The 230686-nt window shown below is 55.2% G+C and carries 194 protein-coding genes, 3 tRNA genes, 3 rRNA genes and 1 riboswitch (1 of these 201 running past the window's edge); of the genes, 59 read left to right on the forward strand and 141 right to left on the reverse strand.

Annotated elements, in window-relative coordinates:
* Positions 1-189 precede the first annotated feature (189 nt).
* Complete coding sequence (locus ACQE3E_RS16215) at positions 190-1077, forward strand: diguanylate cyclase domain-containing protein (protein WP_313729741.1); 888 nt, start codon at positions 190-192, stop codon at positions 1075-1077.
* 107 nt (positions 1078-1184) lie between these two features.
* On the opposite strand, the gene ACQE3E_RS16220 is transcribed toward ACQE3E_RS16215, so the two are convergent.
* The 15 genes from ACQE3E_RS16220 to ACQE3E_RS16290 all read right to left on the reverse strand — a co-directional run bounded on the left by ACQE3E_RS16220 (position 1185) and on the right by ACQE3E_RS16290 (position 20308).
* Positions 1185-2000 (reverse strand): hypothetical protein, encoded by an 816-nt coding sequence (locus ACQE3E_RS16220; protein ID WP_071160869.1) that lies wholly within the window; start codon positions 1998-2000, stop codon positions 1185-1187.
* A 160-nt stretch (positions 2001-2160) separates the two neighbouring features.
* A complete protein-coding gene (locus ACQE3E_RS16225; protein ID WP_313729740.1) occupies positions 2161-2949 on the reverse strand; it encodes a hypothetical protein in 789 nt (262 codons plus the stop codon).
* A gap of 53 nt (positions 2950-3002) precedes the next feature.
* Positions 3003-3944: a hypothetical protein gene (locus ACQE3E_RS16230; RefSeq protein ID WP_313729739.1), complete on the reverse strand. Its 942-nt coding sequence runs from the start codon at positions 3942-3944 to the stop codon at positions 3003-3005.
* Between the two features lie 588 nt (positions 3945-4532).
* A complete protein-coding gene (locus ACQE3E_RS16235; RefSeq protein ID WP_313729738.1) occupies positions 4533-5048 on the reverse strand; it encodes a hypothetical protein in 516 nt (171 codons plus the stop codon).
* Positions 5049-5372: 324 nt separating this feature from the next.
* The gene (locus ACQE3E_RS16240; RefSeq protein ID WP_313729737.1) at positions 5373-6410 is read right to left on the reverse strand and encodes a hypothetical protein; all 1038 of its coding nucleotides are present in this window, start codon (positions 6408-6410) and stop codon (positions 5373-5375) included.
* Positions 6411-6450: 40 nt separating this feature from the next.
* Positions 6451-7254: a hypothetical protein gene (locus tag ACQE3E_RS16245; RefSeq protein WP_427500840.1), complete on the reverse strand. Its 804-nt coding sequence runs from the start codon at positions 7252-7254 to the stop codon at positions 6451-6453.
* Positions 7255-7934: 680 nt separating this feature from the next.
* Complete coding sequence (locus ACQE3E_RS16250) at positions 7935-10817, reverse strand: COR domain-containing protein (RefSeq protein WP_427500841.1); 2883 nt, start codon at positions 10815-10817, stop codon at positions 7935-7937.
* 596 nt (positions 10818-11413) lie between these two features.
* Positions 11414-12406, reverse strand: coding sequence for a CobW family GTP-binding protein (locus ACQE3E_RS16255; RefSeq protein ID WP_313729734.1), 993 nt, complete (start codon positions 12404-12406; stop codon positions 11414-11416).
* A 13-nt stretch (positions 12407-12419) separates the two neighbouring features.
* Positions 12420-13208, reverse strand: a complete 789-nt coding sequence (gene folE2, locus ACQE3E_RS16260; RefSeq protein WP_427500842.1) for a GTP cyclohydrolase FolE2 — start codon at positions 13206-13208, stop codon at positions 12420-12422.
* Positions 13209-13217: 9 nt separating this feature from the next.
* On the reverse strand, positions 13218-14867 hold the full coding sequence (locus ACQE3E_RS16265) for a formylmethanofuran dehydrogenase subunit A (protein ID WP_313729732.1): 1650 nt from the start codon (positions 14865-14867) through the stop codon (positions 13218-13220).
* A gap of 396 nt (positions 14868-15263) precedes the next feature.
* Positions 15264-15980: a DUF1826 domain-containing protein gene (locus ACQE3E_RS16270; RefSeq protein WP_427500843.1), complete on the reverse strand. Its 717-nt coding sequence runs from the start codon at positions 15978-15980 to the stop codon at positions 15264-15266.
* A gap of 10 nt (positions 15981-15990) precedes the next feature.
* Positions 15991-16764, reverse strand: coding sequence for a ZIP family metal transporter (locus tag ACQE3E_RS16275; RefSeq protein ID WP_427500844.1), 774 nt, complete (start codon positions 16762-16764; stop codon positions 15991-15993).
* A 7-nt stretch (positions 16765-16771) separates the two neighbouring features.
* The gene (locus ACQE3E_RS16280) at positions 16772-17005 is read right to left on the reverse strand and encodes a hypothetical protein (protein ID WP_427500845.1); all 234 of its coding nucleotides are present in this window, start codon (positions 17003-17005) and stop codon (positions 16772-16774) included.
* Complete coding sequence (gene zigA, locus ACQE3E_RS16285) at positions 16992-18209, reverse strand: zinc metallochaperone GTPase ZigA (RefSeq protein ID WP_427500846.1); 1218 nt, start codon at positions 18207-18209, stop codon at positions 16992-16994. Before zigA ends, ACQE3E_RS16280 begins: the two co-directional genes overlap by 14 nt.
* A 68-nt stretch (positions 18210-18277) precedes the next feature.
* Positions 18278-20308, reverse strand: a complete 2031-nt coding sequence (locus ACQE3E_RS16290; RefSeq protein ID WP_427500847.1) for a TonB-dependent receptor — start codon at positions 20306-20308, stop codon at positions 18278-18280.
* 454 nt (positions 20309-20762) lie between these two features.
* On the opposite strand from ACQE3E_RS16290, the gene ACQE3E_RS16295 reads away from it, so the two are divergent.
* From ACQE3E_RS16295 to ACQE3E_RS16305, 3 genes are all read left to right on the forward strand, one after another.
* On the forward strand, positions 20763-21881 hold the full coding sequence (locus ACQE3E_RS16295) for a hypothetical protein (protein ID WP_427500848.1): 1119 nt from the start codon (positions 20763-20765) through the stop codon (positions 21879-21881).
* Positions 21882-22296: 415 nt separating this feature from the next.
* Positions 22297-23409: a phosphatidylinositol-specific phospholipase C gene (locus tag ACQE3E_RS16300; RefSeq protein ID WP_427500849.1), complete on the forward strand. Its 1113-nt coding sequence runs from the start codon at positions 22297-22299 to the stop codon at positions 23407-23409.
* 171 nt (positions 23410-23580) lie between these two features.
* Entirely contained in the window at positions 23581-24228 is a 648-nt protein-coding gene (locus tag ACQE3E_RS16305) for a hypothetical protein (protein WP_168028906.1), read from the forward strand.
* A 374-nt stretch (positions 24229-24602) separates the two neighbouring features.
* On the opposite strand, the gene ACQE3E_RS16310 is transcribed toward ACQE3E_RS16305, so the two are convergent.
* From ACQE3E_RS16310 to ACQE3E_RS16340, 7 genes are all read right to left on the reverse strand, one after another.
* Entirely contained in the window at positions 24603-25064 is a 462-nt protein-coding gene (locus ACQE3E_RS16310) for a type II toxin-antitoxin system MqsA family antitoxin (RefSeq protein WP_427500850.1), read from the reverse strand.
* A gap of 289 nt (positions 25065-25353) precedes the next feature.
* On the reverse strand, positions 25354-25632 hold the full coding sequence (locus tag ACQE3E_RS16315; RefSeq protein WP_427500851.1) for a hypothetical protein: 279 nt from the start codon (positions 25630-25632) through the stop codon (positions 25354-25356).
* Between the two features lie 51 nt (positions 25633-25683).
* A complete protein-coding gene (locus tag ACQE3E_RS16320) occupies positions 25684-25932 on the reverse strand; it encodes a hypothetical protein (RefSeq protein WP_427500852.1) in 249 nt (82 codons plus the stop codon).
* Between the two features lie 18 nt (positions 25933-25950).
* Positions 25951-26460, reverse strand: coding sequence for a DUF4760 domain-containing protein (locus tag ACQE3E_RS16325; RefSeq protein WP_427500853.1), 510 nt, complete (start codon positions 26458-26460; stop codon positions 25951-25953).
* 3 nt (positions 26461-26463) lie between these two features.
* A complete protein-coding gene (locus ACQE3E_RS16330) occupies positions 26464-27147 on the reverse strand; it encodes a hypothetical protein (RefSeq protein WP_064024982.1) in 684 nt (227 codons plus the stop codon).
* 144 nt (positions 27148-27291) lie between these two features.
* A complete protein-coding gene (locus ACQE3E_RS16335) occupies positions 27292-28023 on the reverse strand; it encodes a DUF3800 domain-containing protein (protein ID WP_168028912.1) in 732 nt (243 codons plus the stop codon).
* 18 nt (positions 28024-28041) lie between these two features.
* Positions 28042-30192 (reverse strand): adenosylcobalamin-dependent ribonucleoside-diphosphate reductase, encoded by a 2151-nt coding sequence (locus ACQE3E_RS16340; RefSeq protein WP_427500854.1) that lies wholly within the window; start codon positions 30190-30192, stop codon positions 28042-28044.
* Positions 30193-30639: 447 nt separating this feature from the next.
* Here ACQE3E_RS16340 and ACQE3E_RS16345 point away from each other — a divergent pair, with 447 nt between their 5' ends.
* Positions 30640-30963, forward strand: a complete 324-nt coding sequence (locus ACQE3E_RS16345) for a hypothetical protein (RefSeq protein ID WP_313729720.1) — start codon at positions 30640-30642, stop codon at positions 30961-30963.
* 4 nt (positions 30964-30967) lie between these two features.
* Here the strand turns inward: ACQE3E_RS16345 and ACQE3E_RS16350 are convergent, their stop codons facing one another.
* The 5 genes from ACQE3E_RS16350 to ACQE3E_RS16370 all read right to left on the reverse strand — a co-directional run bounded on the left by ACQE3E_RS16350 (position 30968) and on the right by ACQE3E_RS16370 (position 39470).
* Positions 30968-35191 carry a DEAD/DEAH box helicase gene (locus tag ACQE3E_RS16350; protein ID WP_313729719.1) on the reverse strand — a complete coding sequence of 1408 codons (4224 nt, stop codon included), beginning with the start codon at positions 35189-35191 and terminating at the stop codon, positions 30968-30970.
* Positions 35192-35272: 81 nt separating this feature from the next.
* Entirely contained in the window at positions 35273-36160 is an 888-nt protein-coding gene (sucD, locus tag ACQE3E_RS16355; protein WP_064024975.1) for a succinate--CoA ligase subunit alpha, read from the reverse strand.
* A gap of 9 nt (positions 36161-36169) precedes the next feature.
* Positions 36170-37351, reverse strand: coding sequence for a malate--CoA ligase subunit beta (locus ACQE3E_RS16360; protein WP_064024974.1), 1182 nt, complete (start codon positions 37349-37351; stop codon positions 36170-36172).
* Positions 37352-37475: 124 nt separating this feature from the next.
* The gene (locus ACQE3E_RS16365; RefSeq protein ID WP_064024973.1) at positions 37476-38429 is read right to left on the reverse strand and encodes an HpcH/HpaI aldolase/citrate lyase family protein; all 954 of its coding nucleotides are present in this window, start codon (positions 38427-38429) and stop codon (positions 37476-37478) included.
* Positions 38430-38858: 429 nt separating this feature from the next.
* Positions 38859-39470 (reverse strand): hypothetical protein, encoded by a 612-nt coding sequence (locus ACQE3E_RS16370; protein ID WP_064027690.1) that lies wholly within the window; start codon positions 39468-39470, stop codon positions 38859-38861.
* 921 nt (positions 39471-40391) lie between these two features.
* Between ACQE3E_RS16370 and ACQE3E_RS16375 the strand changes: the two genes are divergently transcribed.
* Positions 40392-41942 (forward strand): hypothetical protein, encoded by a 1551-nt coding sequence (locus tag ACQE3E_RS16375; RefSeq protein ID WP_313729718.1) that lies wholly within the window; start codon positions 40392-40394, stop codon positions 41940-41942.
* A gap of 44 nt (positions 41943-41986) precedes the next feature.
* On the opposite strand, the gene ACQE3E_RS16380 is transcribed toward ACQE3E_RS16375, so the two are convergent.
* From ACQE3E_RS16380 to ACQE3E_RS16390, 3 genes are all read right to left on the reverse strand, one after another.
* Positions 41987-42169 (reverse strand): hypothetical protein, encoded by a 183-nt coding sequence (locus ACQE3E_RS16380; RefSeq protein ID WP_313729717.1) that lies wholly within the window; start codon positions 42167-42169, stop codon positions 41987-41989.
* 423 nt (positions 42170-42592) lie between these two features.
* Complete coding sequence (locus tag ACQE3E_RS16385; RefSeq protein ID WP_313729716.1) at positions 42593-43534, reverse strand: glycosyltransferase family 2 protein; 942 nt, start codon at positions 43532-43534, stop codon at positions 42593-42595.
* Positions 43535-43563: 29 nt separating this feature from the next.
* Positions 43564-43803 (reverse strand): hypothetical protein, encoded by a 240-nt coding sequence (locus tag ACQE3E_RS16390; protein ID WP_313729715.1) that lies wholly within the window; start codon positions 43801-43803, stop codon positions 43564-43566.
* Positions 43804-44227: 424 nt separating this feature from the next.
* On the opposite strand from ACQE3E_RS16390, the gene dctA reads away from it, so the two are divergent.
* The 4 genes from dctA (at position 44228) to ACQE3E_RS16410 (ending at position 48829) form a co-directional block, all read left to right on the forward strand.
* Entirely contained in the window at positions 44228-45520 is a 1293-nt protein-coding gene (gene dctA / locus ACQE3E_RS16395; RefSeq protein WP_427500855.1) for a C4-dicarboxylate transporter DctA, read from the forward strand.
* A 257-nt stretch (positions 45521-45777) separates the two neighbouring features.
* Positions 45778-46944, forward strand: a complete 1167-nt coding sequence (locus ACQE3E_RS16400; protein WP_071160900.1) for an aminotransferase class V-fold PLP-dependent enzyme — start codon at positions 45778-45780, stop codon at positions 46942-46944.
* A gap of 234 nt (positions 46945-47178) precedes the next feature.
* Positions 47179-47667 carry a hypothetical protein gene (locus tag ACQE3E_RS16405; RefSeq protein WP_427500856.1) on the forward strand — a complete coding sequence of 163 codons (489 nt, stop codon included), beginning with the start codon at positions 47179-47181 and terminating at the stop codon, positions 47665-47667.
* 190 nt (positions 47668-47857) lie between these two features.
* On the forward strand, positions 47858-48829 hold the full coding sequence (locus tag ACQE3E_RS16410; RefSeq protein WP_313729712.1) for a 2-hydroxyacid dehydrogenase: 972 nt from the start codon (positions 47858-47860) through the stop codon (positions 48827-48829).
* Between the two features lie 36 nt (positions 48830-48865).
* Here ACQE3E_RS16410 and ACQE3E_RS16415 read toward each other — a convergent pair whose 3' ends face one another.
* The 14 genes from ACQE3E_RS16415 to ACQE3E_RS16480 all read right to left on the reverse strand — a co-directional run bounded on the left by ACQE3E_RS16415 (position 48866) and on the right by ACQE3E_RS16480 (position 68831).
* Positions 48866-49879, reverse strand: coding sequence for a hypothetical protein (locus tag ACQE3E_RS16415; protein ID WP_313729711.1), 1014 nt, complete (start codon positions 49877-49879; stop codon positions 48866-48868).
* Positions 49880-49959: 80 nt separating this feature from the next.
* Positions 49960-52779: a DUF3570 domain-containing protein gene (locus tag ACQE3E_RS16420; protein WP_313729710.1), complete on the reverse strand. Its 2820-nt coding sequence runs from the start codon at positions 52777-52779 to the stop codon at positions 49960-49962.
* Positions 52766-52993 (reverse strand): DUF4266 domain-containing protein, encoded by a 228-nt coding sequence (locus tag ACQE3E_RS16425; RefSeq protein ID WP_064025112.1) that lies wholly within the window; start codon positions 52991-52993, stop codon positions 52766-52768. The genes ACQE3E_RS16420 and ACQE3E_RS16425 overlap by 14 nt, the downstream gene beginning before the upstream one ends.
* 5 nt (positions 52994-52998) lie before the next feature.
* Positions 52999-53499 (reverse strand): TlpA family protein disulfide reductase, encoded by a 501-nt coding sequence (locus tag ACQE3E_RS16430; protein WP_313729709.1) that lies wholly within the window; start codon positions 53497-53499, stop codon positions 52999-53001.
* Between the two features lie 42 nt (positions 53500-53541).
* A complete protein-coding gene (locus ACQE3E_RS16435) occupies positions 53542-55440 on the reverse strand; it encodes a DUF1566 domain-containing protein (RefSeq protein ID WP_313729708.1) in 1899 nt (632 codons plus the stop codon).
* Between the two features lie 154 nt (positions 55441-55594).
* Positions 55595-57118, reverse strand: coding sequence for a fused MFS/spermidine synthase (locus ACQE3E_RS16440; protein WP_427500857.1), 1524 nt, complete (start codon positions 57116-57118; stop codon positions 55595-55597).
* 371 nt (positions 57119-57489) lie between these two features.
* Positions 57490-58542: a hypothetical protein gene (locus tag ACQE3E_RS16445; protein ID WP_313729706.1), complete on the reverse strand. Its 1053-nt coding sequence runs from the start codon at positions 58540-58542 to the stop codon at positions 57490-57492.
* 79 nt (positions 58543-58621) lie between these two features.
* Positions 58622-58704: riboswitch (cyclic di-GMP riboswitch) on the reverse strand.
* A gap of 42 nt (positions 58705-58746) precedes the next feature.
* The gene (locus tag ACQE3E_RS16450; RefSeq protein WP_313729705.1) at positions 58747-59526 is read right to left on the reverse strand and encodes a VPLPA-CTERM sorting domain-containing protein; all 780 of its coding nucleotides are present in this window, start codon (positions 59524-59526) and stop codon (positions 58747-58749) included.
* A 381-nt stretch (positions 59527-59907) separates the two neighbouring features.
* Positions 59908-61014, reverse strand: a complete 1107-nt coding sequence (locus ACQE3E_RS16455) for a PEP-CTERM sorting domain-containing protein (protein ID WP_313729704.1) — start codon at positions 61012-61014, stop codon at positions 59908-59910.
* 283 nt (positions 61015-61297) lie between these two features.
* Positions 61298-62092: a VPLPA-CTERM sorting domain-containing protein gene (locus ACQE3E_RS16460; RefSeq protein ID WP_313729703.1), complete on the reverse strand. Its 795-nt coding sequence runs from the start codon at positions 62090-62092 to the stop codon at positions 61298-61300.
* 105 nt (positions 62093-62197) lie between these two features.
* Positions 62198-64468: a cytochrome c peroxidase gene (locus tag ACQE3E_RS16465; RefSeq protein ID WP_313729702.1), complete on the reverse strand. Its 2271-nt coding sequence runs from the start codon at positions 64466-64468 to the stop codon at positions 62198-62200.
* 263 nt (positions 64469-64731) lie between these two features.
* On the reverse strand, positions 64732-65799 hold the full coding sequence (locus ACQE3E_RS16470) for a hypothetical protein (RefSeq protein WP_313729701.1): 1068 nt from the start codon (positions 65797-65799) through the stop codon (positions 64732-64734).
* A gap of 473 nt (positions 65800-66272) precedes the next feature.
* Entirely contained in the window at positions 66273-67346 is a 1074-nt protein-coding gene (locus tag ACQE3E_RS16475) for a hypothetical protein (protein ID WP_313729700.1), read from the reverse strand.
* A gap of 426 nt (positions 67347-67772) precedes the next feature.
* Positions 67773-68831 (reverse strand): hypothetical protein, encoded by a 1059-nt coding sequence (locus ACQE3E_RS16480; RefSeq protein WP_313729699.1) that lies wholly within the window; start codon positions 68829-68831, stop codon positions 67773-67775.
* A 1137-nt stretch (positions 68832-69968) separates the two neighbouring features.
* Here ACQE3E_RS16480 and ACQE3E_RS16485 point away from each other — a divergent pair.
* Positions 69969-71084 (forward strand): hypothetical protein, encoded by a 1116-nt coding sequence (locus tag ACQE3E_RS16485; protein WP_313729698.1) that lies wholly within the window; start codon positions 69969-69971, stop codon positions 71082-71084.
* Between the two features lie 218 nt (positions 71085-71302).
* Positions 71303-72829, forward strand: coding sequence for a tetratricopeptide repeat-containing sulfotransferase family protein (locus ACQE3E_RS16490; RefSeq protein WP_313729697.1), 1527 nt, complete (start codon positions 71303-71305; stop codon positions 72827-72829).
* 172 nt (positions 72830-73001) lie between these two features.
* Here ACQE3E_RS16490 and rluB read toward each other — a convergent pair whose 3' ends face one another.
* The 9 genes from rluB to ACQE3E_RS16535 form a co-directional block, all read right to left on the reverse strand.
* Positions 73002-73727, reverse strand: coding sequence for a 23S rRNA pseudouridine(2605) synthase RluB (gene rluB / locus ACQE3E_RS16495; RefSeq protein WP_083386234.1), 726 nt, complete (start codon positions 73725-73727; stop codon positions 73002-73004).
* 16 nt (positions 73728-73743) lie between these two features.
* Positions 73744-74841, reverse strand: a complete 1098-nt coding sequence (gene scpB, locus ACQE3E_RS16500) for an SMC-Scp complex subunit ScpB (RefSeq protein WP_313729696.1) — start codon at positions 74839-74841, stop codon at positions 73744-73746.
* A 112-nt stretch (positions 74842-74953) separates the two neighbouring features.
* Positions 74954-75775 carry a segregation and condensation protein A gene (locus tag ACQE3E_RS16505; RefSeq protein WP_064025837.1) on the reverse strand — a complete coding sequence of 274 codons (822 nt, stop codon included), beginning with the start codon at positions 75773-75775 and terminating at the stop codon, positions 74954-74956.
* Positions 75776-75826: 51 nt separating this feature from the next.
* Positions 75827-76480, reverse strand: a complete 654-nt coding sequence (locus tag ACQE3E_RS16510; RefSeq protein WP_064025835.1) for a site-2 protease family protein — start codon at positions 76478-76480, stop codon at positions 75827-75829.
* A gap of 4 nt (positions 76481-76484) precedes the next feature.
* Positions 76485-77108, reverse strand: a complete 624-nt coding sequence (locus ACQE3E_RS16515) for an L-threonylcarbamoyladenylate synthase (protein WP_064025833.1) — start codon at positions 77106-77108, stop codon at positions 76485-76487.
* A 39-nt stretch (positions 77109-77147) separates the two neighbouring features.
* Positions 77148-77834 (reverse strand): tRNA (adenosine(37)-N6)-threonylcarbamoyltransferase complex dimerization subunit type 1 TsaB, encoded by a 687-nt coding sequence (gene tsaB / locus ACQE3E_RS16520; RefSeq protein ID WP_427500858.1) that lies wholly within the window; start codon positions 77832-77834, stop codon positions 77148-77150.
* 75 nt (positions 77835-77909) lie between these two features.
* Positions 77910-79829, reverse strand: a complete 1920-nt coding sequence (locus tag ACQE3E_RS16525; RefSeq protein WP_427500859.1) for an ATP-dependent DNA helicase — start codon at positions 79827-79829, stop codon at positions 77910-77912.
* Positions 79830-79853: 24 nt separating this feature from the next.
* Positions 79854-80558, reverse strand: coding sequence for a tetratricopeptide repeat protein (locus tag ACQE3E_RS16530; RefSeq protein ID WP_313729694.1), 705 nt, complete (start codon positions 80556-80558; stop codon positions 79854-79856).
* Between the two features lie 27 nt (positions 80559-80585).
* Positions 80586-81131, reverse strand: a complete 546-nt coding sequence (locus ACQE3E_RS16535) for a hypothetical protein (RefSeq protein ID WP_331710111.1) — start codon at positions 81129-81131, stop codon at positions 80586-80588.
* Between the two features lie 216 nt (positions 81132-81347).
* Between ACQE3E_RS16535 and ACQE3E_RS16540 the strand changes: the two genes are divergently transcribed.
* Complete coding sequence (locus tag ACQE3E_RS16540) at positions 81348-82760, forward strand: PhoH family protein (protein WP_064025823.1); 1413 nt, start codon at positions 81348-81350, stop codon at positions 82758-82760.
* 12 nt (positions 82761-82772) lie between these two features.
* Positions 82773-82940 (forward strand): hypothetical protein, encoded by a 168-nt coding sequence (locus ACQE3E_RS16545; RefSeq protein WP_313729693.1) that lies wholly within the window; start codon positions 82773-82775, stop codon positions 82938-82940.
* An 81-nt stretch (positions 82941-83021) separates the two neighbouring features.
* On the opposite strand, the gene ACQE3E_RS16550 is transcribed toward ACQE3E_RS16545, so the two are convergent.
* The 11 genes from ACQE3E_RS16550 to ACQE3E_RS16600 all read right to left on the reverse strand — a co-directional run bounded on the left by ACQE3E_RS16550 (position 83022) and on the right by ACQE3E_RS16600 (position 93898).
* On the reverse strand, positions 83022-84116 hold the full coding sequence (locus ACQE3E_RS16550; protein WP_064025821.1) for an AI-2E family transporter: 1095 nt from the start codon (positions 84114-84116) through the stop codon (positions 83022-83024).
* A 103-nt stretch (positions 84117-84219) separates the two neighbouring features.
* Positions 84220-85275, reverse strand: a complete 1056-nt coding sequence (locus ACQE3E_RS16555) for a protein-glutamate methylesterase/protein-glutamine glutaminase (RefSeq protein WP_071160925.1) — start codon at positions 85273-85275, stop codon at positions 84220-84222.
* A 4-nt stretch (positions 85276-85279) separates the two neighbouring features.
* Entirely contained in the window at positions 85280-85921 is a 642-nt protein-coding gene (locus ACQE3E_RS16560) for a chemoreceptor glutamine deamidase CheD (RefSeq protein WP_313729692.1), read from the reverse strand.
* Positions 85918-86775 (reverse strand): CheR family methyltransferase, encoded by an 858-nt coding sequence (locus ACQE3E_RS16565; RefSeq protein ID WP_313729691.1) that lies wholly within the window; start codon positions 86773-86775, stop codon positions 85918-85920. Before ACQE3E_RS16565 ends, ACQE3E_RS16560 begins: the two co-directional genes overlap by 4 nt.
* Positions 86776-86793: 18 nt before the next feature.
* Positions 86794-87267, reverse strand: a complete 474-nt coding sequence (locus tag ACQE3E_RS16570; RefSeq protein ID WP_313729690.1) for an STAS domain-containing protein — start codon at positions 87265-87267, stop codon at positions 86794-86796.
* The gene (locus tag ACQE3E_RS16575) at positions 87267-88028 is read right to left on the reverse strand and encodes a ParA family protein (RefSeq protein ID WP_313729689.1); all 762 of its coding nucleotides are present in this window, start codon (positions 88026-88028) and stop codon (positions 87267-87269) included. The genes ACQE3E_RS16570 and ACQE3E_RS16575 overlap by 1 nt, the downstream gene beginning before the upstream one ends.
* Positions 88025-88516, reverse strand: a complete 492-nt coding sequence (locus ACQE3E_RS16580) for a chemotaxis protein CheW (RefSeq protein ID WP_064025845.1) — start codon at positions 88514-88516, stop codon at positions 88025-88027. The genes ACQE3E_RS16575 and ACQE3E_RS16580 overlap by 4 nt, the downstream gene beginning before the upstream one ends.
* A gap of 39 nt (positions 88517-88555) precedes the next feature.
* Positions 88556-90895 carry a methyl-accepting chemotaxis protein gene (locus ACQE3E_RS16585; protein ID WP_313729688.1) on the reverse strand — a complete coding sequence of 780 codons (2340 nt, stop codon included), beginning with the start codon at positions 90893-90895 and terminating at the stop codon, positions 88556-88558.
* Positions 90896-90928: 33 nt separating this feature from the next.
* On the reverse strand, positions 90929-91435 hold the full coding sequence (locus ACQE3E_RS16590; RefSeq protein ID WP_313729687.1) for a chemotaxis protein CheW: 507 nt from the start codon (positions 91433-91435) through the stop codon (positions 90929-90931).
* 30 nt (positions 91436-91465) lie between these two features.
* Positions 91466-93502: a chemotaxis protein CheA gene (locus tag ACQE3E_RS16595; protein WP_427500860.1), complete on the reverse strand. Its 2037-nt coding sequence runs from the start codon at positions 93500-93502 to the stop codon at positions 91466-91468.
* Between the two features lie 33 nt (positions 93503-93535).
* The gene (locus tag ACQE3E_RS16600; protein ID WP_064025843.1) at positions 93536-93898 is read right to left on the reverse strand and encodes a response regulator; all 363 of its coding nucleotides are present in this window, start codon (positions 93896-93898) and stop codon (positions 93536-93538) included.
* Between the two features lie 598 nt (positions 93899-94496).
* Between ACQE3E_RS16600 and ACQE3E_RS16605 the strand changes: the two genes are divergently transcribed.
* The 7 genes from ACQE3E_RS16605 (at position 94497) to tgt (ending at position 100702) form a co-directional block, all read left to right on the forward strand.
* Complete coding sequence (locus ACQE3E_RS16605) at positions 94497-94637, forward strand: hypothetical protein (RefSeq protein ID WP_157197760.1); 141 nt, start codon at positions 94497-94499, stop codon at positions 94635-94637.
* Between the two features lie 75 nt (positions 94638-94712).
* Positions 94713-94787: transfer RNA gene (locus ACQE3E_RS16610), tRNA-Gly, on the forward strand.
* A gap of 597 nt (positions 94788-95384) precedes the next feature.
* A complete protein-coding gene (locus ACQE3E_RS16615; RefSeq protein ID WP_231883571.1) occupies positions 95385-95825 on the forward strand; it encodes a hypothetical protein in 441 nt (146 codons plus the stop codon).
* 14 nt (positions 95826-95839) lie between these two features.
* The gene (locus ACQE3E_RS16620; protein WP_313729685.1) at positions 95840-97096 is read left to right on the forward strand and encodes a hypothetical protein; all 1257 of its coding nucleotides are present in this window, start codon (positions 95840-95842) and stop codon (positions 97094-97096) included.
* A 38-nt stretch (positions 97097-97134) separates the two neighbouring features.
* Positions 97135-98763: a diguanylate cyclase domain-containing protein gene (locus tag ACQE3E_RS16625; protein ID WP_313729684.1), complete on the forward strand. Its 1629-nt coding sequence runs from the start codon at positions 97135-97137 to the stop codon at positions 98761-98763.
* Between the two features lie 202 nt (positions 98764-98965).
* Positions 98966-99478, forward strand: a complete 513-nt coding sequence (locus tag ACQE3E_RS16630) for a hypothetical protein (protein WP_064025797.1) — start codon at positions 98966-98968, stop codon at positions 99476-99478.
* A 114-nt stretch (positions 99479-99592) separates the two neighbouring features.
* A complete protein-coding gene (gene tgt / locus ACQE3E_RS16635; protein ID WP_064025795.1) occupies positions 99593-100702 on the forward strand; it encodes a tRNA guanosine(34) transglycosylase Tgt in 1110 nt (369 codons plus the stop codon).
* Positions 100703-100792: 90 nt separating this feature from the next.
* On the opposite strand, the gene ACQE3E_RS16640 is transcribed toward tgt, so the two are convergent.
* The 5 genes from ACQE3E_RS16640 to ACQE3E_RS16660 all read right to left on the reverse strand — a co-directional run bounded on the left by ACQE3E_RS16640 (position 100793) and on the right by ACQE3E_RS16660 (position 106049).
* On the reverse strand, positions 100793-102013 hold the full coding sequence (locus ACQE3E_RS16640; protein WP_071160935.1) for an aspartate kinase: 1221 nt from the start codon (positions 102011-102013) through the stop codon (positions 100793-100795).
* Between the two features lie 67 nt (positions 102014-102080).
* Complete coding sequence (alaS, locus tag ACQE3E_RS16645; RefSeq protein WP_313729683.1) at positions 102081-104690, reverse strand: alanine--tRNA ligase; 2610 nt, start codon at positions 104688-104690, stop codon at positions 102081-102083.
* Between the two features lie 149 nt (positions 104691-104839).
* The gene (locus ACQE3E_RS16650) at positions 104840-105160 is read right to left on the reverse strand and encodes a hypothetical protein (RefSeq protein ID WP_064025791.1); all 321 of its coding nucleotides are present in this window, start codon (positions 105158-105160) and stop codon (positions 104840-104842) included.
* Positions 105157-105375, reverse strand: a complete 219-nt coding sequence (locus ACQE3E_RS16655; protein WP_064025789.1) for an addiction module protein — start codon at positions 105373-105375, stop codon at positions 105157-105159. The genes ACQE3E_RS16650 and ACQE3E_RS16655 overlap by 4 nt, the downstream gene beginning before the upstream one ends.
* Before the next feature lie 185 nt (positions 105376-105560).
* A complete protein-coding gene (locus ACQE3E_RS16660) occupies positions 105561-106049 on the reverse strand; it encodes a regulatory protein RecX (RefSeq protein ID WP_313729682.1) in 489 nt (162 codons plus the stop codon).
* Between the two features lie 135 nt (positions 106050-106184).
* Between ACQE3E_RS16660 and ACQE3E_RS16665 the strand changes: the two genes are divergently transcribed.
* A complete protein-coding gene (locus ACQE3E_RS16665) occupies positions 106185-106673 on the forward strand; it encodes a hypothetical protein (RefSeq protein ID WP_313729681.1) in 489 nt (162 codons plus the stop codon).
* A 73-nt stretch (positions 106674-106746) separates the two neighbouring features.
* Here the strand turns inward: ACQE3E_RS16665 and ACQE3E_RS16670 are convergent, their stop codons facing one another.
* From ACQE3E_RS16670 to ACQE3E_RS16705, 8 genes are all read right to left on the reverse strand, one after another.
* Positions 106747-107916 (reverse strand): SUMF1/EgtB/PvdO family nonheme iron enzyme, encoded by a 1170-nt coding sequence (locus ACQE3E_RS16670; protein ID WP_313729680.1) that lies wholly within the window; start codon positions 107914-107916, stop codon positions 106747-106749.
* 829 nt (positions 107917-108745) lie between these two features.
* Positions 108746-109228 carry a GIY-YIG nuclease family protein gene (locus tag ACQE3E_RS16675; protein WP_313729679.1) on the reverse strand — a complete coding sequence of 161 codons (483 nt, stop codon included), beginning with the start codon at positions 109226-109228 and terminating at the stop codon, positions 108746-108748.
* A gap of 190 nt (positions 109229-109418) precedes the next feature.
* Entirely contained in the window at positions 109419-110471 is a 1053-nt protein-coding gene (recA, locus tag ACQE3E_RS16680; RefSeq protein WP_064030604.1) for a recombinase RecA, read from the reverse strand.
* Between the two features lie 83 nt (positions 110472-110554).
* Positions 110555-111853 (reverse strand): cobyrinate a,c-diamide synthase, encoded by a 1299-nt coding sequence (locus tag ACQE3E_RS16685; protein ID WP_313729678.1) that lies wholly within the window; start codon positions 111851-111853, stop codon positions 110555-110557.
* Positions 111854-111856: 3 nt separating this feature from the next.
* Positions 111857-112579, reverse strand: coding sequence for a hypothetical protein (locus ACQE3E_RS16690; protein ID WP_313729677.1), 723 nt, complete (start codon positions 112577-112579; stop codon positions 111857-111859).
* A 114-nt stretch (positions 112580-112693) separates the two neighbouring features.
* Positions 112694-114061, reverse strand: a complete 1368-nt coding sequence (locus ACQE3E_RS16695) for a hypothetical protein (protein WP_071160939.1) — start codon at positions 114059-114061, stop codon at positions 112694-112696.
* A gap of 253 nt (positions 114062-114314) precedes the next feature.
* On the reverse strand, positions 114315-115034 hold the full coding sequence (locus tag ACQE3E_RS16700; RefSeq protein ID WP_313729676.1) for a DUF2490 domain-containing protein: 720 nt from the start codon (positions 115032-115034) through the stop codon (positions 114315-114317).
* A 156-nt stretch (positions 115035-115190) separates the two neighbouring features.
* A complete protein-coding gene (locus tag ACQE3E_RS16705; protein WP_071160941.1) occupies positions 115191-116837 on the reverse strand; it encodes a SulP family inorganic anion transporter in 1647 nt (548 codons plus the stop codon).
* Positions 116838-117453: 616 nt separating this feature from the next.
* Here ACQE3E_RS16705 and ACQE3E_RS16710 point away from each other — a divergent pair.
* Both ACQE3E_RS16710 and ACQE3E_RS16715 read left to right on the forward strand, forming a co-directional pair.
* A complete protein-coding gene (locus tag ACQE3E_RS16710; protein WP_071160943.1) occupies positions 117454-120060 on the forward strand; it encodes a YbcC family protein in 2607 nt (868 codons plus the stop codon).
* Positions 120057-121934: a proton-conducting transporter membrane subunit gene (locus tag ACQE3E_RS16715; RefSeq protein ID WP_313729674.1), complete on the forward strand. Its 1878-nt coding sequence runs from the start codon at positions 120057-120059 to the stop codon at positions 121932-121934. The genes ACQE3E_RS16710 and ACQE3E_RS16715 overlap by 4 nt, the downstream gene beginning before the upstream one ends.
* Before the next feature lie 31 nt (positions 121935-121965).
* Here ACQE3E_RS16715 and ACQE3E_RS16720 read toward each other — a convergent pair whose 3' ends face one another.
* From ACQE3E_RS16720 to ACQE3E_RS16770, 11 genes are all read right to left on the reverse strand, one after another.
* Entirely contained in the window at positions 121966-123303 is a 1338-nt protein-coding gene (locus ACQE3E_RS16720; protein WP_313729673.1) for a lipid II flippase MurJ, read from the reverse strand.
* Positions 123304-124125 carry an acyltransferase gene (locus ACQE3E_RS16725; protein WP_281020981.1) on the reverse strand — a complete coding sequence of 274 codons (822 nt, stop codon included), beginning with the start codon at positions 124123-124125 and terminating at the stop codon, positions 123304-123306. It lies immediately after the preceding gene.
* Complete coding sequence (locus ACQE3E_RS16730) at positions 124122-125525, reverse strand: O-antigen ligase family protein (RefSeq protein WP_313729672.1); 1404 nt, start codon at positions 125523-125525, stop codon at positions 124122-124124. Before ACQE3E_RS16730 ends, ACQE3E_RS16725 begins: the two co-directional genes overlap by 4 nt.
* Positions 125525-126631 (reverse strand): glycosyltransferase family 4 protein, encoded by a 1107-nt coding sequence (locus ACQE3E_RS16735; protein WP_313729671.1) that lies wholly within the window; start codon positions 126629-126631, stop codon positions 125525-125527. The genes ACQE3E_RS16730 and ACQE3E_RS16735 overlap by 1 nt, the downstream gene beginning before the upstream one ends.
* On the reverse strand, positions 126615-127826 hold the full coding sequence (locus ACQE3E_RS16740) for a glycosyltransferase family 4 protein (RefSeq protein WP_313729670.1): 1212 nt from the start codon (positions 127824-127826) through the stop codon (positions 126615-126617). Before ACQE3E_RS16740 ends, ACQE3E_RS16735 begins: the two co-directional genes overlap by 17 nt.
* Before the next feature lie 43 nt (positions 127827-127869).
* A complete protein-coding gene (locus ACQE3E_RS16745; RefSeq protein WP_313729669.1) occupies positions 127870-129198 on the reverse strand; it encodes a cellulase family glycosylhydrolase in 1329 nt (442 codons plus the stop codon).
* Complete coding sequence (locus tag ACQE3E_RS16750; RefSeq protein WP_313729668.1) at positions 129191-130393, reverse strand: glycosyltransferase; 1203 nt, start codon at positions 130391-130393, stop codon at positions 129191-129193. The genes ACQE3E_RS16745 and ACQE3E_RS16750 overlap by 8 nt, the downstream gene beginning before the upstream one ends.
* Complete coding sequence (locus ACQE3E_RS16755; RefSeq protein ID WP_064027088.1) at positions 130393-132387, reverse strand: GumC family protein; 1995 nt, start codon at positions 132385-132387, stop codon at positions 130393-130395. The genes ACQE3E_RS16750 and ACQE3E_RS16755 overlap by 1 nt, the downstream gene beginning before the upstream one ends.
* A gap of 11 nt (positions 132388-132398) precedes the next feature.
* Positions 132399-133073, reverse strand: coding sequence for a polysaccharide biosynthesis/export family protein (locus ACQE3E_RS16760; RefSeq protein WP_427500861.1), 675 nt, complete (start codon positions 133071-133073; stop codon positions 132399-132401).
* Positions 133074-133355: 282 nt separating this feature from the next.
* Positions 133356-134138 carry a polysaccharide biosynthesis/export family protein gene (locus ACQE3E_RS16765; protein ID WP_427500862.1) on the reverse strand — a complete coding sequence of 261 codons (783 nt, stop codon included), beginning with the start codon at positions 134136-134138 and terminating at the stop codon, positions 133356-133358.
* On the reverse strand, positions 134135-135076 hold the full coding sequence (locus ACQE3E_RS16770; protein ID WP_313729667.1) for a glycosyltransferase family 2 protein: 942 nt from the start codon (positions 135074-135076) through the stop codon (positions 134135-134137). The genes ACQE3E_RS16765 and ACQE3E_RS16770 overlap by 4 nt, the downstream gene beginning before the upstream one ends.
* A gap of 420 nt (positions 135077-135496) precedes the next feature.
* On the opposite strand from ACQE3E_RS16770, the gene ACQE3E_RS16775 reads away from it, so the two are divergent.
* Both ACQE3E_RS16775 and ACQE3E_RS16780 read left to right on the forward strand, forming a co-directional pair.
* Positions 135497-135967 (forward strand): hypothetical protein, encoded by a 471-nt coding sequence (locus tag ACQE3E_RS16775; protein WP_157197808.1) that lies wholly within the window; start codon positions 135497-135499, stop codon positions 135965-135967.
* A gap of 337 nt (positions 135968-136304) precedes the next feature.
* Positions 136305-136664 (forward strand): hypothetical protein, encoded by a 360-nt coding sequence (locus tag ACQE3E_RS16780; protein ID WP_083386230.1) that lies wholly within the window; start codon positions 136305-136307, stop codon positions 136662-136664.
* 230 nt (positions 136665-136894) lie between these two features.
* Here ACQE3E_RS16780 and ACQE3E_RS16785 read toward each other — a convergent pair whose 3' ends face one another.
* Positions 136895-137194 (reverse strand): hypothetical protein, encoded by a 300-nt coding sequence (locus ACQE3E_RS16785; protein WP_175463788.1) that lies wholly within the window; start codon positions 137192-137194, stop codon positions 136895-136897.
* Positions 137195-137372: 178 nt separating this feature from the next.
* Between ACQE3E_RS16785 and ACQE3E_RS16790 the strand changes: the two genes are divergently transcribed.
* Positions 137373-139493, forward strand: a complete 2121-nt coding sequence (locus tag ACQE3E_RS16790; protein ID WP_313729666.1) for a RelA/SpoT family protein — start codon at positions 137373-137375, stop codon at positions 139491-139493.
* An 86-nt stretch (positions 139494-139579) separates the two neighbouring features.
* Positions 139580-139798, forward strand: coding sequence for a translation initiation factor IF-1 (infA, locus tag ACQE3E_RS16795; RefSeq protein WP_064025941.1), 219 nt, complete (start codon positions 139580-139582; stop codon positions 139796-139798).
* Positions 139799-139826: 28 nt separating this feature from the next.
* Here the strand turns inward: infA and clpA are convergent, their stop codons facing one another.
* Positions 139827-142103, reverse strand: coding sequence for an ATP-dependent Clp protease ATP-binding subunit ClpA (gene clpA, locus ACQE3E_RS16800; protein ID WP_313729665.1), 2277 nt, complete (start codon positions 142101-142103; stop codon positions 139827-139829).
* 9 nt (positions 142104-142112) lie between these two features.
* Positions 142113-142436 (reverse strand): ATP-dependent Clp protease adapter ClpS, encoded by a 324-nt coding sequence (gene clpS, locus ACQE3E_RS16805; protein WP_064025936.1) that lies wholly within the window; start codon positions 142434-142436, stop codon positions 142113-142115.
* A 128-nt stretch (positions 142437-142564) separates the two neighbouring features.
* Here clpS and ACQE3E_RS16810 point away from each other — a divergent pair, with 128 nt between their 5' ends.
* The 7 genes from ACQE3E_RS16810 to mtaB all read left to right on the forward strand — a co-directional run bounded on the left by ACQE3E_RS16810 (position 142565) and on the right by mtaB (position 148921).
* Positions 142565-143020 carry an NUDIX hydrolase gene (locus tag ACQE3E_RS16810; RefSeq protein WP_064025934.1) on the forward strand — a complete coding sequence of 152 codons (456 nt, stop codon included), beginning with the start codon at positions 142565-142567 and terminating at the stop codon, positions 143018-143020.
* A complete protein-coding gene (mnmA, locus tag ACQE3E_RS16815; RefSeq protein ID WP_281020989.1) occupies positions 143017-144117 on the forward strand; it encodes a tRNA 2-thiouridine(34) synthase MnmA in 1101 nt (366 codons plus the stop codon). The genes ACQE3E_RS16810 and mnmA overlap by 4 nt, the downstream gene beginning before the upstream one ends.
* A complete protein-coding gene (locus ACQE3E_RS16820) occupies positions 144104-144361 on the forward strand; it encodes a type II toxin-antitoxin system RelE family toxin (protein ID WP_064025930.1) in 258 nt (85 codons plus the stop codon). Before mnmA ends, ACQE3E_RS16820 begins: the two co-directional genes overlap by 14 nt.
* Positions 144345-144674 carry a helix-turn-helix domain-containing protein gene (locus ACQE3E_RS16825; RefSeq protein ID WP_064025928.1) on the forward strand — a complete coding sequence of 110 codons (330 nt, stop codon included), beginning with the start codon at positions 144345-144347 and terminating at the stop codon, positions 144672-144674. The genes ACQE3E_RS16820 and ACQE3E_RS16825 overlap by 17 nt, the downstream gene beginning before the upstream one ends.
* A gap of 271 nt (positions 144675-144945) precedes the next feature.
* A complete protein-coding gene (purB, locus tag ACQE3E_RS16830) occupies positions 144946-146313 on the forward strand; it encodes an adenylosuccinate lyase (RefSeq protein ID WP_313729664.1) in 1368 nt (455 codons plus the stop codon).
* A 16-nt stretch (positions 146314-146329) separates the two neighbouring features.
* Entirely contained in the window at positions 146330-147559 is a 1230-nt protein-coding gene (locus ACQE3E_RS16835; RefSeq protein WP_313729663.1) for a nucleoside recognition domain-containing protein, read from the forward strand.
* Positions 147560-147634: 75 nt separating this feature from the next.
* Positions 147635-148921 carry a tRNA (N(6)-L-threonylcarbamoyladenosine(37)-C(2))-methylthiotransferase MtaB gene (gene mtaB, locus ACQE3E_RS16840; protein ID WP_313729662.1) on the forward strand — a complete coding sequence of 429 codons (1287 nt, stop codon included), beginning with the start codon at positions 147635-147637 and terminating at the stop codon, positions 148919-148921.
* Positions 148922-148969: 48 nt separating this feature from the next.
* Here the strand turns inward: mtaB and ACQE3E_RS16845 are convergent, their stop codons facing one another.
* Positions 148970-149752 carry an MlaA family lipoprotein gene (locus ACQE3E_RS16845; RefSeq protein WP_281020994.1) on the reverse strand — a complete coding sequence of 261 codons (783 nt, stop codon included), beginning with the start codon at positions 149750-149752 and terminating at the stop codon, positions 148970-148972.
* 91 nt (positions 149753-149843) lie between these two features.
* Here ACQE3E_RS16845 and rnt point away from each other — a divergent pair, with 91 nt between their 5' ends.
* A complete protein-coding gene (gene rnt / locus ACQE3E_RS16850) occupies positions 149844-150470 on the forward strand; it encodes a ribonuclease T (protein WP_064025920.1) in 627 nt (208 codons plus the stop codon).
* Positions 150471-150526: 56 nt separating this feature from the next.
* Here rnt and grxD read toward each other — a convergent pair whose 3' ends face one another.
* The 19 genes from grxD to cutA all read right to left on the reverse strand — a co-directional run bounded on the left by grxD (position 150527) and on the right by cutA (position 169502).
* Positions 150527-150847 (reverse strand): Grx4 family monothiol glutaredoxin, encoded by a 321-nt coding sequence (grxD, locus tag ACQE3E_RS16855; RefSeq protein WP_064025918.1) that lies wholly within the window; start codon positions 150845-150847, stop codon positions 150527-150529.
* 159 nt (positions 150848-151006) lie between these two features.
* Positions 151007-151122: ribosomal RNA gene (rrf, locus tag ACQE3E_RS16860) — 5S ribosomal RNA — on the reverse strand.
* Positions 151123-151344: 222 nt separating this feature from the next.
* A 23S ribosomal RNA gene (locus ACQE3E_RS16865) occupies positions 151345-154238 on the reverse strand.
* 292 nt (positions 154239-154530) lie between these two features.
* Positions 154531-154606: transfer RNA gene (locus ACQE3E_RS16870), tRNA-Ala, on the reverse strand.
* Positions 154607-154638: 32 nt separating this feature from the next.
* A tRNA-Ile gene (locus ACQE3E_RS16875) sits at positions 154639-154715 on the reverse strand.
* A 60-nt stretch (positions 154716-154775) separates the two neighbouring features.
* A 16S ribosomal RNA gene (locus ACQE3E_RS16880) occupies positions 154776-156309 on the reverse strand.
* The 16S, 23S and 5S rRNA genes sit together here with 2 tRNA genes alongside, the layout of an rRNA operon.
* A 402-nt stretch (positions 156310-156711) precedes the next feature.
* On the reverse strand, positions 156712-157686 hold the full coding sequence (gene fcl, locus ACQE3E_RS16885; protein WP_313729661.1) for a GDP-L-fucose synthase: 975 nt from the start codon (positions 157684-157686) through the stop codon (positions 156712-156714).
* A 4-nt stretch (positions 157687-157690) separates the two neighbouring features.
* Positions 157691-158812: a GDP-mannose 4,6-dehydratase gene (gene gmd, locus ACQE3E_RS16890; protein WP_064031511.1), complete on the reverse strand. Its 1122-nt coding sequence runs from the start codon at positions 158810-158812 to the stop codon at positions 157691-157693.
* Positions 158813-158867: 55 nt separating this feature from the next.
* Positions 158868-160499 carry a VPLPA-CTERM-specific exosortase XrtD gene (gene xrtD, locus ACQE3E_RS16895; protein ID WP_427500863.1) on the reverse strand — a complete coding sequence of 544 codons (1632 nt, stop codon included), beginning with the start codon at positions 160497-160499 and terminating at the stop codon, positions 158868-158870.
* Between the two features lie 71 nt (positions 160500-160570).
* Positions 160571-161098, reverse strand: coding sequence for a hypothetical protein (locus ACQE3E_RS16900; protein ID WP_313729659.1), 528 nt, complete (start codon positions 161096-161098; stop codon positions 160571-160573).
* Positions 161099-161281: 183 nt separating this feature from the next.
* Complete coding sequence (locus ACQE3E_RS16905; RefSeq protein ID WP_071155502.1) at positions 161282-162478, reverse strand: class I SAM-dependent rRNA methyltransferase; 1197 nt, start codon at positions 162476-162478, stop codon at positions 161282-161284.
* A 6-nt stretch (positions 162479-162484) separates the two neighbouring features.
* Entirely contained in the window at positions 162485-163126 is a 642-nt protein-coding gene (locus ACQE3E_RS16910) for a DUF3426 domain-containing protein (RefSeq protein ID WP_313729658.1), read from the reverse strand.
* A 3-nt stretch (positions 163127-163129) separates the two neighbouring features.
* Positions 163130-164014, reverse strand: coding sequence for a 50S ribosomal protein L11 methyltransferase (prmA, locus tag ACQE3E_RS16915; RefSeq protein WP_071155498.1), 885 nt, complete (start codon positions 164012-164014; stop codon positions 163130-163132).
* Positions 164015-164077: 63 nt separating this feature from the next.
* Complete coding sequence (gene accC / locus ACQE3E_RS16920) at positions 164078-165421, reverse strand: acetyl-CoA carboxylase biotin carboxylase subunit (RefSeq protein ID WP_064031517.1); 1344 nt, start codon at positions 165419-165421, stop codon at positions 164078-164080.
* Positions 165422-165439: 18 nt separating this feature from the next.
* The gene (accB, locus tag ACQE3E_RS16925) at positions 165440-165886 is read right to left on the reverse strand and encodes an acetyl-CoA carboxylase biotin carboxyl carrier protein (RefSeq protein ID WP_168032507.1); all 447 of its coding nucleotides are present in this window, start codon (positions 165884-165886) and stop codon (positions 165440-165442) included.
* On the reverse strand, positions 165876-166337 hold the full coding sequence (gene aroQ / locus ACQE3E_RS16930; RefSeq protein ID WP_168032506.1) for a type II 3-dehydroquinate dehydratase: 462 nt from the start codon (positions 166335-166337) through the stop codon (positions 165876-165878). Before aroQ ends, accB begins: the two co-directional genes overlap by 11 nt.
* A 113-nt stretch (positions 166338-166450) precedes the next feature.
* On the reverse strand, positions 166451-166981 hold the full coding sequence (locus ACQE3E_RS16935; RefSeq protein WP_313729657.1) for a TlpA family protein disulfide reductase: 531 nt from the start codon (positions 166979-166981) through the stop codon (positions 166451-166453).
* Positions 166978-169203, reverse strand: a complete 2226-nt coding sequence (dsbD, locus tag ACQE3E_RS16940) for a protein-disulfide reductase DsbD (RefSeq protein ID WP_313729656.1) — start codon at positions 169201-169203, stop codon at positions 166978-166980. Before dsbD ends, ACQE3E_RS16935 begins: the two co-directional genes overlap by 4 nt.
* A complete protein-coding gene (gene cutA / locus ACQE3E_RS16945) occupies positions 169185-169502 on the reverse strand; it encodes a divalent-cation tolerance protein CutA (protein ID WP_064031522.1) in 318 nt (105 codons plus the stop codon). Before cutA ends, dsbD begins: the two co-directional genes overlap by 19 nt.
* A gap of 71 nt (positions 169503-169573) precedes the next feature.
* On the opposite strand from cutA, the gene ACQE3E_RS16950 reads away from it, so the two are divergent.
* Entirely contained in the window at positions 169574-170005 is a 432-nt protein-coding gene (locus tag ACQE3E_RS16950; RefSeq protein WP_281020999.1) for an FxsA family protein, read from the forward strand.
* Positions 170006-170047: 42 nt separating this feature from the next.
* Here ACQE3E_RS16950 and ACQE3E_RS16955 read toward each other — a convergent pair whose 3' ends face one another.
* Positions 170048-170278 (reverse strand): YgaP family membrane protein, encoded by a 231-nt coding sequence (locus ACQE3E_RS16955; protein ID WP_064031523.1) that lies wholly within the window; start codon positions 170276-170278, stop codon positions 170048-170050.
* A gap of 103 nt (positions 170279-170381) precedes the next feature.
* Between ACQE3E_RS16955 and uvrD the strand changes: the two genes are divergently transcribed.
* Entirely contained in the window at positions 170382-172550 is a 2169-nt protein-coding gene (gene uvrD, locus ACQE3E_RS16960; protein ID WP_281021001.1) for a DNA helicase II, read from the forward strand.
* Between the two features lie 51 nt (positions 172551-172601).
* Here the strand turns inward: uvrD and pyk are convergent, their stop codons facing one another.
* Together pyk and gap are read right to left on the reverse strand one after the other, a co-directional pair.
* Positions 172602-174047, reverse strand: a complete 1446-nt coding sequence (pyk, locus tag ACQE3E_RS16965; RefSeq protein ID WP_064031525.1) for a pyruvate kinase — start codon at positions 174045-174047, stop codon at positions 172602-172604.
* Positions 174048-174056: 9 nt separating this feature from the next.
* Positions 174057-175070 (reverse strand): type I glyceraldehyde-3-phosphate dehydrogenase, encoded by a 1014-nt coding sequence (gene gap, locus ACQE3E_RS16970; RefSeq protein ID WP_064031526.1) that lies wholly within the window; start codon positions 175068-175070, stop codon positions 174057-174059.
* A gap of 179 nt (positions 175071-175249) precedes the next feature.
* Between gap and ylqF the strand changes: the two genes are divergently transcribed.
* Positions 175250-176167 (forward strand): ribosome biogenesis GTPase YlqF, encoded by a 918-nt coding sequence (gene ylqF, locus ACQE3E_RS16975; RefSeq protein WP_313729655.1) that lies wholly within the window; start codon positions 175250-175252, stop codon positions 176165-176167.
* Positions 176168-176212: 45 nt separating this feature from the next.
* On the opposite strand, the gene ACQE3E_RS16980 is transcribed toward ylqF, so the two are convergent.
* Positions 176213-176854 (reverse strand): methyltransferase, encoded by a 642-nt coding sequence (locus ACQE3E_RS16980; RefSeq protein WP_427500864.1) that lies wholly within the window; start codon positions 176852-176854, stop codon positions 176213-176215.
* Between the two features lie 309 nt (positions 176855-177163).
* On the opposite strand from ACQE3E_RS16980, the gene ACQE3E_RS16985 reads away from it, so the two are divergent.
* The 6 genes from ACQE3E_RS16985 to ACQE3E_RS17010 all read left to right on the forward strand — a co-directional run bounded on the left by ACQE3E_RS16985 (position 177164) and on the right by ACQE3E_RS17010 (position 181343).
* The gene (locus ACQE3E_RS16985; RefSeq protein WP_427500865.1) at positions 177164-177607 is read left to right on the forward strand and encodes a cupin domain-containing protein; all 444 of its coding nucleotides are present in this window, start codon (positions 177164-177166) and stop codon (positions 177605-177607) included.
* Positions 177608-177727: 120 nt separating this feature from the next.
* Positions 177728-178282 (forward strand): cyclin-dependent kinase inhibitor 3 family protein, encoded by a 555-nt coding sequence (locus tag ACQE3E_RS16990; protein ID WP_071155481.1) that lies wholly within the window; start codon positions 177728-177730, stop codon positions 178280-178282.
* 9 nt (positions 178283-178291) lie between these two features.
* The gene (locus ACQE3E_RS16995) at positions 178292-178972 is read left to right on the forward strand and encodes a hypothetical protein (RefSeq protein ID WP_427500866.1); all 681 of its coding nucleotides are present in this window, start codon (positions 178292-178294) and stop codon (positions 178970-178972) included.
* 333 nt (positions 178973-179305) lie between these two features.
* On the forward strand, positions 179306-180289 hold the full coding sequence (locus tag ACQE3E_RS17000) for a hypothetical protein (protein WP_313729651.1): 984 nt from the start codon (positions 179306-179308) through the stop codon (positions 180287-180289).
* Positions 180290-180345: 56 nt separating this feature from the next.
* Entirely contained in the window at positions 180346-180828 is a 483-nt protein-coding gene (locus tag ACQE3E_RS17005; RefSeq protein WP_313728406.1) for a helix-turn-helix domain-containing protein, read from the forward strand.
* Positions 180747-181343, forward strand: a complete 597-nt coding sequence (locus tag ACQE3E_RS17010; RefSeq protein ID WP_313728407.1) for an IS630 family transposase — start codon at positions 180747-180749, stop codon at positions 181341-181343. Before ACQE3E_RS17005 ends, ACQE3E_RS17010 begins: the two co-directional genes overlap by 82 nt.
* Before the next feature lie 1001 nt (positions 181344-182344).
* Here the strand turns inward: ACQE3E_RS17010 and ACQE3E_RS17015 are convergent.
* From ACQE3E_RS17015 to ACQE3E_RS17030, 4 genes are all read right to left on the reverse strand, one after another.
* On the reverse strand, positions 182345-183079 hold the full coding sequence (locus ACQE3E_RS17015; RefSeq protein ID WP_313729650.1) for a DUF1566 domain-containing protein: 735 nt from the start codon (positions 183077-183079) through the stop codon (positions 182345-182347).
* Positions 183080-183237: 158 nt separating this feature from the next.
* Positions 183238-183969, reverse strand: a complete 732-nt coding sequence (locus ACQE3E_RS17020) for a DUF1566 domain-containing protein (RefSeq protein ID WP_313729649.1) — start codon at positions 183967-183969, stop codon at positions 183238-183240.
* Positions 183970-184925: 956 nt separating this feature from the next.
* Positions 184926-186020 carry a quinolinate synthase NadA gene (nadA, locus tag ACQE3E_RS17025; RefSeq protein WP_168032480.1) on the reverse strand — a complete coding sequence of 365 codons (1095 nt, stop codon included), beginning with the start codon at positions 186018-186020 and terminating at the stop codon, positions 184926-184928.
* A gap of 212 nt (positions 186021-186232) precedes the next feature.
* The gene (locus ACQE3E_RS17030; protein ID WP_083385591.1) at positions 186233-186751 is read right to left on the reverse strand and encodes a DUF2780 domain-containing protein; all 519 of its coding nucleotides are present in this window, start codon (positions 186749-186751) and stop codon (positions 186233-186235) included.
* Positions 186752-186986: 235 nt separating this feature from the next.
* Here ACQE3E_RS17030 and ACQE3E_RS17035 point away from each other — a divergent pair, with 235 nt between their 5' ends.
* The 3 genes from ACQE3E_RS17035 to ACQE3E_RS17045 all read left to right on the forward strand — a co-directional run bounded on the left by ACQE3E_RS17035 (position 186987) and on the right by ACQE3E_RS17045 (position 193223).
* Complete coding sequence (locus ACQE3E_RS17035; RefSeq protein ID WP_064031538.1) at positions 186987-187916, forward strand: ZIP family metal transporter; 930 nt, start codon at positions 186987-186989, stop codon at positions 187914-187916.
* Positions 187917-187929: 13 nt separating this feature from the next.
* Positions 187930-188583 (forward strand): TMEM165/GDT1 family protein, encoded by a 654-nt coding sequence (locus tag ACQE3E_RS17040; RefSeq protein WP_313729648.1) that lies wholly within the window; start codon positions 187930-187932, stop codon positions 188581-188583.
* Between the two features lie 146 nt (positions 188584-188729).
* Entirely contained in the window at positions 188730-193223 is a 4494-nt protein-coding gene (locus ACQE3E_RS17045; RefSeq protein ID WP_313729647.1) for an EAL domain-containing protein, read from the forward strand.
* On the opposite strand, the gene rnd is transcribed toward ACQE3E_RS17045, so the two are convergent.
* The gene (gene rnd, locus ACQE3E_RS17050; protein WP_071155462.1) at positions 193220-194374 is read right to left on the reverse strand and encodes a ribonuclease D; all 1155 of its coding nucleotides are present in this window, start codon (positions 194372-194374) and stop codon (positions 193220-193222) included. The two genes, ACQE3E_RS17045 and rnd, sit on opposite strands and share 4 nt — an antisense overlap.
* A 351-nt stretch (positions 194375-194725) precedes the next feature.
* Between rnd and ACQE3E_RS17055 the strand changes: the two genes are divergently transcribed.
* Positions 194726-197035, forward strand: a complete 2310-nt coding sequence (locus tag ACQE3E_RS17055; RefSeq protein WP_313729646.1) for a TonB-dependent receptor — start codon at positions 194726-194728, stop codon at positions 197033-197035.
* Positions 197036-197127: 92 nt separating this feature from the next.
* On the opposite strand, the gene ACQE3E_RS17060 is transcribed toward ACQE3E_RS17055, so the two are convergent.
* Genes ACQE3E_RS17060 through lptD form a run of 3 tightly spaced genes read right to left on the reverse strand, consistent with a single transcriptional unit; the run spans position 197128 to position 201834 of the window.
* Positions 197128-197673, reverse strand: a complete 546-nt coding sequence (locus ACQE3E_RS17060) for a DbpA RNA binding domain-containing protein (RefSeq protein ID WP_313729645.1) — start codon at positions 197671-197673, stop codon at positions 197128-197130.
* An 11-nt stretch (positions 197674-197684) separates the two neighbouring features.
* Positions 197685-198965, reverse strand: coding sequence for a peptidylprolyl isomerase (locus ACQE3E_RS17065; RefSeq protein WP_313729644.1), 1281 nt, complete (start codon positions 198963-198965; stop codon positions 197685-197687).
* 7 nt (positions 198966-198972) lie between these two features.
* Positions 198973-201834, reverse strand: a complete 2862-nt coding sequence (lptD, locus tag ACQE3E_RS17070; RefSeq protein WP_313729643.1) for an LPS assembly protein LptD — start codon at positions 201832-201834, stop codon at positions 198973-198975.
* Between the two features lie 96 nt (positions 201835-201930).
* Here lptD and ACQE3E_RS17075 point away from each other — a divergent pair, with 96 nt between their 5' ends.
* Together ACQE3E_RS17075 and murU are read left to right on the forward strand one after the other, a co-directional pair.
* Positions 201931-202932 (forward strand): aminoglycoside phosphotransferase family protein, encoded by a 1002-nt coding sequence (locus ACQE3E_RS17075; RefSeq protein WP_313729642.1) that lies wholly within the window; start codon positions 201931-201933, stop codon positions 202930-202932.
* Positions 202929-203612 (forward strand): N-acetylmuramate alpha-1-phosphate uridylyltransferase MurU, encoded by a 684-nt coding sequence (murU, locus tag ACQE3E_RS17080; protein WP_313729641.1) that lies wholly within the window; start codon positions 202929-202931, stop codon positions 203610-203612. Before ACQE3E_RS17075 ends, murU begins: the two co-directional genes overlap by 4 nt.
* 2 nt (positions 203613-203614) lie before the next feature.
* Here the strand turns inward: murU and hemJ are convergent, their stop codons facing one another.
* From hemJ to pyrC, 6 genes are all read right to left on the reverse strand, one after another.
* Entirely contained in the window at positions 203615-204040 is a 426-nt protein-coding gene (gene hemJ, locus ACQE3E_RS17085) for a protoporphyrinogen oxidase HemJ (RefSeq protein ID WP_313729640.1), read from the reverse strand.
* Between the two features lie 74 nt (positions 204041-204114).
* Positions 204115-204687, reverse strand: a complete 573-nt coding sequence (locus tag ACQE3E_RS17090; RefSeq protein WP_313729639.1) for a DUF4124 domain-containing protein — start codon at positions 204685-204687, stop codon at positions 204115-204117.
* Positions 204688-204774: 87 nt separating this feature from the next.
* Positions 204775-205062: a lipid-A-disaccharide synthase N-terminal domain-containing protein gene (locus ACQE3E_RS17095; protein ID WP_064031551.1), complete on the reverse strand. Its 288-nt coding sequence runs from the start codon at positions 205060-205062 to the stop codon at positions 204775-204777.
* Complete coding sequence (locus tag ACQE3E_RS17100; RefSeq protein WP_313729638.1) at positions 205055-205780, reverse strand: glycosyltransferase family 2 protein; 726 nt, start codon at positions 205778-205780, stop codon at positions 205055-205057. The genes ACQE3E_RS17095 and ACQE3E_RS17100 overlap by 8 nt, the downstream gene beginning before the upstream one ends.
* A 63-nt stretch (positions 205781-205843) precedes the next feature.
* Positions 205844-207427 (reverse strand): ArnT family glycosyltransferase, encoded by a 1584-nt coding sequence (locus tag ACQE3E_RS17105; protein WP_313729637.1) that lies wholly within the window; start codon positions 207425-207427, stop codon positions 205844-205846.
* 186 nt (positions 207428-207613) lie between these two features.
* A complete protein-coding gene (gene pyrC / locus ACQE3E_RS17110; RefSeq protein ID WP_313730261.1) occupies positions 207614-208648 on the reverse strand; it encodes a dihydroorotase in 1035 nt (344 codons plus the stop codon).
* 109 nt (positions 208649-208757) lie between these two features.
* Here pyrC and ACQE3E_RS17115 point away from each other — a divergent pair, with 109 nt between their 5' ends.
* The 3 genes from ACQE3E_RS17115 (at position 208758) to ACQE3E_RS17125 (ending at position 211440) form a co-directional block, all read left to right on the forward strand.
* Entirely contained in the window at positions 208758-209027 is a 270-nt protein-coding gene (locus ACQE3E_RS17115; protein ID WP_064031554.1) for an FmdB family zinc ribbon protein, read from the forward strand.
* Between the two features lie 107 nt (positions 209028-209134).
* The gene (aspS, locus tag ACQE3E_RS17120; RefSeq protein WP_313729636.1) at positions 209135-210928 is read left to right on the forward strand and encodes an aspartate--tRNA ligase; all 1794 of its coding nucleotides are present in this window, start codon (positions 209135-209137) and stop codon (positions 210926-210928) included.
* Between the two features lie 239 nt (positions 210929-211167).
* On the forward strand, positions 211168-211440 hold the full coding sequence (locus ACQE3E_RS17125) for a hypothetical protein (protein WP_064031556.1): 273 nt from the start codon (positions 211168-211170) through the stop codon (positions 211438-211440).
* 101 nt (positions 211441-211541) lie between these two features.
* On the opposite strand, the gene epmA is transcribed toward ACQE3E_RS17125, so the two are convergent.
* Positions 211542-212522 (reverse strand): EF-P lysine aminoacylase EpmA, encoded by a 981-nt coding sequence (gene epmA / locus ACQE3E_RS17130; RefSeq protein ID WP_313729635.1) that lies wholly within the window; start codon positions 212520-212522, stop codon positions 211542-211544.
* Positions 212522-213091, reverse strand: coding sequence for an elongation factor P (efp, locus tag ACQE3E_RS17135; protein ID WP_064031574.1), 570 nt, complete (start codon positions 213089-213091; stop codon positions 212522-212524). The genes epmA and efp overlap by 1 nt, the downstream gene beginning before the upstream one ends.
* A gap of 73 nt (positions 213092-213164) precedes the next feature.
* Between efp and epmB the strand changes: the two genes are divergently transcribed.
* The 5 genes from epmB (at position 213165) to ACQE3E_RS17160 (ending at position 220917) form a co-directional block, all read left to right on the forward strand.
* Positions 213165-214151 (forward strand): EF-P beta-lysylation protein EpmB, encoded by a 987-nt coding sequence (gene epmB / locus ACQE3E_RS17140; protein ID WP_313729634.1) that lies wholly within the window; start codon positions 213165-213167, stop codon positions 214149-214151.
* A gap of 86 nt (positions 214152-214237) precedes the next feature.
* On the forward strand, positions 214238-218224 hold the full coding sequence (locus ACQE3E_RS17145) for a PAS domain-containing protein (RefSeq protein WP_313729633.1): 3987 nt from the start codon (positions 214238-214240) through the stop codon (positions 218222-218224).
* A 4-nt stretch (positions 218225-218228) separates the two neighbouring features.
* The gene (locus ACQE3E_RS17150; RefSeq protein WP_313729632.1) at positions 218229-219176 is read left to right on the forward strand and encodes a diguanylate cyclase domain-containing protein; all 948 of its coding nucleotides are present in this window, start codon (positions 218229-218231) and stop codon (positions 219174-219176) included.
* A gap of 51 nt (positions 219177-219227) precedes the next feature.
* The gene (locus tag ACQE3E_RS17155; protein WP_064031560.1) at positions 219228-219953 is read left to right on the forward strand and encodes a sulfite exporter TauE/SafE family protein; all 726 of its coding nucleotides are present in this window, start codon (positions 219228-219230) and stop codon (positions 219951-219953) included.
* A 10-nt stretch (positions 219954-219963) separates the two neighbouring features.
* Positions 219964-220917 (forward strand): sigma-54 interaction domain-containing protein, encoded by a 954-nt coding sequence (locus ACQE3E_RS17160; RefSeq protein WP_064031561.1) that lies wholly within the window; start codon positions 219964-219966, stop codon positions 220915-220917.
* 101 nt (positions 220918-221018) lie between these two features.
* Here the strand turns inward: ACQE3E_RS17160 and ACQE3E_RS17165 are convergent, their stop codons facing one another.
* The 10 genes from ACQE3E_RS17165 to smc form a co-directional block, all read right to left on the reverse strand.
* A complete protein-coding gene (locus ACQE3E_RS17165) occupies positions 221019-221759 on the reverse strand; it encodes a PP2C family protein-serine/threonine phosphatase (protein WP_064031562.1) in 741 nt (246 codons plus the stop codon).
* A gap of 4 nt (positions 221760-221763) precedes the next feature.
* Positions 221764-222507: a pyridoxine 5'-phosphate synthase gene (gene pdxJ, locus ACQE3E_RS17170; protein ID WP_313729631.1), complete on the reverse strand. Its 744-nt coding sequence runs from the start codon at positions 222505-222507 to the stop codon at positions 221764-221766.
* A 33-nt stretch (positions 222508-222540) separates the two neighbouring features.
* The gene (gene recO, locus ACQE3E_RS17175; RefSeq protein ID WP_064031564.1) at positions 222541-223242 is read right to left on the reverse strand and encodes a DNA repair protein RecO; all 702 of its coding nucleotides are present in this window, start codon (positions 223240-223242) and stop codon (positions 222541-222543) included.
* Complete coding sequence (gene era, locus ACQE3E_RS17180; protein WP_313729630.1) at positions 223242-224132, reverse strand: GTPase Era; 891 nt, start codon at positions 224130-224132, stop codon at positions 223242-223244. The genes recO and era overlap by 1 nt, the downstream gene beginning before the upstream one ends.
* Positions 224129-224812 carry a ribonuclease III gene (gene rnc / locus ACQE3E_RS17185; protein ID WP_071155424.1) on the reverse strand — a complete coding sequence of 228 codons (684 nt, stop codon included), beginning with the start codon at positions 224810-224812 and terminating at the stop codon, positions 224129-224131. Before rnc ends, era begins: the two co-directional genes overlap by 4 nt.
* On the reverse strand, positions 224809-225186 hold the full coding sequence (locus ACQE3E_RS17190) for a DUF4845 domain-containing protein (RefSeq protein WP_071155422.1): 378 nt from the start codon (positions 225184-225186) through the stop codon (positions 224809-224811). The genes rnc and ACQE3E_RS17190 overlap by 4 nt, the downstream gene beginning before the upstream one ends.
* A 45-nt stretch (positions 225187-225231) precedes the next feature.
* Positions 225232-226008 carry a signal peptidase I gene (gene lepB / locus ACQE3E_RS17195; protein WP_064031568.1) on the reverse strand — a complete coding sequence of 259 codons (777 nt, stop codon included), beginning with the start codon at positions 226006-226008 and terminating at the stop codon, positions 225232-225234.
* A gap of 15 nt (positions 226009-226023) precedes the next feature.
* A complete protein-coding gene (gene lepA, locus ACQE3E_RS17200) occupies positions 226024-227823 on the reverse strand; it encodes a translation elongation factor 4 (protein ID WP_313729629.1) in 1800 nt (599 codons plus the stop codon).
* 70 nt (positions 227824-227893) lie between these two features.
* Complete coding sequence (locus tag ACQE3E_RS17205; protein WP_071155420.1) at positions 227894-228622, reverse strand: cell division protein ZipA C-terminal FtsZ-binding domain-containing protein; 729 nt, start codon at positions 228620-228622, stop codon at positions 227894-227896.
* Positions 228622-230686 carry the 3' portion of a chromosome segregation protein SMC gene (gene smc / locus ACQE3E_RS17210; protein ID WP_313729628.1) on the reverse strand. 1430 nt of this gene lie beyond the right edge of the window, so the window shows 2065 of its 3495 coding nt (coding positions 1431-3495); the start codon falls outside the window, past its right edge — the gene reads right to left on this strand; it ends in the stop codon at positions 228622-228624. The genes ACQE3E_RS17205 and smc overlap by 1 nt, the downstream gene beginning before the upstream one ends.

Below are 230686 nucleotides of genomic sequence, written 5' to 3' on the forward strand. Positions count from 1 at the left end.
CTCCAAACTCCCCGGCATTTGCCGCGCTTGGGCTTGAGCGCCAGGCGTCGATTCGTGCAAATTTGATTGATATCAATCCTTTGTGAGGTTCTAAGCGGTTGACTTCCCAATTGGCACGCTATTTGACTGAAGTATGCCGTCAGCCGCCGAGCGGCTTCCTGTAACTTTGGCTTAATCAGGATTTTATCTATGAATATCGACTCCGTAGGGACCAGTGCCGCCCCCATGTCCAGCCGTCAATCGGCCGCGATTTTGCGGTCGAATCTGTTTGCCGAGCGCCGGACTCGGCCGGAAGCAACACAGGTGTTCGCCCCCGACATCCCGATCGCTTGGAACGACCGCGCCGGTACCGAGTCGGTGGCCAATGCGGAGCAGGCTGGCGGCGAACGAAATTGCGCATTGCATGGCGATTGTTTGCATTTGCATCAAGTCAACGCCGAAGTCGCCGAACTGAAACGGGCGCTAGCCATCAGCCAGCAGGAATTGGCCGCCGCGCGGCTGACCATTGCCGAATTGACCAAAACCGAAGCGAATTTAAGCCGGCAATTGCAGCAAATCGCCGAAAGTTGCGAGCAAGCCTTGCATCTAGCCCACCATGACGAATTGACCGGTTTGGCTAATCGCAGCCTGCTGCTGGACCGCTTGCAACAAGCCTTGGCGCAGGCCGATCGCCAGCAAAAACCGGTCGCCGTCTTGTTCATCGATCTGGACGATTTCAAGACCATCAACGATAGCTTTGGTCACGATGCCGGCGACCGTTTGTTGCGCGAAGTCGGCCGGCGTTTGTCGGCCGATATTCGTTGCGGCGACACCGCCTGCCGCTACGGTGGCGACGAGTTTTTGTTGCTGTTGACCGACATCGACGGCGAGGCCGGCGTCAATGCGGTGATCGAGAAAATTCACGCTTGCCTGGCGGCCCCGTATCAATTGGCCGGTCGGGAAATCTCGGTCAGCGCCAGCATAGGCGCGGCGCTGTATCGCAGGGACGGCCTGAACGGCACCGAATTGTTGAAACAAGCGGACCGGGCGATGTACCGGGCCAAACGGCGGCGGGGTTTAGGCGATTCAGTGTGTTAGTCGGAATGACTTTCCCGTTTCGGCAAGCCGGCGAAACGGGAATGCGTCGCTAGCCGGGGCGGCAATGTACTCCGGCCCCGGCTTTACTTGAACACCTTAGCGCGCAGCTATCCAGCCGCCAACCGTCGCCGGCCGGTCAACCAGCCCAGCAGCATCGTGCCGAACAACCAAGCCGAAGCCGGCACGGGGACTGGGTTAATCGGCCCGGAGTCTTCGGGACGGCTGATCATCGTCCGGGCTGACGCGGTGGCCCCGAAAGATCCGCTCACCAAATGCTCGCCGTCGCCGGAAATCACGAAGACAAAGCTGCCGTTTCGCGTTTGCGGTACCGCATCGTAGCTGTTGGTGGACACCAGAACCGACTTGTTGGCGCCCGCGCCGTCGCTGCCGTAATAGTTGGCATAAATACTGGTCGTCGCGTTCGCCCAATTGTAAATATCGCCTTCGCCGCCGCCGCTGACCGAGTGTTGCCAGTCCAGCGTCAGTATGGCCAGACCGTTACCGCTCAATTCGAAGTCGCCGTTGTTGCCGGCAGTCGCAAAGCCATTGGTATAGTAATCGGTCGCGCTTTGCGAATGGCTGTCCAGCGAGTCGGCATTGCGAGTCGCGCGGCTTTGCGAAAGCGTGGTGGCCGTGTCGGTAGTCAATGCGCTGCCGAAATCCGCCGCCGTAACACTTTGGTTCGGATAATCGTTGCTGGGTGGATTGGTCCACACGAAGGCCCAGGAGTTGGCGACGCCGCTTTGGGCGGTCCAGCGAAACGCCGGCGCGTTAGTGCCGTTCGATAAGTCGATAAGTTGGATGTTGAAACTGCTCCAGTCTATCGTCGAACTGGCGACGACCGATGCATTGGCGCTAGGCAGGCTCCCGACCGCGCACAATGCGTATAGCGCCGCGACGGCGGGGATAGATAAACATTTCATAATGATATTCCTTGAATAACGAATGGGGTTGAGCAACGGGCCAACGGCCGATCCGCGATGGGATGGTCAGCGCCGACCGGCGACGATAAAAGAGTCGGTTGGGCAAGGCCGCCGGATCGCACGTCGATGCGTTGGTGATCCGGCCTTCGGGGCACGCGCACTAACATGAAGCCGATAGCGATTTGCGCTTCAGGCCGCCCCATGCGGCAACGACCGTGCCGCCGAACAGCCAGAACGCCGAAGGAATCGGCACCGTACTGACCGTGCTGGTATTGACATCGGCCATGACGCCAAAATTGCCGATGACCACATTGACGCCATCGCCGGTGACGGCAAAGCGAAACCTGCCGCTTTGGCTATCAGAACCCTGAGAGAGACTGATGGATGCGCTCTTGCTACCGCCGCCGTTGGCGCCGTTTTGGTCGGTATAATTGCCGGACAGATTGACGCTGGCATAGCCGTATGCCGACAAATGGTCGGTGAGTTCGGCGCCGCTGACCGCCAATGTCCAATCCAGCGTGATCAGCGCAACGCCTTTGCCGCGCATCTCGAAGCTACCTTGGTTGTTGGCCTGGGTCGCCGCGAAATTGTTGCCGAGCGCATCGCTTTGGGCCTGGGCTTGCACGATCTCGTCGCCGCGTTCGGCGTGGCTGCCGGAGTGTGTGCTGTTACTCGCGGAGCTTAGCTGAGTCGTGAAATCCTCGACTCTTTGGTTGTCGGAGTTGCCCTCCACCAGATCCGTGTAAGCACTGCTATTCACACTGCCAAACGGCGAAATCCAACTAAATTGCGGCGTATCGAATCCGCCGGACAAGTCGATAATTTCCACGTCTAACGGGTTCCAATGAACGGTGGCGGTGGCGACGACCGTCGCGCCGGCGGTTTGCGGGCCTACGCTTAGTGCAAGCAAGCCGAGAGTCAGTAAGGGCTTGAAACTAAAAAATGTCATACGATGGTTCCTGAGGGTAATGTTGGGGGTATGCGGCGCTTGTTCCGCGCGATTTAACGCGCATTCGGACTTAAGCGTTGCCGGCGCGAAATGCCCATTAGACCCAGCATGGCCGAGGAAAACAGCCACGCGGCGGCCGGCACGGGTACCGGGCTGGTCGGCGTCGTCAGTGACGGGTTGAGCGAGAAATGGCCGATGACGCGGGTGTCGCCGTCTAAATTAAAAAATATTCGCGAGTACAGGGAGTCGCCGAATTTTAAATCGGCGTCGATACTCAACAAGCCGTTATCCGGATTTACGCCGATAACCGGATCAATCAGTTCGAAGAATGCTCCGCTTGCTGGACCGGCATCGTTGCCGATATACCAACTCTCGGTTTCGCCGCGATGCTCCAACGTCAAGCCCCGCATCCACAGCACGCCGGAAGGCGAGTTGAAATCGCTATGCAGGCGTAGCGAGCCGCCGAGCGCAATCTTGCCGACCCCGGTGGTCGGGTCGAAATCGGTCGGGTGATAGCCTTCCGCCCAGCCGGGGTCCAGGCCCTCGTCCAGCGAATCGACCGCCATGGCCCAACCGCCGGCCGGTTGCGCCGCCGGAACTTGCTGCGCGGGATCCAGCACCCGCCATTCGGCAAGAGCCGCCGCAGTCGCGGTACCGTTGGCAATCGCGGCATTGGTGGCCAACCACCAGGGTTGCAATTTGGCGGGCACGCTGTTGTCGACAAACAACTGCGGATAAGCCCACCGCCGCCCGGCTATGTCGGCGGTGGGTATCCGCTGACCGCCGTAGAGCTCCTGATAGTTCATGTTTTTATAGCTTTCCAGCGGTTTCAGCGTCGCCCAGGTTGCTTGATCGTAACTGAGATAGGCTGTGCCGCCGATGGAGCCCTCCAGCGCCACGGCGTTGGCCGACACGGCGATTGCCGCCAAGCCGCAGAGAGAAAGTTGCCGGACCCTGCTCGACGGTCCGATACGTGAAGTATGCATTGTCATCATGTTTGCTCGAGTAAAGACGTTTTTAGGAAAAGTCGTGAATCGCTAACGGGTATTGCCATCAGCGTATTAACCCGGCCCTATTGATCACGGGTATTCCGTTCGGGCTGAGCGCGTCTCAGCCCCCGCTGGCGTGGCCTGAGACAGGCTCGCGGCGAACGGTATTTAAGAACCGGGTTAATAATTCAATAGGCATTAACCATGCCGTTAGAAATAGATTCTGAAATTTTTAGTTCGCCATTTGTTAGCAACTGATTTGATTAGGCAATTTTTCTATTTAGACCGATGGGTCTCGACGAGTATCTAGGCGTGATTGCTGTCTAGCGGAGACAAAGTGCGGCATTTCACGTTTGATGCGGGATATGCCGTATTTTGGGCGATTCCCGAAGGTGCGCAGGTATTCGCCGGAGACAATGACGATCATCGGAGAGACTTGCGGGGCGGTTGCGGCGCTTGAACGCCCCTAGCATTTAAGGTTTAGCGCCAGGTTTTACCGATTAGTGCTTTAGCGAAGTAGAGCGCGATAACTCGAACAATCAGCGCAATCCCCCTGCCCGTGATGCAGGCGCTCGCATAGGCTAGGCGCGGCATTCAACCGGCGCACAGGGCTTTGCAGGAAAATCGAAAGATCAACAGAACGATCCAAATCAGCGCTAGGCTTGGCGGGAGAATGTTCAACGGCAACGCGCCGGCCCAATGGGTCCAGTGCAAATCGGCTTGGCGGTTGGGCCGGCTCGCGCCTATCAGCGGAATGGAGCTGCCCGCGACCGCATTGATTCGCCCGGTCAATTTGGCCCGTTCTTCCGCCAACGAACGGACGACCGATTCGGCCGCTTTCGCCGAGAAGAACACGATAACGCTCGACACCAGTCCGAACAGCGGCATCGCCCAGAGCAGGAACTTGAAATCTCTTCGCACGTGTGCGCTTTGGGCCGTGACCAGCACCGCGTGCGTCGCCAAGCAAAAAGTCTGGGACATATAAAACCACGACAGCCGATTGGATATCCATTGATGCTCCGCGGCGATAATCTGCTCGACATATTGAGCGACCGCGCATAGATCGGCTATTTCGGTTCGATCGGCGTTGTTGGGCTGATTTGGAGTCATGGCGCTAGTCCGAGTTTGGTTGCTTAATACCGAATCGTTGGCGTTCCGATCGGATCCGCGCCCAATATAAGCTACTCCGCCACCCAGCCGCATCGCAAAATCCAACCAATCACAGCGGCCAATCGCGCGCCGGAGTACAAACCTAGGTTTGTACTCCAATCAGCAGCACTCGGCCGAGTCTTAGGCTAGAAAGAAAACCGACCAAGCGGTTTAGCCGGAGTGCAAACCTAGGTTTGTACTCCAATCAGCAGCATTCGGCTGAGTCTTAGGCTAGAAGGAGAATCCAAGCGAGCGCTGAGGTTTAAATTTGGCGGAGACCGCGAATCAGACCGCGATCTGTGACTGTTTGCGCCGCAAGCCCAACCAGCCCATCAGCGCCGACAACATCAGCCATGCCGACAGCGGTAGCGGGACGATGGCGGCTTGGCGGTAATCGAAACTACTGGAAGCACTTAAGCTAAAGTCGGAAATGGCATTTCCGTGATCGTCGAACAAGCTGTCGATGCCACCCCACAACAAGGTGTGCGATAGATCGGCCACGGCATTGACGCCGCCGCTGCCGGCGGTTTTGAAGTACTGAACATCAGACAGCGCATGGCTGGACACCGATAGACTGTAACCGATGGTTTGGGCGATGCCGAACCGAAAATTTATCGTGACGGGTATTGTGATTGAGGCGGTGCCGCGATGGTAATCGACATTGGGAATCGGACTGAACCCATAAGAGGTATTGGCGCATGCCAATTGTCCGCCGCCGCACGCGTCGTCCCAAGTTTGAGTGGGCCAATTCAATCCGCTGCCGGCCAATGAAACCGACGACCGGCCTTCATTGGATGCCAACAGCAGGCCGCCATCCGGGCTCTTAAGCATCACGCCGGGGTCGGTGTGGACCAGCGCATTGCCCGAGACGACGATACTCGCCGTAAAACTGCCAAGACGGCCGTTCATGCCTGGCGCGTTGATTGTCAACAAGTCGTACCAATTGGCGCTGGCATGGGTATCGGCGCTGCCGCCGCCGGCTCCACTAAGATTGCCTTGAGCATCTTGGTGTTTGGTACTGTACATGCTATCGCTAGCGGCATAAACCCCAAGGTGGCCGGCCGAGGCATGAGCGGAGGCGGTCGAGCGCGCGTAACCCGATTCGCCGTCGGCCGACAAGGTATAACTGGCAACCGCCGAGGACGGCGTGTAGCCAGAGTGATTGTCGATGACATTCTTCGTCGCGTTGGTTCCTGGATTGGGAACGCTGTACTTGTTGGTTTGGGCAATAGTCGTACTGACCGAGGCGTTGGTGGACGCGCTTGCGATCGGGCTGGCCAGCACGACGCTGAATATAGTTAAATAATTTTTGATATTCGGCATAGTCGTTACTCGTCGGATTGGATTTTAAATCGATTGTCTTTTAAAACGGTTGTTCTATTCGGCCTAGATTATTGTTTCTGGGTTTCCAATTCTGGTTTTGGTTCGGGTTCGCGTCGCACGAAAAATAGCCCAAGGAATTATTGGCTACTTGGGTCAAGCAAGAAAAGTTATTGACGTTTCTAATGACAAAAGCATTGTCGTTTGGCACCGGCATGGCTTCCCAAAGCTGGTTGCGGTCGGTCGAATCGCAGATAGCCAAGTCAATTTGATTCGAGTCGCCCACGCGTAGGCATAAGCAGGCGTTATCGACGCTGGCGATCATGCCGATCTGTTGAATGCTGTATACGGTCATAAAATCCCAACGGCTAGCGGGCGAACCTGAGTCGGCGGTCATTTCCAAGCCATCGTTGGCGGTTTTTCCCATCACCGCACCGCTCGCTTCGTTGATTAACGTGTAATTTTTTTGTCCGGCGGGCCAGGTTTCCGGGGCGACGCAGATATTCGCTGTGTCGACGAAATGCGTCGGGTTGGGAGAGCAATACCAGCAGGGAATATCCGCTTCGGCGGTTATGGTGTGTTTGCCGGCCGGCAATTGCATACTACCCGTGCGTTCGCTGTCCGAAATATAAGGCACTTGATGGGTAATATCGATCTCTCGAACCGTGCCGACGTCCAGTTTTACCGAACTTCGGTCGATACTGGGTGTTGCTTTAATATCGATACGGGCGGCGGCGGGCAGTTTGATAGTCGATAGATCCTTGGGAGCATATATTCCAAAACTGGCACAGCCGTTCGCTAATATCGAGGCAACCAAAAATAGCAGAACGTATTTTATATTCGGCATATCCGCAATCTCCGTTGATTTGGGACTTTCATTCACGGCCGAGAAACCCAATGGAAAACCCATTCAATACAAACGATACTGGAATTGAATTCTATATCAGGCTAAATCGGGTTTTTGAGGTAATTTTTCACAGCCATGATATTCGTGTCGATTCGCCAATCTGCACGGAATTGCCGAACTGAATCTCTCTTGGACTTACCCACTCTTTCCGAATCATTGGTTTGCGGCCATCGGTTGTGGCCGCCATTGCGTTTAGCGCATGCCTCATGCCGCCATTAAGCTCGTTTCCGGACACGGAATTGAGGTTTACCGCCGAATTTAAAACGCCAATCATCGCGCCATAAACACTCACAACGACTTCGGGAACCTTCCTGGCGAGTTCGGGGACATTTTTTTCGGCGCCGGGGTGTCCCCAAAAACGGCCGGGAACCTCGCCAAGACTTCTGGGAAAGCCCCCAAGATGGCTGAAAACACGGATGAGAGCGCTGGGAGCGTTGCTAAAAGTTCTGGGAGCGTTCCCTGAGTCATGGTGAACGTTTCCGACGGCGTAATTCGCATTTATTTCGCCACCGGGAACCGCAAAAAAGTCAATCCGCGCGGTTAAATTGGCGCGAAGTACACTTTAACCGCCGTAAATCGCAAGTCTGGCCGTTTTGGCGGTCTGGCCCCGGCGCGCATCGTCAACGTAACCGCTCCGCCTCTTCCCGCAATTTGCGCCGTTTCCGCTCCCTGGCTTTGTCTATGACCGGCCGCAACCGTTCGGACACCTGGCACCAAGCTTGGTCCGGATTGGCGGCGTTGCCGATCCATTCCTCCGGCGCTCCTTGGAGTTCCTCCAACGGTAAGCCTTGCCAGTCGGTTTCCCGTAAGCGGATCGGCATGACGAATTGCTCGCCGCGCCGGTGCGCGGCCAAGGCCGCTTCGAATTCCTGCAAGTAGCAAAAATCCGATGCCACGAAGTCGGGGCTGACCAGACATAGCACGATGTCGGCCTGGGCCAGTTGCTGCAAAATCTCCGGCCGCCATTCCGCGCCGGCGTCGATGTCGCGGTCGTGCCACAGGCTGAGCTTTTGCAGGCGCACCAGCGGCGACAAGGCGTTTTGCAGGGCTTTGACAAAGGCCAAATCTTTGTGCGAGTACGAAACGAAGGCTTTGACCGGCAGTTGCAGATCCTCATCGCGCATCGCCGCTTCCTCGACGCCGTCCAGCAGATCGGCGATCGCAACGCGGGTTTTCAATTCCTTGACGAAAATGCTCGTTTCGCCGGCTTTTTCCGCTTCGACCAATTCTTCGTAATCTTTGTACGCGCCGCAACCCGGCACCGGCACCCATTCTTCGAAAGCCAAACCGCTAAAGTCGGCGACGATTTCCTTGATGGTTTCCCGGATAAAACTTAGCAAGCGCCGCCGCTCGTCACCGCAAATATCGATCAGCAGCTTTTGGTCTTCCTTGTCCCAACGCACTCTGGCCAGCGCATCGAACACCGAAGGTTTGTGCAACACCATGCCGGTGCGCCAGCGCTCGCCGCCGCGAATGAACGCGTGCAGTTTCACCATCAGCCGCGGAAATACGCTGTTCGGCAAAAAGCTGGGAAAGTGCACGACAAAACGCAGCAGCGCGCCGTCGGCCTGAAATTCCGGCGCGCTGGCCGGCAATAATTGCGGCACGATGAAATCGCCGGGACCGGTTGGGAAGCACAGCTCGAATTCCTGCATCACCCGCACGATGTACAGCAATTTGGCTTTGGGATACACGAATTCGCGCTCGCCGGTGTTGTGCTGTTTGTAGCGCGGATCGTTAATCACCGCGTCGAAGTCCGCTTCCCGCAGCACGCCGCCCCGGTCGGCGACCAGCGCGGAATTGACGATCCGGTAAACGCCGTTAGTCAGCCAAAGCGGATTGAGGATTTGCGTGTCGAAATTCTGCAGGTTGCGGAAATTGATCAATACGCCCAGGTCGTGCAGAAACTGCAGCAGCACGTCCTGGCTCAACGGGCGGGTGACGCCGAGTTCTTCGCAAACCCGGCGGTAAGCGTCGGATTCGATGTAGTCGTATTCTTGCTGCTTCTGTACAAAGTGCTGTTTAACTGCCAGCCAATGGGTCGGAAACGGCGTGCGGCGGGTGTCGGCGGCTTCGATTTGCCGGCGCAAAGCCTCGCGAAACTCGATAAAGCCAGGATGTTCGGCCTCGGCGCAGGAAAGCCGGTAAAAGCCTCGAATGCGCGGATATTTTTCCTGGAGGCTTTTACGTTCGACTTCGAACGACGGGTTCTCGTCGATCTTGTTCAACACCACCAACACCGGCGAACGGCCGCCGAAACTGTCGGCGTGCTTCAGCCATTTTTCGGCCTGGTCGTCGTTGCGGCTGTTCAGCAGCAGCACGTAGATGCTGCGCTGCGACAGAAAAAACTGGTGGGTGGCGTGCATCACTTCCTGGCCGCCGAAATCCCACAAATGCGCGGCGACTTGCTCGCCGTCGCTCATTTCGAAGTTGGCCTGGCGGATGCGGATGCCGTGGGTCTGGCTTTCATGGTCGTCGAACGGCTCGTTCATCAGCCGCTTGACCAGCGAGGTCTTACCGGCCGAAGCCTCGCCGAGAAAGATCACCTTAACCTCGTTGAGCCGCGCGCCGTCCTCGCCCAATTCCTCGAAATAATCGCGCACCGCCTGCGGCGAGTCGCGAGCGATTTCAGCCGGTGGGCAGACTAGCGGGCAATCGTGGATACAGATAACGGAATCATTCCGATAAAATTCGTCAGAATTCCAAGATACATCTATTCGATTTTGAATAAGGCCAAGAAATGGCCAAAGATCCGTAATTTCAGTAAAACCGGCATTCAGCATTTTTAAATTATTTAAGCCGGTCAAAGGGGTCAAATCGTCGATTTGGGTCGCGGAGCAATCAAGTTGCTGCAACTGGATCAGGCCAGCAAGTGGCGTCAAATCGCTGATTTGGGTCCTTGAGCAGCCAAGTTGCCGTAGCTGGATCAAGCCTGCCAACGGCGTCAGATCGCTGATTTGGGTCCCTGAGCAATCAAGTTGCTGCAACTGGATCAGGCCAGCAAGTGGCGTCAAATCGCTGATTTGGGTCCTTGAGCAGCCAAGTTGCCGTAGCTGGATCAAGCCTGCCAACGGCGTCAGATCGCTGATTTGGGTCCCTGAGCAGTAAAGTCGCTGCAACTGGATCAGGCCCGCCAGCGGCGTCAAATCGCTGATTTGGGTCTCAAAGCAATAAAGTTGCTGCAACTGGATCAGGCCCGCCAGCGGCGTCAGATCGCTGATTTGGGTCTCAAAGCAATAAAGTTTCTGCAACTGGATCAGGCCCGCCAGCGGCGTCAAATCGCTGATTTGGGTCTTGAAGCAGTCAAGTTGCTGCAACTGGATCAGGCCAGCCAGCAGGGTAAAGTCGGCAAGCTCGGAATTAAAACTTAGATTTAACGACTGCAGCCAAGTGCATTCTTCAAGCTGGTCCGGCAACTGGGTTAAACCACATCCGCTCAAATCCAGCTTTGGATTTTTCGTCAACTTGTTTTCAACAATTCGCTTCAAGGCTTGTTCGGACATGAGGCGGTTCCTTTGACATCGGTCCCGATAATCTAACACGGAAGGCAATGGGGTTTGTCTACTCAGACGAGGATGATCTAATCCAGACAGACCGCAATTTCGGCGAAAGCGCGCAACCGCTTCGTTCCGGAACCGCAACGCTCGCGCAGTGGGACTTTCGCCGCGACAGCCGACGTTTCGATAAGCCCGTGACTTTAAGACCGCCGCCCGGTCCCAAAACCGGAGAACCTTACCCCCCGGCGGCTTGCCGAGGCCATCAAACGTCGGAGTACAAACCTAGGTTTGTACTCCAATCAGCGGTGCTCCGCATATCCGACCCTGACGCCCGGCTACTGTATTTGTCAGGTCTAACCAATCCATTACCGCCGGTAACCATGCGGAAAGTTCCGGCTGGACGGCGGCGGCCGATCGCCAGTCATTGCAACCGCTGAACGCTCAAAACTTGAAATTCCAAACCGGCTTGTTCCGTCGCCGAACGAGCCGTCGATATTGCCTAACGGCGGGTAGCGGCAAGCAAGACGGCGATGCAGATGCCCAATCAGCGGTGTCCAAACGCCGGAGTACAAACCTAGGTTTGCACTCCCGGTTGTGCCCGCTCAGGCGACTTGGCAGGAGGCCAGTGCTTCCAACATCTCTTGCCTGGGCAGGTTGCGGCCTATGAATACCAGCCGCGAGGCGCGGGTTTCGCCGGCGGGCCAGGGATTGCCGAAGCTTTCGGTCAGCAGCATGTGTACACCTTGATAGATGACTTTCTTGTCGCAGCCGGCGATGTGCAATATGCCTTTGTAGCGCAGCAGGTCGTTACCGTGATCGCGGACCATGATGTCGAGAAAGGCCAGAATCCGCGCGGCGTCCAGCGCGCGGTCGGTTTCGAACACGAAGGAAGTGATGTCGTCATCGTGTTCGTGGCTGAGGTCTTCCAAGAAATCCGGCTCGATATTCAGGATGTCGTCCAGTTTGAAGCCGTCGATGTCCAGAATGTTGCTCAACTCGGTTTCGCCGAAATGTACGCGCTTGATCGGTGCCCTGGGATTCATCGCCCTTAGCCGGCTTTCCAGGTCGGCGGCGATTTCGGCTGCGACCAAGTCGGTTTTGGACAGCAAGATTCGGTCGGCGAAGCCGACTTGTTCCTGGGCTTCGTGGTGTTCCGCCAATTGTTGATGGGCGTGCGCGGCATCGACGACGGTGACGATGGCGTCCAACTTGTAGTTTTCGGCGATATCCTGATCGATGAAAAAGGTTTGGGCCACCGGCGCCGGATCGGCCAGACCGGTGGTTTCGATGACGACTCGCTCGAAATACAGCTCGCCGCTTTCCCGGCGCTCGGACAATTCGCCGAGAATGCGTACCAAGTCGCCGCGCACCGTGCAGCAAATACAGCCGTTGTTCATCGTGACGATTTGTTCGTCGGCTTGCACCAGCAACTCGTTGTCGATGCCGGCCTCGCCGAACTCGTTTTCGATGACCGCGATGCGCCGGCCGTGGTGTTCGGTGAGGATGCGGTTGAGCAACGTGGTTTTGCCGGCGCCGAGGAAACCGGTCAGGATCGTGACCGGTATCCGGTCGCTGTGTGTCAACTTGGTTTGCATGAGGCCTCCGGGATTAGAGCCGCGGCTTGCGACGCTCGATCAACGCGTAAGCCGAGTGGTTGTGGATCGATTCGAAGTTTTCCGATTCCACGGTGTAGGCGCTGATACGTGCTTCGGCGTCGAGGCGGGCCGCCACGTCTCGAACCATGTCCTCGACGAATTTCGGGTGGTCGTAGGCGTATTCGGTGACGTATTTTTCGTCCGGGCGCTTCAGCAGGCCGTAGATCGGCGACGAGGCTTCGGTTTCGACCAATGCAATCAGATCTTCCACCCAAATAAAGCTGTCGGTCGCCACCGTGACCGTCACGTGGGAGCGCTGGTTGTGGGCGCCGCGCTCGGAAATTTCCTTGGAGCACGGGCACAAGCTGGTGACCGGCACCACGACTTGTACCTTGGTGCGGCAGCCGGCAGCATCGATTTCGCCGATGAAACCGACCTGGTAATCCAGCAGGCTGCGCACGCCGCTGATCGGCGCGGCTTTCTCGATAAAGTACGGAAAGCGCATGTCGATATAGCCGGATTCGGCTTCCAGCCGGTCCAGCATTTCGCGGAGCATGGCCGGAAACGAGGCGATGCTGATTTCCCGGTCGTGGCTATTGAGGATTTCGACGAAGCGCGACATGTGAGTGCCCTTGAAGTCGTGAGGCAGATTCACGTACATCGCGAAGCGAGCCACGGTGCGTTGTTCGCCGACGCTTTTGTCCTGAACCCGCACCGGATGCAGAATGTCCTTGATGCCGACTTTGTCGATGGCAATGCGGCGATTGTCGGCGCGGGCTTGGATGTCTTCGATGGGCGTCATGGGTTTGGTTTACAGGTAATGAAAACGTGGCCGCTCGCCGAAATCGCCGTCGTTGACCGCGTATTGATCGAGTTTCAGGCTGTAGAAGCGGTCGAAATGCTGCTTGACGGTGCGGGCGATGCCGGCGTCGTAATCCGGCGAGACGGCCTGCGCTTGCCCCTCCGGGCGGTCGACCACCACGCCGTCCTTGACCACCACTCGACCGTTTTTGAACACCAATGCGGCATCGGCGAACATGGCCCGGTAGTCGGGACGAGCGCCAGCAATTTGGCCCGGATTGTAGACGGCGATGTCGGCGACCGCCCCCGGTGCCAGGTTGCCGCGGTCGTTTAGGCCCAGCAACTTGGCGGCGGCGGAGCGGGTCATCGTCGCGATTTCGGTCAGCGTCAATTCGCGTTTCAGACTCGGCAACAAAGTCAGGGCCAGGGCCTCCTGGTTCAGGTGCGCCATGCATTCCCGCCGGTAATCGGCGTCCATCAACAGGCGGATTAATTCCGGGTAGGCGGTGAACGGCGCGCCGTTGGGGTGGTCGGTGGTGAAGAACAAACGTTCCGGCGCGTCGGCCAGTAAGAACAATTCCAGGCCGATCGCCCATTGCAAAGTGTTGACGAAACTGGCTTCGCGGTAACGATACGGCACCACGCCGCCCGAGCCTTCGTTCTCGGCGTCCCACATCACGTATTTGCTCGGGCTGGCATCGGCGTGGCGGCTGTATTGGGCGATCACGTCGCCGGAGATCGTCACGGTTTGGCCGAACAGGACTTGGCCGACATCCATCGTGATATTGGGATGGCGGTTGAAGGCTTCCAATAATCGCGCGGCCGCCGACGAAAAGCCCTTGGCGCCTTCCGCTCCGTAAGCGTAAAACTGAATATGGGCCAGATGCATGGGCAGGCCTTGCGCGGCCTCCATCGTGGCGACGGCGGTTTCGACGTTGCCGGGCGTGCCCAGATTGTTGCAGTGCACGTGTACCGGATGCGGTACGCCCAATTCGCAGGCGGCGCGTTGCAGGGTTTGCAGAATTTGTCGGGAACTGACGCCGTAATCGGGCACGATGTCGTCCAGATCGAACTGGCGGACGTTGCTTTTGAAGGCGTTGGCGCCGCCGGCATTGATGACTTTCAATCCCAAAGCCCTAGTGGCATTTAAAGTCCAGGCCACGTAATCGTTGATTTGATTTTGGCCGGCCTTGGCACGCATCAGCCGCAACAGCAGATCGTCGTTGCCGAGTATCGCCAGCGCGGCGGTGTCGATGATTGGGATGTCGGCCATTTGCAGATGCACGTCCAGCGCGCCGACCGGTAGCATGGCCGGTTCGGCCACGCAGGTGTAGCCCATCCGGGCGTAGCGATAGCCGATGTCGGTACTGGACCATTTGGCAGTGGAAAACGGATGATTGAGCCGCCGCACCATCCGGTTGCGGTGCTGCTCCGGCAGTAACAGTCTGGCGGTGTTGACGTTGCCGCCGGCGATGTGGCTGTGAATGTCGATGGCGCCGGCCATGACGATCTGGCCGGTGGCGTCGTAAATCGCATCGAAACGCGCGTTCGGACCAGGGTCGGCGACGATGATGCCGTCGCGGATGAACAGGTCGCCGATTTGGCCGTGCAGATTTTGCGCCGGGTCGTAAATGGCGCCGTTGTGGAGCTTAATCAACATAAGATGGTAGGGTACTCACCGCGTACCAAGCTTGAGATTCCCAACGAATCAATGGCCGAAAGCCGGGTATAGCCAAACACGGCTGGCTTCGACTCCGCTCAGCCACCGGAGATTGGCTCCGCTTGATCAACAACCATAGACTCCGCACAGCCAACGGAGATTGGCTCCGCTTGGTCAACGACCATAGACTCCGCACAGCCAACGGAGATTGGCTCCGCTTGACCAACAACCATAGACTCCGCACTGCCAACGGAGATTGGCTCCGCTTGGCCAACGGCAATGGATTCCGCTCAGCCACCGGAGATTGGCTCCGCTTGGTCGATGGTGATTGGCGCCGTTCGAGCCGCAACCTTCGACGACGATAGGCCGGAAAGCGAGCGGCAACGCCCCGGCGGCTCACAACATATCCAAGGTCAACAACAGCCGCCGCGGCTGGACCGCGGTTGGGGTTGGCGAACGGTGGACCAAACCTCGGCCTTCATTGCCTTCCCAGTGCTCGCCCTTCATCAAACCGACCGCGTAAGCCGGCATTTGCCGAATCGCGGTGGCGTCGGCGATCAACCCGGATACTTGATCCGGTACGCCGCACCCACCCATGCCCAGTTTGTCGCGATCGACCGCGTATTCCGGCAGCCATTCGGTGCCGATGCCGCCATAACTGCAAATCATCCGCGCCGGCACCCTATCGACGTGAAAACGCGGGCACATCGCGTTATCCAGAGTCCGCAAGCGGAGGCCGGCTTCGCGCTGGCCGAACAATTCGCAAAACGCCGAGGTCAACCAGACCACGTCGTCCAGCCAAGCCTGGAAGCCGTCCAGAGCGGCAACTTGCGGCCAAATGGCCCCGAAGTCGTAACGGCTGGGATCGACAGCCTGGCTGATTTCGATTCTGGTCTTGTTGCTGAGCGCGGCGTAGACGAAGCCTTCGATCTCGAGCGGTAACGGTCGATCGATCAAACACAGATTGACGTCCTCCTCGTAGATTCTGGCCAAATCGGCAAATCGATCGGACATCACGGTTTTGGTCGCGGGGCGTCGCTCCAGCGGTTGAAAGCTGTTGGGCGGTACCCGTGGCGAGCCGACCGTTTGAGCGAAAGGTGCGCGGGCAAACATGGATCACTCCTTAGTGGGCTAACAGGGATTGTTCGAAAACGACGATACCTTGCATGAAGGCAATCCCGAGCGCGAACGACGCGCTTTGGCCGCCGAGATGGCGCAAGGTCGAACGTTCGTGCAGTACAGGGATCAGGTCGGAAGCGGCGATGTAAATGAAACCGCCGGCGGCGATCGGCAACAACACGACCAAGGACGATGCGGCGACCTGACTGAGCAGCAAGGTAAACAAGGCGCCGGGCACGACGCTCAGCGAGCAATAAAAGTTGTATAGCACCGCCTGCTTCGGCGCATAACCGCCGCGCAGCAATGCGCCGACATCGCCGAGTTCCTGAGGTACTTCGTGGGCGATAATGGCTAGCGTGGTGGTCAGGCCCAGCGCCGGATCGGCCAGGAAACTGCCGGCGATCAGAATGCCGTCGACGAAGTTGTGGATGGCGTCGCCGATCAAATTCATTTTTGCCAACGGCAGGATTTCGCTACCGGCAGGCCGGGTGTCGACGTTATGATCGTGGCGCCAACGCACCAGCTTTTCCAACACGAAAAAACCGAACACACCGATCAAAGCGGTCATGCACACCTTACTCACCGAACCTTGGCGGGCGACCGCGTCCGGAATCAAGTGAATGAAGGCGTCGCCCAGTAAAACCCCGACCGCCAGTGCCACCAGGAACGGCACGATGCGCTTCAAACTTGCCGCCGGTAGCCACAATGCAAACGCGCTGGATAGCGAGCACAGGCTGACCGCGAGACTGGCGGCGATGGTGGCTAAATAAGTATTCATGGCGGCGCTACCCCCGGTGTGGAAACGAAAAGTGTTGGCGGTGCGGGTGCTCGATAAAGTCGGCAACACGCCTGGACGGCGCGTGAAACAGCACCCCTGCGACAGTGCAACCCAGTATCGGCGGATAGGCGGAGATCAAGGTGTCTCGCCGCGAGGCTTGGTCGCGCAAGCGCAGCACGACTCCGAGCATCGACGGCAGTTCGCCACCGGTCAACGGCGGAAAGCCATCAGTGTCCGCCATCGCTAAACCACCGTGGGAAATCGTCCCGGAGTTTGCGCCACGCATCCGGCCCCGCCGCCAATTCGGCGTCGGTCAGCAGGCAAGCGTCCAGTTCGCGACGGAGCTTTTCGGCATCCACGTTCTGACCGATGAAGACCAGTTCCTGGCGGCAATCGCCGTAGGGCTCGACCCATTGTTCGCGGATGTCGTCCAGATACTCGGCCGGCCATTGCTCCTTGGGTGCCGAGGCCCACCAGCGCCCGGCCAAGCCATGCCGCATGATGCCGCCGGCTTGCGACCAGTTGCCGGCGTATTCTGGGCGCGAAGCCAACCAGAAAAAGCCCTTGGAACGCAGCAAGGTGCCGTTATCCCATTCGCCTTCGTGCAAGTGGCGGTAAAAGCGCTCGGTATGAAACGGCCGGCGAGCGCGGTAAACGAAGCTGGAGATGCCGTACTCCTCGGTCTCCGGAACGTGCTCGCCGCGCAACTCCTTCAGCCAGCCCGGCGCTTGCTCGGCTTTTTCGAAGTCGAACAGACCGGTGTCCAGCACCTTACCGAGATCGACTTGGCCCATGACCATCGACACGATTTCGGCATCGGGATTCAGACTGCGCAAAATCGCTTGCAGATTGGCGATTTCGTCGCCGGCGATCAAGTCGATCTTGGAAATCAAAATGACGTTGGCGAATTCGATCTGGTCGACCAGCAGGTCGGCGACATTGCGCTCGTCGTCTTCGCCCAAGGCTTCGCCGGCTTCCTTCAAACTCAAGGCTTCCTGGTATTGGCGCAGGAAATTCACGGCATCGACCACGGTCACCAGCGTATCCAGCTTGGCGATGTCGGACAGGCTGATGCCGCTGTCGTCGCGAAAGGTGAAGGTCTCTGCAATCGGCAGCGGTTCGGCAATGCCGGTGGACTCGATCACCAAATAATCAAAGCGGCCGTCCTTGGCCAGTTTGCCGACCTCGATCAGCAAGTCCTCTCGCAGGGTGCAGCAAATACACCCGTTGCTCATTTCGACCAGCTTTTCCTGGCCGCGATTCAGTTGCACCTCGTTCTTGACCAGCGCGGCGTCGATATTTACCTCGCTCATGTCGTTGACGATCACCGCCACTCGCCGGTTTTCCCGGTTACCGAGAATATGGTTGAGTAGTGTGGTTTTACCGGCGCCGAGAAAGCCGGACAAGACCGTGACGGGCAGCTTGGATGGAATTAGTGTAGTCATGCCGATGTTATACTATAACAATTGCAGTCCAAAAAAAGGGCGCCAGCGAATCGCGGCGCCCTTGCTTATTAATAGCTCAGTCTAAATCCGACTTCCGCGCCGCGACCGGCCTCCGGCGCGAAATTGCGCAAATACGACGTGGCGTTGCGGATGTTTTGATCGAGCAAGTTGTTGCCCTTGGCGAATACCAACAGCTTGGCGTCGCCGGCGGCTTTGATTTGGTAGTTGACGCCAGCGTTCAGCAAGTAATAGCCGGCCGTCGAAGTCTCGAACTCGCCGACGTGGGTCTGATCGTCGGCGCGGGTCAGGCGCAGGTAGCTGGAGACCTTGTCTTTGTTGTAGTCCAGTTGCAGCCCGTAGCGTAGTGGCGGCATGCGCGGCACGTCGCCACCGGTTTTGAATTCGCCCCGGGTGTAATCGCTGAACAAGGTCAGCTCCACCAAACCCAGGTGATTTTCGACGACCGGGAAAATCAGCTTGGCCTCGTAGCCTTTGAAAATGGCGTCTTGCTGGCTGCTTTGCACCACCGGTTTACAGTCCACGGCGCAAGGGTTGCCCTCTTCGTCGACGAAGGCGCCGGTGCGGTGCTGGTAAATGTAATCGCCGGCCCAGTTGTGGAACAAATCCAACTCCGCGCGCAGCCAGTCGCTTTTAAAACGGTAGCCCAGGTCCAGGTTATAAGCGGTTTCTTCCTTCAAGCTCAAGCTGCCCAGTTCGAAGCTGCGGGTGGCGTCGTGATAGCCGTTGGCCAGCAGTTCCTGGACATTGGGCGCCCGCGACGAGCGGGTGATTGCCAAATTCAGACTGTTGCGGCTGTCCAGCTTCCACAGTGCCGACACCGAGGCGCTAACCGGCGTGTAACTTAATGGGGCGAAGCCGTCAGGATGTATGTCGGTTTGCTCGACACGGGTGCCGAGTTGGTAGGTGACCGGGCCCAAATCGAAGGCCTCGACGCCGAACACACCATAGCTATAGGTGTCCGAGCGCGGTACGATGCTGGCGCCGGTCAGTTTCTCGACGGCGTTGAAATCGCTGACCTGAGCTTGAAAGCCGACCGCGCCGCGCAACGGGCCGATGTCTTGATGGTTGAGTTCGACGCGGCCTTCGTAGCTTTTGTTGGTGAAGAAGGCGCCGGGTTCACCGTTGGCGATTTCGGTGTGTTGGTAATCGGTGTAGCCCAGCCGGGTGCGCAAGGTTTTCGCGAACGGTAGCGGATTAGTCAGTTCGCTCTTGAAATCGTATTTGTTCTGGCGCATCGCGATGCGCACCGTTTCCGTGCCGGTGCCGTCCGGGGCAATGCCGTAGCTATTGTTCAAGTTGTTGATCGACGCGCCGGCGAAGCCGTTGTCGCCGACCCAGGACAAGCCGGCCGAACCGCTGATCGCCTCGGCACCGGTGTTGTTCAAATAGCCGCTCGGGTTGTCCACGACTTCCAATGAAGGATCGGTGATCGCCACCTTGGCGGTATCGATGCCGCTGCCGCCGATGTCCAGATTATTGCGATGCCGATAAAAGCCGTCCAAGTGATAGGCAATGTGATCCTTGCTGCCTTCGACTTTCATCGTGGTGCTGGTTTCGTCGCTGGTCGAGTCGAAGCGTTGCTCCAGCGCCGCGTTCAAGGCTTTGTCGAAGGCCTTGCCGGGAATCCGGTTGTCGATCACATTGACCACGCCGCCCATCGCACCGCTGCCGTACAACAGCGTTGCCGGGCCGCGCAACACTTCGATGCGCTCGGCCAACAGCGGCTCGACGCTGGTAGCGTGGTCCGGACTGATCGCCGACACGTCGTTGCTGCCAATGCCGTTGCTTAACACCCTGACCCTTGGGCCGGCTTGGCCGCGTATCACCGGCGTGCCGACGCCGGGGCCGAAAGACTGACTGGAAATGCCCAGTTCGTTTTTCAAGGTATCCCCTATGCTGTGGCCGGTTTTCATCCTCAACTCGTCGTCGCTAAGCACAGTGACCGGCGATCCGGCCTCGGCTTTTGTCACCGGCAACGGCGCGGTGACAATAACCTCGTCCAGCGAGATGTCGGTTTGGGTTTCCGCGTGAAGCAAACTCGCGGGCAGCATCAACAAGAAAAAAGCAGTTTTATTCATCGGTGGAACAGGAAAAGGGAGTCGGCAAAAATGTTATATTATAACGAATGCGAATGCAACAATATAACACCCGCATTCGTAGGTAACGCCATCAGAGCTTCCAGTCACGCCATAGAAGTGCTTCGTAGACGGCTACAGACCATTGTTTAACCGAGCCGGTCGATGCCCAAACACTTTGCAAAATCAGGCTCGGGCTCACGATGCCCTCAAAAGCGGGTGCTGGCGAGTAGCGGATTCAATACACCGACACATCCGTCCGACTGGGGCCGACCGGATAGGCTTTGCCGAATGCTTAGTCCGGTTCAACGCCGGTCATTTCATAACGCGACTGTTCGACGACTTTCGGCCATCCTGGTGTAAGCCGCTATACTCTAACCGCTAGCCGAACTCGCCGTTCATCGGCCAGGCTCCTCGCTTTATTCAACCCAAAGTCATTCAATGACAAGGAGACCACATGCCCCAAAATCCGTTGGTTTGCATCCTGTTTGCCACAACGTCGCTTTTTAGTTGCGCGATCGCGGCAAGCGATCCCGCGCCGGATACGCAAGCGCTCAGTAATCCGGCTATCCCGGTGGGCGTTTACTCCATGCCCTCCACGAACGAATGGTCGCTGCTCAAATCCTTCAACGCGACGCTGATCAATCGTCTGGCCGGACTGGCGGTGCCGGATGCGCAAGGCGCGCTGCAGCGAAATCGTCCGGGCTATTTTTCGGTGCGCTTTCAGGACGGCGTCACCTGGACCATCGTTCGCGGCTTGTATCCGCGTAACGCCGCCGTACTGGAATCCGGCATCAAAGCGCTGGAATACGCCTTCGGCCATCAAAATCCCGACGGTTCGTTTCCGATCGTGGTGCCGCCGACGTTGCCAGCCAACCTGATACCTTATCCTCAAGACTACGCCGACGCGACGACCTTCTTCTTCAGCGAGCTTGGCCGCTCGCTGATTTTGCTGGACGGCAACGCCTGGTTTCAAACCAGCGCCGACACGGCCGACCTGCGTCGCCGGGTAGGCATCATCAAGGAACAGGCGGACCGCTCGATCGACTGGCTGTTAACCCAGCAGGACTTGTTAATCGACTACGATACGCCGCTCTCCAATCACCTGTATTACGACGGCGCCGGCTTCTATTTGGTGGGCCGCGCTCTGAACCGCCAGGACGCGATCGATGCCGGTATCGCGTTTACCGAACTGGGCTTGAACGCCCAATGGCCGAACGGCGTGTTGCCGGAACTGGATGGCTATGACAGCAGCTATCAGGGCGTAAGCTTGTTTCGTTTGTTTATTCTGTATCTGAATGCCGATCCGACGGATGTGGTGATCAGGCAAAGGCTGTGGGATGCGATAAGCTCGGGAATCGCTTGGGAACAGACCCGCGTCAAGCCCAGCGGCGAAATCCTGTCCGACGGCAATAGCCGGGTCTATCCCGGCGGCGACAAATTTCTCGGCGTCGAAAAAGGCATCTCCTACGTGAACATCGCGCTGTCGTTCTATTACTACGCGGTGCTGACCGGCGACGCCGGCGCCAAGGCCGTCGCCGACAAAATCATTGCCTATTACACGACCGCGCACTGAAGCAGGGGCATCGGTGATACCGGTAAGTCGAATCGCTCAATGGATCGCGCGATCGTGAAACCACTGCTTCGCCTCGAAGAATGAAGCAGCTGGGCGCGTTAGGGCTTTAGCCGCAATCGATAGCATTTCGATTCGGTGACGACCGGACTTTGCCCAACGCCTTTTTGAGTGAACTGAATCATTCGCTTCAATTCCACTCGCTGACCGACCTCAGCTACGATATTTCGTCATCACTACTGAATATCGTAGCCCAAATCCGCAATAATATCGATTTTGTTCAACAGCGAACTTAACTATTCCAAGGTAAATCAGTTATTTAAAATAATCTCGCCAAACTGGCACAGCGTTTGCCCCCTCATATATCGATCGTTTCACTTAAATATCTTTTTTAAAACATCAATATGAGGATCCAACCATGAAACTAAAATCCACTTTCGCTGCTTTAACATTTGCCGGTATTGCTTGCTTCAGCGGCAACGTATTTTCGGGTATCGATACGGCGGCCTATTCTCACGATGCCTATATCGGTGTCTACAATAACGAGCAGTGGATGAAAAATCTGCCGGACACGCTAAAACTCAGCGAACTTTCGCTGCCGGGGACACACGATTCCATGGCTCGTTACGGTGACGACGATATACAAACCCAATCAATGAGCGTCGCCGATCAGTTAAACTCCGGAATCCGCGTGCTGGATATACGCTGCTGGCATAAAAACGATAATTTAATTATTTCTCGCGCAGGGGTTACCCAAAATGCCACCTACCAGGACGTGTTGAACGCTGTGGATGACTTTTTGGCGGCTAATCCCAGCGAGACCGTGATTATGCGAGTTACTGAAGATGTTGTCGGCGTGAATAATACCCGCAGTTTCTCCGATACCTACAATTACATCGTCGGCAAGTTCCCCGGCCTGTTTTTGGATCTGCAAGGTACTACTAATCCCACGCTAGGTGAAATGCGGGGTAAGGCGGTATTGTTACAAAATTATTCCGGTTCGCCCATTGGAATTAACTATTCCGAAATCTACAAGCAAGGTACCGTACAGGACAATTACAAATTGAAAACAAACTGGGATTTGTACGGCAAATGGGAACAAGTCAAAGCGCATTTCATGGCCGCCTCAACCGGCGATGCCAATAAAATTTATATTAACTTCCTGGATGGCGGCAACGGCTCATTCCCTTATTTTGTCGCCAGCGGCCACAGTTCGCATGAAACCAATGCAGCGCAATTATTGACCGGTTTAACCACGCTAACCAGTCCGAATACCTATCCGGATTTTCCTAGAGTCGGCTGCCTGGGTAAATTGTGCTCCATCGCTTTCCTGGGCACCAATCAACTCAGCAGCAAATTCCTGGCGGATTTGGCGCTTAATTACCAATCCATCAATCAGTTGTATAAAAACTTGAATATCAATCTCAAACTGACCAAACGGATGGGTATTGTCATGATGGACTTCCCGGGTAGAAGTTTGGTGAACAACATTATTGCAATGAACGAAGTGCTTCTGAAAAAAACCAATTAACCCATAATACCCGGATCGCCCCTCGACTCTCCGCAACGAGAGAAAACACGAGGGGCGGCTTTATTTTAACAGCTGATTATGATGAATATTTTGGCTTCGCCACCGAAAATTAAAGTCAGCTAGTGTTTTTATGAAAGTAGCGACTTTCCACTATCAAACCCGAGGTGTTCCATGAACGGCAATAACGCGGCATTTCGTCTCAACCCGGCAACCTATATGGGCCAAAAACTCATTTACAGTTATAACGCCGGAAAAACCATGGATGGTAAAGACAGCTTAAACGAAACCATTAATGCCAAACATTTGGCTAGTCAATTTAGCGATAGTAAACGAAAGTGCCGGATTCCATTGGAGTTCGACTTAGTACCCATCGCCAAGTATCCGGCCGTCGTCGATTTAAAAATACTTGGCGCACAAGGTGCGTACGCGCAAACGTCGCGCAAGGGCGCGCCGATAATCGCGGGTTGGATACCCTTCATCAACGAAGACACCAACGACGCCAGCAAATTCGGTTACATACCGGCCAACAGCGTGCCGGGAACCGTTCAATATATCTTCACGGTGGGCTTGGGCGGCTGCACCATCGTCGCGGTCGATCGCGGACCCAAAGGCATTTATTTTTATCACGAACCCACCAAGGCGGCGTGGAATAACTTACCCGTTTACCCCGACGGCAATCAGGTGTTGGTCCGAGCATTGCCCGCACTGGCCGGTAGCGCAATCATTCGGCGGAGCACAACGGCCGCACACGGATGGGAAATTTTGGTACAGGACGCCAACGGCTTCACGTCCGGCGGTGTCACCGCGTATCCTGTCTAGTCTGGCGGCCTGCTAGACAAGGCCGACCCTGTCTTAACGAAGTAAACTTTTTACGATCGATTTCTCTCGAAATGCTTTAAGGAATATTCAGGCATCTCTACGCGAACCTCAGAGCAATAAACGCAGAGAGCGGCGATTCCCAAACGCCAGTTTGGGAATCACGCCTTTAAAACGCCCGCTTTGATTGTTTTGACCCGGAAGCAGAAGCTTCTAATATCATGTAACCAAGCTGAAGCTTGATTGCCAATCGAAATAAAGCATCGCGGCAGCCTGTCGGCGAACCGGCATACAATTGATCTTAGCGATAGCGAAACCATATCCTGCCGTTTTAATTCCGCGTGGGCACAAAAACCGTGCCCACCCTACCCTGCTTATCACGTTAATTCATTTTTAATAAAGTGTCGTAATTGAATTTTCGACGATTGGTTTATCGGTGAATTCGCCTGTTCGAACAACGAAGCAAGGATGTTGCCTTCGAAATATTCTTCTCCACAGTTATTACAAACTTTGGCAGGCACATTTTTGAACACCAGAATAGTCTCGCCAAATTCAAGCGTAATGCTGGCAAAATCATCTATCATCATGCCCAATTTACAGATCACACACATCATAGGAGTATTTATAGCCGGATCGGTTTGCGACGCCCTTTTCCCCTGATGCCGCGCCGAGCACCGGAGGGTTTGGGCGGATTTGCCCGACAGGGGCGCGGCAGGGATGCCGCGCGTTTTCGGAGGGCTAGGAAAGCCCTTCCGAAAACCCCGCACAAACCCGCAGGAGCGCAGGATCAAAGCGGCATGGGGTGTCGTTTCTTTTGGATACTTTTCTTTCGACTGCATGGATGCAGGAGGTAGAGCAATGCAGGAGCAATTGCCGAGGCCAAGCACAAATTCGTCTGGAACGAATTTGAACAGCCGATAGGCTGGCCCGCAGGGCGAAAACCATGGATGGTTTTCGTAGCGAAAGTATCGCGGTTGCCGGTCCGCGAACCGGCGTTAAATTGAGCCTCGCGATAGCGAGGCATTAAAATAAAAAGTATTTCAATTAAATCATGCGTCCGATTACGCGACCGATGCGCTTCACTTTGTTCAGCACATCCTACGGCCCTATTTAGCGCACCTTATCGCGTTACACATCTATTTTATGAGTCCATCTTGGCACACCACCACGAGATAAGTAATCGACAAGATTTTTTGAGCCATAAAACTTGGTACGCCCATTCTGATTATAAGCAAGTGCCGATTGATCAACATTCAATCCAGCTAATCGAGCCTTAACTGTAAGTTGATTTAGCAACACGTTGTTATCAGAATCACTTCCTGAATTTGATCTTGCGTCAAATATTGCAAAATCAATCCATCCACCTGAAGTAGCTCGCTCTCGGAGGTGAGCCATATTTATTTTCATAGAATACTCCAAAATAAATTTAATTTAAAACTTGTGAGAAAAAAATCAATTTTACGATTTACCGCTACCGTTACAACAACCGCAAGGCTGACCTTTGGGACCGAATACCGAATCATACGTCATTGATTTAGTAAGCCTTGATTCATTAAATTGCAGCGGCTTTTGAGCAACTTTGTTTACAATAACTTCATACCTAGCACCAGTATTCTCATCATAAACATAATGCCTAAATGGAAGTGGAGACTTTTCCTTTATTAAGTCTTGAATGAGTCGATCAACAATTTTTGTGTTTACTGCCATTTTAAAGCCCCCTGTACATTAAATTACGTTACTATTCAAATGTTCATTCTTTATCTTTTCATAAAACAAACTAGTAGATTTTGACTCCAAGAGAAGTTGTTTTCCAGATTTACTTAAGCCGGGAATACTATTACAAGACTCAATTGATCTGTACATAGACATATAATTATCACTAAATGTCCTCTTTATTATTCTTTCATCGATCATCCCGCCCTCGCAGCATAGAGCGACAAGCTCCAATGTATTAACGGCCTTTACAACATCAGGTGTAACAGGCTGGTGAGGATCAATTTCATTTAAATCCGCTATATAGCCCCAAAGTGGAACAATTAATTGACGTTGCGCAAGTAATTGTTGGCTATCGTTTATTTTTGTAGTTAATAATATTTGACTATCATTGATTTGTTTTGCTAACTCCTTTTGATTTTGGTGTATAAATAAAGAAATACCAAGACCAATTAATGCCACAACCGCCGATGCAACGGTTCCCCACGCAGATAATATTGTTGCAGTATTTGTATCAAACATAGATCATCCGCATTTCGACTCCCCACAATTCAAACAAGTCATACACCCATCCATCAACACCATCGCCTTCGTCGAACACTTGTTACACAGCACGGCCTTTTCCGGAAACGCCTGCCCCTCGCTGGAACCATGCAAAGCCTCGAATTCCCGGCGCTTCTCGTCCAACAACTGCTGGTGATGGTCGCTGAGTTTTTCCGGCTTGATCATGCCGATGTGCTTCAGATGCGACTCGATGGCATGACCAATTTCAGCGACCAAGGACGGCATGAACACCCCGCCTTTTTTGAAATAACCGCCGCGCGGATCGAACACCGCTTTCAGCTCTTCGACCAGGAAACAAGCGTCGCCGCCCTTCCGGAACACCGCCGAGATGACCCGCGTCAACGCCAGTACCCATTGAAAATGCTCCATGTTCTTGGAGTTGATGAAGATTTCGTAAGGCCGGCGCTCTTCGTGGGCGGTGTCCTGGTTGAGGATGATGTCGTTGATCGTGATGTACAAGGCGTGCTCGGATTGCGGCGTCTTGATCTTGTAGGTGGAGCCGACCAGCATTTCCGGACGCTCGACGTTTTCGTGCATCGATTCCAGCGACGGCTTTTCCGCTTCCGCTTGTTGAACCGCTTCGGCGCTGTCCTTGCTCAGGACTTTGTAGCCGACGATTTTTTTGCTGATTTTGTGTAGGGTCATGTTGCTTGCCTTTAAAATTTTGTCTGTTGAATTCGTCAGTTACCGAGCTTGACTAAACAGGTTGCCAAACAGATAATGTCGCCAAGGATTGAGGATACTCGGTCGACAAAAAGCCTCGGTGGTTACATCGGGGCTTTTTGTTTTTCAGGGGTAGCATTTCAATCCGTATCCATGTTTATCGCCCCGGTTATTGGTATAGAATTTTTCGTTCACGATTTCGAACGCCCTGTTGCTTTGTTCCGGCCTTAAATAATGCAGCCCGATAGGGCGCGCTACCAAATCCGCCAATTGCAATCCTGCGGAATTGCTTTTCTTGTCGGCGAACACCAATTGGAACGGCAGAGGCTTGTGCAAGTAGTTATCACCAGCGCAAATACGCCGAAACTCCAATTCCAATTCATCGTCTTCTACTTTGCCGCGTTGTTCCACGACGATATGGGTCAAAGACGATTGTCGCAAACAATAAAAAATCCGTTCTAATCCAAAACGCAGGCCGATATGGTAAGGGTTTTCCACCATATGATGTTTTTGCCGGTAACGTTGTTTATCGATCACGGAACTGATTAAGGTAAACGGCGATTGTTGAATGATTAACGTCAATTCGTTCAAAAAATCGAATTTAAGCTGCCGACTTTTCAAGAAAGCAAAACTGCCGCGATCCCGACGAATATCTGTTTCATGCAAGATTATCTGATCGTGGCCGAAATGCTTGAGTTTAAACGCCTGAATCAACGGCACCACACTTTGAACATAATCCTGCTTTTTGAAAATACAAAACACCAGTACGAATATCGGATAACTCGGGTCAATACTATTCAAACCGTGGTCACCGCTTTCATCGACGTATACGATGTAATCAGAAAATGATCCGTTCATCTGGAATCGTTCGACGAATCAAAACTTGCCGTAATAGCCTTCCTTCAACGCATCGAACAGATTGGCGGCGGTGTGGATTTCGCCGTCGTATTCCACTTCCTCGTTGCCTTTGAATTCCACCACATGGCCGTCTTCCAGGGTGAACTGGTAAGTGGTGTTTTCCAGATCGGACTCTTTCACCAACACGCCCTGGAATACTTCCGGGTTGAAGCGGAAGGTGGTGCAGCCTTTCAGGCCTTGTTCGTAGGCGTATTCGTAGATCGACTTGAAGTCTTCGTAGGGGTAGTCGGTCGGCACGTTGGCGGTCTTGGAAATCGACGAGTCGATCCAGCGTTGCGCGGCGGCCTGAATGTCGACGTGCTGTTTCGGCGAGATGTCGTCGGCGGCGATGAAGTAGTCCGGCAGTTGTTGCGCGGGATTGTCGCTATAGGGCATCGCGTCCGGGTTGACCAAGTGGCGGTAGGCCAGCAATTCGAACGAGAACACGTCGATTTTTTCCTTGGACTTCTTGCCCTCGCGGATCACGTTGCGCGAATAGTGGTGGGCAAAGCTGGGTTCGATGCCGTTGCTGGCGTTGTTGGCCAGAGACAGCGAGATGGTGCCGGTCGGCGCGATCGAACTGTGGTGGGTAAAGCGGCAGCCGGTTTCGGCCAGTTGCGCCACCAGTTCCGGCTCGACTTGCGCCAGCTTTTGCATGTAGCGGCTGTATTTGGCGTGCAACACCTTGCCGGGCACCTGGTCGCCGAGCTTGTAGCCGTCGGCTTTCATTTCCGGGCGTTTGTGCAGCATTTCGCCGCTCACTTCGAACAACTGCTCCATGATCGGCGCCGGGCCTTTTTCCTTCGCCAGTTCCAGGCCGGTTTTCCAGCCCTCCACGGCCATGACTTTGGTGACTTCCTCGGTGAAGTCCAGCGACTCGGCGTTGCCGTATTTCAGACCCAGCATCGTGATCGTCGAACCCAAGCCCAAATAGCCCATGCCGTGGCGGCGCTTGCCGGTGATTTCGTCGCGCTGTTTTTGCAGCGGCAGGCCGTTGATCTCGACGACGTTGTCCAGCATGCGGGTAAAGATGCGCACGGTCTTGCGGTAGTCGTCCCAGTTGAAGCGGGCTTGCTCGGTGAACGGCTGCTCGACGAAGCGGGTCAGATTGATCGAGCCCAACAGGCAGGAGCCGTAAGGCGGTAGCGGTTGTTCGCCGCAGGGGTTGGTGGCGCGGATGTGCTCGCAGAACCAGTTGTTGTTCATCTCGTTGACCTTGTCGATCAGGATGAAGCCGGGTTCGGCGTAATCGTAGGTCGAGGACATGATGATGTCCCACAGGCGGCGGGCCGGCATCACTTTGCTGATCCGGCAGGCCACCAGACCGGCCTCGTTGACCACGTAACCTTTCTTATTGGGCAGATCGCGCCAGATCACTTTGGCGCCATCGTTCAAATCCAACTGGTCGGCGATCTGTTCGCGCTCGGTAATCGGGAAAGACAGCGACCACGGGCCGTTGTTTTTGACCGCTTCGACGAATTCGCTGGTAATCAATAACGACAGGTTGAACTGACGCAGCCGGCCGTCCTCGCGCTTGGCGCGGATGAAATCGACCACGTCCGGGTGAGCGACATCGAAGGTCGCCATTTGCGCGCCGCGCCGACCGCCGGCGGACGACACCGTAAAGCACATCTTGTCGTAGATGTCCATGAACGACAGCGGTCCGGATGTGTAGGCGCCGGCGCCGGACACGTAGGCATCGCGCGGCCGCAAGGTCGAGAATTCGTAGCCGATGCCACAGCCGGCTTTCAGGGTCAAACCGGCTTCGTGGACCTTATGCAGAATGTCGTCCATCGAATCTTCGATGATGCCGGACACGGTGCAATTGATGGTCGAGGTAGCGGGCTTGTGCTCCAACGCGCCGGCATTCGACACAATCCGCCCGGCCGGAATCGCGCCCTGGCGCAAGGCCCACAGGAATTCCTTGTAATGCTGTTCGCGCAAGACCTTGGTTTTCTCGACATCGGCCAACGCGCGGGCAACCCGTTTGTATGTGTCGTCGATACTGGCGTCGATGGCCTTGCCGTCCTTGGTTTTCAAACGATATTTGCTGTCCCAGATGTCCAGGGAAGCGCTTTGCAGCGGAATATCGGTATCGGTGGACGGTACAACGGAAAGTTTTGCGGTCATGCGCGGATTCCCTTTTGGTCTGATGGTTACTGGACGAACCCGCTCGTCGGAGCGAGTTTCACAAGCCGACAAACGCGCCGCCGCGAACCGATAGTGTCCGAACCGGCGAACTCGGCGACGTTTGTGCTTGTAAGATATTGATGTTTATTACGAATTAAAGCGAAGACACTGTGCGGGCTTGCGCCACTGCATGTAGTGCCATTGGAAAAATGTTAGCACAATATATTGTGATACCGGCAGAACTTTTTACGCTACGCCCAAGGAAAAACGCGCAGCCTTTTCAGTTCAAGGAGTTAGCGCGCGCAGTTGAAACCGAATCGATTTCCCGGTTAGCCGGCAGGGTTAAGAAAGGTTTAATGGTAGCGACTAAAATGGGCCCGCCGGCTTGAAGCAAGCCGGCGCCCGGCCGATACGCCGAGCTCACTCAACTCACGAGGAAAACCACCGATGAACAACATCGCCAAGATTGTTAGCACGACCGCCCTGTTGGCGGCGATCGGGTTCTGCCAACCGGGCGTGGCCGGCACGCCGGGCATCGATCAGCGCCAAATCGATCAAGAACGTCGTATCGAACAAGGCGAAGCCTCCGGCGCGCTGACCACCCGCGAAGCCAATCGTCTGGAACATCAACAAACCCGTATCGAACGCCAGGAAGCCAATGCCAAGGCCGACGGCGTGGTGACGAATACGGAACGCGCCCGCTTGACGCATCAACAGAATAAGGCCGATCGGGCGATCGCTCGCAAGAAGCACAATCTAAGGCGGCAATAAGCCGCTATGCGACTTCGGCCTTCATCAAATCCAGCAATTCGTTGGCCGTGACCTTGCCGCTCAAGTCGGCGCCATCCAACAGACTATCGGCCAGGTCGCGCTTATGGCCATGCAGCGCGACGATTTTTTCCTCGATGGTTTGCTTGGCGATCATCCGGTAAATCGTCACCGGCCGCTGCTGGCCCATCCGGTGGGCGCGGTCGGACGCCTGATCCTCGACCGCCGGATTCCACCACGGGTCCATGTGGATCACGTAGTCGGCGGCGGTCAGGTTCAAACCGACGCCGCCGGCTTTCAAACTGATCAAAAACAGTTCTCCTTCGCCGCGTTGAAAGGCATCGACCCGCGTCTGGCGTTCCTTGGCCGGCGTGGAGCCGTCCAGATACTGGTAACGAATGCCGCGCCGCTCAACGTATTGCTTGATTAATTGCAAATGATCGACGAACTGGCTGAACACCAGCGCCTTGTGTTTGTTATCCAGCAATTCGTCGACGATCTCGCCGAAGGCGGCCAATTTACTGCTGGGCAGTGCCAGATCCGGGTTGACCAACTGAGTGTTGCAGCAACTGCGCCGTAATTTGGTGATCGCGGCCAGGATCTGCAGATGGCGTTGGCCGGCCGGTCCTTCCGCCGCGCTGAGCACGCGCAGACTGTCGCGGCGCAAGGCCTCGTAATAGGCGGTTTCTTCCGGACTGAGTTCAACGTAAATCGGGATTTCGGTGCGCGGCGGCAACTCCTGCAACACCTGAGTCTTGGTCCGGCGCAGGATGAAGGGCTGGATCAATTTCTTCAAGCGGAAGCGCGCTTCGGCGCTGCGTTCGCGTTCGATCGGTCCGGCGAAGCGCTGATTAAATTGTTCCAGCGAGCCGAGCAGGCCCGGATTGATGAAGCGAAACAGATTCCACAGCTCGCCCAAATGATTTTCCAACGGCGTGCCGGTCATGATCAACTTGAAACCGGCCTGTAAATTCATCGCGCCTTGCGAGCGGCGAGTGGCTACGTTTTTAATGGCCTGCGCCTCGTCGAGAATCACGGTGCCGAACTCGATTTTCGCCAGCATTTCGGCCACCTGCTCCTGCTGCAACAAGCCGTAGCTGCAAATCAGCAGATCGAAGGCTTGCAAATTTTCCAGCAAGCGCTGGCGGTCGCCGGTACCGAGCACGATAGGGTTCAGAGTCGGCGCGAAGCGGATCGCTTCGTTCTCCCAGTTGGCGCACACCGAGGTCGGCGCGACGATCAAGGCCGGTCCCAGCGGCGCGCGCTCGACCAGCAAGGCCAGACCCTGCACGGTCTTGCCCAAGCCCATGTCGTCGGCCAGACAGGCGCCCACACCCCATTGCGCCAGCCGCGCCAGCCAACGATAACCGTCCATCTGATAGTCGCGCAATTCGGCCTGAAAGGTGGACGGCACTCGCGGCTGGTAATCGCGGGACGCCTGCAAGCGCTGCATATGCGCCTGCCAATGCTGATCGGCCTTGAAGCCGACCTCGTCTTCCCAGTCTTCCAAGGTCAGCGCCGCCAGCGGATTGATGCGGACCTTCTTGCCGCTAAGATCGGCGTAGGCTTTCAAATCTTCCAGCCGGCGGCGAAATTCGTCGGTCAACGCGATGAACTGGCCGTCCTTCAGTTGCAGAAAACGGCCTTCGCGGTTGTCGAGCAAGCCCAACAATTGCTGCATGTCCAGCACGGTGTCGTCGCCGACTTTCAGCTCGCCCTGTAGGCTGAACCAATCGTTGTCGCGCTTGATTTGCAGGCTGAGGCCCTTGCCGCTGGAGTGACCCAACACCTTGAACCGCACGCCTTCCGGCCACTCCAGAATCGCCTGACCCTCCGGCAAGGCCTGGATTTGCAGCAGCAACTCCAGACAGGTTTCCGGATGATCGAGCAGCCAGTCGCCGGCGCTGTCGCGCTCGCCGTCGCCGAGAATCGGACAGGCATCCAGCACCGCCTCGGCCCGGCGTTTTTCCAAGCGCAGATTGCGCGCGGCCTGCAAGGCCTTGCCGTCGATCTCGGCCAGCACGCTTTCGCCGCCCTGGCCGGGCTGAAAATAGGCGCCACCGTTGGCGAAGGGCCGCACCAGCAAGGCTACCCGCAATCCTTCGCCATGCGGCAACAAATGTAGGCGCGGGGTCGGATCGGCTTCGACCTGCTCGGCGCTGCTGGAACTGCCGCCGATGTCGGAATGCACGGTCAGCAACCCGGAAATGCCGGTCAGGGTTTGCAACACCCGCTCCTGGGCGGACATCGGCACTTCCAAGCCCTTGGGGCCCAACACGCCGTAAATTTTGTGGTGCTCGGCGGTAAATTCCACCACCTTCAAGCGGGTCGGCGCTTCCTTGGCGATATAAAACTTTTGCTCGAAACCGGGCGCCGGCTCCAGACTGATTTTGATTCGGTCGTCCTTGCCCAATTTCTTGACCCGCAATTCCGCCTCGCCCTTAACGATTTCGACTCGAACTTCCGACGCATCGGCCCAAAATACCAAGGGATGGCCGATCAAGGCTTGCGGCGTGCCGGCGTCGAACGCGAAAAAGGTGTTGCTGCCGTACCAGCCGCTGTCGCGGTATTCCTTGATGTGGGCGCAGATTTTCAGGTCCTGGTCGGTCAGGTAATCGAAACCGGCGGTTTCCTGGGCCAGGCGCTTCAACGCCACCGCCCGGCCCTTGCTCCAGCCGCCCTTGCCCTGCTGTTTTTGCTCGCGCGGCTCGATTTCGATACGGTGATTTTTCTCGTCGTGACTGATCAGCCAAACCAGCCGCAATGCCTTGTCGCTGGCGGCCGAGTCGGGCTTTTTGTCGGCCAGCGGCAAATTCAGCAGCGCATCCAAGGCCACTTCCCAATCGGCGCGACTGACGAACAACGTGCTCAGCGCGGTCCGACCTTCCAAGAAACCCGCATCCCATTGCTTGGCGCGCGGCAAGTCGATACCGGCGAAGATCTTGGCCAGCTCCGCCGCCGGCCAGCGATAACCGTTGGCCAGCAAATGACTGTAAAGCTTCTGCTCCAACGGATCGACCTTATCGACAAAGTCGGTTTTGACCCAGGACTTGATGACCAACAACAACACGTATTGAAACAGCGACGTGGCGTGCACGCCGTCCGGCGTGCCGCTGTCGCGAAAACCGCCGCTGAGCCGAAACGGCAGCTCCAGCCGCAACAGTTGATCGCGAACCGACAGGTCGCCTTGCAAAAACTGGTTGAAGACCGCCAGATAGTGATAGATGCCTGTCCAAGGACCGCCCAGCTTGCCGGCCTGATTCAGCAAGGTCGCCAATTTGGCGCGCTGCTTGGTGTCGCCGTATTTGAGAATGGCCAGCGGATAAAACACCCCCGCCAACCCGTAAAAGTAAATGTTGCGTTGGCCGCTGAGCTTGCGAAACGCCGCCAACGCCTTATCGTAACCGGTCAGCGCGGCGGAAGCTTCGCCACGCAAAAAAGCCAGCATCGCCGCGACCGCCTGCAACTCGGGATCTTCGGTACCCCGCACCGCGCCGGCCACGCCGTCCCAGTCGCCCTCCAACAACTTCAACTCCAGTACCACCCGCGGCAACAAGGCATCCTCGCGGCCCTTGTCGGTATCCAGCAAATGCCGGTAAAGCTGTTGCAAGTCGGAGTTGGCGTAAAGATAAACCAACTGGTGCATCGCCGCGAATCCGGCCATTTCCAGTAATAGCGGGCCGTGTTGGCGGGCGAATCCGGCCAAGTCCAGCGGATTCAGAAACCAGGACAGGTATAAATCGATCGGGTCCGGAATTTTGCCGGGATAGTGATCGCCGATCTTCAAACATTGCGCGACTTGCGCGTAATCGCCGCGATGAAAAAACAGTCTGGCCTCGCGGATGCAATCGTCGACGCTGTTATAGCGGTAATAACCGTGACCGGGCGGATTATGGGTGGTAACGACGGCCGCGTAGCGTTCGAATTCGTTGTCGTCGACCATTTGCCGAACGATCACTTCCGCCAGGGCCCGCGAACAACGGGTACCGCCGGGCCGGGGGTTTTCCTCGAGCAATCCGGCGGCGATCAGCGGCTTGATCCTGGCCTTGACCGACTCGGACTTCAACACCTTGCCGCCTTCCTTGATGCCCAGACTCGCCAGACATTTAGCCAACGTGGTTAACGAGCAGTATCCGTAATACATCGCCAGCAATTTCACGATCGTCTGGTGTTCGGCCGGCAGACGGCGGTAATGGTCGAGACACTGGCCTCGTTGCGATGCGGATGTCATAACTCGGATCTAGGCAAAAGGAACATTGGAAATAAAAAAGCCCGCATCCCGCGGGCTTGGTGGCGGCTGGCCCGGCCGGATTTACAGCTTGGCCAGTACTTTGGCGATCGTCTCGCCCATTGCCGCCGGTGTCGGCGCGATCGTCACGCCCAGTTCTTTCAGCCTTTCGACTTTCTCCGCCGCCGACTCACCGGTCGAGGAAATAATCGCGCCGGCATGGCCCATGCGGCGGCCTTTCGGCGCGGTCAGACCCGCGATATAGGCCACCACCGGTTTACTCATGTTTTCCTTGGCGAATACGCCGGCTTCGACTTCTTGCGGTCCGCCGATCTCGCCGATCATCATCACCACCTTGGTCTCCGGATCTTGCTCGAAACGCTCCAGAATGTCGCGGTGCGAGCTGCCGTTAATCGGGTCGCCGCCGATACCGACCGAAGTGGACACGCCGATACCCAGCGCCTTCATTTGGTCGGCGGCTTCGTAGCCCAGCGTGCCGGAACGGCCGACGATGCCGACGCTGCCGGGAATGTAAATGTGGCCCGGCATGATGCCCAGCATCGCCTTGCCTGGGCTGATGGTGCCGGCGCAGTTCGGTCCGGTCAACACCATGCGTTTTTCCTTGGGGAATTTGCTCAGAAAGTTTTTGACCTTCATCATGTCCTGAGTCGGAATGCCGTCGGTAATCGACACGCAGTATTTAATACCGGCGTCGGCGGCTTCCATGATCGAATCGGCGGCGTAAGCCGGCGGCACGAACACGATGCTGGCTTCGGCGCCGGCCTGCTCGACCGCTTCCTTGACGGTATTGAACACCGGCCGGCCCAAATGGGTTTGACCGCCCTTGCCCGGCGTGATGCCGCCGACCACGTTGGAACCGTAGTCGATCATTTCCTGAGCGTGAAAGCTGCCGATCTTGCCGGTAAAGCCTTGAACGATGATGCGGGTGGATTTATCGATGAAAATTGACATAGTGTTTCCTTATCCTTGCGCGGCCACGACTTGGTTGCGGGCGGCGACGGCTTTTTCGGCGGCTTCCGCCAAGGTATCGGCGGTAATGATCGGCAATCCGCTATCCTCGATGATCTTGCGGCCCTGCTCGACGTTGGTACCGGACAGGCGCACCACCAGCGGCACTTTCATGTCGATGTTCTTGACCGCTTGCACGACGCCCTCGGCGATCCAGTCGCAACGGTTGATGCCGGCGAAGATATTGACCAGCATGGCTTTGACGTTTTTGTCCTGCAACACCATCCGGAAGGCTTTTTCGGTACGCTCGGCCGAAGCGCCGCCGCCGACGTCCAAAAAGTTGGCCGGCTCGCCGCCCGCCAGTTTGATCATGTCCATCGTCGCCATCGCCAGACCGGCGCCGTTGATCATGCAACCGATGTCGCCGTCCAGGCCGACGTAGCTCAAGCCGCGGTCGGCCGCCGCCATTTCGCGCGGATCTTCCTGGGTCTTGTCGCGCAACTCGGAAATTTTTTGACGGCGGAACAAGGCGTTATCGTCGAAACCCATTTTCGCGTCCAGCGCGATCAATTCGTCGTGACCGGTAATCACCAGCGGATTGATTTCGATCATATTGGCGTCCAGATCGCGCATCGCCCGGTAACAACCTTGAATCAATTTAACCGCTTGCGGCACTTGGTCGGCGGTCATGCCCAACGCGAACGCCATCTCGCGCGCTTGAAAATCTTGCAAGCCGACGGCCGGCTCGATGTGGATCTTCTTGATCGCGTCCGGGTTGGTCTCGGCCAGTTCTTCGATTTCCATGCCGCCTTGCGCCGAGCCGACCATGACGATGCGCTCGTGGGCGCGGTCGATCAGCAGGCTGAAATACAGTTCCTTGACGATGTCGGCGCCGGCTTCGACATACAGGCGCAAACATTGTTTACCGGCCGGACCGGTTTGATGGGTTACCAAACGTTTGCCGAGCAAGGCTTCGGCGGCGGCGCTGACGTCGTCGTGGGTTTTGCACACCTTGATACCGCCGGCCTTGCCGCGCGCGCCGGAATGAATTTGGGCCTTGACGACCCAGACGTGGCCGCCGATTTCGCGCGAGCGTTGCACCGCGTCTTCCGGACTGTAAGCCAGACCGCCCTCGGCGATTTTCACGCCGTATTCCGCGAGCAACTGTTTTGCTTGGTACTCATGAATGTCCATGGGTTCTCTCGTGATATTGGAAAATGTAGGTTGGGTTAGCGAAGCCTAACCCAACATTAAAGCCTTCGTGTTGGGTTAGGCCCTTAGCCTTCGCTCAGGACTTACCCAACCTACAAGAATTGAATTATTTAGTTTTCGCGGCGATCGCTTCGGCGGCGCGCACAATGTTGTTGGCCATCCGTTCGGACGCGGCGTCGATCAAACGACCGTCCAGCGCGGCGGCGCCCTTGCCTTGGGCGGCGGCTTCCTTCAAGGCTTGCAGGATACGCTTGGCTTTTTCGACTTCGGCCGGCGGCGGGGTGAACACTTCGTTGGCCAACGCGATTTGCGACGGATGGATCGCCCATTTGCCTTCGCAACCCAGCGCGGCGGCACGGCGGGCGCCGGCTTTGTAGCCTTCCGGGTCCTTGATGTCGCCGAACGGACCGTCGATCGGCCGCAGGCCGTAAGCCCGACAAGCCACGGTCATCCGGCTGATCGCGAAATGCCACTGGTCGCCCGGATAATCCGGATTCAAACCGCCGATGTTGACGGTACGGGCGCGATTGCTGGCCGCGTAATCGGCGACACCGAAATGCAGGGCTTCCAAACGGCCGCCGATGGCACCCTGCTTGGCGATGTCTTCGACGTTGGCCATGCCCAACGCGGTTTCGATCAAGGCTTCGATACCGATTTTATTGGTCAGGCCCTGCTGCATTTCCAACTGGCTCAGCATCGCATCGACCATGTAAACGTCGCTGTAAACGCCGACCTTGGGCACCAACAGGGTTTTGATTTTAGCGCCGGCCTGCTCGACCAGATCGACCACGTCGCGCACCATATATTGAGTGTCCAGACCGTTGATCCGCACCGACAAGGTGATGCCGTGGCCCTCCCAGTCCAAATCGTTGATGGCTTGGATCACGTTTTTACGGGCTTGCAGCTTGTCGTCCGGCGCGACCGCGTCCTCCAAATCCAGGAAAATGAAGTCCACACCGCTTTTCAGGGCTTTTTCGAACATGTCCGGATTGGAACCCGGCACCGCCAGTTCGCAGCGTTGCACGCGTTGCGCGTTGGCTTGGTAAAGAGTGTGGCTCATGAATCAATTCCTAAGGTTAGTGAGAGAACGGCTGTTTTTGCTGTTCCGGCAATGATTTAAATAGCCAGCCATTTTACTTTCGGGACGTGCAAAGTCAACGCTTGCGGACGGATGCGCGCACTATCATGGAGCAAACGCCGACGCCCTAGCCAGCGGTCCGTACGCACCGACTGCAGGTAGAGTAAATGGCTTAGCCTGAAAATCGTCGAATAATACGCCGGCTAGCGGTGCCGCGATGCCAGCGATCGCGAGTGACGTGGAGATGGCGGCGCCGATAGGCTTAGCGCCGGCCGGGATTTCGTATGGCCGAGGGAAGTCGAACGGGACTACTCAAGACCGACAAATTCATTTTAGGATGCACGACGAACCACGAGTCATGCCTGGGCCAAACGGCGCGCATGGCCCAGGCGACTTAAATACCCCCGGCGCTCATGGCGCGCAATTCACCACCAGTTCCTGACTGTACTGGCCAACTTCCTGGTCCTTGGACATGAACACGGCGGTGTAACGGCGCAGTTCCGGCTTGCCGGGCGTCAGCAGCGGCCGGCGATCGACGAAGGGCGAGACGGTGGCGCGGCCCAGCAACACCCAGTCGGTGTCGATGTCGCGCTGGCAATAGAGATTCACGCCATCGCTGCGGTGCTTCACAAAACTCAGTACCACCACCCCACCGGTTTGATCGTTGCCGCTCAATTTGGGGTTGGCCGTGGACAGATCGCCGGTCCGGCTGCTGCTGTCGATACCCAATTGCGCACCGATACCGTCGGTGTAATTGGCACGCGCCTTGATGCGCCGCACTTCCGCCCGAATCAGGTTTTCGGATGCTTTACGACTGTCGCTCTTATCGGCGGTCGCCTGCTTGGCGAGCGCGGCGGCATTGCCGGCCAGCCGCGACTTATCGTGAAAATCGGCGTTCGCCGCCGTCAGCGCCGCCAAGTCGGCATCCGCCACGCCGTGTTCGGGTTTCAGATTGGCCAGGAAATGGTCGAACCAGGCCAGAAAGTCGTGATCGGCGTTCGGGATAAACGTGGATTTGGGCATGTTAAATTCCTCGATGAATGAATTGAATCCGCCCACCTACTCCAGTTTCGCCACCGGCAACGCCCGCGACGAGGGTATCGGCGTTTCCATGCCGTGTTTTTATGTTGGAAACGCGTCCTTCCGCTTTCCAGTGACGTGCTTCCAAGGTTCCGTGACGTCCTTCCAACCTTCCGTGACGTCCTTCCAGCGCTCCGTGACGTGCCTCCAGCCTTCCGTATCGTCCTTCCAACGTTCCGTGACGTCCTTCCAGGCTTCCGTGTCGTGATTCTACAGCTCCGTGAAACCCGAATCGCCGGAAGCCTTGCCAGCCGTAGCCTGCAGCGGTTTTCCCCCAACGTTGGAAACACGTGTAAAAACCGTTCAGGGACGGGCAAGCACAGAGGCTTACCGCCAGCCGCGTTGAGATGCGCGCCTATTCGCTCGCCAGCGAGCTAACTTATGCAGAAAAGCTAGTGGATTAGCAGAGGCGCGCACTCCTTGAGCGTTCGAAAGAATAGTCTATAAATTGATAACAGCATAGAATAGCCACTAACGACTTCGCACGGACATTTTTCCACGCGCTATGATTGCGGCTCGTTGCGTTTGGAAAGTTAGCGGGCGGCTTACGACCCTTTGCGGAATGTCGCTCGATCTGATTAAATGGCAACAGTCTGGCCGTTACCGGTCATTGTTTCTCTGTCGAATGACAGATATACAGAAAGGAAGATCATATGCAGTTCAATAAATTATCTTGTCTAAGATCATTTTTCGGTAGATATATGGAAACCATCTGGTCAAATAAGGAGCGATAGCGTGACAAAACGAAGAACACGATTAAACGTAACGCCATCAATCAGATCAAGCAGACGCTTAGACGCTCCTTATCTGACCAGTTAGGTCCAACGAAACCCATTGAACCGCGTCCCAGATCAGGAGCACTCTTTGTCAGAAACAAGCGAACTGCCAACAGCAAAAGTGCCGCCTGCGTCAGATCTTGTTTTCGGGGCCTCCGCTGACCTCGAACGCATCGTTCGACAAGAGGTTGAGATCCAACTCGCCAAAGAGCAAAAGATATTGAAGGAATCTGTTGCCATTGCTGCGAAGATTATTGGGGCAGCGGCTGCTTTGTTCCTCGCGATATTCACCGTGTTCGGTCTGACGACTTGGCGAGACATCAAGCAAGAAGCAACGCAATTGGTAAAGAAGCAGGCAGAAGAACTAATTCAACAGGCAGACTCTGAAAGCAACATAAAGGATACGTTAAACGACCTTCTGAACAAGACCATTGTGACGTCGCATCTCGCGAGTCACACCAATGTTAACAGTCGCGAAGTCGAACTCGCATCTAACGATTGGGGACGACTGAGGGGATGGATAAAGAAGGAAGAACTTCCGTTGCAGGATTTCTTGGACACCCTGGCGCTGCTAAACCTCCAATCGGATGAACGCAAGAAGGTCGACGCCAATCGACTCATAGCCGAGATGCTAAATCCTCCTGAGAAATCCCCCTACCGATGGATCACTAAGCAGCCAGAAAAGACTGAAGCCATCCTAGCGAATTTCAAGCATAAGGATTTGGGCTCATCAGCCGTTGAACTAGTTGCCTCTGCCGCCCTCACTGATTCCGTTAAAGCTCAAGCGGCGAGGTATGTTGGCGAAGTTAGCTATGACGAGGGTGTAGAGAAATTGCTCACCACTTATCGCACCTTGCCCTGGGGCATGGCGAAGCAGAGCGCGTTGAAGACCTGCGTCGAATTGCGCCCCGATCAATCTGAGGTAATTGAGGAATTGAAACGCCTGATCGGAGAGGAGCCGCGTAGAGAAAAGATAGATACGATTGTGAATATCTTAGCCGCACTACCTCATATCAAATCGACCCTTGATTTGTCGATAAACCAAGACGAACTAAATACCCTTTCCAAGGACTTACTTCGGTACGCCGCCAAGAATGGCCTCTACTTTAATTTGGAGTACCCAAATGTCGATCTGTGGTCCAGGAGCAGATTGTCAGAAGACGATGTGGGGCCAGCCAATCAGGTGACCCCGAGGCCTTTCATTTCGTGGATGGTCACTACCTCCAAGCATTCAGCGTCTGGCGCAGGCAGTATGTCAATCCGCGAATTTCGCGAGTTTGAAACCTACTGGCAACTGCTTGCTGAGTGGGCCAGCGCCAGCGACATAGAACGGCTTCGCTCGTTTTTCCTTAGGGCCGGTTTCCCAGTTAGATCAAACCCGTCAAGCCCACAGCTAAGAGTTATGGTTTCTGCTGACTCCGGCGCATCAATAACCGTGAAGAGAAAGGGGCAGGGGCTCAAGGAGCTAGATCTCCAGTCTCTTAAGAGCGCACACATCATAGCGACTAGTGAAATTTCCGATCCTGAGGTTCGAATCACATGGCTCGACGACAGGAACCAGCCAGTTACCGCTGAAGTTGTAGGCTTTAAGGGTAAGGGCTACAAGTTCGCTCTAACAATGGTCAACGACGTGAATTAAGAGGGGCCTAACTTACGCTTGGAGGGGACGCCTAACGGCGCCCTTCAAACGTAGCGTTGATCGACTGCTCTGAGACCATAACCTTCCATTGATTTAAAGGGCGTGGTGGTCGGCTTTTGGCCGATTTTTACTTTCAGCCCGGAAGTGTGTGCTGCGGTACGAACCGCATCGATCAAGAAAGTGAAGTAGGTTGCAACGATGACAGACCAGCAACCGGCCTTATTCAAGCTTTCATCGTTACGTGAAATTAGGTGTTTATTCCGAGAATGGGGACATGAAATCGATTTGCCTAAGATAGCGGCTAGAGAATTACGCGATCGATGCGGTTGATTTTAGCCACCGTATCTACGTGCTTACGATTCTCGTCACCGGTGTCGGCAGTCCCGCAGGGTGAATCCGTGCAATTCCCTTTGCGCCATCCCTCCATCGCTCGGCAAACCGGCTTTAGCGGGCGAACCTCAAGCAGCCAAGTCCAGAATTATTAACCCGGCCCTACTGATCTGGTATTCCGCTCGGGCTGAGCTCGGCTAAGCCCCGACCGGTGCGCCCTACGACAAGCTCGGGGCGAACGGTTTTTAAGGGCCGGGTGAATAGAAGATACGCAAAAATCGGAAAATACCGGTATACCAGTCCGTGGCGATTTTGGAAAGTCATGACAATTCCAAAGCCTCCCAGTAACGAGGAAACATGCTGATGCGCCGCTTCAGGGCCAGCGGCAAGGCCTTGTGTATCCAGCCTAGCCGATACCCCAACAATTTCAGCGCGGAACGCAAAATGCATTCGGGTATGCGCCAAGTTTGCCCCAACTGCATGATGTGCTTGATCTCGGAAATCACAAAGCGCCGCCCTTCGCCGCGCGCCTTACCGAATTGGCGCTCAATCCAGTCTTCCTGCCCGTAAAACACGCCGATATCGAAATAGCGCCGAAATTCTTGCCAAAGAGAATAACTGTGCGAATGAACGACGAGAGCGTCGGCTTCATAACGGACGCTCCAGCCGGACAGCAGCATTTTAGCGGCAACATAGGCGTCTTCGCTGCCGATCACGTCGAGTGGAAATCCGCCGACCGCATCAAGGGCCGTGCGTCTGTACGCCGCGAACGAGTCGGAGCTGAAGCAAGTCTTGATACCCAAGCTGGCGGAATCGGAAAGTTTCTTGGTTCTGCTTCGCGCGGGGTAGTTGAAATAACGGGCGTGCGCTTCAAGAGTGCCGGCTTCCGGGCGCGGCAACTGCCGCCCGTATGCCACGCCGACATTGACATCCAACAACACCGCATCCCGCAACTTACGCAAACTTTCCGTATCGGCCAAGATCGCATCCTGCGTCATAAAGATCAGTATGTCCGCAGACACCAAGTGGCTGGCCCAACGCCGAGTCCCGCCATGGTTGAATGTTCCCGGCGGAATCGTTTCGACTCTAGCGCCCGCCGCTAAACAACGTTGTACGGTGTCATCCGTCGAGTGACTATCGACTATCAGCCATTCATCGGGTTGCAAAGACTGGCTCGCCAGTGCCGGCAACAGCCGATCCAAGTGCTGACTGGCATTCCAAACCGGAACAATGACTGCGGTTCGTACTAATTCAGTATTCATCTACTTACTCCTAGGGTTCAAAAATAAATTCAAAATTTCAACGACGTCTGTGATGGCTCAATGCCGGGCATTTGCGTGACGTCCAAAACCAACTGCTCGCTTCTCGCTGAATGCAAGTCGCTGCCTATCTGAATCCGTACTCCCGCTGACTTAAACGCCTCGCTCTCATCGAAAGAACTCGTGCTGTAATAGCAAGACCCTGGCGACGAATTACCGAGATCGTCGAGATCTTTGGCCAGGTTGAGTGCTTTCAGTAAGGTGATCGGCATACGCAGAGTCCCACAATTTGTTTGATTAATCTGTTAACTGCGACCTCTAATCGAGGTCATGACGACGGTGTCGTTTATGCCCGCCGGCCGCTGACGAAATCATTGGTTGAGGCGTTTCCGACCCACTTGTTAAAAACAACGCAAACCCCATGCCGATTTATTTGAAATACATAAGCAGTTGAATTTAAATAGACAAATTGATCTTTGTAGGAAAGATAAGGCTTATGACAACATCAAACCGAGACGACATGTCGTATATCTGCGATATTTCGCCCCGGTTTGTCATGACTACTGTCATCGGTGTCAAACCGCTTCGACAGGTCACTCAACCCAAACAGTGAAGGCGCGTATATTTGGGCGGCTCTATTGGCCGACTTTTACCTTCAGTCTAAAATCGCCGCGATAAATCCAATTCAATCCTGCCATGGACACACCATCCCATCCGTTACCGCCGGCTGACCGCGCTCAAACCCGGCTGTACTATTGGGTCTTGGCGGCGATTGTATTGGGTGGATTATTCGGCCATTTCGATGCGGCGCATGCGGTGGCATTGAAGCCGGTCGGCGACGGTTTTATCGGCTTAATCAAAATGCTGATCGCGCCGGTGGTGTTTTGCACCGTGGTGCTGGGCATTGCAGGGGCGAGCGACATGAAGAAAGCCGGGCGCGTCGGCTTTAAAGCCCTGGTGTATTTCGAAGTGGTATCGACTCTTGCATTGGCCTTGGGTGTCATAGTGGCCAACGTGCTGCGGCCGGGCCAGGGCTTTAACATCGATCCGGCCAGTCTGGATACGCAAGCGGTGGCGGGGTTTGCCAAGCAGGCCGGTCAACAAACCGTCGCCGAGTTTTTCTTACACATCATCCCCAAAACCTTTACCGACGCCTTCACCGGCTCGGGCGATTTGCTGCAGGTGTTGCTGGTCTCGGTGCTGTTTGGGCTTGCGCTGCATAAAATGGGCGAAGCCGGGCGTTTGGTGCATCGCTTTGTCGAGGAATGCGCCCATCTATTCTTTGCGATGATGAATGTGGTCATGAAATTGGCGCCGATCGGCGCGGGCGCGGCGATGGCCTTTACCATCGGCAAATACGGCATAGACGCCTTGAAACCCTTGGCCGCGTTGATGGGCTGTTTTTATCTGACCTGCGCGCTGTTTGTGGTGCTGGTGCTGGGCGGGATAGGTAAACTGATCGGTTTCAACATCTTCAAGCTGCTGCGTTACTTCAAGGAAGAGTTGCTGCTGGTGCTGGGAACGTCTTCGTCGGAATCGGCACTGGTGCCGTTGATGAATAAACTGGAGCGCTTGGGTTGTTCGCGGTCGGTGGTCGGCTTGGTCGTCCCTTCCGGCTATTCCTTTAATTTGGACGGCACCAATATTTATCTGACCCTGTCGGCCTTGTTTATTGCTCAGGCGTTGAATGTCGATTTGAGCTTGTCTCAGCAATTGACCTTGTTGTTGGTGGCGATGTTGACGAGCAAAGGCGCCTCCGGCGTGACCGGCGCCGGCTTCATTACGCTGGCCGCGACGCTGGCGGTGGTGCCGGCGGTACCGGTGGCTGCCTTGTCGCTGATCTTGGGCATAGATCGCTTTATGTCGGAAGCCCGCGCCTTGACCAATCTGATCGGCAACGCCGTGGCAACCATCGTGGTGTCGCAGTCCGAGCGCGAGCTGAATCAGGCCCAACTGCGAGCGGAATTGGAGGGCGGCGTTCGCGGCTAGAGCCGCCGCTTAGCCTGCTTCAGCCGGGCGCCAAACGCCGGTTTTTCCTTCGGTAGAAGTATGGTCTAGCGCCGATTTTACCGAATCGCGCCTTAAAATCTCCCATCTGCTACGGGCGTTGAGAAGAGCGGGAACGAAGCCGAAGCCAAGCCTGGAAACTAGACCGCTCCTTGCGTAGAGACTTGCTCAAAACCCGCTTCTGTGGCACTATCCGGCGATTTTTCACGAAACAATCAATCCCTTTAAGGAGTCAGCAGATGGCGGGTCGCAATCACCTTTTTGTCCCAGGTCCAACCAATACCCCACACGAAATCTTGAGCGCGATGCACGTGCCGATGGAAGACCACCGCTCGCCGATCTTCCCCAAGCTACTGGCGCCGATTCTGGAAGACCTGAAAAAAGTGTTCCGCACCGAAACCGGCCAATGCTTTGTGTTCCCGGCCACCGGTACCGCCGGCTGGGAAGTGGCAATGACCAACTGCTTGAATCAGGGCGACAAAGTGTTGATTTATCGCTTCGGCCAATTCGGCCATTTGTGGGCGGAAGCCGCGCGCAAATTGGGCTTCGACGTGGAAATCCAGCAAGTCGAATGGGGCAAGGGCATTCCTTTGGACCACCTGGAAGCGCGCCTGAAAGACGACAAAAACCACGAGATCAAAGCCGTTCTGGCGACGCATAACGAAACCTCGACCGGCGTCACCAGCGACATCCCCGGCGTGCGCAAAGCGCTGGACGCGGCCGGCCACCCTGCCCTGCTGTTCTCGGACGGTGTCAGCGCCATCGGCAGCATCGATTTCCGCCAAGACGAATGGGGCGTGGACGCCAGCATCGCCGGTTCGCAAAAAGGCTTTATGCTGCCGGCGGGTTTGGCGATTTTGGGCTTTAGCCAAAAAGCCCTGGCGGCGATCGACAACAGCAACTTCCCTCGCTCGTTCTTTTCGCTGAAAGACATGGCGGCCTCCAACAAGGATGGCTACACCCCTTACACCCCTTCCACGCCGATGTTGTACGGTTTGCGTAAAGCGCTGGAATTGTTGCTGGAAGAAGGCATGGAGAACGTTTACGCCCGCCACTATCGCTTGGGCGAAGGCGTGCGCCGCGCGGTAGCAGCCTGGGGCTTGCAAACTTGCGCCCAAGCAGGCTGGGCTTCGGATACCGTCACCGCCATCGTGGTACCGGCCGATAAAGATGCCCGCCACGTGATCAGCACCGCTTACAGCAAATACAACATTTCGCTGGGCGCCGGTTTGAACGAAGTCGCCGGTAAAGTATTCCGCATCGGCCATGTCGGCGACATGAACGACGTATCCTTGCTCGGGGCGATTGCCGGTGTGGAAATGGCGATGCTGGACAACGGTTTCGATATCAAGGCCGGTAGCGGCGTCGCGGCCGCCGTCGAGTATTATCGCTCGACCGCCAAATAAGTCGGCCACGCCTGGGCGACCGAATCGCCGCCCAGGTTGTTAACATGGTCAGGCGATGTTGCCGGTTGCGGAATGTCGCAACCGGCACCAAAACGCGACAACACTGCACCAAAGTACAACCCACTGCCGGACTGGCGCCAGCTCAGCCGACACGCGATACTGATAACAATCAATAACTTATAAAACTGGCACCTGAATTGCTTGATGCTTTGCAACGTAAAACAGGAGCATGCCATGAAACTCAAGCAGTTATTGATAATGCTGTTCGTCGTTACACCCGCGATTACCCAATCCCGCGCCGATTCCCCGTACAGCTCGTTCGCGCCGGAATTCGCCGACACCGTACACCTGCCAGACCAATCGGCATGGCAAGCAAAGTCCAGCGGCTGGACTGCCTTCTGCGCATCCTCGGCCTGCCGCGGCGAAGACTCGGTGTCATACTTGCCGAAATCGTCCGCGCGAACCGGCGTTCCCGCCGGAGCAACCGGTCGGTCCTTTGAAGTCGATTGGTTCGATTACCCGGCCATCAGCAGCGGTGCCTGGGCCTTACTCCCGGATTTCAGTTACCGCCTGACGATAGCCGAGTCGGCAAACCCGCCTCGCCAAAACCGACTGGCCGCGCTACCCAATTTGCCGATTGCTACCGCCTGGTTCGGTTTAGGGAGCTTGCTGGGCTGCCTGGCCTTACAGCGCAGGCGCTACCAAACTTCGCGAAGCCATTAAGCTTCCTGTAGCCCCCGAATGCGCTGAGCGCGGGGCAATGGCGACTAATGATAGGTAATGGGCCATAACACCCACGAGGTTTGCGGGTTTCTAAGCACCTGTTAAAGCTAACTCAAGCTCCGCGGGCTTCGTCAGCCGGACCGACCGAGGTTATACTGAAGACTTCTCCAGTAAACTCAAGGTGTCCCGCATGCCCAAGCCCAAGGTATTGATCAGCCGCCGCTGGCCGGCCGGCGTCGAAGCGAAGTTGCTCAGTCTATACGACGTGACGCTGAACCCCGAGGACCAGCCTTTGGATGCCGACGCATTCCGTGGCGCCATGCAAACATACGACGCGATTTGTCCCAGCGTCTGCGACACCCTCGGGTCCGACATTCTGAATGCCGCCAACCGGCGTTGCAAAATCATCGCCAACTTCGGCGTCGGCTACAACCATATCGACATCGATGCCGCCCGCACCAACGGCTTGGTCGTCACCAACACGCCGGGCGTTTTAACCGAAGCTACCGCGGATATCGCGATGACCTTGCTACTGATGTCGGCGCGGCGCGGCGCCGAGGGCGACCGGCTGGTACGGAGCGGGCTATGGAGCGGCTGGTGTCCGACCCAAATGATGAGCAGCGACGTCACCGGCGCCACGTTGGGCCTGATCGGCTTCGGCCGTATCGCTCAAGCGATGGCCCGCAAGGCGCACCACGGCTTCGGGATGAAAATCCTCTATGTCAAACCCACTCCCGCCGATCCCGAAGTGGTCGACGATCTGCATGCGGAACGTTGCGCCAGCATCGAAGAGCTGCTGCCGCGCTGCGATTACGTCTCCTTGCATTGCCCCGGCGGCAATCAGACCCGTCATTTGATGAATGCCGAACGTTTGCGACAGATGAAGCCAACGGCGCATTTGATCAATACCGCGCGCGGCGACGTGGTCGATAGTCGCGCCTTAATCGACGCGTTGACCGAAAAACGCATCGCCGGCGCCGGCCTGGATGTCTACGAAAACGAACCGCATCTGGATCCCGGCTTCTTGAAGCTGGACAATGTCACGCTGCTGCCGCATCTGGGTAGCGCGACGATCTCAACGCGAACGGCGATGGGGGAAAAAGTGCTGCGCAATCTGCAGGCGTTTTTCGCGGGAGCCGAACCGCCGGATCGGGTCGTCTAAACGCTGGCCGCCGCGCCGACTCCGTTTAGCGACTTATTATTGGCAAGCCTCGATCGCGGTGGCTTGGAACGTCAAATGTCCGTGCAAATTGGATAGGTTAAACGTACCCGGATTAGTGCCGTAACCTTGGGCACCGAGCGCGCCGGACGCGGCAATGATGTAATTGCCTGGCGCCAGTTTAATGGTCAAACTTTCCAAGGTGTCGTTGGGATTATTGGAGAAGCCATCGGCTGGATTATGCGAATTGACCGCCGCGACGAAGGACACCGCGCTCCAATTACCCGCTTGGTTGCCGCAGCCCCAATTGTCGAGCGCGTTGAATTGGCCTATGTAGTTGCCGGGACCAGATGCGGTGGTATTCCGGTAGGCCGAGGCGATTCCCTGCGCATCCCGCACGGTACCGGTATCCAGCGCGCTTTGCACCTTGCCGACGCCGAACGTCGTCGGATTTAAGCGTTCGCTGGAGTCGTCGTGAGTTTGGTAATTCATCACGCCGCGAAACACGCTAAAACCGTTGTCGATATAGTTTCCGTCGGCGTCGTTGACATTCCAGGTGATCGTCACCAACGACGCCTTGGCCAGCCGAAAATTAAAGAAATCTACCTTATGAGTATCGCCCAAGGTGCCGATAGGCCCGGTCGCCAAACTATGGGTACCGTCGCCCCAGCCCCAGTCGGTGACATCGTCGACATCGACGGTCGCGCTGCTAAGATCCGCATCGTAATGCACGTTACTGAAGGTACCGACACCGGTGTAAGACTGGTAGGTGCCGTTCCAGTAAGCCGGATCGTTTAGCGGCCGACCGGAGGTCGTATTCAAGGTCACCCCCGGTCCGGTGACGGATGGATTCGCGCCGTATTGCGCCGTGGACTGGGTCTTGCCGGCCACCGTTAAGTCGCCGATTTGCGCCCCTTGATTCAAATCGTAGTACTCGACATGCGCAAGCGCCGGCGTCAACGATCCGCTCGCGCCAAGCCACAAACCCAACAAAATTCTAGATACGTTGGCGCATCCGCGATGCCGCCCTTGTCTGCCATCGGAATCTAACACGGTATTCTCCGTTCTTGCTTCATCATCGTTTACTTGCAAACAGCCCGCTCGGGCCGGCATTCGATCGGCCAGCCACTGCCTCAAAACATATAGTTCCAGCGCGCCGAAAACGCGCCGGTGCGCTCCAGCTGATAACCGTTGACATAATCCTGAATCGGCTGCAGCCATTCCAAACTGAAGGTATGCCCGGCGAATTTGCCGCCCGGCACAGCCACCTGAAGCCCCAAACCGATGTCCCAGTAATGGCCGCCGGAATTTTGCGGGTAATCGACGGTGGAGGTCAGATTATGCGCCAGTTGCGTAGTCTGGCCTTGCAGCAAAGCGGTCGGATTCAATTGGTATAAATCGCCCTTCAGCTTGTTCTGTTGGGTGTAAACGCCTCGTACCGTACCGGACAGCCAAGGCGTGACTTTGTAGCCGGCCCAAGTCGAACCCTGATAGGTATCGCCGAGCGCATAACCCGATTTGTTTTTATCCTGCAAGCGTTTGACCGCGCTAAATTGAGCGCCCCAGAACACGTCGTCGTGCTCGCCGGTGTAGGTCAGCGTCGGCTTGAAATCCCAAGTACCGCTGCCCGATTGCATGCCGTAATCTTGCAAGACCTTGATATTGGCTTGATAGAAATGATCCGCCCCCAGGCTGTCCGGCACGTTGACCGTGCTCAGCGTCGTATGCGGAATCGCGACATTGCCGGTCGGCGCGCTAACGCCGATACCGGCGTGCAGATGGTGGGCCGTGTCGTCGAACAGCTTGACCAGCGCGATCAACGAGGTATCGCCAAGATCGAACACGGTGTGATGCATGCCGGCATAAAACGAACTGGTATCGGTGACGTAATGCTTTTCGGTGTAGGTCGAGTTCGGCGTGTAGTTCGCGGCACGCAGGTCGTCGCTCATGGTCATATCCATGTCCATTAGCTGCGGCATCACCATCAAATTCAGCCAGTCGGTCGGCGCATACATGATGTCAAGCATATGCATGCCCATATGCATCGACGCCGGCTTGACCAAACAGCCGTTGAAGGCCGGTACGCCGGAACCGTAACCGGGGCAACCGCCCGCGACGATTTGGGCGTCGGATACCGCCTGGCTGCCGTGCAGCATGGTGCCGGCTTGGCCGTTGTACATATACATGTAGCCGACCATGACATCGTCGGCCTTGGGCATCATATGCCCGAACATCACGCCGGCCGGCACCGGCGCGCCGTGATGATGATGGTGGTGATGCGCATGCGGATCGCCATCGCCAAACAAGCTGTCGATCAAACTGCCGTCGCCGCTCAGTAAACTGCCGGGCGCCGACAAATTGATGTTGACGCCGGCGTGGGCGAGATAGTAGCTGTAGTCCGCATAATCGCTGCCGCCGCCTCCGCCCAGCTTGAAAGCGCTGGCACGCTGGTAATATTCGAAGCCGGCTTCCAATTTAACCGCCTTGCCGATTTGCTTGGACAGTATCACGCCGCCGCTTAATGCGCCGAACCCCGATAAGCGAAAATCGCTGGAATAGAAGCCGTCGGCCCGCGGTGCCAAGTAATAAGGCGCGAAGAAATCGGCCTTAGATTGCGAGTAATAACGAACGCTGGGCGTCACCGTGATGCCGAACGGCAGCGATTGCAACCATTTCATCTCGAAGGTATGGGCGTCGATTTTCCAATCGTCGTGGTAGTAGCGGTAATCAAAATGCAGCGCCGCATCCAGCGCCGGAAAGTAATGATTGACGCCCCCCGAAAACGAAAACAGATTGCGCTGACCCGGCCGGTTTTCCCTGAACAATTCCGGGCCGACGATTTCCAGCTTGCTGATAGCCTTCCAATCGATTTCGGAATTGGCCCCGGTATTCGACAAGGCCAGATATTCTTCCGGGGTGATTTCACCGCGCACATAAACCGTCTTGTAGGCATTACTCAGAAAGCCGGACTGGTGCGTGAACGAGCCGGCCAAGTTCAGCAAGGTATTCTTGTCAAGCACGTGCGAAATCGCCAAGTTGACGCCGTGAAACAGGCTGTTGGCGTTCAGACTGGAATAATCCGTACAGGTACTGATTTCGCAATCGGCCGGGTGAATGTGGCCCAGGCCCAAGCCGGACGGGGTATGGGAATGCCCGCCATTGCGAAAAATCGCATTGCGAGTAACCGAATATCCGCCAGACACGGTAGTCAGTTTGTCGTTGAATTCGTGACTGAAGTTCAGGCTACCGAAGTTGGACTGAAAGTCCGGCTCTTCGGACTGACCGCCGGTAATGCCCAGCGTGGTGTCATCGAAATAGTATTTGAGCCCCAAAACCGGCTGGGTTCGCGTTTCCAGCGGCTGGGTCTGAAACCGCTGCACGGCTTTGTCGTTGGCGGGTATGAAATTGTTTAAGGCCGCGTCGAAACCCGCCAAGCTGGCGATCTGTTGATTGTTGGCCAATACATCTTGCGGAATGTTATTACCGTAGATCGCCGCATCGGCGTCGTTCAGCGACGTCAAAATGCTGTTATAGGCCTCTTGATAGAACGACGAAGTTTGTAACAGACTCTCCGCGCCGGACAAGGTGGCCGCCGAAACCGCCGATGCGGCGGATACGACGTCCGCGTAGTCCTTGCCGTTTTCGGTGGTCTTGATCGCTACCGGCTGGTTGGTCATCGCCGACGGCAAACTGTAAGCCGGCGACGCGCCGGTGTAGGTGTCGCGGTCCAGGCTAAAGTTGAATTCCAACCGGTCGTTCAACGGAATAAGGCCATCCGCGTGAAAGATCTGGACGTTCATCCGCCCGCTGCTTTCCTGATAATAACCGTACTCGGTATTGCCCTCGGCCTGAGTGGAAGGCACGCCAGCCGCGCAATCCAGCCCCGGCAAACTCAACGCGGCGGTCGTCAGAGCCGCCAGCGCCTTGGATTTTTCAGTACTAATTACAGCCACAACCGCCTCCCGATCCTGAACGGCCGCCTTGCGCGGCTTCCCTGCTGGTAAAGATATGGTCGCGGATGTGATTCAGATTGGGGTTCGGGTCCAACGACATAATGTCCTTGGCCATCACTCCTCGTTCCCACGGCGCCACGTCCGCACAAGCTTGGCAGCCCAGCCACGCTAGGGCCAGGTACGCCGCCCGCTTTAATTTCCGCTGCTTATCCATGAATACTACTCCGCCAACAAACCGGCAATCTTTTCCGAGAGCGCCGTTTGATCCTCTTCCCTAAATCCCAAATGTACATAACGAATCTTGCCGGTTTTATCGACCAGATAGGACGACGGCATGGCCTTGACTTGAAACGCACTCGGACAAGCGCCTTCCGCATCGAAGGCAATCGGATAGCTCACCGGATGTTGCTCGATAAATTGCCGCGCTTGTTCGGTGTCTTCATCGACATTGATCGCCACAATTTGCAACCCTCGTTGCTGAGATTGACTGAACAAGCGATCGAAAAACGGCATCGACTTCAAGCAGGGTCCGCACCAAGTCGCCCAAAAATCGACCAACACCACTTTGCCGCGGTAGGCGGAAAAATCCAACGGTTCCTTGCCGGCAAAGCTCGCCGCGCAGGACGGTAGCGCTTGCCCTACTTCTGCGCCAACCGCGTTTAGCGACAGCGCGATGCCCAACACAAAAATCAACACGGACGAACAATAGCTCTTATTCATAAATTACAACAATGCCCAACAAGCCTTAGCGAAAGTTAACGTTTAATTTGCGTCGCGAACCAAGCGAACGTAATGTGCGGACGTTTTGGCGTTCAAGACATAACCGCCGTCCTCGAACGACACCCCCCACGCGTTGCCGTCGGACGAATCGGAATTGGACCAATAATCCGCCGTTTGGCTATTCGGATAAAAATCGTAGTCGATCAGGCGCGTGACCCGCGCCGATGCATCGTCGGTTCGGGCGCCGACTAGGCTGAGCAATTCCTCGGCGGTCGGCAAGCGCCAATCGAAAGCACCGCACAAACCTTGGGCGTTCACCGATTGCACATAGGCCTGAGCTTCGCTCCAGGTGTACACGTTATCCTTGTCGCGTAATCCACCATCATCGCTTTTTACCTCCCAAATCAGGCCGCTGCTGTTATCCTTGACGCAAGACCAACTGGCGCTACTGGCAATCGCCGCCACGCCGTTCGTATTCAATTTGGTCAAACCAACCAGGCTTGGGCTAGCGCTGACCTCGCAAGACAACGGCGCGGTCGTCAGACTAAAACTCACAGTCTGATTGCCGTCCAAATTTAGCGGATTGCCATCGAGGGCCAAACTCCATACCTTGCCGTGACGGCCCGACAACACGCCGGCACCGGCGGAAACGGCAACCGAGAAGGTTTTGGTTTCGCCTATCCCCCAAGTATTGGCCACCGCGGGCGAAATGGCGCCTATCGTCAAATTGCCGGTCGCCGAACCGGGCGACAAGCTAACATTGTTCAATACCACGCTGCTGTCGTTGCGGATATCCCATTTCACGGTACGGCCGCCCCCCTGAGCGATCTGGCTACCGTCGACCACGGCGGCATTGTTTTCAAAATAGCGCCGCACCAACACCAAATGAATATTCGGATTTGGCGTTTGCAAGCTGAAACCGATTTGCTGGCTATTATCCAACGTCAACGCTGTACCGCCACCGTAACTCAAATTCCAGTTTAACGCATGACTTCCACCTAAATCGTCGGCGGGCGCGGTCACCGTGACCGAAAAGGTCTTGCTTTCGCCGCTCGCCCAACTGGCGACCGACGCGGGCGAGATTGCCGCGACCTGCAAGTTACCGGTCGCCGTACCCGCCGCGAGCACGACGCTGTCGAGCGAGGTGTTGCTATTATTTTTCACAACCCAATTCAGCACCTTAGACGTGCCTTGAGTGATCGAATCGCCGGCATGGTAAGTGTCTGACGCGTCGCTACCGTAATACGCGTTCAGCAACGAAACGCTGACGATGGGCGCCACCGAAAGTTGCGCCGACAATCCGCTGTCGTTGCCGGCGATCGGTAAACTCTGGCCGCTGTCGTAACTGAAGGTCCAAGCCTGTTGATAGCTACCGGCCGGTATCGTCGCCGGGGCTATCGCGCTCACCGAAAAGTCCTTGGTAACGCCGTTCGCCCAATCATCGGTACTCTCCGGCTGAATCGTTGTATACGTCAGACCACCGGTGCCGTTCGCAGCGACCAACGCAATTTTACAAGAACTGATGCCGCCTTCCCTCGCGCACAAGGTGTAGCCGCTGTCGTTGCGCACGCTCCAAGTCAACACCTGGGTCTGACCGGCGGCTATCGCCTGATTGGCGTTAAAATTTTGCGAAACCAGGGTCAAACCCGGCGCACTCGGCACGACCGTGACGCTGACGACCGCGTACGCCTTGGGCTTGGCTTTGTCGGTGACGGTCAACATGAATTTCAGCGTCCCGGCAACCGACGGACTAACGAAAGTAGCGGACGCGCGATTGGCGTTACGCAACTTGACTTTCTTGCCGCTAATCTGCCGCCATTGCCAGCGCTTAACGGCCTTGGTCACATCCCATGCGCTGCCGCTCAGCGTGACGGTCGCGTTGTAGAGCACGGTCTGATTCGAACCCGCACTGGCGGACAGAACGGCCCAACAGTTCTTCACGGGCCCCACCATCAAAAACAGAGCGAGCCAGATTAAGCGAAACCAAACTTTACCAGTCAAAAATCGATTCATAGTCACCACGGCCAAGCTTACTTTATGCTATCGAAGCGTCATTCCTGCGGACGATTCGGCGAGATCAAACGGTTATTCGGTATTAAAGCAACAATAATTCGGGTGCGATTCGTTCCATGAAAATTTTCCGGTAGCTCTCGGCCTTCCTGACCTGCATGCTTTCCATCGGATTATAATCGTCGGTAATCAGAATACCGTTGGCATCGGTCATCGCATATTCGTGCTCCGACAACCATTGAATCGGCCGAGCGAGTTCCGGCTTATTGCGATCGAATTCGATGCCACCCCGCGAAGCCAGAAAAATAAAATCGGTGAATTCGCCTTTTTCGGTGGTGAAAACGCGAATATTCGGGAACAGACTGGCCAACGTTTTATAAACCGAGGTCACCGCGTTCGCGCCTTCGCCTTGCGTGAAGCCGACGTAGTTCAGCGCCAGAATACCCTGCTCGTTCAACATCGCTCTCAAGCCGCTCAACATCTCGACCGTCAGCATATGTGTCGGCTCTGAACCGCCGGTAAAACAGTCGTGGATGATGAAGTCGTAGCGCTTATTGAGCTTTTTGACTTCGTAACGCGCATCGCCCACCAAAAATTCGCCGGTCGGCTGAAAATTGAAATACTGCTTCGCGGCATCCGCGACTACCGGATCGATTTCTATCGTGTCCGTCGCCAGTCCCTTAGCCTTTAAATCGCGAGCAACATGGCCGCCGCCCAAACCGATCAGCAAGGCTTGATTGGCCTCGGGTCTGAACAACGGCGGCACCAAACCCAATATCACCTGATACCCCAGCAAACTGCGACCTTGGGCTTTTTCGACCGCACTCAGCACCGAAGAATCGGACAACAGCAAGCGAAAGCCCTTGCGCTCGTCGTCGACGACTCTAACCCAGCCGTAGATGCTTTCCTGTTCGTGCAACACCTTAAAGCCGCCGACCGATTTGACGGTCTTCGCATAGCCGTTCGCCGCCAACGTACAAGTCAGAGCGGCCACCAATACCACCGAAAACGTCGCCCCACCCGTTGACGGCGCCAGCCTGTCGAAAACCAGTAAACCGATCACCACCACTAATAACGCCAGACTCAAGCTGAACACGATCGCGCGGGTACCGAATTCCGGCAACAAATAGAAAGCCAGCAACAGTGTGCCGATCACGCTGCCGACGGTGCTAACCGCATACACCGAACCGACTGCCCTACCCACACCCCGCAAGTCGCGGGTGGCCATTTTGATCACATAGGGACCAACCATCGCCAACGAAGTCAGCGGCAGCGTAAACAATAACAACGCACTGACAAACGCGCCGCCGCGTATTCCCAGTGGATTGGTCCACGTCATTACCGGACCGCCGAGAAACGGAATCAGCGCCGTTGTCACCGACGCCAGCGCCAAAATATGCGCCAGCCGCAAGGCCGGATAACGATCCGACAAATAACCGCCCAGGTAGTAACCGATCGCCAACGCAATCATCGTTACCGAAATCAGCGCGGTCCAAACGTATAAACTGACCCCATAAAACGGCGCGATAATCCGCGTCCCCAGCAGTTCTAAGATCATCACGGCGCCGCCGCTAAGCGTCACCAGGGCAAACAACGCGGCGGTGCTCAATGCGCCGCTCCGCGCTTTAGAATCTGTTAAACCGTTTTCAGACATGACTGACCAAACTTTGAGTAAGAAGTAAAAACCTATTGATCGCCGCGAACTTCCTAACAAGTACTCGATCGGTAATCGGGCCGGGCATTATAAGCGCGAAAAACCAAATCGTCCGTTGCCGGCATCGAATCGACAGTATGCCGGCGACTAAAGAAAAACGCCTCGGCCATCGAATGTCATTTAAAGCGGCATCCTTAAGCGTCACAAACCGGCCCGATGGCATCAAAACAAAAACGAGCGCTTGCCCCAATTCCTGGGGCGAGCGCTCGCGAATGGTTGGCATCCCGCCAATACGTTATCGAATCAATCTGATAACCTTCCTTGAATTAAGTGCTACGCGCGCGGCGTTTCATGCCCAGGAAACCCATCAATGCGCTACCGAACAACCAAACCGCACCAGGAACGGGAACGGTGGTTACGCTGAAGTTGCTGATAGTCAAACCGCGGGCCAAACGGTCGGCTGTGTAGGCTGCCGCGTACTGGCTACCGGCGGTGGCGCCGCCGTTGACGATGTCGTTGAACAACTGGGTGTACTCCGCGACATTGGCGCCGCCGATTGCCAGGGTATAGACGCCGGCGTGCAAAAAGCCATTCCAAGACACGCTGTTATCCACCGTACCGTCGGCCGCTAAAACGCCAGTAGTTCCGCCTGATGAGTTGGTGAAGCTGGAACCCGCCACGGCGTCCGCACCCGATTTGCCGGTATAGGTAATCGTTGCGATCTTAGCAGTATCTAAATTACCCAAATAGTTTGGTCCATGGGTATCGGTCGCGCCGGCAGTGCCATTGTTGCCTGTGGTAATACTGCCGTTGGTATCGAACACGCCCCACAAACCGGTAGGGTTAGCGGCTGTGCCGGCCGCCGCGCCACCGCGAATGTCATTGACACCCGCGAACGGCGACCAAGAAGCAAAATCAGGCGCTCCCGCCAAATAGGCGGCGGTATCGGGATCAGCCGCGGTTGAAGCGACATCGCCCACGCCGTCGTGCGAGGAAGCTGGAACCACGCCGTTGTACAACGAGAAGCCTGGGTTCAAGGTGCTTGCACCATTGGCATTGGTTGTACCGGTAATGGTGAAGCTAACATTCGCGTCTTTTTCCAGAATGAAATAACGGAAGCGGATGTCGTGAGTATTACCCAAGGAATCCGGGTTCAAACCGGCCAGATAACCGCCGTTGCTGGATACGGTGGGTGTAAAGTTTGCCGCAGCGCCATAGGTACTTGTCGCGCCTTGGGTGTTACCTGTCAACGGATCGTAAGTGCCCGCGCCCCAGTACAAAGCGGAACCGTAACCCACGTGCGCCATCGCTTGACCGGACATTAATGCCATACCGCCAACTAACGTTAAAACCGAAGCTTTTAAAGTCATTTTTTTCATAGTTATTTTTACCGTAATAATTATTATCCCTCTGACAGACCTTGAATTCGCAGTGAACCCCAAATCCGTCCCTTACATCGATTGCAACCCGGCCGTCCCTTCCCCCTAAGAGGACCCGTGGCTTTCCGGCTTCGCCTCGCGGCGAATGTGGCGAACCATCCCTGGCAAAACGTCCTGTTTTCTCCTCATTTCCCAAAACGAAAGTCAACCTTTGGCGCTATTGCGTTTCCTTGCCGTTGCCGTCAAACCCGCCAAGACCGGAGCGAACAACCATACTGCCGCCGGCAAAGGCACCGCCGTCACGCTTAAGGAAATCTGGCCGTCCAAACCCTCCAGCGCGGTTGCAGCGTCATAAACCGTTCCGCCGCCGGCCGCGATCGTATAATCGCCGGCGCCCAACAGATAATTCACCAGCGACACCGAATTGCCTCCCGCAGGACCCACGTGAGTCAGATATTGAATCACCGCCCATTCGCCGCTGTTATTGGCCATGCTCCAGGAATCCAGCGCATCGAACTGGCCGCGATATTCGACGTGCTCGGTATCGCGAAACGGCGACAACACACCGTTATCCACCGGCGAAGCCAACTTGACGACATGCGGCGTTGGTGTGGAAACCAATACTTTAGGGTTCAACGGGTCTACCGTCGTATCGTCGTGCGCTTCAGCCGCGAAAAGCCCCGAATACAAACTGAATGCCGGATTCAACGCATCTGTTCCACTGATATCGCTAAAAGTGATGGTCACTAACGAAGATTGGTCCAGATGAAATTTAAAAAATGTCCCGCCGGCCAACGAATGACTATCGCCCAACACCGCCTCGGTACCGTTATGCCAACCGAAATTGGTAAACGTTCCACCATTGATGCCACCCGGCGACGAAATCGGATCGCTTAAATCCGCGTAATCGACATGCGCCTGCGCCTGTCCGGACAAACCGCACAGCGACACGACAGCTAGCGCCGCCCAATTAAACCTATTCATATTCAACATAAATCCCCCAAGTAAAAAGATCCAACGTCCGTGCCGATGAAAACCAACTTTCATCAATCGTCCGACAACACAATAGCCAATCCAAAAATCTTTTCTATACTTCGTCGGCTAAGCTAGCCTGTACGGATGCAAGTCGTATGCCATGCATTTTTCCCGCATAGAGCCTGGGGAAGACACAGGTAAAATAATTAAACTATGTTATTTACAATAATAATATCGGCAAATCGCACAACTTTCCTTCCTCGACAAGCTCCCGCTCAAGAACAGCTTTCATAGGCAAAAAAAACGGCCCTTTCGGGCCGTTCACAACCGATAACACATCCTTGTGTCTTTTATTCATCGGTTACATATCGAGCTTTCCGAGTCGGAAATTTAGGCAAATAATACTTTGCGGCGATTCAAACCCACGAATCCAGCCAAGACAGTGCCGAACAACCAAACAGCACCCGGCACCGGCACGGCGGCTGCGGTAGCAACAGCCGAGAACTCCAAATGACCATGCAGATTTGACAGACTAAAATCGCCTGGATTCACCGCGCCGGAAGCCCCAATTGTGTAATTGCCGGCACCCAGAATTAAGGTCAGAGTCTCTATAGTCTCGCTGGCGGAAGTACCGGCACCGCCAGCCGGGTTATTGTCGTTCACGGCTTGTCGAAACTCGATATTACCCCAGTCGCCCGAGACATTAGCTTGCCCCCAGTTCGCCAAGGCATTGAATTGACCGACATAGTTGGTAGCCCCCATCGTCGCGAAACTGGTATCGCGAAATGAAGAAGCGATACCCTGAGCATCGACCGGCGCATTCGCCGAGTCGAGAGCGTCCTGAACCTTGGTGCTATTTGCCAAACCGGTCTTCGGATTCAACTTCTCATTGGCATCGTCGTGCGCTTGGTAGTTCAGTACACCGTTATATAAGGTAAAGGCCGAATCGATGTAGTTACCGGTACCATCATCGACAGTCCAGGAAATCGTCACCTTCGATTCCTGATCCAGGCGGAAGTTAAAAAAGTCGACTTTGTGACTATCGCCGAGCAGCGCCGTCGTACCGTTGTACCAACCATAAGACGTCACATCGTCCACATCTACCGTCGCCGAACTAGCAGCGGATGAGTAATTGACGTTGGTAAAGCTGCCAACCCCGGTATAGGCCTGATTAGCCGCATTCCATTGAGAAGGGTCGTTCAGGGGACGGTCGCTTTGGCCGCTAAGCGCGGAGCCAATACCATTAGCGGAACGCTGCGCCGGGGTAAGCCCAGCACCGCCCAACGCCAATACCGCCGCCGGCGTGCCACCGTATTGCGCGGTTGAAAGCACCTTACCGGCCGCCGTCAGATCGCCAATCTGCGCCCCCTGATTGAGATCGTAATACTCGACATGCGCTTGAGCTTGCTGAGCCACGCCAGCCAGCGCCAGCGCAATGCCCAGACCCAATTTAGATGCCGATTTGGCATTCGATTTGTAAAAAATTTTATTTTTCATGTGTTCTCCACTGAAGGATTGATAAATTTCAACGATTCTTGCAAGTAAGGACGTAAGCAACCCAGTCCTAAAACTAAAGCAAATAGCAAGCCAACAACACCGCTAGAGAATTCCGGCCCGACAACACCCGAGCAAATCTAAACTGTGTTAAATACCGCATCTATTAGGGCATTTAACGCACTCCTTGCGTATCCTGCTGACACAGCCGACTCACTTGGTTCCTGAAAATTTGCCAAGACCGGGCGGTAAGCGATTCCAATCCGCACCCTTTAACCGAGTTCGGCTATTGAATGTGACAGGATTGCGCAACCCTGTTATCGGGACTGATCCGCGCCGCCCCATGTTCGGAACGGCGTTTTTTTATTCCGAGAAGCCCCATCAAACCGGCCAGAAAAGACCATGCCGCCGCCGGTAGCGGGACTGGCGACGCTTCCAAATGACTTTCGATCACAACATCCGCGAACAGCCCCTGAGCTTCGCCCGCCGCCAATTCGAAATTGAAGACGTCGGATTGGCCGATACTCGCCGCGATCGGCGCGCCGAGCCACGCGTCCGCTCTCTCATATCCCGCTAGCGTTTGCCCGTCCGAACTAAAATAATCGACACTCACCGAACCGGTACCGTTTTCACCGGTAACGGCAACCTGCAAGTCGTAATCCAGTCTCACGCTGATCGAATACACATCGCTGCCGAGATTCGTAAACTCCAGCCCATACCAGCCCAAATGATGGGAATTGAGTGCTCCGCTGTTCAAACTGGTGTCCACCGCAAAACGGTAAGAAAATGCACCGGCAGCACTCAAGCCTGGATTCTGTGCGCTAACACTTCCGTCTCCAACGATATCGGACCATGAGTAATCGCCGCCATCATACACCGGCGTATCGATCTGTTGAAACGAACCCGCAATTTGTAAACCCGATAAATCTCCCGGATTGGTCAGATTCACGATGCTCGCCACCGAGTAACTCAAATTCGCCGATGCGTTTTGAGTGGCGGCCGCCATGACGGGTTGCGCCCCGCACAACCCGACCGCGACGGCAACCCAAGGAATTGGACTGTATTTATTCGCTATTTTCATTGTTAGAACCCTATTTAGACGGATCGTCAAGACGACCGAGACCCGCTGCCAATTCACTATTCCCTAGCCGCCGGCCCAATTTACACTGGCGGCGGCCGGCTATTTTTATTGCGCTAATAACTGATCGAAGCGCAAGGTCGGCTCGGTCGATCCGCTCGCCCCAACCGCCGGGACGACCATGACCTCATCCTTCGCGAAATTCGCCAACAATGGATTGCCGGCCGTTACAAGGCCCGCATCGCCAACATGACCGTTCGGCACCACCACCTCCGGATGATCGAACGGCGCTTTTTGGTATCGCACCCTCTCGTCGGTGAAGGATTTCAAGAAAGCGATCAAATCCGCGCGATTGGTAGCCGTGTTCAAGTCCGATGCAATCGTATTGATTTGTTCGTGCAAGTTGTCGTTATAAAAGTTGCCGTGTCGCGTGTAAAACTCGATCACCTGCTCCAGTGTCGCCATGCCGCCGTTATGCATATACGGACCGGTCAATTCGATATTCCTAAGAGTCGGCACTTTGAACGCGGCGTAGGTAGCCACAGCTAATTTAGGACCGCCAACCGCCGCCCGAGCCGCCGCCACCGACGGCAAGTAGGCCCACGCGGGGTCTGCGCAATTGACGTTTCGTAACACGCCTTCCTTGCTGCCGTCGGCGATCAGGTCATCAACGGTCGTGAAATAGCTTGGAGACACATAACTGGTATTCACCGCGAATCCGGCGAGAAAATCGCAAGCCCGAGTGGTTGTAACCACGGCATCTTTAACCCCTGCCGTCTCACCCAATACGTAATTGACGTATTGCGCGCTAAACGACAGCGGATTCCCGAAATCATCGACGCCGCCGACACCGGGATCATCGTCGGGATCGGCAACGCCGGTGTTAACAAAACCCAAATCCATCAACGTCGGCGTGGTGTTGGCGGCGTAATCGCGCGTTACCACGTTGACATAACGTGTCAACCCTGCGTATCTGACCGCGTTGTTGGGTCCAAAGGCGTTCGGACCGTAAGCGATAGGCGTCGCGTCCGGCCCAAAGGTTTTACCTTCGGTCGGCGTCAACAAGGCCGCGCTAGACGCCAACGCCGCCAAACTCATGGTCGGCCCGGTATGGCACAGATTGCAATGGTTATTGAAAAACACGCCATTACCTCTCGTCAGGGACGCGCGCAACGCGGTCGTCTCGGCGGGCGTGGCACCGTTCACGTTGGTCCAGGTCGGCCGCAATTGCGCGTTGAGCGGACTCAAGTCGAACGGCGATTGGTCGGAGATCAAAGTCGACTGATAAAGCTGCAAGGCCAAGCCAAAAAACATCGAGAAGTTGGCTTCCATCTGGCTGTAAGGCGTCTGCCCGGTTGGCGCGCCGAAAGGACCTGTGCCACTGAACGCCCAATATTTCGCGTTAAACGCTTTGATAATCAGGTTTTTATACGTCGTGTTCAAGCCGGGTTTCAAGTTACCGGCACTACTCAGACTCAACGGCCCAAGCACGCCATCCTCGGGATGAACCTTTTGATTTTGCAGCGGCTGCCGTTGAAGCAACTTACGACCGATATCCGACCATTTGCGCTTCTGGCAACTCATCTCTGTATCGCTAAGCGCCGGACCGGTCGCCAGCGATGCCAACGAGGAGTTTACCAGGCGAAGTTTTTGCTTCTCGACGCTACGCGCGTTTAATTTAACCCAAACGCCGGCATCGGGGTCGCGGTCGCCCCACGGGCTGCTACCGTTGAAAATATTGTTGGCCCGGCCGTCCCAAAAATTTCGGAAATTAAACACCGAGTTAATCACGGTCGGCGCATTGCGCGGTTCCACCCGCCGGGTACCGACATGATTGACGTTAAACACCGGATCGGCGCCACGCGCGCAATCGTCGTTACCGCCCGTCAGCCGGGAAGAACCTTTGAACGTGCCGCTAAAAGTACCCGACGAGGCAACAACATCGTCGGTCGTTGAAATCACGTCACTGAATTGATCGGCCGGATTGCTCAGTTGATGCAGCGGAAAATCGCTAAGCGACAGGGTATGATTAGGACCGCCGCCGCCGGAAGCTAGTGTATCGAAAGTCTGCCCGCTAGGCCTGGTACTCTTGGCACCGGGATTGATCTGGTTTTTAACCCGACCGTCGGCGCCCGCATGAAAATGACAAGATCCGCACGCCATGCCGTCGCTGCCCAAGTTGGTATCCCAAAACAAGGCCTTACCCAACGCAATCGCGGCGTTTTTATCGACGACGATGGGGTCGCCGCCATCCAGCAAGCCAGGCACTGGCGGCACCGGTACGTTGCGCAACGAAACCGGCACCGGACCGTGCGCCAGCGCGGGCCGCACCATCGCTCCGAGCAACAGCGCAATCTGTAACTTAACAAAAAACTTCATGGAAACCTCGTAGGAACCCGCTCAAGTTCCAGTAAAACCGACCGGAAAGCGGCACGGTGTTTAGCAGCGATAAAAAACCGGGTTTGCCCGACATGCGATCAGCTCGCGTCAGACCATCGACCATCCGGCAACTCTGGCGGAATACTCTTAAAACAGCTAAGTTCAAACGTCGCCAAGCAGTTCCCCGTCAAACAACGAGGCGACCGCCTGGGAAAGCGAGTCCAGGCTCCGCCATGCCTGGACTCTCGGTAAACGATCGCGAATCAGGCAACTCGCGACTTGCCGCGCCGTATACCTAAAAAGCCGGCTACCGCCGAACCGAACAACCAAACCGCGCCCGGCACCGGCACCGTGGTAACACCGTTATTGCTGATCGTCAGTTTATAAGCGTTACCCGCGCCAAATTCGCAACCCTGACCATTGGCGTTGTTGTCCGGGCAAGCCCCGGCGTAACCGATCAGATAGTAGCCGGCTTTCAGGCCGGTCAAGTTCAAGATGGCTTCGCCCAAACTCAAAACCGCCTCGCCTGAACCGACATAGGGCGAATTTTGGTTGTAGTTGTATAGCGCCGTACCGTTCAACGGGTCGCTAGCGCCACCGCCATATTCGCCGAGATTCTGCGGATTGCTGGCACCGGCATACAAACCCTGAATCTTGTCGCCGTCACCGTTGGTAAACGAGTAGCCGGCGTTGGCGTAGCCTATCCAACCGTCATGCCCATCCAGAATGTTACCGACACTCCCAGTACCCAACCAACCGTTACTGCCCAGAGCGCAATCGCCGCCCTGACCGCACGGATCGTCGGCAGTGCCGCCGTCGCCATAACCGCCGCGCACTTGGTTCCAGGAATGACCGTATCCGTTGTTTGCTTTTCCTGTCACCAACGGATCGCTACCGCTAGTCCAGATCGAAAACGCGGGGTAATTCATCGGAGCCACCGAAGTAGGCCCGGTCACCACGCCACCCGTTTTCTTGTAGGTCACAACGCCGGACTTCGCTTGAAGGTCCACGGTCACGTTGAAACGAGTACCGGCGGCAATGTCGGCCTCGTTGCCGACCTGAAAAATCTGAAATCCCGCCGTGTGCGTCCAACCATAGTTAAGATTTGTACCGTAGTCCGACCACGCGCGGTTTGGCGCGGTATTCGTCGCCGCGACACTGGATGCCGCTGGGTTGCCTGACGCCGACTCGACCGTTGCGACGGCACCCGCCGTCAAAACCGGCAGCGTCGCGGGGCTAATAGCAGCGGCCTGATTGGAATACGCCGCCATGCCGGCGACACCCAGCGTGACCATAATCGATCTACGTAATACGTTGTGTTGTTTCTTCATTAAATTTGCCTCGAATGACATTGGTAACTTCCCATCCCAAATCTGTTTACCGGGGCAGTCTGGCAATCTTGAGGCAAGATCCAGATTTTCCGAGGCCCGCTCACACAGGCATTGGCTTTTTCCTGGTAACGACTAGGGTATTTTATTTCAATGAGTTTCAATCAAAAAACATGCCACACTTTAGCGCTATAAAAATTAATGGATTAGCTAGAAAGTGTATTTAAACTATGTTATTTAAAGAATGTGCTACGTCATATGCCTTACTTGAGCGTTGGTAAGCGATGTTCCGGCGAACTTGCAGCCAACCCACGAAAAACTCAAACATGGCAAAGCAATCGCCCTCCGCGCGTTTAAGCCACGCTCCGCTAACGACTCACCGCCGCGCACAGTCAATCAGCCATTGACGCTCAATCACGCGGCACTCACCGCCCTAACGCTCAAACCTATACGTCGCTAATAATCCAAGTTCGCCGTCAACTGATACGCTGTCTTCTGACGATTGAAATACCGGCGATCGCGGTCGCGAATAACCAAACCGCCCCAGGCACCGGCACCGTCGTAACGCCGTTGTTGCTGATCGTCAGTTTATAAGCGTTACCCGTAGCAAAGTCGCAACCCTGGCCATTGGCGTTACCGTCCGGGCAGGCACCCGCGTAACCGATCAGATAGTAGCCGGCTTTCAGACCGGTCAAATTCAGGATGGCTTCACCAAAACTCAAAACAGCGTCGCCTGAGCCGACATAGGGCGAATTTTGGTTGGCGTTGTACAGCGCGTTACCGTTCAACGGGTCGCTAGCGCCGCCGCCATATTCACCAAGGTTATCCGGATTGCCAGCACCGGCGTACAAACCCTGAATCTTGTCGCCGTCGCCGTTGGTAAACGAGTAGCCGGCGTTGGCATAGCCTATCCAAGCATCATGCCCATCCAGAATGTTGCCGATACTTCCCGAACCCAGCCAGCCGTTGCTGCCCAGCGCGCAATCGCCGCCGGCCCCGCAGGGATCGTCAGCGGTGCCGCCGTCGCCATAACCGCCTCGCACTTGATTCCAGGCGTGACCGTATCCGTTACCGTTTGATTTTCCCGCCACCAGCGGATCGCTACCGCTAGTCCAGATCGAAAACGCGGGATAATTCAACGGCGTTACCGGCGTGGGCCCAACCAAAGTGGTCACACCATCATCTCTTTTCCTCGTGTAAGTCACAACACCCGCCTTGGCTTGCAAGTCGACTGTTATGTCAAAACGGGTGCCGGCGGCAATGTCCGCTTCACTGCCGACCTGGAAAATTCGAAACTCCGCGTTGTGCGTCCAACCGTTGTTGTGTATCACTGTGTCGGACCACGCGCGGTTCGGCGTGGTATTGGTTGCCGCAACACTGGATGCCGCCGGATTGCCGGACGCCGACTCGACCGTCGCGACGGCACCCGCCGTCAGCGTCGGCAGCGTCGCGGGGCTGATCGCCGCAGCCTGATTAGAATACGCCACCATGCCGGCAACGCCCAACGCGGCCAAAATTGATCGACGCAAAACGTTCTGTTGTTTCTTCATTTAATTCACCTTGAATGAGTTATTCACTTCACATCCCAAATCTCGGTACCGGAGCCGTCCGGCAATCTTCGGGCAATATCCAGATTTTCCACGACCCGCTCGCGCGGTCATTAGTTTTTTCCTAGTTAAAGATTGCGACCTTCAGTCTAAAAATATGCCGATGGCTAGTGCGTGCAATTCAATGGTTTACCGAAAGCGCGGTTAAATAGATCCTAAAGGATTGTCGCGCGACATCCCTGGGCTGAAAGTTCGCAAACCAATTTTCCGGCGGATTTTCAGCCAGCCCATGGCAATCTCGAACGCGGAGGAACAATTAGCCACCGCGCGCAAAGCCACGATCCGTTGACAATCCAACGCCACAAGCAATGCCGCGCCTGCGGCTCTAACGCCAAAACCTGTACGCCGTATAACAATACAAGCGCGCCATCAACCGGCGCGCTGTCTTCCAACAATCGAAATTCCGGCGATCACCGATCCAAATAGCCATACCGCCCCAGGCACCGGCACGGTGGTTAACCCGTTGTTGGTGATGGTCAATTTATAGGCATTGCCTGTGGCCAAATCGCACTGCTGACCATTGGCATTACTGTCGGGACAAACACCCGCATAACCGATCAGATAGTAGCCGGCTTTCAGGCCGGTCAAATTCAGGATGGCTTCGCCGAACCGCAAAGTTGCCTGGCCGGATTCGACATAGGGCGAATTTGCGTTGACGTTGGTGACGGTCTTGCCGTTCAACGGATCGCCAGCACCACCGCCGTATTCGCCGAGGTTATCCGGATTGCCGGCGCCAGCATACAAACCCTGAATCTTGTCGCCGTCGCCGTTGGTAAACGAGTAACCGGCGTTGGTATAGCCTATCCAACCGTCGTGGCCATCTACAACATTGCCGCCGCCACCGCTCCCGAGCCAGCCATTACTGCCCAGCGCGCAATCGCCGCCGACGCCGCACGGGTCGTCGGCATTCCCGCCATCGCCGTAACCTCCGCGCACCTGATTCCAGGAGTGACCATAGCCCAGGCCATTCGGTTGGCCGAAAACCAGAGGATCGCTGCCGCTGGTCCAGATCGAGAATGCAGGATAATTCATCGGCTCTACCGGATTGGGTTGAGCACTTCCGCGTCGGTAAGTCACAACGCCGGCCTTGGCTTGCAAGTCGACCGTCAAATCGAAACGGGTGCCGGCGGCAATATCGGCTTCACCGCCAACCTGGAAAATACGGTACTGAGCGATATAGGTCCAACCGTAGTTGTAATCTGGGCCGTAGTCAGACCACGCTCGGTTCGGCACGATATTGGTTGCCGCGACGCTGGAAGCCGCCGGATCCCCGGAGGCCGACTCGACCGTCGCGACCGCGCCCGCGGTCAAAACCGGTAGTGACGGCGGACTGATCGCCGCCGCCTGACTGGAATATACCGCCATACCAGCGATGCCCAGCGCCGACGCTATCGACCGGCGCAATATGACTTGTTTACCCTTGTTCATCAATTTCCCTAACACCATTTTGATATGTTGAAAATACCCAGCGAGCAATAACCAAACCGACGCCAACTTATCGGTGACCCAATTCCTCGAACGCTCCACGCGCCCTCGGACGTTAGAACATCCTAACGCAAATGTTAATTCAATAAATGTGCCAGATATTTTTAATATACAAATTAATATCTTATAAAAATAAAATAATTAAACTATGTTTAATCGCCATATTGCTGCGGCATATCCCTTAATTTACAATTCGGTCTATCAATTTTAACAATTCTGTTTTCTCTGCAAAGCCTCTAAAAGGACCATCCTTTCTCAAATAAGCATCGATTCGACAAAATTAGCTCGTCTTTTGCTCGCGCCTCTATTTCTCTAACTTGATAATCGGCCTACCATCGAGTGCTTCAGACAAGCGGTAATGCAAGATAAAACTCAAACTTAAACCGTACCGCACACTAATTTATAGATTGCGGCGCTATAAGCGATCGCAAGGCCTATTTACGGCCTTTGTAATACTCCATGAAAATGGGGTATATCAATTACCAAGCAACAGGGGCAATGCATCGGTTAAGAAAAATTCACAACTAAAACCATGAAATTCACCCAATGGATTTGCAATACTCCCTACCCTAAACTTCGACCAACCTTAAGGAACCTCTGATTATTCAATTTTTCAAGACAAATTGATGTTTACGTCATTGATTTAATTGACTCTGAAATTTAAGGTTACGAATTAATCAGATGATCCTTAACGAGTTCCCAGCACATAACGGCAAATCACCCAAAACCGTTACCTTTCTAAGCTATTTAACAAAGATAACTTTCGCGACACTCATACAGCACATGATCCACGCCTATTCTCAGGTGGCATAAAACCTGCGTCAACTCTCGTGACTATTCAGCATAGGCTTCACAAGTGACCTCAAACCAAGTTTCCCCCTTTGAAAAACGGGGACTGATGGGGTTATTTCAATAATCCCTCTATCTCTCTTTTTCTAAAGAGGGGCGACAAATCACTGAGCACTCTCTGAACAGTTACCAAATATATAGCCTATGGCACGGAGATTAAAAATATAGTCGCACTTTAGACACAAGAGAGTAATTTAGCTATATACACCATCAAAAACGAGAGAAAAACCCATGAGATTTGAAACATACAAAAACCGTTTAATTTTCAATCGATCCTTGATAACGGCAGCCTTGCTAATATTGATTATTGCCGAAGCGGAAGCAGCACTTGTAACTCTGACAGGTAACGTTGCCGCTGGTCAAACTTACACTATCAACAAAGGAGATACGTTGATCATTGGAGACATGGCCGACCCCACCAAACAGGGTAGAACCATATTGGGATCTCTGATTAACAATGGCTACACAATTTCCAATGCCGCGCTTGCTGTACTTACGAATGGCGAAGTCCGCAACAGGGGCTTCATGCAACTCAACGGATCATCGTGGACATCAGGCCTTGGCTCCCGAAAAATCGTCAACGAAGCCGGCGGCATCATGATTGTCTCGGGTTATTTCGATTCCTATCATTCCTCGGGAACCGGTCTCGAGAATTTCGGAACACTCCGATTTGTCGATAAGCTATATGGCGGTATTGACGGCTTCCCGCTCATCCGCAATACCATTGCTAACCACGGCAGCTTGACGATCGAAGCATCCGCCGACAACTGTCAATTCGACGCCACTCCAGAAAACCCGAACCCCGGCATTCTGAACGATGGATATTTCGAGGTGCACTCGTCGGGACACTGCTTAACAAATGATCCCGACAATTATCCGACTTTTACCCAAACCGGGGGTAAAACCGTCATCAATGGGACGTTCGGCGCAAAGAATCTAAACCTGCAAAACGGCGTATTATCCGGCAACGGTACGATAACCTTAACGGGAGACTACAATACGGTTCAGTTTGGCGGCACAATATCCCCCGGCGACGACTTAGGCACGCTAACGGTGGTTAATGATTTGACCATCGACGGAGCGATCGAAATGCAGCTCGGCGGCGCGGCCGGTAATGACAAACTGGTCGTCAACGGCAACCTGAACCTGGATCGCGCCCGACTGTACGTCTCGTTTCGCGAACAATATATGCTGGGGTTTGGCCAAGAAGTCACGCTGATCACCGCCGACAACATTACCGGATACCCGGTTTTAGCGAGCTATCCAATATTGCCTGGGAACTTGGGTTACGAGCTGGTGCAAACCGCGACATCGATAAAAATGCGTATCAGCACCAAGCCTCGCTGATCGTCCACCGTTAGCCTGAAACCGCGCCATATCCGTCCGCGATATGGCGCGATCGCTTACCGCGTCGCGCGCTAGGCGCATCGTTCGAGCCAACGCTGGCATCGCCGCGCAATGGGCTCGGCAGTCTCAAAAATCAACGCTGATCCACCGCGCGGCAAATTCCATTCACACATCCCACTAATCCAATTTAAACTTGCGGTTTTTTTTGCGAATTCGAAATGGCGTCATTCATGGAACGCGGCCAAGCCGCAGTGCAACAAAAAGACTTCGCGGCCGCGGCCGAATGCTTCGGCAAGGCCCTGACCGAAAGCCCTAAAGATCCGCAAATCGCCGCCTGTCTCGGCCAGTCCTTATGTTGGTTGGGCGATCGCGACGCAGGGCTGAAATACTTGCGCCTATCGGGCCAATGGCTGCTGAAAAAAGCCAAAAAAAGCCGCGACACCGGCTTAGCCTTGGACTTGGCCGATCAGCTACAGCACTGGAGCGACTACGACGGCGCACTCGAACTTTGCAAACAGGCGGTACAAATCGCGCCCAACCACGTTCGCGGTTTCCAACTGTTGGCTCTGAGCCATTCCCGGCTGAATCAAAAAAAGCCGGCACTGGCCGCCGCCAAACAAGCGTTGAAATTGGTGCCTGACAATCCGATGCTGACGATACTCGTCGCGACGCTGGAAATATCGGATGGCCAATACCACCCGGCGCGCGAACGTTTAGCCAAGGCCTTGAGCCATCCCCTGTTGAAGCCGGAAGAAAAATTTCGCGCCCACAAGGAGATGGCCCGGTTGCTGGATAGGCTGGGCGAGTTTTCCCAAGTTTTCGCCCACTTGCGTCCCGCCGCCGATATAGCGCCGCAACTCGTCGAGGTCAAACGGCAAGACGCAACCTTGGTCCCCACGATGTTGGCTGACTATAAAACAGCCTACACCCGCGACTTGCTTGGCCGCTGGGCCGGCCGCGAGTTTCCGGCCGACTTGCCCCCACCGGTCTTCGTGCTGGGTTTCATGCGTACCGGAACCACGCTGACCCAGGAAGTGCTGGGCACTCACCCCGATTTATTCGTTGCCGACGAAACCAACCTGATCGCCGCGACGGTCAAGGAGCTCAGGCGCGTCAACCCGCAAAGCACCCGACAGACCGAATTGTTGGCCGGTTTGGATTGGGACAGCGTATTGCATCTGCGACGGTTTTACTGGGATCGGGCGCGAGCACTGTTCGGCGACCGGATCGGCACGAAGCGCCTGCTCGACAAAACCACGATGAACTCCATCGATCTTGGCTTCATCAACGCGATCTTCCCGGATGCCAAGCTGGTGTTTTTGCTGCGCGATCCGCGCGACGTTTGCCTGAGCTGCTTCATGCAAACCATGGTTCCCACGCCGTCCACGGTGCCATTGCTGACTTGGCTCGGCACGGCGCGCTTTTACGGCCAGGTGATGGATTGGTGGCTGACCGTCAAGCCAATGTTGACGATGGACTTCGTCGAACTGCGTTACGAAGATGCGGTATTCGACTTCGAAGCGAGTTTCCGACGGGTGTTCTCGCTGATCGGTCTGGATTGGAACCCCGCTGTCGCCGAATTCCACCAGCGAGCGGCCGGCAAATACATTGCCAGCCCAAGTTACGAGCAAGTCGCCCAACCCTTGTATTCGTCGTCGGTCGGCCGTTGGCGCCATTACGCCGATGAGTTCGAGGAAATTGAAGCCGAACTGAAACCCTTTCTGGCCGCGCTGGGCTACGACTGAAGAATCGGCCGGCGCATCGCGGGCGCTCCGGCCAACCGCAATCGCCGGACGCGACAGCGATGCGTTACTAGGGAATCGTTGAGCAAATGACATACATACCGGTGTCGGCACACCATTGATCGCGACCGAAGCCGCTCCCGCCGAAATTTTCCGCTCGGGCAATACCCGCGCGTTAGGCCAGGCCGACAAAAGCCAGTAATTCCTGCAATTCCTTGGCTTCCAGTTCGTAGAACGAATGGGCGCGCACCCGCTCCGGCAGTACGATATCGCCGTAACGCACCCGTATCAGGCGACTGACTTTGACCCCTTGCGATTCCCACAAGCGGCGCACCAAGCGATTACGGCCCTGCTTGACCGTCGCGTAAAACCACTTGTTGGCGCCCTCGCCGGCATAGAAACTCACCTCCTCGAAATGAGCGGGGCCATCTTCCAGTTCCACCCCGTTTTTCAGGCGTTCCATCATGTCGTCGCCGACCTCACCGAGGATGCGCACCGCGTATTCGCGTTCGACCTCGCGCGACGGATGCATCAAACGGTTGGCCAGCTCGCCGTTATTGGTGACCAACAGCAGGCCGGAGGTGTTGATGTCCAAACGGCCAACGGCAATCCAGCGGCCGACGGCCAAGCGCGGCAACTGGGTAAAAATCACCGGCCGGCCTTCGGGATCGCGACGGGTCACCAATTCGCCAACCGGCTTGTGGTACACCAACACGCGGGTCGGTTGCTCGGCATACTTCTCCCACTTGACGATGCGGCCGTTAACCGCCAAATGATCGCCAGGTTTCAAGTGATAACCCGGCTGGATACGGTTGCCGTTGACCGTCAGCTTGCCTTCCTCGATCCAACGCTCGATTTCTCGCCGCGAGCCCAAACCGGCCCGCGCCAGGAACTTCTGGATGCGTTCGCCGCTCGCGTCAGTGGAGAGTGCGCTCGGGAGTGTCGCCGGACCGGGTTTCGTCGAGCCGGGCTTCGTCGGACTCGGCTTCGGAAGGTTGGTTTTGCGCTTGGGCGGTTGGGCCTTCGCCGACTGGGGTTTGCTCGGTTTGCGGTCTTTCACGGGGTTCCTGTGGTGCTGGCGGTTGAGCGGACGAGCCGAGGTCCATGTCGACAATCTCTTCCAATGGCGGTAATTCGCTCAACGACGTTAAATTGAAATAATCCAAAAACTGCTTGGTTGTGCAGTAAAGCGCCGGCCGGCCGGGCACTTCCTTATGGCCGACCACCTTGACCCACTCGCGCTCCAGCAGCGTCTGGACGATGGAGGTACTGACGCTGACGCCGCGAATGTCTTCGATCTCGCCGCGCGTCACCGGTTGCCGGTAGGCGATAATGGCCAGCGTTTCCAGCAGAGCTCGCGAATAACGCGCTGGGCGCTCCTCGAACAGCCGGCCGACCCAATGAGCCAAACCTTCCCGCACCTGAAAACGGTAACCGCTGGCCAGGTGTTTCAGGCCGACCGGCCGATCGGCGTAGTCGCGGGCGATTTCTTCCAACGCGATCTGAATCGCCAGCGTATCCGGTTGTTCCAGTTCGGGAAAGGTTTCCTGAATCTGTTTGACCGTCATCGGCCGATTGGCGGCGAACAGAATCGCTTCGACGATGCGCTTGGTATTCACATTGGCCTCCAGCGGATAGTCGAAGACCGCCGGCCTTGGCTCGCTCCGCTCGGTAACCGCCACCCGCCACCCGTCGGCCAAGGCCAACGGCAATCTCGGCACGTGCTTGCGCGGGCTAACGGCGGGCGCGGCCGGCCACTGCGTCCGCCAGTCACCGCGCCGGTTGGGCGGCAAGCGCGCCGAGGACTTATTGCGCCCGACCGATGTGGCAGCGGATGTCGGGCATCGCCAATCGCCGCGCCGGCCGGCCGCCAGGCGCGCCTTACTGGGTCTGAAACCACGCGAAACGTCGGCATCGATCGCCGCCGGCTCCACCGATTCGACGTTTGCGATTGCTTCGGTCGGCGCGGCGATGCCGACATGGCGCTCGACCGACCAACCTCGCGGAAAACGCACGGCTCGGCGCCGGACCTGCACATAGATCGTGACTGGCTCCGGCTTGACTCTGGGCTTGCGCGGTTTGGCTCTGACTGGAACATCGGCGACGGTAGCGGCGAACGACGGCGAATCAGTCGCCTGTAGCGGTATTGGCTCTAAGCCGGACGTGGATGCCGGCGTAAGGCTCGGGCTGGAAGATGTCGAGGAGTCGCTCCTTGGAGAGCTCAAGGATGGCAAGAAACGCGACAACCACCCCGTTTTTTCCTTCACTTCGGGTAAAACACGCTGAGAAATGGAGCTGATCTGCTCCGTCAAGTTTTTCCAAAATGGCTGCCATTCGTTCACGGACTGATAAAGGCTCTTTACTGATATGGTGGTGACTAAGTCGTTCGGCGCGCTTCAAGACATCCTGGAGGGACAGTAACAGCTCGCCGAGCTCGATGTCCGGCAGAATCTGCCTGATGCCGATCGTCGAAACGTCGACAACCGCTTCGAACGTATCGCGTTCGTGGCGCGGCAAGCGGTCGATTTCCTCGGCGACTTTTTTGATCGCTTCGTATTCCTGCAATTTACGGATCAGGAAGGCGCGCGGGTCCTCCTCCTCTTCCTCGCTTTCCGGCTGGCGCGGCAGCAGCATCCGCGATTTGATTTCCGCCAGCAGCGCGGCCATCACTAGATATTCGGCCGCCAGCTCCAGACGCAAATTGTCCATCATGTCGATGTAGGCGATGTATTGCTTGGTGATTTGGGCGATCGGGATATCGAGAATATCCAGATTCTGTCGGCGGATCAAATACAGCAGCAAGTCCAACGGCCCTTCGAACGCATCCAGAAACACTTCCAGCGCATCCGGCGGGATGTACAAATCGTCGGGCAAGGTTTGGAACGGCTCGCCGAGCACCAGCGCAATCGGTTCCGGCGCCGTTTCCACCGGTAACTCCACCGCATTCATCGGTTTAAGCGAACATCCGCTCGGCGCTTAAAAAACCCATCCGAAACCGCTTCACATGCCGGCGAGCGTGAAAAACAATTGCTGCGCATAAAACATGGGATAGGCCAGTAAAAAGCTGAGCACGTCGGTCGCCAGTAAAATCAGCAACACGATGAAACCATAACGTTCGAATTGGTTATAACGCCATGCCCAATAATCCGGCAACAATCCGGACAATACCCGGCTGCCGTCCAACGGCGGAATCGGTAGCAGGTTGATCATCATCAACACCAGATTGATGGTAATGCCGGCCACGCCGCTGTAAATCAACGGCATCGAGACGAATTCGAACTCCAGCGCGACCCCTATCCTAGCCAGCAAGGCCCAGGCTATCGCCATGCACAGGTTGGCCAACGGACCGGCCAACGCCACCATCATCATGGCTTTTTTGGGCTGCTTGAAGTTGCGGGCGTCGATCGGTACCGGCTTGGCCCAGCCGAAGATAAAACCGGTAAACGTGATTAACAGCAGGCCGGGAATGATGATGGTGCCGAGCGGGTCGATATGCCGCAACGGATTCAGCGTCAAGCGGCCTTCCCGTTCGGCGGTTTTGTCGCCGTAGCGTTTGGCCATCCAGCCATGGGCGACTTCGTGGCCGGTAATCGCGAAGACTACCGGCAAACTCCAAACCACGACACGTTGCACCAAGGTCAGTTCTTCCATCATAGTCTCAAGCCTCCAGCATCGGCGCGATGCCTATGCCCTGTCTGACGATTTCGATGCCGTTGTCGCCGCAGGCGATCACAGTCGTGGCGCGCGCTTCGATAGTTCCCGTGCTCATCACCAAATCCAGTTCGTGTTCCAGGCCGAGGCGGATTTCGTAAGGGTCGCTCAGCGCCTCTTCGTCGCCGGGCAAAATCAAGGTTGCCGTCAGTAGCGGTTCGCCCAGTTCTTCCAACAACATCGCCGCCACCCGGTTGTCCGGAATTCTGACGCCGATGGTTTTTTTCTTAGGGTGTTGCAAACGCCGAGGCACCTCGCGGGTGGCGTCCAACAAAAACGTAAACGGTCCCGGCGTCAGCTTCTTGATCAGCCGATGGGCGTCGTTACCCATTTTGGTGAAGGTAGACACCTGGGTCAGATCGCTGCAGCACAGTGTGAAATTATGCTTGTCGTCGAGCCGGCGAATCCGGCGGATGGTGTCCATTGCCGCCTTGTCGCCGATATGGCAACCCAGCGCGTAGGAAGAGTCGGTCGGATAGGCAATGACGCCGCCCTTCCGAACGATTTCCGCCGCCTGCCGGATCAAGCGCTGCTGCGGATTGTCCGGATGAATCTCGAAGAACTGTGCCATTGACCCGATGAAACTGCCGCGTAAGGGCGGCATTGTACCTTATCTTTCCGATTCCTTTTTCGCCACTTTGTCGCGCAGGTAGACCGGCATGGCCTCCTCGACCGGCACGGCCAGCCCCTTCAGAAAGTCGCGCACGCCCAATTGAGCGATACAGGCGGCCCTCGGCCAAACGTCGATTTCGACGCCTTGCACCAGTTCGCCCAGGCATTCGGCCAACTGGGCGCAATACACGCCCCAGCCCGAACCGACGCCAAAACCGACGGCTTCGGGAAACGCCACCTCTCCCGCCGGCGTCACGACTTCTATGCCAAGCAATTTGGCGAAATGTTCGGTATCTCGCTGATACACCGCCCAGTAAATTTCATCCATCCGGGCGTCCATCGCGGTAAACGCCAACTCGGCCAATGATTGTTTGTTGAAAAAATCCTGGGCGATCGCGGCCAAGGTCGATACCGGCACCACCGGCAGATCCGCGCCGAACGCGATGCCCTGAACGAGGCCGCCGGCAATTCTAACCCCGGTGAACGACCCCGGCCCGCGACCCACCGCGACCGCGTCGAGTTGCCGAGGTTTTAGTTCGGCGTCGGCCATCAGCTCGTCTATCATCGGCAAAATCAGTTTGGTGTGGTCGCGCGGCGCGACGGCGAAGCGCTCGACGATCTCGCCGTCGAAAAACAAGGCGGCCGAACAAGCATCGGTGGAAGTTTCTACTGCCAGTAATTTCATAATTCAGTTCGAGTAACAGAGTTGATCAAAAACGCGTCCGATGATTCGCTGGCCCGATCGGGCCCCAGTATCGAGCTAATCCGATACTTCGTTAAAAAACCGCCGCACATCTTCGATGTCGCGACTACGCCGCATCGCCGGCACGCTATCCAAAAACATCTGTCCGTAGGAGCGCTTTAACAAGCGCGGATCGCAAACCATCAGTACTCCGCGATCGTTGACATCGCGGATCAGGCGTCCGATACCTTGCCTGAGCATGATAATCGCACTGGGTAATTGGTGTTCGAAAAACGGGTTGCGGCCCTGCTTTTCGATGGCGCTCATCCTGGCCTTCAACACCGGATCGCCGGGCGAGGCGAACGGCAGTTTGTCGATAATGACGCAAGATAAGGCATCGCCGCGCACGTCCACGCCTTCCCAGAAACTGGCGGTGGCCAATAGTACCGCGTTGCCCAGTTCCTTGAACTGGTCCAATAGGGCAGCCTTGGACCGGGTACCTTGCACCAGTAGCGGATGATCGATCCGACCGTCCAGTAATTGGGCGGCTCGTTGCAAAGCCCGGTGACTGGTGAATAGAAAGAACGCCCTGCCCCGGCTGGCTTCCAGCACCGGCAGCGCGAATTCGACGATTTTGTCGGTGAAATCCTGATCGTTAGGTTGCGGCAAGCCCTTGGGGTGGTAAAACAACGCTTGATTCGGGTAGTCGAACGGACTTTCCCAACTCCGGCTGTCGGCGCCGCCCAAACCCAGACTGCGCGAGAAATGCGCGAAATTGTTGGCGACGCTTAACGTCGCCGAGGTGAATATCCAGGCCGCCTTGTGGCGGGCCATGAAGCCGCGAAATTCCTTGGCGATGTCCAGTGGCGTGCGACTGAGCGTGAACGACTTGTTATAGGTTTCATACCATTTGATCCACTGCCCGTCCCGGTCGTTGATCAACGTTTCCAGCTGCGCGTCCAAGGCTTCGGCGCGATCGAAACAAGACTCCAGCCCCTTGCTACGCACCGACGCGCGTTCGAGTTGATCGGTCAAGCGCGCCAGTTGCTTTTGCAAGGACTCCAGGGCGCCGGCGATTTTCGGGTTGGTCTCGATATCCTGCCAGTCGCCGCGCCGCAATTCCAAGCCGAAGGCCAGACGCATGTCCTTGACCTCGTGCTGCAAGTCTTCGCAAGCGGTGCGTAGATCCGGCATATCCTTGGCGTCGGTGAAATATTCGGCCAAAGCGTCGTCGGCCAGATCGGTCAGTTGTTTGCCGCTGATCGTCACACCTAGGAAATTGGATGCGGTATCGGCCAACTGATGGGCCTCGTCGATGATGACGACTTCGGCGTCCGGCAACAATTCGCCGAAACCGGTTTCCCGAATCGACCAATCCGCGCACAACAAATGGTGGTTGACCACGACGACGTCGGATTCCTGGGCCTGCTTGCGAGCCTTGACCAAGAAGCAATCGGCGTAATCCGGACATTCCTGGCCGAGGCAATTGTCGGCGGTCGAGGTAGCGTGAAACCAGATCGGATCGCCGTCCTGGACGTCGGCGACTTCGGAAACGTCGCCGACCTTGGTGCGCTTACCCCAGGCATGAATTTTGGCCAGCGCCGCGGCGTCTTCCTGGCTGTAGCCGAAGGCCGAATTCAAAGCCTGATCCAGACGGTAAGTGCATAAGTAATTGGCGCGTCCCTTCAGCAGGCTGGCTTTGAACGGGGTGCGGGTCAGCGCCTTGCGGATAACCGGGATGTCCTTGTTGAACAATTGGTCTTGCAGATTCTTGGTGCCGGTCGAAACAATGACTTTCTTGCGCGACAGGATGGCGGGAATCAGATAAGCAAAGGTTTTACCGGTCCCGGTGCCGGCCTCGGCAATCAAATGTTGCCCGGCGGAGATGGCGTCGGCAATGGCTTGCGCCATTTCGATTTGCGCGGCACGCGGCGCGTAGCCGGGGATGGCCTCGGCCAACGCGCCGGCATCGCCAAAGATGTCGGCGAGTTCGGCCATTTGCAAGTCAGCGCGGCGCGAAAATCAATGCCCGAAAAAGCTGTCCGCCTTGGCCTTGGCTTCCTTGGCACCTTGCGGATTTTGCTGCATCTGCCGGGCTTCGGAGATCAGCAGCCAGCTTTTGCGTTTCAAGCTCAAATCGCCGCCGGCCAACAATGCGGCCTTACCAGCCAGCTCCTCGGCTTGCGGCGCCTTATTCTGCTTGAGCCGCAACAAGGCCAATTTGTAAGTCAATAGCGGATTACGCGCATCGATGCGCAAGGCCCGCTCCATCACCACCACCGCGGCATCCAGGTCGCCGGCATTACGGCTACGGTCGGCTTCGCTAACCAGCGCGACGACGGCCGGCGACGTGCCGCTGGGAATCTGCGCGTCTTCGATATTCAGGCGCACCGCCTCGGCGGTCGGCGCCACCGGCGTGGTGGCGGCCGATTCAACCGGCGGCGTCAACGGCTCGGCTCGAAACGCCGGCAGATTCGGTTCGTCCTTAAAATTGGTGGTTACCTCTTCGATGGCGTAGGTACCGGTACCGGGCACACTGGCTTGCGCTTTCTTGGCGACCGGCGGTATCGGCGCCTTATCCTTGGCGGCCGGATTTTTCTTGGACTGGGCTTTCTTGGCGGCGACCTGGCCCGCGGTCGGGCTGGGCCGTTCGGATTCCGAAACGCCGGCGCAAGCCGACAACAACAGCACTAGCGGGAACAGGACGAGCAAGGATGATTTCTTCATTAAACCTTATGCAATGGAGGTGTGGATTTAAAACAACTGGATGTCCGGATCGCCACCGGTCTGATTGGCGGCCTCGAACAACGCCAGCGCTTCCTCTATGGATTTGCCTTGATGAATCGCGTCGAACATCACCTTCTCCGCCTCCATCGTATAACGGCCGCGAATCGCATCCTGCAATGCGCACCATTCGGCGGGATTATACAACCTGTGCGGGGTTTCGATCATCGCCGACAAATCCTTCAGGTTGGCCGACACATGCTGGAGGCATTGTTGTAGCCGATCGTAGAATTGGAATTCAACGATGGCGTCGTCGATCTTGCGGCGAGCGGCATCGCACTGCGCCAAGGCGTTTTCCCGATTTTCGCTCTCCGCCAAACCGGTCAATTGTTCGCGAATCGCGGCCAGATTTTCGACCATGCCGGTAAACGCCGTGGCCAGCGCATTGACCGATGCGTCGCCGTCTTTCATGCTGCCGTCCATCTGCGCGGCGGACACGGTCAACAGTTTGATGGTTTCTCTAATCTGGCTCCAATCCAAGTCGGGCCGGCTTGCGTCTGAATAGGTCATAGTCATGGGTGTAGCGGACAAACCGTAATGAAAGTGCGGTGTTGGGATTCTAGTTGAATCGCCGAAGCAACACAAATCACGCCAACCGACGGACGCGGCGGCGACACTCAAAAAACGTACGCGGCTTCGTGAAGAATTTGACGCTGGCTCGGCGGATGAGTTAGAAAGGTAGCTGAGCGGAAAGCCGCCCAACGTTACTTCACCCCATCGTTCAAGGACTCCATGAATATTCAATCTTCGGGCAAAAAATTGTTTGTGCTGGACACCAACGTTTTGATGCACGACCCAACCGCCATCTTTCGCTTTCAGGAACACAATATTTTCATTCCGATGGTGGTCCTCGAAGAACTCGACCATGCCAAGAAAGGTTTATCCGACGTTTCCCGTAATGTCCGCCAAGTCAGCCGTTTCTTGGACGAACTGATCCGCGACGCCAATCAACAGACCATCAACGACGGCCTGCCGCTGTCCCGCATCGAACACGGTTTAGCCGTGGACGCCGATTACGACGGCCGCCTGTATTTCCAAACCAAGCAGTTGTCGCATCTGCTGCCCGATAATCTGCCCGGCCAGATTGCCGACAATTCGATTTTGAGCATCGTACTGGCCTTGGGCAAGGAATACCCTGACGTCAACGTCATCCTGGTGTCCAAGGACATCAATATGCGCATCAAGGCCGCCGCGCTGCAACTGAACGCCGAGGATTACCACAACGACCAGACCATCGAAGACATCGATCTGCTATACAACGGCACGATGGCGCTGGAAGCCGATTTTTGGGAAGAAAACGGCGGTAAGATGGAGTCCTGGCAGGAAAACAACCACACTTACTACAAAGTCAGCGGGCCGGCGGTGGCCGACTGGTTTCCCAACCAGTTTGTGTATATGGACGACGAATCCGGCTTCGAAGCCATCGTCAAAACTTGCGACGGCCAGAGCGCGGTCTTGCAACTGGCCCGCGATTTTCGCACCAAGCACAACAGCGTTTGGGGCGTGTGCGCCAAGAATCGCGAACAAAATTTTGCATTGAACGCACTGCTCGACCCCAATATCGATTTCGTCACGCTGCTCGGCACCGCCGGCACCGGCAAGACGCTGCTGGCGCTGGCCGCCGGCTTGTCGCTGACGATGGAACATAAGCTCTACCAGGAAATCATCATGACCCGCGAAACGGTGCCGGTCGGCCAGGACATCGGCTTTCTGCCGGGCAGCGAGGAAGAGAAAATGGCACCCTGGATGGGCGCATTGATGGACAACCTGGAACTGTTGGGCAGCCGCTCCGGCAACACCGAATGGGAGCAAGGCGCGTCGCAAAACGTGCTGATGAACCGGGTCAAAATCCGCTCGCTGAACTTCATGCGCGGCCGGACCTTTCTGAACCGTTTCTTGATCATCGACGAGGCGCAAAACCTGACGCCCAAGCAGATGAAAACCCTGATCACTCGCGCCGGTCCCGGCACCAAGATTATCTGCATCGGCAACCTGGGACAGATCGATACACCCTACCTGACCGCGACCAGTTCCGGTTTGACTTACGTCGTCGACCGCTTCAAGGCCTGGGCAAACAGCGCGCACATCACGTTGCGGCGCGGCGAGCGTTCGCGGCTGGCGGATTTCGCGTCGGACAATTTATAACCACGACCAGGATTGACCCTGACCCTGCTGCGGAGCCAGGCAGACGCGGTTTTTATCGTCGCGGCGCGGATTGTTTACCCAAGCCCCGACCTGGGTGACCGCCATCGCCATGTCGGCCGCACCGGCAACATGGCGCACGCCCGCGCCGGGTCTATCAATGGCTTAAACCAATCGGCATAAGCTTCCGGCTGAATCACGACCGGCATCCGGTCGCGTATCGGCGACACCGAGGTTTGCGCGACCGTGGCTCGACAGCCGGCATTAAACGTCGACGCTTAAGCCGTCCGAATTGGGCCAGGCCGTCAATACCGCATTGACCACGGTCGCCAACGGGATTGCGAAGAACACGCCCCAAAATCCCCACAAGCCGCCGAAAAACAGGATCGCGACAATGATGGCGATCGGATGCAAATTCACCGCCTCGGAAAACAGCAAGGGCACCAGAATCACGCCATCCATCGCCTGCACCACGGAATAAGCGACGAACACGTACATAAAATGGTCGCCGTTCGCCAAACCCCATTGCAAATAGGCCACAGCCAGCACCGGCAGCGTTACCAGCGTGGCGCCGATATAGGGAATCACCACCGACAGGCCCATCAAGACCGCCAGCAGCATCGCGTAATTCAGATCCAGCCACCAAAACACCAGAAAACTGACGGCCCACAAAATGAAGACCTCAACGAATTTACCGCGCACGTAGTTGGCAATCTGCCTATCGACTTCCCGCCACACCCGCAGGCTCAAATGCCGGTCTTTCGGCAAAAACTGTTGAAACCAACTCAATAGGACGGCCTTATCCTTGAGCAGAAAAAACACCATCATCGGTACCAAAAACAGATAGATCACCAACGCGACCAAGCCGACGAAGGACTGTGCCGAACCGGAAATCAGATCCTGGCTGTATTTGAGTAAATCCTGCTGAACCGAAAACATCAATTGGCGAATCCGCGCCTCGGTAATCAACTCCGGATGGCGCTCCGGAAACCGCATGATTTCGGCTTCCGCGCTATGTATGAAGTCGGGAATGTGCTGGACCAATTGCACGGTTTGTTCCGAAACAACCGGAACGAGCACGAACAACACGAAGCCGAAAACGGTCAGAAACGTGAAATACACGAGATGTACCGCCACGATGCGACTGACGTTCCGCTCGACCTTGACCACCATGCCCTCGAGCAGATAGGCCAACACGATGGCAACGAATACCGGCATCAGCAAACCCAACAGACTGTAGATCAAGACCGAGCCGACCAATAAAATAATGGCCAACGATACGGCTTGCGAGTTAGGCAAAATCCGCTTAATAAGCCGCGTCAGCAATCGGGAATTGGCGTGGTCGCCGTATAGCATCATTCAAAGTCTCCAGACGACGGCCGCAACCGCCACCGCGATCGGAAACCGCCTAGTAATGCGGAAAAGAAACAGTACGGCCTGTTTGGCGCCGGTCGAAACTCGATCAACGCGTCAAGGCCAAGATTTGCGCGGCGATCCGTTCCAGCGGCACGACGTGATGAGCCGCTCCTAGCCGATAAGCTTCGCCGGGCATCCCCCAAACCACGCTAGTCGCTTCATCCTGTACGATATTGACGGCGCCGGCGTCTCGCATTTCCAACATGGCCTTGGCACCGTCCGCGCCCATGCCGGTCAACATCACGCCGATCGCGGCCGAGCCGGCCTGCTCCGCCACCGACTTGAACAAGACTTCCACCGACGGCTTATGCCGATTGACCGGCGGCCCGTCCAACAAGCGGCAAACCCAGCCGTGCCGTTCCAGCGCCACGGCCAGATGGCGATCACCGGGAGCGATATAGATATGCCCCGCCATTACTGGTTCGCCGTCAATGGCCAGACCAGCCCGCATCTCGGTCGCATCGTTGACGTGTTTCGCAAACGACGCGCTGAAGGCAACCGGTAAATGCTGTACGACCAGAATCGCCGGCGCGGTACTGGGCAAACCGCCGACCAGCAAGCGCAAGGCTTCTGTACCGCCGGTCGACGAGCCCAACGCGACAATTTTGCGAGACGACGCCGTAAACCGCCGGCCGGTCTCCGAGGATAGCGCCGTCGCGGGCTCAGCCGCGCGCGCTCGATTGACATCCCACACCTTCATGTTCGCTTTTGCAGCTGTTCTTATTTTGTTAACGATTTCATCGGCGTATTGCCGCAGGTTTTCGACACTGTTCAATTGCGGTTTGGTAACGAAATCCACCGCTCCTAGCGTCAGCGCCGCCATGGTCGCCTCCGCGCCTTGCGCGGTCAAGGTCGAAATCATCACTACCGGCATCGGCCTGAGCCTCATCAAATTACCCAGGAAGGTCAAGCCATCCATCCTAGGCATTTCAATGTCTAACGTTAACACATCCGGATTCAGCGTCTTGATTTTTTCCCTGGCTTCGTAGGGGTCGCCGGCGGTACCGATCACTTCGATATCGTCGACTTCTCCGACGATTTTTGCCAATAGCTGCCGAATCAATGCCGAATCGTCGACGATCAATAATTTTATTTTCTTCATCCGATCACCCTGTGAACAGTTCGACACTACCTTCCGGCGCCATGCCGTTGACAATTTGCTGGTAACTGGATTCGCGCCGCACGATCGTATCGTTGGTCAATTGCTCGAGATTTTTCAGCTTCACCGAGCCGGTACGCGGATCGAAAACAATCTTGCGCGGAAACACGCCGCCCAAATCGTAGGACACCAATGCCATGCCTTCCCGCTCGACATAGGCCAACACGAATTCGACATTGCTAACGCCAACGCCGCCAAGATTGGCGACGACGCTGGCACCGCCGAACAGTTTGACTTGCAGGTCCCGCCGACATCCGCCATGGCGCAATACCCCATTGATCAAAAACTCCATCGCGAAATTGCCGTAACGCGAGGCGCGGCTGAGACAACGTTCTTCGGGAGAGACAAAGCGAGCATGGTCGGTGTGCGGCAACATGAAATGATTCATACCGCCGGCGCCGGTGCCAGGGCAGTAAACGCAAGCCGCGACGCACGACCCCAAGACCGTCGTGATCAGCTCGGCCCGGTCGGTAACGTAATAATCGCCGGGCAGCAACTTGGCGGCTTGTATCCCGCGCTGGCGGTCCCAATAGCGATTGATGTGTTCGAACCCTTGAATCGGCGCCAACGCCAAGGTGTCCGCCGTCATCGTTCCGGCTTCCGGTAAACCGTCTGTCCCAACGCTTCGAACCCGGTATCGAGCTGGTGTAACGACTCGGAATGACCGATGAACAAATACCCACCGGGGCGTAGCGCTTGCCAATAGCGTTTTGCCAAGGCTTCCTTGGTGCTTCGGTCGAAATAAATCAGCACGTTTCGGCAAAAAATCAGATCAAAGCCGCTCAGCTCCGGCCAATCCCGCATCAAGTTGAGCTGGCGAAACTCAATGGCCTCGCGCAACTCGGCCTTGACCCGCACTCTACGATCTTGCCGACCGACCCCTTTTTGAAACCACTGCTTCAATCGTCGCTCGCCCAAGCGCGCGACCGCTTCGAGCGGATAAACTCCGGCGGCGGCCGTCCGTAAAACCTGGGTATCCAAATCGGTCGCCAGCACTTGAAACCGCCAATTGCCCGGTAAATGTTCGTGCAGCGTCATTGCCAACGAATACGCTTCCTCGCCGGTCGAACAGCCGGCCGACCAGGCACTCAACGTTTTACGCCCCACGGACTGCTTACAGATTTGCGGTAGGGCTTGTTTAGCCAGAAATTCGAAATGATGGTTCTCGCGAAAAAACGCCGTGAGATTGGTCGTCACCGAATTTATGAATTCGGTAAATTCGAGGTCGGGATGGGCGCTCAAATAATCCACGTAAGACCGAAACGTCGACAAGCCCAAGGCCCTCAAGCGTTTGGCCAAGCGCGAATAGAACATATCGAACTTGTCGTCGGGAACCTGGATGCCGGAATGATCTCGAGACAACTGCCGGAGTCGGTCGAAATCGGCGCGCGTGTAGGCAAATTCGCGCTGGCTATCGCGCACTGGCCATGGATTATCGGTCAAATCCAGCTCCCGACCGGTTTAGAAAAAACCGGCGTAAGCCTGGTCGACCTCCAACAACTCGGCAACGCCGAGCAATCGAGCCGCCTCGACAAAACGGTCCGACGGAAAATCGAAACTGACTTGCTTGCCGGCATCCAGTGCGGTCCGCTTCAACACCAACAGTAGTTGCAAGGTCGCGGTATCGACCATACTCACCGCCGACGCGTCGATTTCAATGGCCTCGGCGTCCGCCAGCGCCGTCAAAAGCCGCTCATACAAATTGCAAACGTTCTGGATGCTTTGCACCGCCTCCAATGCAATACGCGTGGCATGGGCCATCGACATTGTCGCGCTATCGGCAACGCCGTCGGCGTCGGCTTCCGCCAAAACCGGCTGCTTGGGTTCCGGGATAGCCAATACCTCGCTCGGTTCGGACGATTTGGCCACGCCGGGCTCGCGCAACCAAGCCAGAGGGTCGTAACCGATCAAACTGGGTTCGTGTTTATCCGCCATCAGATCACCGTTCCGCTCAAAAAGTCACGCGCCAACGCGTTAAAATCCCGCGCCGAGCGACAACCCGGCCGGTACTCGAAGATCGTTTTGCCAAAACTTGGGCATTCCGCCAAGAATGCGGTCTCGCGTATCGGCGTCGCCAGAATCTTGCCGCTGAAATACTCGCCCAAGGTCCGCAACACATCTTGCGACAAACGCCGCGTCGGCACGTAGCGGGACATCACCAAGCGCAGCAAGTAATGTTTATTTAACGCCGCCTCGAATTTCAGCAAAGTCCCCATCAAGTGCGACAAACCCTGCAAGGCCAGATAATCGCTGGTCATCGGTATCAAAATCTCGTCGGCGGCCATTAACGCATTCGCCACCAGAATGCCGGACGACGGCGGGCAATCGATGAACACCGAGTCGATCTCCGTCAGGCTATTCGCCAGCGCGATCGCCAGCAAATCGCCACGGTGAGTTTCACCCTGGCTGAGCTGTTCGATTTCTTGCAAGCGCGGCCCTGGCGGTATCAACCACAAATTTTCCCGCGCCTGGACCGCGCAACCCTCCAGATTAGCGCCGCCCAACATCGCTTCATCGACGCCTGACCGAGTGTTGGACCTGACGCCCAACGATACCGAGAGATGGCATTGCGGGTCCAAATCGATCACGGCTATCCGTTGACCCATCCGAGCCAAGGCGTGGCAAAGATTAACCGCGGTCGTGGTTTTGCCGACGCCACCTTTTTGATTCAGGATCGCGACGATGCGCCGACTCATGACGCGGCGCCGAGACCGACGAATTCTTCCGGGTCCAGTAATTTATCGACATTCAGGACCATCACCATGTGCTGCTTGGCCACGTAGATTCCGCGCATGTAGCGGGTATCGATCCTCGCGCCCAGATTCGGCGCTGGTTTGATCTCGGCGGGATCGACATCCAGCACATCGGAAACCGCATCGGCAATGACGCCCATCACCACTTGGTCGTGCGCGGCGGTCTCCACGCATGCCACAATCACCACCGTGGTCGGCGTGTACTCCGCTCGCTCGATTCCGAAGCGAATCCGTAAATCGACGACCGGCACGATCATGCCGCGCAAGTTGAGCGCCCCGACGACGAAAGCCGGCGTATCCGGCAGTTTGCGCACAGGTTCCCAACCGCGAATTTCCTGGACCTTCAAAATGCTCAGCGCATAGGCATCGCCGGCCAACTCGAATGTCAAAAATTGTTCGATATTGCGGTCGGTCGCGTTACTGTCGTTCATATTGAATTGGAAGGTTAAGGCCGCGATGACAGGCTGCAATTAGAAGTCTTGCCATTCGTCGTCGTCGCTCGCCGGTTTAAACGCCGGAGAAATCGGACGCTTGCTGAAAGCCGGCGCGGCGTTATTCGCAATGTCGGGCGTTACCGCGGACTTTTGCGGCGTGTTCGCCTGCCGCTGCTGGCGCTCGTCCAGCTTAAAAAACGACAGCAGTTCTACCATGTTCATCGACAAATCGCTCATCGATACGCTGGCCGCCGAAGCTTGCTCGGCCAACGCGGCGTTTTGTTGAGTGATCTCGTCCATTTGCGCCACGGCTTGGTTCACTTGAGCAATGCCGGCCGATTGTTCGGCACTGGCATTCGCTATTTCGGCGACGATATCGCCAACCTTTTTGACGCTGGCGACAATTTCGACCAGAGCCTTACCGGTTTGATTGACAAAATCGGTCCCGACCCGAACTTTTTGCACGCTGGACTGAATCAGTTCCTTGCTTTCCCGCGCGGCGGTAGCGCTACGTTGCGCCAGATTTCTAACTTCAGTCGCGACCACCGAGAAGCCACGGCCTTGTTCGCCGGCTCGGGCCGCTTCCACCGACGCGTTCAACGCCAGTAGGTTGGTCTGGAACGCAATTTCGTCGATAACGCCAATAATGTCGGCGATTTTATTGCTGCTTTCGTTGATATCCTGCATGGCCTTGACGGCCGCGGTCACCACGTTTCCGCCCTTCTCGGCGAGTTCTCTGGCGTTGTCCGCCACCAAATTCGCCTGCTGGGCGTTCTCCGCGTTGTTTTTGACGGTACTGGTCAATTCTTCCATGCTGGCCGCGGTTTCCTCCAGGTTTGCGGCCTGTTGTTCGGCGCGTTGCGACAGATTATTGTTGCCGCTGGCGATTTCCCGCGACGAATTGTTGATGAAGTTCGCCGACTCGGTAACTTCGCCGAAGATGTCGCCCAACTTATCGATCGTGCTGTTGATGTCGTTCTTACAGGTCAGGTAGACCCCCTGATAATCGCTGGTAATCCGGTTACTCAGATCGCCTTCGGCCATGCTTTTCATCGTGCTGCCGACTTCTTCGAATACCCGTTCGATCACATCGGTCAGGTCGTTGATTTCTTGGCTTAACTTGGCGAAAAAACCTTGTTTGTCGTCGAGGGCCAAGCGCTTATCCAGTTGTCCGGTCTTGACACTTTGAACGATGGCCTCGATCTCTCGTTCGACCTTGACCTCGCGCGTGCGATCTAGCCATTCGACCACGACACCGATACGGGCGCCTTCGTCGTTAACCACCGGATTCGCGACGATATTCATATGTCGGCCACCGATGACCAATTGCGAGCTAAAGGTTTGCACCAAGCCGGCCATTAATCCGCGCTGGTGCGCCGGGTGTTGGTGGAACTGATCGATATTGGCGCCCAGCAAGGCGTCCGCGTCGAAATTCGGCAATTGCCGACGAATATCGGCCTCCGCGTTTTTGAACATCGCCTTGACGGTGTTATTCATATAGATGATGTCCAAATCGTTATTGGCCACCATCACGCAAGACTCGACATTGTCCAAAGCCTGTTTGATGCGGGTGGCTTCGTAGGCGACCTGCTTCGAGTAAGCCAAATCGGCGATCAGTTTGACTTGGGTGGTATACAAAGCCCGGTTGAACGCGCCGATCTGATCGTTGCGGTTCAACTCGATCTCGTTCCGGAATTGGTCGTCGGCTAGGCGGTAACAAATCCGCGTCGACTCGCGTAAATGTTCGAGAATGCGGCGCACCGCCGATACACCTATCCAGCCGCCAACCGTGATCATCGCGCCTGCCGCGGCCGCCATCGGATATTTTTGCTCGGCAATCGCTTGCGCAAGCCAAATCAGCGTGGGCAAGGCCAATAGCAGCCCGGCGATCGCCAATTTAGTACCGATACCGATGTCGGCCAATTTCGCCCGCGCCGCCCGCAAGCCAACCGGCCGGATCGTGGCCTGCTTGTTCGCCAATTTTTCATAGAACGCTTCGGCCTGATTGATTTGCTCGCGACTGGGCGCATAGCGAACCGACAAATACTCGTGGACTTTACCGTTCTTCCGGACCGGCGTGACATTGGCTTCGACCCAATAAAAATCGCCGGACTTGGTGCGGTTCTTGACCGGCGCGGTCCAGGGGAGGCCCGCTTTCAGGCATTGCCAAAGATCGGCGAATGCCGCCTCCGGCATGTCGGGATGGCGAACCAGATTGTGGTTGGCACCGATTAATTCATCCCGACTGAAACCGCTAATTTCAATGAACGCTTCATTGGCGTAAGTGATGATGCCTTTCAGGTTGGTCCGCGTCACCAGCACCGTACCCGGTGTCATCGTGACTTCGCGGTCGGTCACAGGTTGGTTCACTCTCATTGCAATTTCTCCGTTGAAATTCGGCCTTGCGCGTCACGGGGTCCGACCATCGTCGGCGTCTTCCAAACCTTCAAGCTTTAACAATCGATCGACATCGAGCAACATCACCATCTCGTTACGCACCGACGCGAGTCCTGCGATAAATTCGGTACTGACCTTGGTGCCAAAATGCGGCGCGCTTTGGATTGCATTTTTTTCAACGTCAACGACATCGGATACCGCGTCGACGACCACGCCCATGATTTTTATCGCGGCCCCTACATTGACCTGCAACACGACCACGACGGTCATCGGGCCGACTTGGCCGGTACCCAGCTGAAAGCGCTCGCGTAAATCGATAATGGGTACGATGGCGCCACGCAAATTGACGACGCCTTTTTCGTAAGACGGGACGTTGGGTATCCGCGACACCGGCTCCCAGCAGCGCAGTTCCTGAACCCGCAAAATATCGACGCCGTAACGCTCGTCGCCCAAAACGAAAGTCAGAAATTGCCGAATATCGCCGGCCTTATTGGCGACCGCTAGCGCTGCATCGCTCATATTGCCTCCATTAGCATGCGTAAGTTTCGCTCATTGATTGGCCAAGGCGACCAACCCCGGAATATCCAGAATGAGCGCCACGGACCCGTCACCCAGAATCGTCGCGCCGGATACGCCGTCGATCCGCCGATAATTGGCTTCCAGGGACTTAATCACCACTTGTTGCTGGCCGAGCAGATCGTCGACAAACAGACCGCAGCGCACGCCATGACTTTCCACGACCACCAACAACCCGTCGGTCAATTTGGTCGCTTTGGCGCCCGGCACCTGAAAAATTCGATGTAGGCGAATGATCGGCAGATATTGGCTGCGCAGGTGGAAGGTCTCGCCTTTGCCGGCTACCCGATTGACTCTGTCTTCGCTGATATTCAACGATTCGACGATCGCACCCAGCGGCAGGATGTAGATCTCGTCGCCGACCGCTACCGATTGACCGTCCAGTATCGCCAAGGTCAGCGGCAAATAGATTGCGAAGGTGGAACCCTTGCCCAATTCCGAAGCGATTACTATATTGCCGCCCAAGGCTTGAATATTACGCCGCACCACGTCCATGCCGACGCCCCGCCCGGAAATATCGGTCAACTTGTCCGCTGTCGAAAAGCCGGGCAGGAAGATCAGGTCGTACAACTGCCGTTCGGATAGCGCGGCGTCCGCGCCAATCAATCCTTTCTCCACCGCTTTGGCGCGTAGTTTGGCGCCGTCCAAACCTTGGCCGTCGTCTTTGACTTCGATGACAATATTGCCGCCGCGATGATAAGCCTGTAGCGTAACGGTGCCTGTCTCCGGTTTGCCGGCCGCCAGACGAACCTGGGGCATTTCGATGCCATGGTCCAAGCTGTTGCGAACCAAATGGACCAAAGGATCGGCCAATAACTCGACCACGGTCTTGTCGACCTCGGTGTTTTCGCCGATCAGCTTCAATTCGATTTTCTTGCCGAGTTTAGTGCTTAAATCGTGTACCAGGCGCGGAAAACGGCTGAACACAAAACTGACCGGCAACATCCGAATGTTCATGACGCTTTCCTGCAACTCGCGGGTATGGCGTTCGAGTTGAGTCAATCCGTTGCGCAATTGGTCCAGTTTGCCGGCCTCGAAGCGCTCGCCGACCAAACTGAGCATCGATTGGGTGATGACCAATTCGCCAACCATGTTGATCAAATGATCGATTTTCGCGATATCCACCCGAATCGAACCCGCGCTCTTCGCGGCGGGCTTAGCGTCTTCGTGAGCGGTCGGCTCGGCGCTGTTAGGGATGATTTGGAAAGGCGCCGCTTGGATCGTCTTGACCGCCTCCGCTTCACCCTGCCGCTGCTCGGCCACGACAGCAGCCGAATCGTGTTTTAGTAACGGGTAGATGGCCAGATCGCAATCATTTTCCACCCAATCGAAAACCTCGGCGACATCATCCCGCCCGACATCGCCGGTTAACGTCAACTTCCAGGACAGGTAGCATTCCTCGGGGTCCAAATCGAAAAAATTTGGCACGCCCCGCAAATCGACGGCAACCTTCAAATCGCCCAAACCGGCCAATTCGCGGAACATCCGTACCGGTTCGTTGCCGGTTTTCAATAAATGCCGATGCGGGCTGAACGCGATCGCCCAAGCGCTCCCCGGTAAATCGGTCGCGTCGGCATCATTGGGTAGAGACAAGGCCGGTAAGCCACTGCCAGCGTTTGGATCATCGGAATACGCACCGGCCAATTCGGCTTCCAACACGGCTTTGGTTTGAGCGATGCGCGCGTGATCCAACGGCTCGGCGCCTTTCAAGCGGCCCAGCATGTCTCTTAGGCAATCGACCGATTCCAACAATGCCCTCACCGTCCCATCGGCGACTTGCCGACGACCGTCGCGTATTTCGTCCAGCAAGGTTTCCATGACGTGAGTAAAGTCGGAGACTTCGGTGAAGCCGAATGTGCCGCTACCGCCCTTGATCGAGTGTGCCGCCCGGAATAGAGTATTGATCGATTCGGCGTCCGCCGAACCAACATCAAGGCTTAACAACCCGGATTCCATGACATCAAGCCCTTCGAAGCTTTCTTCGAAGAAGACTTGATGAAACTGGGACATGTCAATAGTCAACGGCGCCTCGCAGACAGCGGCTTAACCCAAAACCTTTTGGATCGTTTTCAACAACTGCTCCGGATTGAACGGCTTGACGATCCAGCCCGTCGCCCCTGCCTCCTTACCCAGTTGCTTCTTATCCATACCGGCCTCGGTGGTCAGCATCAGCAACGGCGTATATTTGTAGTTCGGCAGGGCGCGCAAATCCCTGATCAGCTGGATACCGTCCTTGTTCGGCATGTTGACATCGGTGACAACACAATCGAAGGCTTGGCTCTTGGCTTTATTGAGTCCGTCGACGCCATCAACCGCTTCCACGACGTCGTAACCCGCCCCTTTCAAGGTAAAACACACCATTTGGCGCATGGATGCGGAATCGTCCACAGCAAGTATCGAGGTCACTGAGATTTCCTCCAAATTAAAGATTTTGTCATCCGCCGTTCGCAACCCGGCGAAACGTTTTATCGCCTGGAATAGGCGAGCCGGCGATCTTAGAAGTCGGTTGACAGTATAGTTAACCGAAACAAAGTTTCCGGCGAAACTCATGGGCGCTCCTGATCATTAGCTAAATTTTGCGAAGATGTCGCCAGATAAACAAACAAAACCGGCTATCGGCCTGATTACTCGAATTGGGAAAAAGCCCATTCGCCATCGAAGTAAGTACCTGATCGACCGTAGGCGTTGACGCTCGCAGTCGCTAAGGTCTTACCGTTTTGCCTCAAGCTTGAGGACAGTTCCGCTTGCGAACGGACCTTAGGGCCAGCCAAGCCTGTATATTTCTGTGATCGACACCGCATTTAGCCGTATCAATCACGCCACCCAACCTACTACTCTGCATCAAGATCAAGCATTAACTAACTGATTGAATTAACGTTACAAATTCACCACTTTTGTTGCGAATAAACATATTGAAAATCTTATCGAAAGTCTTGACACTTAGCGCCCGCCGACCTGATTGGCGGTGATTTCGAGTCATAACCCTAAGTAAGTGGAGGACAATATGAAAGTCGTGTTGATGCTGTTTGCCGGATTCTCGATTGGCGCCATATTAGCGGTCGCCGCGATTCAATTGGTGCGCGCACTCTATCTGGAACTCTCGGCCTTTTTCTCTGAAGCTTGGCACAGCGCAGATACGCGTTAGCCACCCGCACTGACTTGAGATAGAATTCGATTCGGCAGGCCTGCTCACCGATATGCCGGCCGCCCTCACCCCCTAGCGGGCGTCGTATAACGGCCATTACCTTGGCTTCCCAAGCCAAAGACGTGGGTTCGACTCCCATCGCCCGCTCCAAGCCGCCTAGCTCAATAGATCGAGCGCGTTGACTTTTGAAACGCTAGCGTTCGAGGTTCGGCATTTTTTACGCGGAAATGTCGCTTTCGTTGGACCGGTGCGGGTCGCGTACCGAACTCCTCAAATCATTCTCCGCTTCATCTACGCGTAGCTTGGCAACCACGGATTCGCCCACGACACTAGACGCTAGCGAGTCGTGGCAACTATTCTCGGTTTGCTCGGAATTGCCGACAAGCTTACACATTCTGATGCGTTCGAAATAAACCGGCGCCTTACCGCCGTCGGACTTGATATCAACGCCCCATTTTTCGGGGGCCTAAATCTGCTCCCCGCGTTCCCTAGCTCTCAACAGCGTCGGGGCGTGACGGATGTTCCAGCCCTTTGCCCCAGTAATTTCCTCCAAAAACCTCGGCTTGCCGACAATCCCCTTGCTCGGAGTGGTAACGCGTAACGAAAGTCTTGCCTGGAAAATCGCTGGCGGCTCGCTGGCAGACTCGTAGCGAAACGTCCTTGAGTGCCCCAAAATCTCTACGGTCTACTGAGCTATTATTCTTGTTAGAATCGCTCCAGCCATCGCCACACCGGGAGACTTCGGGATTGTTATCGACACTGCGCTCCAATGCGAAATGCCTGTCGCTGTTGTTTGTGCTCTGGTGGCAGATGGCCGCCGGACAGCCGCGCATTGCGGTCATCGTTCACCCGGACAACGGTTTCGCCGACATGTCGCGCAAGCAAATCGTCGACATCTATTTAGGCCGGTTGGTGAGCCTTCCCAACAACCGCATCCCTCTGCCGTTGGACCAGCAAGGCGGCTCGCCGTTACGCGAGCGTTTTTACGAAACGCTAACCGAAAAGCCGTTGGCGCAAATCAACGCCTACTGGGCCCGACTGATGTTCAGCGGCCGCGCCACGCCGCCGCGCATGTTGCCGGACAGCGCCAGCGTGTTGGAAACGGTATCCCAAAACCGCGACGCCATCGGCTATGTGGAAGACGACAAAGTCAGCCCGTCGGTACGGGTTCTGTTTTATCTTGAATGATCGGGAGCCCAGAGATGAAAACCAACACGCTACCCCGAGTCGCGGCGGTCGGACTACTGTTCGCGGCGGGTATTCGAGCGGAATGGAATATCGACCTTAGCGACGAATCCCGACTGCGCATCAGCGGCTTCGGCACATTGGGTCTGGCGACCAGCGATCAATCCCAAGCCGAATTGACGCGCGACATCGCCGATCGCGAAGGCATCAGCAGCAACAGTTCGCCGCTATCGGCCGATAGCCGTCTGGGTCTGCAGATCGACGCCATTATCAACCCGCGCTGGTCGGCTACCGTGCAGGCGGTGTTGAAGGACAGACCCTCGCAAAGTATCGAGGAAAGCCTGCAGTGGGCCTTCATCAGTTACCGCCCGGACAGCCATTGGCAGTTGCGGGTCGGCCGGGTCGGCCTGGATATGGGATTGGTATCCGACCAACGCAACATCGGCTACAGCTACCTATGGGTAAGGCCGCCGATCGAATTTTACGGTCGTTTGCCCTTGTTTCATTTCAACGGCGGCGATGCCAGCTACAGCTTCGACGTCGAAAATCTGAATATCAGCATCAAGGCCTTTGCCGGCGAAGCCTCGCCGTATTACCCCGCCCGGCCGGATTACAACATCAATATCGCTCCGCTGTGGGGCGGCAACGTGAATTTGCGCTGGCAGGACTGGCACGCTCAAATGTCCTACGTGGGTACCGAATTGCATAGCGACCATCCCGGACTAACCGAATTGCGGCATGCGATCGATCAACTGGGCGCGGCCGGTTTTTATCCGGACGCCAACAATTTAAGCAGCCGCTATATCCTGCGCGGCACCCAGAATCACTTTCTGTCCGCCGGCTTGGGTTACGAAGGCGATCCGTGGCGGGCCCAACTGGAATTTGGTCATCTGTTTCACGGCAACGGCTTTGTTACCGACCTTTACATGATTTACGCCACCGTCGGTTATCGGCTGGGTTCGGTCACGCCGTTCATCGGCTACAGCAGTCTGTGGCCGTCCGAGAAACGACCGCAAGTGCCCAGTCCTCTGCCCGATCCCCGTCTGCAAGCCGCTGCCGAAACCCCGTTCTTAGAAGCCTATTCCAACCAGGAAACCTTATCGCTAGGCGGACGTTGGGACTTTTACAACAATCTGGCTTTGAAATTACAGTACGATCTGGTTCACGTCCGCAATCATAACGGCATTGGCCTATGGCATACTCAGGCGGCCGGACTGCCGGCCCCCGCCGAATTTTCCAATCTGTTTTCGGCGACACTGGACTTCGTGTTTTAACGGCGAAGCGCCTTCGCCCCACTTTTCAAGCCTTCGCCATGAAAGGTCACGTCGTCCACAGCCTGAAAACCCGTCTGTCGATTCGTGTATTCCTTGGCATGTTGGTTCTCAGCGCCGCGATTGTGTTGGGGGCTTATATCCTGACTTTTGAAGGCGCCGAACAGGACGCCAGACAACAAACCGGCGAATTGCTGGACGCCATGGAATATTCGGCCGCGATCGCGTTGTATGCCAGCGATGCGCGCATCGCCGACGACGTGGTGCGCGGCGTTCTGCGCGGCAGCTTCGTGGCCTCGGTGCGCTTAGCCAACGACACTGGTCTGGATGTCAAGCTGGCCAAGGCCCCGGACGCCCCAAACCAACCGATAATCGCACGGGCATTAAAATCGCCGTTCGATAACAACGAAACGCTAGGTCAGTTGCAAGTCGCCCTGCATCCGCCGGCGATTCATCAGCGTGCCGCCGCCACCGCCAGAAACATGGCACTGGCGCTGGGCGGAATCGTCTTTTTCCCCACGCTGCTGTTTTGGGTGGCAATTAGCCGGCTGGTCACCACGCCTTTACTGAAATTGTCGGCGCAACTGGCCGCCATCAAGCCCGGCGACCAACAATGCTTGAGCCTGAGCGGCGACCGCCAGGACGAGCTCGCCGGGCTAACCCAAGACATCAACGCCTTGTTAAGCGCCGTATCGGTTTCGATGCGGAAAGAACGCCGGCTCCGGCAACACGTCGAAGCCCTGGAAAAGCAGTACGAAGCGATTTTTACCCAAGCCTCCACCGGCATCCTGCTGCTGAACCCGGACGGCCAATGTCTGATCGCCAATCCGGCGGTCAGTCTTCTATTCGAAGATTGGCGGCATGCGGTGGACAGCGTGTTCTCGCTGTTACCCAACTGGGAAGTTCAATTGTTTTCGGAACCCGACGAATTTCGAGCCTTGCTGGTGCAAGCCGCATTGACCCAAATTCCGCAGGCCATGGATTTACGCTTGCAACGCCAGAACGACGAAGTCCGAGAGTGGATGCATTTGCTGGTGTCTTGCTATCCGCATCCGGAACACAAACTGGTCGCCGAATGCCTGTTTATCGACATCAGCCAACGCAAACAGCAGGAAGACGAAGCGGTATTTCAATCGCATCACGACATCTTGACGCAACTGTTGAATCGGCGCGGCCTGGAAGCCCGCCTAAACCTGAATTACGCGGCCAGGGAAAACGACACGCTGTCCTTGCTGTTGCTGGACCTGGACCGCTTCAAGCAAATCAACGACCGCTGGGGACATATGGCCGGCGACCGGGTGTTGATCGAAGTCGCCAAGCGCATGAAGAATTTGGTGCGCGGCGCGGACCTACTGACCCGTTTGGGCGGCGACGAATTTTTGATTTGCTTGCGCCGGTCGCGCAGCGAACCCGCCTTGCACCAGTTTCTGTTGCGCTTGATCGAAAGCATCAGCGCCGACATCGAAATCGAAGCGACCGCTCGAGATTACGTGGGTGCCAGTATCGGCGTCGTCGAATACCCCAGGGACGGCACCGATTTGGTCAGCCTGTTGCACAAAGCCGATATCGCGCTGTACGAAGTCAAACGCCTGGGCCGTAACGGCTACTGCCTGTACGGCGACTGCGGCTTGTCGCCGGTAATCATCGCTCGAGAAGACACTGCCGAATAAGCGCCCGAGAGCGGTTAAAAGGGGTCGTGGGTTGGCCGTCTTTGGACCAAAACCCGCCATAGCCTTTGACGGGTCGGCGGATGTACCCGAAATCACCGCCAACCGAATCGGCGAGCGGTTTTCGTGTTTACCGACGGTAGCCGCTATAATGTCGGGCTTTTTCGACTTGTCCCAGCCGAAATTCGCTACGCGACTGACGCCCATGAATTTATTACTAAAATACCTCTCATCCTGCTGGTTTCTGAACGACCCGACCGAACTGACGCCGCCTAAGTCGTTCATGTGGAAGAACGTGACCTTTTACTTTATCTCCGGCTGCATCGTCGAAGGCTTGATCGCCGATCCGGCCGACGGCACCCTGGAAGTGACCGGCCGCACCATCATGGCGTTTAGCAGCGTGGCCTTGCTGCTACTGAAGGAAAAGCAATGGCCGCGCTTCAGCCAGTTGTACACGTCGATTTTCGTCTGCGAAAACTTCATCATGACTCTAGCGGTGGCCGCCGAAGGCCTGGACTTTTGGTTGGTGATGAAACATTACCCCTACCGCGAGGAAGTCGGCATCGGCCTCGCGGTATTTTTGGTCATTTGGTATATCGCCATCGTCAGCTACATCTTCCGGCGCTTTTTTACCTACCCCACCGGCACCAGTGTGGCCTTCGCGTTCAGCTATTTCGTGATGACGTACGGCATCCCGATGTTGCTGATGGACATCTAGGATTCCGAGTGCTAAACCTCGGTTTGGCGTTACACAAACGCCGTCATTTATTCGCTTGGCGTTAGCCTGGCAAAGACAGGATAATGCCGGCCTTTTTCATCTGATTTGCGGTTCATGGAATTCAAACTCAAAACCCACGACGGCCAAGCCCGCCGCGGCCAATTGACCTTCGCGCGCGGCGTGGTCGAAACGCCGATCTTCATGCCGGTCGGCACCTACGGCACCGTGAAAGCGCTGACCCCCGAGGATTTGGAAGCGCTAGGCGCGCAAATCATCCTCGGCAACACTTTTCACCTGTTACTGAGACCCGGCATGGAGGTGATGAAGGCGCACGGCGATCTGCACGACTTCATGCGCTGGCAAAAGCCGATTCTGACCGATTCCGGCGGTTTTCAGGTGTTCAGCCTGGGCGCGCTACGCAAGATCAGCGAGCAAGGCGTGACGTTTAAATCGCCGGTTAACGGCAGCAAGATTTTCATGGGACCGGAGGAGTCGATGCAGGTGCAACGGGACCTGGGGTCGGACATCGTGATGATTTTCGACGAGTGCACGCCCTACCCGGCCACCTACCAGCAAGCCGCCGATTCGATGCGTCTGTCCCTGCGCTGGGCGGAACGCAGCAAGCGCGCCCACGAAGGCAACGATTCGGCCTTATTCGGCATCGTGCAAGGCGGCATGTTTCCCGAACTGCGCCGCGAATCGATCAACGGGTTGACCAACATCGGCTTCGACGGTTACGCGATCGGCGGCCTATCGGTCGGCGAACCCAAGCACGAAATGCTGGCGACGCTGGACGCGATCATGCCGAATATGCCGCAAGATACGCCGCGCTACTTGATGGGCGTCGGCACACCGGAGGATTTGGTGGAAGCAGTGCGGCGCGGCGTGGACATGTTCGACTGCGTGATGCCGACCCGCAACGCCCGCAACGGCCATCTGTTTACCCGCTACGGCGTCATTAAAATCCGCAATCAGCAATACCAGTTCGACACCCGGCCGCTGGACGAGAATTGCAACTGCTACACCTGCCGCAATTACTCGCGCTCGTACCTAAAGCATCTGGACAAATGCAAGGAAATGCTCGGCGCGCGCCTGAACACCATCCACAATCTACATTACTACCTGGAATTGATGCAGGGCATCCGTGATGCAATAGAAGCAGGAAGATTCGACGAATTCGTCAGGGCGTTTTACGAGTTGCGCGGCGTAACCATGCCGCATTGATTGCGGTGTGTAGGGGCGGCGTTTGCCGCCCCTACTCTCGGTGTTTGCTCTGTCAGAGCACGGACCGAAACGGCCCGGACCAACCTTATCTTATTCTTGATCCAGCCCGAACGCGGTGTGCAGTGCACGCACCGCCAGTTCCAGATATTTCTCGTCGACGACTACCGAAATCTTGATCTCCGAGGTCGAAATCATCTGAATGTTAATGCCTTCGTCGGCCAGTACCTTGAACATGGTGCTGGCGATACCGGCGTGCGAGCGCATGCCGACGCCGACGATGGAGACTTTGACGATGGTGTTATCGCCGATGACGGCGGTATTGCCGCCCAGTTCAACGCGTAAGCCCTCCAGGACTTTTTGAGCGCGGGCAAAATCGTTACGGTTGACGGTAAAGGTAAAGTCGGTGGTGCCGTGCGCGGAAATATTTTGCACGATCATGTCCACTTCGATGTTTTCGGCGGCGATCGGTCCCAGGATTTTCGACGCCACGCCCGGCAGATCGGGTACGCCGGTCAACGTCAGTTTCGCCTCGTCGCGATTGAAGGCAATACCTGAGATTAACGCTTTTTCCATTTCTGATTCCTCGTAGGTGATAAGCGTGCCGTTGCCTTCCATGAACGAAGACAACACACGCAGTTTGACGTTGTATTTACCGGCGAATTCGACCGAACGGATTTGCAGGACTTTCGAACCCAGGCTGGCCATTTCCAGCATTTCCTCGAACGTGATCCGGTCCAGCCGGCGGGCCTTCGGCACCACGCGCGGATCGGTGGTGTACACGCCGTCGACGTCGGTATAGATATGGCATTCGTCGGCTTTCAATGCCGCCGCTAGTGCCACGCCGGTGGTATCGGAGCCGCCGCGGCCCAGCGTGGTGATATTGCCGTCCTCGTCCACGCCCTGGAATCCGGCGACGACGACGACCCGGCCGGCGTCCAGATCCGCGCGGATATTGGCTTCGTCGATCTCGCGAATCCGTGCTTTGGTGTGAGCGCTGTCGGTCAGAATCCGCACCTGCGGACCGGTATAGGACTTAGCCTCGACACCCACGTGGTGCAAGGCCATCGCCAACAACGCGATCGTCACTTGCTCGCCGGTGGACAACAACACATCCAACTCGCGGTCGGTCGGTTGCACCTGCACTTCCTTGGCGAGCGCGACCAAACGGTTGGTTTCGCCGCTCATCGCCGAAACCACGACGACAATCTGATCGCCCTTGTCGTGGGCTGCTTTAACTTTCTCGGCCACCGCCTTGATACGTTCCACCGTACCAACGGAAGTGCCGCCAAACTTATAGACGTACAATGCCATGTTTTCTTAACCTTATTGGCTTTTTGAAATCGAATTTCTTGGCGAACCCTAAAGTCCGCCGCTTGATTTATCCGAGTTTGGTTTTGACCCAATCCGGCACCGCCGCCAACGCCGCGCCCAAATTAGATGGATCGTTACCCCCAGCTTGGGCCATATCCGGCCGGCCGCCGCCTTTGCCGCCGACTTGGGTCGCGACGAAATTGACCAAATCGCCGGCCTTGACCTTGTCCATCGCATCCTTGGAAACACTCGCGATCAGGCTGACTTTATCGCCGCTGACGGCAGCCAATACCAGCGCGGCGCTGCCCAGCTTGTTTTTCAACTGATCGGCCAAATCGCGCAAAGCTTTCGGATCGACGTCGTCGAGTTTGACGGCCAAAACCTTGACACCATTGACGTCGACGGCCTGGCTGGTCATCTCGTCGCCGGCCGAGCTGGCCAGTTTGGATTTGAGTTTTTCCAGCTCTTTTTCCAGGCCGCGAGTTTTTTCCAGCAACTGATGGACTTTGTCTGCGGCTTTATCCGGCGCGGCTTTCAGCAGGCCGGCGATGCTGAGCAAGGCTTGCTCGCGATGGGCGATCCATTCCAACGCGCCTTGGCCGGTCACTGCTTCCAGACGGCGGACGCCAGCGGCAACGCCGGTTTCTCCAACGATTTTGAACAGACCGATGTCGCCGGTACGTTGCACGTGAGTACCGCCGCACAGCTCGGTCGAGAAATCGCCCATCGTCAACACCCGCACTTCGTCTCCGTATTTTTCGCCGAACAATGCCATCGCGCCAGCCTTGACCGCCTCGTCTTTCGCCATGATTTGCGCGCAGACGGCGTTGTTGCCGCGGATTTGTTCGTTGACGATGCGCTCGACGCTGGCGATTTGTGCGGCGCTCATCGGCTCGAAATGCGAGAAGTCGAAACGCAGCCGTTCGGCATTGACCTGCGAACCTTTCTGGGCGACGTGTTCTCCCAACACCGCGCGCAAGGCCGCGTGCAGCAAGTGAGTCGCGGAGTGGTTACGTTCCGTGGATTTTCGGATGTCGGCGTTGACACTGACTTCGCAAGCCATGCCTTCGGCAATCACACCTTTGACCACTTTGCCCTTATGCAGGAACAACTGGCCGCCCTGCTTTTGGGTGTCGCTGACTTCGAAGGTGCCGCCGGTGCATTCGATCACACCGCTGTCGCCGACCTGACCGCCGGACTCGGCATAGAACGGGGTTTGGTCCAGTATCACGACGCCTTCGTCACCGGCTTCCAGGCTTTCGACCGGCTGGCCTTTTTTGAACAAGCCGATGACTTGCACAGAACCGTCCAGATGCGAGTAGCCGGTAAATTCGGTGACGCTGTCGTGGCGAATGTCCTGGTCGTAATCGGCCGCGAACTGGCCGCCGGCCCGAGCCCGGTCGCGCTGGGCGCTCATTTCGATTTCGAAACCGGCATGGTCCACGCTCAAGTTGTGCTCACGGGCAAAATCGGCGGTCAAATCCACCGGGAAACCGTAAGTGTCGTACAGCAAGAACACCACGTCGCCGGGAATCACATGACCATCCAGCTTGGCGACGCAGTTTTCCAGGATGCGCATGCCCTGGCCCAGTGTTTCGGCGAAGCGCTCTTCTTCCTTCTTCAACACCCGCTCGACCTGATCTTGCGCCTTGACCAATTCCGGATAGGCTGCGCCCATTTCGTCGGCCAGCGGAGCGACCAGTTTGTAGAAGAAGGTGTCCTGGATGCCCAGGCGATAACCGTGGCGGATCGCCCGACGGACGATGCGGCGCAACACGTAACCCCGACCTTCGTTGGACGGCAACACGCCGTCGGCCACCAAAAATGCGCACGAGCGAATGTGGTCGGCGATCACCCGCAACGAGCTGTTGGTAAGATCGGTCGTACCGGCCAATGCGGCGGCGGTTTTGACCAGATTTTGGAAAATGTCGATCTCGTAATTGCTATGCACGCCCTGCATCACCGCCGCGATCCTCTCCAAACCCATGCCGGTATCGACCGACGGCGCCGGCAGCGGCGTCAGGTTGCCGTCCTTGTCGCGCTCGTATTGCATGAACACCAGGTTCCAAATTTCGATGTAGCGGTCGCCGTCTTCGTCCGGACTGCCCGGCGGGCCGCCGGCCACGTGCTCGCCGTGGTCGTAGAAAATCTCGGTGCACGGGCCGCACGGGCCGACATCGCCCATCGACCAGAAATTGTCCTTGGCGCCGATGCGCGAGAAGCGGGTCGGATCGATTTTGACCTCTTCCAGCCAGATCGCTTCGGCTTCCGAGTCCTCGTCGAACACCGTCACCCACAACTTAGTCGGCGGTATGCCCATTTCCTGGGTCAAAAAGTCCCAGGCAAAATGGATCGCATCGCGCTTGAAATAATCGCCGAAGCTGAAATTGCCCAGCATCTCGAAGAAGGTATGGTGGCGGGCGGTATAGCCGACGTTCTCCAGATCGTTATGCTTGCCGCCGGCCCGCACGCAACGCTGGCTGGTCGCGGCGCGGCTAAAGTCGACTTTCTCCCTCCCCAGAAACACGTCCTTAAACTGAACCATGCCGGCATTGGTGAACAGCAAGGTCGGATCGTTGCCCGGCACCAAGCTGCTGGATGGACGCACGGCATGGCCGCATTGGCGAAAGAATTCCAAAAAGGCGGCGCGGATTTCAGCGCTGGTCATGTTTTTCATGGTGGTTAGGTCGTTAATGTTTATATTCTTCAAAAATATTCGTTCGTTGGTCGAGTTTGATTCTCGCATTTAGCCTTTCGAGGTTTACCCTAGGACTAATCTAAGGCTCGCTAATATGATTCAACGTTACAAATTCAACGGCTACGCGATCATTGACTCTGCCGCCCATGTCGCTCATTGTCCAATCGGGTTTGAATATTGGTCGGATTGCGGCGACAATCCAATACCGCAAAAACCGAAACAAACTCGCTATCGAAGGTATAGTAAATTGCATAGGGGAAGCGCTTGGCCAACAGCCAATAAAAATCGCCAAACTTTTTGGGATGCACGCCGGCATATAGCGCCAAAGAGTCGATATCAGCAGACAGCGAGTCTAAAAAGTACTGACCGACACCCTTTTGCTGTCGTTCGTAAAACTCGAAACCGTCCAACAAATCAAACTTGGCATTGTCAAAGATGCGAATTTTCATCGAATCCTATCTTGAATTTCCTTTTTTGCCTCGTCCCAATCGGTAAACCCCACCAAGCCGGCTTTCGCCAAACGCGTTCTCTCCATCAATATTTCACCATGCCAATCAGGAGATGAATATTCAGCGGCCTGAATGGATAAGTCATTCCATAAAGCTTCCATCGCGGCAATTTTCTCGGCGACCGACATTTCATTTAATGGTAGCGTCACTTTCATATTCTCTATCCTTTAATGCAACAACATACGGTCGTACTTAGTTACCAACTTCCGTTATCCGAGCTATTACCATCGCTCTTCAAATTTCGGTTTTTTGATGCCCTCACCCCGTCCCTCTCCCGGATGGCGAGGGAGCGGATGCGCAGAAATTTGAAGTGCGAAAGGTATCGCTTCACTATTCGGAGTCAAGAACTCCGCATTTTAATCTTCAACACCACAAACACCCGCTTAATCGTCTCGCCGCTAAAGCCGCGCTGTTGCAAGAACCGGCTGCGTTTGGCCCATTCGTTGGGCGGCAGCGAGGTTTCATCGCCGTATTTGCCCGCATAAACATCCAAGGCCAGATTCAGCCAACCGCCTTGTTCCTCGGCTTGCGCATCCAGATCGGCGTCGGCGATGCCGCGCTGCTGCAATTCGTAAGCAATCCGCAGCGGTCCGTAGCCCTTGGCGATCCGCTCGCGGATGTAGCATTCGGCGTAGCGCGCGTCGTTTTGCCAGTTTTGACGGCTCAAATCGTCGATCACCGCCGCCACCTCGTCGCGCGCGAAGCCGCGCATGGCCAGTTTGTCCAGCAACTCGCGGCGGCTGTGCTCGCGGCGCGCCAGCAAGCGCACGCAGATGGCTTCGATGCGTTGGCGGCGTTCCAGCGGGTTGGCTATCGATTCGTCCGTCATTCGGCGCGGGCCGCAAAATGCGGACATTATCACACAGATAGCCGCCCCCTTAAACCGGCATACCGGCCCGATGCGCGCGGGCGCGGCGACCGGGCAGCGGCTATAATCGCGCTAGCAAACTCCGGGAGGCGGCTGATGAAGCTGAAAGATTGGTTCGAACAATGGGGCTTGACCAAGATCAAGCTGACGGCCGGCTTTTTCGAATCGGAATGGCAGGCGCAAACCGCCGACCGGGACGCGGCCTGGGAACTGTACGTGGAACTGCTGACCCGCATCGTCACCCAGCCCTTGCCGGACCGCGACGGCGACGAGCAAGCGGCGCTGAACAGCGTGCATAGCCTGTTCGGCATCACCCGCGAGATTCTGCGCCGCCAGGGCCGCAACTGCGAACAATTCAGCAAGGTGGCGATCGTGGTCTTAAACCAGGTCGTCCGGCCGTTTACCGCGAAATGGCACAAACTGGCCTTGGCCGGCGCCTTCGAACAACCCCAGCATTGCCGGGAGTTCCGCGACGAATTAAAAGCGCTGCAACTGGATTTGCTGATTTACGCGAAAGCGCTGGCGGCGATTGCCCAAGTGGAAGACCTGACGGCGGCGGCCTTCGACAACCCGGCCGACCGCTAAAAAATCGCGAGCGGCCTGCCGGCCGCTCGACAAGCAGAAAACCAAAGCCGAAAAGGGTAAAAGCACCAAGGGCTTAGGGTAAGTCCTGGGCAAGACGGAAGCCGAGGAAATTGAAACGGTATTCCGGACTGCTCCAGAGGCGGTGAGCCGAGCGGAGAGCGGCCGAGCTATTGCCACAGGAACCGCTCCGGATCACTCGCCGGCCGCCGTAGCCCCCTATCCGGGCCGAGCCGTCGTTCGGCGCGCCTTGATAGTCTTCGTACCAACCATCTTGCAGCCATTCCCAGACATTGCCGGCCATATCGTACAGACCGAATAGATTGGCGAGCTTTAGCCCAACCTCCTGGGTTGTGCCTGCGGCATTTTGGTCGAACCAGGCATAGTGTTTAGCCAGGCCCGCGTCGTCGCCCCAGAAAAACTCGCTTTGGGCCCCGGCGCGGCAGGCATATTCCCATTCCGCTTCGCTGGGCAGCCGGTAGGCTTTGCCGGTCGTTTCGCGCAGCCAGACGGCATAATCGACGGCGTCTTGCCAAGTAACATTGATCGCCGGTCGCCGCCCACGACCCCAGCCTTCGTCTTCGGGCTTGACACGCGCGGTTTGTTCGACAAAAACGTCGTATTCGGCGAAGGTCACCGGGTATTTACCCAGCTTGAAAGGTTTGGCGAAGGTGACGGTGTGAATCGGTTTTTCGTTGTCGTATTGATCGCCGCCCATAGCAAACGAGCCGGCGGGGATTGCGATCATTTCGGGTTCGATGACCCAATCGGGGCTATGTGCCGTCCCAGGGAGAACCGATGGCAGGGGTTCGAGCGCCACCGTCGGCAGCAAATCCTGAATGACCTCGCATAACAGCTTCAGCCCGGCTGACTCGTTATCGCCGTGCCAATCGAGCAAGTTGGCGGCTTGAATGCTGCGAAAACCAAAAGGTGGCTTCACGTCGTCCAGCAAGCACGGCACCAATATTCCCCGCTCGCGCCCCTCGTCGGCCTCCTCCAGCACCCAGTGCGAATCGATCGAAGACTTAGACCATGCCACCACCATGCAAGAGCAGATACTCAATTCGGTTTCTATCTTCTGCCGCCAGGTTTTGCCCGGAGGTGTGGTGCGGTCATAAAACACCGACCAGCCGCGCGCGCTCAATGCGGCCGCCAACGGCTTGATTCTTGCCAAATCGTTCTTCTGATAGCTTAAAAAAATGTCGGCCACGTCGTCCTTAATGTTTCTGATTAAATTTTCTGTCAAATCCTAAAGTATTGCGAATACCAACCCGAAACATCCAAATCACAGGTGAAGTCGCATTAGTAAAGTAGTAAAAATCGGCGCGGATTTTCGTCCAGTCTGCCAAGCCCGCGCGTGGCTAATATCTCGGAAAACCGGAGCGACCGCAAGACCGGGCGATGCGTTGGGTGTGGGATGGAAGTTCGCCTGGCTTGCGGCATTGGTGCTGTCGTGGGGGTGGCCTGTTCCCTTCGACTCCGCTCAGGGAACGGCGCTCTAACCGGGGAACGCCCCCAACCAAAACCAACCAAAACCAACCAAAACCAACCAAAACCAACCAGGACAAACTAGAATCAACCAGGGTCAACCATAATCAATCTGTACCGCGTTACGCAAGGGCGCTCAAGTCGGCACGCTTCCGCTAGCCAATCGAGCACGTCGCATTTTCGCCGCCGGCTGCTATCCGCGCTTCTCCGACTACTCACCGATTCAGTTTCGGTCTTCCGACACTCCGCAACGTTCTCCGCCCGTTAGCAGTGCGGAATCCAGCTTTTCAGGTCGCTCAGACCTCGCCGGCTGAGTGGAAAGCAAACTTGCAGATCGTTTGGAGCTCATCGGCTCAACGGAACTCAATCTTTCAGGTCGCTCGGACCTCATTTGGCTGAACGCTGCCCAATATTGCCGGTCGTTTGAGCCCCATTGGTTAAACGAAGTCCAATATTGCAGATCGTTTGGAGCTCATCAGCTTAACAGACCTCGATATTTCAGGTCGCTCTAGCCTTATTGGCTCAACGGAGCCGAAAATTTCAGATTGCTTAGAATTTCTTGATTTAACGGAACCCGGCGTTTTACGTCACTTGGAACCGTTTGGCGAGACGGCACCCTGTATTTCAGGTTCTTCGGAACCCGTCGGCTGAGCGAAGTGGGATGTTTCAGGTTGCCCGGAACTCGTTGGCTGAGCGGCGCCGGGCTTTTCAGGTTGCTCGGGAGTCGTTGGCTGAGCGGAGTCAGGGACCGTTGGCTGAGCGGAGTCGAAGCCAGCGTTTTGGCTATGGCTCGCATTCCGGCACTCGGCCAATCGGTGCAATAAGTTACTGTCGCCCGCCATCAGCGCCTGCTTCTTGTTGCGGCTCCAGCCTTGAATCTGTTTTTCCCGGATATAAGCGTCTTCAATCCGCTCGCACATCTCGCAATAAACCAATTGGACCGGCAATCGCTTTGCGGTGTGCTTGGCGCCCAAGCCGTTTTGGTGTTCCCACAAGCGGCGCTCCAAATCCCAGGTACTGCCGGTGTAATAGCTGCCGTCCGAGCATTGCAAAATATACAGGTAAGGCATTGAGTCGCCCCCCCAAAAAAGATTCGGCTAGGTTCGCCGAGTTGAGCGGCGAACTGCGTTAAGCCGGAAGCGCCGTTCGCCGTGCAGAGTCGCGTTCGCTGAGCGGAGCCGAAGCGATCGCCGCAGACAGCCAACCCGACTCCGCTCGGCTTCGATTCCGCTCGGCTTCGGCTCCGCTCAGCCGACGGAGTTAGTCGGCGTCGTTGAACTCGGCGTCTTCGTCGTCGGCCGGCGCTGGGGCGTTGGTCACCCGGCTGACGAAGGCTTTTTCGCGGATGGCTTTTTCCAATTCGGCGGCGGCCTCCGGGTGTTCGCGCAGGAATTGCTTGGCGTTGTCCTTGCCTTGGCCGATTTTGTCGTTGTTGTAGCTGTACCAAGAGCCGGATTTTTGGACGAAGCCGAATTCGACGCCCAAATCCACCAATTCGCCGAAGAAGGACACGCCTTCGCCGTACAGAATTTCGAAGTCGGCTTGCTTGAACGGCGGCGCGACTTTGTTTTTGACGATCTTGACGCGGGTTTCGTTGCCGATCACTTCGTCGCCTTTCTTGATGGCGCCGATGCGGCGAATGTCCATCCGCACCGAAGCGTAGAATTTCAGCGCGTTGCCGCCGGTAGTGGTTTCCGGGTTGCCGAACATCACGCCGATTTTCATCCGCAGCTGGTTGATGAAGATCACCAGCGTGTTGGAGCGTTTGATGTTGGCGGTGAGTTTGCGCAAGGCTTGCGACATCAAGCGCGCTTGCAGGCCCATATGCGAGTCGCCCATGTCGCCTTCGATTTCGGCTTTCGGGGTTAACGCCGCCACCGAGTCGATGACCACGATGTCGACCGCGCCGGAACGGACCAGCATGTCGGTGATTTCCAAGGCCTGCTCGCCGGTGTCAGGCTGAGAGACCAGCAGATCGTCGATGTTGACGCCGATTTTCTGGGCATAAACCGGGTCCAGCGCATGTTCGGCATCGACGAAGGCGGCGGTACCGCCCAGTTTTTGCACTTGCGCGATGGTTTGCAAGGTCAACGTGGTTTTACCGGACGATTCCGGACCGTAGATTTCGATGATCCGGCCGCGCGGCAAACCGCCGCAGCCCAGCGCGATATCGACCGACAGCGAGCCGGTCGAGACGACTTCGATGTCGCGGGTCGCGGCGACGTCGCCCATCCGCATCACCGAGCCCTTGCCGAATTGTTTTTCGATTTGGATCAGCGCCGCGCCCAGCGCCTTTTTCTTGTTCTCGTCCATTGTTGCCTGCCTTGGTTTGGCTACTGAAAGCCGGCGATTATCCCATAGGCCAGGGCCTTGAAACAGCTTTTCTCGCGGCCGGCTCAGGCGAACAACGCGGCCGCCTGGCATGGATTGAACGGAAAATACAGATGTAGATAGGAGGCTTGCAAGCGGCCGACCCGGTAAAACGCTTCGGCTTGACCGTGATGGCGGCGGGTAGTGGATTGGGTGTGCGGCGCCAGCGAGGTTTGCAAGGTCGAGAAATGAAAGCTGTGGCCGCGTATTTCGCCGTGCTCCAGTTCCAGACTGTGCATGCCCAGATTAGCGAGTTGGGTCTGCATCCGGGCCTGGCCGGGCAACAGGCCGACCATCTCGGCGGCCTGTCCGTCGCGGTCGGCCAGGCTGTCCAGCAAATACAAAAAGCCGCCGCATTCGGCGTAGATCGGCTTGCCGGCTTGGTGATGCTGGCGCAAGGCCTGTTTCATTGCCTGGTTGCCGGCTAGTTCGGCCAAGTGCAATTCGGGATAACCGCCGGGCAGGTAAACGGCGTCGGCCGCCGGCAAGTCGCTGTCTGCCAACGGCGAGAAGAAGGTCAAGGTTGCGCCCAAGGCTTGCAGGCAGTCCAGGTTGGCTGGATAGAGAAACGAGAACGCGGCATCCCTGGCGACCGCAATGGTCCGGCCGGCCAACAGGCGCGGCGGCGGCTCGCTCGTGACCTCGGCGAACCCCACCGGATCGGGCAAGCGGCAATCGCTGAGCAGGTCGGCGGCGCGGGCCAAGCGCTGATCGAGGTCGGCAATTTCGCCGGCTTGGTGCAAGCCCAAGTGACGCTCTGGCAAACCGACCGAAGCGTCGCCGCGCATAGCCGCCAACAACGGCATGTCGTCCGGAAGGGCTTCGGCCAGCAGATTGGCGTGGCCGGCGCTGCCGACCTTGTTGGCGATGACGCCGGCGAAGGCCAAGCCCGGCCGGTAGTGGGCCAAGCCGTAAGCGACCGCCGCAAAGGTTTGCGCCATGCCGTGAGCATCGATCACCGCCGCGACCGGCACAGCAAGCGTTTGGGCCAGATCGGCGCTGCTGCTGTCGCCGTCGTACAAACCCATCACCCCTTCGATCAGGATCAAATCGGCTTCGCCGGCCGCGCGATACAGCAACTCGCGGCAGTGGGCCTCGCCCATCATCCACAGATCGAGCTGATAGGCTGGGTGTCCGGATGCAAAGGCCAAAATCTGCGGATCGATGAAGTCCGGCCCGGTTTTGAATACCCGCACCTCGCGACCAAGCCGCCTATGGTAATAGGCCAGCGCGGCCGTCACCGTGGTTTTACCCTGGCCGGACGCCGGCGCGCTGATTAGGATGGCCGGACAGGATCGCGCCGGCTGGCTATTTGCATGAGTCAACGTTCAATCCCGACGATAAAACCACATCTGATACACGCTGAGCAGGATTTGCACGCCCATCGACAAGCCCATCAGCGCGCCGCTCAGCACGACGACGTAGGCGAACTCGCGGACATGTTTGGTGACGAACCAGGAGCCTACGTCCAGCAGCATCGCGACGAACGGAATCACCACCGCGATCCGTTTGACGTAAATATTCATGTCGCACAATAAAAAGATTTTGCCGATGAAAAACAGGATGAAGGCGATGCCGAACAAATGGATGTGCGATACCCTGACCAAGGCGGGAATCGACGCGCCGCCGGTGTGGGCGACTTCGGCGACGCCCGTAAAGGTAGTCAAATCCGGCAGCGACGGATTGGCGGCCGGATTGTGGCAATGTACGCAATCGCGGTTCAGAATCGGCGCGATTTTTTCGTCGTAGCCGTCCTTTTCCGCGCCGTCCTGTAACCATTTTTGAATAACTTCCTTGTCGCTCTTGTATTTCAGGTTAGGTTCCATGATGCCGTTGATCGCCGCGCCCAGGCGGGTTTGGCTGTTGGAACCGTGGTACATGATGACGATGTCGTCGATCGACAAGCCGCGCTTGCCGTCGCGGCCCTGGTGGGTGTAATACATGTTGACCAAGGCCATCAAATAACCCAGGCCTATCGTCAATAAAAACACGGTGTTGAGGATACGTTCGCTGACGGAAATATCCTTGAAACGGGTGTATTGCTTGCCCATGCGATCCCTCGGAGATTGATTGGATGGATAGTTTAACTTGGCAAAAAAAGACCGGCACGCAAAGTGCCGGTCAAGCGGGAGCCACGAGGTTTATCGAGGTCTTTAAGGACGACTTTAAAAACTTAACCAGGTATTGAAATACAAGGTGTTGTTGTCGCTGGCGTTACGTCCCGAGCCGTCGTAATTCTTGTCGCCGCCGTCGAAACGCGTGTAAGCCACATATTGGGCCGCGAAACGCAGATTCAAGTAGGACTCGGCAACACCCGCCGTTTTACCGAACGGGATGTAATTCAACTCGAAGGTAAAGTAGTCCGAATTCGGCCGCCTGTTCGGCGATGCTTCGTACAACACCGCGTCCTGATTACCGTGGATATGGTTGTATCCAACCGTCAAGCCGTAGGTTTGCTCGAAGGTGTAAGCGCCGTTCAAGCCCAAAAAGCCTAATTGCTGGTTGCGCTGTGCCGCGGATGCCGCGGCCGCGCTGGCCAGTAGATCTTGAGATTCGCGGATGTAGCTGGCTTTGAATTCATAGATATGCTTGGGGTTGGCCAAGTATTGGTAATTAAAATCCACGCCCAAATCGGTGTAGCGGTCGCTGACAGTCAACGTGGGGTCGGGCTGAACGTTGGCCCTGAAGCCGAAATGCCCCAACGATATATAGTGGCCTTGCCAATCTTTTTGCAAACCGATCCGCCAATACGGCGCTCCGCCATCCACTTTGACCGCGCCGTCGTCCCACTGCCCCATACCTTTTTGGGCGTACTTGGCAAAACTGGTATAGGCACCGGCTTCGAGGAAAACCGTATCGTCGATCATGCTGTACAAGGTGGCCCCGCCGATCTGGCCGCCCAGCGCGGCCAACGCCGGTTCGGCGCCGGGCGTACGCGCCAACGGCGATCCGGAATACGGGAATCCCCAAGCCGGCGTGGTGTTCCACAAATCCTGAACGGTCGGACTGTTATTGAACGACACGCCGTAGACAAAATTGCGCCCCAGCCAATCCGCTTCGTCGGCAATCCGAATATCGGTGTTGTCCAACGCGAAACGACTGGCCACGCCATCGTAGGTAAACTGCACGAAAGCGCCCATGTTGCCGTAAACCTTTCCGCCGTAAAACAACGAGGCCTGATCTAACGCCAGGTTGTTGTTGCTGTTAAAGTCGCGCCGCGCCAATACCGGGTCGGCGGGTATATCGCTATCGTTGCGCTTGGTATTGGTCAGCGAACCGACGGCCATGCCGCCGAAACGGCTGATGGCCGAATCGTTGTTACCCCACACGTAACCATTTAATTTGAATTGCCGGCCGTAAGGCGTCAAATTCGGACCGAAAGCTTGCGTATGACACATCGCGCAGGCCATGCCAGTTTGCCTGGCAAAACTCGGCAGGGCTTGCGCCTGACCGACGAAACCCCAGTACAAAACCGAACAAAACAACCAAAAGAAACGCCGAATCAATCGTCTCGTTATAATATGTTTTTCCATAAGTAACTCCATTAAAATAGAGTTTAAATTATAGCCAAGCCAAGATTAATCCAATATTAAAAATACGTTAATTTACGTTAAAAAACAGCAAGTTATAAATACGAAAAGCAAATAAAACCCCAAGCGCCGACAAAAATCAACGCCTTTCCAATTTTATAAAATTATTATCGACAATTCGCTGAAACAGTGACGGAACTAAAGCTGGTATAAACAGGCAACCCCGTTTATCTTTTAATAAACGACATTAAAACCATTAAAAATTAATAAATACGGAAGCCATCCCTAAATGATGCATCGTCATATTCACGTGCTTGGCATCTTCCAGATATTGATTCATATAGCCGATTTCGGTACGGACATGACTGTTGAAATTCCAGCCAAACCCGGCGAATACCCGGTTCTGATCGAAACCGGATTTGCCGCCCCAATCGGTGGTGTTGACCCGATAAAACGCTTCGTCCCAAGCCACCAGACTAAAACGCGGCTCGAACTCGAACGGATGCACGAATTTGATCATTTGCCGGGGGCGTTCGCGGACTTGGTTGCCGCGCAGGAAGTTGCTTTCCCACATGGTCCTGAAGGTAAAAGTACCGATGTCGGTCGGCAGCACGTAACGGAATGCCGGCCAGAAATCCTGTTGGGCGATGTACGGCTTGTTTTGGTTTTGGGTCGGCAGCCAGGTGTAGCCCAGCCAAATCGTGGCGCGATCGCTCAACGAGTAGCCCAGCGCGCCGCGCACCATGCCTTGGTACCAGTGCTCCCAGTTACCGTCGAAACGCGTCTGACCTTCCACCCAAACTCTGGCCTTTTCCAAATCCGGGTTGACGGCTTTCAGACTGCCTTCGCCAACCATTTGCAACCAGGCCCCGGTATCCTCGGCCAACTCGCCGGCTTGCGCGCTGGAGATACCCGGTCCGGCGACGAAAAACGCGGTTAACGTAAGCGTTGCCAATATCAATCGATTCGATGTCATTTCGGTCCTCCGACGACAAAACTAAAGTTTCAATACCCGTCTCGCGGGCATGCCTCCGGCCTGGGCTGCATGACTGCGCCTTAGGCGGAAAAGGTGATTATTCGAGGTGGTGTCGGCGGCCGGCCCGCACGCCGACCGGCCACCGGTTAAGACCGCTCAGACACTCAATTTTCGGCGCGCGGCCAAGTGGTGATCCGAGTAGGAATGGTGATCGTCCAATCCGAGGATCTGGCAACGGCCGCCCGCATGATTGTATTCCTCGGTGTAGTGATGGATGAACTCCATCACGGTATGATCGATCAAATCGACGTCCGTCAAATCAAAGAACACGTTTTGTTTTTCCGGAAAATCCGCAAGCAAACTCTTCAGGCTGATGAAGTTCGAAAACACCGCCGCGCCGCTGACCGCGATATGGTAGGTATCGGCGTTGGTTTGATTGACGTGGTAAGCCATCGAGAAGATATTGCCGGGTTTCAAGCCGCGGCTGACGTGGATCAATAACTCGACAACGATGCCGATTGCCACGCCGACCAACAAGTCGGTGGCAATCACGCCGATAATCGTGATCACGAAGACCGCGAAGTTGTCCAAGCCCACGGTCAGGGTTTTGGCGAATTCCTTCGGAGAGGCTAAACGAAATCCGGTAAATACCAATAAGGCCGCCAACGAGGTCAACGGAATTTCGTGTATCAAGCGCGGAAACAAGGCGACGAAAATCAGCAAGAACAAGCCGTGGAAAAAGTTGGCCCAGCCGGTTTTAGCGCCGTTGTTAATGTTGGCGGAGCTACGGACAATTTCGGCGATCATCGGCAAGCCGCCTATCATACCCGACACCAAATTGCCGACCCCAACCGCCGCCAAATCGCGGTTCAAATTGGAGTTGCGTTTGTAAGGATCGAGTTTATCGACCGCCGAGGCGCTCAACAAACTCTCCAAACTACCAACCAGCCAGATCGTGACGACCGAAATCCAAAATTCGTGGTCGGCGATTTTCGAAAAATCCGGAAAATAAAACCCGGACATGAAGTTTTCCGGTACCGCCACCAAAAAGGCCGGACCCACGGTAAATTCGTGGTGCGGCAAAATTTCCGCATCGGGCAAGAACAGGTATTGATGGATATGATCCAAATCGAAAAACTGGCCCAGGGCCAAACCCAACATCACCACCAACAGCGGCGCCGGAATCATTTTCAAAGTCGGCTGTTTGATGACAGACCACAGGATTAATAAAGCTAATCCGCACAAACCAATCAACGAAACTTCCGGGTTCATTTCGACGATCGAATGCGGGATTTCCGCTATGGTCCCCAATAAGGTCTTGGCTTCGGGCTTAACCCCCAACAAGGTATGAATCTGCTTGGCCATGATGATGATACCGATCGCGGCCAGCATGCCATGCACCACCGAGGACGGAAAAAACGCACTCAGCTTGCCGGCCTTGAATACACCGAGCAACACCTGCAACACGCTGGCAACGACAATGGCCGCCAAGGTGTAGCGGTATCCGGCCATCGCATCGCCTTGTCCGAGCGATTGCACTGCGTCGACGATGACGACAATCAAACCGGCGGCCGGGCCATTGATCGTCATATAGGAGCCGTTGATCCGCGAGACCACCACGCCGCCGATAATCGCGGAAATAATGCCGGCCATCGGCGGAAACCCGGACGCCATCGCTATCCCTAAACATAGCGGCAGCGCAATCAAAAACACCAAAAAACCGGACAGCAAATCGCTACGCCAGTTTTCGACCAACCCCGGTATACCTGTTTTAGGTAAAGCTACAGTGGATGCTTGCGACATGGTAAATCTCAGCTTAATGGAAAACCTTTGTTAAGCCAGAAATATGCCAAGCACCTCAACCTCCCGCAAATACTAGGTTTGCACGGCTTTGGTTCGCGTCCAATCGCTTGGCATTCGACCAGGCTGGTTTATTAAAACCACGCACCTTGGTTGAAATCCACCACGCGCGCGATTTGCACCACTCGCGGTGCAAACTCTTGCTGATTGCCGGCGAATCGCCCGGTCCACGCCCCTCAAATCCACGCCAACAGAGCTCGCTGCACGGCGTTACGAAAACGCTCCCTATCATTCGGGACAAGACGGTGCGCGCGCCGCACCAAACCGAACAAACGCTGCCTGGCTAGCGGTCTATTCAAGCCGCCGAACTGAGGCCGGCGTCCGGTTGAAATCAACCAGCTACCCCGGCGATTTGCACCGAAGCCTATCGATATTCTAGAATTAGATATTACGATTCAATGATTTACGAACAGGCATGACTTGTGCATTACTAAATTAAAGTCCGGCATGCCCCGAGGTAAACCGGACCGCTTACTCGTGGTCGCCCACCCGCGCATCGGGCAACCCACGGAACTCAGGTTTGCCGGCTCTTTTCTTTTGATACGAGGTTGATGTACCCATGACGGTTTCCAAACCCACTACACCGCTAAACGATCAGCTTCTCGGCAGTACCGGAGGCTTCGATCTGGATGCGGCGATCGAACACATAGCCCATTGGCTGCCTACACAAGGCCCGCTAAAAGATTTTATCCACCACAATACGCTGCACGCGGTGCAGGACAAGCCCTTCCATGAAGGCGTGGCGATTGCCGCTCGCATCTTTGGCGCCCGCAGCTATTTGCCGTTAGCCGATTATCAAAGCCGCTACCGGCAAGGCCGTATTCGCGACGATGCGATCGACTGGGCCTTGGCGCACTGCGATTGCCCGGAGGCCGAACGCGCCGCGCTACGCGAACGCCTGTTCGAAGACGACAAGCACAGTCACTATCCGCCGATTTCGCTCGCTAACCACGGCATACGCGCGCATTGGATGACGGCTCTGGAAGTCGATTTGAACGCGTTGGCCCATCCGGTGGTATTCCGCCTGCTGGGCAATTTTCTCGACCAAGGTATCAGCCGCTGGACCTTGGCCAAGGACGGCGAAAGCTTCTGGGATTGCGTGCTGCGCTTGACGCAAAACAGTTTGCTGCCGCTCTATCCTTTTCATATCGCCGAAGTGCGCGAATTGTTAAATCAAGGGCCTGACGGCGTCATCGCTCATTGCCTCGAACGCATGGTCGGCGCGGAGTCCTGGTACGAACAATATCTGTTGGAGTTGCTGCTCTCTCACCCCGGTTGGGCCGGCATGGTCAGGTTGATCGAGCTCAATCCGCAAGCCTTGCTGGCTAAACGGACGATTTCGTTGAAGCAGTTGATCGCTTTCGAAATGGCCTGCGAGCTGGCATTTCTGACCAAAAAACGCGGCAAGCAGTTTAGCAACATCGCCAAGCTACCCCAGTTGGACACCTTACCGCGCTTCGAACACCAGCTTGCCGATTTGGCGATCCCGTTGCGTTTACGGGTCTGGCACGAAGCGATGGAATGGTCCATGCACAGCGAGTTGCTGGCCGCATTGGTCAACCAGCCGGTAACGCGAGCAACTCCAAATACGACCAAAGTCAGCCCGACCGCCCAGGCCCTGTTTTGCATCGACGACCGAGAATGCTCGCTGCGTCGGCATCTGGAAGAAATCGATCCAAGCATCGAAACTTTCGGCGCCGCCGGTTTTTTCGGCATCGACTTCTTATATCAGGGTTTGGACGACGTTTACCCGGTCGCCCAATGCCCGGCCGTCATCACCCCCAAGCATTTGATACGCGAGGAAGCCCCCCATCAACACCGGAAAAAAACCAAAACCAAAACCAAAAATCTGGCCGGCATGCATTTCTCGGCGCATTCGATGTTTCGGGGCTGGCTATTTACCCAAACCATCGGCTTGGGATACGCGATTCGTTTGGCCTGGAACGTGTTTCGTCCCGGCGCCGGCGTTCCCAAGGTCCAACAACTCAGCGAAGTCGAAGCCCACTCGCATCTGCACCTATTGCGAGAAAACGACGAGCCGACCGAGGAAGGTTATTTGCTGGGTTTCTCGTTTGCGGAGATGGCCGACCGAGTCGGCGGTTTACTGCGTAACATTGGCCTGACCCAGGGGTTCGCGCCATTGGTAGTCATCGTGGCTCACGGCTCCAGCAGCGTCAACAACCCGCACTTCGCCGCCTACGATTGCGGCGCCTGCTCCGGCAAGCCGGGCGCGCCGAATGCCCGCGCCTTTGCCTGGATGGCCAACCATTCGTCGGTACGCGACATTCTGCGCGAACGGGGCATCTCGATTCCGGACGACACCTATTTCGTCGCCGCACTGCACAACACCAGCCGGGACGAAATCAGCTACTTCGATCCGAACGCCTACCGGCACCGCGATCTAAGCAAACTGCATACGTTCAAGCATGCGATGCAACATGCCTTGCTCAGAAACGCCCGCGAACGCTGCCGTTGGTTCGAATTGGGACCGCAATCGCATTCCAATAAGGAGGCCCACCGCCACGTGGTAGCGCGCGCCTCGTCGATTTTCGAGCCGCGTCCGGAATACAACCATTCCAACAATCTTTACTGCGTGGTCGGCCGCCGAGAACTGAGCCGCCAATTATTTTTGGATCGCCGTTCATTTTTGCATTCCTACGTGCCGGACAGTGACCCGCAAGGGGAAATCCTGGCCAAAATCCTTGGCGCCATCATTCCGGTGTGCGGCGGCATCAACCTCGAATACCTATTTTCCCGCGTCGACAATTCGGTCTATGGCGCCGGCACCAAACTACCGCACAACGTGATCGGCCTGCTGGGCGTCGCCAATGGCGTCGAGGGCGACTTGCGTACCGGACTGCCGCAGCAAATGATCGAAGTTCACGAACCGGCCCGACTGCTGATGGTGATCGAGCAGCGCCGGGACATCGTCGATCAAGCCCTGGCCTTAATCGGCGATCTGAAGGAATGGCTGGACAACGAGTGGATACGCTTTGCCTGCCAAGATCCGCTCAGCCACGAACTGTTTTATTACTCGGCGCGGGGCTGGGAAGCCGTACGCCTACCGGCGTCGTTACAGCCGCCCGCCGCGCCGCATTCCGAACGGATTATCGTCGGTAAAACCGAAACGATACCGGTCCATCAATTGCTTGGGAGACCCGCATGAATGGCTTGATACTCGCCAGCCTGTTTTTACCGATGCTCGGCTTTTTGCTGATTCTGGCATCGGCGCCGAACGAACACCGCATCGCCAGAATCAGCCTTTGGACCGCGCGTCTGATGGGCTCGTGCGTTTTGACCCTGTTGGCGACATGGTCCGCTTACGGCTTCCCGAACCACGAATTCATTTGGTTCGATCTGTACGCTCGCGGCGACTACCACTTCCCGATACTGTTCTATTTGGACGTGGTCGGTGCGACCTATCTGTTCTGCGCCTGGGCGATATTCGCGATCATCGTCCGCTATTGCCGGGTCTACCTGCACCGCGAATCCGGCTATAAGCGCTTTTTCCTGACCATCTTCGGCTTTAGCTTCGGTTTAAATCTGGTGATTTTGTCGGGCTCGATCGATATGTTGTTCGCCGGCTGGGAAATTGTCGGCGTTTGTTCGTTTCTGCTGATCGCCTTTTATCGACATCGGCCGCAACCGGTCCGTAATGCGTTGCGCGCCTACACCATCTACCGGTTTTGCGACGTCGGTCTGTTGCTGGGCGCCTGGATGAGCCATTTGCTGTTTCACGAGAGCCAACACTTCAGCGAGCTGGCCAACTTGTTCGATCACGCGGCCATGCCGCCGGCCGGCTATGCCTCGTTGCTGTTTTTGTCGTGGTTGATTGTGATCGCCGCTTCCGGCAAATCGGCGCAGTTTCCGTTTTGTTTTTGGTTGCCGCGGGCGATGGAAGGTCCGACCCCATCCAGCGCGATATTTTACGGTGCCTTGTCCATCCATTTGGGCGTGTTTTTGCTACTGCGGACGATGCCGATCTGGAGCTACCATTATTTGAGTCGTCTGGTCGTGTTGGCGATCGGCTTGCTGACCATCGTCGTCGCCAGCTTGTCGGAGAAAACCCAATCCAACATCAAGGGTCAGATCGCCTATGCATCGATTACCCAGGTTGGCTTCATGTTCGTCGAACTGGCATTCGGTTTGGAACCTCTGGTTTTGATGCATTTTCTCGGTAACGCCTTCTTGCGCTGCTACCAATTGCTGGTCTCGCCGTCCATCGTCGCTCACCTGTTAAGGGTCGAGGGATCGGTGGATACCGACTTCGTCATCAAACCCAGCGCGATGCGCGACCGTTTGCCCTACTCGATTCGCGACACCCTGCCGGGTGTGCTGCAAAACACCTTGTACGTGTTCGCGTTGCAGGAAGGCAATCTGGAGCGGCTGGTGAGAATGAGTTTGTGGGACCCGTTGAAGGCCATCGGCAGTCGAGCGAACGCCGTGCGGCCGGCGATTAAATACTTGGTGCTATTTTCGGTACTGGCGCTGATTCCGGTGTCGAAACTGCAACAATCCGTCGATCCGGCGTATTTGTCCATGCCGGTCTCACTGGCCATGGTATTGGCGACACTGGGCGCATTCAGTCAAAACCGCAATCCGCTGCGGGTTTGGCACGCAATTGCGCTAAGCTGCCTACTGGCCGGCGCGGCGGTGTGGATGATGACGCCGGAGGCCGCCCCCGATGTCCTGCTGTTTGCCAGCGGCATTGTACCGTCCTGGCTGCTCGGCATTTTCGTCCTGAAACGCCTGCTGCGCGACGAAGATTTCGCGGCGATGCCGTTCCGGTATCGGGCGTTGGCCGAAACCCAACCCGGCTGGTCCTTGCTGCTGTTTTTGAGCTTTTTGGGCTTGGTCGGTTTTCCAATCACGCCGGCCTTTTTGGGCGAAGACCTGTTACTCGCGCACGCCACCAATCAACATCCCTGGTTCGCGTTACCGATCACGATCGCCTTCGTCGTCAACGGCATCGCCGCCGCCCGCGTTTTCGTCAGATTATGCATGGGCCGGCCCGCCGAGGTTAGACCGTTGGAAACTTGATCCGACAGTGTGGCCGAAGCCATGGGAAACGCTACAGTGTGGCGGCCAGCGCCGGATAGAGCTGAAACAGCGTGAACAGACAAGCACCGCACACCAGCAAGGCCAGTAGGCTGAGCTTGGCGAGTCGCCGCCACAGTCCGTTGGAAACCTTGCCGGCCAGCAACACGCCGGTACTGAACACCCCGCCCATGACCGCGGCGGGCAGCCCCCAAATGCCGAGGTAAGCGGGCAAGGCCAGCAATAACACCGCTTGCACGCCGCTGCCCGACAATTCGCACAACAACGGCGTGCGGGTATCGGCGCCCGCGTAAAAATAGCGGGCCAGCAAGGCGTTCCAACTGCCGAATACAATGGACAGCGCAAACAAGGCCAGCAATAACGGCAACGGCCCTTGACTCAAGCCGGCCGGCAATAATTTGGCTACCAATAGCGGCGAGATCAACATCAGTCCGGCCACCGGCAACAAGGTCAGCCGGGTGCAAATCGACAAGCCTCGCTGCATCAGACGTAAACGGCTCTGTTCACCTTCGCCGCTCATTTTGCCGAGCAGCACTTGGTTCAAACCCATTAACGCAATCAGCGGAATATTGACCAATTTACGCGCCAGATTGACCAGCGTCACCGAGCCTTCGCCGAGCAAGGACGCAGTCAGCCGCTCTAACAACGCCAAACCTTGGCTGGCGCCGCTACTGAGCAACAAGGGCCAAAGCTGGCGCCAAACCTGAGCAAACTCGCCTTTCGCGCCTGCCAACCAAGGCCGCCAGCCGAATCCCCAGGCGGAGGGAAACAATACCAGCGCCATCAGCGCACTGCCGACCAGAAAACTCTGCGCCAACCAAATTTCATCGGCCTGTTTACCGGCCCACCCCAAGTACACCACCGGCGGCAAATTGAACAACAGAGAACCCAAGCCCGACAGTAGAAAACGGCCGGCGGCTTGCAGCGGCACCGTCAACACCGCCTGCGTCAGAAAACCGGGAATCGTGAAAGCCAGCCAGATTAAAACCTCGGTGCCGCGTTCGCGGTCCGCCGCCGCCAAACCGGGACCGATCCAGCCGATCAATAGCGGAGCGGCCGCCGCGATCGCCAGCGCCAGGCCAAGGCCGGCCGCCAGCCAATGGGCGATTTGGCCGCTCAACCAACGCGGCTGAATCTGAGTATCCGCGCGTTGCCACAACGGCAACATTGCCGCCGACAATAGGCCGCCGGCGAGCATGACCCGAATCGCCTCCGGCAAAAACATCGCCACCAGAAAGGCATCGGTCTTGGCGCCCGCGCCCCAATCGGCGATCAATAGCCACTCCCGACCGAAGCCGGCAACCAGGCCGGCCAGCGTGGCCAGCGTCAATAACAGCGTGGATCCCAGCATTTAGTAGAACAGGCAGAACAGCCCCTTGCCGCCGACCTTATAGGTGAGATCGTGAGGCCGTTCGCCCATCGGTTTGGCCCCCATACCGCCGACGATCTTATACGGTGCGATTTCCTTGCTGACCACGGTGTTGGCGGTCACGACCGCGCCCTTGCCGATCTTGGCACCGTGCCCAACCAAAGCTCCGGTAGCGATCCAGACGTAGTCTTCGATGTAAATCGGCGCCGATACCGACCAAAATTCCGGTGCTTCCAAATCGTGGGTGCCGGCAATGATCTTGGCGTGCGAAGCCACCGCAACGTGATTACCAATGATCAAACCGGCGCGGGCATCGATCTGGCAATGCCAAGCAATGCAGGTATCGTCGCCGATCACCAAGTTTTCGACGCCGATAATTTCGGTATTCCGCCAAATCGACGATCCCTTACCGATCTTGGCGCCCCCCAGCCTCAGCCAAGCGATGCGTAGATGGTGACTGGGAATCTTGTTGATCAAAATGTTGTACCACTGCTCCCAGGCCCGCAGCCAACGGTCCTTTAACGTCGGCCAATTGATGCCGTAGGCCGGCACGAAGGTGGTCGGAATTTCATCGCGCAATAAGGCGTAAAACCGCCGCGCCAGCGGTTGCTCGATCCGCATTTCAATGTTGACCGAGCAAATCGACACCCGCGGACGGTCAGCGTCGCCTTCCTCGAAAGCAACGTCGTTAGCCAACATCCACTCATAGGCCACGAGTAACTCGCCGGCGTCGACCGCCAGTTTTTCGGCGTAGTCCACCAGACGATCGCGAACGGCGTTGGAATGGTAAATGCGGTGTTTCATTGCGTATCTCTCCTGTTTTGCCCGGTAAATAACAAAGGATCGCCCTCAATCGCCAAGCGCCGCGCCGAATGCAGGCCGAGGGCCATGATCATCCAGAACAGAGCGACTAAAACCATCGTAAAACTGTAATAGTGATCGAACAGACCGGTCAGCAAGGCCGACAGCAAGCCCGCGCTGCTGCCGATCCAAACCGCCCGTTCGCGGTTCAACAGATTCAGCCAACCGCGGGGTTTGATCTCTCGCCACCAGGCCACCGTTACCGCGATAAACAGCAACATGCCGGGAATGCCGGTTTTATAAATAAAATTGAGCCACAGATTGGAAATGCCGAGTAAACCGGTATTCGGCGGCGGCGGATCGGTTTTGAAGCCGATGCCCAACGGATAGCGGGCCATCGCATCCGGAAAACGCCGGTACTCGTCCATCCGAATTTCGGTGCTGGCGTTGGTGGACGAAAAGGTGGTCGACAAACGCTCTTGCAGCGGCGGATAAAACAACACCAAGCCGACGACCAATACCGTCGCAGTGCCGATAATTCGCCCGGCGCCCGGCACTCGCAGCCAAGTCAGCCACAACAAGACTAGCGCCAGACTGACAATGGCACCTCGGGACATGCTGAACAACAAACCGGCCGCGCCCATCAGCGCCACCGTCCAACCCAGCAGGCTACGCCAACCGTTTTGAAAACGGGCATAGAAATAGGCCAACGGCAAAAATAACACCAGTACGCCACCGGTCAGATTCGGATGCACCCAAGGCGAAGCCATCCGGCTGAAATTGGCCGAGAAAATGTCCTTGACCGCCTCGGGATGTGCGTATTTGAGTTTTTCCAACACCGGAATGAAAGTATTGGCGTTGCGATCCTTCAAAAAATAAAAAATCGACAATGTCAGCATCGCCAGCGTCCCCAGCAGCAAGGCCACCAACAGTTTGTCGCGCTTGCGATCGTCGTCGATCAACATCGGCACCAACAACAACGTCGAAACGTTCATCAGCCAACGTATCCAGTTGACCAGTCCGCTACCCTCGGCCTGGATGGTCAGTTGCCCGACCGCGAACGGAATCGTCGTAAACAGCATCAGCCAAATCAGCTGCCGCTCGGTGCTGCCGACTACCCAGCGGCAGCGGCGTATCGTCAATTGCCAGAAAACGCCGAGCCAAGTCAGCGCCAGCAAGGCTTCGGACACCGTGATCCGTATTCCCAACTGAACCGTCGTATAAGGAATCAAGGTGGCGAAGAACGCAAACAGCAACAGGCCCAGCAGCGGACGACGCATGACGGCAATCGTCATCGCCAGCGCCACCAACGCCAAAACGGTTTTCGCCGGATCCAACAGCGTCAGCAAGCCACCAAACAGCAAGCCCAACGCGACGGCCAGGAATTTGCCCTGTACGGCCATCAGTGGTTGGCGTTGATCAGGTCGTCAACCAAGGCCCAAACCCGCCGGGTGTATTCGGGCATGGCGTAGCGGGCCGCCCATTGCCTCGCGCTATCGGTGTCGCGACTAGGCGCGTCGCCGGCCAAACCCCGCATCATAATTTGCAGGGCCTCGCCGTCCAACGGCGAAAACCTCGGCGCGGACGGCGGCGCCACTTCATCCAGCGCGGAACCGATCGCGACAGCCACCGGCGTGCCATGGCCCAATGCTTCGACGACAGGCAAGCCGAAACCCTCCGCCAGCGACGGCTGCCAAAGGCGATCGGCGTGCGCATAAAGCGCCCCCAATTGGCTATCGCTCAAACCGCTTATAATCATCAAACCAGGCAAATCGCGCTGGTCGGCCGGTATATCCTGGGGATGACCGACCAACACCAATTCCGGGATTACCGCATCGCTACTCCTAGCCAGCCGCCAATTTTCGATGAACCAAGGGATGTTTTTTCGCGGCTCGCGCGTCCCAACCACCAGCCAATACCGATCGGGCACACCATCCGGCGGGGCATCGGCGGCATTCGCCGATGCCGGCACGGCATTCGGCAATACGGAAATACGCCGCGCCTGTTTGGGAAACAATCTCGCAACTTCGCCGGCGGTAAAAGCGGAAGGCGACCAGATTACATCGGCCAGTCGCACTGAATGAGCAATCCCTACACGGTCTATCCACCGGTAAACCAGCGCTCTAACGCGGCTCGCATGATAGTTTTGCATCGTCAATTGAAACACGTCGTGCAACAGTAACGCGTAGAGGGTCCCCGCCACGCGTTTGACCGGCAAGCCGGTGTTCGCGGTCGCGACATACAAATCTAAACACTGAGCTTCGACAGCTTTCGGTAAGAATGCCCATTCGAACTTGAGGCGCTCTCGCGGCCGGTGCAAACCTTCGGCTGGGCTAGGCTCATCGGGACACAGCAACCGTTGCCGCAACGGGTGGTCGGCCGGAGCCGGACTAAAGCGGAAGACTTCGGCTCCGCCGTCGATCAAGGCTTGCTCCAAGGCCAACACCTGTCTGGCGATGCCGGAATACGGAGCCGCCACCACCGGACGATAATCAATTCCTACGCGCATCGGTCATTTTCCGGTAAACGGATTCCAATTGATCGGCGGCAACTCGCCAGTCATGATGATTAGCGGCATAAAGCCGCCCTGCCTTCCCCATGTCGCCGGCCCGATCCGGATCGCGCAAACTGTCGATCAAGGCTGTCGCGAGACCGTCGGCATCGTCGCCGCGCGCATACTCCACATCGGCTTGCAAGCTCAATCCGGACACACCCTGGCTGGTACTGACCAACGGCAAACCCGCCGCCAGCGCCTCCAGCACCTTGAGTTTGGACCCGCCGCCTTCGCGCAACGCGGCCAGAAACACCGCCGAGCGCCCTTGCTCCAAGGTCAAATCGTTAACGAAACCGCACCATTCCACGCGGGGGTCCGGCCATTGTCCAGCCCATTTCTCGGGCATCGCGTAACCGCAGACCGCAAGCTTCGCCTCCGGCATGCGCGCCCAAACCTTGGGCATGATGTCATTCAGACACCATTCCACCGCATCGCGGTTAGGCGGATACTCGAAATTGCCGACAAATAAGATACGCTGGCTAGTCAAATCCGGGACGACGCTAGCGAACCCTCGAGTATCGACGCCGTTAATCACCACGTCCACGTCGCGCCCGGCAATTCTACCCAACTCGGCGGCATCACTCTCGGTGACCGCGATCAAACGGGCCGGCGACTTCAATGCCGACTTCTCCCAACGCCGGTAGCGCCATTGATCGTAAACCACGAAAGGCCAAATCCATTTGGGCAAATGCTGATAGGTTGCCGCACCGAGCGAGGACTCGACGTTGTGCTCGGTCAATACGAAATCTTGCCGACGATCCCGCAAGGAGTGCAAATAGGGTTGCAGTGCGTAACTGTGTTCAATCTGGACGACATCCCAAGGCTCTTTCAGCAATTGCGAGAACTGATGCTCCAATGCCGGTGCCAGTCCGTTAACGCTGGTTAGCAACGGATAAGGAGCGAATGCGGCGGCCGCCAGCGAGTAGGGATGCTTCAACGGTCGCCTGGGCAACACGATCAATCTTTCGACGACCGATTCCAACTGCTCCCGAGCCGATTCCGACAAGGTCTCCTTGCTTTGCACCAACAAGGTAATCCGATGGCCGCGCTCACTCAGGCTACGCAGTAAATGGTACTGGCGCACCTTCCCGCCGCTGGTGGTCGGCCACGGCAGATACGGTAAGGTCCACAATATTTTCAGTGCTGGCATCGTTGAATTTGCTGAGGCGATCATGGACTAAAGGTCGCAGCGATTAGCGCCACTCCAAAATTTGTAACTGCTGGGCTACCGGCACGGACACTTTGCCGCCATTCACGGTTAATGCTTTCGAGGTCTGCTTGAGCGGTTGATGCAAGATCGCCGACTGGATATTCGCCAACTCCATCGTGCCGGCATTCTTCGCCCAAAACATCAACAACTGCGTGCCGTCCGGTTTCATCCAACTGACGCTGAACGTTGCCAAGTCCTTGGGCAAACTGCTGACTTTCGGCATGGTCCCCGGATTAAGACGCGGTCCGGTAATGGCCAGAAATTTGGCTAATGCGGTATAGGCCGGCTTGGGATTGCCGTTCAGGTCCAGTAGACCATAATAGCGATCCCGGTAACTGGCGCGCTCGTCCAGGTCGGACAGCGCAAACAAAAATACTCGATCGAAATCGACGGCGCTGATCAACGCCAAACGCCGCAATAGATAGTCGGCTTGGCCATCCACGCCGATCAAGTCCTGCTCTTCCTTAGGACCGTCATAGCTTGACCATCCCCATTCGGTGGCCCAAATCCCAAGCGGGCTGGTAGCGCGTAAACGGGCATTCAGAGTTTTGGTGCGGACGACAAAATCCGCAACGCTCGGGTCGTCCCCTTCCGGGGACAAACTGTAAGGGTGATAAGCGACTATCGATCCTCGCCACGGCGAACCGATCTTCTGAGCCAACTCTTCCAACATCAAACCGCTGCGCAACGGCATTTGACTGTAATACGCCATGCCGGCCATCACCACCGTCTTGTCCGCAGCGCCGCCGCGCAGAGCCTGGTAAGATGCGTTGAACAATTTGCCGTAGTCGTCCGGACTGGCCAAGGGTTGCCAGAACGCCGGCAAATTCGGCTCGTTCCAGACTTGCCAGGCATTGACTACAGGATACCGTTTGGCCAGGGTCACCATCCGATCCGCAAAGACATTGACATCCTTGGGCGGATACTGATCGGACTGCCCGAACGGTAAAATAGAGCTACTGGCGAACGGTGCCGAACCAACCAGATAAACAACCGATTTAACCTGCTGTTGTTGCAACGCATCGGCAACGCCGTCCAAGGGTTCCCACACAAATTTTTTCTCTTCCGGCTCCAGGCGATCCCAATGTACATCGATCCTGACCCATTCCAGCCCGAGCGCCTTCAGTTGACTCAACTGTTGGCTGTATTGCGCCTCATTGAACCATAGCAGGTGGGCATTAACACCCAGGAAATCCTTCCAGACTAATGGCTTGGGCGGAATCAAATACAGGTCCGCGGCCCTTGGCTGGTTAAACGCCATTCCCGCAAACAAGAAGACCAAGCCGATTAAACGCCAAAATTTGCTAATCATGACTTTTCCCCGAAACTGATTTAAACATCGCGCTGAAGGCAGACGCGATCCGCGGCCAAGCCCGAGCTTGGCCCATTGCCGTCGCCGAGCGGCTCCACGCGCCAATCGTTTCCGGCTGATCCAATAATTTGACCAATTCGGTCGCCAACGCCACACTGTCGCCTTGCGGAAACACGGCACCGTTGCCATGGGAAACTTCTTCGACGAATGCGCGGGCATCGGAGCTGATCACCCCCCGACCGCAAGCGTTGGCCCAGGACAAAGCGCCGCTGGTGCCCAACATGCGCCCCAAAAAGGCGAGTTTTTTCGACTCCTTATAAGGCAGCACCAACACATGATGCGCCTGGATGATATGGGGAATCTCGGCAGCCGGCACATCCAACTGCCAATGAACATGGCTTTCCGCCAAGCCCGCTTCCGTCAATTGGCGTTGCAGCCCGGCAATGTAGGAATTATCGTCGCCGAATGCGATGTCTGGCGCGGTTCCGCCAGCCAAGGTCAAACTCAATTTCTGCTGGGCTTCCGGTCGTTGCCGAAACAGTAAGGCAATCGCATCGATCAAGTCCTCGATCCCTTTGCCTTTATAAATAAAACCGAAATACAACAGCTTTAACGGCCCGTCCGGTGGCGCTATCGGTGGAGCTTGCTCGTCGATCGTAAAGTTGCCGTGCGCTATCGTCGTCACCGCGCCGCTGGCGAGCTTCATCCGCTGCTCCAAACAACGCGCTCCAGTTTCGGTCAAGGTGACAATTCCCGACAAACGCCGCGCCAAGCGCCGCTCCCTCGCTAACGTCAACGGATCGGCTAGCAATACCAAGGCTTGATAAACGGCGCGCGGTAGTCGGGCCGCCATCGCCAACGGCCCCGGCAAACTGGCGGGCTTCCAGATTAAGCGCTCGGGATCGTGCACGGTGGCGGTTAACGCCACCGTCGGAGCATGCGCGGCTAGCCATTCCAATGCCAGAAACTCTCGTATCCGTCCTCCGCCCAACTCAGCATGCACCACGTCATAAACCGCCCAATCGATTGCCGCCATGTACCGGGCCACGCTTTCCGGCGTACCTGCGATAGCCATCCCGGAAAAAGGCACGTCGACAGTGACGCCCTGCCCTTCAAGCGCATTTTTGAACGCGGCCGCGTAATCGGCAATGCCGGTTTGCTCGGGAGGCAATGGCGAAATCAGAGCTATGCGCATCAGATTGCTCGCTTCAAATTTTCGAACCGAGCCAATAAGCTGGCCGGAACCTCATAACTGCGACGATTGACGATCACGCCGTCCACCTTTTGGAACGCGGTTCTCAGGATCGACAACGCATTTTCGATGACGGGCACCGTTGATTGGCCAGCTTGAACGACCAGCAGAATCAAATTGGCATTCCTAAGCATCAGAAATGCCGCTCTGTTGCTGGACAGGGCCGATGCTTCAATCAACACGACTTCGCCGGGTTTCGCGACATCCGATTCGTTTACGGCGATTCGGGCGCCGATTTTGCGGTCAGCCAATACCTGCAGAAACGCATGGGCGATAAAACTGACGCCTTCGCCATGCCTAGCCGAGGCTATGCCTATCGTCAATCCTTCGTTCGCAAGTCTGTCCCTGGGTAGCAAACTATAAAAGCGGTAAATGGCGGCGTCGAAAATCGCGGTTTGGCTATCTTCCGCACGCTGATCCGGTATCGAGCACCAAGTCGGTACGCCGAACGCGGTTTCGATCGAACTGCCGTCATGGATGCGCTGGTCGAGCAGATAGCTCAGATAAATCACCAGAAAACCAACCGCGATACCGGCCGGAAACGCCGCCAGCAGTATCGTCAAACTTTTGGGAAACACTCTGGCCGGACTAAACGTAGCCTCCTCAATGACCGCTATGTTGCTGATCCGGCTTTTATCCAATTCTCGGTCGATTCGGGCTTTTTCCAGACTGCTTAAATACAAGGCATGGCTCTTTTCGGCCTCTGCCAAGGTGCGTTCCAATCGGGAAATTTCCGGTTCCATGGTCAAGATGCGTTGGTAGTCGCCTTTCAGTTCGGCCAGTTCGTTGTCGTATGCGGCAATCCGCGCGGCAAGCTCGTGGACCCGCGTACTGCTTTGCAAGGAATTCCGTTGCAATGTCGTAAACAACTCGTTGGGCGCGCGATTTTCCATATTCTGGATGGAATGGTTTTCCAAATCGATTTGAGCCTTCAGCGAATCGATGGCCGCATCCAGATCGTTGATTTGCGGAGCGTCAGACTTATAAACTTTCAGCGCCTCTACCCGATCAACCTGCATTTGATTCAGTTTGATCAACAAATCCTGACGAACCGGGTTCAAACTCAATTCCCGCAGAGTGGTGACTTCCTTAGGCAAGCCCATCGCCAATTGATTGGCGCTGGTTACGCCTTTTTGCAGGCCGGATTGTTCCGCGATGGCTTCAGACCGTTCGGCATTCAACTTGTTTAAGCGGTTACTAATGGCTTCCAACTTTTCCTTGGAGCTGATACCGTCGATGCTCATCAGCAATGTCGCCAACGTATTTTTATCTTCGGCGATCTGTCTTGCCAATTTCCGGCTCTCGGATTCGTAAAATTCGTAAAGACTCTTGTCCCCGAGCGCTCGCGCGCGCTCTTCTTGATAAAACTCAATCCACTTGGAAACCACCTGCTGGGCTATGTAAGGGTCGTCCCAGGTAAAACCCACTTCCATCACGTTCGAACCGGCGGCGTGAGTGACCTCGAAGGCTTTCTCCAATTTTCCGACCAATCGATCGACTGGCGTTTGGTCTTCGGACAAACCCACCGAGACCAAGCCACTTCGCAGTTTGTCCAATACCCAACCGGCGGCTTCCTTCATATGATGCTTGAGGGTTTTCCAGAATCCCTGTGGCGCTTGACCTTCCATCTGGGTCAAATAATATTCCGCGACCTTACGTATGATGGGCCGGCCGGTCAGCATTTTTTCTTCGTCGACCACCGGATCGCGCTGCGTGCTGGGCGCCACCAAGGTTTGCCGGTCTCCAAACTCGATCGGTAAAATACTGGTTTCACGGCCCGGCTTGACCAATAACCGCGCTTCGGACTCGAATCGGGACGGCAATAAAAACGCGCCGAGAACGGCCACGCTAACCGTAACGACGACAGCCAGCCGAAATTCGTTGTAAAAAATGAAAAATAGCCGTGCGATGTCTCTAAATGAGCGGATCTCAATCATGGCGTCAGAAATTAATTTCCATTGGAATTGTTAACGGCGTTTGTCGTGTTGTTGTTGGCCGGCGTCCAACTGTAGCTGGCGCCCAACCCGATGGATTTGGTGAAGGGCAGTAACTGATTCATGTACAAATCCACGACTTCGATGGCATTGCCCAACGCGGATTTGGGCACGAACACAATGTCGCCGCGTTTTAACATCAACGGACGACGCTGGGCCTGAATTTCCAAAAGCTGACCGAAATCGGTAAAGTACGCTTTGTATCGATTCGTTGCGTCGAGCCGCAACAATGCGACGTGACTAGCATCGGCCGTAGAAAGTAGTCCGCCGGCACCGACAATGGCTTGGTCGAGGCTGGTTGGCGTCGTAATGTCGATCGATACCGAATTCTGCACCGCCCCACCGACTTGTACCCGGTTTCCCGGCGCGCTCATGATGTTCACGGTAACCTTGGGATAACGATAAATTTTGGCAAGCCTGCTGGAAATATCGTCGGCAATTTGTTCCGGAGTACGGCCAACGGCTACTATGGTACCGGCGTCCAGATAGGAAAATCCACCGTCCGGGCGGACTTGGAAGCGGGTATTTTCTTCAGGCTCGACCTTTGGTGCGATGTCGCGGACGATTTGCAACACGTCTCCGGCCATGACGTGGGTTTCCGATTCGGGTAAATCTCTGATATCAGCCACTTGCAATTCCATGGCATCCAAAGCTATTTCTTCGGGCAGTGGTATTTGGCTGGGTGAACTACAAGCAGTCAAACCCATACCGCTTAGGCAAAGCGCAAGGAGTAAGGTTTTCGGAAATAGTGGGATCAACAACTGCTCGAATGCCTTCTCGCCCACACAGATCGAAGTCCGCCGCCTCGATCCGCCAATGCCGGCTAAGGTCGGTCGGCTGGCGTCCAACCAGGCGATTTGGATGGAACGGTATCGGTTTCCGTGAATTGTGCTCATTTTAAAATTCGCGGCCTATTGGATGTAGCCGTAACTGAAGTAACTCAGCCCGAGGCCGACGGACTTGCTAAACGGAATCAATTGTCTGAAATACAAATCCACCACTTCTATCGCGTTGCCCAAATCGGATTTCGGTGCGAACACGACGTCGCCGCGCTGCAACAATAAACGCCGTTGCCTGGAGGGGTCGTCCAGCAACCGAGCGTAGTCAATAAAGTAAACTTGGTAAAGATTGTCCTCGCCTATCCTGAGCAATGCGACGTGTTCACCATCCGCCGCCGCTTGCAATCCGCCGGCGTCCAGTATTGCTTGTTCCAAACTCGTGGGCGCGCTGACGTCAATATTGGTGGGTTTGGCGACGGCCCCACCGACAAACACCCGATTGCCCGACCCGTTAGCAATGTTGACCGCCACCAATGGATAACGATAAATTCCGCTTAGTTTTTCGGTAATTTCGTTGGCAACCTGCTCGGGGGTTCGGCCCACCGCTTGGACTAAACCCACATTCGGATAAGCAAACTTACCGTCCGGACGCACGAGGAACATCGTTGGTTCGCTTTTTGAAATCGGCGTTGGAGACTGCCTGAGGACACGTAGGGTGTCCCCGCTTACGATCCTGGTAACCGGAACCGGCAATTCACTAAGATCGATCCTTCGCAAATCCCGTTCCGCCATTGCTTCCTCATCAGGTAAACCGACTTTAGCAGGCGAACCGCAAGCAACCAATCCCAGAGTTAGAAGATATGCAAGAACCGGAAAATGCCGCCGTACCCGTCCGTAGCGGTTTTCAAAAGTCATGATAGATCCAGAGACTCCCAATAACGAGGAAACATGCTGATGCGCCGCTTAAGGGCCAGCGGCAAGGCCTTGTGTATCCAACCTAGCCGATACCCCAACAATTTTAGCGCGGAACGCAAAATGCATTCGGGTATTCGCCAAGTTTGTCCCAACTGAATGATGTGCTTAACTTCTGAAATGACAAAACGCCGCCCTTCCCCGCGTGCTCTGCCGAATTGGCGTTCAATCCAGTCTTCCTGCCCGTAAAACACGCCGATATCGAAATAACGCCGAAATTCTTGCCAAAGAGAATAACTGTGCGAATGAACAACGAGAGCGTCGGCTTCATAACGGACGCTCCAGCCCGCCAGCAGCATTTTAGCGGCAACATAGGCGTCTTCGCTACCGATCACGTCGATCGGAAATCCGCCGACCGCCTCAAGGGCCGTGCGTCTGTACGCCGCGAACGAGTCGGAGCTGAAACAAGTCTTGAGACCTAAGCTGGCGGAATCGGAAAGTACCTTGGTTCGGCTCCGCGAGGGGTAGTTAAAATAACGGGCGTGCGCTTCGTGAATATCGGCTTCCGGGCGCGGCAACTGCCGCCCGTATGCCACGCCGACATTGACATCCAACAACACCGCATCGCGCAACTTACGCAAACTTTCCGTATCGGCCAAGATCGCGTCCTGCGTCATAAAGATCAGTATGTCGGCGGACACCTGCTGGCTGGCCCAACGCCGAGTCCCGCCATGATTAAATGTTCCCGGCGGAATCGTTTCAACCCTGGCTCCCGCCGCCACAAAACGTTGAACGGTGTCGTCCGTCGAGTGGCTATCTATAACCAACCATTCATCGGGTTGTAACGACTGATTCGCCAGCGCCGGCAACAGCCGATCCAAGTGCTGACTGGCATTCCAAACGGGAACGATGACTGCAGTTTGTACCAAATCAGTATTCATCTGCTAACTCCTACGGTCTTAGGTAACATAAGGTTTCGACGGTGTTAGGCGGCCTTAAATTGAGCCCGAAATTGCTCTAATGCCGGCATCTCCCGCCAGCCTCACCCTGAACACGAGTTAACAGTCTAACTAGGTATTCAAACGAAGCCGCGACTTTTAACTATGTTATTTAACTGAATCACACAATACCGCCTTGGTAATTTCTTTAGCAAAAACAAAGCCACCTATAAAAGTTCTCCAGGCTTGAACGAACAATCCCGGCTGCACTGCTTCCAAAACCACGGGTTACCGAGCGCTTGAAGTGAATATCGTAGACAGGAGGAACGCAATGCGGCGCGAGATGTCTGACCGTCAAAAGTCGCGTATTAAACGATTGGCATTTAAAATGTCCGGACACAAACAATCACCACAGGAGCACACATGCACCAACTTGTAGCACCCCTCATCGTTGCCGCGCTAACAATGTGGATCACCAACACTTCCGCAACGGAAACCATAACCGTACCAGACAAGGTCCGGACCAATGTTCTGAAACGGCACCCACAAGCCGAGGAATTAAAAGCCACCGGCAATGAAATCCATTTCAAAAACCAATTGCTTGCCATCAGCTATAAAACTGCGGAAGGCGACACTAAAATGGAGCTGTTTCGTAACAATGGCGCCCTGTTCACGAATAAGATGGCATTAGAGGCGCCCAGCGAAGGCCTCCCGCCTGAGTTGAAAAAGGCACTGACCGAGCAATTTCCGGGAGGCCAGATTAAAAAGGCCGAACTCATCGTCAATCCTAACGGCATCGGCGAGGAATACGAAATTCATGTCGATGTCGGCGGAACTCTCTGGCACGTTGCTGGTACCGATAACGGTGAAATCACAGAAAAAATTAAGGATTGAGTGAGTTGCCGCTAACCGAAATCCTTACCGGTATTTGGGAGATGGAAAGTGCCTATCCCTCATCCGCGGCGCCACTAGCCCCGCCTCCCACCAGAGTCGAGGCGGCAGGACTTGCACCGGGTTTTGACCACTTTTGGATAAACGGCTATTGGGATTGGGTTGGTACCGGGTATATTTGGCGCCCCGAATATTGACAAGCCCCACGAGCTGGTTTCGAGTGGCAACCCCATCGCCGGGAACCTGCGGGGCCGCGTTGGCAAGGCCGCGCCGGGCATTGGCGGCAACGCTAAAGACCCACCCCAGCCGAGCGTCCTCCTACATTTAACAGGTGCAATTGATGAAATTTCGAACCTTACTGACGCTGTCGTTCGTTGTCGTCGGCTTTGCCTTTCATCAAATCGGCTGGACTCATGGCAGAGGCGGCTGGCATCCGCACGGCCATTCCAGTTTTGGGTTTTACTTTGGCGGCCCCGTGTACCCCTTCCCCTATTACCGTTACCCCGACCCTTACTATTATCCACCAGCAATTATCTCTGTCCCACAGACACCACCCGTATATATCGAGCGCTCACAACCCTATGCGCCCCAGTATCCGGCAGGTTACTGGTACTATTGCCACAACCCGGAAGGCTATTATCCTTATATCAAGGAATGCCCCGGAGGCTGGCAACAGGTGGAACCGACACCACCTCGCTGAGGACGACCGCAATGTACCGTTCCCCACAACACATACTAGCCTGCAAGCAGGACGGCAGAAACAGCACCGGTCAACTTGCGGCCCATATGCGAAATAACGAAAACCGTCATCCCGAATCGAATTTGCAGACCATGGCTAAGATTTGCCCGATACTCGTGATGCTTACCTTTAGCGGTTGTGTCAACCTACCTACGATTCCGAGTGTAATGGCTCTACCAGGCACCAGCCTATCATTCGAACAGTTCCGCGACGATGATGCAGATTGTCGCCAATACGCTTACATTCAAATCGGTGGGACCACGGCAACTCAAGCCGCAACCGAAAGCGGCGCAGCCAGTGCCGCGATCGGTACGGCCGTGGGCGCGGCGGCCGGCGCGGCGATAGCTGGAGGCGGCGGCGCGGCGATAGGTGCCGGGACGGGCTTGGCAGTCGGGAGCATAGTTGGAAGCACGACCGCCGAACAATCGATATACGCAACACAACATTACTATGATATGGCCTATATCCAATGCATGTATGCCAAAGGACATAGAGTCCCAGTCTCTGGCGAATTCCGTGACAACTTCGGCCAACCTCCCATCACGCGGGCCGTCAATATTCCACCCCCGCCACCTGGATCGCCGCCGCCTCCGCCCACTCGCTGAACGATAGCTTTCGGCACTAGGGTTCCGGGCTGATTCGACTTCATAAATCCTTTTCCAATTGAATATGAGCGAACACACAGAGCTGGCGCTATCTCTGTTCCCTGATTTTACAGGCGATGATCGCCTCCGTATTGCCGACGCACTCAACCTGGTCGACGAATTGGGCATGGCAACTCCCGCTGACGCCTTGCCTCCACGCCCGAAAGGTATCGATGTCGCGGCGATTCTGACTTCAGTACATATCGATCTTGAAACCATTCTGGCGGCGGTTCTCAGCGATTCTCGCCTTACCGGCCTATTGAGTGATACCAAGTTGCGCCGACGCTTCGGCGACGTCGTTGCAGACTTGGTTAAAGACGTGCATTGGCTGAATAACGTCAGCATATACAGCCCGGACATGGCGAACGAGCCGAATCAGACCGAAACGCTGCGCCGCATGCTGTTGGCAATGACCCACGACGTCAGGGCGGTATTAATCAAGCTGGCCTATCGCATTCAACGCCTGCGCAACTTATTCCGCGAACAAACGGAAATCCGCCATTTCATCTCGCGGGAATCCCTGGACATCTACGCACCACTCGCCAATCGTTTAGGCATTAGCCAATTCAAGTGGGAGCTCGAAGATCTGGCATTTCGTTATTTGGAACCGGAACAATATCGTGCAATTACCGAATCTCTCGCGAGCAAGCGCGAGGAACGCGAGGCCTGCATCGAAGCGTTTCTGGCAATGTTGCGCCAGACATTGGACCGGGAGGGAATCGCCGCAAAAATTTACGGGCGACCAAAACATATCTACAGTATCTGGCACAAAATGCGCCGCAAGCAGTTGGCCGTCGACGATCTTTACGATTTGCTGGCGGTCCGCGTCATCGTGGACACTTTACCCAGCTGTTATACCGTACTGGGTGTGGCACACAGCCACTGGCGCCACATTCCCAAGGAGTTTGACGATTACATCGCCAACCCAAAAGAAAACGGCTATCAATCACTACATACCGTGGTTTTGGACGAAGCCGGCAATCGGATCGAAATTCAAATCCGTACCCAAGCCATGCACGAATTCGCCGAACTAGGGGTTGCCGCGCATTGGCGTTACAAGGAAGGCAGCAAATTTAACGCAGCCACCGAGAAGAACATTGCATCACTTCGTCAGTTGCTGGAAGACAAAGACAACGGCAATCTCCTGGAAACTTTTCATACGGAATTGTTTTCCGACCGAGTGTTTGTTTTAACGCCAGCCGGTAAATTGATTGACTTGATAAAGGGCGCGACACCACTGGATTTTGCTTATGCGATTCATACCGAAGTGGGTCACGGCTGTCGTGGCGCCAAGATCAACGGTCAAATCAAACCGCTGACCTATAAGTTACAATCCGGCGAACAGGTCGAAATCATCACAGTCAAAAACGGCAACCCTAACCACAATTGGCTAAATCCCAACCTTGGCTATCTGAAAACGCCGAGGGCAATCAGCAAGGTGAAGAGTTGGTTCAGATACCAACAACAAGCGGCGAATATCGCATCTGGAAAACAGACTCTGGAAAAGGAAAGCAAACGACTGGGCATTAAAACGATCGATATCGACGAATTGATTAAGCACTTCAAGATGCAGGACACCGAGCATCTATACGAAGCACTCGGGCGCGGCGATATCAACAACAGGCAATTGGCCGGCGCATTGAAAATTCCTGAGTTGGAACCAATGCCGATAAAGCTTGCATCAGCCCAAAGTGCTCCACAAGCTGCGGTGATCATTGAAGACATCGACAATGTCGTCACCACGCTGGCCCAATGCTGCTCGCCAGTGAAAGGCGATGAAATCGTCGGCTATATTTCCCATAAACGCGGAATCACGGTTCATCGAAGCGATTGCGAAAACATTCGCCACTTGACGCCGGAACAACAATTGCATGTGATTAAAGCGGATTGGAGTGGTCACCACAAGGTTCGCCATAACGTGCCAATCCTGATTCACGCTTATAACGCGCCAAATTTGCTGGGTGACGTTTCGCAAATATTGACTGCTTCGAAAGCCCACATCAGTAACGCATCGTTGAAGACTCACGATGATTTGTCGGCAATTCTGCAAATGTCGATTCAGATCGAAAATACCGCGCAACTGAGTTCTATATTGGCTCGAATCAGTCATCTGCCCAACATTGTCGAAGTCAAACGCAAGGTTTGAAGTACTGAAACCCTTAAACGTCTTATCGTTAGCCACAGCACCTCTCACCGTGCTAACATAGGCGTTTTAATTTAAGGGCTTTTACTATGGCGAAAGAAGATCAAATCGAAATGGAAGGTAAGGTCATCGATACTCTACCGAATACGATGTTTCGAGTCGAGCTGGAAAACGGACACATCGTTACCGCACACATTTCCGGCAAGATGCGCAAGCACTATATTCGGATCCTAACCGGCGATAAAGTTCGTGTTGAGATGACTCCGTACGACCTGACTAAGGGGCGCATCACGTTCCGCAATCGCTAACCCGTTAGGGTCAGCGATTGCTCTGTCTTTATAACACCTGATTCAACTCCGAAACCATCATCTGTTTGCCCTCAATCGCAAACGCCAAAGCTTCATTCTCAACATAGATACGCACATGCCCACCGTTGGCTAAGCGACCAAATAACAAATCCTCGGCAAGTGGTTTCTTGATTTTTTCCTGTATCAATCTGGCCATGGGTCTGGCTCCCATTTTTTCATCGTAGCCACGTTCCGCCAGCCAGGCTCGCGCGGTAGGCTCGAGCGTCAGGGTGACGTTCTTATCCGCCAGAACAGCTTCTAGCTCGAAAATGAACTTATCGACCACACTGCCAACCACAGTCATATCCAGCGACTTGAATTGTACAATTGCGTCCAACCGATTTCGAAACTCCGGCGAGAAACCGCGCTCGATCACCTTCATGCTGTCGGAAGCGTGATCCTGCTGAGTAAATCCGATAGAAGCCCGACTACCTTCCTCCGCACCTGCATTCGTGGTCATAATCATTATGATGTTACGAAAATCTGCCTTACGCCCGTTATTATCGGTCAACGTACCGTGATCCATCACTTGCAGCAACAAATTAAAGACATCCGGGTGCGCCTTTTCTAACTCGTCCAGCAACAACACAGCATGGGGATGCTTGGTAACGGCTTCGGTCAACAAACCACCCTGATCATATCCAACATAACCGGGAGGCGCGCCAATCAGCCTCGATACGGTATGCCGCTCCATGTATTCAGACATATCGAAACGAATCAACTCTATACCCAATACCTTGGCCAACTGTCGAGTTACCTCGGTTTTACCAACACCAGTGGGCCCGGCGAACAGGAAGGAGCCAATGGTTTTACTGGTATCGCGTAATCCAGCACGGGACAATTTAATCGCGGTTGCCAACTCGCAAATCGCTTCGTCTTGGCCAAAGACCAACATCTTCAAGTTTTTCTCTAGATTGGCTAGTTTTTCTATGTCGCTGGACGACACCGACTGGGCCGGTACTCTAGCGATTTTAGAAACGATTTCCTCAATTTCCGGGATGTCTATCGTATCCTTGCGCCCCTCGCCAGTGAACAACCGCTGCCTGGCACCCGCTTCGTCAATCACATCGATCGCCTTGTCTGGCAGGTGTCGATCTGTAATATACCTCGCCGACAGTTCAACGGCGACTCGCAATGCTTCCTGGGTGTATTTCAGGCCATGATGTTCCTCGAAGCGCGACTTCAAGCCTTTCAAAATCAGCACCGTATCTTCAATAGAAGGTTCAACGACATCGATTTTTTGAAAACGTCGGGCTAGCGCGTGGTCCTTCTCGAAGATACCTCGGTATTCCTGATAGGTAGTCGACCCGATGCAGCGCAACTGACCGGAGGCCAGCACCGGCTTGATCAGATTTGATGCATCCATCACGCCACCGGAGGCCGATCCGGCCCCAATAATCGTATGTATTTCGTCGATGAACAAAATCGAATCGGGTTCCTTTTTTAACTGATTGATCAGGGATTTTAGGCGCTTTTCGAAATCCCCCCGGTATTTGGTACCGGCGACCAAAGCACCCATGTCTAATGAATAAATAACGCTGTTCAGTAGAATATCGGGAACGCTTTCCTCTACGATACGTTTCGCGAGCCCTTCGGCAATCGCCGTTTTCCCAACACCGGCCTCGCCAACCAGTAGCGGGTTGTTCTTCCGGCGACGGCATAGCACCTGTATTGTGCGCTCGACTTCCAACTCCCTACCGATCAGCGGATCAATATTGCCTTTTAGCGCCTCATCATTGAGATTGGTTGCATATTTTTCTAACGGACTTCCCATGGCTTCAGAACTGCCACGCTCGGCTTCCGGCTCCTCAGTATTTTCCTTTTTATACTGCTCGATCTTCGAAACGCCGTGAGCCAAATAATTGACGACATCCAAACGGGTAATGTCCTGCTTATTCAGAAGATACACCGCATGCGAGTCCTGCTCACTAAACAACGCGACAAATAAATTCGCGCCTGTGACTTCTTTTTTATCGGACGCCTGAACGTGGAAAACCGCCCGTTGAAGCACCCGTTGAAATCCCAAAGTTGGCTGTGTTTCTCGCTGAACGCCTTCCGGTATCAACGAAATCGTTTCGTCGATAAAGCGAGTCAACTCAGCCCGCAGGGCATTCACATTACAGCCACAGGCAATCAGTATCGGTATCGTTGTCACGTTGTCCAGCAAAGCCAACAGCAAATGCTCGACTGTGATGAATTCGTGCCGCTTGGCATGCGCCACGGTAAACGCGGAGTTCAAAGTTACTTCAAGTTCTTTACTTAACATGACTACCTCTTACGCCTCTTCCATTGTGCACATCAGCGGATGATGATGCTCTCGGGAATATTCGTTGACAATATGTACTTTAGTCTCGGCTACGTCTTTAGTGTAGGTTCCGCAAACCCCGACACCTTGGGTATGAACTTGTAACATGACCTGCGTCGCCTTCTCTTCGGTCATGTTGAAAAAATGGGTCAATATTTCAACGACGAAATCCATCGGCGTAAAATCATCGTTCAACAAAATCACCTTGTATAGGGGCGGCCGCTTCAACCGCGGCTTGGCTTCCTGTAGCGCCGTGTTAGCGTCGTTATCTCTAAAGGGTTCAAATTCGGACATAAGCTCTGGTGCTACAAGTATTACGTATGTTTCTAAAAATAGCGTCTTCAAAAGCAAATTTCAATCTTTGCGCAGTTAAAAAACATTTCGAGTAAAATGCCGGCCTTTTATCGTCAAATGTCAACAGGATGGTCTGGAAACCACACGTTACCGTTGCCGCGGTTATCGAGCGAGACGAGCGTTTTCTTCTGGTGGAAGAGACAACAACACGCGGGCTTGCGTTCAATCAACCAGCCGGACATCTGGAAAACGGCGAAGACCTGATCGACGCCGTCAAACGAGAAGTCAAGGAAGAGACTGCCTGGTGCTTCGAGCCTGAAGCCGTCATCGCCGTGCAACTCTGGCGGCGAGCCCCCGAAACACCGAGCTTCGTGCGCTTCTGCTTCAGCGGTAGCGTTAACAATCACGACATGGACCAAACGCTGGACGACGGCATTATCGCGACTCACTGGCTCAGCCGCAACGACATTTACGCTCGACAACAGCAACTGCGCAGCCCGCTGGTACTGCAAACCGTGGACGAATACCTTAAAGGCACCCGGCACCCGTTGACCCTGTTGCAATCATTTCTCGATTTCCCATGAACAAACACATCATCGTCGGCATGTCCGGCGGCGTCGATTCTTCCGTTACCGCTTTAGCGCTGCAAGAACAAGGCCACAAAGTCACGGGCTTGTTCATGAAAAATTGGGAGGAAGACGACGGCACCGAATATTGCACCGCAATGGAAGATCTGGCCGACGCACAGCAGGTTTGCGACACACTAGGCATAGAACTTAAGACTGTAAACTTCGCCGCCGAATACTGGGACCAAGTCTTCGAAGTGTTTTTGTCGGAGTTTAAAGCCGGTCGCACACCCAATCCCGACATTCTTTGTAATAAACACGTCAAATTCAAAGCGTTTTTGGATTACGCAATCGAAGACCTGGGTGCCGAATATATTGCCACCGGCCATTACGCCCGCGTTCGCGAACAAGACGGCGAATTCCAATTATTAAAAGGCCTGGATCCCAACAAGGAACAAAGCTATTTCCTGTACGCAATGGGCCAGAAAGCTTTGTCACAAACCCTGTTCCCGATCGGCCACCTGCACAAACCAGAAATCCGGGCGATGGCCGATAAAGCAGGCTTCGCCAACAGCCGTAAGAAAGACAGCACCGGTATCTGCTTCATCGGCGAACGTAAATTCAGGGAATTCCTGGAACGCTATTTGCCCCACCAGCCCGGCGAAATGCGCACTCCGGAAGGTAAATATATAGGCAAGCATCACGGCTTGATGTATTACACGCTGGGCCAGCGACAAGGCTTAGGCATAGGCGGGGTCAAGGACGCACCGGACGAGCCGTGGTTCGTGTTGGAAAAAGACCTGATCAACAATGTGCTGATCGTCGGCCAGGGCCACGATCACCCTTTGATGCTGCACAGCATATTGGAAGCCGGCCAACTCGACTGGTGCGGCATCAAACCCTTGACCGAAACCCTGCGTTGCGCCGCCAAGACCCGTTACCGTCAGCCCGACCAAGATTGTGTCGTCGAACCGATAGATGGCGGCCGCCGCGTCAAAGTCCGCTTCGACGAACAACAACGGGCGATTACGCCAGGGCAATCGGTGGTGTTTTATCAGGGCGAGGTTTGTTTGGGCGGCGGGATTATTGAATCGAAGTACAATGAATCGAATTGAATGGCAGCCTAAAGTGGTCAAGCAACTACGAAAAATAACCGATAAAGTATTGCGCGAGCATATCTACGATTCCACTCAAGTTTTGAAAGACTTCCCCGATTGCTCCCAAGTAAAAAAGCTGACCAAACACGCCTACAGCTATCGCTTGCGTATCGGCGGCTATCGGGTATTCTTTGAATTTGACGGCATCGTCAAGGTTGTTTCGATTGAAGAGGTGAAAAAACGTGATGAGCGCACTTACTAACGTACAAATTATCAACGGCATCGACGGCAACCCGGCTTTTGTGGTGATTCCCTATGCCGACTATCTGAAAGAACACGCGGCCAACAATGCCACTATTCCTAATGAAGTCGTTGGCGCCGTTATTAAACAAGACATTACCCCCATTAAAGCTTGGCGGGAATATTTGCATTTATCGACAGCCGAGCTAGCCACGGACTTAGGTATCTCAGAAGCCGAATATATTGATATTGAAAACCAAGATAAACCTCGCAGAAATATATTAAAAAAAGTCGCAACAGCATTAAGGATTACCGTTGCACAATTGACTGTTTAACAGGCTGTTGAAATTTAAAAATCTGCTCTAATTTTGTCCCCAAAAACGCATTTCCCGCAAAATAAAATTTTGTAAGTCCTTGATTGTTCATTGCAGCCAAATGCCTTTTAGCGACAAATAGAAGAATTTCGGAAGATTTTTTCCACCGAGTTTCTTTTTTCAACAACCTGCTAATGCATGGTTTGGAAGGCATTTCGAAGTGGCGTTTTGATGAAGTAATTTCAAATACGTAAAATTAATTTTTAAGCTTTATTTTTAGGATATACCAGCAATGACCCATTCCGCCCTCACCGCCATCTCCCCCATCGACGGCCGCTATGCCAGCAAAGTCGACGCCTTGCGCCCCATTTTCAGCGAATACGGCTTGATCCGTTACCGGATCGAAGTGGAAGTGCGCTGGCTGCAAGCTTTGGCCGCCGAAGCCAAAATCGTCGAAGTCCCAGCCCTTTCGGCCGATGCCATTGCCGTATTGAACGGCATCGTCAGCAATTTCTCCGAAGCCGACGCCCAAGCGGTCAAAGACATAGAAAAAACCACCAACCATGACGTCAAGGCGGTCGAGTATTTCCTGAAAGAAAAGATCAAACACAACACCGAACTGCACGCCGTCAACGAATTCATCCACTTCGCCTGCACCTCGGAAGACATCAACAACCTGTCTTACGCCTTGATGCTCAAAGAAGGTCGCGGCCTGATCCTGGCCGAGATTGATGCGACCATAGACGCGATCAAAAAACTGGCGCTGGACAGCGCCGATCAACCGATGCTGTCGCGCACTCACGGCCAATCGGCGACACCCACCACGGTCGGCAAGGAATTCGCCAACGTCGTCGCCCGCATGCAGCGCCAACGCGAACAACTCGCCAAGGTCGAACTTCTGGGCAAGATCAACGGCGCGGTCGGCAATTACAACGCACATAGCGTCGCTTACCCGAATGTCGATTGGGCAGCGTTTGCACAAAATTTCGTCGAGTCGCTGGGTTTGACCTTCAACCCTTACACGATACAGATTGAACCGCACGATTACATGGCCGAGTTCTTCCATGCCCTGTCGCGCTTCAACACCATCTTGCTGGATTTCGACCGCGACGTCTGGGGCTATATTTCGCTGGGCTACTTCAAGCAGAAAACCGTGGCCGGCGAAGTCGGTTCCTCGACGATGCCGCACAAGGTCAACCCTATCGACTTCGAAAACTCCGAAGGCAACTTGGGTCTGGCTAATGCGATCTTCGGTTTCCTGGCCGACAAATTGCCGGTATCGCGCTGGCAGCGCGACCTGACCGACTCGACCGTGTTACGCAATATCGGCGTCGGCATCGCCCACACCAGTATCGCGATACAATCCACCTTGAAAGGCATTTCCAAGCTGGAAATCAATCCAGCATTGATTGATCAAGATCTGGATCAAAACTGGGAAGTGCTGGCTGAGCCGATCCAAACCGTAATGCGCCGCTACGGCATCGAAAAGCCTTACGAAAAACTGAAAGAACTGACCCGCGGCAACCGCGTCACCGGCGAAGGCATGCGCGCTTTCGTGGAGAAACTGGAGATTCCAGCCGCTGCCAAGGCCGAATTACTGGCGCTGACGCCGCACAGCTATACCGGCTACGCAGCTGATTTAGCCAAGAAAATCGGCTAATCATTAGGACAGGTTGTTGCTGAACTTCATCTGGATATTCTTCTTCCTGAGCGCCTTCGCCACCGCCGCCTTCAAACTGCTGGTGCTGGGCGACACCCAGGTGTTTTCCGAGTTGATGAATGCGATGTTCAGCCTGGCTAAGACTGCGTTCGAGATTTCGCTGGGGCTGAGCGGCGTGTTGGCCTTGTGGCTGGGCCTCATGAAAATCGGCGAGCATAGCGGTTTCATCGACTTGCTGACCAAAGCGCTGAATCCGCTGTTCAACCGGCTGATGCCGGAGATACCGAAGGATCATCCGGCACTCGGCGCGATGGCAATGAACATCGCCGCCAACATGCTGGGCTTGGACAACGCCGCGACGCCGATGGGCATCAAGGCCATGCAGGAAATGCAGAGTTTGAATCCGCATCCCTACAAAGCCAGCGACGCGCAGATATTGTTTTTGGTGATCAACACCTCGTCGGTGACGCTGTTTCCGGTGACGATCTTCGCCTACCGGGCCCAACTCGGCGCCGCCAATCCGACCGACGTGTTCATCCCGATATTGATCGCTACCTATATGTCGACATTTACCGGCTTACTGGCCGTGGCCGCCGTGCAAAAGATCAATCTGCTGGACAAGGTGGTACTGGCCTACTTGGGCGGCATTACCGCCTTGGTCGCCGGCATACTGGCTTATTTCGCAGGATTGGATCAGGCCGAAATGCTGAAACAGTCGGCGCTGGTCAGCCATGTAATTTTGTTCAGCTTAGTGATTTCCTTCATCGCCGCAGCAGCTTACAAGGGGTTGAATGCTTACGAGTTGTTCGTTGAAGGCGCCAAGCACGGTTTTCAAACCGCGATCAGCATAATCCCCTATCTTGTGGCGATGCTGGTAGCCTTTGGGGTGTTCCGGGCCAGTGGCGCGTTGGAATTAATCACCGATAGTGCCCGACTGTTAATCAATGTTGCCGGCATTGACAATCGCTTCATCGACGGCCTGCCGACCGCCTTGATGAAGCCATTCAGCGGCAGCGGCGCGCGAGCGATGATGATAGATACGATGCAAACGCATGGTGCAGATTCCTTTGCCGGACGCTTGGCATCGGTGGTGCAAGGCAGCACCGAGACCACGTTTTATGTGTTGGCGGTGTATTTCGGTGCGGTCAACATCAAGCAGATACGCCATGCCGCCGCCTGCGGCATCGTCGCCGACCTCGGCGGGATGATTGCCGCGATTTTGGTAACGTATTGGTTTTTTGGTTAGGTCGACGCTCGATGCCATTTATTTGATTTTGTTGGATTACGTTTCACTAACCCAACCTACATTTTTTGATATTTCATGCAGATACATTTAAAAACCCTCGGTTGTCGCCTCAACGAAGCGGAACTGGAAACCTGGGCTCAAGCCTTTCAGGCCAAGGGCCACGCTATCACCCGCACTCTGAGCGACGCGCAACTGGTAATCATAAATTCCTGCGCGGTGACCCAAGACGCCGTGAAAAAATCCAAGCAAATGATACGCCGCATTCACCGCGACAATCCACAAGCCAAACTGGTGGTTAGCGGCTGTTATGCGACGCTGAATGAGGAAGAAGCCGCGCAATTGATGGGCGTGGACTTAATCGTAGGCAACCAGGACAAAAACCAGCTGGTCGAAAAAACCCTGACCGAATTGAATCTGGACAGCATGCCGACGATGTCGACCGAGCCCGGCGAAGTGTCCTTGTTCAGCCGTGGCCGGCAACGCGCCTTTGTCAAAGTACAAGATGGTTGCCGTTACCGGTGTACTTTCTGCATCGTTACGGTTGCCCGTGGCGAAGAACGCAGCCGACTTATTCAAGAAGTGGTCGACGAAATCAATGCCTTACATAAACAAGGCATCAAGGAGGCCGTGCTTACCGGGGTTCACCTTGGCGGGTACGGCAGCGACATCGGCTGCAATCTGGTCGAATTGATTACAGAGATCCTGGACAAAACCCAGATTCCACGCCTGCGCATGGGCTCCCTGGAACCGTGGGAATTACCGGACGGCTTCTTCGAATTATTCAAAAATCCAAGATTAATGCCGCACCTGCACCTGCCCTTGCAAAGCGGTAGCGACAGTGTTCTGAAACGCATGGCGCGGCGCTGCAAGACTGAAGAATTTAGGCAAATTGTCGAGCTGGCCAGAACAACGATCCCTCACTTTAATATTACCACCGATATCATCGTCGGCTTCCCGGGAGAAACCGAGCAAGAATGGCAGGAAAGCTATGACTACATAGAGCGCCTCGGCTTCGGCCATATTCATATCTTTAGTTATTCTCCCCGCGAAGGCACGGCAGCAGCGAATTTCCCAGGCCCGGTCGCCCAAGACCTGAAAAAACGGCGCAGCAAGCAATTGCACGATTTGGCAATGATTCTGAAAGAGCAATTCATCATCGAAAACATCGCCTCTCTGGCGGATGTACTTTGGGAAGGTCAAACGCAAACACTAGACAACGGCGATATCCGCTATTTCGGTTACACGCCGAATTACTTACGGGTAGCTTGCGATGTCAACGCCGATACGGCGTTGGAGAATCAAATTCAAAAAGTTCGGTTATCTACAGTTGAATCCGATTTTATTCGGACTGAAATAAACTGAAAGGCTAGGGACGGCGTTGTGCCGCACCCAGCCTTTTGTAGACGCACTTCAATAAGGATTCGGAGCAAGTGGACCAAAACCATCGTCTTTTTGTTCCTCAAACTTCAGCACATCGTCTTCAGGCACATTGCCATCCTTAATCAAATAATTCCGATTCGAGAAATATGCATCTCTGAAAAACTGGTACCGATCAATCGCTGCTTCGGACGCTACTTTTTCCATTCCCAACAAATCAGCACGGGCATCTATAACCTTCAATGTCCCAGCGCCGGTGGAAACGGCGGCACCTATCCAGTTCGGATTGATATAAAAACCAACGTACGTGAAGGGGTTCATCGCCGCATCGCCCACTAACCCAATGACGCCGCGCGGGGAACTAGGGCCAAAGAACGGCAGCACAACATAGGGTCCTGTTGGAACACCCCAGACCCCAAGAGTCTGATCGAAATCTTCGTTATGTTTCTGCAAATCCAACATACTTCCAACATCGACAAATCCGGCGACGCCTACCGCGGTATTCACCAGAAACCGCGCGCTGTCCTGGCCGGTTTGCAAAAACTTACCTTGTAACGCATCGTTAGCGATCACCCCGATATCGTCAATATTACTGAAGAAATTCGTCACCCCCTGATCGACGAAACTCGGCGTAATCCACCGATATCCGTTAGCAACCGGTTTCATGACGTAGTCGTCGACGCTATCGTTAAACGATTGGACGTTTCGATTCCATCCTTCCCAGGGATCCTTGGGATCTTTGCTATTGGTAGCCGCGCATCCGTTCAGCAGGGCAAGCGCCACGGCAGCCAGCCAAACTGTTTTCCCGTTTTGCATAATATTTACCTCGTTAATTGAATATTGTTTAAATCTATCCAAAACTCACGTAACATAACACACAACAGACTTATTTCGCCATTCACGTTCGATGGAAATTACTACCAACCCGCTAGGCAATCGGTTTCGCGGCTATCTGCCGGTCATCGTTGACATAGAAACCGCCGGGTTCAACCCCAAAAAAAACCCGCTACTTGAAATTGCCGCCATCATAGTAGAACCGGATGAGCAGGGTTTGCTTCGGATTACCGAAAAACACCAGAGCAATATTATCCCTTTTAAGCATTCTGAATTAGATGAAGCGGCTCTCAAATTTACCGGCATCGACCCATATCATCCGTTTCGGATGGCGGTGGACGAAAAAGAGGCGCTCACAAAACTGTTTACGCCGATCAAAGCCGCTGTAAAACGTAACGAATGTAAGCGGGCCATTTTAGTGGGCCACAACCCATCTTTCGACGTCAATTTTCTCAATGCCGCGATTGAGCGCACGAATTTTAAGCGTAGCCCTTTTCACCCATTTAGTAGCTTCGATACCGCTACGCTTGGCGCTTTGGTTTATGGTCAGACCGTTTTAGCAAAAATAGCACAGGCGGCCGGACTAAGTTGGGATAACGAAAAAGCCCATTCCGCACTGTATGACGCCGAACAAACGGCCGAACTTTTCTGCTTGATAATTAACCGATGGAAGCGGTTAAGTGAACTTGAAGTGATTTAGAGTGATGGAGTCTGCCAATTCCTTCTCCGAAACCGGCAGATTTTAGAAAATCTCGACTACTGCACCGCACCAGCATTAGCCAACATGCTAGTCAGTTCCCCTCTCGTATAAAGGTCGGTTACAATGTCGCAACCACCGACCAGCTCGCCCTTAATGTACAGTTGTGGGTAGGTTGGCCAATTAGAATAGACTTTCAAGCCTTCACGAACCTCTGGATCTTCAAAAATGTTGATATACGTGTATTTTGCGTTGCAGGCACCCAAAATCTGAACAACCTTGCTCGAAAAGCCACACTGTGGAAACTCTGGCGAGCCTTTCATATAAAGCACGGCCGCATCGCTAGCCAATTGATTTTGAATTCGTTCGGTAACACTCATAGGAACTCCCTTGCTTATCAATTTAAGTTAGGTAATTCTATCAACCTACAGGCTTATTACATAGTATTGTTGACGCAACAAATTGTATTCGAAAATCGAATTACGCAAACGCAAAAAAAGCCCGTCTATTAGATTAATAAGCGGGCTTTTGGTATAGGCGCTTGGCGATGACCTACTTTCACATGGCAACCTGCCACACTATCATCGGCGCTAAGCGGTTTCACTTCCGAGTTCGGGATGGGATCGGGTGGTTCACGCTTGCTATGTTCACCAAGCAAACTGGTTAAGTCGGTTGTTGACCAACTGTCATGCAACAGGTCGGTTAAGCCGTTTGGCTTAGCCTTCAGGCATTATTTAATCTAACCACAGCTTGTGCGGACATTCGCGCTTACGTGGTTTTGCCTTTGACCTGCTTTTCATGGAAATCTGTATCGAGTTCGTTCTCTTGCGTTGTTTTCAGCGATTGTCTTAGACAACCCAAACGCATTGGGTGTTATATGGTCAAGCCTCACGGGCAATTAGTACACGTTAGCTACGCCCATTACTGGACTTCCACACCGTGCCTATCAACGTTGTCGTCTCCAACGGCCCTTCAGGGGACTTAAAGTCCCAGTGAGATCTCATCTTGGGAGGGGCTTCCCGCTTAGATGCTTTCAGCGGTTATCCTGTCCGAACGTGGCTACCCAGCAATGCCCTTGGCAGGACAACTGGAACACCAGAGGTTCGTCCACTTCGGTCCTCTCGTACTAGAAGCAGCTTCCCTCAAATCTCAAACGCCCACGGCAGATAGGGACCGAACTGTCTCACGACGTTCTGAACCCAGCTCGCGTACCACTTTAAATGGCGAACAGCCATACCCTTGGGACCTGCTTCAGCCCCAGGATGTGATGAGCCGACATCGAGGTGCCAAACACCGCCGTCGATATGAACTCTTGGGCGGTATCAGCCTGTTATCCCCGGCGTACCTTTTATCCGTTGAGCGATGGCCCTTCCATACAGAACCACCGGATCACTAAGACCTACTTTCGTACCTGCTCGACTTGTCCGTCTCGCAGTCAAGCACCCTTATGCCTTTGCACTCATTGCCTGATTTCCGACCAGGCTGAGGGTACCTTCGTGCTCCTCCGTTACTCTTTGGGAGGAGACCGCCCCAGTCAAACTACCCACCAGACACTGTCCCTAATCCAGATAATGGATCGAGGTTAGAACTCCAAACATACCAGGGTGGTATTTCAAGGTTGGCTCCACAAGAACTGGCGTTCCTGCTTCAAAGCCTCCCACCTATCCTACACAAGTAGGTTCAAAGTCCAGTGTCAAGCTATAGTAAAGGTGCACGGGGTCTTTCCGTCTAGCCGCGGGTACACTGCATCTTCACAGCGATTTCAATTTCACTGAGTCCCAGGTGGAGACAGTGTGGCCATCGTTACGCCATTCGTGCAGGTCGGAACTTACCCGACAAGGAATTTCGCTACCTTAGGACCGTTATAGTTACGGCCGCCGTTTACTGGGGCTTCGATCAAGAGCTTCGCTTACGCTAACCCCATCAATTAACCTTCCAGCACCGGGCAGGCGTCACACCCTATACGTCCACTTTCGTGTTTGCAGAGTGCTATGTTTTTGCTAAACAGTCGCAGCCACCGATTTTTTGCAACCGCCTTACGCTCCATCCGCGAGGGACTTCACTTATCAACGGCATACCTTCTCCCGAAGTTACGGTATCATTTTGCCTAGTTCCTTCACCTGGGTTCTCTCAAGCGCCTTAGAATTTTCATCCCACCCACCTGTGTCGGTTTAGGGTACGGCCACTTGTAACCTGAAGCTTAGAGGTTTTTCCTGGAAGCAGGGCATCTATCACTTCGCGTTTCTTTCGAGACACTCGTCATCACGCCTCAGCATATAGCATCCCGGATTTGCCTAAGATGCCTGCCTACACGCTTAAACGGCCACTTCCAACCGACCGCTGATATAGCCTTCTCCGTCACCCCATCGCAGTTACAACTGGTACAGGAATATTAACCTGTTTTCCATCGACTACGCCTTTCGGCCTCGCCTTAGGTGCCGACTAACCCTGCGTCGATTAACGTTGCGCAGGAAACCTTGGGTTTACGGCGAGGGGGTTTTTCACCCCCTTTATCGTTACTTATGTCAGCATTCGCACTTCCGATACCTCCAGCCGACTTCTCAATCGACCTTCGCAGGCGTACGGAACGCTCCTCTACCACTCACGCAAAGCGTGAATCCGTAGCTTCGGTACATAGCTTAGCCCCGGTAAATCTTCCGCGCAGACCGACTCGACCAGTGAGCTATTACGCTTTCTTTAAAGGATGGCTGCTTCTAAGCCAACCTCCTGGCTGTCTGTGCCTTTCCACATCGTTTCCCACTGAGCTATGATTTGGGGACCTTAGCTGACGGTCTGGGCTGTTTCCCTTTTCACGACGGACCTTATCACCCGCCGTGTGTCTCCCGTGCTGACACTTGCTGGTATTCGGAGTTTGCATCGGGTTGGTAAGTCGGGATGACCCCCTAGCCGAAACAGTGCTCTACCCCCAGCAGTGATACACGAGGCGCTACCTAAATAGCTTTCGAGGAGAACCAGCTATCTCCGAGCTTGATTAGCCTTTCACTCCGATCCACAACTCATCCCCTACCTTTTCAACGGGAGTGGGTTCGGTCCTCCAGTGTGTGTTACCACACCTTCAACCTGGTCATGGATAGATCGCCCGGTTTCGGGTCTACACCTTGCGACTCAACGCCCTATTAAGACTCGGTTTCCCTACGCCTCCCCTATTCGGTTAAGCTTGCCACAAAATGTAAGTCGCTGACCCATTATACAAAAGGTACGCAGTCACCCCACGAAGGGGCTCCCACTGCTTGTACGCATACGGTTTCAGGTTCTATTTCACTCCGCTCTCCGCGGTTCTTTTCGCCTTTCCCTCACGGTACTGGTTCACTATCGGTCAGTAAGGAGTATTTAGCCTTGGAGGATGGTCCCCCCATATTCAGTCAACGTTTCACGTGCGCCGACCTACTCGATTTCACTAAAAAAAGGTTTTCGTGTACGGGGCTATCACCCTGTATCGCCGGACTTTCCAGACCGTTCCACTAACCTTATCCTAGCTTAAGGGCTAGTCCCCGTTCGCTCGCCACTACTTAGGGAATCTCGGTTGATTTCTTTTCCTCCGGGTACTTAGATGTTTCAGTTCTCCGGGTTCGCTTCAGTGAGCTATGTATTCACTCAAAGATGACGAGGTTATCCTCGCCGGGTTTCCCCATTCAGACATCGCCGGATCACAGGTTGTTTGCCACCTCCCCGACGCTTTTCGCAGGCTACCACGTCTTTCATCGCCTCTTACTGCCTAGGCATCCACCGTATGCGCTTATTCACTTGACCATATAACCCGAATACGTCTGTATTAAGGTTTTTAGTCGCTGACATGTTCGCTGATGTTGCTTGAGAACGTTTTACGGAGGTTTTGGGCCGCTTTCTTTCGAAAGCCGCTGGCTACCGCCCGCAACTCGTTTTTAAGTATTGATCGTTAGCCGATCAAGACTTAGGTTACAGATTTCCATATTGTTAAAGAGCGTATTGATACGAATATCAATGCTATCGAGCCTTGGGTTATTAACCGAAAAGCTGTATAGCGTTGATGTTGATATCTTGGCTTAAGATCGACGTCACGTGATGGTGGAGCCAGGGAGGATCGAACTCCCGACCTCCTGCGTGCAAGGCAGGCGCTCTCCCAGCTGAGCTATGGCCCCGAATAGATTCAGACTTTCGCCTTTTCGTTAGTTGGTGGGTCTGGGAGGATTTGAACCTCCGACCTCACCCTTATCAGGGGTGCGCTCTAACCAACTGAGCTACAGACCCAGGTGCGTCTTTCAATCGAAATAATTTGTTGTGAGTACGTGTGACAGTGTTCTGTCTTTGTAAGGAGGTGATCCAGCCCCAGGTTCCCCTAGGGCTACCTTGTTACGACTTCACCCCAGTCATGAATCACAAAGTGGTAAGCGCCCTCCCGAAGGTTAAACTACCTACTTCTTTTGCAACCCACTCCCATGGTGTGACGGGCGGTGTGTACAAGGCCCGGGAACGTATTCACCGCGGCATTCTGATCCGCGATTACTAGCGATTCCGACTTCATGCAGTCGAGTTGCAGACTGCAATCCGGACTAGGATCGGCTTTTTGGGATTTGCTGGCTCTCGCGAGTTTGCTGCCCTCTGTACCGACCATTGTAGCACGTGTGTAGCCCTACCCATAAGGGCCATGATGACTTGACGTCGTCCCCACCTTCCTCCGGTTTATCACCGGCAGTCTCCCTAGAGTTCCCGACTTGACTCGCTGGCAACTAAGGATAAGGGTTGCGCTCGTTACGGGACTTAACCCAACATTTCACAACACGAGCTGACGACAGCCATGCAGCACCTGTCTCTCGGTTCCCGAAGGCACCAAGTCATCTCTGACAAGTTCCGAGGATGTCAAGGGTAGGTAAGGTTCTTCGCGTTGCATCGAATTAAACCACATGCTCCACCGCTTGTGCGGGCCCCCGTCAATTCATTTGAGTTTTAGCCTTGCGGCCGTACTCCCCAGGCGGTCAACTTAATACGTTAGCTCCACTACTAAGTTCTTTAAGAACCCAACAGTTAGTTGACATCGTTTACGGCGTGGACTACCAGGGTATCTAATCCTGTTTGCTACCCACGCTTTCGTACCTCAGCGTCAGTTTGAGTCCAGAGAGCCGCCTTCGCCACTGGTGTTCCTTCAGATCTCTACGCATTTCACCGCTACACCTGAAATTCCACTCTCCTCTACTCAACTCTAGTCTTCCAGTATCAAATGCAGTTCCCAGGTTAAGCCCAGGGCTTTCACATCTGACTTAAAAAACCGCCTACGCACGCTTTACGCCCAGTAATTCCGATTAACGCTTGCACCCTCCGTATTACCGCGGCTGCTGGCACGGAGTTAGCCGGTGCTTCTTGTATAGGTAATGTCAGTCTATCGGGTATTAACCGATAGGTATTCCTTCCTATTGAAAGTGCTTTACAACCCTCAGGCCTTCTTCACACACGCGGTATTGCTGGATCAGGCTTTCGCCCATTGTCCAATATTCCCCACTGCTGCCTCCCGTAGGAGTCTGGGCCGTGTCTCAGTCCCAGTGTGGCTGATCATCCTCTCAGACCAGCTACGGATCGTCGCCTTGGTAGGCCTTTACCCCACCAACTAGCTAATCCGACATAGGCTCATCTATTAGCGCCAGGCCCGAAGGTCCCCGGCTTTCATCCGTAGATCGTATGCGGTATTAGCGTGAGTTTCCCCACGTTATCCCCCACTAATAGGCAGATTCCTATGCATTACTCACCCGTCCGCCACTCATCCGGGTGCAAGCACCCTTCAGCGTTCGACTTGCATGTGTTAAGCATACCGCCAGCGTTCAATCTGAGCCATGATCAAACTCTTCAGTTTAATAATGCTTGATACTAAATAAGATTAGTATCCAATCTTGGCTCGACTACAGAACGTCGTTTCTTGCGAATTGACGTGGATTCTCTGCGCCGATAATTTCTAACAGAAACGTATCGCCACACATACCCACACAAATTATTTCGATTCATCTTGTTAAAGAGCCAGAGCATCTCGCCCTGTTGAGCCGACATATTCTACAGAACTTTCAGAAAGTGTCAACACTTTATTTTCGAAGCCAGAAACCAACAACTTCCGAAAAACCAGCCACCACAACACTACCGCAAGCCCGGCAAATCTTGCCGCTCTTCGTCGCCAACTCAGTCAGTAACGAAGAGCCGCTCATTATAGCGGTTTTCTAATTCGCGTCAAGCGTTATTTCTGCTCTGATTTAGATCAGCTCAATCAATAGGCCTTAAACTGCCCTTGATTTTCCACAAACCACTGATAAGTCGCTTTTAATCCGACTTCCAAGTTGAATTTTGGCTGCCAACCCAATGCTCTGATCTTGGAATTGTCCATCAACTTGCGAGGTGTTCCATCAGGTTTGGTTGTATCCCAAACGATCTCTCCTTCGAAACCGACAATCTTACCGACTGTTTCCGCAAGTTCACGTATCGTCACATCGACCCCGGTTCCCACATTGATATGGGACAACATGGGTTCGGTAACCGATTGGTAATGCTGCTTGTCCAGCCCCATGACATATATGCAAGCCGCCGCCATATCCTCGACATGCAAAAATTCACGCATTGCTTTGCCTGTTCCCCAAACGGTAACGCTAGCGTCACCGTTGACCTTCGCGTCATGGAATTTACGGATCATCGCTGGAATTACATGGCTATTGTCCAGATGAAAATTGTCGTTTTCTCCATATAGATTGGTCGGCATAACTGATCGAAAATCCGTGCCGTATTGTCGATTGTAAGACTCGCAAAGCTTTATCCCTGCAATTTTTGCGATAGCGTAAGGCTCATTAGTCGACTCCAATATGCCAGTCAGCAATGCGCTTTCAGCCATTGGTTGTGCGGCAAACTTCGGATAGATACACGAACTTCCTAAAAATAGGAGCTCTCGGCAGCCGGCACGCCACGCTTCGTGGATTACATTGGCTTCCATCATCAAATTTTGATAGATGAACTCCGCTGGATATTCATTGTTCGCGTGGATCCCACCCACCTTAGCCGCCGCTATAATCACCAGCTGCGGACGCTCTTGCCCCATAAATCTGCGAACCTGCTCCTGGTCGGTTAAATCCAACTCAGAGTGGGATTTGACAATAACGTTTCGATAGCCACCATTCAGCAGTTGCCGATGTATTGCCGACCCAACCATGCCGCGGTGTCCGGCCAAAAAGACTTTTTTATCCACATCGGCCACCGCATTACTCCCGACTTACCGAAACGTTGTAACCTTGATCTTTCAACAAAGCGTGTTTGCGAGCTTGCTCCAGATCGTACGCCACCATTTCCGCCACCATTTCCGAGAGCGTAATTTGAGGCACCCAACCTAGCTTTTCTTTGGCCTTGGTCGGATCGCCCAGCAAAGTTTCAACCTCTGCCGGCCTGAAATATCTCGGATCGATCGCAACTATATTCTGCCCAACTTGCAATGCGGGTGCCTTGTCGCCAGCGATAGACTCAACATAACCTTTTTCTTCGACGCCACTACCCTCCCAGCGAATCGTCACGCCCAATTCGCCGGCCGACATTTCAATGAATTGTCTTACAGAATATTGAACCCCAGTAGCAATAACAAAGTCGTCTGGCTGTTCTTGCTGCAACATCATCCACTGCATGCGGACATAATCCTTCGCATGCCCCCAATCCCTAAGTGAATCCATATTTCCCATGAATAAGCAACTATCCAAGCCAATAGCGATATTACTGAGACCGCGCGTGATTTTACGCGTCACGAAGGTCTCACCCCGGCGCGGGGATTCATGGTTGAACAAAATACCGTTACACGCATACATGCCATACGCTTCACGATAATTTACGGTGATCCAATAGGCATAAAGCTTGGCAACCGCGTAAGGAGAGCGCGGGTAAAATGGCGTAGTCTCTTTTTGTGGAATTTCCTGTACCAAGCCGTAAAGCTCGGACGTCGAAGCCTGATAAAACCGAGTCTGTTTCTCCATGCCTAAAAAGCGAATGGCTTCGAGCAATCTAAGCGTGCCGATCGCGTCGACGTCCGCAGTATATTCGGGCGATTCAAAAGATACCGCGACGTGACTCATAGCCCCCAAGTTATACACCTCATCTGGCCTAATTTCGCTCAAGATTCGAGTTAGGTTGGAACTATCGGTCAAATCGCCGTAATGCAGAAAAAACTTCGGATCGCGAATATGCGGATCCTGATAGATATGGTCGACCCGCTCGGTGTTAAACAACGACGACCGCCGCTTGATCCCATGCACTTCATAGCCTTTTTCCAACAAAAACTCTGCCAGATAAGAACCGTCCTGCCCGGTAATCCCAGTGACCAATGCTTTCTTTCTATTCACTATTGCTCCTCTACCATGTGGGGTACTGTTACAAAACCTTTAACGAAACTTGATATTAACCTGCCGACCGAACAATCGGAACGACATTTTTACCCGGCAAGTACTCGGGCAACACCGGCAGTAGTGACTTCATAAAATCCTGCAAGCGCCTGTCCGCGAACGAGATATCCTCGACTTTATCGACCGGAGTGACCAGACGAATCAGCGCCCCATCGGTGCGATTTAACGTAATCGCATCGTAAAACAAATACCATTTGACCAGAAACTCGTTAGTGACCTGCCGGCCTCGTTGATGAAACCAAAAATAGACCAATTGGCGACTATCGCCTTTTTGAATGATCGCGCGGCTGAGCTTGATGGAATCATCGCCTATCCGCATTTCCGGAAATTCGCGCTGTTCAAAACTAACGATCTGCCAACCGTCGCCCGGGATACAACTGCGCGGCGAATGCACAACCGCGCCTTTACGTTGCGATTGATAATAGGCACTATAAAAGTTGATTGAATTATGGGTGCCTTGTTGAACAAAGTTAACGATGACGTAATCCGTTAACTTCAATTCGTTCAGGTAATATTGAGTCAAATAGTCATTATGTCCGCGCCAGTCGCCTAATTGCGTCGGGAAATGCAGAAAAGCTTTACGCTGAGGGATAATATCCTCCCTACCCTTGAACTTCTCCGAAGCGAGCCCTCCTAAAACTACTAAGCATAGCACTGCGTAGACTGAGATATTTAGCACTGCGGGCGGCATTCGAGATTCGGCCCGCCCCCATTCTTCAGGGATTTGCACCAACTCGTTCATCGACAGGCGACGACCACTAATTCGGCTAAAGATCCACATTTCGACGAACAGCAGCACCATACACAACAGAAACACAGCCCAACCTTCGAAATCATGCAAAAAACCCTCGGCCATATCAGTCCCCCAGTTATCGACTAGCACGCCAATAACACCGATGCGAAAACTGTTCATAAAAATGGTCAGCGGCATGGATGACAAAAAGATCAGCAATTTTTGCCAAAACGGCCCCTTAAAGAGATAGGCGCATAAAAACGCCAAACTAGCCAGCGGAAACAGATAGCGCAAGCCGCTACAAGCATCAACCACTTGTAGCTTATAGACCCCTAGATCGATAACGTTTCCTTCTAAATACACCATGATGTCGCAGGCACGGATAAATTCCACGCCGAGCCAGGACGAGATCAATTGCAATTTAGAAGACAAATTGTTCAGGATGAAGTCCGGAAACGGCACCATGAAGATTAAGAACAACAGCGGCACCGCGCCGGTGCGTAAGCCCTGTGTTCCGAATGCCGCCGTAAAAATTGCGAACAAGGCCAGAATCAACCCGTACTGTTCCAGGGTTTTCACGGTAGCCAGGCCGCCGAGTACCAACAGCAATAAAGCGATGACCAACAAACCCAATCCCGCTAGGGACTGCCGAACTTCGCCAACCCAGGTCAGCTCATGCCGGCGAATCCATAACAGATAAGCGGAAATACAGGGGATAAAAAATCCATGACTGTATTCCTCCCTTTTCGTCCAAGTTGTCATCATTTCGTCGATACTGCCGCGAAACGCCAAACCCAGCAATAGAAGAGCTCCGCCCCATAACGCCCAGACCAATATTGGTTTATTTGTTTCCGTATTCATTCCGTTTGAAATTCCAAAAATTAAAAAAGCCACCGTCCGTCAGGGCGTCCAGCTGAACATCCACCATTTTCCCAGCTCAACGTGAATCGCGGATGACATCCGGATTAATCTTCCGCAGTCTCTGAAAAAATGGGATTGTTTTTATCGTCTTCGTGCAATTTCGCCTTTTCTTCCGGATAAATATGCCAAAACGATTGATCGATCGCACCGTTCGTGTATCCGTTTTTGCGATCGTGGGTGAACGGGCACCACCAATTTTCGACGACTTTGACCATGTAGGCGTGCCATTCGAACAGCGCAACGCTGTAAGGGCAATACCAAGTGCAATTCAAGATCCAAAACAATTTGGACTGGGCCAGGCTGAACTTAAACGACCCATCCATTGTAATTTGGTTTTTTAAGTTATAACGATGACTGGCCCGCTCCGGCAAAAAGTCACTCCAAGATTTCACGTTTTCGGCGCCGACCAGTTTTAAACTCCAGTAGGTCAGGTAGGCACTGAGAATCACAAATGGGAGCGTCAAAATCGGCAGATAAATGAATAGCAAACCAATCGCTCTGGAAATAACAGGCATTTGCTGGTGACGGCATCCGATGTTGACGCGCTCCGCGCAGGATTGGCAGGCTTTCATCTAAGTTTCTCCTCGGGTATTGTTGTTATGGTTTGCTCGGCATTGAGCAATTGGAAAATACTGCGACAACCCTCGCAGCAAAACCGTTTCAGCCCATCTCCGGTCAGCAGTTTAAAACCGCCAACCTTTACCGGTTGGCCGCACAAGGCGCACGGGTTAGGCTTCGCTGATGGCATCGCTAACTCAAAGACTCGGCGAAACAGCGCAAAAAAACGTTTTTAGATATTCTGTTTCCGGAACGGCCGGATGTATTGGGTGGTCGCTTCCCTGGCCATCCTCACCGAAAAACACCAAATGTCGATCAATATGCCTGGCCGAAGACCTCAGAATCTCGTGTAGATTATCCCGGCTCAAATGGTGAGAGCAAGAAGCGGATACCAGAATGCCGTCGGCTTCCAACACTTGCAACGCCAGATGGTTCAGCCGGCGGTAGGCCTCGTAACCGGACTTGAAATCTTTTTTGCGCTTGATCAACGCCGGCGGATCCAGGACGATGGCGTCGTAGTGCCGCCGTCCTTCCCGAGCTTGCTTGAGAAATTCGAAAACATCGCTTCGGACAAAGCCCATCTTATCGGCAACTCCGTTCAAGCCCGCACTGGCGGCCGCCAAAGTCAGGGCAGAGTCCGAGCTATCGACGCAACACACCTCGGCGGCGCCGGCCACAGCGGCCTGGATTCCCCAACCGCCGGCGTAACTGAACAAATCCAGCACTCTGGCGCCTTTGACTAGCGAGGCGAAGCGCGCCCTGGCATTGCGATGATCGTAAAACCAACCGGTCTTTTGCCCGGCCGCCACATCGATCAAGAAGCGGGTACCGTTCTCGACAATTTCCAACCGGTCGGGCAGCACCCCAAAAGCTAGCCGCGCTTCCGTGTTCAATCCTTCCAACTCCCGTTGCCCCGTGTCGTTCTTCAGCAGGACTGCTTCCGGGGCCAAAAATTCAACCAACAGCTTGACCAAAAGCTCGATGTGACATTCCATACCCACCGTGGTGATTTGAACCGATAAAACCGAACCGTAGCGATCGATCACCAAACCGGGCAATCCGTCGCTTTCGCCGAACACTAACCGGTAATAAGGTTGATCGAACAGACGTTCGCGCAATGTCAATGCCTGCCGCAAGCGTTGCCTAAAAAATTTCTCGCCGATTTTGACATTGGCTTTCCGAGTGAGTAGCCGAGCGCAAATCAAGGCATTCGGATTCAAATAGGCTGTACCCAAAGCATTGCCCGCATGATCGACCACGCAAACCAAATCGCCGGCCGCGAAGCCGTCCATTGGTGATTTTTGGCTGTCGATTTCATTACTAAACACCCAAAGGTGGCCTTGCCGCAGGCGCTTGTCTTCGTGCTTTTTTAGAAAAAGTTGCGGGTAAGTCATGCAGAGTCAAAGTAAATTTAATGCATAACCAGCGACGGATGTCGTTGGCGCGGCAAACTGTAAACGAAACGGCTTGGTCTGATCCGGATACAACATCCCCGACTCGAAATATTGTTCGGCCCAGAACACCCGCTCCGCGATCACGTTTCCGGATAAATCGGTCAACGTCAACCGTAAATTTGGCACCGCTTGCGGAAAGAGCCCATGATTGGAAAGAGCCCCGCTGAGCAAATAACTGCGGTCCGCCCCGGCTTGCAAATTCAATTGACGAAAAGTCATTGCCTTAAGGTTTCGATATGCGGGCAGCTGACAATGCACTGCCGAACATACGGCCGCCAAAATACTACGAATCGAGGGCCGATTGCTCAAGGCGGCGCCTTCGAAATAGAACATTTGCCCAATCAACAAGACCAACATTGCCAAAGCAGCATAGCCCCAAAAGCTAGGAGACCCGCTCCGCCCCGCAGTCACTTCGGAAAACCGCTCCGACCCAATGCCCGCGCCGCCATCCGAAGCGACTGCACTCAGCCGCGGTAACGCGTCGAAACAGCGGCCACACCCGCTACAAACCAGCAGGTCCCAGCAATTTCTTAATTCATCGATACTGATCGCTTGACTAAACTGGCAATGCGGGCAGCGGACGAACATGCATCACCCGACTTTGCGGGCATCCAGCCTACACCAATCGTCTTTGCTAATCGGCATCCCAACCTCCAATCCTTGCTGCCGATAGGCTTCGGCTACCGCCTCCGCCTGTTCATTCAAAATCCCAGACAAGATCAGCACTCCGCCCGGCCGAACTAGGCTTGTCAGTAACGGCGCCAGTTCGATCAGCGGTTTCGCCAATATATTGGCGACGACCACATCGCCGATAACGCCGGAAAACTGCTCGGGCAAATAATAATTGATTCTGGCTTGGACAGTATTTTTCTCGGCATTGTAGCGACTCGCTTCCAGTGCTTGCGGATCGATATCGACGGCGTGAGCGTACTTACCTCCCAACAACAATCCGGCAACCGCCAAAATCCCCGATCCACAACCGTAATCGATCAAATCCATGGCTTCGACCGAATGCGTGGCCAACCATTCGAGACACAATGCCGTGGTCGGATGCGTACCGGTACCGAAGGCCAAGCCGGGATCCAGCGTCATACACACCGAGCCGGATTCGCTCCGTTCCTGGCCGCTAGGACAAACCCACAAGCGTTCACCGAACTTCATCGGTTGAAAATGCTCCATCCAGGCCCGCTCCCAAACCTGATCTTGCAACACTTCCGCTACCCATTCCTGTAGCGGCCGCCCGACAAACTGGTTAAACGTCAAGGTATGGACGATGTCCGGATCGGTGTCCAACTCAAACAGACCGGTCACTCGGGTACGAGTCCATATTTTAGTTTGATCGATGGCTGGTTCGTAAACTGGCTCGTCTTCGGCGTCGCTGTAAGTCACTGAAACAGCGCCCAACTCGCTGAAGAAGTCGGATACTTCGGGTGCGGTGACTTCGTCGGTCACGACGGAAATTTGATGCCAGGCCATAAAGACGTCGAAGCAGGAGCTTCCGGCCTGTCATCGTCAAGCGATAACAGACCGGAAAGCGGTTTAATGGATACCCAGTTTCTTTTCCAGATAATGGATGTTCTGGCACCCTTGCGCAAATGCCGCGTCCGCCATGATACTCTGCTGCAACGGAATATTGGTTTTAATACCGTCAATCACCATTTCGCTGAGCGCGGTCTTCATTCGGGCAATGGCACTAGCTCTATCGTCGCCGTGAGCGATCAACTTCCCTATCATGGAATCGTAATACGGCGGCACTTTATAACCGTTGTAAATATGCGTTTCGCAACGTATCCCCGGGCCACCCGGCATATGGAATTGTTCTATCACGCCAGGACAAGGCATAAAAGTCTTGGGATCCTCGGCATTCAAGCGGCATTCGATCGCATGGCCGGTAAACACGACCTGTTCCTGAGTAATCGAAAGTTTCTCACCGGCCGCGATCCGCAGTTGTTCCTTAACGATATCGAAGCCGGTGATCATTTCGGTCACAGGGTGCTCGACTTGAACCCGCGTATTCATCTCGATAAAGTAAAACTCGCCTTTTTCGTATAGGAATTCGAAAGTGCCGGCACCCAAATAACCGATCTCACGACACGCCAATGCGCAACGTTCACCCATCTGTTTGCGCTGCTCCGGCGTAATACCCGGCGCGGGCGCTTCCTCCACCACTTTCTGGTGACGGCGCTGCATCGAACAGTCGCGCTCGCCCAGATGTATGGCGTTGCCATGGGAATCGGCCAAAACCTGAAATTCGATATGCCGAGGATCTTCCAGGAATTTTTCCATATACACCGTACTGTTGCCAAATGCGGTCCCAGCTTCGGCTTTGGTCAGGTTGATGGCGTTCAACAACGCGCTCTCGGTATGCACGGTACGCATGCCGCGTCCGCCGCCACCGCCCGCCGCCTTGATGATCACCGGATAGCCGATTTCCCTGGCCATTTTCAGGTTGGTGTCGTCATCGTCTCCCAACGGATCCCCGTTGCCCGGCACGCAGGGAATCCCGGCTGCCTGCATCGCTTTTTTCGCGGAGATCTTGTCGCCCATCATCCGAATGGTATCCGGTTTAGGGCCTATGAACACAAAACCACTCTGACTGACTTTCTCGGAAAAATCGGCATTTTCCGATAAAAAACCGTAACCCGGATGTATCGCCTCGGCATCGGTCACCTCCGCCGCGCTAATGATGGCCGGGATATTCAGATAGCTTGCCGACGACGCGGCGGGACCGATACAGACCGCTTCGTCGGCCAAGCGAACGTGTTTCAGATCGCGGTCGGCTTCGGAATACACCGCCACGGTTTTGACGCCCAGCTCTCGACAAGCTCTCAAGATGCGCAATGCGATCTCGCCGCGATTGGCGATAACTATTTTTTCGAACATAGCCCCCCCTATAGTCCGTTATTCAATAATGAACAAAGGTTGGCCGTATTCGACCGGATGGGCGTTTTCAACCAGAATTTGCTTAATCTTGCCGCTCTTGTCCGCTTCAATCTGATTGAGGATTTTCATCGCCTCGATGATGCAAAGCGTTTGGCCAACGCTGACAGTTTGTCCGAGCTCGACAAAGGCCGCGGAGCCCGGCGACGCGGAGCGATAAAAGGTACCGACCATCGGCGATTTGACGACATGGCCGCTCACTTTTTCCTCGACCGGAGCAGAAACCGGCGCCGATGCGGCTGCAGGCGCGGCGGCTACCGGAGCCGGAGCTTGGGTAAACACCGGTGCCGGTGCCGATGAAGAATAACGGCTGATGCGTACCGACTCCTCGCCCTCGCTAATTTCTATCTCAGCAATATCGGATTCTTCGATAAGATCGATCAATTTTTTTATTTTTCTAATATCCATTGTTCTGAGTTCTCGTTAATAAAATCTGATGGGCGGCTTGCAAAGCCAATTCGTAACCGTGCGCTCCCAATCCGCAAATCACACCGACGGCGATATCGGAAAAGTAAGAGTGACTCCGGAACGGCTCGCGGGCATGCACATTGGACAAATGCACTTCGATGAAGGCAATCTTGGTGGCTAACAAGGCATCGCGGATTGCCACGCTAGTATGGGTAAAAGCGGCCGGATTGATCAATATAAAGTCAACGCCGCGCTGGTATGCCTGATGAATATGGTCGATCAGTTCGTGTTCGGCATTGCTCTGCATGAAATCCAACTCATGGCCCAACTCGGAGGCCAACCGATCGAGTTTTTCATGTATGTCGCTCAAGGTTTGCTTGCCGTAAATTCCCGGTTCCCGGACACCTAACAGGTTCAAATTGGGTCCGTTTAGAACGGTGATGATCGCCATGCAAAGTGAAAACGAAGGTTGATCGAATAGGCGGGAATTCTGCCTAATTTGTGTGTTTTTGTCCAGATAAACTGATTTATATCCATTAACACGACATTTTCCGGACAAATCGCTTATTTTTTCGACAGCATTCCTTCCAGCACTTCCAGCGCTTGGGTTCGAGTCAATTCGCCGAGCTGACGATGCACGATCCGGCCTTGTCTGTCGATGATAACCGTGAACGGCACGGTATTAATCACGTTACCGAGTTGATGAGCCAGCGCGATACCGTTATCGCCGCCGATTAAAATTGGATAGTTGACCGGCCGGCGCTGCAAGTACTCGAGTACCGGCGGCTTGTCTTCGATCGCGACACCGACAAAACGCACGCCGCGACCGCCAAATTCCTGCTGAATTTTGACGAATTCCGTCATCTCCTTTAAGCAGGGCGGACACCAAGTCGCCCAAAAGTTGACGATGACAATATCGCCGCGCCATTGACGGAGGGCTTGCGGCTTGTCATCCAAATCCGGCAACGTGAAATCGGCCGCCAGGGGAACCTCGGCTTCGGCCCCAGGCTGAACCGAGCGGAAATACCAACCGCCGCCCAAGGCCAGAAGCCCGATTAGAATTCCAACCGACACCATCGCGAATTTTCGGGTCATAAGCCTTTCAATGTTTGTAAAAAAGTCTCGGCATCTTGATATCCGATCACTCGGCGATCAGCTTTCTCGCGACCGTCGGCTCCGAAAAATATAATGCCGGGCGGCCCGATCAAGTCGAAGCGTTTCAGCAAAGCCTGATCGGCATCGCTATTGTCGGTCACATCCGCTTGCAGTAACACGAAACCGGCCAACGTTTGTTTCACAGCCGAATCCGCAAAGGTATAGGCTTCCATTTCCTTGCAGGAAATGCACCACTCGGCATAGAAATCCAGCATGACAGACTTGCCGGCCGACGCCGCTTGCTGGATACGCTGCTCAAGTTCGGCCAGCGTCTTAACCCGTTCGAACAGCGGCTTGGACGCGGCTTCTGCCCTACCGCCCGCAAATACGCCCCGCATCGGCTGGAGGGGATTAGTGTTACCGGCGCTCAACCCGATTAACTCCAAGATGCCCAACACCAACAAAATGATGCCGACGCCCTTCCACAACTTGCGCCAACCCGACGCCGAATCGGGCAACGGGTCGATGGCGTTCAAGAAGATCGCGGGAATGACCAACAGCATTGCATACAAAAACATCGACGCTTGGGCTGGAATCACCCGCGCCAACATCCAAACCGCCACCGCCAGCATTAACACGCCAAACACGCTTTTGGTCGTATTCAGCCAGGCCCCGGCCTTGGGCAACAAGCGGCCCGCGGATGCCCCCAGCAGCAACAGCGGCATTCCCATGCCCAAACCCATCGCGAACAACGCCGACCCGCCCAGCCAGACATCGCCGGTCTGACCGATATAGATCAACGCAGCCGCCAACGGTGCGGCAACGCACGGGCCGACCACCAGCGACGACAAAGCCCCCATGATCGCCGCGCCCCAATACGAACCGTCTCGATGGCGGTCGCTAGAGCGATGCAAGCGTTCCTGCAACGCTTTCGGCACTTCCAGGTTGTAAAAACCGAACATCGACAACGACAGCAACACAAACAAACCGGCGAATACCGCAATCACCCAGGGCTGCTGAAAAATTACCTGCAAATTGCTGCCGAACTGGGCCGCCAACACACCGAAGACGGTGTACATCGTCGCCGACGCCAAAACATAGCTCAACGACAGCAAGAACGCCTTGCGTGTACCGATGTCGCCATGACCGACAATAATGCCGGACAAAATCGGAATCATCGGAAATACGCAAGGGGTAAAGGCCAGCAATAGACCAAAACCGAAGAAACTCAGCCAAGTCAGCGGCAGACTGTCGCGGCGCAGGGCATCGACGATACGATCCTGCTCCGACACCACCGGCGGCGTTGACGCGACAACGGCAGAAAGCTCGGCCGATTCGGCGGCTTCCGGCAACGCCACCTCGACGACTTGTTGCATAGGCGGATAGCAGACGCCGCGATCGGCGCAACCTTGAAACTTGGCCAGTACTTGCAAGGTCTCGGCGGCACGATTGTCTCGCGTCAGCGGGATATCCACACTGACATTCCGTCGGTAAATTTGCACCTGCCCGAATTCCTCGTCGTGGTACGCCTCGCCTTCCGGCAATTGCAACGGCGTCAAGGCGGAGTGGGCCGGCGTTTTAAGTTGCACGGCCAGCTTATCCTTGTACAAATAATAACCGTCGGCAATCCGCCAATTCACCCGTAGCACGTTGGCGCCCACCGCCTCGGCAAAAAACTGAAAGGCTTGCTCCGGCGGCAATAATTCGCTGGAAAACAATCCCGGCGTCAGACCTTTCAGACCTTGCACGAATTGATTTAAGCCACCGGTCGCCGAGGCCCCGACAGTCGCAACCGGCAAGTCGATATCCAGCACCACTTTCTGCGGCGGATAACACACCCCGACATCCGCGCAACCTTGATATTTGACCAACAACTTCAACTGCCGCTCGTGCGTGCCGTTGATCAACGGCAGTTTGACGTCCAGATTGTCCCGATAGACCACGACATCGCCGAGTGTCGCGTCATGCTCTTCCGCGCCGGTCGGTAATGGCACCGTAGCGAGGGAGATTGACTCGGTCCGCGACTGAATCTTAATTTTGTCGCGGTACAAATGATAGCCGTCGGCAATCCGCCAGTTCAGTGCGACATGCTCCGTATCGCTGGCGGCGACAGTCAAACGAAAGGCTTGGTCGGGAGGCAAAAAATCCTGACTGTCCAAGGCCACCGCGTGAGTAAAAAACCCGAACAGCAAAAACAGCGAGATCAATCGATAGCAAGGCATGAATTCATCCAATGTAAATAATCCGCCGAACCGCGTTCGATCGGCAGCGCGATAATTTCGGGCACGTCATAGGGATGCAGTTGCTTCAGCAAAGCCTCCAATTCGGCGTAGCGTTCGCGATGACTTTTAATCAGCAGTAAATGTTCCCCGGCCGATTCGATGGCACCCTGCCATGCGTACACCGAGCGAACGCCCGGCAAGATGTTGACGCAAGCCGCCAATTTAGCGGCAACCAGTTCGCGCGCCAGATGCTCGGCGATGTCGGCATCCGGGCAAGTACAAAAGATTAACAATGGCATATCGATATTATCCTGGAAATCCGCCGGATATGCTTTTAGTATTGCTGGTTTTTTCGCTGATCGAGACCGCCATGAAACCCTTGCCCTTTCTGTTAGCCGCCATTTTGATCGTCCCGTTCGTGGAAATTTATCTGCTATTGATGGTCGGCGGCATCATCGGCGTCTTGCCGACGATATTTCTGGTGATTTTTACCGCCGCACTGGGGACTTGGTTGCTGCGTACGCAGGGGTTCGCCACCTGGCAACGCTTTCAAGCGGCATTGCGGCAAGGCGAGATTCCGGCTTATGAAATGATTGAAGGTCCGATTTTATTGGTTGGCGGCGCACTGTTGCTGACACCGGGCTTTTTCACCGACGCGATCGGCTTCGCCTGCTTGGTGCCTGGATTGCGCCGAAAAATTGCTCAATACGTGTTGGAACGCTATTTGGTACCGATGGCGGGTAGTTCCACCGCCGGTGCTCAGCGGGTGGTCATTGACGGCGAATACAAAAAACAGGACTAAGCCGGCGACCCAGGGCTCTCGCCATCGGCCGCCGGAACAATATTATTGGCTGTCGGCGTTTTGGTTCAATGTGTTTTTATCGAAGCCGGAATAGGCGGGACACCAGCCGAAATAACTGGTCGCGATCAGAACGCCGCCGACCAATAACATCAGGATGCTGGCGGTAAACAGGGAAACAAACACCAGTACGATGCCGGAAACCATGCGGACTTTCTTATCTTTGTCGCCGATATTGTGTTCAAACTTGATCAAACGTTTATAATCGAAGCTCATCTCCAATCCTCTCTGTGTAGTATTTATTGTTAGTCCTGACGCAAGGCTTTCCCTCAAGAGCTCGCAAATATACACAGCTCCCCAAATTCTGCAAGTTATTAAAATGGACGTCTCAACGATAATCGCGCCGCTGAACGACGATCAGCGCCTGGCCGTTTCCGCGCCGATGCAGGCCATGCTGGTCCTGGCGGGAGCCGGCAGCGGCAAAACCCGAGTGTTGGTACACCGCATCGCTTGGCACGTACAAATCAACCACATATCGCCCTATCACATCCTGGCCGTCACGTTTACCAACAAAGCCGCCAATGAAATGCGCCACCGCATCGAGGAATTGCTGAATACCTCGGCGCGCTCGATGTGGATAGGCACCTTTCACGGCCTGGCTCACCGCCTGCTACGCCAACACGCCAAGCAAGCCAAATTGCCAGACACCTTTCAGGTCATGGACAGCGACGACCAATTGCGCATCGTCAAACGTTTGCTAAAAAGCCTGGAGCTGGACGACAGCAAGTGGCCGGCCAAGCAAGTGCAATGGTTCATCAACGCCCAAAAGGACGAGGGCATCCGCGCCCGCCACATGTCGCAAGCCGACGACTTTTACCACCGGCAAATGCAACGCATCTATCTGGCCTACGAAGAACTCTGCGACCGCTCCGGCTTGGTCGACTTCGCCGAGCTGCTGCTGCGCGCCCACGAACTGTTGCGCGACAACGAAGACTTGCTGGCCTTTTACCGCGAGCGCTTCCGGCAAGTCCACGTCGACGAGTTCCAAGATACCAACACGATCCAGTATGCTTGGCTACGCCTGCTGACCGAAGGCAACAACAATCTGTTCGTCGTTGGCGACGACGACCAATCCATCTACGGCTGGCGCGGCGCCAAGATCGAAAACATTTTCGCCTTCCAAAAACATTATCCGGAACACGGCATCGTCAGACTGGAGCAGAACTATCGCTCCACCGGCCACATTCTCAAGGCCGCCAATGTGTTGATCGCCAACAACGAAAACCGGATGGGCAAGGAGCTGTGGACGGCGGCCGGCGACGGCCACGCAATAGGGGTTTACGCGGCTTTCAACGAACAGGACGAAGCCTATTTTGTCGTCGAAAAAATCAGACAATGGGTACGCGACGGCGGCCTGCGTAGCGAAGTCGCTATTCTTTACCGCTCCAACGCCCAATCCCGACAATTCGAGGAGCGCTTAATGACCACGGCCGTGCCCTACCGGGTCTACGGCGGCTTGCGCTTCTTCGAACGGATGGAAATCAAGAACGCTCTGGCCTATTTACGCCTGTCCAGCAATAGGGACGACGAAGCCTCATTCGAGCGAGTAGTCAACACGCCGACGCGCGGCATCGGCGCGAAAACGCTGGACGACATGCGTATTCTGGCGCGGGAACGCGGCGTTTCGCTTTGGCGAGCCGCCGAGTGCATGCTGGGCGAAAAGCAACTGAGCGCCCGTGCCGCCAATGCCCTGCAAGGCTTCATGAATCTGATCGAGGCCATAGCCCTGGCGACCGACGGCATGAACCTCTACGAGACCGTCAAATACGTCGTCGAGGCCAGCGGCCTGATCGAACTGTATAAAAAAGAAAAACAGGACAAGGGCGAAGCCAGGGTCGAAAACCTGGAAGAGCTGGTCAACGCCGCCAAGCTGTTCGATTACGACAGTGAAAACGCCGAAAACCTGTCGGAACTGGATATGTTCCTGGCGCATGCCGCGCTGGAAGCCGGCGAAATGCAGGGAGAAGCCGACCAGGACTGCGTGCAATTAATGACTTTACATTCCGCCAAGGGCTTGGAATTCAAACTGGTCTTTCTGGTCGGCATGGAGGAAGGTCTGTTTCCGTCGCAGCAAGCGGTTGACGAACCCGGCCGTTTGCAGGAAGAACGCCGGCTGTGTTATGTCGGCATCACCCGCGCGATGCAACAACTTTACCTGACCTATGCCGAGTCGCGCCGCTTATATGGCAAGGACAGCTATCCGAGACCGTCGCGCTTTCTTCGGGAAATCCCCCCGGAAGCCCTGACCGAAATTCGCCTGCGCGCCAACGTCACCCGCCCAGCCTCATCCAGTCCGGCCACGCTAGGCTCGATGGTCGATCAGAACGCCAGTTTTCGGCTGGGTCAGGCGGTCAGGCACGAGAAATTCGGCGAAGGCGTGGTGTTGCAAACCGAGGGCAGCGGCGACCAAGAAAAGGTACAGATCAATTTCCGCAACGCCGGCATCAAATGGCTGATGTTGGCTTATGCCAAATTGGACAAGGCATAAAAAAGCCGCCGTCCGAAAACTCTCGGACGGCGGCTTAAGCAGTAACGTCGATTAACCGGCGAAATCTTCGTGCACGGTAATGACTTTCAACGAGTTGGTACCGCCGCTATGACCGGTGGCATCGCCCTTGGTGATGATGAAAGAATCGCCGTCGGCAACTAAACCACGATTTCTTAATTTTTCGATGATGTAACGGTTGACCTCCGCGTTCGCCATTTTTTCGTGCGTGAACGGAATCGGGAACACACCGCGATACAGAGTAACCCGGCCCAAGGTTTTCTCGTGACTACTGAACGCGTAGATCGGAATGCCCGAGCTGATCCGCGACATCCACAACGGCGTCGAGCCGGTTTCGGTCAACGAGGCGATCCCGCTGATCTTGGTGTGGTTGGCCATGTACATCGCCGACATCGCAATCGCTTCGTCCACATGATCAAAGCTATCGGTCATCCGATGCTTGGACTTGATCACCGCAGGCTGCTTCTCGGTTTCCATGCAGATGCGCACCATCGCTTCGACCGTTTTGACCGGATGTTTGCCGGATGCGGTTTCCGCCGACAACATGATCGCATCGGTTCCGTCGACGATCGCATTCGCAACGTCGAAAACCTCGGCGCGTGTCGGAATCGGGTTTTCGATCATCGACTCCATCATCTGAGTCGCCGTGATCACCGCCCGGTTCAATTCGCGAGAACGTTTGATCAAATGCTTTTGTGCCGCCGGCAGATTGGCGTCGCCGATCTCCACACCCAAGTCGCCTCGGGCCACCATGATCACATCCGAGGCCATGATGATTTCGTCGATGACCTCCATGGCTTCTGCGCGCTCGACCTTGGCCACCAAGCCCGCGGTAGAGCCGGCGGCCAACAGCAAGGCACGCGCTTCGTGCATGTCGTCGGCGGTACGCGGAAAGGAAATCGCCACGTAATCGGCCTGGATGATCGCGATGGTCTTGATGTCTTCCTTGTCTTTGTCGGTCAATGCCGCAGCCGACAAACCGCCGCCCAACAAGTTGATGCCCTTGTTGTTGGATAGATCGCCGCCGACGACGACCTTGGTATTCACCCGGGCGTTGTCCACGACATTCACGACGTCCAGCACCACCCGACCGTCATCCAGCAGCAAGCGCGTGCCCGGCTTGACTTCCCGAGCCAGCGGCTCGTAGCTGATGCCGACCTGGGTGTTGTCGCCGTCCAGTTTGCCGAGGTTGATGTCCAGCGCAAAGTCCTGGCCTTCTTCCAGCCAAACTTTGTTTTCCTTGAAGCGCTCGATACGGATTTTAGGGCCTTGCAAGTCGGCCAAAATGCCGACCCGGCGACCGCTTTTTTTGCTCAACTCGCGAACCCGGTTGGCGCGATCAATGTGATCTTGCGCCGAACCGTGCGAGAAATTTAAACGGACAACATCGATGCCTGCCTTGAACAAATCTTCAAGCACGCCGGGTTTGTCCGTGGCGGGTCCCAGCGTCGCCAGGATTTTTGTTCTACGTAACTGCATGTATTCCCTTTATTTGGCGTTGTACAAAGCGACGGTGGTGTCCAGCATCCGGTTAGAGAAGCCCCATTCGTTGTCGTACCAGGACAGTACTTTGACGAAGTTTCCGCCGGTGACTTTGGTCAGACCCGCTTCGTAAATCGAGGAATGCGGATTGTGGTTGAAGTCGGAAGACACCAAAGGCTCGTCGTTGATCGCCAAAATACCTTTCAAGGAACCGTTGGCCGCTTCGCGCAAAATGCCGTCGATTTCTTCCTTGGTGGTATTGCGAGACGCCTGGAAGCACAAATCGACCACCGAGACGTTGATGGTCGGAACCCGCATCGCGAAACCGTCCAACTTGCCTTTCATTTCCGGCAACACCAAGCCAACAGCGGCGGCGGCACCGGTTTTGGTCGGAATCATCGATTGGGTGGCGGAACGCGCGCGATGCAAGTCGCTGTGATACACGTCGGTCAGTACTTGGTCGTTGGTATAGGAATGAATCGTGGTCATCAAGCCATGATCGACGCCGATGGTATCCATCAGCGGTTTCACCAGCGGCGCCAAGCAGTTGGTGGTGCAAGAAGCGTTGGAAATGACGGTATCGCTCGCTTTCAAGCTGGTGTGGTTAACGCCGTAAACAACGGTCGCATCGACATCGTTACCGCCCGGCGCGGAAATAATGACTTTTTTGGCGCCGGCGGAGAGGTGGGCGGACGCCTTGGCTTTGCTGGTGAAGAAACCGGTACACTCGTGAACCACGTCGATACCCAACTCGGCCCAAGGCAATTTAGCCGGATCGCGTTCCGCCAGAACCCGGATGCGATCGCCGTTGACCACAATGTAATCACCATCGACGGAAACATCGAACGGGAATTTACCGTGCACGGTGTCGTACTTGGTCAAGTGTGCATTGGTTTTGGAATCGCCCAAATCGTTGATCGCCACGATTTGAATCTCGTTGGTGCGACCAGATTCGTACAACGCGCGCAAGACATTGCGACCGATACGACCGTAACCGTTAATTGCAACTTTAATTGCCATAGAGTTTTCTCCGGAATGAGTGTGAAGGACTAACTTCAAGATGTGCGGAAAGCACTAAAAATAGCGCTGATTGTAGCAAATCCCGACAAACAACGTCTACCGCGCAACCGCGCGGCAAAGCCGGAACCGGCGTTGGCTTGCGTTACAATGGGCGCCGATTCCGCAAATACGACCCAACCATGAATATCCAGTGGTACCCCGGCCACATGCATAAGGCCAGCAAAGAGATCAAGGAAGCCCTGCCCGACATCGACCTATTGATCGAAATTCTCGACGCCCGCATTCCCTACAGTAGCCAGAATCCGATGCTAGCCCGGCTGCGCGACGACAAACCGACTATACGCATCCTCAATAAGACCGATCTGGCCGATCCCGAGGTCACCAAACTTTGGCAGGACTACCTGGAACGCGAACAAGGCGTCAAAACCCTGGCCCTCACCAGCCAGCAAACCGACAAAGTCAGGCAAATCGTCGATCTGTGCCACAAAATGCTGGCCGACAAACTGGCCGCCGGCAAAGTCCTGCGGACCATGATCATGGGCATCCCCAACGTCGGCAAATCGACGATCATCAATATCCTGGCCGGCCGCGTCATTGCCAAGACCGGCAACGAACCTGCCGTCACCAAGCGCCAACAACGCATCAACCTGAGCAACAACTTGGTGCTGTCCGACACGCCGGGCGTGTTATGGCCCAATGTCGAAAACCGCCACGGCGGTTACCGCTTGGCCGTGACCGGCGCGATCAAGGACACCGCCTTCCAGCACGACGACATCGCCCTCTATGCGTTGGAGTACCTGACCCAGGCATATCCCGAGCAACTGAAAACCCGCTACCGGTTGGAACCACTGCCGGGCGAAGCGCTGGCCGTGCTGCAAGCGATCGGCGCCAAACGCGGCTGCCTACGTAGCGGTGGCATCGTGGAACTGGACAAGGCCGCCAAACTGCTGTTGACCGAACTCCGAGCCGGCACGCTGGGCCGCATCAGCCTGGAAACCCCGGACATGATCGAGCGCGAACTACTGGACGTCGCCGCATTGCGGGAAGAAAAAGCCGCCAAGCAAGCGGCGAAGCGGCGCGGCAACCGACCGCAATAGGCCGCTAGGCCCCGCGCCAGCGGAAACTCGAGCGGCTCGATCCAGCTAGGCCTTCATCACCTTATAAATATAATGCTCGCCGGCATGATTAACGGTGCTTTCCTCCAATGTCACCGAAAAACCGAATTCCGGGGCGATGTGTTTCGGATCGTGCTCTTCGCCGACAAATTGCGAATAGGGAATGTAGATTCGGGTATGTTCGCTAATGTAGTCCTTCACTTGATGAAAAAACCGTTTCAATATCTCGCGGCCACCGTCTTCGTTCAGGCCAAAGGTGCCGTCGCACGGGTAATAATTGAAGTTGAACACGATCAGGTCGAACGGCCGCCGCGGCACGTCGGCGAATAAATCGCTGTGCAGGAAATCGATAGGCGCCAGATTGGGATTCAAGCGGGTATTTTCCAAGGTACACATCACCGCATCCCGATTAAAATCCACGCCCATCACGTTCTCGCAGCCCATCTTTTTCAATAAAAACGCGAAATAGCCGCTACCGCAGCCCATGTCCAACGCCGTTTCGGCGGGTGGCTGCCGCTGCATGAAATTGCCGAAAAACGAGCTAGTCAGTCCGAAATCGGACGGAAACACGTTTTTGGCGATTTTCAAGGTAATGCCGTCCAACTCGGTGATGTACGGCTGTTTGTCCAAGTAGTGGGAAAGCTCTTGTTTGCGAGCTTCGATGCTCATATCCAACGGATTCATAGGCGGCAAAATTGGGTAGTTGAAGGAGACTGTCGATTACTTGGGCATGCTACCGCAATTCCCGGCGCCAGCTCAAACCCGAACCTACTCGCCGTTCCGCCTCGAGCCCCGAATCGAAACACCTCCGCCACCTCCCGCGCCGCTCGCGTCGGGCGCCAATCGACTGCGGGCAATTTGCCCGGCAATTTCGGGCAAATCTCGGCTTACCGCGCGCCGCTAGCCCCTTAAACTCCGCGGGTCTCGACCGCACGCCGGCCGGACGATCTCCTTCAACCCCTATTCGAGAACATCCCGATGAACACTCATTTATTCGACGACAGCCGCATCCACTGGCAAACCCTGGCCGGTTTCGACCACTTGCACTATTTCATTTTGCACATCGATAGCGAAGCCAACATTATCGACGTGCTCTTCAAATTCGCCGCCGGCCAACAAATCGTGCTGCATCGACACAAGGCGCCGAACCACATTTTCGTCATCCAAGGCGAGCACCGCCTATATCACCCCGACGGCAGTTTGAAGGAAATCCGGCCGACCGGCCGCTACACCGTTAGCCCCGCCAGCGACGAGCCGCATCGGGAAGGCGGCGGCGACATCGACGTGGTACTGTTGTTCAGCATACGCGGCTGCGGCGTGCTCTACGAAATCCTCGACGACAACGCCAACGTGATCGGCACGCTGGCAATGGCGGACTTCATCGCTTTGCACAATGCGCAACCAGCGTTAACCGATGGATAAGCACCCTGCCACCAGCTCCCGAGGCCGGGAGATCTTCGCGCGGCCATTACGATTCGGCACTGCTCAAGCGGCCTTCGTGCTAGACTCGCGCGCATTGATAACACCGCCGAGATTAACGCCATGGCCGGAACGCGGACCAGCCACACCCACCCGCTGCAAATTGCCGAAGTGCGCGCCAGCCCGTCGCACGGACGTATCGGCATCACCTTTTGCCCCGGCAAGCACGACCGCTTTGCCCACACCGGCGTCTGGGAGCGCGATCTCGGCGTCGATTTGGATGCCATCGCCGCCTGGGGCGCCAAACTGATATTAACCCTGGTGGAACCGGCGGAACTGACCGCGCTCAAGGTTCCGCAACTCGGCCACGAAATTCGTAGACGCGGCATCGAGTGGCTGCATTTGCCGATCGCCGACTATTCCGTTCCCACCCACGCTTTCGAGCAACAATGGCTAACCCAAGGCGCCGACATCCGCCGGCGTTTACGCAAGGGCGACGACTTATTGGTGCATTGCAAGGGTGGCTTGGGCCGGGCCGGCATGATCGCCGCGCGGCTACTGGTTGAACTAGGCATGAACCCGGAGGCGGCGATCCATGCGGTGCGCCACGCGCGCAAGGGCGCCATCGAAACCCCGGCGCAACTGGCGCTGGTCCGCCGCACCCAGCCGATCCCATAACCCGCCGACATGACTACCCTCGATACCGCCAAACTTTCACGGGTAGGCGGACAACTGGGCAGCAATCCGGCCGGCGTTTATCAAGACGGTAACGGCGGCCGACGCTATTACGTGAAGACGCTAGAATCGGCCGCCCACGCCCGCAACGAATGGCTCGCCGCCCAACTCTATCAACTGGCCGGCGCACCGACCCTACGCTACGTGACTACTTCGGCACCGGACCAGATAGCGACGGAATGGATCGTACTGGAAAAGAAATGCGTGGCCCATTTCACCGACAGCGAGCGCGAACAAGCGCGGCAATGGTTCGGCGTGCACGCCTGGACCGCCAACTGGGACGCCGCCGGCTTCAACGGCGATAACCAAGGCGTTGCCGGCGGCCAAGTCCTGACGCTGGACGTCGGCGGCGCCCTGGCCTTCCGCGCCCAGGGCGACCCCAAGGGCAAGGCGTTCGGTATCCGCGTTGACGAGCTGGACGTCTTGCGCCGCGACGACGCCAACCCTCACGCCGTCAAGCTGTTCGCCGAGATGACATCTGAACAAATCGAACAAGCCATCCTGGTCGTCGTTCGCATTCCGGACGATGAGATTCGTCAGGTCGTCTTAGCCAGCGGCGGTTCGCCAGCGCTAGCCGACAAGATGCTCGCCCGCAAAGCCGATATGGCTCGGCGTATCGCCTGGAATGAATAACTCAGGGATACCGGAATATCTAGCGGAGACGGCGTAATCGGAGCAATTTCTAAGCCCGGTGTAAAAAGGTCCGATTAGCGGAATTACTGAAATAGAGGAAGGCATCCTGGGTCAGAAATCGGCCAATTTCTGCCTGTCGCAACCGGCTGCTTTATGGCGAGAGATTAGCCCGGAATAAAGTAATTATCCCAAGAACGGTCAGTCGCGTATTAAGAAGGTATGTAGCTACCCATCCAGAAAAATAAACAGTTAAAATTCGTAAAAAATGCCTAGATTACTGCGGTAAGTGATGATATACAGAAACCATATAAACAATCGTTAGATATTTTTCCCATGCAGACGAACGAAATCATTCGTGCTCTCGGCAATCCGAACACTCTTGAGAATCTATATCAGACCAAACCAACTGAATTCATAGCTTGGTTAGTCGAAGCAACGGAGCAATATCCCGAATCCGAAACTCTACGAGTTTGGAATGCTCGCGTAGCTTATTCGGAATATCCATCTTCGGATAAGTCGGGAACGAAAAAGTTTTACGTTTTCCTCATCTCTATTCTCGCAGGTTCTTTGGTAAAACTACATGCTCTCCCATTCATAGATGCGGATTGGTATCTGGCACGATTCGTTCCTGTCATCTTGATTGGGTCATTAATAAGCTACTTCTTATCTTCGGAGCCGAATCAAAACAAGGCTGTTCCTATATTAGGGATTCTGGTTTGTATAATTGTATTGTTATTTCTACCAGATATAAAAGGATCGGCATCGATAAAAATGTCGCTGATCCATATGCCTCTAGTTTTATTGTCATTGTTAGCATTGACTTTCATGGGTAGTGATTGGCATTCCAACAGATCAAAGGTTTTATTTGTGGCTTACCTCGGTGAGGTGCTGATTTACGCATCCGTAATTTTGCTGGGTGGAATGGTTCTTACCTTTCTGACTTTTGCACTATTCTCGCTGATCCATATTGGAATGGAGCAATGGTATCTGAACTACGTTGTTGTCTTCGGCTTGGTTGCATCACCCGTTGTTGCGACTTATCTTTACGATGTTGTATTGGGAAGAGGGAGTCGCTTGGCAACCACCATCGCTAACATTTTTTCGCCATTGGTTCTTGTAACGATTTGTGTGTACTTGCTGGCAATCATTGCCCAAGGGAAAAGTCCGTATTCCGACCGAGATTTTCTGATCACAATTAATGGGCTTTTGCTTGTTGTTCTGGCGATTACAGTTTATTCGGTGTCAGGAAAAGACTCGATGGATAACCGACGTATAATCGATTTCGTAAATATTTGTTTAGTTACGGTAAGCGCTTAACAACAAATCACCATGCATTAAAATAGCGAGATTTCAGGTGTGGTGGTAGCGACAGAATGCGGGCAAGAGCAATAGAATTGAACGAAAGCGAACGAGAGCAGCTCCAGCAAATTATCAAAAAAGGGAGCGATTGGCGAGAACGGGAGCGGGCACAGACCATTTTGATGTTAGCCAATGGCCAGACAGTCATTGCGATTGCAGAACAGCAAGGCGTGAAACCGGAAGCTATACGGGAGCGGCGGCGGAAGTGGTGGAGAAATGGGCTGAACAGTTTACCGGATCAACCCCGCAGTGGTGCACCAAGTAAATTGACTGACGCGCATCGATGCCGGCTCAAAGAATGGATCGATGCGGAACCTTTAAACTGCCGGGCATTGGTCAGTCGTCTAACGACGGAATGCGACGTGACGATTAGCGCCAGCACCTTGCGGAACGAGTTAAAACGGATGGGCTATGTATGGAAGCGCACCCGTTACAGTTTAAAAAAAAGCGTGATCCCGAGCGCTTCGAGCGGGCCCAACACGACATTGCCGCACTGATTCAGCAAGCGCAAGCCGGCGAAATCGAATTGGCCTATGTGGATGAGGCCGGATTTGCACCACAACCACCGAATCGTTCGGCTTGGACCAAAAGCGGAGAAGTTCATGCCATTACCGCTAAACGCGCGCAGCGGATGAACGTCATTGGCGCTTTGCTTTCATCGGGTCGATTAATGCTGACTAAGCTGTGGCAAAGCGTCAATGGTCTGTGGTTTTTTGGCTTTCTGATGGCATTGGTCCAACGCGTCAGCAAGCCATTGGTGGTGATTTTAGATAATGCGTCCATTCATACGGCCAAAAAACTGAAGCCGTATTGGGATTTGCTGGAAGAGAAAGGTATTCGATTTTATTTCCTGCCGCCCTATAGCCCTGAGTTGAATCGGATTGAATTGCTGTGGCATAAAATGAAATATGAATGGCTGCCATTCAAAACATTTATGCCGGATGAGCTTGAGCAGGCTATTGACGAAATTGGCCGAGGGTTTGGCTCACAATACACGCTAACTTTTTGCTAAGAGCTTAACACTCGTAATCAATACTTACGCACTTTCCGCAATACTTTTCAGGTGGGCGGAATATGGTGTAACTCCCAATCGCGTATCTGTAACTGGCGCTAATATACTCATATTTTGGCATTTAATCTTTATTCTGAGGGATTACATTGCGCAAATCAGGCAGCAATGCTCATCAGAACGATTGCTCAATACTGTTACTAAATATCTTCCACTTTATACCGGTTGGTCTATCTTAATGGTTATCGGGTTACCTCTGGCATTTAGCTTCGAATGAAAATACTTATTACCCCGGCCAACACATGGCGGCTTTGTTAACATTAGAAGTCAATATTGTACTGATCCGCTTTCAGCATTGAATAGATAGCGTTACTTTGTAAATGACCGATATTAGGATGTTTAAATCCATATCCGAATGTCGCTTCTGGGTCGGTAACCGCCCACCAACTCCTCCTCGACTCATCGTAACAACTCTAACGCGTAGAAAAAATCTCCGCTCGAATAAGTTGGCCAGCATGGCGTTCGGAGAGATTACAAACCGCGCGAGTCGCAAACGGTGCGGCGGTTGTTATTTTCCAAGACCCCGAATTTGGCAATGCCGCGCGCTGGTTGTGTTTGCGGTAACGGCTAAATCCAACAACGATTTGCCAGGTTTTTATCGCCAATGCGGATGCGTTCAGTCAAAGGGCGGGAACTAGTGTTTCTGGCTTTAGACGCTTTAGTTCCCTTCGGCTCCGCTCAGGGAACGACCGGCTCCGCCCAGGGAGTGATCGACTTCATTCGGGGGAACAATCGCCTCCTCTCGGGGAACAACCTGCGCGCTCTCCGAACGGAGTCGAGGCAAACGTCCTGCGTTCTCGGAACCGAATCGAGGGGGATCGCGCCGGTCGGTTCAATCATTGCAAGCCCGAATCAATACTATCGGGGCGATACGCGTTAAAAACTTACCCTGGCGGTAATTCCCGCCCTCTAACGAAACAAAATCCAATCGCTAAATATGCCTGCTACCCAACCCGCCCGCGCCGTTTTAGACCCAACAATCCCACCAGGCCACTACCCATTAACCAAACAGCCCCCGGTATCGGCACGGCCGACAATCGTCCGGGAGTCACCGCCCATACGTAGTGTTGATAAGTCTTCCGGTGGTTGGCCTGACTACTGTAATAGGCTTCAAAAAACCACGCGCTACCGGGGGAAGCCGCATTCTCGGTACCTGACCAGTACGAAGAGGCTTGCTCGTGGTCGAAGCTACTGGTATTGGGAATGGAATTAGACGCCGAACCGTCCAATTCGCCGTAAACCAATTGGCCCAGTTCGTTGCCGGCGCTGCCGTCGTATCCGTCGGTGGCATTACTGGTTGGCAAGCGCCATTGCGAGCTGCCGCCATAGTTGACGCGATTCAGTAAGCCAACGAAAGCTTGCGCGCCAAACCAGTTGGCTCTACCGTCCGACGAAAAATCGGTGGTTTTCACGGTGTAAGAACCGGTGTAACCGTCGAAGCTGTTGGGCGTGTCGCTAACGGTAGGGCTAGCGGCGATAATGGCTTGGATGACGTTTCGGAAACCGTAAGTGCTTTCCAGCGTAGCCAACAGATTGGCGTCTTGCGTCCAGGTCACGTTGCCGACGCTGCTGTAGACCAAACCAACGTCATCGGCACCGGTAAAGCTGGTCAGCGTGGCGTTGGCGTTGAACGCGGCGGCGCCGAGCAAAACGCCGAAGGTAAGTAGCCTGTGTGTCATGAGTAAACTCCTTGGATATGGGTTGCGCGCGACAGTTAGAGTTCATATCGACCCAGCCCAACGATCGAAATACATAGGGCGTCAACGTCGCGATTTTGGGATTTAAGTGCCTAAAAAAGAATTGGATTCACTGCCGTATTACCAGAGACGACGGAAAGTCATTTTCTCCGCAAACCCAGCAATCCCATCAGCCCAGTTCCAAACAACGCTAACGCGCCCGGTACCGGCACCGAGGTCACTTGCCCAGGGCTAACGAGCCAAACCAGATGCCCGCGACCCTTTTCATCGTAGCCCTGGGCACCTTTTCGAGCGTCAAAGCCCCACGCCGCAGCCTGGTTGGAAGTGAACTCAATACCAGACCAGTAGGCTACCGGCGATTCGTTGTCGAAGGCTGGGGTGTTGGGAATAAACTTGCCGGCGGTACCGTTCAATTCGCTATAAAACAATTGGCCTAGTTCGTTACCGGCGGTGCCGTTAAAACCGACAATGGCATTGCTGGTCGGCAAGCGCCATTGGTGGCTGCCGCCGTAGTCGATGCTGTTTAAGTAATTGGCGAAGGCGATAGCCCCCCACCAACTTAGGAAGCCTGAAGAGGGAATGTTGACATTGAAACTGCCGAAATCGCTCGCCGTCAAGGTTACTTGCGGCCCGGATGAGGCGTAATAATTCGTTGTAGGCGTCAACGCGATAACCCGGCTGATTAGCGAATGGTCGGCATTGGACAGGGTTTTGAACAAATTGGCGTCTTGCGTCCAAGTCACGTTGCCGACGCTACTGTAGACCAAGCCAGCGCCGTCGGTACCGGTGTAACTGGTCAAGCTGGCGTGGACGTTTAACGTCGCGCCGCCGAGTAACAATCCCAAGGCAACTAAAGTTTTACGGGTATTCATGAATTTCTCCTTTCAATCAATGAGCAAAAAATGACAATCGACTATTGCTTAGAGGCTATCTTGAGTCAGGACAAACAGGTTTCGAGCTCGTCCTCGTCCTCCGCGCCTCAATTTCAGAGCCCAAATCACGCGGTACTTGCGAGTGGATATTCGAGTTATCCCAACAACAGCGCCACTCCTCGTCATGACGCGAGTCGCGGCAACCGTAGGCGATAAAAACCGGCCTAACGCTCCTCCGGCGCGGCTTAATCATAGCGCGCGAAAAATATCTCCGCTCAATTAATTAGCGCCCACCATATGCTGTTTTAGCAATACAGACCAACTCTACAGGCAGTCAATGAAACTGCGACACTGTTAGGGTGCTAGGTTAATTGCTTAATATTACAGTTGATCGCGCGGATCGGCGCGCAGCTTTAGGGTAATGGCGGCACGACGACTTCGACGCCCGTCCCGGAACCGTTTTTACGCGTGTTTCCAACGTTGGGGGAAAACCTCTGCAAGCCACGGCTGGCGAGGCGTACAGCGATTCGGCAGTCACGGAATCGTGGAAACACGGCACGGAACGGTCTATACCCTTGCTGTCGGCATTGCCGGTGGCGAAACTGGACTGGGAGGGCCGATTGATCGCTGATCGACCCCGTCTAAGCCTTTGGTGTTACGCCCTTCTACTTACTCGGGGCCAAAGGGACCGGGTTAAAATTCAGTAACTATTCAACACAGGCTTCAAGCGGCCCCAATCCAAGTAACCTCTTTGAAAAAGGGAGCTGAGGGGGATTTATTCAAATAGTCTTCCCTGCTCCTCTTTTTTCAAAGAGGGGCTACAGATCGCTGAAGACTTACTAAATCAGAAGATTGGACGCTAAGAAGCACGGCGGCTGGACGGATAACCATTCGCGAGGACCGAGCGCTTACCGCCGAACCGGCGGCAAACGCCTAGCCCGCGCGCTATCAACGCATTAAGACGCCAGCAGCATATTATCCAGCGCCAACTTAGCCAGCGCGGCCTCTTCGGCCGGGACCGACACTCGGTTGACGACATGGCCGGCGGCCAGGTTTTCCAACACCCAGCATAAATGCTGCGGATCGGTGCGGAACATCGTCGAGCACATGCTCAAGGTCGGCGCCATGAAATGGACCTGCTTGCCCTGCGCCTTGGTTTCCTGGGCCAGCCGGTTGACCAGATTCAATTCGGTGGCGACCAGCCAGCGGGTATTGGGCTCGGCCTCGCGGACAATTTTTAAAATCATCTCGGTGGAACCAATGTAATCCGATTTCTCGCACACTTCGAAACAAGCTTCCGGATGCGAAATCACGATGGTTTCCGGATATTTTGCCTTGAAATTGTCGATTTGCTCGGGTTGAAAAGCCTGATGCACCGAACAGTAACCCTTCCACAAAATCATTTTGGCGTCGCGGATTTGTTGCTCGGTCAGGCCGCCTTGCGGTTTGTTGAAATCCCAGGTGACCATGTGTTCCAGCGGAATACCCATCCGGTAACCGGTGTTGCGGCCCAAGTGCTGGTCGGGGAAGAACAGGACTTTTTCGCGGCGCTCGAAGCTCCAATTCAGGATTTTTTGCGCATTGGACGAGGTACAAACGATACCGCCGTGCTGACCGCAAAAGGCTTTCAAGTCGGCGGCGGAATTGATATAGGTCACCGGCGTCACCGAATTTTCGACGTCGATGATCTTAGCCAACTCGTCCCAACATTGCTGGACCTTGATTTTATTGGCCATGTCCGCCATCGAACAACCGGCGGCCATGTCCGGCAAAATTGCGATCTGCTCGGGCCGGGACAGGATGTCTGCCACCTCGGCCATGAAATGCACGCCGCAAAACACGATGAATTCGGCCGCCGATTGCGCCGCCTCTCGCGACAACTTCAGCGAATCCCCATAAATATCGGCATGCTGGAATACTTCGTCACGTTGATAATGATGGCCCAGCACGATGCAGCGGCCGTTTAATTGGGCTTTGGCGGCGGCGATACGTTCTGCGCATTCGGCGTCGTCCAACAAGGCGTAATCATGGATAGGTAATGCGGCAGTCATGTTTCAACCCGGCAATCAAAAGAACACATTGTAACGGCTTGGGCCGCGAAATCGGTAGCCGGTTCCCGGCGTTGGCTAACCCGATCGTCAAACCGTTCGAAGACGGTGGCGGAGCGAGCCAGGATGCGGGCGTCGTCTCCGCTCAACCGGCGCCAAACGCCGACGAAAAACGCAAACCGTAGCAACGCCGAGCGGCGACCAACCCGCCGAAACTAACGGTACAAAGCTTGCTCCAGCAAGGCCATCGCCGAAGCCCCGCCTTGATTTTGCACGTATTGCAACACCACCGGCACGAATTGGCCGATCATGCTGCTGTTCATCCCCAAGCTCTGAAACGACCCGGCCAAACCCAGCAAACCGCCGGCCGTGCCGAGTAGCGACGACCCGCCGTCATCGCCAAACTTGGGCTGATTCGAAACCGCACCGAGATAGCGGTCCATATTGGGCACATTGGAGCTGAGTAGCGAAAAGTCGCCCGGATTCAGGCGCTGTTGCGCCAACGAGAATATCGAACCCACTCCGCCCAGCGCTTGCTGTGGGGAGATACCCAGTTGACCGACCAACAGGCCCACCAAGTCCATCTCGGCGCCCAGGTTTCCCGCGGCAGGCACCGACGGCAGCGCCGGGGTTTGCGCGAACGTTTGCCCGGTGTAGGGCTGCGGCGCATTACAACCGGCCACAGCGACCGCCGCGGCTAGAAAAAATCCTTTGCTGAAATTGAGTTTGCTCATTGTGACTCCCGTGAAAAAGGCGATTCCGGTTGGCGTTCGCGGCCTTTCGCGTTGACAGCGCCAACCCGGTGCCGCGCGCATGATACCGAAATCGCAACGGTTTTCCCGGCATATTTGCCAGGGGCTAGGCAAATCCGCGAATTACCCGCCGACAACCGGAGCGACGAACCTCGGCGGCGGCGGTTAATTCAGTATAATCGCGACTTTACACACCCTCACCTTCGGATAATAAAAAATGCAAAACATACAAGCCAAGCTCGAGGAATACTACCTCCGTCTCCAAGCCCATCCACGGTATCTGAAAATCATGACGCTGCCCACGCTACAACGCTGGGGCGTTCTGGCTGGTTTGTTTTTGCTGTCGCAAGTCGTGGTGTTCGGCGGCTTGTACCTAATATTCGACGGCGTGGTCGTGATCGGCTTTATGGCCAGCATTCTGGCGGGCTTGGCGACCGGCGTCGGCGCATTGCCGGCGTTGTTTTTCAAGGACATCTCAGAGCGTCTGTTCAACAGTATGCTCGGCGCCGCCGCCGGTGTCATGTTGGCCGCCACCGCCTTCTCGCTGCTGGTGCCCGGCATCGATTTCGGCGACCAGATCTGGCCCGGCAAGGGGTTGTGGATCGTCGCGGCCGGCATGCTGCTGGGCGCGGTGTTTTTGCATTTTGCCGACGAGCGCCTGCCTCACCTGCATTTCGACGCGGTCAGCGACGAAAGTTTGAATTCGCTGCAAAAAATTTCGCTGTTCATCATCGCCATCACCATCCACAACTTTCCGGAAGGCATGTCGGTGGGCGTCAGTTTCGGCTCGGGAAATATGAATAACGGCCTGGTGTTGGCCATTGCCATCGCGCTGCAAAATTTGCCGGAAGGTCTGGCCGTCGCGCTACCGTTGGTCGGCTTGGGCTACAACAAATGGAAAGCGGTTGGGATCGCCACCGCGACCGGCTTGGTCGAACCGGTCGGCGGCCTGCTGGGTATTACGATGGTGACCGTGTTTTCGTCGATACTGCCGATTGCGATGGGCTTTGCGGCGGGGGCGATGTTATTCGTGATCAGCGAGGAAATCATTCCAGAAACCCATGCCAAGGGCCGCTCGCGCATCGCCACGTTTTCGTTGATGGTCGGCTTCATCATCATGATGATGCTGGACAAAATCCTCAGCTAAGCGCACCAACGCCATGGATCATCTGATCGAGTTTATCAACCGATTGGCGCCGGCCGACCCTGCCGGCTTTTCGGCCGCCGCCGGCACCAGTCTGGCCTTGATCGCCGCCGCCGAAATCGGCGACAAAAGCCAATTGGTGTGCATGACGCTGGCTTCGCGCCACCGGGCCGCACCAGTCTGGTGGGGGGCGCTGGCCGCGTTCGCGCTGCTGAATACGCTGGCGGTGGTGTTTGGCGTCGCCATCGCCAATTGGCTGCCGGAGTACGCGGTATCCGCCGGCGTCGCCTTGTTGTTCGCCGGTTTCGGTTTACACGCCTTATTCAATCATGAAGACGAGGACGACGACGACGCTGTCGTCGAAAAAAGCGGTCACGGCATTTTTCTGACCACGTTTTTATTGATTACCGTGGCGGAATTCGGCGACAAGACCCAGTTGGCGGTGGTCGGTTTCAGCAGCAGTGCGCCGGCGGCGGCGGTTTGGCTAGGCTCGACGGCGGCGCTGGGCTTGACCTCGTTGTTGGGCGTGGTCGCCGGCCGCACCGTGTTGCAAAAAATGCCGCTGGGCTTACTCCATAAGCTCAGCGGCGGCTTTTTCCTGATACTGGCGGCGGTCGCCGGCTATAAAACTTATCTCGGCCTGAACGCGGCCGGACTGATCGCTCTATGAATCGCCGCCGCATCGCGCTTTAACGCGACGGGAAACGGCGGCTTTACGATCTAACCGGTTTGGGCAACCCCACACCAACGTTAAAACCGGCAACGAACTTGTGAGTTTCATTTTCGACAGTTTCCGCTTCTTTCTATTCTGATTCGATGGCGACACCTCTTAACCGCCGACGCGATTTGCCGGGCATCCTTAGCTTGGCCCTGCTATACGGAGCAATCGCCAAAATCACTTTGAGCTACTTTTCGACCAGCGGCAACGTCACGCTAGTCTGGTTTTCCGGCGGATTGGGACTCGCGGTGTTGCTGTTGAAAGGTCTAAGGTTTTGGCCGGGCATTTTCTTGGGCGCGCTGGCCGCCGGTTTAATGGTCAACGATTCTCTCTGGCTTTCGGGATTGATCGCGGCCGGCAATACCTTGGAAACTTTAACCGCGGCGCGATTGCTCGGCAACAATCGCAATTTTTCAGTCACCTTATCCGAACCCAAACATTTTTTAACACTGGTGCTGGTTGGCGTGGTTTGCTCCGCTATTAGCGCGGCGATCGGCCCGGCGGCACTGTTGGCAAGCGGTTACGTACCCGCCAGGGAACTCGGCGAATCGATGCTGCACTGGTGGATGGCCGATGTGTTTGGCATCGTCTTCGCCACGCCGGCCACGTTGATTTGGCGACGCTGGCCAAGCAATTGGTTTCACGGCAAACGCTGGCCGGAAACCGTGATTTTCGTCGGACTCTCCTTTCTGGTCGGCCAGATTCTGTTTTTCGACTGGTTTACCGACCATCTGAAATTCGCCCCACACACTTATTGGCCATTTTTCTGCGTCCTGTGGGGCGCCCTGCGGTTTGGGCGGCACGGCGTGGTACTGGTGATGGTCCTCACCGCCGCGCAGGCCTTGCTGGGAGCCGCCCAGCACGTGGGCAAGTTCGCCCACGATTTCGAGCAAAGCGATCTGTTCAATTTCTGGCTGTTCATGGCCGCGTTGTCGACCTGCGGCATGGCTTTGGCGTTGACATTACACAGCAGCCGACGCATCGCCGAAGAACTACTCGACAGCGAACTACGCCTACGGCATATCGTGGACGCTTCACCAGTACCACATATCCTTTACGACCGCCACGACAATGTGGTCTTCTTCAACTCGGCCTTTTCGGCGACTTTCGGCTACACCCAAGACGATATTCGCTGTCGCGACGATTGGTGGCGCTTGGCCTACCCCGATCCGGCTTACCGGGATTCGATCATGGCCGTTTCGCGACGCCATCTGAGCGCCAGTCTAAACCGGCAAGACATCGCACCGGAGAAAGTCGATATTCGTTGCCGCGACGGCGCTACCCTTACGGCCCTTGCCAATACCACCGCGCTTAGCGACTCTCTTCAGGGCGGCTATCTGGTCACCTACTTCGATATCACCGAAAGGATGCGCTACGAAAAAGCCTTGACCGAATCCAATTTATTGCTGCAAACCATCCTGGAAACCTTACCGGTCAGGGTGTTTTGGAAAGACCTCAACTCGCGATATCTGGGCTGTAACACGCTGTTCGCCAACGACGCCGGCCGGCGGCGCGCCTCGGAAATGCTCGGCAAGGACGACACCCAAATGACTTGGCGAGACCAAGCCGATTTATACCGGAGCGACGACGTGGCGGTCATGTCTTCCGGCACGCCTAAGTTGAATTTCGAAGAACCGCAAACCACGCCGAGCGGCGATACCATCTGGCTGCGCACCTCGAAAATGCCGCTAATCAACGGCGACGGCGTCACCATCGGTATCCTCGGCTTATACGAAGACATTACCCAAAACAAGCAGAGTCAACAACAACTGGCCGAATCGCTATCGATGCTGCAAGCCACGTTGGAAGCCACCACCGCCGGCATTTTGGTGGTTAGCCTAGACGGCTACATCCGCGGCTTCAACCAGCGCTTTCAAGCGCTGTGGCAAATTCCGAGAGACATGTTACGCGAGGGCGACCACTGCCATGCCTTGCTGGAATTCATCCTGAAGCAGATGAAGGACCCGGAACTGACGCGCGCCCAAGTCAACGAATTGCGCGAGCATCCCGAACGGGAAATCAAAAACCTGCTGGAACTCATCGACGGCCGGCTGTTGGAACGTTATTCTCGCCCCCAACGCATCGGCGATCGAATTATCGGCCGGGTCTGGAGTTACACCGACGTCACCGAACTGCGCGGACTGGAAAAGCAGTTGCAATGGCGCACCGCTTTTCTGGAGGCGGTATTGGAATCGACGCCGGACGGTATCGTCGCCGTCGACGCCGAAGGTCGCAAGGTGCAGCAAAACCTGAGGATCGGCGAATTGTGGCGGATGCCGCCGGACCTGGCGAACCAGGACTGTATTGCCGCGCAGTTGGAGATGGCACGGCAACAAATGAAACACCCGGAACAGATGACCCGGAGCATCGCTTTGGTTCAGGCTCAACCGGATGCTATCGCCCGCGACGAAGTGGAACTGCTCGACGACACGATACTGGAATTCCACACCGCGCCGATTTGCAGTAAAACGGGCGCTTATCTTGGTCGTATTTGGCAATTCCGGGACGTTACCGCAACCCGCCACGCGGAAAGAACATTGCGGCAAAAGGAATACTATCAACGCGCCTTGCTCGACAACATTCCTCACGCAATCTGGCTGAAAGACCGCGACAGCCGGTTTCTGGCGGTCAATCAAGAATTCTCCGCCATCTTCGACGCCGGCACGCCGGACGAATTGGTCGGCAAATCCGATCTGGATATCGCACCGCCGGAACTGGCCGAACGCTATCGAGCCGACGACCGCACCGTCATGGCAACCCGCGCCAATCTGGTCGTCGAGGAAGAAATCATCGATCGCGGACTTCGCAAGTGGTACGAAACCTATAAGGCCCCGGTCATCGATCAGAGCGGCGAATTGCTGGGTAGCGTGGGCTTCGCTCGCGATGTCAGCGAACGCCGCAAGGCCGAGGAAAATTTGCGGCTGGCCGCGCTGGTCTATCAGAACAGTAGCGAGGCGATGGTCGTCACCGACGCGGACAACAATATCCTCAGCGTCAATCCGGCCTTTACCTTGATGACCGGCTATGCGGCCGACGAAGTCGTCGGCCGAAATCCACGGGTGTTAAAATCGGATCAACACGATGCCGGGTTTTATCGGGAGTTGTGGCGGGCATTGGAAGAGACCGGCACGTGGCACGGCGAAATCAAGAATCGCCGCAAGGATGGCCGCATTTACGTGGAAGAATTGACGATCAACACTATTTACGACGCCTCCGGCCATCCGCAACGGCGGGTGGCGTTGTTCTCGGACATTACGCAACGCAAGCAATCGGAGGAACAAATCTGGCGGCAAGCCAATTTCGATCCGCTCACCGGTCTGCCGAATCGCCGGATGTTTCGCGACCGGCTGGAACAGGAAATCAAAAAAGCCCACCGCATGGGCCAGATGTTCGCGCTGATGTTTATCGATCTGGACCGCTTCAAGGAAGTCAACGACACTTTGGGCCACGACATCGGCGACCAATTGCTCAAGGAAACCGCGCAACGGCTGCAGCTTTGCGTCCGCGAATCAGACACCGTCGCCAGACTGGGCGGGGACGAGTTCACGATCATCCTGGGCGAACTCGACGAACCGCGCAGCGCCGAACCGATAGCCCGGCATTTGCTGGAGCAATTGAGCGCGCCGTTCCAACTGGCCGAGGACACCACCTACGTCTCGGCCAGCATCGGTATCACCTTCTACCCGACCGATAGCACCGACCTCAGCGAGCTGTTGAAGAACGCGGACCAGGCGATGTACGCCGCCAAAAACCGGGGCCGGAATGCCTATAGCTTTTTTACCAAGGCTTTGCAGGATGCGTTGCAGGCACGCGCGGCGCTACTGGCCGATTTGCGCAACGCCTTGAGCGAGCGGCAACTATCGCTCCACTACCAACCCATCGTGGACTTGGTCAGCGGCGAAGTCCATAAATCGGAAGCTTTGCTGCGTTGGCGACATCCGACGCGCGGCGTCGTTAGCCCGACGGAATTCATTCCGCTGGCCGAGGAAACCGGCTTGATCAACAAGATTGGCGATTGGGTGTTCGAAACCGCCGCCCAGCAGGTATTGGAATGGCAAAGCCGCTTGCACCGCGAGTTTCAAATCAGCATCAACAAATCGCCGGTGCAATTCCAAAGCGCCGGTCAAGCACCCCGTCATTGGTTCGATTATTTGCACTCCCTCGGCCTGTCGGGACAAAGCATCGTCGTTGAAATTACCGAAGGCTTGCTGCTGGACGCCAATACCAACGTTCAGGACCACTTGATGGCGTTCCGGGACGCCGGTATGCAAGTCGCGATCGACGACTTCGGCACCGGCTACTCGTCGCTGTCGTATTTGAAAAAATTCGACATCGACTATTTAAAAATCGACCAGTCCTTTGTCCGCAACCTGACCGAGGATTCCAGCGACTTCGCACTGTGCGAAGCGATTATCGTGATGGCCCACAAGCTGGGCCTGAAAGTGATAGCCGAAGGCGTCGAAACCGAACGCCAGCGCGATTTGCTGAAATCGATCGGTTGCGATTACGGTCAGGGCTATTGGTTTTCGCCGCCGGTACCGGCGGAACTGTTCACCCAGCGTTTCAGTTTGGGTCGAGACCGCGAGAACTAAGCGGAGACCGGACTAATCTCGACGGCATCGTCGCGCAAACGCAAACTGTAATCACCGCGCAGCAAACCTTGCAATTCCCGTCCGGCCATGTTGTAGCGCCAACCCTGTAGCAGCAGACAATCGTCGTCGCCGGCCAGCAATTGTTCCAGATCGTTGCGGGTCGCCAAAATAATCGGATTCAGCGAGTTTTCCTCGGCCCGAATTCTGACGACCGCGCCCAGCACATCCAGAATGGCTTCGGTTTGCTGGGTTTTCTTTTGAGGTTTGCCTTTTTCGACCAGCGGTTTAGGCGGCCGTTGGCGAGCGACATCAATTAGTTCGCACAGGGTTTTACCGTAGCGGTTGACGGTGCGTTCGCCGATATTGCGGACCTTGGCCAGATCGGCGACCGTCACCGGCTGCAATTTAGCCAACTCCAGCAACATATCGTCGGCCAACAACCAGTTGCGCGGTTTGTTTTCCTGCTGCGCGGTACGTTCGCGCCATTCGGTCAAAGCCTGCATGATGGACAATTGCTTGCCGGTCAATTTGTTCTTGCCGCGTATCCGCAACCAGGCATTTTCCGGCGATAGTTGATACAACTCCGGATTGTTCAACAACGCGAAATCGGCATTTAGCCAATCCAAGCGACCTAGTTTATCCAACTGCTCGCACATCAAGGTGTAGATCTTGCAGAGGTAGATCACGTCGTCGGCGGCGTACTCGATCTGTTCCGGACTCAAGGGACGCACCGACCAGTCGGTGCGGGTATGGGCCTTACTCAGGTTAACGTTGAGGAAGCTGGATACCAACATCGCATAACCGGGATTTTCCTGAAACCCCAGCAACGGCGCGGCGATTTGGGTGTCGAACACCGGCATCGGAATTTTGCCGCTCAGTTGATAGAAAATCTCCAAGTCCTGGCGACAGGAGTGCAATACCTTGACGATGGCGGGATTGTAAATAGCCTCGAACAGCGGACTCAGATCGGCGATCGCCAGCGGATCGATGCAGGCCACCCAGTCCGGCGTGGCAATTTGCAACAAGCAGAACTTGGGGTAATAGGTTTTCTCCCGCAAAAACTCGGTATCCAGCGCGATCCAGTCGTGACGGCCGATCTGTACGCAGAGAGCCTGAAGTTGTTCCGGAGTATCGATATATTGAATGGTCATAGTGTGTTATTGCGTAGGGGAAAAGAAAACCTGGGCGGTATTAAGGGAGCTGGCGCACGGTCCGGCATTGCCTGAACCGCCAACAAAAGCGACCCGCGATCTTCCTCGTGAATCCGTCGGGCCGCCAGGGTAGACACTCGAAGCCAGCATCCGAGCTTCCAATCCCAGCTGAATTCGCACAATCGTCCTTAAAGCCGATCATTTTACCGTGCCACGCGCCGAATGGCTCACCGAATCGGCGGCGCCTGGCCATTAGCCGCTTATCGGGAAATTTTCCTTTTTCCGTTTTCACCTCCCCCACCTGTAAGCTGTTAGGTATCATCCGTCGGCTGAAGCTAACTTGAGTCGATCATGAAAAAACTTGCGCTTGGCATCCTGCCTTGCTTCGGTCTGTTGCCAATGGCAAAGGCCATAGCCGAGGAAGTGGCCCCCGCCAATCTGGACAGCGTCGAAGTCGTCGCGGTGACCCCGCTACAATTCGGCGGCGTCGATATCAACAAAATTCCCGCCCACGTTCAAACCGCGACTGCCGAGAAACTTCAAGAATCGCAGGCCCTATCGTTGGCGGACTACATGAATCGCTATTTGGGTAGCGTCAACGTCAACGACGCCCAAAACAATCCGTTGCAACCGGACATTCAATACCGCGGCTTCAGCGCCTCGCCGCTGATGGGCCTGCCGCAAGGCCTGGCGACTTACGTGAACGGCATTCGCTTTAACGAACCGTTCGGCGACATGGTCAACTGGGATTTAATCCCCAACGGCGCCATCGACAATATGAGTCTGCAGCCAGCATCCAACCCGGCCTTCGGCTTGAACGCACTGGGTGGCTCGATCAACATCAACACCAAGACCGGCTTTTCGGCGCCCGGACACAGCTTTGAAGCGCAAGGCGGCTCCTGGGACCGGCATTCCGAGGAAGTCACCAGCGGCTGGAACGATGGCACCTGGGGCTATTTCCTGGACTTTAAATATTTTAACGAGAAAGGCTGGCGCGCCCATTCACCTAGCGAAGCCAAACAAGGCTTCGGCACGCTGAGTTGGCGCGGCGTCAAATCCAGCTTGGACTTGAGCATCGCCGGCACTGACAACACCCTACGCGGCAACGGCGCCCTACCCCAGCAAATGCTGGCTTACGGACGTGATCAAATCTTCACGCACCCGGATATCACCCGCAACCGGATGCTGCTGGTTTCTCTGGACGGCGATACTTGGCTGAACGACCATAACCAGCTGTCCGGCACGCTGTACTACCGGCGCAATAAAATCAGCACCTACAACGGCGACGGCAGCGAGTTCGCGCCTTGCAGCGGCGACCCGACCGCCTTGTGCAACGGGGACGACGAAGCTCTACAGGCGTTGGGCGGCGGAGGCATACAAGCGGACGACGCCTTCGAGGGCGGCACCATCAACACCTCCAGCACCTTGCAACAATCGTTCGGCTTCGCGTTGCAGGATGCGATCGATCACAAAGTTTTCGGCCGGAACAACCACTTGATCGGCGGCGCCAGTTTCGACCACGGCAACGCCCGCTATCACGCCGACACCGAATTGGGCGCGCTGACCGGCGATCGCGGCGTCGCGGCCGGCGGCGTGCTGCTGCAGGATTCGCATGTCAGACTCACCGCCGAAACCGATCATTACGGCCTGTTCCTGACCGACACGTTGAATCTGGCCGACAAACTGGATGTCACGGTGTCCGGCCGTTACAACCAATCGCACGTCAAGTTACGCGACCACTTCGGCGAAGATTTGAACGGCAGCCATTCCTACGACCGATTCAATCCGGCCGCCGGCCTGACTTATGCGTTCATGCCCGAACTGACCTTCTACGGCAACTACAGCGAATCGTCGCGAATTCCGACACCGATGGAATTAAGCTGCGCCGATCCAAGCGCACCGTGCAAATTGCCCAACGCCTTCGTCTCCGATCCGCCGTTGAAACAAGTCGTCGCCAATACCTGGGAAACCGGCTTTCGCGGCCGCTTGAGCCGTCTATTGGAAGGATACGTCGATTGGAACGCCGGTTTTTTCCATACCATCAACAACAACGACATCATTTTTCAAAGTTCGGGCAGCGTGATCGGCAACACCGGCTATTTCGCCAATGTTGGTCAGACTCAACGCCAAGGCGCGGAATTGGGATTATCCGGTAAGTTTTACGAACGCTGGCGCTGGTCGGCGAACTACAGCTACATCGACGCGACCTTTCAGACGCCGTTTCTATCCAGCAGCCCCAACAATCCAGCCGCCGACGCAGACGGCAATATCCGGGTGGATGTCGGCGACCGGATTCCCGGCATTCCGGCGCATCAATTCAAATTCAGCAGCGATGTGGACATTCTGCCGCAATGGACCCTGGGTTTTGACATGAACTACAACAGCTCCCAGGCGCTGCGTGGCGACGAAGCCAATTTGACCGGCAAATTGCCGGGCTTCGTCGTGTTCAATTTGCGTAGCGAATACCGCTTCAACCAACATGTGACGCTGTTCGGCCGGGTTAACAATCTGTTCGACCGCGAATACGCCAATTTCGGTACTTGGGGCAATACCGGCGAGGTGTTGGATGGCGTCAATTCCGGATTTAACGACGTGAACGCTCGCTTCGTCGGCGTTGGCGCGCCGCGGGCGGCCTGGATAGGCGTTCGTCTGACGATGTAGAAATTTGCTTGGTGGCGCCAGGGAGGCGCCGCTGCGACACAAGGTCGTGTCGCCAAAATCGGCGGTTAAACCGCCGATTTGCAAGCCAGGGATTAGCCAGCCGATTCCGCCGAGGACTTACCCCGCGCTTGGCGAAATTTATTGGGCCTGACCCGGCGAATATTCAATTTGTGAGGCCCAATCGCAGCCTCGGTCAACAACTGAAAAATATCGGTCGGCATGCCGTCCGGCAACTCCACCAAGGTATAGTGCTGGCGAATATCGATGCGGCCGATGCGGCGCTTATCGACGCCGGACTCCTGCACCAGTATGTCTTGAATCTGCTCGCGCGCGACCTGATGCTGCAAACCCACGTCCAAACGGTAACGCACCATCTTGTAATCCAGCCAGGGCAGCTTAGCCGTGGACGTCTCGACCGCCGTCGATTTAGCAGGCACTGGCGCCCCGGCGGCAACAGACCCGCCGAATAGTTGGGGATGACTCAGATAAATCAACGCAGCCGCGCAAGTCAAAGCGTCCATGCCCTGTTCGGCCATCGCTCCTGCCACGAACTCGCGTTGCTGGGTCAAATCCTGCTCTTTTACGATGCGCTGCAAACGCCGCTTCAGTTTTTCTTCTCTGCGTTTTTCGGCCGACATCGTTGCCCTCGTTACAGGCGGTCGGAATCGATTTCAACGTAGGCTTCGTCGCGTAAGCGCCGTAACCACAACTCAGTCTCTTCCTCGATTTTACGTTTGCGAATTTCCTCGCGGATCTTGTCCTTCTTGAATTGTTCGCTATTGTCCTGATTTTCGCGCCCCAAAACCTGGATCATGTGCCAACCGAACTGTGTTTGCACCGGCGCGCTGATTTCGTTGATGCCCAACTTATTCATCGCCTCCTCGAACGGCGGCACCAGCGCGCCGGGACTGACCCAGTCCAACGAACCGCCGTTGATCGCGGAGCCCTTATCGTCGGAATGCGCGCGCGCCAATGCGGCAAAGTCGTCGCCGTCGTTGATGCGTTCCTTCAACGCCAGCAAACGTTTTTGCGCCTCGGCGTCGTCCACCAGTTCGTTGGTCTTGATCAGAATATGTCTGACCTTAGTCTTGGTCACGATGTGCTGCGCGCCACCCTCGGTTTCCAGCATTTTAACGATATGAAAACCGCTGGGGCTACGAATCGGCTCGGAAACGTCGCCTTGCCCCATCGTCGGCACCACATCGGCGAATAAGGACGGAATCTGCCCAAGGCTACGCCATCCCAAATCGCCGCCTTTCAGCGCGTTATTGTCGTCGGATACGCTAACCGCGGTTTGCTTGAAATCCTTGCCGCCGCGCAAATCCGCCACGATTTGGTCGGCCTTGTCCTTGGCTTTCTGAATCGCACCGGCCGACGCGCCCTCGGACACCGCCACCAGAATATGGCCTAAATGGTATTGCGACGAGACTTGACCGGCCTTGCCCTGGGTTTCGAGATAGTGCGCCACTTCGGCGTCGGTGACCTTGACCCGGCTGCCGATTTCCCGGCCGCGTAACTGGTTAATGACAATTTCGTTCCGCAGATTGTCTTCGAAACTCTTGTAATCCATACCCTGCCGCGTCAGCTCGTCGCGAAAGGCCTCGACCGACAATCCGTTCCGCGAGGCAATGTCGGCGACCGACGACCTGAGCATTTCCTCGCTGATCTGCACCCCGGAGCGGGATGCCAGTTGACGTTGCAACTTGTCGACGATCATTCGTTCCAACACCTGCTTGCGCAGCACGAATTCCGGCGGCATCGTCACGTTATTGCTGGACAGCTTGGCGGTAATTGCCTCGACTTCCCGGTTCAGTTCCCGTTCCAAAATCACGTCGTCCTCGACCACCGCGACGATCCGGTCCAACACCTGCGTCCAACCGACCGTCACGTAAGCCAGCAAGGCCAGTATCCAAAATCCCTGTTTGATCATAGGCAATTTACTCGAAGAAACTGGCTTTACGATAGCCGTTCAAGTTGGTATTCAAGAAAGTATCGACGCTATCGCCGAAACTGCTTAGACCTTTCAACTCCAGTTGCACGAAGAATGCGGTCTCGGGCTTGGTACTCGGATCGTTCAGCACCGTAATGTTATTGGCGGCATTGATGTACCGGCGACCGATAATCCTGAAACGCCAGCAGCAATTTTCCTTCTCGATGCCGATGAAACTTTCGGTCGTCTTGTCGAAATTCAACGAGTATTGCCAACGCCCCAAACCGTACCATTCGCCGAATAACGGCAAACGGAACGACACGTCGGTTTGCGAAATCGTCTGCAAACTATCCAGCGGGTTACGCCGATACCGATAGCCTAGGTTCAAGATTTCGTTGGGCTGATTTCTGAATTTCAGCACGGCCTGACCGCGGGCTATACCGTTGCGCTCGGGATCCCACTGCGCACCGGTCGAATAGGACCAATTCCGGTTCATCTGGCCGCTGATTTCGCCAATAAAGTTTGAGGTATTGCTAGTCAGAGCCGCCGTGTTGCTGTTCAGATAATCCAGATCGACGTTTCTATCCTGAAAATAGAGGATTTGTCCCAAATTCAGTTTCAAAGGCTCCAAACCGGTCGTCGAATCGATAAACCGCGAAGTAGCCGCCAAGGTCACTTGATTAGCGTCTTGCACTCGGTCTGCACCGCTGAAACGGTTTTCCCTGAACAAGCTATAAAAGTTGGTATCGAACAAATTGGTATCGAATATCGGAATGTTGCTCTGGTCTTTACGCGGGATGTATAGATAGAACAGACGCGGTTCCAGCGTGTGAGTATAAGGTGTTCCAGCCAAATTCATTTCCTTATCGAACATCAAGCCGGTATCGACCGAGAAGATCGGCAGAAACCGACTGACGCTAGACGGTTGAGCCGAATTGGTAATATTGTTCAACTGGTACTGCGTATATTGGCCGGTCAACTTGGGTATCAAGAACCCCGCGCCGCTCTCAAGCGGCACACTCACCGAAGGCGCAATGTTGTAGCGCTGGCCGTTGACCAGGGTATCGTGGCTGAAATACACGAATTGGTTGTCCAGCGCCAAGTTGACCGGGAGATTGTCGAACTGATGCGCGTAATTTAAATTGATTCTAGGCAGCATATCGTAAGGCATGCCGGCGTCGGTTACGGTTTTGTCCACCGACTGATAGTGCTGCACACCGGCCTGTAGCGAGACGTCGGAGATACCGTAGTTTACGTACGCGTTACTCGACAAAAACCGGGTATCCTGAAAGCCCAGCGCATTGTTCAAGTCGTTGAAATAGGTTTTGTCGGATACGTAATTCAAGTTAACCGAAGTCCGCAGATTCTCGGCCAGGACGCTCTGATCCTGCCACGACCCCGAATATCTGGATTTGTCGGCGATTTCGTCGTACGGCAGCAGTTCCGCCGAAAAAGTCCCTTGCGAGGTTTCAGTCAAATACCGGAACTTGTTACGAATCTGCTCGCCACGCTTGCTCATGTAACGCAAGGTGATAATGTCGTCGAAGTTGGGCGCGATGTTCCAATAAAACGGCACCGAAGCGTCGAAGCCGTTCCGCTGGGTAGTACCCCAGTTTGGTGCCAGCAGGCCCGACAATCGCCGGCTGTCGGTCGGAAAAGAGATGTAAGGGGTGTACAACACCGGTACTCCCTTGAATTCCAGCCAGGCATTCTTGGCCGAGCCTTGCCCGGACTCGCGGTTAATCTTTACCCGCGACGCATGCATGATCCAATCCTGATTACCCGGCGAACAACTGGTAAACGCCGCTTCGTTGTAACGCGATAAACTTTTACTATCCCGGTATACCACATCGGCGCTACCCCGGAACGGCGCCTCGGGAACGACGAATAGGGCCTTGCGCAAGCGGGCCTCGTCCTTGCCCAGACTCAGGGAAGCCGTTTCGCTGAACAGCGCCAATTGATCCTCGCTATACAAGACGTTGCCTTGCGCGTCCAGGGTTTCCGCGACGGTATCGTAGCTGGCCTTATCCGCGATCAAGTGCTGATCGGCCCTGGTCAAATCGACGTTACCGGCAAAATTGAGCACCTCGCCGTCGTACACTTCGGAAAAATCGGCGGTCACATCGGTGGTTGCCGCGTCGCGCGCCTCTTGCGACGTAGCTTTGATTTTGCGTTTCTTGCTGCCCCAAGTCGAACAGTTCTGCCAGGGATCGCGGTCGAACTCGCCCCGCAAGGTCTGGAAGGATCGCTCTTGCTGATATGAAAAAGTCGGCGTCAGCCAATAGGTCGCGGCAAGCTCCGTCTCGACTTCGCTGACGGGCCTGGCCTCGCCTTTCGGGTCGGCACCAACCAGATTGCAATTCCAACCGCTTTTATCGTCGCCGGTCTTACAAGTCCAACCGGGAACCGTTCCGGAAGATGCCATCTGGCTTTTCGCTTGCACTGGCTCGGCGGCAGGCTTTTGCGGCTCGTTAACCTTAACCCGAAGTTTTTGGGCCTCGCTGACCGCTTTTTCGACCACTTTGACTTTTTCCCGTTCAGGCGGCACGGCCGGAACAGGCTGAGCGACTTGCGGGATCGGCGCCGGTTCCGTCTCCACCGGCTTGGGCTCGGCTTGCCGAACCGGCGCGACCTCTGGCTTGACCTCCGGCTGCGCTGGCTTGGCTTGCTGGGCCGGTACCGGCGGCGCGGGCTGGGTTTTGATGACCTGAGGTTGAGGCGGCGTGGCACCCGCGGGGGTTTGATTCAAACAAGTCCATTCGCCGCTTTGCGACTGCTCGCAATTCCAGGCGCCGTTGCTCGCCGCGGAAACCGCACTGGCGGTGTACAAGGACAATGCCAACGAAATGGAGTGAACCCGAAAATTCATGAAGTGGCTTGAGCGGCTAATTGGCTTAGCGGAACGGAAATCGAATAAAATGCATGCCCATCATTTTACCTTAGGTTGCTCGGCAATAAGTAACTAATGTATTTTTCCAGTTCAGACTCAAGACTCGCGGAGCTCAATGCCTGGCTAGTCAACGACTTGGCATTGGACGTGCGCGGCATCGCCCCCGCTTCCAGCGACGCCAGTTTCCGGCGCTATTTCAGGGTCAGCCACGGCCTTGGCAGCCAAATCGCCATGGACGCTCCGCCGGACAAAGAAAACACCGAGCCCTTCGTCAAGGTTGCCGAGTTGTTCGCCGGCGCGAACATCCACGTGCCGAAAATCTATCGCCAAAACCGCCAGCGCGGTTTTTTACTGTTGGAAGACTTCGGCAGTACCAGCTATCTCGACGCGCTGACTCCGGACAACGCCGACACGCTATACGGCGATGCGATCGACGGCCTACTGACGCTGCAAACCCGCCTTCACGGCACCAACCTTGATCTACCGGCCTACGACGCAACACTGCTACGCCGGGAACTGGGCATTTTCCACGAATGGTTCCTAGCCGGCTTGTTGAACCTGACGATGGCAAGCGATCTGGCCGACGCGACGCACAGCCTGTTGATCGATTCGGCACTCGAACAGCCGCGGGTATGCGTGCACCGCGACTACCACTCTCGCAACTTGATGTTACTGGCGCAAGCGTCACCCGGTGTCATTGACTTCCAGGACGCGGTGATTGGCCCGTTGACCTACGATCTGGTTTCCCTGCTGCGCGATTGCTATATCGCCTGGCCGGAACAGCGGGTTGATACCTGGGTCGATCACTATTACCAACAGGCGCTGACGCTGAACTTGACCGACGCCGACTTCGGGCAATTCCGGCGCTGGTTCGACCTGATGGGGATGCAACGCCACCTGAAAGCCATCGGCATCTTCGCCCGCCTGCACTTGCGCGACGGCAAATCCGGCTACTTGCAAGACATTCCCCGCACCTTGAACTACGTGGAAGAGGTTTGTCGCCGATATCCCGAGCTGGAAAAAATGGGGCACTTCCTGCAACAACACGTCCTGCCGCGTTACGCCAAAACCCTATGAAAGCGATGATTCTGGCCGCCGGCCGCGGCGAACGCATGCGGCCGTTAACCGACCACACGCCGAAACCCCTGCTCAGAGCCAACGGCAAACCGTTGATTGAATATACCATTGAGCACCTAGCCTCGGCGGGCTTTAACCAAATCGTGATCAATTTGGCCCATCTTGGCGAGCAAATCGCCGCCTACTGCGGCGACGGCGAGCGCTGGGGGGTGCGAATACGCTATTCCGACGAAGGCGACACCGCTCTCGAAACCGCCGGCGGCATTGCCAAGGCGCTGCCCTTGCTGGGCGAGGCTCCGTTCGTGACCTTGAATGCCGACGTCGCCTGCGACTTTCCGCTGGAAAAATTGCGGACGGTCGATGTCGATCTCGCCCATTTGGTGATGATACCCAACCCGCCGCACCACCCCGCCGGCGACTTCGCAGTCACGCCGACCGGCCAGCTAAGCGAGGTCGGTAGCGGCAAACTGACCTACAGCGGTATTGGTGTATATCGCCCAGCTCTGTTCGCGAATCTTGCGATCGAACCGTTGAAATTACGCCCGGTTTTGAACGGTGCCATTCAGGCGGGCCGAATCAGCGGAGAACGTTATAACGGCTACTGGTTGGACATCGGCACGCCCGAGCGGCTACACGACTTATCGGAGCGGCTGACCAAAGCCGCGGAATCGGCCGCCTGAGCCTAAAAAGGTTTAAGTACTGCCAGCCAAACGATCGAGAACAAAAACAACACCGGAATTTCGTTGACCCACCGAAAGTACACATGGGAATGGCGGTTGCGGTCGAGTTTGAAGTCCAACAACCACTTACCGCACCAAACGTGATAGATAGCCAATAGGCCCAACAGCGCCAGCTTGGCATGCAACCAGCCACTACCGGAATATAGTGTCCAGGCATAATCGCCCAACATCCAGATCCCGAAACCGAAGGTCGCGACCATGCCGGGGGTCATGATACCGAAGTACAGCTTACGCTCCATAACCTTGAAGCGCTCGCGGCTTACCGCATCGTCGCTCATCGCGTGATACACAAATAAGCGCGGCAAATAGAACAAACCGGCGAACCAGGTCACCATAAAGATCAAATGTAGTGCTTTCAACCAAAGCATAGTCGTGTTCCTGTGTCGCGAGATGATGAATGGTCCAGCAGCAAAGCCTAACCCACAAACGAAACGACCGGCACTTAACGGCCGCCAACTTTCCCCCGCCGCTCGGACGAGGGCTTAGCGTCGACATCGTCGACCGGCTGATTGGGAGCCTCGCCGGGCCGCCGGTCATGTTCATGGTGATGCTGCTGGTCGCCCGAATATCCCGGAGAGCCGCCTAACCCAGGCAATCCGGGAATACCGGGCATCGGCGCCACCGGCGCATAAATTACCGGCGCGCCGATATAAGAATTGCGCCGCTCCAAGGCCTCGGCCTGGCGCCGCTGCGCATCGGCTTGTTGTTGCTGGGCCAGCGCGCTACGCTTCATGGCCTCGACTTCCTCGATCTGGCGTTGCTGTTCGGCTTGCTGCTTTTCGGCCTCGAGCCGAGCCGCTTTTCTGACCTGATTTTCCTCACGCAAGGCTTCTAATTTCGCTTTGGCTTCCGCCTCCCGCGCCGGATCGGCATGTATGTCGAGTTGCCGGCCACCTTCTTGCGAGCAAGGCTTTTGCTGGTAAACCGTTTTGCCGGACTTACCCGAGCATTTAAACACCTCGGCTTGCGCCGAAACCAAACCGCACAGACCTAACAACAGCCACGCTAACCGCATATCCACCTCGCAAATCGAATTTTTGGCGGCGACGATAATTCCTCCGACTTAAACCGGGATTAATGGCCGCTCGCCAAGCGATCCAATCTAGGCCTGACCGGAGTCGTCGCCGGCGCGCGGATGGCGCAAAACAAAGTACAAGTTACGAAAATAGATCAACAAGCCCATACCCTGCCCTAGAATGAAGACCGGATCCTGCTTATGGATCGAATACACCAGTAAAGTCACGCCGCCAAAAATACTGAAATACCAAAACATGGTCGGTATTACGCTACGCTTTTGCCGTTCGCTGGCCAGCCACTGCACCAGAAACCGCGCGGAAAACAGACCCTGCCCCAGAAATCCGACGATTAGCCACAACGTATCGTTATCCACGCGCCACCTCGCTAACTATTGGCCGACTGTAACGACGCTTTAACCACACCACACCCAACAAATCGACGATCCCCGCCAACAGGCGATCCAAGGTGCCGTATTTCGACGTTCCGTGGCTACGCGAGCGATGATTGACCTTGACTGAAATCACCCGACCGCCGGCCATACGCACCAAAGCCGGCAAAAACCGGTGCATATGATCGAAATAAGGCAAGGCCAAAAAGCGGTCGCGCCGGAACAACTTCAGACCGCAACCGGTGTCAGGCGTTTCGTCGTGTAAGATCGCCTGACGGACCGCGTTGGCAAACTTCGATGAAAATCGCCGCCAACCGGTATCGTTGCGCCGATGCCGAAAACCGGCCAGCATCCACAACTGCTCGTCGTCAGCCTCCTGTTGCGCCGCCGCCAAACGGGGTATGTCGGCGGGATCGTTCTGACCGTCGCCGTCCAACGTAGCGATCCAAGCGTAGCGAGCCGCGGCCACGCCGCTGTGCACGGCGCGGCTTTGACCACAACCGCGTTGATGATTCAACACTCTCAGGCTGGGATAACGCGGCATCAGCGCCCGCAAACTAGACGCGGTGTCGTCGGTGCTACCATCATCGACAAAAATCATTTCGAAGGCAAATCGCCCTTCCAGCGCCTGCTGTATCTCTTCGATCAACGGCCCGACATTGTCGGCTTCGTTGTGAACAGGGACCACCACGGAAATCTCCATAACACCACTTTCTCTACTAAAACAATCGATTATACCAAACCATGCCTACGCCTGGCCGGTCTGTTAAAGTGCCTTGATTTCGCCGGCCCGATCGGCGCGACGCACCACCAACCAGTATTCCCGATGGCCTTGCACTAAAAACTCGCCGCCGGGCGGCTGATTTTCCAACGAAACCAAATAACCGTCCGGATGTTCGGCGGCCCAAGCCTTGGCCCGCTCGGCGGGAATGACCGGCAGCGGCCGAGTCAGCTTACCCAAAAAATTCAACTGGCCTTGATAGTTACCGACATAGGCGCACGGCACCCCGGTATCGGCGAAGTTCTTGACTTGTCGAGCCGTTGGCGACAAGTCGTACGCGGCGCCGTTATCTCGAAAAAAGCAAACGAAACCGACGGCGACCGACAACACCAGAGCCGCCGACGCCGCGAACGGCGACAACCGCTGGCGACGCCAAGTCCAAAATCCCAAACCGCCCGCGATCAGCAACACGCTTGCACCCCAGTCGGATTGCAAGGCCCGAACCCAGCTCCACTTCGCCAGACCCGGTATCGTCGGCATCGCCAATAAAAATACGCCGACCGCTAACAGCAGCCCAGGAATCACCATCTCCGAATACCGCGACCGCATCTGAGCGGATTCGTCCCAAACTCTGGCGGCAAACAGTGCGAACGCCGGCATGGCCGGTAACAAATAGTGGATCTGCTTGCTGGGCACGGCGGAAAACACGACAAACGTCGCGCCAAACCAAACAAGGCAAAACCGCGCCCCGGCATCTTCACCGAGCCGCATCGCGCGCAAATTACGCCAAAACCGCGGCGCATAGCCCCACGGCAACAAAAATAGCGGCAGAAATAGCAGATACCAGAACGGCGAGCGAGTATGAATTTTGGTGCCGACGGTCCGGTCGGCAGTCTGATGCCAAAGTATCGCCCGGCCGTATTCTTCGCCGCCAGCCTGAGCGGCTGGAATCGCCCAACTTAAAGCCAGCGCCGCGCCGACCAATACCGCGCCGATCACTCCAAGCGACCAGTTCGAATAGGTCGGCCGGCGCCGGTCGGCCCAAAAACCCACGGCCAACGCGGTCGGCAAAACATGGAGCAACACCACCGGTCCCTTAGCGAGGATGCCCAAGCCCAAGCCCAAGCCGGCCAAGCCCCAAGCTTGCCAACCGCCACCGCGTGCCGCCGCTAATACCCCCAGTAGAACCAGTAGCACGCAGTCGGTCAACAATACGTCGAACATCGTCGAACTGGCGAACAAGGTCCACAACAAGGTCGAGATCAAAATCCAAGGGGCTAAACCAGCGACCCCGCGCCGCTCCGGCCACAACGCTTGCGCCAGCCTCCGCAGCAGCACCAAGTTCGCCAACGCCGCCAACGGTCCGACCAACCGCGGCCACCAATCGTTAACGCCAAACACCGCCCAGCCGGCCTGCATCAGCCAAAACAACAGCGGCGGCTTATGGCTGTAGCTTGCACCGTTCAGATGTGGCACCAGAAAATCGCCGCGCAACCACATTTCCCAAGCCACGCTCAAATAGCGGGTTTCGTCTATCGGAATCGGCGCGCGAAAAAAAACCGTAACGGTCAGCACTAGCCAGAGCGGATACACGCCCCAGCGAGCGATAAGCAAATGTCGATCAGTCATGTGATTGGAATGAGTTTGAAAATGCCGGCACTTAGAGAACACGAACCGGCGAGTGGAAATCGGCAGGGAAGCGAATATTGTGCCGCCGAGTCCGACACCGGAAACCGCCGGTCAAACCGAGCCGATACCTTGAAACGCTCCGGTTCAAATCCCCCACCAGCCCGGTGGATTTGAACCACGCGTCAGTCAATCCGCGACGCGCCAATTCAAGGTTTCACCGGCCCGCAACGGTGTCAATGATTGCTCGGCTTCGCCGTATTGTTCAGGCAGTGCCCAAGTCCGTCTTTCCAGCGTGATAGTACCGACGTTACGCGGTAAACCGTAGAAGTCGGCGCCGAATTGGCTGGCAAACCCTTCGAGCTTATCCAGCGCACCGATTTGCTCGAACGCTTCGGCATAAAGCTCCAAAGCCGCATGAGCGCTGTAACAACCCGCGCAACCGCATGAAGTTTCCTTGGCGGCGGTCGGATGCGGCGCACTATCGGTGCCCAGAAAAAATTTGGGATTTCCCGAGCCGACCGCTTCCAGCAAGGCCTGCCGATGATGTTCCCGCTTCAAGACCGGCAAACAATAAAAATGCGGACGAATGCCGCCGGCCAAAATTGCGTTACGGTTGTACAGCAAATGCTGTGGGGTGATCGTCGCGCCGACATGAGCCGGCGCTTCACCGACAAACTGAACGGCTTCGCGAGTCGTCAAATGTTCGACAACAATCCGCAAGGACGGAAAGCGGCGCACGATCCCGGTCAACTGGGTATCCAGGAAAATCTTCTCGCGATCGAAAATATCGTACTCGGCGGCGGCGACTTCGCCGTGAACCAACAACGGCACCGCGAACTTTTCCATCGCCTCGAATAAGGGATAGGCGGCTTCGATATTCGCCACACCGGCGTCGGAATTGGTGGTCGCCCCGGCCGGATACAATTTGAAACCCTGGACGTGCTCGCTCTTCGCCACTTTCTCGACTTCGGCGATCGGCGTATTACCGGTCAGATACAAGGTCATCAACGGCTGAAAGTCGGCGCCGGCCGGTAGAGCCTGCAAAATTTCGTCACGATAGCGCAGCGCCTGCTCGACAGTAACCACCGGCGGCTTCAGATTCGGCATCACGATCGCGCGGGCGAATTGCCGCGCGGTATGACCCACCACGGTCCGCAACATCGCACCGCTACGCAGATGCAAGTGCCAATCGTCGGGCCGGCTTATCGTCAATTTGTCCATTTCCAGCGGGATTTCGATTAAAATGCCGGCAATTCTATCACTGCCGACCTTGAAAACTTCAAGAGTCGGCCCTATAGACAACTTGATTTCGATTTTTTGGGAGTAGCTCATGCCTATCTACGAATACCAATGCAATGCTTGCGGTCACGAACATGAAGCCCTGCAGAAACTGGGTGCGGAGCCTTTGGTGATCTGCCCGGCCTGTAACGAAGCCGAGTTGAAAAAGAAAATCTCTGCGGCCGGCTTTCGCCTGAAAGGTGGCGGCTGGTACGAAACCGACTTCAAAAGCGGCAACAAGAAAAACGTCGCCGGCGAAAGTGGCAACTCCTCCAGCAGTAGCAGCTCCGGCGGCTGCGGCGGCAGTTGCGCCTGTCATTAACCCTGTCCAACGTCGCTAGAAAGAACGCGCCGGACGCCGGTCCGCGCCTGGCGCTTTCCGTCCTTATTTTTTGAAATATTCCTTTTCCGATCAACTCGAGAACCATTATGCGTAGCCACAAATGTGGAGAATTGAACACCCAACATCTAGGCCAGACCGTCGCGCTGTGCGGCTGGGTCCATCGCCGCCGCGACCACGGCGGGGTCATTTTCATTGATCTGCGCGACCGCGCCGGTCTGGTGCAAGTGGTGTTCGATCCCGACGCGGCGGAAAGTTTCGCGACCGCCGAACAGGTGCGTAGCGAATATGTGCTGCGCATCGAAGGCGTTGTTCGCGACCGGCCGGCCGGCACGCACAACCCGAACATGGCCACTGGCGAGATCGAAGTACTGGGCAAGCATATCGAAGTGTTGAACGAGTCGGAAACCCCGCCGTTCCCGCTGGAAAGCGACATAGAGGTCAACGAGGAAACCCGCTTGCGCTTCCGTTACATCGACCTGCGCCGCACCGCGATGTTGGAGAAGATGAAAGTGCGCCGCGACGTCACCCGCAACCTGCGCCAGTATCTGGACGAACACGAGTTCTTCGAAATCGAAACGCCTTATTTGACCAAGGCCACCCCGGAAGGCGCGCGCGACTACATCGTACCTAGCCGGACCCATCAAAACTCGTTCTTTGCGCTGCCGCAATCGCCGCAGCTGTACAAGCAGTTGTTGATGATTGCGGGCATGGATCGCTACTACCAAGTAGTCCGCTGCTTCCGCGACGAAGACCTGCGCGCCGATCGCCAACCCGAATTCACCCAATTGGATATCGAAACCTCGTTCATGAACGAGGAAGACATCATGGCGGTAATGGAAGAAATGATCCGCCGCCTGTTCAAGGACATCATCAATGTCGATCTCGGCGACCCGTTCCCGGTAATGACTTACGAGGAAGCGATGCGCCGTTACGGTTCCGACCGTCCAGACCTGCGCATCCCGCTTGAACTGGTCGACATCGCCGACGAAATGAAGAACGTCGAATTCAAGGTGTTTTCCGGTCCGGCCAACGATCCGAACGGCCGTGTCGTGGCGATGAAACTGCCCGAAGGCGGCGAGCTGAGCCGTAGCGTCATTGACGAACTGACCAAGTTCGTCGGCATCTACGGCGCCAAAGGCCTGGCTTACATTAAGGTTAACGACCTGGCGGCGGGTATCGACGGCTTGCAATCGCCTATCGTCAAATTCGCCCCGGCCGACGTTTGGGCTAAAGTGATGGACAAAGTCGGCGCCCAAAACGGCGACTTGATCTTCTTCGGCGCGGACAAAACCGGCATCGTCAACGAAGCGATGGGCGCGTTGCGCGTCAAACTCGGCTTGGATCGCGGTTTGTTGACCGGCCCGTGGAAACCGCTGTGGGTTATCGATTTCCCAATGTTCGCCTGGGACGACAAAGCCCAGCGCTACACCGCCATCCACCATCCGTTTACCGCGCCGAAATGCGGCATCGACGAACTGAAAACCGATCCGGGCGAGGCGTTGTCCCGCGCTTACGATTTGGTCCTGAACGGCACCGAAGTCGGCGGGGGGTCGATCCGGATCAACCGCACGGCGATGCAACAAACCGTGTTCGATATTCTGAGCATAGGCTACGAAGAAGCCCGCGAGAAGTTCGGTTTCCTGCTGGATGCGTTGAAATACGGCGCGCCCCCGCACGGCGGCATTGCTTTCGGCTTGGACCGTCTGGTGATGCTGATGACCGGCGCCAGTTCAATCCGCGACGTCATCGCCTTCCCGAAAACTCAAACGGCGGCCTGCCCGCTGTTCAACGCGCCGGCTCAAGTCAGCGAGGAGCAACTCAAGGAGTTGGGCATCCGTTTGCGCAAACCAGCCGGCAAAGACGAAAAAACACAGGAATGACCCACACCAAGGCGGACAGGTTATCGTACGTACCGGCCCGCCAAAACGACCACAAAATTTGCCGAATTAAATTCGGCAAATTTTGCCCTGCTTTTCCGCCGCAATCTTCTAAAAAAGCCCATTGACATCGTTTCGGCGATGTTGCACCCTGAAGACGTTATCTTCGATAACAGGACTCGGGAGCGAGTCCTCCGCCGTTCAAGGATTGCTGTCAAACACTCATCTCCGAGAGGCTTGCCATGAATAAAATCACACCTCGTCTGATCCGCGATTTAAACGAAACCTTGCCGGAAGGCACGGAATGCTATTTGTGCGAAGCGGTTAGAAACGCGCTGTTCAATTACCGCAAGGGCCGAGAACCGTCAAATTACATTGATAAAGAACAAGCCTTGCCGATGCTTGCACAAAGGCTGGGGCGTGGCTTGAAAAATTTCTTTGTCGACGATGTCAGGCAAGCGCTGGACGCCTATGAAGACGCCCGCGTGGGTAGAAAATTCAGCTGGCCGACATAAGTTCCCTGAACGGTGATTTCGAACCGACCGAGAACACCGAGTTACGACGTGCTCCCCCTTCCGGAGAGGGGGACATTTTAACGATCGAGACAACACGGTTTTCAAGCATGCGCCACTGGAAACGCAAGAACTTGGTCGATGGCTTTGCAGTCCGTCAATAACATCAACAACCGATCCAAACCCAAAGCGACCCCGCTACAATCCGGCACCCCCTCTCGAAGCGCTGCCAAAAACCGCTGGTCCTTGTTAACGACCGGCAACTCCTGGCTTGAACGATATGCGATCTCCCGATCGAAACGCCGCTCCTGCTCGTCGGCATCGGTCAGCTCGTAAAATCCGTTACCGAGTTCGACGCCATCGACAAACACTTCGAAGCGCTGGCTAAGCCTCGCGTCGTCCGCTTCGATCCTAGCCAACGAAGACTGAATCGCCGGATAGCCGTGGATTAGATGCACTCGGTCGCCAATCAACGCCGGCTGAACATAGAGACTGAATATAAAATCCAACCACAACGAATGATCGTCGCCGCACAACTCGCCGGCCTCGCAAGCTCCGTGAGCCGCCGCGAAAGCACGGTAGCCGGACAGGTCGAAAACCAGGGGATCCAAACCGGTCCGAGCAGCAAACACCTCTCGGTAGCTCGAGCACTCGATAGCCAAATCGGGGCGCGCGGCTGAAAACAGCGACAACAAGAGTTCGCCAACCTCGGCCATCAGTTGTTTCATATCGAAACCGACCCGATACCACTCCAATATCGTGAATTCAGGATTGTGATAACGCCCGGCCTCACCATTTCGAAACGCTTTGCAAATTTGATAGATGCAGCCGCTTCCGGCCGCCAGCAAGCGCTTCATCGCAAATTCCGGCGACGTTTGCAAAAACAGATCGCGCGATTGTGGAGGGAAATCGAATTGGCTACGAAAGAAATGCAGTTGCGGATCGGTGCCGGTTGCCCCGCATAGCAGCGGCGTTTCCACTTCCAGCACTTGCCGATCCGCGAAAAACCGGCGTATATCGGCCAACATCGCCGCCCTCGCGCGCAACTGTTCGAGAGAGCATGTCGGCCGCCAGATGTTCGACACTATTCCTTGACGCGGGAAACGTATTCGCCGGTGCGGGTGTCGACGCGTATCACCTCGCCGATTTGTACGAACAGAGGTACCCTTACCACCGCACCGGTTTCAAGCGTCGCTGGTTTGCCGCCGCCACCCGAGGTGTCGCCTTTCAAACCCGGGTCGGTTTCGGTAATCGCAAGCTCGACGAAGTTGGGCGGCGTCACCGACAGCGGCGCGTCATTCCACAAGGTCAGGATGCACATATCCTGCTCTTTCAGCCATTTCAAGGCTTCACTAACGGCGTTCTTGTCGGCTTGGTATTGCTCGAAGGTATCCGGCACCATGAAATGCCAGAATTCGCCATCGCTATAAAGATATTGCATGTCTTTATCGACGACGTCGGCACTCTCCACGGTATCGCCGGACTTGAAGGTACGCTCGATGACGCGGCCGGTTTTCAGGTTTCTGATCTTAACCCTGTTAAACGCCTGCCCCTTGCCCGGTTTAACAAATTCGTTTTCGATAATCGAACAAGGGTCGTTGTCGAGCATGATCTTCAATCCGCCCCTGAATTCGTTGGTGCTGTAAATCGCCATTTTTTCCTCGTGAAACAAACAATAATCCGCCGATTATAATGGATTGGAATTTCAATCGGAAACCGGAGCTAAATTGACACCCAAAACCGCCCGTTGGCAACGGTCGCTGGCCGATGCTTTCGACAGCGTCGATGCCTTGTTGACATACCTGGAATTGACTCCGGACGAACTTCCGATACTTCGCGACTACCCAGCCTTCCCACTCAAAGTACCGCGCGGATTCGCCGCCCGCATGGAACTGGGCAATCCCAACGATCCGCTGTTGCGTCAAGTTCTTCCGCTTGGCGCCGAATTGCACGCATATCCTGGTTATAGCCGCGATCCGGTCGGCGACTTGCACGCAATCGCCGCTCCCGGCGTCATCCACAAATACGCCGGCAGGGTGTTATTGGTCGCCACCGGCGGTTGCGCGGTACATTGCCGCTATTGCTTCAGGAGAAACTTTCCTTACGCCGAACAGCAGTTGTCGCGGAGCAAATTAGCTCTGGCGCTGGACTATATCGCTGAACGCCCCGATATACACGAAGTTATTTTGAGCGGCGGCGATCCGCTGTTATTGAGCGACGACAAACTTTTCAATTTGCTGACTGCGTTAGCCGGTATCGGTCATATCCGCCGACTCAGAATCCATAGCCGTATCCCAATCGTACTACCGGAACGCATGACCGATACATTATTGGACTATTTAAGCGGACTGCCCGTTTCTATCGTTTTGGTGGTGCATGCCAACCACGCCAATGAGCTGAGTTCCGACGTTGGAGCGATTTTAAACCGCTGGCGACGGCGCGGCATAACACTGCTAAATCAAAGCGTACTGCTCGCCGGTATAAACGATAATGTCGATGCGCTCTGCAATTTAAGTGAAAAACTATTTGGCTTCGGCATTTTGCCCTATTATTTACATCTGCTGGATAAAGCCGCCGGCGTTGGTCATTTTGAAGTGGCCGAAGACACGGCCAAACAGCTGCTACAACGAATGCAGCGAACCCTGCCGGGTTATCTGGTTCCGAAACTGGTTAAGGAATGCGCCGGCGAACCCAATAAGACCTCGATTCTTTGACAAGCGCGATCCGCTGACAACCATTTCGGCGAATTACGCGAATTCGAGTCTCGTCAGCGATCAATATCCGCCTCATCCGCACCGATATGCAAGAGCCGTCCGCCAACAATGCCAATCCGATTTCCAGGCTAGCGCTGATAGTAGTCTGCCTGCTGTTGCTAGGCAATATCGCATTGACGTTTCTTCACCACCTGCGGACACCGCACGAACTACCCGTATTCGGCACCGATGTCGCGCTACCCGGCTTGGCGATTCTGCTGCTATTGATCTTGATGCTGAAAGACGACCGACGTCGCGGAATCTCCACCGGTTACGACATTCAGGATGCGTCAAGCCAAACTTTGATTGTTGTCGATACCCACTGCATTATCCGTTCGGTCAACAAAACCGCTGCCACTACGGTCAACTTGCCAGTCGAAGAACTGATTGACCTACCGGTGCACGAACTGTTTCATCCCGCCCAGTTCAGCGAAAACGCCTGTCCCATCTGCCAGCACATCCGGGCTGGCCAGGAAATGCCCGCTACCGATTTCAGATACGCCAACGGCCATTGGCAAGAAATTTCGCTAACTCGACTGCCACGACCGGCGTATCCTCGATTGTTGCAAATCCAGACCGACATTAGCTCTCGCAAACAGGTCGAGGAGCAATTAGCCCTTGTGATTGACGGTGCCGAACTCGGTTATTGGGATTGGGACTACCTGACCGGCAAGCATTCGGTGAACCAACGCTGGCTGGACATGCTGGGCCTGCGCGCCGCCGACCTCGACCATTACATCTCCGACTGGGCAAATCGGCTCCATCCCGACGATCGCGAACGCGTTCATCGCATCATTTCCCAACATATCGAATCTGGCGAACCCTACGTAATCGAATTCCGGATGCAACACCGGCAAGGACACTGGGTTTGGATTCAAGGCGCCGGGGCGGTGGTCGCTCGCGATCCGGCAACCGGCAAACCGACCCGATTGTGCGGCACTCACCAAAACATCAGCGCCCGCAAGCAATCGGAAAGCAGCCTGCAAGCGGCCTACCAAATCATCAGTCACAGCGCGGCGGTGGTGATGAAATGGAATAATGCCGAAGGCATGCCTATCGAATTCGCCACCGAAAACGCTCGCCAATTGTTCGGCTATAGCGCCGAACAATTGGCAACCGGTGACATTTTCTACATGAACTTGATTCACCCAGACGATTTGGACGGTTACATTCGGGAAATTAGCAGCTGCGGCAACGATGCCAATTGCCGGGAAGTGGTCCATCAACCCTACCGGATCATCGCCAAGAACGGCGGCGTCAAATGGGTGCAAGATCGCAAAGTTCTGACCCGCGACGAATTCGGACGCGTCGTCGACTACCAGGGCTTGGTGACCGACGTCACCCAGCAACGCCAGCAAAGTAGCGCGATTCGGAACATCATCACCAGCTCCGCGCAGCATGCCGGCGGCTCGATGCTGGATAACCTAGCCCTACTGGCGCTGGAAACCCTGGGCGCCGATTACGCACTGATCGCGGAGCAGTGGGAACTAGGCCGTGCCCGCAGCCTATCGCTGTGCGCTAAGGGTCAAATCGTCGAAAACCTCGAATTGGACCCGCGGGATTTTCCAAGCCCAGACCTTCAAAACGGCACCCGGTGCTGTTACACGCAGGCGGTCGCGGACCGTTTTCCCAAGTCCGAGTGGTTACGCGATCGAGGGATCGTCGGTTATCTAGCGATCCCGTTGCTCGACAACCAGCAACACGGCTTCGGATTCGTGGCAGTCGCCTATTGTCGTCCCATTCCGGACGTAAATCCGGCAAGCGACATATTGACGCTATTCGCGGTACAAATCAGCGCGGAATTGGAGCGTAGCCGGGCAATTGCCGCGCTCAAGGATCAAAAACAGCGCCTCATGGACGCGCAAGCGCTTTCCCACATCGGCGACTGGTGCTGGCATTTGCAGGATCAACACTTTAGCTGGTCGGACGAAATGTATCGGATCACCGGCACCGGCAAGACCGGGTTTATTCCCAACTATGCCAACCTCTGCGAGCAACTGGTACATCCAGACGACCTGAATCTGTTCAAGACGGCAATGGAGCACCCCGAAGCCGAGAACGGCATCGATTTTCGCCACCGCATCGTGCTTGGTGACGGTCAAATTCGCCATGTTCACCAACGAGGGAAGCCGATACTCGCGCCAGATGGCCGCTGTATTGCGATACAGGGTACGATGCAGGACATCACCGATCGACTTCAAACCGAGCAGCGCCTGCTGGAAGCCAAACATCAGGCGGAACAAGCGACCAAGGTCAAATCAGAGTTTCTGGCCAACATGAGCCACGAAATCCGCACCCCGATGAACGCTATCATCGGCTTGGTCGAACTTTGCCTGAACAGCGCCGTGACCGCCAAGCAACGCGATTACCTGGAACGCGTGGAAACCGCGGCGCGCTCTCTTATGACGATCATCGATGACATTTTGGATTTTTCCAAAATGGAAGCCGGGAAGATGCATTTGGAATCGCTGCCGTTTTTATTGGAAGAGATGTTGGACCAAGTGTTTTCGACGATGTCCGAGCTGAGCGCGCGCAAAGGGGTCGACTTGATCCGCCCCAACCTTCAGGGCGCCAGTTACGCGGTCATCGGCGATCCGCAACGGCTCAGGCAAATTTTCATCAATTTGATCGGTAACGCCATCAAATTTACCGATTTCGGCGAAGTGCGAGTCACGCTGACCGAAATCAGCCGTAGCACCCAACACGTCTGCCTGCAATTCAGCATCGTCGACACCGGGATAGGAATGAGCCAGGAGCTACAGTCCAAATTGTTTCAAGCCTTCAGCCAAGGAGATAGCAGCGTCACGCGCCACTACGGCGGCACCGGACTGGGCCTGATCATTTCCAAACAACTGGTCGAACAGATGGGCGGATCGATCAGCGTCAGCAGCCAGGAAAACCTAGGCTCGACTTTTACGTTCACCGTGAACCTGGGTGTCACTAATCTTGCATCGATACGTTTGGCCCAGCACCAACAGCAAAACCCGGTCGATACCAGCAAGCTTCAATACATTCGCGGCGCGCGCATCTTGTTAGTCGAGGACAACGAGGTCAACCGCATCGTCGCGATCGAATTACTAGAACAAGCGCATTTGTGCGTCGATATCGCCGAACACGGCGAAATTGCTCTCGCCAAACTACGTGGGCAAAGCTATGACTGCGTATTGATGGATATTCAAATGCCGGTATTGGACGGCTACGAAACCACCCGTCAGCTGCGCAAGCTGTCCGGCTGCCAAACACTGCCGGTCATCGCGATGACGGCTAATGCAATGAGCGACGACCGCAATAAATGCCTGCAAGCGGATATGGACGATTTCATTAGCAAACCGATCTTGCCCGAAACGCTGTATGCGATGTTAGTAAAGTGGATTCCGCCGCGCCACGACGAGTCGGCCGAGAGTCCCACCGCTTCCGCGGAGGCCTTAATTCCCTATCTTTACGGCATAGACAGTGCAACCGGCCTATTACATACGGCCGGCAACCACGCCGTATACCGAAAAGTTCTGCAAAAATTCGCCGAGAACCATGCCGATACGATGCTGGAAATCGCCCATGCCTTCTCCTCCAACGATTACGACAAGGCCTACCAACTGGTTCACACCCTGAAAGGCTTGGTCGGATCGCTGGGCGCCCTACAATTACAAAGCCAATTGGTTCGTTTGGAGGAATCGTTGAAAGATCACAAGCTCGATATTGCGCACGTGCCGAATATCGACAGCAATATCGCGACGATTACGCTGGAAATGGCCAAGCTCGTCAACAGCATCAAAATCACGCTCCCCCAGGAAACGTCAATGGAAATAGCGCCTTTGCCGTTGTCGTCGCTGGAAACTCGTCAACAACTGGCAATCCTGATCAATAAGCTTCAAGTGTTCGATTCGGACGCCGATCAGCAACTGGACCATATTTTGGCGCACATTGACGATAGAAACCTAATCTCCGCGCTATTGCCCATTAAAAAACAAATCGCCAATTACCAATTCATCGACGCGGCGCAGGCGATAAACCATCTTCTCGATCACGGGATTTAAGTTCATGGAAAACATCAATCAACACAAGATTCTGGCAGTGGACGATAGCCCGGAAAATCTCGACTTGATAAAGAACATCCTCGAACCGCACTATCAAGTCAAAGTGGCCGTGCGCGGGGATTTGGCGTTACAAATCGCCAATACGCAGGATCTCGACTTGATCTTGCTGGACATCATGCTCGACGACATGGACGGCTATGAAATCTGCAAACGTCTCAAATCGCACGACAAAACCCGCAACATTCCGATTATTTTTTTAACCGCCAAACGATCCGAAGAAGACGAAGTCCACGGTTTTCGGATAGGCGGCAACGACTACATCACCAAACCGTTTTCGCCGTCGATCGTCCTGGCTCGGGTCAAAACTCAAATTCAGTTGAAAACCAAATCCGATTTGCTGGAAAAACTGGCATCCTTGGACGGACTGACGGAAATCCCCAATCGGCGCGCCTTCGATGCCGCGTTGGAACGCCAATGGAATCAAAGCAAACGTAACGGCATGCCATTGTCGTTATTGATCGCCGACATCGACCACTTCAAGCAATTCAACGACTACTACGGCCACCCGCTCGGAGACGACTGCCTTAAAAAAGTATCCGCGTCGTTGCGGACTACAACCCATCGTCCCGAGGATTTGGTGGCCAGACTAGGAGGCGAGGAATTTGCGATTCTCTTACCGAACACCGATGCCATCGGAGCGATGATCCGGGCCGATCAGTATCGTCAAGCGGTCGAAAACTTGAAGACCCCGCATATTCTCAACGAACCCTATCGACTGGTAACGATTTCGATCGGCGTCGCCACCCTGCAACCGCACGCGCGCGACGACGTTTCGACATTACTCGGCGCGGCCGACAATGCACTATACCAAGCCAAACACCAAGGCCGTAATCGAGTTTGCGGTCACAATAAACAGACGTTCGACACGCCGAGTGGCGACGTCAACACTTAGTCCCAAATAAAAACGACTATAATCGCGCGGTCGCCTGTCTCCGGTTTCATCATGCACCTCTATCTCGATTTCAACGCTTCGTATTTCGCCGCCTTTGTCATGGGATTGCTCAGCAGCCTGCATTGTATCGGCATGTGTGGCTCGATTATCGGATCGTTGACTTACAGCCTGAAGCCCGAATTACGCAACGACAAACTCAAATTATTTAGCATCGTCCTGAACTACAATCTCGGCCGAGTGTTCAGTTACACCGTGGCGGGCGCTCTGGCCGGCATGCTCGAGACCTTTCTAAGCCTGCCTTTAAGTCAAGGCGATGCTCACCGGGTATTGCAATTGCTGTCGGCGATCATCATGGCCGGCGCCGGTCTGTATATAGCAGGCTGGTTCCCGCGCTTCGCCTATATTGAGAAAATGGGCTCACGTTTCTGGAAACTGATAGAACCCTTCGGCCGCCGTCTGATACCGGTAAAAAACCGTACTCAGGCCTTCCTATTCGGGATGGTCTGGGGGTGGCTACCTTGCGGTTTGATATATACGGCGCTCGCTCTGGCCGCGACGACCGGAAATGTTATCCATAGTTCCTTGACTATGCTCACTTTCGGTCTAGGGACTTTACCTGCGGTGATGGGTGTCGGTATAATGACTACGCTCTTAACAAGGCTTTACAAATCCCGACAATTAAAACATCTCGCGGGCACCTTGTTTATCATCTTCGCTTTGTTGGCGGCCTTCCCCTGGCTTAATCCAATGCGGGTTGAACATATAACGACGTTTTGAGAGGTTAGCAGTGGATAATTTCGATCCTATTATCGGTCAATCTCCGGCTATCGAGGCGCTAATCCGTAGCGCGCGCATCGTTGCGGCAACCGACGTAACCGTTTTGATCAAAGGCGAGACCGGCACAGGCAAGGAAGTACTTGCCACCGCCATCCAAAAAGAAAGCCCTAGAGCCAACAAACCGTTCATCACACTAAACTGCGCGGCATTGCCGGAAGGTTTGGTGGAATCCGAGATCTTCGGACATAAAAAAGGTGCGTTTACCGGCGCGGTGGGCGACAAACAAGGCCTGTTTCAAGCGGCCGACGGCGGCACATTATTTCTTGACGAAATCAACTCGTTGCCCTTTTCGATTCAGTCCAAATTGTTGCGTTTCTTGGAATCCGGCGAATGCCTTCCGGTCGGAGGCACTAAACCCTATAAAGTCAACGTCCGTGTCATCGCCGCTTCCAACGCCGATCTGAGCAAACTGATAGATTTCGGCGAATTTCGGCAGGACTTGTATTTCCGCCTGAATGTGGTTCCTCTTGAAATTCCGGCTCTTCATCAACGTACCGACGACATTGAGCTGCTCGCCAATCACTTCTTTACCCATTTCTCGGCGGCCCACAGTCTGGAACCGCCAACTTTCAGCCGGCACGCGTTAAGGACCTTGAAATCCTACAAGTGGCCGGGCAATGTTCGCGAGCTGCGCAATCTGTGCGAGCGCCTCAGCATTTTGTTGTCAGGCAAGGTCATCGAACCTGAAAACCTGCCCCATGAATTTAATCGCGGCCCCGCCAATCCAAGTTCAGCATTTACCTTACCCGAACTTGGCCTGCAATTGGACGCATTGGAAGCGGACATGATCTTACAGGCACTGCGCCGAACCAAGGGCAACCGCAGTAAATCGGCGAGGTTGCTGGGCATCTCTCGCGATACATTACTTTATAGAATTCAAAAACACGGATTGGCAACACATTAAGCGTCTGCCTATATTATCCGACCAACCGACAAGGCCGAACCGCTCAGCGAGCGGCTCGGCCTTTTTCACGCCCTAAGGCAAAATGCCGCACGACGTTTGCCTTAAAGCTTGCGCACCCATTGAACAGTGACGTTATCGCTGTGGCCTTGCGCGCGCAACACCGCCATTTTCGCCATTTTCCTAAGCTCTGCTTTTCCGCTGTCCGGTTGCGATAAGGTCAGCATCTCTTGCTCCTTGACGAACTCCCAAAACCCGTCGCTGCACAATACGAACGTCTCCCCTTCCAACATCGGCGGGCAACGCACTACGTCAACCTGAGCCGGCATCAACACATTGATACTGCGGGTCAATTTATGCTGATCGGGATGCGCGCCCATTTCCCACTCGCTAATTCTGCCCTCGTCATACAATTGCTGCGGCACCGAATGATCCTTGGTGCGCCAAAGCACCCGCTCGGGATTGATCCGGTAAATTCGCGAATCCCCGCAATGCGCGGTGATGGCCTGACGCGGGTCCAGATACAAAATGGCACAGGTGGTATGGGCGTTGCTACCGTCGGGATCGCCGGCGAACAATTCGCGCATTTTACCTATCGTGTCGGCGATCCAAGCCTGCACGGCCGATTCGCCGCGCAGATGAATCTGCGGCTGGTATTTGTCGGCCAACGCCACCAGTAAACGGCAAAAAAACTGCGACGCCTTTTCACCGGCATGGTGCCCCCCTAAGCCGTCGGCCACCACGAAAACCGCATAGTCGGCGCACACCCGGTGCGCCATGCAATCCTGATTGACGTCGCGATTGCCTATCGCGGTCAATTGATAAAACTCCAGCTCTGTCAGCATCGGGCTAAACTTGGGCGCGCGCCTCACGCATAACCCGCTTCATGTCGCCGACCGCTTGCGCCAATCCGCCAAACAATGCTTGGGCGATCAACGCATGACCGATATTCAACTCGACTATGGTTGGAATTCGACAAATCGCCTCAACGTTGTTCAAGGTCAACCCGTGGCCGGCATTGACTTGCAAGCCCTCGCGATAGGCGTACTCCGCCGCGACCGTTATGCGCTCCAATTCCGCCAGCCGACTATCTCGACTGTCGGCATCGGCGTAACGACCGGTATGCAATTCGACAACCGGCACGCCCGCCTGCACAGCCGCATCGATCTGCGCCAGCTCGGGATCGATGAATAGCGAGACTTCCACGCCGACGTCGGCCAAGCGCCTACACGCCCCTCGCATCCGCACCAAGGCTCCCGCGACATCCAAACCGCCTTCGGTCGTCAATTCCTCACGGCGTTCCGGTACCAAACAACACGCTTGCGGCCGCACCCGGCAAGCGAGATCCAACATCGCATCCGTGACCGCCATCTCCAGATTCAACTTGGTCTGCAACACCTGCTTCAGCAAGTCGATATCTCTATCCTGAATATGGCGTCTATCCTCGCGCAAATGAGCGGTAATTCCGTCGGCTCCGGCCTGCTCGGCCATCAAGGCCGCATGCACGGGATCGGGATAGCGGGTACCGCGGGCTTGACGCACCGTGGCGACGTGATCGATATTGACACCCAGTAGTATCGGTTGCTTAGTCATTCGCTGCAATTACCCATCCTATCGTGAATTTATTCATAGATGTTTCAACATCGTCGCCAGCACTTCGCGACTCTTCAACGGCCGCCCTCGCAGATGACCGTCCAGAAGCTGGCGCAATATCACCTTGGCTTCGGCGGCAATGCCGTCCTGAAGCCGATCTCGCTTGGCCAAGGCCAGCAAGGTTGTCCCGCTCGCTCGGCCACCGGCATCAAGTACCCAGCCCTGATCGGCGCGATAGTCGTAGCGCTCGCGCGGCGAAATCGGCGCACGATCCGCCGCGACCGCCAACTCAACCTCGTACCCCGCCTCCCTGAGCAAATCCAATTCGAAATAACGCAAGGTTTGCTCGATACCGACACCCAAGGTCAAATCTCGCAATGCTGCCCGGTAAACCGCAAACAATGCCGGGTGCGGGTCGTGGCGATGTAAAAACAATTGGACCAGTTCGTTCACATAAAAGCCGCAATACAACGCCAAGCGCTCGAGGGGATACTGGCGGACAAACTCGCTACCCACCAGAGTCTTCAATTCACCGCGATCGGAAAACGACAATTTCAACGCTGTGAACGGTAGCAAAAGCCCGGCTGATTTGGATTTTTGCTTGCGTACGCCTTTCGCCAACATCGACACGATGCCATAGTCCCGGGTGAAAACCTCGAGCAGTAGACTGGTTTCCCGATACGGCCGGTGTTGCAGGATATAAGCCGGCTGCAAATAAACCGTCGAGTCGGACATCACTCCGCGCTGTCGAGAAATCCCAAACTTTGCAAGGCGCGTTCGTTGTCCGACCAGCCTTTTTTGACTTTGACCCAAAGCTGCAAAAACACTTTTTGGTCTATCAGTTTTTCGATGTCCACTCTCGCTTCGGTACCGATTTTTTTCAGGTTTTCGCCCTGTTTACCGATAACGATGCTTTTTTGACTGCTACGCTCAACCCAAATATTGGCGTAAATCTTCGTCAGACTGGGATGTTCTTCGTATAACTCGATTTCAACGGTCAATGCATACGGCAATTCGTCACCCAATCGGCGCGTCAATTTCTCGCGGATGATCTCGGCGGCAAAAAAGCGTTCCGAGCGGTCTGTAATTTGATCTTCCGGAAAGATCGGCTCGGCCTCCGGCAACAAAGCCATAATTTGGCGCTCCAGTTCTTCGAGATTGGTGCTTTTCAACGCCGACACCGGCACAATGTGCTTGAACGGAAACTTTTTGGCCGCCTCGTCAAAGAAGGCCAGCGCGGCCTGCTTGTCCTTCACCTTGTCGATCTTATTCACGACCAAAATCACCGGTAAACCGGCCTGCTCCAGCTTTCTGAAGATTTGTTCGTCGTACTCGTGCCAATACAAACCGTCCAACAGCCATAACACCAAATCGACACCCAGTAAGGAGCTGTCGGCGGTTTTATTCAAATAGCGGTTCAGCACTTTTTTCTCATCACGGTGCATACCGGGCGTATCGACGAAAATAGCCTGCCCGACACCGGTGGTCTTGATGCCGAGGATACGATGACGCGTGGTTTGAGGTTTACGGGAAGTGATGCTGAGCTTTTGTCCCAGCAAGTGATTCATTAACGTGGATTTGCCGACATTCGGCCTACCGATTAACGCGACATGTCCGCAGTTCATTGATCCGTATTCAAAAGTAAATTCAACATTTTCTCGGCCGCGGCCTGTTCGGCTTTCTTACGGGAAATACCGCTAGCCTGGGAAACCTGATCGGTGACGGCTACTTTACACCTGACCTCGAAGGTTTGCGCGTGGTCGACACCCGACATCGCGACCAATTCGTAAATCGGCAAGGGTTTGCGTTTAGCTTGCATCAACTCCTGCAAACGGGTTTTAGGATCCTTGACCCAATCGTCGGCTTTCAGCTCGGCCAATTTGTCGGCGAACAAGCCCAATATCCAGGTCCGGCAAGCCTCGACGCCCTGATCCTCGACCAAAGCGCCCATAATCGCTTCCAGCGCATCGGACAGTATCGAATCGCGGCGAAAACCGCCGCTTTTCAGTTCGCCGGACCCCAGTATCAAGTACTCGCCCAGATTATGCTCACGCGCCAATTCGGCCAGTGAATTCTGATTGACCAGGCTGGCACGCAAGCGGCTCAATACGCCTTCGCCGGCCTCGGGAAACGATTCGTACAACTTTTGCGCGATGACAAAACCGAGCACCGAGTCGCCCAAGTATTCCAGACGCTCGTTATTCTTGGCACCGACACTGCGATGCGTCAGGGCCACGGCCAGCAATCCGGGATTTTGGAAGGTCAATCCCAATTTTTTCGCGAGTATTTCCGGCTTTTTTATCACTTGTTCCCGGCTTCGAATCCTTCGTGAAACTCCACCAGCACGCTTAAGTTCCCAAAGATGGGTTCCACTCGCTCGTAATCGATCTCGACGCTGACGTAACCGGGTTGGGCAACAATCTTGACATCTTCCGGCTTAACGTATTCCACGTAGTTCAAGTCGAAACGTTTTTCCAAACTGGACTTGATCTCGGCTTTGGACTTGCTGGCGATATCGGTGGTCGCTTCCACAGCCTTCAAGGCGTTCATCACCCGACTATGATTGATATAAATTGGCGCGATTTTCAACACCAATAGCGTAAAGAATGCGATCAGCCCGAGAATAAAAACGATGGAAATAAACGTCAGCCCGCGCTGATGCTTGATCGATGTCGGCATAGGATGTCCCCAAACGAGTTAAATAGGAATCGACCGTCGGTCGGCTTAGCGTAGCCTAGTGCCGAGTCGATCGAAAGCAATGCCCTTATTTTCCCAATCCCAATTCATCCAGATAAAAAACGCCTTGCCGACCAAGTTAGCTTCAGGCACAAACCCCCAATAGCGGCTGTCGTTACTGTTGTCGCGATTGTCGCCCATTACAAAATAGTGACCTTCGGGCACGACGAATACGTCTTGTACCGTCGACACGCCGCGGCTGATCAAAATCGAGTGTTCGACGCCCATTAAATCTTCTTCCAGACGCTCGGCTCCACTCATGCCGACACCTTGACCGACGCCCTGATAACGCCCCAGCGAGACTTGTTTGATCGGCTGGCCGTTCACATAAATCACTTTTTCGAAATAACCGATGCGGTCGCCCGGCAAGCCGATCACGCGCTTGATGTAATCGACCGACGGTTGTTTCGGGAAGCGGAACACCACAATATCCCCGCGTTTTGGCTCGTTCATTTCGATGATTTTTTTATTAATCACCGGTAAGCGCACGCCGTAGGTAAATTTGTTGACCAAAATGAAATCGCCGACCAACAGCGTCGGCATCATCGAGCCGGACGGAATCCGGAACGGCTCGAACAAAAACGAACGTAGCAGCAACACGATCAACACGACCGGGAAAAACGAGCGGGCGTATTCCACCAACACCGGTTCTTTCTCGACCGGATAGGGCTGTTGAGTCTGGCGCAGATACAACCAATATCCGCCCCAAATCACACCGGTAACGAAGGTTGCCGCCACCAGAAAAAAGGAAAAATCGTAATCCATGCTAATAAACCGTCACTATTCTTTGTTGACCTGCAACACCGCCAGAAAGGCTTCCTGCGGAATTTCGATACTACCCACTTGCTTCATCCGCTTTTTGCCGGCCTTTTGTTTTTCCAACAGCTTTTTCTTACGGGTGATGTCGCCGCCGTAGCATTTGGCGGTCACGTTCTTCCGCATCGCCTTGACCGTGGAGCGGGCGATGATTTTGGAACCGATCGCGGCTTGGATCGCCACTTCGTACATCTGGCGCGGAATCAGGTCTTTCATTTTCTCGACCAGATCGCGGCCACGATTCTGAGCCTGATCGCGATGCACGATAATCGACAAGGCATCGACCTTGTCGGCGTTAATCAACACATCCAGTTTCACCAGAGGCGCCGGCTCGAAACGGACAAACTCGTAATCGAACGAAGCGTAGCCGCGACTGACCGACTTCAGACGATCGAAGAAATCCAGTACCACTTCGCTCATCGGCAGTTCGTAGTTCAAACTCACCTGACCGCCGACGTATTGCATATTTTTTTGTACGCCGCGCTTTTCGATACACAGATTGATCACGCTGCCCAGATAGGCTTGCGGCACCAGAATGTTCGCCAAGATGATCGGTTCTCGCACTTCGGTAATGGTGCCTGGATCCGGCAACTTCGCAGGATTATCCACCATCAACACTTCGCCGTTATGCGTCTCGACTTCGTAAACCACCGTCGGCGCGGTCGTGATCAAATCGATATCGTACTCGCGCTCCAAGCGCTCCTGAACGATTTCCATATGCAGCATGCCCAGGAAACCGCAGCGAAAACCGAAACCCAAGGCTTGCGAGGTCTCCGGCTCGAAATTCAACGCCGAATCGTTAAGACGCAACTTGTCCAGCGCCTCCCGCATCGCGCCGAAATCGTCGGAACTGACCGGATACAAACCTGCGAATACCCTAGGCTGAACTTTTTCGAAACCGGGCAAGGCTTCCGCGGCCGGATTGTCGGCGCCGGTAATCGTGTCGCCGACCGGCGCTCCGAAGATATCCTTAATCCCGGCAACAACGAAACCGACCTCGCCAGTCCCCAAATCCTGCTTTTCCAGTTGTTTGGGGGTAAACACACCCAGTTTTTCCGCCAGATAGGACTTGCCGGTCGACATCACCGTGATCTTTTGCTTGCGGCGCAGGCTGCCGTTGACGATGCGCACCAGCGACACCACCCCCAAATAGTTGTCGAACCAGGAGTCGATGATCAAGGCCTGTAACGGCCCTGCTTCGTTGCCGCTGGGCGGGGGAATCTTGTGAATCAACTGCTCCAGCACCGACTCGACATTCAAACCGGTTTTGGCGCTGATCCGGCAAGCCTCGTCGGCTGGAATACCGATTACATCCTCGATCTCGGTCATCACCCGCTCGGGTTCCGCCGACGGCAAATCGATTTTGTTCAACACCGGCACGACTTCCAGGCCTTGTTCGATCGCGGTATAGCAATTGGCGACGCTTTGCGCTTCGACACCCTGCGCGGCATCCACCACCAACAGCGCGCCTTCGCAGGCCGCCAGCGAGCGGGAAACCTCGTAGGAAAAATCCACGTGGCCGGGCGTATCGATGAAATTCAGTTGATAGGTTTCGCCGTCGCCGGCTTGATAATCCAATGTGACGCTTTGCGCCTTGATCGTGATGCCGCGTTCGCGTTCCAGATCCATCGAATCGAGCACCTGCGACTCCATCTCCCGGTCGCTCAACCCGCCGCAAATCTGGATGAAGCGATCCGCCAACGTCGATTTACCGTGATCGATATGGGCGATGATGGAGAAATTTCGAATATGTTTCTGGTCCACTGAGTCAGGTGATTTCGTTTGAGTTATTTCGGTTAAAGAGCAGACCGCCGTCGCGGCGAGGGCGGAGCGTTCAGGAAGCCTTAATCATCAGTTGTCGGAAATGATCGACGGTTTCGGCGGTCAGCGGTTGGCGCTGATTATCCCAAACCACGCCGTCCAATTCTTCGGCCAAGGTGTCCATGGTTTCCATGAAGTCGTCGAAAACCGCCAACGGTGCCTCGACCTCGCGCGGCTGCATGAAGAACACAATACCGGGACAATAAAAGTTTTCCAGATCGTCGTCGGGGAAGGTACCGGGATCGACCATGCTGGCCACCGCGAAATCCACCATCCGGTTCTTATCGACGCGCTCGAAAACCTTAACGCTGCCGTATTTCAAACCGACGCGTTCGAAAGCCTCGAACAAGTCCTCTCCCTTGAAACCCTCGTCGGCGCGGGCAACGATGCTGAATTCGATCAGCGCCGGCAACTCGGAACGCTTTACGCTAGGTTGCGGTTTTACGCTCGCGCTCGGCTCCGGCCGCGACGGCGTGCTCTGCTTGGGCGTCGGCTGAATCGCCCTATCGTCGAGCAAGGCATCGCCATCCACCAGATCTTCGCCGACCCGGAACAAATCCATTTCGTCTTCATCGGCTTCGACCTCGAATTCGTCGTCTCTTTCGTCGTAGCGATCGTCGTCGTAATAATCGTCGGCCGCGCGTTTGTCGCGCAAACCCTTGACGAAATGCCACAACACCATGCCGATCATCACCAGCACGCCGATCAAAATAATCACGACTCTGAGTAGTTCTTTATCCATTAGCTTTCCGCCATGCTTACCGCTTCATCGATATCTACAGCCACTAAACGGGACACGCCCGGTTCCTTCATGGTAACACCTGCCAGATGTTTTGCAATTTCCATAGTGACTTTGTTGTGTGAAATGTACAAGAATTGGACGGTAGACGACATGTCCTCGACCATCTTGGAAAAGCGCACCACGTTGGCGTCGTCTAGCGGTGCATCGACTTCGTCCAGCAAGCAAAACGGCGCCGGATTCAGGTCGAAAATCGAAAACACCAGCGCGACGGCGGTCAGCGCCTTCTCGCCGCCGGACAACAAATGTATCGAGCTGTTGCGCTTGCCGGGCGGCCGGGCAATGATGTTGACGCCGGCCTCCAGTACGTCGTCCTCGGTCAATTCCAGATAAGCCTGGCCGCCGCCGAACAGGCGCGGAAACTTTTCCTTCAGTCCGTCGTTGATTTTGTCGAAGGTTTCCTTGAAACGCTGCCGACTTTCGCGATCTATCTTGCTGATGGCCTGGTCCAGCGTGTTCAACGCGTCGACCAAGTCGTCGTGCTGCTCGTTCAAAAACTTCATCCGTTCGGATTGGGTTTTATATTCCTCGATCGCGGTCAGATTAATCGAACCCAAGCGCTCGATTTGCTCGGCCAGATCGTCCACCTGGCGTTTCCACTGACTCTCGCTGGCTCCGTCCGACAAAGCTCTCAAAATAACTTCTGGGTCGGCATCGACTTCGGCCAATTGTTCGGCGACGGTCTGTTGCCTGACCTTGCTGTCCTGCTGCTCGAAGCGCACCTTGTCCAAGGCTTCTTTCTGCTTTTCGAGCTCGCGTTGGTTGCGGGAATATTGCTCGGCCAGCTCGCTGACAGTTTGTTCGCTGGCTTGTTGAGCCCGGCGTTCCGATTGCAACAGATCTTCGATCTGGCGTTTACGCTCCAGCAATTCCTCGAGCTGCATTTTCTCGTCGTCCATCGGCTCCAGTGCGAACTGCAATTTGCTTTCCAGTTCGGCGATGCGATCGGCCGCTTGCCGATGCTGAGACTGTAAACGCTCGATTTGTTTGACGGTCAGCACTTCGGACGACTTCATCGACTCGATCTGCGCATGCAAGCGCTGTAAATGATGCCGGGCCTCGCCGACCGAGGCATCGGTATTTTGTTGTTGAGCCTGAATTTGCCGGTTCAACTCTTCCAGTTGCGCTTTCTTCTCGCCCAAATCGCCCAGTGCCTGCTCGGCATCTTGTTTAATCAGCTCCGCTTCGGAAATACTTTCGACAATTTCGCCTAGATGCCCGCTCAGCTCTTCGATTTCGTGATCGAGCTGGGCGGCGCGGCGTTGCTGCTGTTCCAGACGAGCCGATTGGGCGCTGAATTCGGCGCTCTTGGCCGAATGTTCCGCACCCAGCAGTTTATCTTTTTGTTGATATTGTTCGCGATGGCTCTCGGCGGCCTTCAATGCTTGCTCGCAGTGTTCCAATTGCTGCTCATCCTCGGCAATCGCCATCTGCAATTCGCCCTGGCGCAGCTTCAGTTCTCGCAACTCTTTTTCGCGATGCAGCACCCCGGCCTTGCTGTCGCTACCGCGACTGATTTTGATCCAGTCCCGGCCCAGCCAAGTGCCGTCCGCCAACACTACCGACTCGTGCGGCTGCAAGGCCATTTGGCGGGCTTGCGTCATCGAATCGGCACAGTAGATGCCGCTCAACAAACTATCGAGGCACCAACGGCTGTTTACCTTGCCGGCCAACGCGTTTAAAGCGGCGACCGACGGCACGGTGTGAGTTTCGAACACGATCAGCGACTGCTTGCTCAATTCCTGCAACTCTCCAAGAATCGTTTCGGTGCTGTCGACGCAAATCGCTTCCAGATAACTGCCCAACACCGTTTCGACCGCAGTTTCCCAGCCCTCATCGGCCTCAAGAAACTCGGCCAGCCGCGGTTGTTGCTCCAATCCGACCTGTTCCAGCCATGCCGACAAGTCTTTTTTGTCCTTGCCCATGGCGTGTTGCTGCAGCAATTCCAACGAGCTGATCTTGCCGTTGACTTTCTGCAGCTCGGCGCGATTGGTGTGCAAGCTATCG

The sequence above is a fragment of the Methylomonas sp. MED-D genome (assembly GCF_050276835.1).
GTDB classification, from domain to species: Bacteria; Pseudomonadota; Gammaproteobacteria; order Methylococcales; family Methylomonadaceae; genus Methylomonas; species Methylomonas koyamae_A.

Coding starts and splice junctions, on each gene's coding strand:
- ACQE3E_RS16215 (WP_313729741.1), top strand. CDS start 190: ATGAATATCGACTCCGTAGGGACCAGTGCCGCCCCCATGTCCAGCCGT.
- ACQE3E_RS16220 (WP_071160869.1), bottom strand. CDS start 2,000: ATGAAATGTTTATCTATCCCCGCCGTCGCGGCGCTATACGCATTGTGC.
- ACQE3E_RS16225 (WP_313729740.1), bottom strand. CDS start 2,949: ATGACATTTTTTAGTTTCAAGCCCTTACTGACTCTCGGCTTGCTTGCA.
- ACQE3E_RS16230 (WP_313729739.1), bottom strand. CDS start 3,944: ATGATGACAATGCATACTTCACGTATCGGACCGTCGAGCAGGGTCCGG.
- ACQE3E_RS16235 (WP_313729738.1), bottom strand. CDS start 5,048: ATGACTCCAAATCAGCCCAACAACGCCGATCGAACCGAAATAGCCGAT.
- ACQE3E_RS16240 (WP_313729737.1), bottom strand. CDS start 6,410: ATGCCGAATATCAAAAATTATTTAACTATATTCAGCGTCGTGCTGGCC.
- ACQE3E_RS16245 (WP_427500840.1), bottom strand. CDS start 7,254: ATGCCGAATATAAAATACGTTCTGCTATTTTTGGTTGCCTCGATATTA.
- ACQE3E_RS16250 (WP_427500841.1), bottom strand. CDS start 10,817: ATGTCCGAACAAGCCTTGAAGCGAATTGTTGAAAACAAGTTGACGAAA.
- ACQE3E_RS16255 (WP_313729734.1), bottom strand. CDS start 12,406: ATGCAAACCAAGTTGACACACAGCGACCGGATACCGGTCACGATCCTG.
- folE2 (WP_427500842.1), bottom strand. CDS start 13,208: ATGACGCCCATCGAAGACATCCAAGCCCGCGCCGACAATCGCCGCATT.
- ACQE3E_RS16265 (WP_313729732.1), bottom strand. CDS start 14,867: ATGTTGATTAAGCTCCACAACGGCGCCATTTACGACCCGGCGCAAAAT.
- ACQE3E_RS16270 (WP_427500843.1), bottom strand. CDS start 15,980: ATGTTTGCCCGCGCACCTTTCGCTCAAACGGTCGGCTCGCCACGGGTA.
- ACQE3E_RS16275 (WP_427500844.1), bottom strand. CDS start 16,764: ATGAATACTTATTTAGCCACCATCGCCGCCAGTCTCGCGGTCAGCCTG.
- ACQE3E_RS16280 (WP_427500845.1), bottom strand. CDS start 17,005: ATGGCGGACACTGATGGCTTTCCGCCGTTGACCGGTGGCGAACTGCCG.
- zigA (WP_427500846.1), bottom strand. CDS start 18,209: ATGACTACACTAATTCCATCCAAGCTGCCCGTCACGGTCTTGTCCGGC.
- ACQE3E_RS16290 (WP_427500847.1), bottom strand. CDS start 20,308: ATGAATAAAACTGCTTTTTTCTTGTTGATGCTGCCCGCGAGTTTGCTT.
- ACQE3E_RS16295 (WP_427500848.1), top strand. CDS start 20,763: ATGCCCCAAAATCCGTTGGTTTGCATCCTGTTTGCCACAACGTCGCTT.
- ACQE3E_RS16300 (WP_427500849.1), top strand. CDS start 22,297: ATGAAACTAAAATCCACTTTCGCTGCTTTAACATTTGCCGGTATTGCT.
- ACQE3E_RS16305 (WP_168028906.1), top strand. CDS start 23,581: ATGAACGGCAATAACGCGGCATTTCGTCTCAACCCGGCAACCTATATG.
- ACQE3E_RS16310 (WP_427500850.1), bottom strand. CDS start 25,064: ATGCAGTCGAAAGAAAAGTATCCAAAAGAAACGACACCCCATGCCGCT.
- ACQE3E_RS16315 (WP_427500851.1), bottom strand. CDS start 25,632: ATGAAAATAAATATGGCTCACCTCCGAGAGCGAGCTACTTCAGGTGGA.
- ACQE3E_RS16320 (WP_427500852.1), bottom strand. CDS start 25,932: ATGGCAGTAAACACAAAAATTGTTGATCGACTCATTCAAGACTTAATA.
- ACQE3E_RS16325 (WP_427500853.1), bottom strand. CDS start 26,460: ATGTTTGATACAAATACTGCAACAATATTATCTGCGTGGGGAACCGTT.
- ACQE3E_RS16330 (WP_064024982.1), bottom strand. CDS start 27,147: ATGACCCTACACAAAATCAGCAAAAAAATCGTCGGCTACAAAGTCCTG.
- ACQE3E_RS16335 (WP_168028912.1), bottom strand. CDS start 28,023: ATGAACGGATCATTTTCTGATTACATCGTATACGTCGATGAAAGCGGT.
- ACQE3E_RS16340 (WP_427500854.1), bottom strand. CDS start 30,192: ATGACCGCAAAACTTTCCGTTGTACCGTCCACCGATACCGATATTCCG.
- ACQE3E_RS16345 (WP_313729720.1), top strand. CDS start 30,640: ATGAACAACATCGCCAAGATTGTTAGCACGACCGCCCTGTTGGCGGCG.
- ACQE3E_RS16350 (WP_313729719.1), bottom strand. CDS start 35,191: ATGACATCCGCATCGCAACGAGGCCAGTGTCTCGACCATTACCGCCGT.
- sucD (WP_064024975.1), bottom strand. CDS start 36,160: ATGTCAATTTTCATCGATAAATCCACCCGCATCATCGTTCAAGGCTTT.
- ACQE3E_RS16360 (WP_064024974.1), bottom strand. CDS start 37,351: ATGGACATTCATGAGTACCAAGCAAAACAGTTGCTCGCGGAATACGGC.
- ACQE3E_RS16365 (WP_064024973.1), bottom strand. CDS start 38,429: ATGAGCCACACTCTTTACCAAGCCAACGCGCAACGCGTGCAACGCTGC.
- ACQE3E_RS16370 (WP_064027690.1), bottom strand. CDS start 39,470: ATGCCCAAATCCACGTTTATCCCGAACGCCGATCACGACTTTCTGGCC.
- ACQE3E_RS16385 (WP_313729716.1), bottom strand. CDS start 43,534: ATGAATACTGAATTAGTACGAACCGCAGTCATTGTTCCGGTTTGGAAT.
- ACQE3E_RS16390 (WP_313729715.1), bottom strand. CDS start 43,803: ATGCCGATCACCTTACTGAAAGCACTCAACCTGGCCAAAGATCTCGAC.
- dctA (WP_427500855.1), top strand. CDS start 44,228: ATGGACACACCATCCCATCCGTTACCGCCGGCTGACCGCGCTCAAACC.
- ACQE3E_RS16400 (WP_071160900.1), top strand. CDS start 45,778: ATGGCGGGTCGCAATCACCTTTTTGTCCCAGGTCCAACCAATACCCCA.
- ACQE3E_RS16405 (WP_427500856.1), top strand. CDS start 47,179: ATGAAACTCAAGCAGTTATTGATAATGCTGTTCGTCGTTACACCCGCG.
- ACQE3E_RS16410 (WP_313729712.1), top strand. CDS start 47,858: ATGCCCAAGCCCAAGGTATTGATCAGCCGCCGCTGGCCGGCCGGCGTC.
- ACQE3E_RS16425 (WP_064025112.1), bottom strand. CDS start 52,993: ATGGATAAGCAGCGGAAATTAAAGCGGGCGGCGTACCTGGCCCTAGCG.
- ACQE3E_RS16430 (WP_313729709.1), bottom strand. CDS start 53,499: ATGAATAAGAGCTATTGTTCGTCCGTGTTGATTTTTGTGTTGGGCATC.
- ACQE3E_RS16445 (WP_313729706.1), bottom strand. CDS start 58,542: ATGAAAAAAATGACTTTAAAAGCTTCGGTTTTAACGTTAGTTGGCGGT.
- ACQE3E_RS16450 (WP_313729705.1), bottom strand. CDS start 59,526: ATGAATAGGTTTAATTGGGCGGCGCTAGCTGTCGTGTCGCTGTGCGGT.
- ACQE3E_RS16455 (WP_313729704.1), bottom strand. CDS start 61,014: ATGAAAAATAAAATTTTTTACAAATCGAATGCCAAATCGGCATCTAAA.
- ACQE3E_RS16460 (WP_313729703.1), bottom strand. CDS start 62,092: ATGAAAATAGCGAATAAATACAGTCCAATTCCTTGGGTTGCCGTCGCG.
- ACQE3E_RS16465 (WP_313729702.1), bottom strand. CDS start 64,468: ATGAAGTTTTTTGTTAAGTTACAGATTGCGCTGTTGCTCGGAGCGATG.
- ACQE3E_RS16470 (WP_313729701.1), bottom strand. CDS start 65,799: ATGAAGAAACAACACAACGTATTACGTAGATCGATTATGGTCACGCTG.
- ACQE3E_RS16475 (WP_313729700.1), bottom strand. CDS start 67,346: ATGAAGAAACAACAGAACGTTTTGCGTCGATCAATTTTGGCCGCGTTG.
- ACQE3E_RS16480 (WP_313729699.1), bottom strand. CDS start 68,831: ATGAACAAGGGTAAACAAGTCATATTGCGCCGGTCGATAGCGTCGGCG.
- ACQE3E_RS16485 (WP_313729698.1), top strand. CDS start 69,969: ATGAGATTTGAAACATACAAAAACCGTTTAATTTTCAATCGATCCTTG.
- ACQE3E_RS16490 (WP_313729697.1), top strand. CDS start 71,303: ATGGCGTCATTCATGGAACGCGGCCAAGCCGCAGTGCAACAAAAAGAC.
- ACQE3E_RS16505 (WP_064025837.1), bottom strand. CDS start 75,775: ATGAATGCGGTGGAGTTACCGGTGGAAACGGCGCCGGAACCGATTGCG.
- ACQE3E_RS16510 (WP_064025835.1), bottom strand. CDS start 76,480: ATGATGGAAGAACTGACCTTGGTGCAACGTGTCGTGGTTTGGAGTTTG.
- ACQE3E_RS16515 (WP_064025833.1), bottom strand. CDS start 77,108: ATGGCACAGTTCTTCGAGATTCATCCGGACAATCCGCAGCAGCGCTTG.
- tsaB (WP_427500858.1), bottom strand. CDS start 77,834: ATGAAATTACTGGCAGTAGAAACTTCCACCGATGCTTGTTCGGCCGCC.
- ACQE3E_RS16525 (WP_427500859.1), bottom strand. CDS start 79,829: ATGGCCGAACTCGCCGACATCTTTGGCGATGCCGGCGCGTTGGCCGAG.
- ACQE3E_RS16530 (WP_313729694.1), bottom strand. CDS start 80,558: ATGAAGAAATCATCCTTGCTCGTCCTGTTCCCGCTAGTGCTGTTGTTG.
- ACQE3E_RS16535 (WP_331710111.1), bottom strand. CDS start 81,131: ATGACTATGACCTATTCAGACGCAAGCCGGCCCGACTTGGATTGGAGC.
- ACQE3E_RS16540 (WP_064025823.1), top strand. CDS start 81,348: ATGAATATTCAATCTTCGGGCAAAAAATTGTTTGTGCTGGACACCAAC.
- ACQE3E_RS16550 (WP_064025821.1), bottom strand. CDS start 84,116: ATGATGCTATACGGCGACCACGCCAATTCCCGATTGCTGACGCGGCTT.
- ACQE3E_RS16555 (WP_071160925.1), bottom strand. CDS start 85,275: ATGAAGAAAATAAAATTATTGATCGTCGACGATTCGGCATTGATTCGG.
- ACQE3E_RS16560 (WP_313729692.1), bottom strand. CDS start 85,921: ATGACGGCGGACACCTTGGCGTTGGCGCCGATTCAAGGGTTCGAACAC.
- ACQE3E_RS16570 (WP_313729690.1), bottom strand. CDS start 87,267: ATGGCGGATAAACACGAACCCAGTTTGATCGGTTACGACCCTCTGGCT.
- ACQE3E_RS16575 (WP_313729689.1), bottom strand. CDS start 88,028: ATGAGTCGGCGCATCGTCGCGATCCTGAATCAAAAAGGTGGCGTCGGC.
- ACQE3E_RS16580 (WP_064025845.1), bottom strand. CDS start 88,516: ATGAACGACAGTAACGCGACCGACCGCAATATCGAACAATTTTTGACA.
- ACQE3E_RS16585 (WP_313729688.1), bottom strand. CDS start 90,895: ATGAGAGTGAACCAACCTGTGACCGACCGCGAAGTCACGATGACACCG.
- ACQE3E_RS16590 (WP_313729687.1), bottom strand. CDS start 91,435: ATGAGCGATGCAGCGCTAGCGGTCGCCAATAAGGCCGGCGATATTCGG.
- ACQE3E_RS16595 (WP_427500860.1), bottom strand. CDS start 93,502: ATGTCCCAGTTTCATCAAGTCTTCTTCGAAGAAAGCTTCGAAGGGCTT.
- ACQE3E_RS16605 (WP_157197760.1), top strand. CDS start 94,497: ATGAAAGTCGTGTTGATGCTGTTTGCCGGATTCTCGATTGGCGCCATA.
- ACQE3E_RS16620 (WP_313729685.1), top strand. CDS start 95,840: ATGAAAACCAACACGCTACCCCGAGTCGCGGCGGTCGGACTACTGTTC.
- ACQE3E_RS16625 (WP_313729684.1), top strand. CDS start 97,135: ATGAAAGGTCACGTCGTCCACAGCCTGAAAACCCGTCTGTCGATTCGT.
- ACQE3E_RS16630 (WP_064025797.1), top strand. CDS start 98,966: ATGAATTTATTACTAAAATACCTCTCATCCTGCTGGTTTCTGAACGAC.
- tgt (WP_064025795.1), top strand. CDS start 99,593: ATGGAATTCAAACTCAAAACCCACGACGGCCAAGCCCGCCGCGGCCAA.
- ACQE3E_RS16640 (WP_071160935.1), bottom strand. CDS start 102,013: ATGGCATTGTACGTCTATAAGTTTGGCGGCACTTCCGTTGGTACGGTG.
- alaS (WP_313729683.1), bottom strand. CDS start 104,690: ATGAAAAACATGACCAGCGCTGAAATCCGCGCCGCCTTTTTGGAATTC.
- ACQE3E_RS16650 (WP_064025791.1), bottom strand. CDS start 105,160: ATGAAAATTCGCATCTTTGACAATGCCAAGTTTGATTTGTTGGACGGT.
- ACQE3E_RS16655 (WP_064025789.1), bottom strand. CDS start 105,375: ATGAAAGTGACGCTACCATTAAATGAAATGTCGGTCGCCGAGAAAATT.
- ACQE3E_RS16660 (WP_313729682.1), bottom strand. CDS start 106,049: ATGACGGACGAATCGATAGCCAACCCGCTGGAACGCCGCCAACGCATC.
- ACQE3E_RS16665 (WP_313729681.1), top strand. CDS start 106,185: ATGAAGCTGAAAGATTGGTTCGAACAATGGGGCTTGACCAAGATCAAG.
- ACQE3E_RS16675 (WP_313729679.1), bottom strand. CDS start 109,228: ATGCCTTACCTGTATATTTTGCAATGCTCGGACGGCAGCTATTACACC.
- recA (WP_064030604.1), bottom strand. CDS start 110,471: ATGGACGAGAACAAGAAAAAGGCGCTGGGCGCGGCGCTGATCCAAATC.
- ACQE3E_RS16690 (WP_313729677.1), bottom strand. CDS start 112,579: ATGGGCAAGCAATACACCCGTTTCAAGGATATTTCCGTCAGCGAACGT.
- ACQE3E_RS16695 (WP_071160939.1), bottom strand. CDS start 114,061: ATGGAAAAACATATTATAACGAGACGATTGATTCGGCGTTTCTTTTGG.
- ACQE3E_RS16700 (WP_313729676.1), bottom strand. CDS start 115,034: ATGACATCGAATCGATTGATATTGGCAACGCTTACGTTAACCGCGTTT.
- ACQE3E_RS16705 (WP_071160941.1), bottom strand. CDS start 116,837: ATGTCGCAAGCATCCACTGTAGCTTTACCTAAAACAGGTATACCGGGG.
- ACQE3E_RS16710 (WP_071160943.1), top strand. CDS start 117,454: ATGACGGTTTCCAAACCCACTACACCGCTAAACGATCAGCTTCTCGGC.
- ACQE3E_RS16715 (WP_313729674.1), top strand. CDS start 120,057: ATGAATGGCTTGATACTCGCCAGCCTGTTTTTACCGATGCTCGGCTTT.
- ACQE3E_RS16720 (WP_313729673.1), bottom strand. CDS start 123,303: ATGCTGGGATCCACGCTGTTATTGACGCTGGCCACGCTGGCCGGCCTG.
- ACQE3E_RS16725 (WP_281020981.1), bottom strand. CDS start 124,125: ATGAAACACCGCATTTACCATTCCAACGCCGTTCGCGATCGTCTGGTG.
- ACQE3E_RS16730 (WP_313729672.1), bottom strand. CDS start 125,525: ATGGCCGTACAGGGCAAATTCCTGGCCGTCGCGTTGGGCTTGCTGTTT.
- ACQE3E_RS16735 (WP_313729671.1), bottom strand. CDS start 126,631: ATGCGCGTAGGAATTGATTATCGTCCGGTGGTGGCGGCTCCGTATTCC.
- ACQE3E_RS16740 (WP_313729670.1), bottom strand. CDS start 127,826: ATGCCAGCACTGAAAATATTGTGGACCTTACCGTATCTGCCGTGGCCG.
- ACQE3E_RS16745 (WP_313729669.1), bottom strand. CDS start 129,198: ATGATTAGCAAATTTTGGCGTTTAATCGGCTTGGTCTTCTTGTTTGCG.
- ACQE3E_RS16750 (WP_313729668.1), bottom strand. CDS start 130,393: ATGCGCATAGCTCTGATTTCGCCATTGCCTCCCGAGCAAACCGGCATT.
- ACQE3E_RS16755 (WP_064027088.1), bottom strand. CDS start 132,387: ATGATTGAGATCCGCTCATTTAGAGACATCGCACGGCTATTTTTCATT.
- ACQE3E_RS16765 (WP_427500862.1), bottom strand. CDS start 134,138: ATGACTTTTGAAAACCGCTACGGACGGGTACGGCGGCATTTTCCGGTT.
- ACQE3E_RS16770 (WP_313729667.1), bottom strand. CDS start 135,076: ATGAATACTGATTTGGTACAAACTGCAGTCATCGTTCCCGTTTGGAAT.
- ACQE3E_RS16775 (WP_157197808.1), top strand. CDS start 135,497: ATGCACCAACTTGTAGCACCCCTCATCGTTGCCGCGCTAACAATGTGG.
- ACQE3E_RS16780 (WP_083386230.1), top strand. CDS start 136,305: ATGAAATTTCGAACCTTACTGACGCTGTCGTTCGTTGTCGTCGGCTTT.
- ACQE3E_RS16785 (WP_175463788.1), bottom strand. CDS start 137,194: ATGTCCTTTGGCATACATGCATTGGATATAGGCCATATCATAGTAATG.
- ACQE3E_RS16790 (WP_313729666.1), top strand. CDS start 137,373: ATGAGCGAACACACAGAGCTGGCGCTATCTCTGTTCCCTGATTTTACA.
- infA (WP_064025941.1), top strand. CDS start 139,580: ATGGCGAAAGAAGATCAAATCGAAATGGAAGGTAAGGTCATCGATACT.
- clpA (WP_313729665.1), bottom strand. CDS start 142,103: ATGTTAAGTAAAGAACTTGAAGTAACTTTGAACTCCGCGTTTACCGTG.
- clpS (WP_064025936.1), bottom strand. CDS start 142,436: ATGTCCGAATTTGAACCCTTTAGAGATAACGACGCTAACACGGCGCTA.
- ACQE3E_RS16810 (WP_064025934.1), top strand. CDS start 142,565: ATGGTCTGGAAACCACACGTTACCGTTGCCGCGGTTATCGAGCGAGAC.
- mnmA (WP_281020989.1), top strand. CDS start 143,017: ATGAACAAACACATCATCGTCGGCATGTCCGGCGGCGTCGATTCTTCC.
- ACQE3E_RS16820 (WP_064025930.1), top strand. CDS start 144,104: ATGAATCGAATTGAATGGCAGCCTAAAGTGGTCAAGCAACTACGAAAA.
- ACQE3E_RS16825 (WP_064025928.1), top strand. CDS start 144,345: ATGAGCGCACTTACTAACGTACAAATTATCAACGGCATCGACGGCAAC.
- purB (WP_313729664.1), top strand. CDS start 144,946: ATGACCCATTCCGCCCTCACCGCCATCTCCCCCATCGACGGCCGCTAT.
- mtaB (WP_313729662.1), top strand. CDS start 147,635: ATGCAGATACATTTAAAAACCCTCGGTTGTCGCCTCAACGAAGCGGAA.
- ACQE3E_RS16845 (WP_281020994.1), bottom strand. CDS start 149,752: ATGCAAAACGGGAAAACAGTTTGGCTGGCTGCCGTGGCGCTTGCCCTG.
- rnt (WP_064025920.1), top strand. CDS start 149,844: ATGGAAATTACTACCAACCCGCTAGGCAATCGGTTTCGCGGCTATCTG.
- grxD (WP_064025918.1), bottom strand. CDS start 150,847: ATGAGTGTTACCGAACGAATTCAAAATCAATTGGCTAGCGATGCGGCC.
- ACQE3E_RS16900 (WP_313729659.1), bottom strand. CDS start 161,098: ATGAAAGCCTGCCAATCCTGCGCGGAGCGCGTCAACATCGGATGCCGT.
- ACQE3E_RS16905 (WP_071155502.1), bottom strand. CDS start 162,478: ATGACTTACCCGCAACTTTTTCTAAAAAAGCACGAAGACAAGCGCCTG.
- ACQE3E_RS16910 (WP_313729658.1), bottom strand. CDS start 163,126: ATGTTCGTCCGCTGCCCGCATTGCCAGTTTAGTCAAGCGATCAGTATC.
- prmA (WP_071155498.1), bottom strand. CDS start 164,014: ATGGCCTGGCATCAAATTTCCGTCGTGACCGACGAAGTCACCGCACCC.
- accC (WP_064031517.1), bottom strand. CDS start 165,421: ATGTTCGAAAAAATAGTTATCGCCAATCGCGGCGAGATCGCATTGCGC.
- accB (WP_168032507.1), bottom strand. CDS start 165,886: ATGGATATTAGAAAAATAAAAAAATTGATCGATCTTATCGAAGAATCC.
- aroQ (WP_168032506.1), bottom strand. CDS start 166,337: ATGGCGATCATCACCGTTCTAAACGGACCCAATTTGAACCTGTTAGGT.
- ACQE3E_RS16935 (WP_313729657.1), bottom strand. CDS start 166,981: ATGACCCGAAAATTCGCGATGGTGTCGGTTGGAATTCTAATCGGGCTT.
- dsbD (WP_313729656.1), bottom strand. CDS start 169,203: ATGCCTTGCTATCGATTGATCTCGCTGTTTTTGCTGTTCGGGTTTTTT.
- cutA (WP_064031522.1), bottom strand. CDS start 169,502: ATGCCATTGTTAATCTTTTGTACTTGCCCGGATGCCGACATCGCCGAG.
- ACQE3E_RS16950 (WP_281020999.1), top strand. CDS start 169,574: ATGAAACCCTTGCCCTTTCTGTTAGCCGCCATTTTGATCGTCCCGTTC.
- ACQE3E_RS16955 (WP_064031523.1), bottom strand. CDS start 170,278: ATGAGCTTCGATTATAAACGTTTGATCAAGTTTGAACACAATATCGGC.
- uvrD (WP_281021001.1), top strand. CDS start 170,382: ATGGACGTCTCAACGATAATCGCGCCGCTGAACGACGATCAGCGCCTG.
- pyk (WP_064031525.1), bottom strand. CDS start 174,047: ATGCAGTTACGTAGAACAAAAATCCTGGCGACGCTGGGACCCGCCACG.
- gap (WP_064031526.1), bottom strand. CDS start 175,070: ATGGCAATTAAAGTTGCAATTAACGGTTACGGTCGTATCGGTCGCAAT.
- ylqF (WP_313729655.1), top strand. CDS start 175,250: ATGAATATCCAGTGGTACCCCGGCCACATGCATAAGGCCAGCAAAGAG.
- ACQE3E_RS16980 (WP_427500864.1), bottom strand. CDS start 176,854: ATGAGCATCGAAGCTCGCAAACAAGAGCTTTCCCACTACTTGGACAAA.
- ACQE3E_RS16985 (WP_427500865.1), top strand. CDS start 177,164: ATGAACACTCATTTATTCGACGACAGCCGCATCCACTGGCAAACCCTG.
- ACQE3E_RS16990 (WP_071155481.1), top strand. CDS start 177,728: ATGGCCGGAACGCGGACCAGCCACACCCACCCGCTGCAAATTGCCGAA.
- ACQE3E_RS16995 (WP_427500866.1), top strand. CDS start 178,292: ATGACTACCCTCGATACCGCCAAACTTTCACGGGTAGGCGGACAACTG.
- ACQE3E_RS17000 (WP_313729651.1), top strand. CDS start 179,306: ATGCAGACGAACGAAATCATTCGTGCTCTCGGCAATCCGAACACTCTT.
- ACQE3E_RS17005 (WP_313728406.1), top strand. CDS start 180,346: ATGCGGGCAAGAGCAATAGAATTGAACGAAAGCGAACGAGAGCAGCTC.
- ACQE3E_RS17010 (WP_313728407.1), top strand. CDS start 180,747: ATGGAAGCGCACCCGTTACAGTTTAAAAAAAAGCGTGATCCCGAGCGC.
- ACQE3E_RS17015 (WP_313729650.1), bottom strand. CDS start 183,079: ATGACACACAGGCTACTTACCTTCGGCGTTTTGCTCGGCGCCGCCGCG.
- ACQE3E_RS17020 (WP_313729649.1), bottom strand. CDS start 183,969: ATGAATACCCGTAAAACTTTAGTTGCCTTGGGATTGTTACTCGGCGGC.
- nadA (WP_168032480.1), bottom strand. CDS start 186,020: ATGACTGCCGCATTACCTATCCATGATTACGCCTTGTTGGACGACGCC.
- ACQE3E_RS17030 (WP_083385591.1), bottom strand. CDS start 186,751: ATGAGCAAACTCAATTTCAGCAAAGGATTTTTTCTAGCCGCGGCGGTC.
- ACQE3E_RS17035 (WP_064031538.1), top strand. CDS start 186,987: ATGCAAAACATACAAGCCAAGCTCGAGGAATACTACCTCCGTCTCCAA.
- ACQE3E_RS17040 (WP_313729648.1), top strand. CDS start 187,930: ATGGATCATCTGATCGAGTTTATCAACCGATTGGCGCCGGCCGACCCT.
- ACQE3E_RS17045 (WP_313729647.1), top strand. CDS start 188,730: ATGGCGACACCTCTTAACCGCCGACGCGATTTGCCGGGCATCCTTAGC.
- rnd (WP_071155462.1), bottom strand. CDS start 194,374: ATGACCATTCAATATATCGATACTCCGGAACAACTTCAGGCTCTCTGC.
- ACQE3E_RS17055 (WP_313729646.1), top strand. CDS start 194,726: ATGAAAAAACTTGCGCTTGGCATCCTGCCTTGCTTCGGTCTGTTGCCA.
- ACQE3E_RS17060 (WP_313729645.1), bottom strand. CDS start 197,673: ATGTCGGCCGAAAAACGCAGAGAAGAAAAACTGAAGCGGCGTTTGCAG.
- ACQE3E_RS17065 (WP_313729644.1), bottom strand. CDS start 198,965: ATGATCAAACAGGGATTTTGGATACTGGCCTTGCTGGCTTACGTGACG.
- lptD (WP_313729643.1), bottom strand. CDS start 201,834: ATGAATTTTCGGGTTCACTCCATTTCGTTGGCATTGTCCTTGTACACC.
- ACQE3E_RS17075 (WP_313729642.1), top strand. CDS start 201,931: ATGTATTTTTCCAGTTCAGACTCAAGACTCGCGGAGCTCAATGCCTGG.
- murU (WP_313729641.1), top strand. CDS start 202,929: ATGAAAGCGATGATTCTGGCCGCCGGCCGCGGCGAACGCATGCGGCCG.
- hemJ (WP_313729640.1), bottom strand. CDS start 204,040: ATGCTTTGGTTGAAAGCACTACATTTGATCTTTATGGTGACCTGGTTC.
- ACQE3E_RS17090 (WP_313729639.1), bottom strand. CDS start 204,687: ATGCGGTTAGCGTGGCTGTTGTTAGGTCTGTGCGGTTTGGTTTCGGCG.
- ACQE3E_RS17100 (WP_313729638.1), bottom strand. CDS start 205,780: ATGGAGATTTCCGTGGTGGTCCCTGTTCACAACGAAGCCGACAATGTC.
- ACQE3E_RS17105 (WP_313729637.1), bottom strand. CDS start 207,427: ATGACTGATCGACATTTGCTTATCGCTCGCTGGGGCGTGTATCCGCTC.
- pyrC (WP_313730261.1), bottom strand. CDS start 208,648: ATGGACAAATTGACGATAAGCCGGCCCGACGATTGGCACTTGCATCTG.
- ACQE3E_RS17115 (WP_064031554.1), top strand. CDS start 208,758: ATGCCTATCTACGAATACCAATGCAATGCTTGCGGTCACGAACATGAA.
- aspS (WP_313729636.1), top strand. CDS start 209,135: ATGCGTAGCCACAAATGTGGAGAATTGAACACCCAACATCTAGGCCAG.
- ACQE3E_RS17125 (WP_064031556.1), top strand. CDS start 211,168: ATGAATAAAATCACACCTCGTCTGATCCGCGATTTAAACGAAACCTTG.
- efp (WP_064031574.1), bottom strand. CDS start 213,091: ATGGCGATTTACAGCACCAACGAATTCAGGGGCGGATTGAAGATCATG.
- ACQE3E_RS17145 (WP_313729633.1), top strand. CDS start 214,238: ATGCAAGAGCCGTCCGCCAACAATGCCAATCCGATTTCCAGGCTAGCG.
- ACQE3E_RS17150 (WP_313729632.1), top strand. CDS start 218,229: ATGGAAAACATCAATCAACACAAGATTCTGGCAGTGGACGATAGCCCG.
- ACQE3E_RS17155 (WP_064031560.1), top strand. CDS start 219,228: ATGCACCTCTATCTCGATTTCAACGCTTCGTATTTCGCCGCCTTTGTC.
- ACQE3E_RS17165 (WP_064031562.1), bottom strand. CDS start 221,759: ATGCTGACAGAGCTGGAGTTTTATCAATTGACCGCGATAGGCAATCGC.
- pdxJ (WP_313729631.1), bottom strand. CDS start 222,507: ATGACTAAGCAACCGATACTACTGGGTGTCAATATCGATCACGTCGCC.
- recO (WP_064031564.1), bottom strand. CDS start 223,242: ATGTCCGACTCGACGGTTTATTTGCAGCCGGCTTATATCCTGCAACAC.
- era (WP_313729630.1), bottom strand. CDS start 224,132: ATGAACTGCGGACATGTCGCGTTAATCGGTAGGCCGAATGTCGGCAAA.
- ACQE3E_RS17190 (WP_071155422.1), bottom strand. CDS start 225,186: ATGCCGACATCGATCAAGCATCAGCGCGGGCTGACGTTTATTTCCATC.
- lepB (WP_064031568.1), bottom strand. CDS start 226,008: ATGGATTACGATTTTTCCTTTTTTCTGGTGGCGGCAACCTTCGTTACC.
- ACQE3E_RS17205 (WP_071155420.1), bottom strand. CDS start 228,622: ATGGATAAAGAACTACTCAGAGTCGTGATTATTTTGATCGGCGTGCTG.